The following is a 230,686-nucleotide window of genomic DNA, read 5'->3' as shown; positions in this document are numbered from 1 at the left end:
CCCGCGGCCACCACGATCTGGTCGTTGGCGCGGCGCAGTTCGCTGACGGACCTGTCTGGATCGCCCAAGGCGCCCCATCGGCTGCGCACTGGCTGGCCGAACGCCTCGACCTCGCCCCTGCCACAGTGCGTGAATGGATACGTATCGGCCGCACCCTGCGCGGCTTCGACGCGTCCGCCGGCGCGTTCAAGGCTGGCGACATCAGCTACGCCAAGGTCAGAGTCCTCACCCGATACCTCACCACCCACAACGAGAACGACCTTCTCGAACTGGCCAAAGCCGTTCCCGCCGACCGGTTCGCCGAGGCCGTCGCAGCCTGGACGATGGCCAACGAACCAGGCGAGGTCATCGATGCCCGACACCGCCGCGACAGATCGCTGAAGTTCCGCAATCACGCCGACGGCACCCGCACCATGTTCGTTCGCCTCGACCCGGTTTCGGGCGGTGCGCTTCAAGCAGCCATCGATTCCGAGTTCATGCGTCATCACACCCAACGCGAACCCGACGGCACCTTTCCGACGCTCGCCCAACAACGCGTCGACGCCCTATGCCGCATCATCGCCGGCACCAGCGCCAGCTCTGGCCGCGTCGACTACGAGATCGTGCTGCACGTCCGAGGCGACGGCTGCACCCTCGACGACGGAACACCCATCACCCAATCATCGGTTGCGCGGCTGCTCGACACATCGTTCATCAGGCTGCTCATCCACAACGCAGAACACAACCCAGTCAACGCATCCACCAGACGCCGACACCCCACAAAGCGACAAAAGCGGATCGTCAAAGAACGGGACCGTGCGTGCCTCGACTGCGGCCGCACCGAACTGCTCGAATACGACCACAACCCACCCTTCGAGGCAACCCACCAAACCCGCACCGATGAACTCGAACTCCGCTGTGCGCCCTGCCACACCACACGACACCTCAGTACCAGCTAGCGATGGCCTGAAGCGCACGGTTGCCCGGCCGACAGGCCGAACATGGTGGCTGACGGTGGCGTTGTGCCAGAGCTTGTCCCGGTCAGGATGCTCAACGAGTTCGTCTACTGCGAGCGGCTTTTCTTCATCGAGTGGGTTCAGGCACGGTGGGCGGGCAACGAAGACACAGCGGAGGGCGACTACGCCCATCGCTCGACCGACCGCCAAGTCGGTTCTGCGCCACCGCCCGACTCGATCGATGAGCTGCGGATTGCTCGGTCGGTGAAGCTCTCCAGCGAGCGGCTTGGTCTTGTCGGCGTAATCGACACACTCGAGGGCAACGACGGAGGTGTCGTACCAATCGACTACAAGAAGGGTGCTCCGCCAGACACGCCGGCCGGCGCCTGGGAGCCCGAGCGAGTGCAACTGTGTGCTCTCGGGCTGCTGCTACGAGATAACGGCTACGAGTGTTCACATGGCGAGATCTATTTCGCCCAGACCCGTCAACGAGTGCGGGTCGAGTTCGATGAAAGGCTCGTCGAGGTAACCCTCGACTTGCTAACGCAGCTGAGGGCGACTGCAGCCGCCGACAATGCGCCCGGCCCATTGGATGACAGTCCCAAGTGCCCCAGGTGTTCCCTCGTCGGAGTGTGTCTGCCCGACGAGACAAACAAGCTGAACCGGGCTCAGGTGCCGGCGCCCGTTCGCCTAATGGTGCGAAATGGCGACTCGAGACCGGTCTATGCAACAGAGCCAGGTTCAACTGTCGGTAAGTCGGGCGAGCGGCTGATCATCACAAATCGTGACCGCGATGGATCCCGCTCCCGGTCGGTTCGCCTGATCGACGTCTCGCAGCTCAACGTCTTTGGGAATGTGCAGGTCACGACGCAGGCAATCCGCGAGTTGATGCGGCGCGACATTCCGATCTGCTGGTTCTCTCATGGAGGTTGGTTCTCGGGCATCGCGGAGGGCCTGCCGTCGAAACACGTCGACCTGCGGGTTCGGCAGGCGTCGATTGCCGCCGATGGCAACCTCGATCTGGCTCGGGCAAGTGTCCTCGCCAAGATCAAGAACAGTCGTGCACTCCTCATGCGTAACGCTCGTCCTCGACCGCACGAGGCGATCGTTCGTCTGAAGAGCGCTGTGGCCGAGGCTCAGCACGCAACATCAGTTCCCTCGTTGCTCGGAGTGGAGGGTGCCGCGGCGCGAACCTACTGGAGCCACTTTGGGCGGATGCTCCGTCCCAACGATGACGAGATCGCCGACTTCGATATGAACGGACGAAATCGACGGCCTCCGCTCGATCGGGTGAACTGCCTGTTGTCGTATTGCTATTCGCTGCTAGTCAAGGACTGCACGGCGATGGCGTTCTCGGTCGGCCTGGACCCGTACATGGGCTACTACCACCGCCCGCGGTTTGGCCGGCCCGCACTTGCCCTCGATCTCTCGGAGGAGTTCAGGCCCCTGATAGCCGAGTCGACCGTCCTGACGCTCATCAACAACGGTGAGGTCGCGGCCAACGACTTCGTTGTTCGCGCTCAAGGCGTGGCGCTCACGCAGGACGGTCGCCGGGCGGTGCTCCGGGCATACGAGCGGCGTCTTGAAACTGAACTGACCCATCCGGTGTTCGGCTACCGAGTTTCCTACCGCCGGGCCATTGAGTTGCAGGCTCGCCTTGTTGCGGCGGTGATTCTTGGCGAAGTACCGGCCTACGAGGGGCTGACGATGAGATGAGTGGTCGACGGAGATACCTGGTGGGCTACGACATCTCGGCCGACTTCCGGCTCCGCCGGGTGCACAAGCTCGTCAGTGGATACGGCCACTCGCTCCAATACTCGCTGTTCATATGCGACCTGAACAAGAGAGAGAAGCTCGACCTGATGGCGAAGCTCGACGACGTCATCAACGTCAGGGCAGATCGTGTCTGTTTCGTTGACTTGGGTGAACCAGCGGGGCGAGGTGTGGAATGCTTTGAGTTCCTGGGTGTGCGCCCTGCTCTTCCAGTCTCGGGATCAGCGACGATCATCTGACCGTTGCGAGCGCTGAGGTTCCGGGCCTACCGCCTGGAACCGCTCGCAAAGCCCGCAGATGCTGGGTGCGACGCACCTTGAAAACCGACTAACGGAGTAGCATTCGATGTTCGTAGAGCTGCCGCTCGCAAACCGCCGCGAAACCCCTGGTCGGCAGGGGTAGAAATCGAGAGCGGTTCCCCGGTCCGAAAGGGCCGGGCCTCATTGCAGCTGCTCGACGCCAACGGTGCGCCTGACGCCTCATGCGGCGTTCCCCGGTCCGAAAGGGCCGGGCCTCATTGCAGCACCGACAGCAAAGGCGAAACGTTCTACGTGTGGTGGTGGTTCCCCGGTCCGAAAGGGCCGGGCCTCATTGCAGCGCCGAACACGACCGGCGCATACTCTGGCGGCCGTCGTTCCCCGGTCCGAAAGGGCCGGGCCTCATTGCAGCCGTCTGCGCCCAGACCGTGGTCTCGCCGAGATGCCACAGGTTCCCCGGTCCGAAAGGGCCGGGCCTCATTGCAGCGTACAGGCCGCGGCCGGGCACGTGTTCGCCCGCACACGTTCCCCGGTCCGAAAGGGCCGGGCCTCATTGCAGCAACGCGATCTTGCGGATCACCTGCCCGTCGAGCTGCACAGTTCCCCGGTCCGAAAGGGCCGGGCCTCATTGCAGCATGGTTGGTGCTCCTAGCTTGGTTGGTTGTTCAGATGGTTCCCCGGTCCGAAAGGGCCGGGCCTCATTGCAGCGTTGCGAGCGCACCGTCACCGTACCCGTACTGCTCCGCGGGTTCCCCGGTCCGAAAGGGCCGGGCCTCATTGCAGCTTGCCGGGCCGCTCGGAGAACTCGCCGGGCTGCCGCTGTTGTTCCCCGGTCCGAAAGGGCCGGGCCTCATTGCAGCCCACGGGTCGTCTCCTGGCCGGTACGTCAGCCGTGGCGTTCCCCGGTCCGAAAGGGCCGGGCCTCATTGCAGCACGTTGGACTCGCGAACCGATGATGATCAGTTGGTTCCGTTCCCCGGTCCGAAAGGGCCGGGCCTCATTGCAGCCGTTTGCTCACGGAGAAGTCGAACACGATGTATTCGAGTTCCCCGGTCCGAAAGGGCCGGGCCTCATTGCAGCGGCAGGGTCGACCACGGTGACGCCGACAACGGCGACACGGGTTCCCCGGTCCGAAAGGGCCGGGCCTCATTGCAGCCAGGTCTGCGAGTTGGTCCGAGTGAAGGGCAGGCAGGTTCCCCGGTCCGAAAGGGCCGGGCCTCATTGCAGCTGCGTCAAGATGGCTCGGGAACAATGATCCTCCAGGCGTTCCCCGGTCCGAAAGGGCCGGGCCTCATTGCAGCACCAGAGCGTCGACTTTCTCGCCCTCTGACCGGTACTCGTTCCCCGGTCCGAAAGGGCCGGGCCTCATTGCAGCACTACTTCGGTGTCGTCTTCCGGGTCAGCGGCGTACGTGTTCCCCGGTCCGAAAGGGCCGGGCCTCATTGCAGCGCTGATCCCGAGCCGCGAACGGTCGAGGCGGACTGTGGTTCCCCGGTCCGAAAGGGCCGGGCCTCATTGCAGCCGGATCGAACACATCGCCACGATCTCGACAAGGCGAAGCTGGTTCCCCGGTCCGAAAGGGCCGGGCCTCATTGCAGCAAGAGGATTTCCCAGGGTTCGACGGGTTTGACGCCTGTTCCCCGGTCCGAAAGGGCCGGGCCTCATTGCAGCGACGCCCAATCAGGCCACACCGTATGCCCGAACTCGTGTTCCCCGGTCCGAAAGGGCCGGGCCTCATTGCAGCGGCTGTGGGGGGAACGTCGTCTGGGCGGGTGTAGGACGAGTTCCCCGGTCCGAAAGGGCCGGGCCTCATTGCAGCAAGCGCTCGACGAGCAGATCGCAGCGATCGATGCCCGGTTCCCCGGTCCGAAAGGGCCGGGCCTCATTGCAGCGGTGTCGGGGCCGTTGCGGTGGGTGCGGTGTCGGGTGGTTCCCCGGTCCGAAAGGGCCGGGCCTCATTGCAGCGACTCGATGAGGTCCTGGGCGACAAGGTGTTCGTTGTTCCCCGGTCCGAAAGGGCCGGGCCTCATTGCAGCAACAGCACACCTCGCCCGGGGGCGGGCTGGATCGGGTCGTTCCCCGGTCCGAAAGGGCCGGGCCTCATTGCAGCGGCTTGTTGGGCTGCTAGGTGTCTGACGGTGCGGACGGGTTCCCCGGTCCGAAAGGGCCGGGCCTCATTGCAGCGACACTCCGAGCTTTCGGGCTGCTGCTTCGACCTCGTCGTTCCCCGGTCCGAAAGGGCCGGGCCTCATTGCAGCGCCACGGCGTTCAGCGGCACGTTGGGCTTGCCGTTCGGGTTCCCCGGTCCGAAAGGGCCGGGCCTCATTGCAGCGACGAAGGCACCGACCTTTGGCTCGTTGCCTGCATCGAGTTCCCCGGTCCGAAAGGGCCGGGCCTCATTGCAGCTGGCGCACCACGACCGGCCCGCACTGCGTGTTCCGCAGGTTCCCCGGTCCGAAAGGGCCGGGCCTCATTGCAGCGAGCTGGGCGGCTGTGAGTCCGGCTGCGAACTTGTCGGGTTCCCCGGTCCGAAAGGGCCGGGCCTCATTGCAGCGATTGCTTTCTCCATGAACTCGGCCACGTCGTTGGCGGTTCCCCGGTCCGAAAGGGCCGGGCCTCATTGCAGCCTCGAGCCGCTCGACCAGTTCTTTCTTGCGGCCTCGGGTTCCCCGGTCCGAAAGGGCCGGGCCTCATTGCAGCGTCAACCTCGTCAGGGATGTCCCACGACAGGGCGTACTCGTTCCCCGGTCCGAAAGGGCCGGCCTCATTGCAGCGTAATCACTGAGGATGTAGTCGAAGTCGATGTCTTCGGTTCCCCGGTCCGAAAGGGCCGGGCCTCATTGCAGCCCCTCTGCATCCGTCGCACTCACCCGCACCGGCATGGCGTTCCCCGGTCCGAAAGGGCCGGCCTCATTGCAGCGTTCAAATATCGGACATCGCAGAACACGACCCGAGGGGTTCCCCGGTCCGAAAGGGCCGGGCCTCATTGCAGCGCCTCACGCTGCGTTCCGAAGGTCCTCGACCGCTCACGACGTTCCCCGGTCCGAAAGGGCCGGGCCTCATTGCAGCGCTTCGGCCTCTTTCTTGTTGGTGCCGGTGGTCCACTCGTTCCCCGGTCCGAAAGGGCCGGGCCTCATTGCAGCAAGAAGCCTTGAATGAACCACTCACCTGACTTGTGTTCCCCGGTCCGAAAGGGCCGGGCCTCATTGCAGCGAGGGTTTCGAAGAACCGTTCGCGCCCGGCGATGATCGTTCCCCGGTCCGAAAGGGCCGGGCCTCATTGCAGCAACAACCAGACGAACCAGTCCCAGTCCGGCGGCACCTGGTTCCCCGGTCCGAAAGGGCCGGGCCTCATTGCAGCTTTGGGCCGACGACAACACCGTGACCGTGCCGGACAAGTTCCCCGGTCCGAAAGGGCCGGGCCTCATTGCAGCGTCGACCTCGTCAGGGATGTCCCACGACAGGGCGTACGTTCCCCGGTCCGAAAGGGCCGGGCCTCATTGCAGCGACATTGCGAGACCGTGCGTGGCGTTGTCCGCTGACGTTCCCCGGTCCGAAAGGGCCGGGATCCACGTTCAAGTGGATCCCGGCCCTGTCACAGTCGGTCACTCGAAACCTTGGCTGCCAGCCTGCGAGACTGGTCGTCCGAGCGTCGAGGAGATCCATTGATGACCTACGTCCAGCGCGCCTCACTGAGCGTCGACGAAGCACTAGTCGAATTTGCCGAGACCGAAGCCTTGGAGGGGACGGGCATCGATCCGGACGACTTCTGGACCGGTGTCGCTGCGATCGTGGACGAATTCGCCCCGCGCAATCGTGAGTTGCTCGAGGTCCGCAACCAGATGCAGTCGGCGATCGACGACTGGCATCGAGCCAACGGGTCGGGCCTCGACGACCCCGCTGCGTACCGAGACTTTCTGGAAGAGCTGGGCTACCTGCTGCCCGAGGGTCCCGAGTTCCAGGTCGCCACCGACAACGTCGACGCCGAGATCGCGTCGGTGGCTGGTCCGCAGCTGGTGGTTCCGGTTATGAACGCTCGCTACGCCATAAACGCGGCCAACGCCCGATGGGGTTCGTTGTACGACGCACTGTACGGAACAGATGCCATGGGCACGCCGCCCCCGCCCGGCCCCTACAGCGAGGCGAGGGGAGCCGAGGTCATCGCCTGGGCCAAGGCTCTGCTGGACGAGCTGGCGCCTCTGAACCAGATGTCTCACTCTGATGTAGAGGGTTATGCAATCGACGCAGACGGCTTGATTGCAAGCTCTGGTGGCGTCCAGAGTCGGCTGGTCGACCGGTCCCAGTTCGTCGGATACATCGGTGATCGGCACAAACCCTCGTCGGTTTTGCTGCGCAACAACGGGCTGCACATCGAGATCGTCGTCGACCCGGGCGACTCGGTTGGGTCCACCGACAGGGCCGGTGTCGCCGACGTCGTGATGGAGGCCGCGCTGACCACGATCATGGACTGCGAAGACTCGGTGGCCGCCGTCGATGCTGAGGACAAGGTGGTTACGTACCGCAACTGGATGGGCCTGGTCGATGGCTCCCTGGTCGCCGAGGTCGACAAAGCCGGCTCGAGCTTCACCCGCACGATGAACCCCGATCGGGTGTTCACCGCACCCGACGGAACAACGTTCACCCTGCCAGGGCGCTCGCTTCTGCTGGTACGCAACGTCGGCCATCTGATGACCTGCCCGGCGGTCGTCGACGCCGACGGGCACGAAGTGCCGGAAGGCATTCTCGATGCCGTGTTCACCGTTCTGGGGGCGGTGCGGGCCAGCCGAACTGATACGACCCTGCGCAACGGCGAAACCGGGTCGGTCTACATCGTGAAACCAAAGATGCACGGGCCCGCCGAAGTGTCGTTCACCAACGACCTCTTCGACCGAGTCGAGGATCTCTACGGCATCGACCGCAACACCATCAAGGTCGGGGTGATGGACGAGGAGCGCCGAACCACGGTGAACCTGGCCGAGTGCATTCGTGCCGTGAAAGACCGCATCGTGTTCATCAACACCGGGTTCCTGGACCGCACCGGAGACGAGATGCACACGTCGATGGAGGCCGGGCCGATGGTGCGCAAGGCCGACATGAAGGCCCAGCGTTGGATCCAGGCCTACGAAGAGTGGAACGTCGACGTCGGCCTCAGATGCGGGCTGGCCGGCCGGGCCCAGATCGGAAAGGGAATGTGGGCGGCGCCAGACCTGATGGCCGACATGCTCGAACAGAAGATCGGCCATCCGAGGGCCGGAGCGAACTGTGCGTGGGTTCCGTCACCGACGGCTGCGACGCTGCACGCGATCCACTATCACCGTGTCGACGTGGCCCATACCCAGGCCCAGCTCGCAGCGGCCGGGCCCCGAGCCACGCTGGATGAGATCCTGCAGATTCCGGTCGAGACCGATCCGAGGTGGAGCGACGACGAGATCCAGGCAGAGCTCGACAACAACGCCCAGGGCATCCTGGGGTATGTGGTGCGATGGGTGGATCAGGGGGTCGGCTGCTCGAAGGTGCCAGACATCCACGACGTGGGCCTGATGGAAGATCGGGCGACGTGCCGGATCTCGAGCCAGCACATGGCCAACTGGCTGCATCACGGCATCGTCGACGCTGATCGGGTCCGCCAGACCTTCGAGCGCATGGCAGTGGTGGTCGATCGCCAGAACGCTGATGACCCGGCATATGAGCCGATGGCGCCAAGCTACGACGGGCCCGCGTTTCGTGCCGCATGTGATCTGGTATTCAGCGGAACCGAACAACCATCGGGCTACACCGAGCCGATACTGCATGCCCGTCGAAGCGAACGAAAGCGACGTGGCTGAGGCCCGAAGCCAGTTCGTGGGCGCCGACTACCTAAGGTGTGGGCTATGACGCAGCTCTCGATCGAACACGCACGCACCATCATTAGCGCCGGGTTTGCCAAGGCGATGGCCGAGGGTTTCAAACCGCTGGCGATTCTGGTGCTGGACGCCGGAGGTCACCCGCTGGCCTTCGAACGTCAGGACGGGGCATCGTTCGGTCGTTTCGACGTGGCAAACGGCAAGGCCAGGGCTGCCATCGCCATGGGCGTCGGCTCGCGGACCCTCGACTCGATGGCTCGCGACAGACCACATTTCATGAGCGGCCTGGTCGGAGCCTTTGGTGGCACAGTGGTACCTGTACCCGGTGGGGTGTTGGTGACCGACCAGACGGGCGCGGTGATCGGCGCGGTGGGTGTCAGCGGCGACACCAGCGACAATGACGAGACCGCTGCTGTGGCCGGGATAGAAGGCGCCGGCCTGGTAGCCCTGGTGTGAGGTCGGCCGTCGGCTCAGGGTTGTAGACCATTCTGGTTCACCACCGTGAACGAGTCGACGACGTCGCCGTCGATGTCGACGAACTCGCCCGAGGCCAGCCTCGGGTCGCCGTCAACACCAAACTCGACGAACAGCGCCCCGAAGTTCGCGCCGTTCTTGGAAGAGGAGATCGACGCCCACTCTCCCGAGCAACCATACGGTGGCGTCTCGGGCAGGCACCGCGTTTGAGGGTTGTGGCGAGCGCCACCAAGGCCTGACACGATGACGGCGGTCGAGCCCGGAGCCAGACGGATCGACGAGGGGTCGGCCCACTCGGGGTCGACCAACTTGGCTCCGATGTTGTTGAGGGTCTTGGTGCGCGAGTAGTTGGCCGAGTTCGCGTTGACGACCAGAGCGCCTGCCTCGCGGCATGCCTCATAGGGTGCCCAACCGACCTCGCCGACCTTGCCTGCGACCTGCAGCGTGCGTTGGTTCTTGTTCCAGATGCAAAGGCGCCACATCGTCGGAGCCGCTTCGAGGGCCGAGGCTATGGCCTGGTCGTGACCGTCGCCCACGGTGCCAACGCCAGACATGACGAATCGAACGCCGCCGACGGTGCACACGCCGTCGATGCCGTAGTCGCCGGTACATACGGCGCGAGGCATGTCGGCCAGCCGCCCCTCGAAGAGCTGGCTGTAGTCGTCCCAACGAGCGGCGTCGGCGTCGCCCGGCACGGCCAAGACGGGAAAGCCCGCCCCGAGATGGGTGTCGAGCCAGGTGGTGAACAGTGTCGGGCTGCCCACGCCGTCGAACCCGCCGAGGTGAACCAGCAGGTCGGGCGAGCGGTCGGCGATGAGTGACATGACGTCGGCCGAGCCGGAACCGACTCCACTGTTGCCTACGAAAGCGACCGTGAACCCGGCGTCGGCGGGGGTCAGGTCGGCCTCGCAGGCCGTGCCGTCGCCATCGTCGTCGAGACCGGCCGGATCGCCATAGAACGGCCGATACTTGTCGAACCATCGCTGGGCAGCGGCGGTGGTCGCGAAGTCGGCGCAGTCGAAGAAATCGCCCGGATGGGGCGGCAGCGAAACGTCGATGGGGCCAAGTCCCCCTACGGTCGCCGAAGCGTCGCCGAACGCCCACGACCTGCCGTCGCCTTCGACCATCACATAACCAGAGCGGTCGTCGAGCACCGACACATTGACCACGTCTATCTGTGACTGCAGTTCTGGCTCGCTTCCCAGCAAGCCTGGTATCGAGCCGTGGAACTGGCTGGTGCCGAAACTGAAGATGCCACCGTCGCGAGCCACCATCAGGTATCCCTCGGCGTGGGGAACCAGTCCCACGATGGGCTGATCGAGCCCCGTGCCCGGGCCGAGCACGCCGGGAATGGACCCGTGAAACACAGCGTCACCGAACGCGAACATGCCACCATCGGCGGCGACCAGCCAGTACCCGCGGCCTGTGGCGGTGGGGCCGATGCCCACGATGGGTTCGGTAAGCCAGTCGGCGGCCGGGTTTCCGGGGCCGAGCAGATCGTTCACCACCGACTGGATCGAGCCATAGAACGCTGCGTCGCCGAAGGTGAAGATGCCGCCCTCTGACCCCAGCATGTAGTAGCCCTCGCCCGTAGCCGTCGTGCCGGCATCGACCACTGGCCCGGCGAGTTCGACCCCGCTCATGTCGCCCAGGTGGGCGGCTGTGCCGAACGTGACGACCCGGCCCTTCGAGGTGAAGACGCGGTACCCGTCGCCATCGGGTGTCGGCGAAAGCGACACCGCTGTCTCGTCTGGCGCCATCGGCGCCGACCCGCCAAGGTACGGGGCATCGCCAACGGGAAACACCCGACCAGCGCTGTCGAGCACCCAATATCCGTCGCCCGACGGAGTCAGCTCGACGTCGACCGCCAGCGGGACACCTGCTTGTGCCTCGGTCGTGGCCGAGGCCGATGTAGATGTGAAGATTGCCGCAACGCCGGCCAGAAGTGCTGCGACAAGGGTTGCGGCGAGCGTTCTGGTCGCCGAGCTGGGGGAGTGGTTCGCTGATCTGAAAGGGGGCATTCGTCCTGCGTTTCGGGCGCGGTCGCTGTTCGAGCGCGGCCGCCTGGGGCCAAAGTACCGAAGCGAAGGCCCGGCGCCGGGACGCCTCACTCTTACACTGGCCGGATGCCAACGGATCGAGTCCTCGACTGGACCAGCTACCGAGCCGTGCTGTTCGATCTCGACGGGGTGGTCACACCAACCGCCGAGATCCACGAACGCGCGTGGGCCGAGCTGTTCGCCGACTACGACTACAGCCAGGCCGACTACCTGGCCTACATCGACGGAAAGCCGCGCTACGACGGGGTTGCTGCCTTTCTCGATTCCAGGGGCCTGAGCCTGCCGTGGGGCGACCCATCGGACCCTCCCGGCGACAGCACCGTGTGCGCTCTGGGTAACAAGAAGAACGAGAAGTTCAACGAGATTCTCGAACGCGACCACATTGCGCCCTACCCGGGCACGATCGCTGTCGTCGAGTTGCTCGAGTCCAACGGGATAGCACAGGCGATCGTGTCGTCGTCGAAGAACGCCAGGGCGGTACTGGCCGCGGCGGGCCTCGAGGGGCGCTTCGGGGTCATCGTCGACGGTGTCACAGCAGTCGAAGAAAGCCTTGCGGGTAAGCCGGCGCCCGACATGTTCCAGCATGCGGCTCGACAGTTGGGTGTCGAGGCCGATGCCTGTGTGGTGGTCGAAGATGCCGTGGCCGGGGTCGGTGCGGGGGCCGCGGGTGGTTTCGGGTTCGTGCTAGGGGTCGACAGGGGAGGAAACGGTCAGGCCCTGGCAGACGCGGGCGCCTCGGCCGTGGTCGAGGACCTGGACGAAACCCTTCGAGCGGGAGAGTGAGATAGCGGCCGATGAGATACACCTCGCTGCCAGAGCCACTGCCCAAGCACAGGTTCCCGCCCGACCCGTGGAGGCTGGTCGAAACCGAGCCAGACGCCCACGACATCGGTGTCACCGAGACCCTGTTCGCCAACGCCAACGGCTATCTCGGAATGCGTGCAAATCCGAGCGAGGGTCGCGAGGCCCACTCGCACGGCACCTACCTGAACGGCTTCCACGAGACCTGGCCGATACAGCACGCCGAGATGGCGCATGCGTTCGCGACCACAGGCCAGACCATCGTCAACGTTCCCGACGCCAAGCTGCTGAAGCTCTACGTGGACGATGAGCCCCTGCTGCTGACCGACGCCGACCTCGACCACTACGAGCGCGCCATCGACTTTCGCTCGGGTTGGTCATATCGAGACCTCATATGGCGCACACCCGCCGGCAAGCGGATCAAGGTGCGCTCGACGCGCATGGTCAGTCTGGTGCACCGGCACATCGCCGTCTTGACCTTCGAGCTGGAAATGATCGACTCGAATGCGCCGGTTGTGGTGTCTTCGCAGCTACTCAACCGCCAGGACGGCGAGGACGAATACCACGTGCGCTCGGCTGCGCTCGGCGAAGGTGTCGACCCTCGCAAGGCGCGGCGATTCGAGCGCAGGGTCCTGGAACCGCGGCTGCGCTATGGCCGCGAGATGGGCGCGACACTGGGCTACCGGTGCGCCAACAGCGGTATGACGCTGACCTGTGCGTACGACCACGATGTCGAGACCGACTGCGAGTACACGGTCGAGACATCGGTGGACGCCGACCTGGCCAAGACCGTGTTCAGCTTCGATGCCGTCGCCGGAGCTCCGATACGCATCGTCAAGTACGTGTCGTATCACTCGTCGCGAGGTGTGCCCGTTCAAGAGCTGGCCGACCGCTGCGACCGAACGTTGGCGCGGGCTCAGCGGACCGGTCTCGAACAGTTGCGCACCGACCAACGGCAGTGGCTCGACGAGTTCTGGTCGAACGCCGACGTCGAGATTGACGGCGATACACAGATGCAGCAGGCGATCCGCTGGAACCTCTTCCAGCTGGCGCAGGCGTCGGCGTGCGCCAACGAGCACGGCATAGCGGCCAAGGCGGTGACCGCCGGCGGCTACGACGGCCACTACTTCTGGGACACCGAGGTGTACGTGGTGCCGTTCCTGGCATACACCAACCCCGAAGCCGCCCGGAAGCTGCTGAGGTTCAGATGGCGAATGCTGGACGCAGCCCGCAGGCGTGCAACCGAGCTGAGCCAGTTGGGCGCCCTGGTCCCGTGGCGAACCATCAACGGCGAGGAAGCCTCGGCGTATTACGCCGCTGGCACGGCTCAGTACCACATCAACGCGGCCGTGGTTCAAGCCCTCGAGCGCTACTTCATGGCCACCGGCGATGTCGATTTCCTGATCAACGAAGGCGCCGAGATACTGGTCGAGACGGCCAGGTTGTACGAGGATCTGGGCTTCTACGCCACCAACGGCAGGCCCCAGTTCAAGATCCATCGCGTCACCGGACCAGACGAGTACACGACGGTGGTGAACGACAACCTCTACACAAACGTGATGGCTCGCTTCAACATGCGCTTCGCCGCCAACACGGTGTCGATGATGAAGGCCGATCACCCCGAGGCGTACGAGGCGTTGTGCCGTCATACCGGCCTGGACGAGGAAGAGATCGTTCGCTGGCACATGGCTGCCGACGCCATGTACCTGCCCTACGACGAGGCGCTGGGCATCCACCCGCAAGACGACAACTTCCTGGACCTAGAGCCGTGGGACTTCGCCAACACCCCAGCTGACAAATACCCCCTGTTGCTGAACTTCCATCCACTGGTGATCTACCGCCACCAGGTGCTCAAGCAGGCCGACGTGGTGCTGGCGATGTATCTGCGCAGCGAGCATTTCAACGTCGACCAGAAGCGGCGCAACTTCGACTACTACGACCCCATCACCACCGGCGATTCGTCGCTGTCGGCGTGCATCCAGTCGGTGGTCGCAGCTCAGGTCGGCTACGAAGACCTGGCCTATGACTACTTCCAGCACGCACTGTTCCTGGACCTCGTCGACACCCAGGGCAACACGGCAGAAGGCGTGCACGTCGCCAACGCCGGCGGCGTGTGGATAGATCTGGTGCACGGATTCGCAGGTGTTGCCGACTCGGCCAAGGGGCTACGGATAGAGCCCCGCCTGCCCGCCGAGTGGCAGTCGATGAAGGTTCGGATGCAGCGGCACGGGTCGCACATCGAGGTCCACCTCACCCACAGAGGCGGCACCGTGCGAGTGCTCGACGGCGGGCCTTTGGCGCTTGACCTCGAGTCGGGACCGGCCACCGTCGGGCCCGGAGAGGAACTCGAGATCCCGGTCTGAGCGCCTCAGACGTACGACTCTGCCGTGGGGCAACCGGCCATGGCCACGATCTCGTCGGGAGGCACCGGGCGCGAGAACGCGAAGCCCTGCAACAGGGTGACCCCGGACTCGTACAGCGAATGGCGCTGAACGGCATCCTCGACACCTTCGGCTACCACCGGGGCCTGCAACGCGCTGGCGATCTGAACCACCGCTTCCATGATCGTGCAGGGTTGGGCCGGGTCACCGCCCATCTGAACCCGCATGCTGGTCAGCTGGTCGATCAGGAGGCGGTCGACCTTGATGATGTCCAGGGGCAGCCCGAGCATCTGGCCCAGGTTCGAGTACCCCGAACCGAAGTCGTCGATGGCAACTCGGCAGCCGGCTTCACGCAGTCGCCGGAGGTGGTCGAGCGGAGGACCCGACTGGCCGACCAAACCCGACTCGGTGACCTCGATGATCAGCGAACTCGGCTCGACACCCCATGCCGAGACCAGCTCGAGCACCCTGTCCGAGAAGTCGGGCTCTTCGAGCTGCACCGGCGACACGTTCACCGAAACCGTGAGGTCTGGATCCATACCGACGTCGCGCCACGACCTGACCTGGCGGCAGGCCTCTTCGATCACCCACCAGCCGATGGCCACGATGTCGCCGGTGGTTTCGGCCACGGGGATGAACCTGTCGGGCCCGACCTCGCCCAGGTCGGGGCTGTTCCACCGAAGCAAAGCCTCGTAGAACTCGACCTCGGTTGTGTCGGCCCTGACGACGGGCTGGTAGACGAGGCGGAACTCATTGGCGTGGTCGGCGTCGCGCAGTGCCCGCGACATGGCGGTGGTTTCCTCGGCTCGCCTGGCCATTGTGTCGTCGAACAATCGCCAGGTGCCACCGCCAGAGCGTTTCGCTTCGTAAAGAGCCAGGTCTGCTCGGCGCAGTAGTTCTTCGAGGGCGAGCAGCTCGGTGGAGGTGGCGAATCCGATGCTGGTACGAACGGTTTCGTGTCGGTGGGCGATGGCGATCGGCTCGGCTATTGCCGAAATCACCCGCTGCGCAAAGGCCTCCAGAGCGCCGATGTCGCAGACCTTGGGGACCACAACTGCGAACTCGTCACCGCCCAGGCGCAGTACAAACCCCGATTCACCGACAGCGGAGGCCAGGCGCCGAGCCGCGATCGTCAGGACCTTGTCACCCACCGAGTGGCCCAGTGTGTCGTTGATCTCCTTGAAGCCATCGAGGTCGATCATCGCCAGTGTGTGGGGGCATGCCTCGTGGCCTTCGGCGGCTGACTCGATCGCTACTCGCTGGGCTCGTGAGATGGCCGGCTCGAGCATCCGCCGGTTCGGCAGCCCTGTCAGGACGTCGACTCGAGCTTGGCGCCTGAGCTCGGACTTGTACCGCAGCTCCGATGTGACGTCGCGCAGGGTGACCACCCGCAGTGGCCGCGTAGGGTCTTCCAGCACCGACACCCTCAGCTGAAAGTCGGCGAGCGTGCCGTCGACCGCGTTGATAGAGAATGTCTGGTGTTGGCCGGGGTTGATGGCCTGATCGACGTGTCGCGCAAAGGCCTGGGCTTGGTCACCATCGACCAACGCGCGTACAGATCGGCGACCACGGCCTGTTCCCGGTCGCCGATGAGCTTCTTGGCTGCCGCCGACGAGTAGACGACGGATCCGTCTGCGGCAACGGCCAGGACTGCGTCGGGTGTGTTGTCCAAGAGGGCCAGTATCTGTCGCTGGTGGTCTTGTTGGGCTTCGACCATGCGGTCGCGGAACGTGGCATGCCTGCGCCCCGAAGCGAAGAGCCAGATGAGCGCCATGCAGCAGATCATCGCCGTGGCTCCGGCGACCCCGGCGATACTCATCGCGTGATCCGAGTGTTCCTGGGCCCGCCCGGATGCCGTCGCCAGCAGGTTCTGAAGCTGGCTGTGAGACTCGCTCCCCAGTTCGGTTTCGGGCAAAGCTCCAGCAACGACCTGGCGCGCGGTTGTCAGAAGCTCTTCGGCGTCGGCTCGCGCCAAGGCCTGTTCACGGCCGTCGAGCGAGTGCAGAGCGACGTCGAGTTTGGCGTCGACGGTGGCAATCTCGTTGCTCAGGTGGGCCAAGTCGTGAGGGTGGTCGTCGGCGATCGAGTCTGACGAGGTCAGATGGGTGGTCGCCAGCTGCACATCCAGCGCGGCTACCGCCACACGACGCTCCTCGGCCGACTCGCGTACCGCCAGCCACGCCGTCGTCGTCGCGGCCACGAGCGCGGCCGACAGCGCCAGGGCAGCCGGCTTTCTCGATCTCGTGCGCTCTCTCGACATCGTCGAGCGTCTCCCGATGCATCGTCCGATCACGGCGGTTGCTGTGATCGTGAGATCCAATCGGTCGATTGGTATGGGTTCTTGAAGGCAGCACCCAATTAGCTACGCGGGTTTGATGTCGGCCGTCAGCCGAAGGTCACGACGCTGGGCTCGTAGTCGTCGGGGGCCTCATAGCCCATCAGGTTCAAGACAGTCGCCGCTACGTTGGCCAGCCCGGCAGCGGGCGGTGGTGCCATGTGGTACTCGCCCTGGTATGCCCCGTCGTGGATGGCGAAGGGCACGGGGCTCAGCGTGTGGCTGGTCTTCGGAACGATCTCACCGTCGGAAGACTCGGTGTACATGATGTCGGCGTTGCCGTGGTCGGCGGTGAAAAATCATGATGCCACCGACCTCGTCGACGGCTTCGATCAACTTCTCGATGCAGTCGTCCAGCACCTGCATGGCGTCTATGGTCGCTTTGAGGTCGCCGGTGTGACCGACCATGTCGCCGTTGGGAAAGTTGATCCGCCCCATGCGGTAGCGGCCCGACCTGAGCAACTCGATGGTCGCCTCGGTGATCTCACGAGCCTTCATCGCCGGGGCCTGGTTGAACTCGATGTTGTCGGACGGGATCTCGACATAGGTCTCGAGTTGCTCGTCGAAATAGCCGCTGCGGTTGCCGTTCCAGAAGTAGGTGACGTGGCCGAACTTCTGCGTCTCGCTGACAGCGAAGCTGGCGATACCGCTGGCGCACAGGTATTCGCCGAGCGTTCGGTCGATCGACGGCGGCGCCACCAGATAGTTGGTGGGAACCAGCAGATCGCCGTCGTATTGCAGCATCCCGGCGAAGTACACGTCGGGATGATCGCCGCGATCGAAGTGTGCAAACCCCGGGTCTTCGTACGCCTGGCTGATCTCGATGGCCCGGTCGCCGCGGAAGTTGTACAAGATCACGACATCGCCGTCGTGCATGGTGCCCACCGGCTGACCCGACCCGTCGGCGATGACGAACGGGTTGAGGTATTGGTCGCCCGCGTCGGTCTCCGAGTACATGGTCTCGACTGCCTGGGAGGCGCTCTCGAACCTGCGGCCGACGCCGTGGGTGTGGCACATGTAGCCGCGTTCGACCATGCCCCAATCGGCGTTGTAGCGGTCCATGGTGATCTTCATTCGGCCGCCGCCCGACGCGATGGCCACATCGGCACCTTCGGAGGCGAGTTCGGCGATGACCTCTTCTGTCTGGGCGATGAACGGCAAGGCAGACCTTGGAGGCACGTCGCGGCCATCGAGCAGGATGTGAACCCTGATGCGGCCCACCCCCTCTGCCACCGCCCTGCGCATGAGCGCGTACAGGTGAGCATTGTTGCTGTGGACGTTGCCGTCGGAGTGAAGGCCCAGCAGGTGCAGGGTCGAACCCTTCGACCGCTCGATCGCCTGGTTCCAGACGTCGGATTCGAAGATGGCGCCCGAGCGAATCGCCTGGTTCACCAGCTTGGCGCCCTGGGCGAAGATTCGACCAGCGCCCAACGCATTGTGCCCGACCTCGCTGTTGCCCATGTCGTCGTCTGAGGGCAGACCAACCGCCGGGCCGTGCGCCAGCAAGGTGGTGTAAAGGCGGGAATCGACCATTGAGTCGATGGTGGGTGTGGCGGCCTCGGTCACAGCGTTCATCGGGCCAGGCGGGGCCATACCGACACCGTCTGCGATGACGACCAGCACCGGTCCGCTGCGGCCGGCAAAGGTGTCCAGTGGCTTCAGCTCGAGCGACGCGTCATTCGTCATGCCCTGGAGTGTACGGACGCCTCGGCGACCCGACGGCGTCAACCAACTGGGCGAACTCGCGCGACACCTCCGGGCCAACGCCCGATCTGATGTCGAAGTCTTCGGTGGCGATCGACGCTGCGCCCATGGTGTGGGCGGTCGACTCGACCGTGTCGATCAGCCCTTGCGGGCCGCAGACGGCGACGTGGGTACCTTCCAGCGACCCACCGACCATGCCGGCCAGGACCTCGGAGTCGAGCCTGCCGCGGTGGCTCGACACGAACAGCTCCAGTCGTATCAGCCCTTGGGCGGCGGCGTGCTCGAGCTGGTCGATGCCCACGGCGTCGTCGGGGTTGCGAACGCAATAGATCAGCAGGGGTCGAATGTCGCCGGGCTTCAGCGACGCGACGGCCGAAAGGAACGGCGTGATGCCGACGCCGCCGGCAACCCACACGATGCCGGCGCTGTCGTTGTCGGGCAGCGGCCTGAACCGACCGTATGGGCCCTCGACCCAAACCGTCTCGCCGACCACGTCGGTGTGCAGCAGCCGATCGCTCCAGTCGCCGAGCGCCCGGATGTGAAACACCAGCTGATCGTCGTCGGGCGACGACGCGATGCTGAACATGTGGGGCTCGGCCATGGTGCGCGCCGCGATCTTGACCGAGGCGAACTGGCCAGGCCGAAACTCGATCCGACGACCCTGGGGGGCCAACGTCAACTCGGTCGTAGAGCCGCTGACCTGCTGCGAGACGACGCGATACCGGCTGCCGCGTGCGATGCCGTCGCGCCCCACCACCCTCCAGATCCAAGCGAGGGCTCCTGCAATCATCACGACGGCGAAGTAGCGACCCCAACCAGAGCTGTTGGCATAGGGCTTCTGGGCCGTGAAGAAGTGGGCCGAGGCAAACAGGAACGGTATTCCCAACAGCTTGTGCGTTTGGCGCCACCAGCGGTACGGGATGACCCTCAGCAAGCTGATGCCGACCAGGGCGTAGAGCAGATATTGGGCCACGCTAGCCAGGTCCTCAGCCGAGTTCGCCAGAGCCTTCGATGCACCGCGAATTCCGCCTTCGATCTCGGCGTCGACCTGGGTGTGCAGGAACATCGCCACCACCGCAGCGGTACCGGCCCATCGGTGGGCCTTGTACATGCGATCGAGGCCGCCGAACAGGGGCTCCAGCAGGCGGATGCGTACCGCCAGCACGAAGCTCCAGGCCATCAACACGATCGAAACCGAACCGATGAACAACCCGAAGGCCACCGAGCTGCCGTGTTCGCCCTGCGCGCCTGAGAACGCGAACCATCCCACAAGCGTCGATGCCAGCATGGCCAACGGCCCGATCCACGACATCGAAGGTCGCAGCGATGTGAACTTCGGCAGGCGGGGCGTCCAGTCACCGACCGAACCGACCATCGCTCGGCCGAGCTTGGTCAACTGATCGCGCCAGGTCGTTGGCTTGGTTTGGGTGAGCATGATCGTCGAAGGTAGCGACCCCAACCTGAGAGGACCCTGAAGGCACACAGGCGGTGCCCAGCGCCGATGTCAGGCCTGCTGGGCGGCCGGTGTGATGCTGATCTCGACACCCTCGAACCCGGCCTTCCAGCTCAGTCGACATGTCAGGCGACCGAAGCTGTTGGCGGCTTCCAACGAGATGATCCGACCATCGATCGAAACCACGGCCGAACCGGCGATGATCGAACCACCGCCAGCCCCAACATCAGGGTGCGTACGCGGTCGCGTCTCACACCGCGGACCGTGTCAGCCCACCGGGGCCAGGGCGTTGCCCATCAGGTCGAGCATGTTCAGGCTGTAGAACTTCTCGCGGATCTCTTCCGAGCGATCGCCAAGACTCTTCTCAAACCTCTCGTAGGGACGCCGGCCGCCTTCGACGTGGGGATAGTCGGTGTTGAACATCAAGATGTCGGGGCCGATCTGATCGGTGACCCAGCCGACGTCCTCGGTGGGGTAGGGCGTCACCCGCACCTGGCGTTCCACGTACTCGGTGGGGCGAAGCGACAGCGCCTGCAGCCGATCCTCGTGGCGGTGGAAGGCCTCGAACGCCGACTCCATGTACTTGATCCACGACGGCACCCACGAGCAGCCCTGCTCTATGACGCCCCATTTGAGGTTCGGGAACCGCTCGAGCACGCCGTCGAAGATCAGGGTGGCCAGGGTGGTTTCGATCTGGTGGGGGATGGCCATGTAGTCGACCGAGCGGAAGTTCTCGTCGCCGCCGTGGAAATCGGGTGGGATGGGCAGGCCGTTGTTGAAGTAGTTGGCATCGAGCAGGTCGTCGGTGCCGCCGACGTGGAACACCACCGGTATGCCGGCTTCCTGGGCCTGCGCCCACACCCGGTCGAGTCCGCGGTGGCTGGGCGAGTGGCCTGCCGGGCAGCCGGACTGGATCAGCAGTGCGCCCGCGCCCATCTCTATGCACTCGCCCGCCATTTCTGCGGCGAGGTCGAAGTCGGCCAGAGGCACATACAACGTCGAGAGCAGGCGTCGGTCGACCCCACAGAACTCGGCCATGGCCCGGTTGTGCGCGCGGGCGCCCCCGTACGCGAGCTCGAGGTTTTCCGAGTGTTCCCAGTCTCGCAACGCCCGGTTGTGGAAGGTGTTGAACACCAGCTGCGAGCTGACACCGATCGCATCCAGCACAGCGGGCCGGTCTTCGGCGATGAAGGTGCCAGGCCCGGCGAAGTTCTTGAGGTGCATGACCTCTTCGTCGAACTTGGCTCGATACTCGTCTGACCGGTGCTTTTGAACGATCTTGTCGAACGCCGCCGCGATGTTGGCGAGCTGTTCGTCGTTGTCGCCGGTCTGGCGCAGCTCGTTGGTGTAGCCGGGCAGCTTGATGAGTTCACGGATCGACGGATCGGCGTGTTGGCGGACCCAGTCGGGGGTTTCCATGATGTGGGCGTCGGCGTCGTGAACTACGCGTCCTTCGATGTAGGCCATGGCGCCAATTGTGGCCCATGGCGCTGCCACTACACCCAATCGTCAGGTCGCCACGCCGCGGGTCCAGGCGGCGTGTAGGGCCGCATAGGCACCACCTTTGGACATGAGCTCCTGGTGCGAACCCACCTCCAGCAAGCGTCCATGATCAAGCAACACGACCAGATCTGCGCGTTCCGCGGTCGAGAGGCGGTGGGCAACCGTCACGGTGGTTCGGCCTCGCTGAATGTGTTCGAGGGCCCGGCTCATCGCCAGCTCTGTCGACGGGTCGAGCGATGAGGTGGCCTCGTCGAGGATCAACAGGCCCGGGTCGGCCAGAGCAGCGCGCACAATCGCCACCAGTTGACGCTCGCCCTCCGACAGGCCGTCACCGCCGGCGGCCACCTGGGTGTCGAGTCCTTGTGGCAGGCCGGCGATCCAGTCGCCCAACCCCAGCGTCTCGATCGCAGCTTCGGCGTCGGCTCGTGTGGCACCAGCCCGGCCTCGCAAGATGTTGTCCAGAACGGTTGTGGCGAACAAGAAGCCGTCTTGGGGAACCATTCGAACAGCCCGGCGGCGGTCTGGTCCAGACATGTTGCGCAGGTCTACGCCGCCCAGCCTGACGGCACCCTCGACGGGGTCGGCGAGGCGGCACAGCAGACGGGCCAGGGTGGTCTTTCCCGATCCGGTCGAACCGACCAGTGCTACGGCCGTTCCAGGGGCGATGGAGACAGACACTTCGGAGATGACGGTGTGTTCGTCGTAGGCGAAGGTGACTTGGTCGAGTTCGACCGAGAGGGGACCGTGAGGAACGGGCACCGGATCGGTCGGGTCGGGGAGAGCCTGGGGGCGCGAGGCCAGCTCGATTGCGCGGTTCCAGCCCGCCAAGGCCAGCGAAGTCTGGTCGATGACCTCGGTCAGTTCGGCGACCGGGGTCAAGATGATCTGGATCAAGAACAGCATGGCCACGACGGTTCCCAGCTCGGGAGCGTCGGCAACCCCGAGCCACACGACCACCAGCAGCACCGCCGACACCGCGAGTGTGCCGAACACATCGGAGATGGTGAACAGCAACGAGCTGGGCCGATTGACCCGAACCTGTGCTTCGTACGCGGCATCGATGTCGGTGTCGATACGGGCGATGGCGTCTTGTTGACGGCCAAAGGCGCGCACCACCTCGGCGCCGGAGATGACCTCGGTCGAGTCTCCGAGCAGGTCGCCGGTGCGGTCGCGGACCACCCCGTAGCCCACCTGCTGACGGCGCTGAATGGCCCTCAACAGCGGAATCATCGCAGCCATCGTGATCAGAGCCACTATCGCCAGCAGCCACGAGTAGACCAGCATCGCTATGGCAGCAGTGAGAGCGATGGTCGAAGCCACCAGCCAACTCCATGCGCCCCAGTCGAGGAACTTGGTGAGGGTCTCGAGGTCGCCCGTGGTGCGCGACACCAGGTCACCCTGGCGGGCCTGGCCGTGCTCGGCCAGCGACAGGTCCAGCGCCCGGCGCAGCACAACGGTGCGCAGGTTGGCCAGCGCACGTTCGGCGACGCGCACCATGACCAGTTCGGTGATCAGCGACATGGCCGACACCACCACCACAACGGCGGCGGTGATAGCCGCCAGGCGATACAGGGTCGAGCGATCGATCCCGTCTTCGGTCAGCAGACCCTGATCGATGATGCGCTGGAACAGGATCGGCACCGATATGCGGCCCAGGCCGAGCAGAACGCCCGCGCCGATCATCGCCCAGATGACGCGCCTGAACTCTGGTGTCATCGCCAGGCCCTGGCGAATGATGTCGAAGGCGCTGGGCCTGGTCTGTGAGGTCTCGTCGGTCATGAGATCTCCGCGGCTCGGTAGGCCTCGACCAGGCGCCGATAGGTTTCGTTGCCGAGCATTTCGGCGTGGGTGCCCGAGGCTTCGATCCTGCCGTCGACCATCAGGGCGACCCGGTCGGCGGCGGCCATCGCCGCCACACGGTGGGTGACCATGATCACCGTGGTGGGCTGCGCAGCCAACCTGGCGATGATCTGCTCTTCGAGGGCAGGGTCCACTGCCGATGTGGCATCGTCCAGCAACACCAGGCCGGGGTCGCCGGCCAAGGCCCTGGCCAGCGCCACCCGTTGGCGTTGACCGCCCGACAAGGTGACGCCCCTCTCGCCAACGACCGTGTCGTAGCCGTGCGGCAGATCGGTGGCCAGATCTTGGGCACCGGCCGCCTCGAGCGAGCGCTCGGTTTCGCTTCGGTCGCGGCCGCGCCCGAAGTCGGCGTTGTCGAGGATGGTGCCCGTCTGCAGCATCGCCTGCTGAGAAGCCAACGTCACCCTGGTGCGCAGGTCCTGGTCGTCGATCGAGTCGATGGGCACCCCACCTATCTCGACCGAGCCTGCGTGGATGTCGGTGAGTCGGGCAACGGCGGCCAGCACTGTCGACTTGCCGCCGGCGGTCGGGCCCACCAGGGCCAAGGTCTCGCCTGCGGCGACGGCCAGGTCGACGCCCCGCAGCCGCAGCCTGCCGGGTTCGCCGACCTGGACACCGCGAAACACCACCTCCAGAGGCCCTGCAGGCAGGTGCTCGTGAGCGGCAGCCGTCGACCTGACTCGCAGCGGGTCGTCGGGCTCTTCGAGTATCTGGTTGACGCGTCTGCGACCGACCACCGACACCGGAAGGTCGCTCAAGAAGAATCCGATTACTTGAAGCGGGAAGGCGAGCACGCCGAACAGAGCCACCGCCTGCACCAGCCCGCCGGCCTCTAGCTCTCCGCTGGTGACCCGCTGGCTGCCGACCAGCACGATCAACACCATCGCCATCTCGGGCACGAAGCTCAAGATGTTGGCGACGAAGGCGTGAAACGTGCGCACCTTCACCCGGGTCCTGCGGTGCTCGTCGACCAGGGCCGCGAAGCGGTCCATCTCTGCGTCTTCGCGGCCCAAGGTCTTTATCACCTGGCTGCCTGCGATTATCTCGGTGGCCGCCGCGGTCATGGCGGCGTTGGCCGCCCGTTCGGCGCCGGTGGGCTTCTCGAGAAGGGTGGCGCTTGCGATGCTGGTGCCCGCCACGATGGGCAACAGCCCGACCGTTGCAAGCAACAGGGGGAGATCCAGGAAGGCCAGGCTGACGGTGGCGAACAGCAACATGCTGACGACCCCGATGCTGAACGGCAGCGGATGAAGAACATCGGCTGCGGCATGGGCGTCGGCGTCCATCCGAGCCAAGAGGTCGCCGGGCGATTGGCTGCGAACCCGGTCCAGCGGCATCAGCACCAGCCGTCTTGCCACACCCTTCTGGAGGTCGGCGACTGAACGTGCCGCAGTCATTCCGGCGTAATAGCGCCTGACTATGACGCCGGCCGTGCGGCCGACCATAACCCCCAATATCAGGGCGATGGCGGCCCACATCTGGACCGTGCCCCCCTCGTAGAGCGGGATGAGGGCATGGTCCATGGCCCAGCCCAGAGCCGAGGCCGACAGCACCGAGCCGATGGCGTACACGACCGAGCCCACGATGGCGACGGTGAGGGGCCACGGGTGGGCGCGCGCATACCCGGCCACCAGCTTGAGACCGTTGCGTATCGGGGCGCCCTCTTCCACAGCGAAAGACGGTACGCCCTGGCGCGCCGGTGAGGCGCCGATTTAGAGAACGGTTACCCGGCGCCGGGTCAACTGCGCACGAGGCGACCGGGCAGTTCGCCGGTGAACTCGTCGTCGGCTCGGCTGACCACCCCCGAGACGATGGTTGCGGCGTATCCCGACGCGGGCTGAACCAGGCGCGACCCACCCGCAGGAAGGTCGTGCACCAGCTTGGGTTCGTGCAGCCGCAGTGCATCGAAGTCGATGACGTTCAGATCGGCTTTCATTCCAGGCGCCACGATGCCTCTGTCGTGGAAGTCGAACAGTCTGGCGGTGTCAGAGGTCATCTTCTTCACCGCGTAGGGCAGCTCGAGGCGCGGCCCTCGGGTTCGGTCGCGCGCCCAATGCGTCAGCATCCAGGTGGGTGTCGACGCATCACAGATGAAGTTCGAGTGGGCGCCACCGTCGGCCAGCCCCAGAACGGCAGCCGGGTGGTTGAGCATCTCGTACAGCGCGTCGCCGTTGCCATGGCTGTATCCCAGGAACGTCATCAGCATGAAGGCCGAGCCATCGCGATCGAGCAGGCGGTCGTAGTACTCGTCTACGGGGTCGACTCCCCGAGCCGCTGCCCGCGCTGCGATCGAGTCGGCCTGGGTCGGTTCGTAGTCGACGGGGTCGCCCAGCACGTACAGCCGGTCGAACGCCCGCAACATCAGCGCAGCCACCGGATTGTCGGCGATTGCAGCAGCTTCCATTCGTGCGGCTTCGGCGATGAGAGCGGCCCTCAACTCCCCAGAGCGCATCGCCGCTGCCTGGGCCCGATGGTCCAGAGCCAGCAGGGGAGCAAACGAGGGACAATCGCGGAACCGATGGCGACCTTGGAGGCCGAACAACACACCAACGGGCCGGCCGGCAACCTGGGGGATCACCAGGTGCCCTTCGCTTTGAGCCTGGGCCGACAGGCTCATGAACTGGCGCCAATCGTCGGGAGCGGCGAGGTTCTGGAGCATCAGCCATGTGATGGGCCGGCTGATCTGCTTGGACAGTCGCAGCATCCATTCCATCTCACGTTCGGGTGCAACGATGTCTTCGCCCGCGACCCCGGCAGGAGCCACCTCGACCAGGCCTTTGCCGGTCGAGTCGACGGCTCGCGCAAGGGCGAACAGTTCGTCCTCGGCAGCAAAGGTGCCGGGCACCGGTTCGCCGTCCATGGCCCGGTGGGCGATGGTGCGGCTGGTGGAAAACCCCTTGGCGCCGGCGCGCACGGCCTCGGCGACGATCTGGGCCATGCGGTCGATCTCGGCCGGGGTGGCCGGCTCGTTGCGAGCCCCCCGTTCGCCCATCACATAAGCACGAACGGGCCCGTGCGCGACCAAGGCGGAAACGTCCACGGCAAACCGGCGGCGATCGAGCGCGTCGAGGTACTCGGGGAAGCTCTCCCACTCCCACTGCATCCCCTCGGCCAGAGCCGCTCCGGGGATGTCCTCGACACCTTCCATCAACTCGATCAGCCATTGATGCCTGGCCGGGTCGGCCGGTGCGAATCCGACACCACAGTTGCCCATGACGACCGTGGTGACGCCATGAGGCGAAGAAGGCTCTAGCTGGGCGTCCCAGGTGGCCTGACCGTCGTAGTGGGTGTGAATGTCGACAAAGCCGGGCGTCACCAGGCGCCCGTCGGCGTCGATGTGGCGCCTCGCCGACCCGACGCTTCGGCCCGATTCGACAGCGACGATGCGATCGCCGTCGACGGCGATGTCGACTCCATCGACGGGTTCCGCGCCCGTCCCGTCGACCAGCAAGGCGTTGCGGATGACCAGGTCGTGCATCGGGAACTCCCGTGTGTTGTAGCCCCCGCCGGGGCTCGAATGTGCGAGGGTCAGGTCGGGTGCGCTACCAGGGCGGAAACCACCGTGCGTTCGCCCGTGCCGCCATCCAACACCGTCTGGGCGGCTCGAACCGGCCAAACGATGTTGCCGAGGGCCTCGAGCTGTGTGTGGGGGTGCAGTTCGAGCATGCCACCGGCGTCGACCGTGGTGACGTCGTGGAACCCCACCCAGGCCTTGGTGACCTGGAATTGTGCCTTGTAGAACGCCTCTTGGGCGCTGAACACCGACATCGTCGCCAGCATCGGATCGGCGCAGGCGCCCACCCACTCGGCCTCGGCATCGGTGAGGATTCGGCGCGATACATCGCGCTCTGTGCGCTCGACCCGTTCGGCATCGATTCCTACGACGAAGCCCCGTCGATGGGCCACAACCGCAGCGATGAACCCATCGGTGTGGGTTATCGAGCCGGTGATGCCCGCAGGCCACGCCGGCGAACGATCCAGCGAACGCGGCACGGGCGAATCGATGCCGGTCAGCTGTTGCAGGGCGGCTCGAGCACACGCACGGCCCGCCAGGAACCCCTCGCGCCGCTTGGGGGCAAAACTCTGGGCCTCGCGAATAGCCGCCGGATGACACAGCAGTTCGTCTGCGGCGCTGGGAACCTCGACAGTGCGCACCGCAAATCGAGCCGCGGGAATACCGAGGTTGGCGGCCGACCGGGCGAACATCGCCTCGATGTCGGGTCGTCGCACCGGGCCGGGTTCGCCGGTGGAAGCGGCGTCGAACATCGCCCTAAAACTAGCGGCTGGCGCGTCGCAAGTTCGGGACTGGTCTCGGCCCGAACCTCTGCGTCAGGGGAGTCGCCCCACAAACCCCAGAGCTCGTCGCACGATGCGATCCTGGCCGCCGGTCATCTCGGCCGACACCGCTATGCCGCCCGCTTCGGAGGTATCGACCCACGAGAACTCGAGGGCCGATTGCGATGGCTCGCAGTGTCCCTCTATCGGAACGATGTAGGCCAGCGACACAGCGTGTTGGCGCGGATCGTGGAAACCGGTCTGGGTGGGGTCTGGCATGTACTCGGCCACGGTGAAAGGTGTGGGCGAGGCCGGCAGTCGAGGGAACGCGGCTGGCCCCAGGTCTTTGTCGAGGTTGCGCATGAGCGCCTCGCGGATCGTCTCGCCCCACAACACCCGGCCAGACACGATCGCCAGCGAAATGGTGCCGTCGGGCATCGCGCGCCTCAGCAAGCCGATATGGGTCACCTGGCCAAGCTCGTCCAGACGAACCGGGACGGCCTCGACGTAGACGATGGGCACGCGACCACGAACGGTCTCCAGTTCGTCCTGGCTCAGCCACTGTGAGTGGATGTCGATGTCAATCTCGTTCAAGATCGGCCTCTTCGCCTACCGGAGTCGCGCTCCGCACTGTCCAAATCGTCCCTGCGAGTGTGACACGCCCGCCGCCGCCAGGCTGTTAACCACGGCGCCTGGGTCCGCCAGGCTGTTAACCACGGCGCCTGGGTCCGCCAGGCTTCTTGTTGCGCTGGGTGGCGCGTCCTTGCGGCGAACGTTCATACGGGCGAGTCGATCCTCCAGAGTGTTTTCCCTTCGGACGATCGAGAGCGAAGCTGAGCTGCTTGCCCCTTATGGTGGCACCGTTCATGGTGGTGACGACGCGGTCGGCATGCTCGGCCGGAACATCCACCAAAGAGAACTTGGGCATGATGGCGATGTTGCCGATGTCGGATCCGCTGAGCCCGGTCTCGCCGGCGATCGAGCCGACGAGATCCTTGGGTCGGATGCCAACGTGTTTGCCGCCGCCTACCTTCAGCGTCACCATCGGGCCTGTCGGCTTGGTGCGTGGTCCTCTGGGGCGGTCGCCGCGGTCTTTGCGGTCGGTGTCCTTGCGCCGGCGCGAGGTTGCGTCGGAGATGTCGAGCGAGTCGTCCTCGTTGTCTGCAAGCGACATGGCCAGCGCAGCCGCGGCTATCTCGATGGGGTCGTGGTCGGCGGCCATCGACCTGACCATGTCGGCCAACTCGGCCTGCAGCGGGTCGTCGAGACCCACCCTGCGGGTTACTTCGGCTCCCAGGCGCCTGACGCGCGCCCGGCGCAGATCGGCCGCCGTCGGAACGGGCTCGGGTTGCAGCTGGATGCCGGTCTCGTCGACGATGCGGTCGATCAGCCGGTTCTGGGCGGGGGTCGCCAGCGTGATGGCCGTACCCGTGCGCCCGGCCCGCCCCACCCGTCCGATGCGGTGGACGAAGGTCTCTGGCGACGTCGGGACGTCGAAGTTGACCACGTGGCTCAGGTGATCGATGTGTAGGCCACGGGCCGCCACATCGGTGGCCACCACGAGTTCGGCTGCCTCGCTGCGCAACCGGCCGAGCGCAATGGTTCGCTGCTCTTGGCTCATGCCGCCGTGCAACGCCTGTGCACGCAGCCCGCGCTGGCCGAGAACCTCGACCAGTTGGTCGACCTCGTCGCGGGTACGGCAAAACACCAGCGTGGCGGTGGGGCTCTCGACGGCCAAGACCCGTGACAGGGCTGCAGCCTTGTCGGTGCGGTGAACCATGTGCAGCCGATGCCTGATGAGGCTGGCGTCGGCCGATGTGTTGCGTTCGATGCTGACCGACACGGGATGGTCGAGATGGCGGTCGGCGATGTCGACCATCTTCGGTGGCATGGTTGCCGAGAACAAGACGGTCTGGCGTTCGGTTGGGGTTGCGTCGAGGATCGCATCGAGTTCCTCGGCGAACCCCAGGTCGAGCATCTCGTCGCCCTCGTCGAGCACGACGGTTCGCACCATCGACAGGTCGAGGTGGCCACGGTTCATCAGGTCGAGCACCCGGCCCGGTGTGCCAACTGCGATGTGGACACCACGTTCGAGCGACTTGATCTGTCCGCCGATGTGGGCGCCGCCCACCAGCTCGCCCACACGGACGCGCAGCTCGGCGCCATAGGTCTTGACCGCTTCGGCCACCTGGGTTGCCAGCTCGCGGGTGGGTGCCAGCACCAAGGCCAGCGGCCGCTTGGGCTCGGAGGGACCCTCGAGATTCTGCAGAATCGGCAGTGCGAAGGCGGCCGTCTTGCCGGTGCCGGTTGCGGCCTGCCCGATCAGGTCGTTGCCTTCGAGGATCAGTGGGATGGCCTGGGCCTGGATGGCCGACGGCGCCGAATAGCCCGATTCGGCTATCGCCGACAGCAGCTCGGGGCGTAGGCCGAGCTCGTCGAACGAGGCCGGATCAGAGTTTTGCATTGCGTCATTCTGCCTGCTCGGTCTCCAAGAGACTCGCGGCCACCCTACGAAGCTTCACTTTCTGGATCTTGGTGCCGTTTGCGCTGGGTGTGGTGGGGAACTCCTCGATGGCCACGACCCGCACAGGCACCTTGTATCGCGCCAGCCGCGAGTTGCAGTGGTCGATGGCCTTGCGCTCGAGTTGGGCGGTGTCTGCACCCTGTCTGGCGATGACGAAAGCAACCGGTCTGGCTCCGCTGGGCCGGTCGACAGCGACCACCTGGCTGGCTTCGATGTCGTCGAGTTCGTTCAAGGCCGCCTCGATCTCGGCCGGGGCCACCAGGAAACCGCCCAGGCGCAACGAGTCGCCCATGCGCGCCTGATAGTGGAACGAGTCTGCAGCCTCCATCTCGGCCAGGTCCCCGGTGCAGAACCAACCACGGTCGAACGAAGCCTCGGTCAACGCGATGTCGATCTTCGCGCCACCCTCGGCCAGGTATCCGGTGAACAGCCTGGGTGCGTGAAGCTGAAGCTCGCCGTCGATCACACGGCAATCGGCCGAGCGCGACACGAGCCGCCCGCCCGCCCTCGCCCGCGCCTCGGCAGCGTCGTCGGGGTTGCGTGCGGCAAACAGCGCCTGGACCTCGCTCATGCCATACAAGCCCACCAGCCGGGCCCCACGTTCTTCGGCTCGTTGCACGATGTCGTCGAGGCTGCTGTTGAAGGCGGCGTAGCCACCGAGGCGAATGCCCGTCAGGTCGGCGTCGGCTTCGATCAGGCGATGGAACATGTCGTCGCTGCCGAAGGTGACGGTGACGTGGTGGTCGGCGATGAGCCGCGCGAAACCGTCCACGTCGAACCGTCGCGGCACCACGATGTCGCATCCGGCCGCCAGAGCGCAGGTCAGCGTCGTTAGGCCGAACGTGCCACAAAGCGGCATGGCCAGCAACACCGTGTCGTTTCGGCGTAGGCCCATACTGCCGGCCACGTCGTACGCGTGGGCCGAGATCGAGCGCTGTTGGTGCAGCACCATCTTCGGCTTGCTCGTTGTGCCGCTGGTGGTGAACACGACGAACGGGGCAACCGGCGAGGCATCCGATCGGCCCACCGGGGCCGCCTGGGGCAGCGCCAGGTTGGCGTCGACCGTGGCGGCCAAACCGAGAGACTGGGTGTCGAGGTCGTCCAGACGATCGCTTATCAGGGCGCGGCAACCACTTCGCCGCATCAGGTCGGCAACCTCTGCTGGGCCATAGCGGGTGTTCACATTGACCAGAGTCAGCCCCGCATCGGCACAACCGGCCAGGGCTTCGAGGTAGGCGCGGCCGTTGTCGGACCACACCGCGACCCGATCGCCTCGCCCCACGCCGTTCTGGCGTAGCCACCACCCAAACGCAGAGCCCGAAGCCGCCAACTCCTTGCCGGTCAGCTCGACTGGACCATCGTTGTCGACGAGGTGAAGCGTGCTGGCGGACGTTGCGAAAAGGTCGACAACCGTCTCTTCCATGATCTTCGGTTTATCGTGCTCGGGTGGCGTTGTCACGACCGACCAACAGTTCTGGCCCACCGCCCCCGCAAAGCGGGGGCCGGCGGTTCGGCGAGCGCCTCGGTTATGCCCTGCTGGTGGTGGGGCTGATGCTGGCGGCGATGTGGGTCGTCGAGGTGCTCGACACCTTTGCGCTGGACGAGCGCCTCGAGCGAGAGGGCATCCATCCGCGGCGCATCGACGGACTCGACGGCGTTCTGTGGGCTCCGTTCCTGCACGGCGGCTGGGCTCACCTGATCGGCAACTCGATGCCCTTGGCTGTGTTGGGGGTGCTGACGTTCGTCCACGGCCGACGCCGCGGCTGGATGGTGGTGGCCGCGGTGATCTCGGCGGGCGGCCTGCTGACATGGGTGCTGGCCCGCTCTGGCAATCACATCGGAGCCTCGGGCCTGGTGTTTGGGCTGCTTGGTTATCTGCTGGCTGCGGCCTTGTTCGCCAGACGCCTGCGCGAGGTGGCCACAGCGATACTCGCCGGGTTGCTTTACGGGGGACTGGTGTGGGGATTCTTGCCCAGCCCTGGCGTGTCGTGGGAGAGCCACGTGTTCGGGTTCGCGGCCGGGGTGGGCTCGGCCTATGCCCTGGGCCGAGACAAATGATCCTGCGGATCCTGAAGCCGTCTTCAGGAATGCTCAGGGTTCTTTAAGGAGCCGATCGTCATCGTTGTGAGCGTCCGGTCAACGAGACCGGGGACACACGAGGAGACAGATCGATGGATGCACGAACCGCAGCGGCGATCGCCGCATTTGGACTGGCCTCGGCCGTGGGGGTCGGAGCGGTCACGATGACCGCGGTCTCTGGCAACAACAGCCCGAGCGACTCTGTTCCGGCGGCCAGCCAGGTGGCGCCCGAGATCGTCTACCTCGACGCTCCGGCCACCACCTCGACGGTGCCCGCCGATGGGCCGGTCGTCATCGAATACGTCGATGTGGCTGCGCCGGCGCCCACGACGGCACCGGCACAGCGCTACGACGACGATCACGACGACGACCACGAAGAGCACGAACATGGCGAATACGAGGAACACGATGACTGAGCGCATTCCGCAGGCGGCTTGCAAGCGGCGCAAACCCGCCGCCGCATCCAAGTGGTTCGTGGCCGCTCTCAGCGTAGGAGCGGGCCTGGGCATGGTGGCCGGTCTGGCCGCTGCCAACCCGGCCCAGACCGGTCCTGCCGATCAGCCCGCCACCGCAGCCCCGATCCAGCCCCAGCAGATAGTGGTGGTGCGGGTTCCGGCGGCAACAGGCCAGAACGGTCAGACGTCGGCGGTCAGCAGCGAGCCCACCGTCATCCGGGTTCCCAGAGCGGTGCCCGCCCAACCCGCCCAGCAGCAGACGACGGTGGCAACGAACAGCGGCGGCAGCTGAGATGGCGCCGCGAACTGTGAGGCCATTCGGCGAGGCCCGTTTCAGGGCCATGGGCACCGACGCACATGTTGTGGTCGTTGCCCCCAACCAAACCGAGGCACAGCGGTTGGTCGTGCACGCGATCGACCGGATCGATCACCTCGAACGGCTGTGGAGCCGCTTCGATGCTTCCAGCGAGGTATCCGAGCTCAACCGCAACGCCGGCGAGTGGGTTGGCGTGAGCCCCGAGACCATGAGGCTGGTGGGCACCGCCGACGTCGCCACGCTCGCCACCCAAGGGGTATTCGACGCCCTGGTGGGGCGCGCGGTGCTGAACCTGGGTTATGACCGGTCGTTCGACCTCATCGCCGGGGCCGCCCCCATCGAAGACCCGTCCGAGTCCGGCGCGCACACATATCTGCACCCGACAACACGGGCTCGCACCGACGCTGCACGGCTCAGCGTGTGTATACCGGCCGGCACATCGTTCGATCCGGGTGGCATCGGAAAGGGCCTCGCGGCCGATCTGATCGTGGCGGAGCTGGTCGAGTCTGGTGCCGACGGCGCGATGGTGAACCTCGGCGGTGACCTGGTCGTTGCCGGCGCACCTCCCGACGGCGAGGTCTGGACGATAACCATCACCGAGCCGGCCGCCGGTTTGCACCGGCCCACGACGGTTGGGCTGGTCCAGGGGGCGGTGGCCACGTCGACATCGCGCAAGCGGCGGTGGACGCAGGGCGCGGCCGAGGTGCACCACATCGTCGACCCGGCGACCGGACAGAACCCAACTGGCGAGGTCGTGTTGGCGACCGTCATCACCGGAGCCGGATGGTGGGCCGAAGCCGTCGCCACTTCGCTGGTGGGACGCGACCTGTTGATCGACCCACCAGACGGGGTCGCAGCATTGCTGGCAAATATGGCCGGCACGATCAGGACCTATGGCGACTTCGCCGAGTACGAGATCGAAGGCCCCTCGGCCCATGCGGGCCCCTCGGCCCGGCAAGGAGTGCTGCGATGATGTCTGCACTCACACGAGTTCCGATGGTCGCAGAGATAACCGTCCACGAGCAGCTGTGGTGGTTCGTCGCCCGCTCTGGTGGCATCGTCGCACTTGCCCTGGCGGCAGCGTCGGTGATCTGGGGCCTGTTGCTCACCACGCGCGCTGCCGGCGACAAGCCCCGCCCGGCGTGGCTATTGGATCTTCACAAGTTCTTGGGGGCGCTGTCAGTGGTATTCACCGCTGTTCACGTGATCGCCCTGATGCTCGACAACTACGTTTCGTTCGGGCTCACCGACATCTTCGTGCCCATGGCCAGCTCGTGGCAGCCCGGCCCTGTGGCATGGGGAATCGTTGCGATGTACCTGCTGGTGGCGGTGCAGGCGTCTTCGATGATGATGCGAAAACTGCCCCGTAAGTTGTGGCGCGCCATCCACATGCTGAGCTTCGGCGTATTCGGAGCCGGAGTGGTGCACGGGTTCACGGCCGGCACCGATGCATCGAACCCCGTGTACGTGGGCGTCTCCGTAGCTGCCATCATCGTTACCGTGTTCTTGACCACCTATCGAGTGCTGGCCCCGGGGCGAGGCCGATGAGGGTTCTCGTTGTCGAGGACGAGCTGGCCATGGCCGACTCGATCCGCAAGGGCCTCGAAGCCGAGGCCATGGCCGTAGATGTCGCGACCGACGGCGAATCGGGGCTGTGGATGGCTCGCGAGAACACCTACGACGCGATCATCCTCGACATCATGTTGCCGAAGATGAACGGCTATGTGGTGTGCCGAACCCTTCGAGACGAGGGCGACTGGACGCCGGTGATGATGCTGACCGCCAAACAAGGCGAGTTCGACGAAGCCGAGGGGCTCGACACGGGCGCCGACGACTATGTCACCAAGCCGTTCAGCTTCGTCGTGTTGCTGGCTCGCCTGCGGGCGCTGGTCAGGCGCAAGATGTCGGAGCGGCCGACGGTGTTGACCGTGGGCGACCTCGAACTCGATCCGGCCGCCCACACCGTTACCAGAAACTCGAGACCCGTCGAGCTGACAGCCCGCGAGTTCGCGATCCTCGAGCACCTGATGCGGCGGCCGGGCGAGGTGATCTCCAAGACCGAGATACTCGACGCGGTGTGGGACCTCAACTTCGAGGGCGACACCAACATCGTCGAGGTGTACGTCAGCTCGCTGCGCAAGAAGATCGATGCACCGTTCGACCGCAAGAGCCTGCAGACCGTTCGCGGCGCCGGCTATCGCCTGGTCGCAGGCGGTGGGTCTTGAAGCTGCCCAGGCCTCGCCGATCGCTTCGCTTCGAGATAACCCTCGGCTCGACGGTGGTGGTGGCTGCAGCGCTGATCGTCGGTTCGTTCTATCTGGTCGGGTCGCTCCGAAGCGAGCTTGTGTCGCAGCTCGACGCGTCGCTGGCCGGGCAGGTCTCCGACAGGCTCTCGCTGATCGACTCGGGCAGCGACCCTTCAACCCTTCTGAACGCTGGGCTTCACGACACGATCGGGTGGATCGGCAGGCCCGATGGTTCGACATTGTCGTCTTCGGGTCACCGCCTCGCCGAGATACCAGACCTGGCGCCCGGACAAGTCGAAACGGTCGAGGTGGCGCTGCTGGAAGACGGTGGCCGCGACGAGCACGAGATCGAGAATGAGACCGTGCGCATGGCCTCGGGTGCATCGCTAGACGGCTCGATCCTGGTGTTCGTGGGCCAGGAGCTGTCGCATGTCGAGTCGACCGTCTCCACGGCCGAGACGGCGCTGGTCATCGGTGTTCCGATCTTGACCCTGCTGGTTGCTGTTGCGGTATGGGCTGCGGTGGGTCGGGCGCTGCGCCCTGTCGAGCGGATCAGGCTGCAGGCCCAGGCGGTTTCGGGCCGCGAACTCGACATCAGGGTTCCGACAAGCGGCTCTGGCGACGAGATAGATCGCCTTGCGCACACCATGAACGACATGCTCGATCGACTGTCCGAACACGATCTCGCCCAGCGTCGCTTCGCGTCCGATGCCAGTCACGAGCTGAAGAGCCCCACCGCAAACATCCGGGTGCTGGCCGAGACCGCCTCCGCAACCGATTGGGACGTCACCAGGGCGCGCATCGCCGCCGAAGCCGACAGGCTCGGCAGCCTGGTCGACGACCTGCTGTTCCTCAACATCTCGGGCGAGCGCACGTCCGCGGTCGACCAGGTCGACCTCGACGACATCTTGTTCGACGAGGCCCAGACGCTCGCGGCCCATTCGTCCGTCGATGTGAGCATTGGTGCCGTCACGCCACAGCGGGTCGCTGGGGTCGCGGGCGAGCTGAGGCGCGCGGTGCGCAATCTGGCCGACAACGCCGCGCGACATGCCGAGTCGGCGGTCGTGTTCGACCTCGCCGAGAGGGGCGACCGCGTTGTTCTGGCCGTCACCGACGACGGATCCGGAGTACCGCTCGAAGACCGTGAACGCATCTTCGAACGCTTCACCAGGCTCGACGAGTCGCGCCAGCGCCAAAGCGGGGGCACCGGCCTGGGGCTGGCCATCGTGGCCGACATCGCTTCGCGCCACGGTGGTTCGATCCGCGTCGTAGACCCGGGAAACCGGTTCGAGTTGACCCTGCCCAAGGCCGCCGGCGGGTCCGGCGCCCAATCTCGACCTGGTACCTAGTTGGTGATGCTCGATTTCCGGCCCGACCTCAGCTCACGCGATGTCACCTGGGAGCGGATGGAGGCGGTTGCGTTCACCCCCATGGACGCCCGCGCCAGGAACCAGCTGATAACCGTTGCCTACGGCGACATCGCCGATGCCATGGCCACCGTGCTCGGCTGCGAAGATGCGTCGTTTTGTGCCATCGGCCAATGGGCCTCTGCCGCCATCGCCGGATATCTCTCGGTGCCGGTTCCGTTCATTCGCCGGATGGTTTCGCGCCCGTTCGCCTTCGGCAATCGCCACATCTTCAGTGAGGTCGCTAGGGCCCAGGTGGCCTTCCTCGACACGGTCGGAGCCGCTCATCAGGACGGGGCCGACCCGACCGAAATGGAGCTTGCGTGGGGCCGCTGCGAAGACTTGCTGCGCCGCGTTGCACCCTGGCCTCCTGGCACACCGGCCACGGCTCGCGACGCGCAGAACCCGTCCGAGGTGGCGGCGATGGTGATCGATCCGACCCGCCGCACCGACAACGACTTCATGGTCGAGGGGTTGCGCAGCTATTTCCAGGCCATCGGGTGCACCGATCGCGACCAGAAGTCGCGCCTGATACTGCGCGGAAACGTGCTGATCGCCGCCCACGAACAACGCCAACTCGACAGCTCGATCAGCCTGGGTTTTCGCACGTGGGTGCGCCAGATCACCACCGCCTGGCGGCTGCTGGAGACCAAGTACGAATGGCACAATCACCGGCCCGGCGCCCGGCGGCTTGCGCTGGAGGGCCGCTGGATCGCGTTTGCCACCCAGAGGTTGGTGACCTTCGAGGTGCCGTGGGGAAGCGTGCGGGTCGGACAGAGGGTCAGCCGCGACGCCCACAGCATCGACCTACCCTCGGATCTGGCCGACGTACTGGGGCTGCGCACTGCGCTGGATGGCCAGGGGTGCCGCTGCTGGGCCGACTGGGATCAACGCATGGCGTGGATCATCCCGATGATGGCGGCCGTGCAGCGCAACCCCGCGTGGTTCGACGGTGATGGCAGGGTGGCCAGACCGCAGCTGTCCGGCGATATCGACCGGTACTTGGAGGCTCGTGACCGACGGGTCGACGCGCTGCCAGACCCGCCGCCGGCTCCGGACTCGAGCCCGATCGACAGTGAGACACTGGAACTGCTTCGGTCGCGTCCGACCAACCAGGCCCAGCCGCTGTTCGCCGACTTCCCGTTGAGTGCGGTGTGGAAGGTGGGCCGGGGGCTCGCGGCCGATGATGTGACCGCGTCGTTCTTCGCCTTGATGGGTGACGTGATCGAACGCCGAGACGCCATCACACAACCCGGCGGTCTGCTCGACGCCGACACCGTCGCCACGGCCCGCCAAGTGTTCTGCGACAACGACACGTCGATGTTCATGGGTCTGCTGTTCGGGTCGCTACCCGATGCCTACTCGGCAGCCCGGGGTGTGAGGGTGCTGGGGTCGGTGAGCGATTTCGCTGTCGATCCGTTCAGACGTGCCGGCGAGACGGCCCGGTTCCTGCTGGACGTCTTGACGCCACCCCAAGGCGCCGCCCCCGGATCGTTCGAGGTCGGGGGAGTGGCCCTCGACTCGACCATCGGTGTCCGCGGAATGCACGCCGTGGTCACCGAACAGCTCATCGCCGGTGGGTGGGACACCAGCACGATGGGCGTTCCCGTGAACCAGGAAGACCTGCTGGGCACGATGCTGACGTTCGTTGTCGGTCCGTTCTCTATGTTCGAACGACTGGGGGTGTCGTTCACCGACGGCCAGCGCGACGCCTATACCCGTTTCTGGTGCGGCATCGCCCACCTGCTCGGGCTGCCCTACGAGGTCGTCACCGTCGAACTAGACGGTCGTCGTCGCGCCTACACCTACGCTGAGGCGTGTGCCCTGATGGCGATGATCCGGCACCGCAACCATGCCGTGTCGCTGGACGGCGTGCGTCTGACCGAGGCCCTGCTGGATGGCATCGGGGAGGGATTCCCTCGCTGGATGGACTGGCTGCCGCTGGGAATGGTGGAGGCTGTCGGGGCCCCCGAGGTCAACCGCTACCTCCTCTTGGGCGAGGGTCGAGGCCGCCGTCGTGCCGCTGCCATGACCTGGGCGATGCGAAGTGGGTTCGCGTCTCGATTGCTGCAGCCGGCGATGCGCAGGGCCCTGGAAGCCGCCGGCGACTACTGGCTGAAGCCGTTCTTCGCCATCGGCGCCGGGCTGCCCTTTCGCCGCACGGTCGAACAGGGCGGGCGGCCCGTAATCGAGCGCCAGGTAGGCGTCGGGGTCGTCAACACCGACCTGTGGCCTACCGGCTGCTGAGCGCTTCGACGGTCTCGTCGAGCAAGCGTCGGTCCAGCGAGACGCCGACGGGCAGGTCGCCCAAGGCCTCGCGGCACTGGTCCATGGCCATGGCGTCAGCCGGCGACAGCGGGTGGGTGCTGCGAGCGGAGGTGACCGCCCCGAGAGCTCGCCGAGCTGCGTCGCGCCGTCCGGTTTCCAGCAAAACCAGGGTTGCCTGCAACATCGCGTGGCGAAGGTTCGATGCGAACCTGGTTCGGTACCAGTGTTCCAACACCTCGATGGTGGTGACGGCTGCCTCGTCGAGACGACCCAACCTCCGCAGGCTGCTGATCGAAGACGACATGGCCATCCCCTGCGACCATCGGTTGTCGACGGTCAGCGACAGTCGCACGCTCTCGGCGAACGAGCGTGCCGCCTCGGCCGGGTCGTCGGCCGACTGGGCCTCGCCCAGCGTGTAATGGGCCCACGCCAGCAACGACGCGTTGCCGCTGGACGCGGCCAGAGGCTGGCATTCGAGAGCGGCCCTCAGCGCGTCCGATGTCATGCCCGCATGCACGAATCCGAGGGCGAGGTTGCCCAGCGTCAGGACCCCCTCGTGGGGTACGGACCTGAACCGTGGACGCCCCATCAGGGTTGCCTGGAGCTGGCCCGCCTCGGCGAAGCGACCCTGCTGCGATGCCAGGTTGAATTGGGCGCTCAGCGCCCTGAACCGCGGCTGCGATCCCCGGTGTTTGGAGGTCTGCAGCGACGCTGCCGCCAGCCGTTCGCCATCGGTGAAACGCTGACCGGCCCAGGCACCCAGGGCCGCGCACGCTTGGAGTTCTTCCAGTTGGTCGAGTTCGTCGGCGCCGGCCATGCCCAGAACCCGTTCGGCCCATGAGAAGTTGTCCCACACCAGCCGCAGAATCGACCAGTCGTGTATGCCTATGGCCATGTCGGCGGCCGCGGAGGTATTGCCCCGCGACACGTGGTGCTCGAACGCCGCTCGGGTGTGGTCTGCGGCTTCGTTCAGCCGCTGCACTGCCAGCTCCTCGCCGGCGCCGCGAAGGTCGGGTTCGAGTTCGGACACCAGCGCGGCGAACGCTGTGGCGTGCCCGTCGCGTGCATTGTCGAGTTCGCCACGATGGTCGAGGCGCTCACGGGCACGGGTTCGAACCGTCGACAGCAGCCGAAATGCAGGGAGGCGGCCGACCTCGCGCTCGACCAGCGAGCTGTCTACCAACACCTGCAGCTGGGATGCCACAGACATTCGGTCTGCGGTTGGGCCTGCACCCGTGGCCGCGTCGGCCAGGGTGAAGCGACCGTTCAGCACGGCCAGTTGTTCCAGCAGCGATGTGGTGTCGGCATCGAGATTCGCCAGCGAGCCATCGATGGTGTCGGCGAGCCGCCGATGCCGTACGTCGGTTCGGTTGGGCGCTTCCAGGGTGTCCAGCGAGGTTTGCACCAAAGCCGCCAGCTCGTCGACCGGAAGCACACGTAGCTGGGCCGCGACCAGCTCGAGCGCCAACGGCAGGCCGTCGAGCGAGTCGATCAGCCGGGGCAGGTCGGCCGTGTCTACCTGTGGCGCCGGTCTCGAGCCGAACGCCCGATCGACCAACAGTCGGCGAGCCGACTCGTCGTCGAGGCCGGCCAGCTCGAGCCTGGCTTCGCTCTCGCTGGCCAAACCGACGCGGCTGGTGGCCACAACCCGCAGCCCAGGGGTTTGACGCAGCAGAGCTTCGCCCAGCGCGGCCACCTGGGCGACATCGTCCTCGCAGTTGTCGATGACGAGCAACGTGGGTCGCTGGGACAGTTCGTCGACCAACGACGACAACAGCTCTGTCGCATCACCGACGGGGCGAACTCCGATCTGCTCGGCGAGGCACTGGGCGACCGTCCGGCATATGCGGGGCTCGACCAGGTCGACCCACACCAGGTCCAGGTCGCCGACCGAGTTTGCGAAGCGAGCCACGAGGCGGGTCTTGCCGGCACCGCCAGGACCCACCACGGTGACGAGGCCGTTCGCAGCCACCAGATCTGCCAGCTCGGCGAGGTCGTCTTCTCGCCCGAAGAACCTCGACGACGGCGAAGGCGCCTTGTCGCGCCGGCGCACCAGCGAAGCGGGCTGCGGCGGCGACGAATCGGTCGACGAGTTGCCGTCCGCAACGGCGGGGGAGTGCGACCTGGGGTTGGACAACAGGCTCTCGTCGTGGGCCAGAATCCTGGCTTCCAGGTCGACCAACCTCGGGCTCAGCTCCAAACCGAGCTCCTCGCCGAACAAGCGGCGGGCGCGCTGTACAGCCCGCAGCGCTTCGGCATGGCGCCCCGAGGCGTACAGCGACAGCAACAGCAACTCCCAGCGTCGCTCCCTGAACGGCTCGTCGGTGACGGCGCTACTGGCCAGAGCGGCCGCCTTGTCGTGTTCGCCTGCCGCGGCCAGGGTCTCGATCAGTTGCTCTTGTGCGTCCAGGCGCTGCTGCTCCAGCACTGCGACGGGGCTGGCGAGCCAAGCGTTGTTTTCGCACTGCTGGAAGGCTCGCCCTCGCCACAGGTCGAGGGCCTGGCCCAGCAAGGCGGCTGCCTCGGTGTGGTCGGCGGCCTGCGCTCTGGCCTGAGCCTGGTCGAGCAGGTCGGCGAACTGTGCGGTGTCGAGGCTGTGTGTCGGGGCCTGCAGCCTGTACCCATCGCCGTCGTGTACGACTTCGATGTCGGGGTCGTCGAAGCGGTCGCGAAGGCGGGCCACAACCACCCTCAGACCTGTCGAAGCCGACGCCGGAGCTTCGTCTCCCCAGAGCGCTTCGGCGAGCAGATCGGCCCTGACCGCTTGAGGGTGGTGGGCCATCAGCAGTGCCAGGACCTCGGCTTGTTGACCGCGCAGCGACGTGACCTTGCCGTTTGCGTCCACAGTCGAGACGGGTCCGAGGGCACGCAGCTGCACGGCGACATTGTATGGGCGCGGCCCAAACCCATCCGATTCGTCGCGGACGTTCAGTCCAGGAGGGTGTTGTGCCGATAGGTGAAGATGCCCCGCCAGCGAAGCGAACCCGAGATGCAGGTGGCCGAGCTGTTGCGCACGGCGAAGTCGTCTCTGGGGCTCAGCCTGACCTTCTTCAGCCGCCTCGACGGCCAGACACAACATCTGGAGGTCGTCGAGTCGTCTTTCCCGATGTTCAAGGACGGCCAGACGATGCCTCAGGCAACCTCGTTCTGTCAGGCCATCCTCGATGGCAAGCTGCCCCACGTCATACCCAACGTCGCGAAGCTGCCCGAGGCCAAGCGCCTACCCGCTGCCCGGTTTCCGCGTATTCGCAGCTTCGTATCGGTTCCGGTCACCTTGAGCGACGGAACGGTCTATGGAACGTTCTGCGCCGCGGGGTTCACCTCCGACAAGGGTCTGTCGAAGCGCGACGAGTCGTTGATGCGGGTCCTGGCGAGCGCTACGGCGACCATCATCGAGCCCGAGGTCAACGAGCGTCGTCGAGACGACGAGATTCGCAGCCGGATCGAGCCGATCATCGCTGGTGGGGGTCCCAGGGTGGTGCTGCAGCCCATCGTGAGGCTGGCCGACGGCACCAGGGTCGGCTCGGAGGCCCTGAGTAGGTTCCCCGAGGAGTGGGGGAGGCCACCAGATCAGGTCTTCGGCGAGTCGAGGTTCATTCAGCGAGGCATAGAGTTGGAGCTTCTGGCGTTGAGGCGCGCCGCCGACCACCTTCGAACCGCAAAGGGTTACGTGGCGATGAACGTTTCGCCCGACACCGCGCTGGACCCACTGTGTAGGCAGTTGTTCGAGGAGTTGCCGGCAGAACGCGTGGTCATCGAGCTGAGCGAGCACGATCCCGTCGATGACTACGAGGCCCTGGCCGCCGCTTTGGCCCCGCTGCGGTCGGCCGGGATGAAGCTGGCCATCGACGACGTGGGTGCGGGCTTCTCGTCGTTGCGCCACATCGTGGTGACGTCGCCAGACATCATCAAGCTCGATCGCAGCATCGTGGCCGGAGCCGCTACCGATCCGGTCCTGGCGACCTTGACGAAGTCTTTGGTCGACTTCGCCAGGGGCCTGGGTGCAGGTGTGGTGGCCGAGGGCATCGAGACCCTCGAAGACGCCATTGCCCTCAGAGATGCCGGGGTCGATTTCGGCCAGGGTTGGTACTTCGGGCGTCCCGGGCCGGTTGAAGACCTCCGAGCGCACTATCCGTTCCCGGGGGTCACCGACGCCGCTGGTGGGGTCGAGCTGCAATCGAGTGTCACACTCTAGATCTCCAGCATAGGGTTAGACCCGACCAAAGGGTTGGACACGCCGAGAACACCCGTTGTTCCGAGCGACTCGGGGCGCATGGCGATAGATTCACCGGCCGTGACCAGTCGCAGCGCCAGGGCCCTCGTCTTCGTGACCTCGGCCGCCGTGCTGGTGGTCGAGATCCTCGCCGGACGCCTGCTGGCGCCATACATCGGGGTGTCGCTCGAGACCTTCACGGGCATCATCGGAACGATCCTGGCCGGCATAGCCCTGGGCAACAGCGTGGGGGGCCGTCTTGCCGACACCCGTGCACCCGAGAAGCTGATCGGCACCGCCATCGCCCTGGGCGGCATTCTGGTCTGGGTGTCGTTGCCCGTCGTCTCGGCGATCGGGCGGTCGTTCGGCACCGGCCCGGTTGCCATCGTCGCATTTTCAGCGCTGGCCTTCTTTGCTCCGGCGGCCGTGCTGAGCGCAGTTTCTCCCATGGTCGCGAAGTTGCGTTTGACCGACCTCGGCCACACCGGCGAGGTGGTCGGCGGGCTATCTGCGGCCGGCACGGTCGGCGCGCTGTTCGGATCGTTCTTCACAGGTTTCGTGCTGGTCTCGGCTGCTCCGACGCGGCCGGTCATCGTCGGGCTGGGCGCATTCCTGGTGGTTTTGGGTCTGGTCGTCGGGGCGCGGCTCGGCGGGCGAAGCCGACCCGATGCCACCATGGCCGCCGTGGGGCTGGTGACGTTGGCAGCGGCGTCGCTGGCGCCTTCTCCTTGCCAGTTCGAGTCGGCCTATTTTTGTGGCGCCGTGGTCGAAGACGTCGATCGTCCCTCGTTGCGATTTCTGGTCCTCGACGATCTGCGGCACGCCGCCGTCGACTTGAGCGACCCGACCTGGCTCGAGTTTCGCTACACCAACCTGTTGGCCGATGTTGTTGCGACGGCTCCGCCCGGTCCGGTGAGGGCGTTGCACATCGGCGGTGGCGGATTCACCATGCCGCGCTACATCGAGGCGGTCAGGCCTGGCTCGCACAGCCTGGTTCTCGAGATCGACCCCTACCTGGTCGACGTCGCCCGCGACGAACTGGGCTTGGTCACGTCTGATTCGCTCGAGGTGCGTGTCGGCGACGCCAGGCTGGCAGCCGACGAGCTCGAGACCGCGGCCTACGACGTCGTAATAGGTGATGCCTTCGCCAGCGTGTCGGTGCCGTGGCACCTGACAACCCGGGAATTCGTCTCCGACATCGCCAGGGCCCTCGACACCGATGGCATTTACGCGATGAACGTCATCGACGGCGGTTCCAGCGACTTCGCACGAGCCGAGCTGGCCACCCTGGCCGACGTGTTCGAACACGTTGCGATAATCGTGCCGGCCGACGGTGTTCCCGACTGGCCCGTCAACCAGATACTGGTCGCGTCTCACGCCCCCATAGGCGAGATCGTCATCGATCCGCAGCACGGCCGCCTGCTCGGCGACGTCGAGTCCTACATCGGCGACGCCGACGTGCTGACCGACGACTTCGCTCCGGTCGATTGGCTCACACGAAATCGCTGAAAATCCGAACCGCAGGGAACTGCGCTGTCGACCCGCTTCGTCACACCTCACATGAACAACAATCGACTCGCCGCAGCCGCCATCGGAGCAGCGCTGGTTTTCAGCGGACTCACAGCTTGCTCGGACAGCCCCGACGAGGTCGTCACTGGTGATGGTGGAGCCACGTCGACCACAGAGGTGACGACCACCCAGGGCGGCGGCGACACCGGCACACCCGACGGTCCAGAGGCATCGGCGCTGGACCAGGCCCGACAGCGGTGGGCTCAGGCGGGCATCGCCGACTATGACTACGAGTTCACGACCAGCTGTGAGTGCGGCCCCGAGGTGTCGGATGCCAACACGGTGCGGGTGCGAAACGGTCGCGTGGTCGGTGTCGAGTATCAGGGCATGAAGGTCGACCGCGACGTCAGAACCGTCGAGCAGTACTTCGACTCGATTCAGGCCGCCATCGACAGCGGCGTGGCCATAGATGTCACCTATGAGGAACAGACCGGGCGACCCATCAGGGTCTTCCTCGACACCGAAGCGATGGCAGCCGACGGAGGCGACGGCACCGAACTGGTTGCGTTCGACTCGCTGGGCGAGTTCCGTGAGCGGCTGGACGCAGCTCGCGCCGCGTGGAGCGAGTCGGGCCTGGTCGACTATTCCATCGATCACTCGCCGGTGTGTTTCTGCCCGATCGACGAGCTGGTGACCAAGGTGGTCGGCGGCGAGGCAACCTCGACGGTGGTGTCGGGCACCAACAACCCTCCGGGTTTTGATGGCTGGTCGATGAGCATCGACGACATGTTCGAAGAGATCGAGTCGGCGTTCGACTCGGGAGCCGCTCGGGTCACCGCCACATTCGACGACCGAATGGGCTATCCGACCGAGTACTACGTCGACGTCGAGCTGATGATGGCCGACGAGGAGTACGGAATGGTCGTGCGCTCGGTCAGCCCGTCGGGCGACTAGCCGGCAGCCAGTTCAGCTCGTGTAGTCGGTCAGATCGTGTAGAGGGCCTCGATTCGGCCGCCGAGAGCGATGACGATCGCGAAGATCGCCGCCGCAATCCCGGCCAGCAAGAGGGCGTACTCGGCCGATACGCTTCCGAGTTCGTCTGGCCATGCCCGCCTGACTTGCCTTATCCGATTCCCCATGGGAATTGGTCTCGGCAAAACGGCCGGTCGACTTGAGCGACGATCCCGTGTCGATTACTTCAAGGTCACCTTCACCGGCAGATGCTTGATGCCGTTGATGAAGTTCGACCGCAGCCTGGCCTCGGGGCCGGTCTGTTCGATCGACTTCAAGCGGGGCACGATCTCCTCGAGTGCGATTCGGGTTTCGAGACGGCCGAGCCATGCGCCGAGGCAGAAGTGTGGACCGCCGCCGCCGAACGTGCAGTGATAGTTGGGCTCGCGGGAGATGTCGAGGGTGTAGGGGTTCTCGAACTGGCGGTCGTCGAAGTTGGCCGACATGTACCACATCAAGACCTTGTCGCCCGCCGCGATCTTGGTTCCGTTCAGCTCGGTGTCCTTGGTGGCCGTACGCCGGAAGTGCATGGTGGTGGTGCTCCACCGCAGCATCTCTTCGGTGGCCGTGTCGAACGATTCGGGTTCGGCCTGCAGCTTGGCCAGCACCTCGGGATGGTCGATCAGCGCCTTGATCGAGTGGGCGATCGAGTAGCGGGTCGTGTCGTTGCCGGCCGCGACCATCAGGGCGAAGAAGTTCTTGAACTCGGCGTCTGGCAGCGGATTGCCTGCCTTTGTGGGGGCCAGCATCTTGGTGACCAGATCGGTGCCATCTCCGCCGCGCCTCTCGGCGATGAGCCCGTCGGCATAGTCGAACAGTTCGATCGCTGCAGGGCTTCGGAACGGCAGCAGGCGGTACTTCTCGGTGTCGACCTGGTCGACGACGTGCTCGGTGAACTCGGGATCGGAGTTGGCGATCATCTGGTCGCCCTTGGTGACCAACCAGTCGCCGTCGGCATCGGGCAAGCCCATCAGTCGGCCCAGCATGCGCATCGGCAGCTCGCGTGCCACGTCGGTCACGAAGTCGAACTCGCCCTTCTCGAAGGCGCTGTCGACGATGCTGCGGGCGATGTCACGGATGGTGTCTTCGTACAGCAGCACCCCTCGACGGGTGAACAGCTTGTTCACAAGCAGTCGCAGAGCCGTGTGCTCTGGCGGGTCCATCTCCATGAGGGTGCGGCGAGACTGGGTCTCTTCCTCGTCCATGTCCTCGATGCGGATGCCCTTGGTGGACGTGAAGGTGTCGTAGTCGTGCGAGACGGTCCAGACGTCGTCGAACCGGGTCACCGCCCAGAAGCCGGCGCCGTCGTCTTCGTCCCACCAAGACACCGGATCGTTGTCGCGCAGGTGCTTGAACGTCTCGTGCGGCACCCCCTCGACGAAGGTGTCGTGCTTGGTGATGTCGGCCAGATCTGGTGCAGCCATCTGAGAACCCCCTGAGATCGTTAGGAGCCTAACGATCGCGGATCGCGCGGCGCAAGGAACCTCGGCGAACCCCGGTCAAGCCGCAGTGGTGTGCGAAGTGTCGGCGCCGACGACGTCGTCTGCGACCAGTTGGCGCAACCAGGCCGGATAGCCGCAAGCTGCCTGGGCCGGTATACCCGCCTCGATGGGCAGCGGCCCCGCCGCGTTGACGAGGGCCTGCCAAGCCGTTGTCAAGTTGTGGGTGCGGTTCTGCCAGGCGCCGAATGAAGAAAGCGCCAGCGACCAGGCGTGGACACCCTCCACATCAAGGGCTGTCACCTCGATGTCGCAGCCCCCACCTTCGGGCAATGAAGGCACCACGGGCAGCTCGACACCATCGGGCGAGAACCTGCGTTTGATGATCGCCTTGTACACACGAATCCAGGCCTCGTCTTCGTGGCGTGCGACCATGCCAAATGCTGGGCTCCAACGCCGCCAGTGCTCGACCGGACCACACAGGTTTGGTTGCAACGCCAGTGCACCATCCACAGAGCATCGCTGCTTCAGCTCGAGCGTCTTCTCGAAACGCTGCTTGACGCCGACGTCGTCGCGGCGGTCGAGGCGATACAGGTCGCTTCGCTCTTGCAGCCGTCCGGCAGCGCCGCCGGTCGTGAACCACTGCGCCACGCGCTGGGGCAACTGTCCGTGAACGAACCAACGCAGTTCGGCCGTGTCGAGGATCGAGGTCGGCTCGCAGGTCACCACTCCCGAGTTTCGCTTAGCTCGCCAGAGGGCGCAACAGGTCTTTGGGCCCATCGGGTGCCGACCGCTGCGCCGCATTAGGGTCTCGCAAATGGCGTTGGAAGTGATACCCAGCGGCCAGGCGTGCGGCGCCACGGTGCGCGGCCTCGACCTGACCGAGCAGCTCGACGAGGCGACCGTGGCCGAAATCCGTTCGGCCTGGCTGCAGCACAAGGTGTTGGCGTTTCCCGGACAACCGATCAGTGACGACGACCTCGAACGGTTCACCCTGTATTTCGGGCCGTTCGGCCAGGAACCCTTCTTCGAGCCCATCGACGGGCGTCAACACATAGCGGCGATACACCGCCGAGCCGACGAGACCTCACCACTGTTCGCCGAGAACTGGCACTCCGACTGGAGCTTCTTGGCGTCGCCGCCCGATGGCACCTGCCTGCTGGCGCGGATCATTCCGCCACATGGCGGCGACACGCTCTATACCAACCAGGTGGCTGCGCTGGCGGCGATGCCGGCCGAACTGAGAGCCCGCATCGACGGCAAGATCGGCATCCATTCAGCCAGGGGCGGCTATGCGCCGGATGGCACCTACGGCGAAAACGATGCCGACGACCGCGCCATGCGCATCGTCTACAACGACAGTGCGTACGCAACCCAAACCCACCCCCTGATCAGGGTTCATCCAGAGACAGGCGACGAGACACTGTTCTCGGCCCTCGGCTACATCATCGGCATCGAGGGAATGGACGACACCGAGGCCCGGTCGCTGCTGGCCGAGGTGTACGCCTGGGAAACCCAGGAGCGCTTCCACTATCGGCATAGGTGGCAGCCCGACATGTTGGTGATGTGGGACAACCGATGCCTGCTGCACCGCGCCACCGGCGGTTACGACGGTTACGAGAGGCTCCTGCATCGCACCACCATCGGAGCCAATCGATGACCCAACTGTGGCAGCTGAGCGCCACCCAAGCCGCGGCGATGATCCGTGCCAAATCGGTGAAGCCATCCGAGGTGGTCGCCGCTGCAATCGGCAGGGCCCAGGCGACCAACCCCGCACTCAACGCCATCACCATCGAGCTCTACGAGGAGGCGATGGAGGCGGCCGCCGCTGCCGACGAGACCGTGGCATCCGGCGATGCTGTGGGCCCGCTGCACGGGGTGCCTGTGACCATCAAGGAGAACGTCGACGTCGCAGGCCAGCCGACCACCAACGGCGTCAGCGCGCTGGCAGGCGTCATCGCCACCGAGGATTCGCCGGTGGTGGCCAGCCTGAAACGGGCCGGCGCCATCATCATCGGACGCACCAACACGCCCGAGTTCTCCATGCGCGCCACCACCGACAACCCGCTGCGTGGTCCAACCCACAACCCATGGGATCGTGATGCGTCGCCCGGCGGGTCCTCAGGAGGAGCCGGCTCGGCGTGTGCGGCCGGCATGGGACCGTTGCATCACGGCAACGACATCGCCGGCTCGCTTCGCATCCCGTCGTTTGCCAACGGGGTGGCCACCATCAAACCGACGTCGACGCGCGTGCCCCGATACAACGCCACCGCTGTGGCCGAGGGTGGTGCGCTCGCTCAGGCCATGTCGGTGCAGGGCATCATCACCCGACACGTCAGCGACATCGAACTTGCCACCAGGGTGCTGATCGAACCCGACCCGCGCGATCCGCTCCACGTAGCGTTGCCATGGGACGGGCCCGACCTGGGAGCCAAGCCGACCGTTGCCTTCACCACCGAGTCCGCCGGCTATCCCATACACCCCGGCATTGTCGAGCTGGTCGAGCGCACGGTGGCGATGCTTGCCGATGCCGGCTACGAGGTGGTGCACGCCGACCCGCCGCCGGTCATCGACGCGGCACGGGGATGGTTCTCGGTGGCCAGCACCGAGATGAAGACCACCCTCGACCCGGTGCTGCGCCAGGTGGGCTCGCAAGACATCATCGACATCTTCGACAACTACTTCGCGTTGTCCGAGTTGCTCGACCTCGATGCCTATGTGAAAGGGCTGGGCGACCGCACCCGCATCTTGCGCCAATGGAACCTGTTCCTCGACCGCTACCCGCTGCTGATCACCCCGTTCCTGATGCGACCCCTGTACGACCTCGACTACGACACTCGCGGCCTCGACGCCGTCGAGGATCTGTTGGGCGCGGCCATCTACAGCGCGGGCATCAACTTCCTGGGCCTTCCCGCCGGTGTGATGGGGCTCGACCTGGTCGAGGGTCGGCCGGCCGCCGTGCAGATCGTCGGGCGCCGTTTCCGCGAGGACCTCATCTGCCAAGCGATGCAGGCGGTAGAGGACCGCAACGGCATTCTGTGCCATCGTCTCTGGGAACGCGAATCACAATCCTTGGGGAGTTAGATGAGCACCTTTGGTCGAGACGCAGTGATCTGCGAGCCGCTCCGCACGCCGGTGGGCCGCTTCGGCGGCATGTTCCGTGATGTGCCCGCTGCGAAGCTGGCGTCGACGGTTATCGAGGCTCTGGTGGCCCGCACGGGCATAGACCCGGCCGGGGTCGACGATGTCATCTTCGCCCAGTGTTATCCCACGGGCGAGGCTCCGGCCATCGGGCGCGTTGCCGCACTCGACGCCGGGTTCCCGGTCGAGGTCCCCGGAATCCAAATCGATCGACGCTGCGGGTCTGGGCTGCAGGCCATCGTCTATGCGGCGATGATGGTCCAGACCGGGGCCGCCGAGATGTGCATCGCAGGTGGCGCCGAGTCCATGAGCGGCGCAGAGTTCTACGCCCTCGACATGCGCTGGGGCGCGGGCAACCAGGGTGTGCACCTGCACGACAGACTCACCCGGGGTCGCGTCACCGCTGGTGGCCAGTTCCACCCGGTTCCCGGCGGCATGATCGAGACCGCCGAGAACCTGCGCAAGGACTATTCGATTCCGCGCCAAGAGCAGGACGAACTGGCGGTGCGCAGCCACTTGCGGGCCGTGGCCGCCCAGACAGAGGGTCGTTTCGCCGACGAGATCGTGCCCGTCGAGGTGGGCGATGGTGTCATCGACGCCGACGAGCACCCCAGGGCCGACAGCTCGGTCGAAAAGCTGGCCAAGCTGAGGCCCATCATGGGGCGCCAGGACCCCGACGCCACCGTCACCGCAGGTAACGCCTCGGGTCAAAACGACGGCGCCTCGGCCTGCATCGTCACCACCATGGACGAGGCCGAGAGGTTGGGTCTCAAGCCCTTTGCCCGCATCGTGTCGTGGGGCCTCGCCGGCGTCGACCCGGCTCGCATGGGCATAGGCCCGGTGCCGGCCACCACAAAGGCGCTCAACCTGGCCGGCCTGTCCATGGCAGACATGGACCTGATCGAGCTGAACGAGGCATTCGCGGCCCAGGTGCTGGCATGCACACGCGCCTTCCAGTTCGGCTCTGCCGATTTCGACCGCTTGAACGTGAACGGTTCTGGCATCTCGCTGGGCCACCCGGTGGGCGCCACCGGAGGGCGCATAGCCGCGACCCTGCTGCGCGAGATGGACCGCCGCCAGGTTCGCTACGGCCTCGAGACCATGTGCATCGGCGGTGGCCAGGGCATTGCGGCCGTCTTCGAGCGCACCACCTGACGGGCACCACATAGCTGTCGGCGCGCATCGGCCTGGGCGTCAGATGCGGTAGCGCTCGAGGGCTTCGGGGTTCAGCTCGATGCCTATGCCCGGTCGGTCGGTCAACAGGAGGTCGCCGGCTTCCCACTCGAAGGGTTCGACGACGATCTGGTCGAAGAATCCTCTCGACTTGTAGATGCTCTCCTGGATCAAGAAGTTGGGTATGGCCGCGTCCAGTTGCATGGCCGCTGCTGTAATAACAGGGCCGCCCCAAACGTGGGGCGCCAGCAGCACATAGTGCGGCTCGGCCAGTGTCGCGATCTGTTTGCCTGCGGTCAGGCCCCCGCAGCTGCCCATGTCAGGTTGGGCGAACGCGCACGCCCCAGCTGCGAACAAGCGCTGGAAGTCGTGTACGTGAGACAGCCGCTCGCCGGTTGCGACCGGAATCGATGTCGAGGCAGCGATCCGCGCCATCTCGTCCATGTTCTCGGGCGGGCACGGCTCTTCGAGCCACAGCGGATCGTATTTCTCGAGCCGGGCCGCCAGGCGGCGAGACACCGACGGGGTGATCTGGCCGTGGGTGCCTATCAGGATGTCTGCGCGGTTGCCGACCGCCTCGCGGATGGCGGCGATCACCGCCTCCGAGCGGTCGTATACCTCGGGGGTCAACTCGGTGGGTTCGATCGGCAGCCCGCCCGGCAGCTTGAACGGCACAGGGTCGAGCTTCACGGCGGTGAAACCCTCGTCGATTATTCGCGCTGCCACCTCGCCCACCTTTGACGGTTCGCGCGACCAGTTGCGGGTCGAGGCCGACAGATCGCCCTCGGCGTCGAGGTCGTACAGATATGTGTAGGTGCGGATGCGTTCGCGGAATCGTCCGCCCATCAGATCGGCCACGGGCGCGCCGAAGTGTTTGCCGCATATGTCCCACATGGCGACATCGAAGGCGCTGATGATGCCGGCGAGGAAATAGTCGGAATGCTGCGACGACAGGCCGTTGTACATGCGCTTGTTGAGGACTTCGCGGTTCAGCGGATCCTCGCCTTCGAGGTAGCGAGCGAACACCTCGGCGACGAGGGCCTCGTAGCTGCGGGGCATCTTGTAGAGCGAGAACAACACGGCCGTTTCGCCCCAGCCGACGATGCCGTCGTCGGTTTCGAGCCTGACGAAGAACCAGAAGTAGCCGCCGAAGTTTGGTGGTGGGGTACGAATGGCAAATGCTGTGGCCGACTTCAGCTTCATGGGTGTGCCTCCTGGGGTGCATCTAGTCTTGCCGACGTGTCGGCTGAGCTCGAATTCGTCACCGGACCCATCGAAATCGTCGGATGTCATGCCGAAGGCGAGGTCGGCGACGTCATAGTCGGGGGCGTTGAGCCCCCGCCAGGGGAAACCATCTGGGAGCAATCGCGCTGGGTGGCCAATGACGGCCGCTTGCGGAGCCTGGTTCTGAACGAGCCCAGGGGCGGTGTGTTTCGGCATTTCAACCTGCTGGTACCGCCCGTTTCGCCCGAGGCCGACGTTGCCTTCATCATCATGGAGCCCGAGGACACGCCGCCGATGTCGGGATCGAACTCGATGTGTGTGGCCACTGTGGTGCTCGAAACCGGAATCGTGGCGATGACCGAGCCGGTGACGAACCTGACGATGGAAGCCCCCGGTGGGCTTGTTCGGGTAGTGGCCCAATGCTCGAAGGGCAAGGTCACGTCGGTGCAGATCCGCAATGTGGCCTCGTTCTGCGCCGGAGTGGACCGGTCGCTGCATGTCGAGGGGCTAGCGACGTTGAGGGTCGATGTGGCGTTCGGCGGCGACAGCTTCGTGATGGTCGACGCTGCCGATCTCGACATCGACATCGTGCCCGACAACGGCAGGCGGTTGGCCGAGTTGGGCACCCGCATAACGGCCGCCGCCAACGAACAGCTCGGCTTCGGTCATCCCACGACCGACTGGTCTCACATTTCGTTCTGCCAGATCGCAGGACCCCTCCAACAGCAGGGCAAGGGCCGCTTTGCCATGACCAGCACGTCAGTCATCGAGCCGGGCAAGCTCGACCGCTCGCCGACGGGCACCGGCGTGTCGGCGCGCATGGCGTTGCTGCGCCACAAGGGTGTCATGCAGGTCGGCGATCAGCTGACCATGAGTTCGGTTATCGGCTCACAGTTCGTCGGACGGATCGAAGCCGACACAACGTTGGGAGGGCTGCCGGCCATCGTTCCCTCGGTCGAGGGACGGGCATGGCGCACCGGCACCTATTGCCACCAGGTCGACCCGTCCGACCCGTGGCCTTTGGGCTATCGGGTCTCCGACACCTGGCCCAACCGTGCCAGCACCTCGGCCACCGGCGCCGGCCTGCCGAACAGATAGCCCTGGCCATACCTGACGCCGAACTGGTACAGCAGCCTCGCCTGGCTTGTGGTCTCGATTCCCTCGACCACGATCTGCTGACCAAGCCGACGGCTCAGGTCGATCATGGTCTGGATGATGGCGGCCGTTCCGGCGTCGGTCTCCATCTCTGCTGTATACGAGCGGTCGATCTTGACGACCTGGATGGGCAGAAGCCTCAGATGATTCAGCGACGAGTAGCCGGTGCCGAAGTCGTCGATCGCCAGATGGATTCCCGAGGCCACCAACGAGTTCAGCGACATCAGCAGCTGTTCGTTGGCCTCGACGAACACCGTCTCGGTGACCTCGAGCACCAGATCGCTCGGCTCGATCGAGTGTCGGGCGACCGCCTGGTGCACCACCTCGGTGAAGGTGCTCGTTGCCAGCTGCACCGGCGAGACGTTGACCGATACCCGGCTCGGATGACCACATCGCGCCAACTTCGCGGACAGTCGGCAGGCCTCGTCGACGATCCAGATTCCCAGCGCGTGGATGAGTCCGCTGTTCTCTGCGATTCCGATGAACTCGGCCGGCGCCAGCACGCCCAGCTCGGGATGGTTCCATCTCACCAGCGATTCGAAGCCGATGGTCGCACCGGTTTCCAGCTCCACGACGGGTTGCAGGTACAGCTCGAAGCGGCCCTCGTTCAGCGACGTTCTGATCTCGGCTTCGTGGCGAAGCCGCCTGAGCACCCCGACCCGTTGCTCGGGGTCGAAGAACGCGTACCGGTTGCCGCCGGAGTGTTTGGCCTCGTACATGGCGAGATCTGCGTTGCTCACCAACTCGTGCGGGGGTGTTCGGCCCACCATCCCAATTGCTATTCCGATGCTGCAACCCAGCGATACCGGGCGCTGGTCGACAATGACGGGCCGGTGCAGCGACCTGAGAATCCGCGCCGCGATCTCGGCGGCCTGGGATCGGTCTTCGATTCCAACCGAGCCCACCACGAACTCATCGCCGCCCAACCTCGCGACGAAGTCGTTGGGGCGCACGTATTGCCTGATGAGCTCGGCCACCGCGGCCAGCAGTTCGTCGCCGAAGTCGTGGCCCATCCCGTCGTTGACGATCTTGAACTGGTCGAGATCGATGAAGAACAGGGCGACGCTGGTGCCGCCCTCTTGCGCGATGAGCCACTCGTGCAACGCCCGACGGTTAGGGAGTTCGGTCAGGGGATCGGTGAGGGCCTGCACCTTCAGCTGTTGCTGCAGAGCCAGGCTGTCGGTGATGTCCTCGACCGAGGCGATAACGCCCAGACGCTTCGACATGGTCGACACCGACCGTATGCGGAATCGACAGACCCGGGCCTCGCCGTGGGCATCGGTGACCTCGACCTCGATTTCGCTGTCTTCGCCCGAGCCGAGTGCCGCCTGGACCTCTGTCGCAAACCGGACGCGGCTCTCGAGCGGCATCCACTCGAGCTGTCTGATGGTGCTGTCATCGCAGCCGGTCAGTTCGTGCATCCACTCGTTGGCGAAGGCGACGTCGCCCTTCGAGTTCAGCTGCAGCACACCAACGGGTAGCGACGACGTCAGAGTCGAGAACTGAAGCTCTGTATCGCGCACCTTCGCAAGCGCCGTCATCTCGGCATCGATGTCGATCAGCTCGGACTCGACATAGGCCAGCGCTGGGTCGGCTAGGTGGCTGGTGTTGTGAACCTCGAACCAGCGGTAGGCACCCGAAACATCACGGTACCGAAGCCTCGTCGGTTCGCTGTCGGCGCCTCCCAGCATCGACAGCCAACCTTCGACGGCGCGGTCGAGATCGTCGGGGTGGATGAGCTTGGTCGCCGGTGTGCCGAGCAGGTCGTCGTTGGTCCAGCCCAGCAGAGTTGTGGTGTTGTCATCGACCCACACAAAGACAGCGCTCGCATCCCTTCGCATCAAGAGGCGCCGGGGCCTGGGGCGAGCCCCGGTCTGGAATCGGTGCGGGTATTGGCAGACTCGCCGCCGCGAACGAAGATCATCACGCCCCACTCGACGGTCATGTCGACCACGTGGAGCGGCATCGAACGTTCCACATCGACGAAGAAGAACTCGCCTGTGGCGTATCCGGTTCGGCGGGCCGCGCCGATCAAGGCGAAGACCCTCGCGTGCTGATCGCCCGACACCCGGTCTATTGGCCTGTGGTCGCTGGACTGGCTTGGCTTTATGGGCGTGAGACCCATCGCTGTGGCGTCGGTGGGAAGGTCGACGCGCTGGAACGAGGGGTCGAGGCCTTCCGCGTCGAGGTGCGAGGCAGCCAGCTCTTCGAGGACAGACCGGCGCTGCGCCGCGTCCCACCTTGTTGTTCCCACCGCCGCGGGTGCACGTTCGTTCATCGGACCGACCTGGGGAGTACTGGTCGACTCCTATCGGCAGTCTGCGTCCGCTTTCGACCCAAAGCGACCGCAACCCGGAACAGGCCGTCAGGAGCTGAGCCTGGTGTGTACCTCGGCCGCTGCTGCGGTCGGGTTGGCAGACTTTCGGCGCACGACGCTGAGGGTGCGCTGTGTCAGGGGTTCTGCCACCAGGCGTTGGAGGGGGCGTGGAGCCGTCTCTGCCTGCACCGCGGGCAGCACGACCATTCCCAGGCCTAGCGCGGCCATCTCCTTCAACACGTCTGGCTGATTCGATTCGGCGACGACGTCGTAGGCGGCGCCCAGTGTGCGCAGTGCAGCCGCGATCACCTGGCGCGTATGCGACGCAGCCGGAAAGCCAACCCAAGGCCCCCAGGTGCTTGCGTCGGCGGGGTCGACCGGTCGCCCCGTCGGCGCAACCGTCGCCCCGGCGTAGACGTGCAGGGGTTCGACGATGATGTCCGCGGCCTCGAGTTCACTACCGAACGATCGGGGTTTCACCGCCACAGCGATGTCGAGCGTTCCGGCTTCCAGTTGGGTCAACAGTTGGCTGCTGGGTGCGACGGTCAGGTGCAGTTCGACGTCGGGCGAATCGCGCCGGATTGCGTGCAGCGTGGGTGCCAAGTGGTGCACCGCGGCGACGTCGATCATGCCTACTCTGACGCGCCCCGTTCGGCCCTGGCCCGCTGCGTTGGTGTACGCGGCCAGGGCCGTCGTCTGGGCGACCACCAGGCGGGCGTGGGCCAGCACGGGTTCTGCCTCGTCGCGCAGCGTCACGGCCCGCCCCACGCGCTCGAACAGTTCCATACCCAGCTTGCGACCCAGTTCGGCCAGCCCCTGGCTGAGCGCCGAGGGCGACACGCCAAGTGATGCGGCCGCCTCCGCGTGGGTTCCGCTGTCGGCCGCTGCAACCAGGTACTCGAGCTGCTGAACGGTGATGTTCGGCAACAGGGGAGTGGAGCGGCCTTCGTTCACCATTGCGACACTATCGTGAAGTCATTGTGAACATAACGGCTTGACGATATTGAATCGCTTAGCTTTCGCCCCATGACAGAACGCACCGCACGCGAAATCGCTCCCGCCACCGGCAAGCTCGGCGTCCTCACCCCGGGCATGGGTGCCGTCGCTTCGACCTTCATCGCAGGCGTGATCGCCGCCCGTCAGGGCCTCAAGCCGCCTATCGGTTCGGTCAGCCAGATGGCCCACATCCGGTTGGGCCAAAAAGAAGACAGCCGCAACCCGCTGATTCGTGAGTTCGTGCCGCTGGCCGAGCTCGACGACCTCGTGTTCGGCGGCTGGGACCCGCTGTCGTCAAACGCCCTCGAGGCCGCGCGTACTTGTGGCGTGCTCGAAGAGCGAGACCTGGCACCTCTGGCAGCCGAGCTCGAGGGCATCGTGGCCATGGACGCGGTGTTCTCTCGCGAATGGGTCAGCCGTCTCGATGGGGTCAGGGTGAAGCCCCAGACCAACAAGTGGGACCAGGCCATGGCACTGATGGCCGACATCGAGGCGTTCCGCACCGAGAACGGCTGTGACCGGCTGGTGATGGTGTGGTGCGGGTCGACCGAGGCCTACTCCGAACCTGCCCCATGCCACGCCACCATCGAATCATTCGAACAGGGCCTGAAAGACGACGACCCCGCCATCGCCCCCAGCCAGATCTACGCGTATGCAGCGCTGCAGAGCGACGTGCCGTTCGCCAACGGTGCACCCAACCTGTCGGTCGATCTGCCCTGCATGATCCAGCTGGCCGAGCAGAGGGGAGTGCCCGTCGCGGGCAAAGACTTCAAGACCGGGCAAACCCTGATGAAGACGCTGCTGGCCCCGGGCCTGAAGGCTCGCATGCTGGGCATGCGCGGCTGGTACTCGACCAACATCTTGGGCAACCGAGATGGCGAGGTGCTCGATGCCCCCGAGAACTTCAAGAGCAAGGAAGTGTCCAAGCTGGGCGTCCTCGACACCATCCTTCAGCCGACGGTGTACCCCGACCTGTACGGGAACATCGACCACGTGGTTCGCATCAACTACTACCCGCCCCGCGGCGACAACAAGGAGGGCTGGGACAACATCGACATCTTCGGTTGGCTCGGCTACCCAATGCAGATCAAGGTCGATTTCTTGTGCCGCGACTCGATCTTGGCCGCGCCGATCGTGCTCGACCTGGCACTGTTCATGGACCTGGCGGCTCGCGCCGGCGAAAGCGGCGTGCAAGAGTGGCTCAGCTTCTATCTGAAGGCTCCTCAGCAGAGGGGCGAGGCCGACATCGAGCACGATCTGTTCATCCAGCAGACCAAGCTCAAGAACACGCTGCGCGAGTGGATGGGCGAAGAACCGGTCACGCACAGCGAAGCCGGCTGAGAAATTTCGCGTCCAGGTGCATCCAAGGAGAGTGGTCGCTGCGAAGTGAGGGGAAACAGGGTCGTGAACAGATCGGCCCGCTACCCGAAGGAACCCGCACATGCGACTCTTCAGGACCCTTTCGATGCTGCTGGTCGGCGCCTTGGTTGCCGCCCTCGTGTCGGCTACATCCGCCGGCGCCCAGGAATCACCACGGATCCATCTCCTGCACGGGATCCCCGACACCGACGTCGACGTGTACGTCGGCGGCTCGCCGGTGTTCGAGGGATTCGCGTTCGGCGACGCCCAGGACCTGTCGGCCTTTGCCGGCACCACGTTGACCGACATCGAGGTTCGCCTGGCGGGCACCGACACGGTCGCCATCAGTGTCCCGTCGCTGGCGCTGCCGTCGTCGGGTAACTACACGGCCATCGCCCACCTCGATGCCGAAGGCACACCGACCATCTCTGTGTTCGAGAACGACACCAGCACCATCGCTGCCGGCGAGGGTCGCCTGGTCGTGCGCCACACCGCTGCCGCACCCGAGGTAGACATCCGCGCCGGCGGCGCGGTGGCGTTCGCCGCGGTGCCCAACGGCGCCGAGGGTGCTGTCGATCTCGCCGCAGGTACCGTCACCGCCGACGTTGTCCCGGCCGGAGCCGACGAGCCCGTTGTGATCGGTCCCGCCGATCTGCCAATCGCCGAGGGTTCGTCGCTGATCGTCTACGCGGTCGGCTCGCTCGAGGCCGAGACGCTGACGGTTCTGACCGAGTCCATCGATGGTCTCGGCTCGGCGCCAGCTGCCGTCAACACCGGTAACAGCCCAGTATCCGACAGTGGTTCTGGCCTGGTCTACGCCGTAGCTGCTGCACTGATTGCGGCCACCGCAGCCTTCGGTGTGTTCCGCTTCCGTCGCGACACCATCTGATCGACGGATAACCCCGTCAAGACCCCACGACTCCTGCGATGAGACCCCGCATCTGGTTTCCGATCAAGACGGTCAGGTCTGCCCTGGCCCATGTATTGGCGATCGTCTTGGTGTTGGGAATCGCAGGGGTCGTGGTCAGGTCTCTCGTCGACCCCGCAGCGACGAGTGAGCGGTCAGCGGCAGGCTCTACGTCTCGTGGCATTGGCGAGAGCCTCCCGACGGTCCCGGCCGAGGTGCCCCGGCCGGGACCCCTGACCAACTCCGACAGTTCCGGAGACGCCAACGCCGATGACGAGTCGTCTCAGGCCGATTCGCAGGCTCTGCTGCTGGCAAACGCTGCGGTTCCGCTGCCCTCGAGGCTTGGTGTGCCCGAGGTCGACGAAGGCCCCGTGCCGGTGCGGATGGAGTTCGAAGATGTCGATGCCAGCGCAGACATAATTGCAGCTGGCGTGGACGATGCAGGCGAGTTCGATGTGCCGCCGGCATCGCAGATCGGTTGGTATCGGTTCGGACCGGCTCCAGGCCAGGACGGTTCGGCCGTTCTGGCTGCCCACATCGCCTTCAACGGCCGCGACGGTGTGTTCAGATACCTCGACGAGGCCGAGGTCGGCGACCGCTTCACAATCGAGTTCTCCGACGGGTCTGCCAGCGAGTTCGAGGTCACCGAAACGGCCCAGTACGCCAAAGACGATCTCCCCTCCGAACGTGTCTTCGCACGCAGTGGCTCACCATCGGTGGCGCTGATCACCTGTGGAGGCGCGTTCGATTCGGCCGAGTCGAGCTACGAGGACAACGTGGTCGTCTACGCGGAGCCGGTCCGATGATCGGGGGCGGTGTGGCGCTGGCCATCGCTCCGGACTTTGCACCACCGACCCTCGGCGCTGGGTATCGTTCTGGTGTGACCGACGCCGATCTCGACGAACTGGTCAGACGATTCGTCGCCGGAGATGCACAGGCCCTCGAGCAGGTCATCTCGGTGCACGGTGCCTCGATCCAGCGCTTCTGTAGCCGCTCGGTCGGACCAGACCACGCGGCCGACGTCGCCCAGGAGACATTTGTGGCGGCATGGCGGTCGCACCACAGGTTCGAACCGTCGCGAGGCGGGCTCGGCGGGTGGCTCACCGGTATCGCCCGCAACAAGATCAAGGACCACCTCCGCCGGCGAACGGTGGCCCTGGTGTCAGATCCGATGGTTCTGGAACCGTCGACGAACACTCACGCAGTGCCCGCCGACGACATCGACCGGCTGGCCGAGAAGATGGTGGTGGCCAGCGCCATCGAACAGCTGCCAGACCGGATGCGCAAGCATGTCGAGCTAGCGTTCTTCGGCGAACAAACCCACGATCAGATCTCCGAACTGACGGGTACTCCGTTGGGTACGGTCAAGAGCGACATCAGGCGCGGTCTGCAAAGGCTGCGAGCCGAGCTGGAGGGTCTCGATGCAACACTTTGACGACGACCGCCTGCTCGGCGCCCTGCGCGGCGGGCTCGACGAGCCTGCAGGTGATGAAGACCTCGAGTTTGCCGACCGGGTCGGCAGGCTTGCCCGTGACGCTCGGTCCGAAGGGTTGTTCGACCCCGCGCCCGCTATCGATGCCCGAGCGATGGCGGCCGCAGTTCATTCGGCAGTAGCGGCCGATGCCACCGCTCCCATGACCGAGGGGGCCGAGATCCTCGCCATGCGTTCGCGCCGGGGGATGGGATGGCTGAAGAGGCCAGGGCTGATCGGTGCGGCCGCGGCCGCGTTGGTGGTTGCCGCCGGCCTTGCAGCCATCGTGTTCAATGGCCAGGACGACTCGCGGCTGCTGGCCAGCGCCGACCTCGACCTGCTGGGCGACAGCGGAGGCGCCATGGCCGAGTTGATCGAAGTCGACGATCACCTCGAGATCCGGCTCGACACGGCTGGTCTCAGCGACCCGGCCGTCGCATCGGGCGATGGTTACCTCGAGGTATGGATGCTGGCTCCTGACGTGTCGGGCCTCATCTCTCTGGGGCCGGTCCGGGAGGATGGCCTGTATCGGCTGCCCGACGGGTTCAACCCCGCAACCATGCCGGTGGTCGACGTGTCGCTCGAGCATTTCGACGGTGATCCCACCCACTCGGGCAACAGCTTGGTGAGGGGCCAACTCGATCTGTGAGGGTCGTGACCTGGAACGTCAACTCGATCCGCAGCCGCACCAGGCGGCTGGTCGGGTGGGTCGAACGCAACTCGCCAGACGTTCTGTTGCTGCAGGAGACCAAGACCGCCGACGACAGCCTGGTGATAGGGCCTCTGGCCGATCTCGGTTTCGAGGTAGCCCATCACGGTGTCAATCATTGGAATGGTGTTGCCATCGCCAGCCGTGTGGGTCTCGCGGACGTGCAGCGTGGTTTCCCAGGACTCAACAGGCCGCCTTTCGACGAGGCCAGGGTGATCTCGGCGACCTGTGCCGGGATCAGGTTCCATTCGGTCTATGCCCCTAACGGCCGTACGCTCGACGACCCGCACTACCTGTTCAAGCTGGTGTGGCTCGAGCGTCTGCGTTCGGTGGTAAACCCCGGCGTCGCGACGTTTCTCGCCGGCGACCTGAACGTGGCGCCGTCCGACGCCGACATCTACGACCCCAAGCGCTGGCGCAACAAGACCCATGCTTCGCCACCAGAGAGGCAGGCGATCGGCGCGCTGGTCGACATGGGGCTGCGAGACGTCACCATCGAGTGGCTGGGAAACGACGGTGTCTTCACCTGGTGGAGCTACCGTCCCGGTCAGTTCGAGCAGAACCGCGGGCTGCGCATAGACCTGGCCCTGCTCGACCGGTCGCTGGCCGAACGGGTGCAACGGGTCGAAGTCGACACCCACGAACGGGGCACTCTGGAACTGTTCGGCGAGAAGCCCTCAGACCACTCTCCGTTGATAGTCGACCTGTTCTGATCGGCTCTTTGACGCTCTGCGCGCGCCGCAGCGGCGTGCCGCTCGATGGGTGGCGCGAGGTCCTCGCCGGTCTGCTTGAATGACCTCACGGGCCGCGAAAACGGCACCGACGCCCGAGGGCGCTGAGTCGCAAACGGGCGGCACACGAGACGACTCGAGGAGGAATCATGTCTCGATCCCGATCCGTTCGATGGAGGGTGTTGGTGGCAGCCCTTGCCGCTTCACTGCTCTCGGTACTGGTGGTTCCTGTAACCACTGCCGAGGGGGCTCCGCAGGCCTTGGGGGCACAGGCGGGCAGCGCAGCGCGCGGCTACGTAGCCGTCGACGCCGGCGGTGACGTGGCCACGTTCGGCTTGGTGTCCGACATGGGCGACCTCAGCGGTTTGGCTCTGAATCAGCCCATCGTCGGTGTCGAGGCGACTCCGACCGGTCGCGGCTATCTGATGGTGGCATCGGACGGTGGCGTGTTCACCTTCGGCGATGCCGAGTTCCAAGGATCGACCGGTGCAATGGTTCTCGACCAGCCGGTGGTCGGCATCGCATCGACCGCTTCGGGTGAGGGCTACTGGCTGGTTGCCGCCGACGGCGGAATCTTCGCCTTCGGCGACGCGGAGTTCTTCGGCTCGACAGGCGGAATGACCCTCAACGAGCCGGTGGTGGCGATGGCTCCTACCGCGTCCGGAATGGGCTATTGGCTGGTGGCCGCCGATGGTGGAGTGTTCACCTTTGGCGACGCCCAGTTCCATGGCTCGGCCGCCGGCACCGCCGGTGGTGAAGTAGTCGGAATCGCCGCCACCGCATCTGGTGATGGCTACTGGATCGCCGACGAAGACGGCAGGGTCTACGCGTTCGGCGACGCAGCCGATCCGCACGATCCGGCCGAGCAGGGCATCGCCAACCTGAACATCGTCGCCATCGATTCGACCGACGACGGCTCGGCTTGGCTGTTCGCCGACACCGGAGCCACCTATGGCCTCGGCGCAGCGTTCGGGCGTGGAGTAACCGCCGGAACCACAACCGGCGGGTTTGTCGGCGCGGCCCTTGTTCCCGATGGCGAGTTCACCCTCACCGTGCTGCACAACAACGACGGCGAGTCGGCCCTGAGCCCCGACGACGGCATCGGTGGCATTTCCCACTTCGCCGCCACGGTGGCCGCCGAGCGTGCCTCGGTCAGCGGGATGGACGGCACCGGTTCGATCCTGGTGTCGTCGGGTGACAACTTCCTTGCGAGCGCAGCGCTTTCGGCGAGCTTCGACAAGGGTGTGCCGTGGTACGACTCGATCGGCCTGAACCACATCGGCTACGACGCCTATGCATTGGGCAACCACGAGTTCGACTTCGGTCCCGATCGCACGGCCGAGTTCCTCAGTGGCTTCGACAGCGACCGCATGTTCTTGTCGGCGAATCTCGGTTTCGAGAACGAACCGGCCATGCAGGCGTTCGTCGAGTCTGGCCAGCTGGCACCCTCGACGGTGGTCAACGCAGGCGGTCGCAGCGTCGGCATCATCGGCATCACCACGCCGACGCTGCCGACGATCTCGAGCCCGCGCAACGTCACCATCAACGACGACGTTCCAGCCGTCATCCAGGCCCAAGCCAATGCTCTGCACGCTGCTGGCGTCGACATCATCGTCGTCATCAGCCATCTGCAGGACATCGACGCCGAGGTTTCGATGATCTCGGGGCTGCGCCACGTCGACGTTGTCGTGGCCGGCGGTGGTGACGAACTGCTGGCCAACGACGACGATGTGCTGGCCCCGGGTGACACGCCCGAGCGCGAGTACCCCATCGTCGCAACCGACGCCGATGGCAACACCGTGCCGGTGGTCACCACATCGGGCAACTACCGGTATCTGGGTCGCCTGGTCGTCAACTTCGACGGCATGGGCCACGTGACCTCGATCGAGGATGTGTCTGGCCCCGTTCTCGTCACCTCCGACGCCGGAACCGACGAGTTCATCCAGACCAACGTCGTCGATCCTGTGTCGGAGTACGAGGACGGTTTGGCGGCCAACGTGTTGGCGACCTCCGAGGTAGAGCTCGAGTCGGGCCGCGGCTCGACGTTCGGTGACACCGCTGGCAAGCGGGTCCAGGAGACCAACCTCGGCAACCTGTTCGCCGATGCTTTGTTGTGGCAGGGCCAGCAGCTCGCCGCCGATTACGGCGCCGACGTGCCCCAGGTCGCCATCCAGAATGGTGGCGGCATCCGCAACGACTCGTTCAGCGACGGGGTGACGCCGCCCTACGACATCACCCAGCTCGACACGTTCGACCTTGCGCCGTTCGCGAACTTCGTCACGGTCATCGAGGACCTCACACCCGGCCAGCTCGAGGACATCCTCGAACACGCTTGGGGTGAGCTGCCCGGTTCCAACGGCTCGTTCGCCCAGATCGCAGGCATGACCGTCGAGGTCGAGTTCGACCCGGCGACGGCACCTGTCGACGGTGGCGCCAACCCGTCGGTGGATGTCACAGACATCACCCTCGACGGTGGCACCCCGGTGCTGGTCAACAACGTTGCCCAGGCGGTCACGGTCGACCTGGTCACCATCGACTTCCTGGCCAATGGTGGCGACGGCTACCCGATTCCCGACGGGGCTTCGGTGGTGAAGCTGCCGGCCAGCTACCAGCAGGCTCTCGAGAACTTCATCTCGGGTGATTCTGGTGACGGTGCCCTCGGTGGCGCCGTGACTGCAGCCGATTATCCGGCGGTTGCCGTGGGCGGCGGTAGCCGCATCCTGGTGACCGTCCTGTAGGACCAAACCGATCCACAAGTCGAACCGGTGCCTGGTATCAACCTCGGTTGGTGCCAGGCACCGGCGCGCGTACCATCGACTTCTCGATGACCGAACTCGAGACGATCGAACACCCGGCAAGCGACGCAATAACCATCGTCGCCGACCTGAGGGGCCCCTCCGACGGACGGCCCATCCTGTTCCTGCACGGAGGCGGCCAGACCAGGCACTCTTGGGCCGCAGGAGCCGACAAGCTGGCCCAGGCCGGGTTTCGAACGGTTTGCATGGACTTCCGCGGGCACGGCGACTCGAGTTGGCACCCCGACGGACGCTACGAGCTGACCGATCACGCCGCCGACGTTCTGTCGCTGATCGACACCATGAACGAGCGGCCGGTGCTGGTCGGTGCTTCGCTCGGCGGAATCGTCGGCACCGTGCTGGAGGGCGCTGTGCGCCCGGGCTCGATTCGTGGCCTGGCGTTGGTCGACATCGTGCCGCGAATGAACGTCGCCGGAGCCGACCGCATCCTGGCGTTCATGTTCGAAAGGGCCGAAGAAGGTTTCGGTTCGCTCGAGGAGGTCGCGGATGCCGTGGCCGCCTACAACCCGCACCGCCCGCGCCCATCCAATCTCGAGGGGTTGAAGAAGAACGTGCGGTTGCGCAACGGGCGTTGGTACTGGCACTGGGACCCGAGGGCGTTCTCACACGCCGTGGGCGACGTCCGGACCATCGACAGACCAACCGTTCGCAGCGCCGATCGCCTGGCCGAGGCTCTTGCCGGCGTGTCGGTACCCGTCGTGTTGATTCGCGGCCGCCAAAGCGACATCGTCACCGACGCCGAGGTTGCCGACTTCCGGTCGGAGTTTCCCGACGCCGGCTACGTCGACATCTCGGGAGCCGGCCACATGGTGGCAGGAGATCAGAACGATCCGTTCACCAGGGCGGTGTACGACTTCGTGGTGTCGCTGGCGCCCTGACCTGCGCCCGACTGTGGCTTACAGGCCGATGTGGTCCAAGCTGCGGGTCTGGGTGGTCTTCCTCGCCTGATCCAGGGGTTGGCCGCAGGTCGGAACCGGCAGAACCGGGCCCGGGGCGACTGTGGCCGTCACCGTACGAGCACCTTCGAACACGACTGTGTCGCCGGTTCGAGTCCAGCTGCGTTCTGAATCGAGCCAGTCCCAGCCCAGGCGAGCGGCCGCAGCCACGTCGGCGAACTGGGCCGCAGGATCGTCTATCGCAACGCTGCCCCTCAGGTGGGCGACGGCGGTTTCTATCGCAAGCGATCGCGACAGCGCACCGAACACGAACTCGAGGTCGATGGCCCCCCAACACAGGCCATCTGGGAAGGTGATTGCGGTTGGCGCGAAACGATGGCCGCCCAGGTGGCTGGCGCGCCAGAATCGGGTGTTGTCGTCGGCGATGGCCTGCAACTGGGTGTACAGCAGGGTGCCGAACTTGCCGCAACAGCGATCGTGCGAGCCTTGCGTGCATACCAAGACGTCGTTGACCCCGGCGTCTATGGGGTCCATCTCGAGTTCGGCGCGGGCTGCGGCCACGACCGCGTGGGCCACCTCGGCAGCGTCTACCTGTGTCTGCCAGCCACGCATGGGTCCGGCGGTTCCCGATGCCGCCGCTTCGGGGTCGGCGACGCTGCTGGGGCCTCGTTCGTACACGATCACGCGGCGCGAAGCACCTTCCTGGCTGGACGAGTCGGCGATGGCCAAAAAGCGTGAGCTGTGCCGATCGAGTACCTCGAAGTCGATCTGTGCCGTTTCGGGGTGCGACCGGATGGGCTTGGGCCATGGCAGGTTGACCTCGGCCAGGATCCAGCGTTGGGCGCCGTTGGCGGTCCCGGCCATGGGCTCGCCTAGGGCTGCCGTCTGGGCGCTGCACATCAAGTCTGTCAAGGTCGGATCCTGGGGTTCAGGAGCGTTGAAGAGCGGCGAGGTCGGCCACTAGCGGTGAGTGGGCGATGTGCCCTTCTAGCTCGAGGCGTTGGCGGTTGGTCTCGATGCTGTCTGGGTCGTACAGGTAGTTCACCAGCATGCCCGCCGACTGGGCGATTCCGCGCTCGGAAGTGTCGCCGGCCCAGTTGATCCGCTCGACCCGGGCGCCGTTGCGCAGATGGAAGCGGGCGACCGGATCGACTGGCATGCCGTCGGGCCTGGCGGCCAGCAGGCACCGCGCACAAGCACGTTCGAGCACGGGCCTCACGCGGCGTACGTGCCGTGCGTCGCCGAGCCATCCAGGCTCGTCCAGGTGGGCCAGCTTGGCGCGATCAGCAGTGGACAGGCCTGCGTCACGAGAGCTTCGGCGGTCGTCGAGCCAACGGCGGAACCCGGGTATGGGTGACAGGGTCGAGAACGTTGTCAGTTCGGGGACCTCGCCCGCCAGCACCGAGGTGACCTGCTTGATGAGGGCATTGCCGAAGGTGACGCCGCGCAAACCGCTTTGGCAGTTGGTTATGGAATAGAAGATGGCGGTGTCGAACCGATCGCTCTCGGGTTGGCCCTGGCGCGGCGCCAGCAGCTGCTGAATAGAGCTGGCCAGACCTCGAGTCAGTGCGACTTCGACAAAGATCACCGGGTCGTCGGGCAGCGCCGGATGGAAGTAGGCGAATATGCGCCGGTCTGTGGCATCGAGCCGCCGCCGCAGGTCGTCCCAGCCGGTGATCTCGTGAACCGCCTCGTACTCGATCAGCTTCTCGAGGGTCCGCGCCGGGGTGCTCCAGTCGAGCGACCTCAACTCCAGAAACCCCCGGTTGAACCACAGCTGAAACAACCGCAACAGGTCGGCGTCTACGGGTTCCAGATCGGGCGCGTCGCGAGCAGCGTTGGCCAGGTCGGCGCGCATCTGCAACAGGGCGCTCAGCCCTGCTGTGGCGTTGTTCAGGGTGTCGAACAACGACATGCGAGGGGTCATGGTGGCGTTGCGCAGCCTCACCACACCCGAGTCGTTCGGGTCTGCGAGATAGCTGTCGATGGCACTGCGCACCGCCCGATGGTCTGGGCCCAGTTCGGACGCACAGAACGAGAAGAACCGGGCCCGGCCCTTCGGCGTCAGGTCGTGATAGCGGCGGATGACTACGTCGGCCACAGCATCGGATCCCGGGTCGCCGTGAAGCGCCACCAGGGCACGACAAGAAGCCACGAGGGTCTCGAGGATCTGCTCGTCGTGTTGGCCCGCCATCGGTGTCCTCCCGGAGCGGAAGCTATCGGGTGAAGAACAGCTGCATCTCGATGATGCCGAAGTCGTCGAGGGCTGCCACGATCGGCGCTGTGGGTGTCTCGACGCCGAAATCGGCGAAGGTCACCGTGGTGCTTCCCGTCACGACGACCACATTGTTGACCAGCTGGGCGGTGAGCGAGAAGGTCGCCGGCTGGGTGACGCCGTTGATGGTCAGGTCGCCTGTCGCCTCGGCCTCTATGGCGTCACCGCTGGCCGCGCCCGGGCCCAGCTCGATCGGGCTGGTCAAAGAGAAGGTGGCGTCTGGGAACTCGCCGGTGTTCATGGCACGCCTGGCGGCACGATCGCGTCGGCTGTCGTTGGTGGTGAGGTCGTCCAGCGTGGCCGTCAGCTCGGTGGCGGTCACGGTGTCGCCCTCGATGGTGAGTGTGCCGCTGATGGTGGGTGTGCGTCCGACCGCCACGGTGTCGACCCCTCCGACGAACTCTTCGTCGATGCGGAACCCCACGAACGAGCTGGTCGCGTCCTCGAAGTTGAACTCTCCGATCGAGGTGTCGACCGTCCAGGTGCCGGCGATGCCTTCGGAGCTGCCCGAGTCGCCCGATGCCGTCGAGCCGTCGGAGGCTGTGGTGTCGGAGCCACCGCTGACTACCGCAACGGCTGCGTCCTGGTTGACCTCGTCTGGTGTGTCGCGGTTGATGATGCGGTACACGGCGAAGCCTGCGCCGACCACCAGCAACACAAGGATGACCAGCAAAATCTGTACCGGTCGCTTCTTCAGAATCGGTTGATCGTTCGCCACGTGTTCCCCTCGGGTTTGGAGCGATACGGTACCCGCCATGTGTGGTCGTTTCGTGTCGGCGTCGCCCCCAGATGAAATCGCCAGGTACTTCGGGGCCGAACCTCCGGCGCAGGCGCAGGAACTCGGCGCCAACTACAACGTCGCTCCCACCAACGATGTCTACGCGGTACGCGAGACGGCCGACCATCATCGCCACCTCGATCCGTTCCATTGGGGCCTGGTGCCGATGTGGGCCAAGGACACCAAGATCGGCAGCCGGATGATCAATGCCCGCAGCGAGACGGCCGACCAGAAGAACGCTTTCAAGCGACCGCTTGCGAATCGTCGGTGCCTGGTGCCGGCCGACGGGTTCTACGAGTGGAAGGTCGTGGGCACCGACGAAAAGGGCAAGCCTCGAAAGCAGCCGTTCTACATCTATCGCGCCGATGGCGAACCCTTGGCCATGGCGGGCCTCTGGGAGCGGTGGCGCGGCCCCGACAAGGACTGGGATCAGGCGCTGCACTCGGTGACGGTTCTGACGACGTCGGCCAACCGGTTCATGTCCGACATCCACGACCGCATGCCGGTGTTCTTGGCTCCGGATGCTTGGGAACGATGGCTCGATCCCGACTTCCACGATCTGCACGAACTGAAGGCGCTGTTGGTTCCGGCCCCCGAGTCGCTTCTGACGGCACACGCGGTCGACCCCAAGGTGGGCCGGGTATCGAACAAGGGCGCCGACAACATCGCCGTGTACGACCCGCCCACCTGAGCCACCCGGCGCCGGCTGCCGGACGCCGGGAGGCGTGCGCCGGTCAGCGACCGGTCAGGGTCTCGAGGGTGACCGAGTGCAGGTCGAGACTGTTGCCGATCAGCTCGGCGGGCACATAGCCGCGACCCATCGGCGTCTCGACTTCTACGTGGCGCACCTTGCCGATGGTGCAGCGCTTGCCTGTCACCCAGATCAGGTCCGACTCGGAGGTCAGGGCGTAGCCGATGCGGCTGCCGCGGCGGCTGACGACATCGACGACCTGACCCCTGGCTATGCCCTCGACCACACCGGCTGTGGGCATGCGCCTCCAGCGGCTCATGACGAACATCACCAGCGCTGTCCAGGCGGTGGCGCTCAGCAGCAGGCGCAGCGGCAGGCGGAAGTCACCGGTGAGCTCGAGCAAGCCCAGGAAGACCGACAACACACCCACCGAGGGTGGCTTCTCGGCGATGATGGTGGCTTCGGGTCGGCTGACCTCGGCCAGGGTCTGGGCTTCGTACGACAACTGCGGCGGCACCACCTGGATGGTCACCGTGGCCTGGCTCGTGTTGCCCACCTCGTCGACGACGAAGTAGGTCAAGGTGATGGTTCCGGTGAAGCCGTCATCGGGGCGGAAGGTGATGGTGCCGTCGGGGTTCAGGGTGTACGAGCCGTTCGAGACGCCCGATATCTCTATCGAGGTCGGGTCCAGTGCGGCCTCGATCAGGTCGTTGTCGAGGATCCGAATGGTGATGGCGTTGTCGCGTTCGGTTGTGACGATGTCGTCTCGGGCCGCAAGAGTCGGCGGTCGTGGGACGCGTGTGGTGGTCGTGACGTCGTCTCGGGGAAGCCCGTCGGGCGACGTGGTCGATGTTGTCGACGTGGTGGTCGTCGAGGTGGTCGTGGTCACCGCTGGCGTGGTCGTGGTGGGGGTGCTGATCGTTGTCGTCGTCGTGGTGGTCGAAGTCGTCGGCGACACCCGGTCGTCGAACAGATCGAGATAGTCGGGGATGCCGTCGCCGTCGAGGTCGCGTGCGTCGGACGGGTCGCCATCGCCGTTCGTGTCGGGTAGTTCGTCTGCGGTGGCGATGCCGTCGCCGTCGTCGTCTGTATCGAGATAGTTGGGTATGCCGTCGCCATCGGTGTCGAGGTTCGAGCCCGGACCCTCGTAGATGGTGTCCACACCGTCGCCGTCGTCGTCGGCGTCTTGCCAGTTGTCTGTGCCGTCGCCATCGCTGTCGCCGACGACCTCGTTTCCGTTCTGCACGCCGTCACCGTCGGCGTCGGCCAACGGACCATCGTCCGGGTTGGCATCTCGGTAGTCGGGAAGTCCGTCGCCATCGAGGTCCCAGGCGTCAACCGGATTCAGGTCGCCGTTCGAATCGGGGTTCTCGTCTGCGGTGTCGATGCCGTCGCCATCGTCGTCGGTGTCGAGATAGTCGGGCGTGCCGTCTCCGTCGAGGTCGCCCGAGGTCGGGTTCTCGTATCGGGTGCCGACGCCGTCGCCGTCGTCGTCGTTGTCGAGGTAGTCCGGTATGCCGTCGCCGTCGGAGTCGTCGTTGGTGTAGTTGAAGTCGCCGTTGCGGTCCTCGATCGAGTCGGGGACAGTGTCGCCGTCGCTGTCGCCGGCCGGCGCCTGGGCGAGGGTGATCACCCATGCGGCGCCTCGATCGGTTCCGCCACGGTCGACACCCCATGTGCCGACGACCAGGTCGACCACGCCGTTGTTGTCGAGGTCGCCGAGATTCGCCACCGAGCGACCGAACTGTTCGTCGTTCTGGAAGCTCGAGTCGAATCCGGCCGAGCCCTGATCCACCGTGATCGTGTCGATCACGGCGCCGGCGGTCGTCAGTCGGACTATACGAATACGGCCCTGGTCGGCGCCCGAGGCGTCGTAGGTCGACATGCCAACCGCGATGTCTTCGATCGAGTCGTTGTTGGTGTCGCCCACGCCGGCCACGCTGCTGCCGAAGCCCTCGTTGGCGAAGGCCAGGCCGTTGCCCATGCCGCTGATGGTGGCAGTCGCCTTGACGGTGCCTGTCGAGTTGAGGCGCACGATGTGAACGGCGCCGCTGCCGCTGCCGCCTATGGGCGAGTTGGGGCTGCCGATGGCCATGTCGGGTGTGCCGTCGTTGTCTATGTCGCCCAGGCCGGTTATGGCCGAGCCCCAACCGTCGCCCGCCGACATCGACGGTGTGAACCCGCTCGATCCGCTGACGATCTTGCGGGCCGATTTGACGTTGGCGCTCGAGTTCAACAGCAGCACCCATACTGCACCCGCGTCGGTGCCTGAGGTGTCGTCGCCGATGGCGCCGACGGCGATGTCGTCTATTCCATCGCCGTCGACGTCTCCGATGTTGGCGATGTCCCTGCCGAAACCGTCGCCGGCGGCGAGGGGGCCCGCGAACCCGCTGAGCCCTTGGGTGATCATCTTCTCGCCCTTGACGCTGCCGTCAGAGTTCAGGTTCAGCACGTAGACGGCGCCGGCGTTCGTCGCCGCGGTGTCGTCTTGGAACGCTCCAACGGCGATGTCGGGGATTCCGTCGCCGTTTACGTCGCCCAACGGGGCGACGGCCGACCCGAAGTAGTCCACGTTGTCGAGGCGCGTCCGCAGGCCACCTTCGGTTTCACTTATCAGGGTCGAGTCGAGGACGGTTCCGTTGCGGCGCATCAGCAGAACCCACACGCCGCCCCGGTCGATGCCGACATCTTCGTGGAAGCGGGCGCCGACAGCGATGTCGGTGACACCGTCGCCGTTGACGTCTCCGATGGCGGCGACCTCTTCGCCGAATCGGTCGCCGTTGGCGAGGCCTACGACCTCGCCGGTGGTCGAGTCGATCGACCGGTTGACGAGTACCTCGCCCGATGGAGCAAACGGGGTCAGGGCCGGGTCGACGAAGTCCATCTGGGCTCCGAATCGACCTGGCCCAGGGCGTCCGACGATGTAGCCCAGCGCCTGCGCGGCGTCGCCCAACGCTACGACCAACGCCGTCAGCAACAGCAACGACAGCGCGGCGCGCTTGAGAAGGGCTCGGATCATCACCACAGTGCCACCTCGATGAGAGGAAGCGCGGTGACGGCCGCAGGAGGTGCACCCAGCGATGGATTGCCCTGGCTCGACCACCACCGCAGGTTCGTCCAGGCCGACAGCGTTGCCGGTACCGACCCGCTGAGAGCGTTGTTGTGAACCGCGAACAGCTCGATCTGGGTAAGGGCCGACAGGCCACTGGCGATGCTGCCGGGCAGGGCATTGTCGTAGAGCCGTACGGTGCGCAGCGATGTAAGCGTGGCGAACGACGCCGGGATTGTGCCGGCCAGCTGATTCGACGCCAGATTCAGGTGCTGCAGGTTCACCAGGGTTCCGATGCCTGCGGGAATGCCGCCGACCAGCTCATTCCCCTGAAGGTCGAGGGTCACCAGCGAGCTCATCGATCCGATGCCCGCCGGTATCGACCCACCTAGGTCGTTGTGGCTGAGGTCGAGATAATCGATCGATGCGCTCGCCACGAGGGTGGTCGGGATACCACCGGTGAGCCAGTTGGTGTCCAGGTCGACCACGCGCAGCGCCGAGAGGGTGTCGAGTCCGGTTGGGATCGTGCCCGAGAGCGAGTTGTCGTTGAGCCTGACGATCTCGAGTGCCGCGTTGCCTGTGAGGTTCGGGATCGTGCCGTTGAGGGCGTTGCGTCCCAGATCCAGGTGGGTCAACCCCGCCAGGTCGGCGATGTTGGCAGGAATGTTGCCGTCCAGATTGTTGGCGTCGAGGGTCAGCTCGGTTACGAAACCACCGCTGCAGGCGACGCCGTACCAATTGCATGGCGAGTTGTGTCGCAGCCAACCGGCGTTGTTGTTCCAGCCTGCGACAGATGTCGCCGCGGCAAGGCTTACCAGGTAGTCGCACTCGGCCTGTGAGATTCCGTTGGCGAGCGAGCAGTCGACACCACCGTCGGGGTCGAGGTAGTCGGGAACGGTGTCGCTGTCGGTATCCAGCGCGTCGGCAGGGTCGCCATCGACGTTGGGGTCGGCATTCTCTTCGGCGGTCGGCGCACCGTCGCCGTCGTCGTCGGCATCGAGATAGTCGGGCGTGCCGTCGCCGTCGGTGTCGGGGCCAGGATTGGTGACCGGGTTACCGTCTAGGTCGACGTTGGCGTCCTCGTGTATGTCGAACAGGCCGTCTGCGTCGCTGTCGGCGAACGAGCTGATGGCCAGCGACAGCTCCGAAGTCTGTACGAGGTTGACGCACAGTGCGTCCGAGCAACTGGTCGCAGTGGCAGCGACGGGGGTGTTGGCATTGCCTGGGTAGCTGTGCTGGAGGCTGATCGAGCCGCCACCGGGGTGGTTGACCACGGTGTAGGCGATCGGGACCTCTGCTTCGCCATAGCCGCTGGGGTCGGCGCCCGACGGGTTCTCGTAGAAGTCGATTCGATAGTCGCCGGCTGGCACGTCAAGGCTGTAGTCGATGGTGACGGTGCCTGCGATGGCTACAGCGCCAACCAGGCTCGGATGGTTGAGGCGGCCGTTGGGTCCGGTGTCGACGTCCAGAGCATCGTTGACCAGCGGGCCGATGGCGCCGAGGTCGATGGCCAGCCCGGTGTTGGAGTGGATGCGGTTTCCGACTATGTACACCGCGGCGCCCGCGATGGCGTGAACACCGATGCCGTTGTTGACGATGAGGTTGGCGTCTGCAGGGTTGACGCCACCGATGCGTGAGTTGGCGGCCGACGCTGTGATGCCTGTGCCGTTCGGAGCAACGAGTGCCTGGGTCGGGTCTGTCCCCAAGTAGTTGCCGCCGATTCTTCCGGCGCCGGGGCCAAACGAGTCGATGGCACTCTGGGCAAAGCCGCCGATGGCCAAGCCGGTGACGGTGCTGTCACCGACGGTCAGGGTCAGGCCGGTGGCACCAGGGCCGGCCGACGAGCCGTCGAGGTAGATCTTGATGACGGCGTTGAACGGGTCGGGCGTGGTCGCAGTGTTCTGGGACGCTCCGGGCTGGGTGTAGCCGTCGATGACCAGCGGGGCGGTGATGTCGGCGTACTTGCTGGTCGGAGAGAACAGCCAGTAGTCGCCTGCGACCTGGTAGCCGGCGTCGGACGTTGGCAGGTCGAAGTCGACTAGGTCGACGATCGCAGTTGCGTTCGATTCCTCGATGGCCGCGCGCAGGCCACAGGCGTTGCGGCCGTCCGCAGCCAGCGCGCCTGTAAAGCAGATACCGTCGCCGGGGTCCGAGTCTGGGGCGTCGGTGGTCGAGTTCACGACCACCCGCACCGAGGTCAGGAAGTCCAGCAGGATCGCAGAGCCGGCGCCCGCAGCACCGTCGTCGTCGCCTGGGAGACCGACAACGATTCCGATCGGGCCGTCCAGATCGAAGTCGCCCACACCGGCCACCGACGTGCCGAACGCGTCGCCTGCTGCCAGCTGCGGGGTGAGGAATGGCGTTGCCGCCGAGAGTGTCCAGTCGGACTTGACCGTGCGGTTGCGATCGAGCCTGAGCATGTGGACACGCCCGGTGTCGGCGCCACCCGTGTCGTTGCCGGGAGCACCCACGACCAGGTCGGGCACTCCGTCGACGTTGACATCGCCCAGCGGTCCAACGGCCGTGCCGAAGGCATCACCGTCTGCGGGAGGTGTCGCCAGTCCGCCGGCCGTTGCCGAGATCTCCTGCTCGGCGAGGACGAGACCGCTCGACGACAACGAGATGATGTAGACGGCGCCTCGATCGGTGCCTCCGGCGTCGGCTCCGGGTGCGCCGACGGCCAGGTCATAGGTGCCGTCGGCGTCGACGTCGCCAAGGCCTGCAACGCCTCGACCGAAGGCGTCGCCACCCGCCAGGGCAGCGGCCAGGCCACCGCTGGTGGCCGAGATCTTCTGCTGGCCGGCGACGCTTCCGGTCTGGTCGAGGAACAGTACGTAGACGGCGCCGGTGTCGGCGGCCCCGTCGTCGTCGCCGATTGCTCCCACGGCGATGTCCTTGACGCCGTCGCCGTCGACGTCGCCGAGGTTCGCAACCGATGTGCCGAACCCGTCGGCATCGTCGAGAACCGCAGCGAGGCCGCCGGTCGTGTCGGAGATCTTCTGCTCGCCGATCACGTTGCCCAGTGCGTCGAGCATCAGCAGGTGGACAGCGCCGCGGTCGGTGCCGCCGTCGTCGTCGCCAGGGGCAGCCACGACCAGGTCGGCAGATCCGTTGTTGTCGATGTCGCCGATGCCGGCAACGGCATACCCGAAGGCATCTCCGTCGTCGAGCGTCGCGGCTAGGCCCGCCGTCCCCGATGCGATCTTGACTTCCGAAGCCACTGTGCCGTCGGAGTTCATCAACAGCACGTAGACCGCGCCGCGCGCCGTACCGCCGGTGTCGTCGCCGGGTGCGCCGACGGCCAGGTCTACGACACCATCGCTGTTTACGTCGCCGATGGGCACTGCTGCCGATCCGAACCCATCACCCGCGAGCAGCGGGCCGGTCAGCGACCCAGAAAGGTTCGACAGTTTTCGCTCGGTCTGCAGACCGGTGCCCGCTCCGCCGGTCGGCACGTCGAGGTAGTTGGGCTGCCCGTCGCGGTCAGCGTCGTAGGCGTCGCGCGGGTGGCCATCGCCGTTGGTGTCGGTCAGCTCTAGCGACGTCGCTATGCCGTCGTTGTCGTCGTCGTTGTCGAGGTAGTTGGGTGTGAGGTCGGTGTCGGTGTCGGTTGCGTCGGCGGGGTTGCCGTCGGTGTTGGGGTCGGCGTTTTCGTGGATGGTGAGGATGCCGTCGCCGTCGTCGTCTGCGTCGAGGATGTCGTTGATGGTGTCGCCGTCGGTGTCGCCTGGTTGTTCGTGTTGGTTGTGGACGCCGTCGCCGTCGAGGTCGCCTGTGGGTCCGTCGTTGTCGTCTGCGTCGAGGTAGTCGGGTGTGAGGTCGGTGTCGGTGTCTTGGGCGTCGGCGGGATCGCCGTCGGTGTTGGGGTCGGCGTTTTCGGATGCGGTTGGGGTGCCGTCGTTGTCGTCGTCGTTGTCGAGGTAGTTGGGTGTGAGGTCGCCGTCTGTGTCGGTTGCGTCGGCGGGATCACCGTCGGTGTTGGGGTCGGCACCCTCGTGGATGGTGAGTAGGCCGTCGCCGTCGTCGTCGTTGTCGAGGTAGTCGGGAGTCAGGTCCCCGTCAGTGTCGGGACCAGGGTTGGTGCTCGGATCACCGTCGAGGTCGACGTTCGTGTCTTCGAATATGTCGAACACACCGTCGCCGTCAGAGTCGGAGGCAAGCGCTCGCGACATCTCAGATGTCGATCCGTACGACGACGGAGCGATCTCCTCGGTGATGCTCACCGACAATCGCGTCGAGTGGGTGCCAGGTACCGACGTCGTGTAGCTCGCCGACCCGCCGGGATGGGCGGCGATGAAGTAGGTAGCCAGCAACGTGTCGGCTTCGCCGTAACCGGTCGGGTCCGCCGCCGGTGTGCCGAAGATCTGCACGTGGTAGGCGCCTGCGGCCGCATCGACGGTGAAGTCGATCGTCACCGAGCCACCGGACGCGACAACCGCATCGATCGTCGGGTGGTTGACGGCCTCGTCGATGTCCGGCGCGTCATTGACTGTCGGACCGTCGACGTCGGCATCGATTGCCAGCCCGGCGCTGTCGTAGATCTCGTTCGAGAGAATCACGTTTATGGCAGCCTTCGGTGCCAGCACGCGCACGCCGTCGGCGTTGGGGTCGCTCTGACCGCTGCCCGCGATCGTGTTGCCCTGACCGGCGCCAAGACCACCGACTTGCGTGTTGGTTGCCGTCGCTCCGACCAGCACACCGTTGGCGCCCGAGCCTGGCGAAACGATCAGTCCCGAATCGGTACCGATGAAGTTGCCCTGCACGCTTGTGCTGTCGGAAGCCCCGGTGATGGAGATTCCGTCCTGGCCCGACGCAACGATGACATTGTCGATCAGCGACGACGAATCGGCATCGTTGTCGACCCCGACGCCACTGGCCGCATTGCCCATGGCGGTCAGCCCGTCGAGCCACAGGCCGATCCAGTTGCCTTCAACGACCACGTCGTCGGTTGTTTCACCGTCGATGACCACGCCGGCTTCTCCGCTGGAGACGATGACGTTTCGGTGGGCCGCGCTAGGACCACCGACGACGGTGCGGGCGGCACCGGCCTCGACAGCAACGCCGTGTATGACGGTTCCCAGGCCCGGAGCGCCGGTAGGACCGGTGCCCACCACATTCGCCACGACCTGGTTGTCGACCGCTGCGGCTCCGGCCACAACGATGCCCCGCATCGATGCGCCGACGTGGTTGCCGCCGCCGATGTCGCCAATCTGGGTTTCGGCCGCGGCGACGCGAATGCCCATACCCGACAAGGCATTGGCGGTGGTGCCCGCAGCGTCGAGACCGATGTGGTTGTCGACGATGCGGCTGCGGTCGGCGCCGGCCTCTAGTTCGATGCCGTCACCGGTGAATCCGCCGATGGCGAGGGCGCGCACCGTCGAGCCCCCAGCGGTTCCGGTGAGGTGCAGGCCGTCGCCGACCAGACCAACCAGCTCGACGACGGGTGTCGTTGCGTAGCCCGACTGAGTGGACGCATCGATGGTGATGCCCTCGACGATGTCTGGCAGGGGAGTGACTCCGACATCGATCGTCCATATGCCGCCTGCGTTCCCGGGATCGCTGCCGGGCACCGAGAAGGTGATGGTGTCGTGGCCGACCGATGCGTTGGCCTCGTCGATGGCGGCGCGCAGGGTGCACTCGGGGTCACCCTCGCTGTTGAGGCCGCCCGTGTCGCACAGGCCGTCGCCGGGCACCGCGTCGCCGGTGTTCGCGGTTGAGTTGACCGCCAGCAGTTCACCAGCCTGGATGGTCGTCGAGAACTCCGACGTGGAGCCCAGCTGGCCCGCACCCAGGTCTTCCAGGACGGTCAGGCTCAGCACATCACCCGAGGCTCCTGGCACCACGATGGTGAAGTACTCGGGCCCCGTTCCGGCTGAGGTGATCGAACCCGAACCGACGTATGTCTGACCTTCGCCGAAGCCTGTGGGGTCGGCGCCGCCGGGGTTCGCGAACGCCTGTATCGAGTAGTCGCCAGCGGGCAGGTCGGCGACCAGCACCACCTCGACGTTGCCTGCGCCGGCGTCGTGGGCAGCCTGAACGAACGGCCGGTTGACCACGTTGTCGGTGTCGGGCCAATCGTTGAGGGTGATGCCATCGCCGTTCCAGTCGATGCCCAGACCACCGTTGGTGTGAATCGAGTTGGCCGTGATGGTGATCGACCGGGGTGTGGTGGCGCTCGGCTCGATACCCGCTCCGGTATTGCCTGCGACGACGTTCGAGTCGATGGTGGCGTTGGGGGCTCCGTCAACATGGACGCCGACACCGTTGGCGATTACGGGTGTGCCGCCGGCGTCGGTGCCGATGAGGTTGCCTTCGATCGTGGCGTTGGCAGCGGTGGAGGTCACGGCGACGCCTGCGACGGTGTTTCCGCCGATCAGGTTGCGGTCGGCAGCAGCGTCGCCGCCTACCACTGCGCCGGGGCCGGCCAACTCGACGCCGCTATTGCCATTCGGCACCGCTGCAACACCGGCCTGCGAAGTGCCGATGTAAGTGCCGGCGATGGTCACGCGATCCGCTGTCGCTGTCGTGACCACGCCAGACTCGCCGAACCCGTTGATAACGAGGCCGCGAACGACCACGTCGTCGGCATCGACAATGATGCCGTCCGCGCCAGCCCCGGCCGACGAGCCGTCGATTTCGATCATCTGAGTGCCGTTCAGCGCGGCGGGGCCGGCGTTGGTGTTGGCGACGAACCCTGGCTGGGTGGCGCCGTCGACCAGCAGCCGGTCGGTGATGGCGGGCAGGGCAGAGGTGGGCGAGATCGACCAGTAGACGCCTGTGAATCCCGGGTCGGTTGCGGGAATGGCGAAGGTGATGGTCCCTACGCCGGTGACCGCGTTGGCCTCCTGGATGGCGGCGCGCAAGGTGCACGCGGGGTCGCCCTCGCTGTTCAACCCACCGGTGTCGCACAGGCCGTCGCCGGGCAGCGCGTCCGCAGCATCGCCGGTCGAGTTGACGACGTTGGTGTTGGCGGCGGCCAGTTCCAGCACGAACACTGCACCGGTGTCGGCGGCGCCGTCGTCGTCCCTGAACTGGCCGACGACTATGTCGGTCAAACCGCTACCCGACAGGTCGCCCAGCACGCCGATCGAGCCACCGAACCAGTCGCCCGCATCGACACCGCCGACCGGTCCGCCCTCGGTGGCAGAGATCGTCTGATAGCCCTTGACGGTGAAGTCGCTGTTCATGAACAGCACGTGCACGGCCTCGGGCGCCGAGGCGCCACCGGGCATGCCTACGATCAGGTCTGCGACGGTGTCATCGTCGACGTCTGCGGCCGCCACGGCGTAACCGAACAGGTCGCCGGCCAACAGCGGCAGGGCCAGCGAAGCGGTGTTGTCGTCGATGATGTTGTCGGCGAACACTGTGCCGTCGCCGTTCAGCGACAGGATCCACACACCGCCCTGGTTGCTGGCGGTGGCGAAGTGGTTGGGTGCACCGACCGCGATCTCGAGCCGGCCGTCACCGTCGAGGTCTCCGATGGGCGCAATCGACTCGCCGAAGTGTTCGGTGTCTGCCAGCGCCGGAACGAAGCCACCCTCGGTGTCGGAGATCTTCTGGTCGAAGCGAACGGTGCCGTCGGCGTTCAGCGACACGATGTACACGGCGCCCCTGTCGGTGCCTGCATCGTCGTCGTTGCGGGCACCGATGGCGACGTCGGGCATACCGTCGCCGTCGAGGTCGCCCAGCGGGGCCACGGCGGAGCCGAAGTTGTCGGCAACGTCGAGCACACCGCCGAAGCCGCCCTCGTTGCCAGAGATCGTCTGCTCGGCCTTGACCGTGCCGTCGCTGTTCAGGAACAGCACGTGGGCCGTGCCGGTTGCGGCGCCCAGGACGTTGTTGGCCGGCGCGCCGACGATGATGTCGACCAGGCCGTCGCCGTCGAGGTCTCCGATCGGTGCGACGCTACGGCCGAAGAAGGCTCCGTCGCTGAGGGTTGCCGCCAGCCCGCCCTGTGTGTCCGAGATCTTCTGTTCGGCCTTGACGGTGCCGTCTGTGTTCATGAACAGGATCCACACTGCACCGCGGAGGGTGCCACCGTCGCTGTCCTGGTCGGCGCCGACCGCCATGTCGACCACGCCGTCTCCGTCGAGGTCACCGATGGCCTTGGTCGCACGACCGAAGTGGTCAACGGTTGTGATGGGTCCGGTCAGGCCGCCGCTGGTGGCCGAGATCTTCGTTTCGGCGAACACCACGCCCGAGCTGGCGCCGGCCGCGGCTGCGAGATAGTCGGCGGTGCCGTTCCAGTCCGAGTCGACGGCGTCGCGCGGGTCGCCGTCGCCGTTGGGGTCGGCGTCCTCTGCACCCGTGAGAATGGTGTCGTTGTCGTCGTCGTCGTCGAGATAGTTGGGCGTGAGGTCGCCGTCGGTGTCGACTGCGTCGGCGGGGTCGCCGTCGCCGTTGGGGTCCGAGCGCTCCCAGGTGGTCAGCAGGCCGTCGCCGTCGTCGTCGGCGTCGAGGTAGTCGGGGGTGAGGTCGCCGTCGGTGTCGGGCCCGGGGTTGGTGGCCGGGTCGTCGTCGAGGTCGCCGTTGGCGTCTTCGTAGATGTCGCACAGACCGTCGCCGTCGCTGTCCTGACAGGTGGCCGTGGTGACCGGTCCGAACTCTGACGTCGCTCCATAGGTGGGTCCTGCGAATTGCTGGGTGGCGGTCAGCGAGACCTGGTCGCCGACCGAGCCGCTGAAGGTCAGCTGGAACGCCTCGACACCCGATCCGGCGTGGGCGATGACAGCGCCGGTTCGGAAGTTCTCGCCCTCGCCGTAGCCCGATGGATCGCCACCCGACGGGTTGGTGAACGCTTCGATGCGGTAGTCGCCTGCGGGAACGTCGAGTTCGAAGTCGACGGTGACGGTGCCACCCATCTCGCTGATGCCGGTGATGACCGGGTGGTCGAGCACGGTGTCGACGTTGCTGTTGGGGGTGACACCGTTGCTCAGGATGTCTATGCCGAGCCCGCCGTTGTTCCAGATCAGGTTGCGCAGGATCGTCGTGTCGGTCAGAGCTGTGTCGATGCCCACTCCGCCGTTGTTCGCGATCAGGTTGCGTTCGGCCAGTGTCGTGCCGCCGATGACAGCGCCGGTGGCCCCCGGATTGAGGTCGATACCCGGTCCGCTGAAGCCGATGTCGAACGATCCGGTCTGGTCGGTGCCGATGGAGTTTCCTGTGATGACCGGGTTCGCATCGTTTGTGCCGATTCCGGTAGTGCCGTTGCCGATGACATTGCCCACGATCACCGTTCCGCTGGTGCTGATGATCGCGAAGCCGTCGAGCAGGTCGGAGCCGAATGTGGGATCGGTGCCTATGTAGTTGCTGTCGATGAGGTTGTTCGCGTCTCCGGCTGCCTCTATCGCCCAGGGCCGTCCGCCGATGACGTTGGGAGCCAAAGACGAGCCGATGCGGTTGTCCGAGCCGTCCCAGAGGTTCATCCCCTCCCCGAAGGGATCGACCACAAAGGACTGCGTGGCGTCGGCGCCGATGATGTTGCCCAGAACCAGGCTCCTATCGCCGGGCGTGTCGATGACCACGTTTGCGTTGTCGGCGCCGGACAAGAGGTTGCGGTCGGTCGCGGTGAGGCCGCCGATCATTGCGTCGTTGGCGTTGATGTACACGCCGTAGGCGTTCGATGCTTCGGTTGCTCCGTCGTTCAGGACGCCGATATAGGCGGCCACCACCGTTGCGAAATCGGCGTCGACCTGGATCCCGAAGCCACCGGCTGTGTCGAAGTTGACGATCGTCAGGCCGCGCACGGTCGTGTCTGCGGATTGCAGCCAGAGGCCGTCACCTCCGAGGCCGACAGCAGCACCGTCGATGACGACGACCTGGGTTCCGTTGATGGGCAGCGGGGCGGCGTTGGTGTTGGCGACGAAGCCCGGCTGTGTCGAACCGTCGATCGTCGCGGTCTGGGTCAGTGCGGGGTAGGCGGTTGCGGGGGACAGGGTCCACACACCGGCGGAGTGGCCCGCCTCGGTTGCCGGCATGTTGAAGGTGATCCGGTCGCGGTCGGAGGCGAAGTTGGCCTCCTCGATCGCCGCCCGCAGGGTGCATTCTGGGTCGCCGGCCGAGTTGAGCGCGCCGGTGTCGCAGGTGCCATCGCCGACGACAGAGTCGCCCGCGTCGCCTGTCGAGTTGACGACCAGCTCCCAGCCCGAGGTGATCGCGGCCGAGAACTCTGAGGTGGGGCCGTAGTTGCCTCCGCCGAGGTCCTCGGTCGCCGTAGCCGTAAGAACGGTTCCGGCAGTGGTCGAGATCGTGGCGCTGTGGTTCTGGCGACCGCCGCCCAGGCTGGTCACGGTGGTCGAGCCGACCAAGGTTTCGCCCTCGCCGAAACCGCTGCCGTCTGCGGCACCGTTGGCGAAGAACTCCACTCTGTAGTCGCCGGCGGGCACGTCGAGATCGAAGTGGACCGTGGTGTTACCGCCACCGTCGTCTCCAGCCGCGCGGATCACCGGGAAGTTCAGCAGCCCGTTGACGCCGGTATCGGCGTCGCCGACATCGTTCGCCGTGGCGCCGTCCTCGTAGAAATCGATGCCGAGCCCTGTGTTGTCGTGAATCGAGTTGCCGATGATCGTCAGGCTGTTGGTGGTGTCGAACACGGCGACACCGGCACCGGCGTTGTTGGCGATCTCGTTGTCGTCGCCGACGCCGGTTCCGCCGATTGTGACCGGGACGTTGGAGACCACGGAAACACCCGAGTCGCCGTTGCCCGCAGCGCCGCCGACTGCGTCGACACCGATGGAGTTGCCCGTGACGTCGACCATGCTGTTGGTGATGAACAACCCCAAGCCGGTGTTGGCGGCGATGACGTTGCCATCGACGAGGTTGTTGGTCGAGTCACCGATGTCGAGACCTCGGCCGTTGGCGACTGCCGTGGTTCCGTCCGAGCCAACGCCGATGTAGTTGTCGATGATTCGGGTTCCGTCGACGCCGAACACATTGATGCCTGCGAGCACTGCGCCACCGTTGGCCGCCACGACGTTGTCTTGAACCAGGGTCGTGTCGGCGCCCCAGATGCGCATGCCCTGCTGGCTGTTGCCGCGGGCGACCAGGCCGGTTGCGTCGGTGCCGATCAGGTTGCCCCGCACGACGTTGGTGGCGCCGGTCGACTCGAGCCGCACACCACGGAGGTTGTCGGACAGGACGTTGCGGTCGGCCGGGTCGGTGCCGCCGAGCGTCACACCGGACACAGTCCCGAACTGGAACCCGCCGTCTCCGTTGCCGGCCGCTGTCGTGCCGTCGGCAGCGAGGCCCAGGTAGTTGCCTGCGATGACCGAACCGTCGGCTCCGGTGTCAGCGAAGATGCCGTCGCCTCCGAAGTTGCCGATCGACAGGCCCCGAACGGTGGTCGTTGCCTGGAGAGTGAGACCGTTGACGCCGGCGCCTGCCGACGTGCCGTCGATCGCGATTGCGATGGTGCCGTTCAGACCGGCCGGTGCTGCCGCGGTGTTGACCGAGGCTCCGGCCTGCGAGTAGCCGTCGATCGTCGCAGCCGAGGTAATCGCCGGCAGAGCCGAGGCGGGGGAGATGGTCCAGACACCAGCGGCGTGGCCTGGGTCGCTGGCTGGGATGTCGAACCAGACCGTGTCGAAGCTGGCCGAGGCGTCGACCTCTTGCATGGCGGCGCGCAGGGTGCACTCGGGGTCGCCCTCGCTGTTCAACGCACCCGTGTCGCACAGACCGTCGCCAGGCGTCGAGTCGGTGGCGTCGCCGGTCGAGTTGACGGTCAGCTTCGTCGACGTTGCGAGGTTGACGATGTAGAGCGCGCCACGGGCATTGCCCCCGTCGTCGTCGCCCCACGCGCCGATGGCCAGGTTGGTGGTGCCGTTGCCGTCGAGGTCGCCGAGGGGCGCCAGTGCGCTGCCAGAGCCGTCGTTGGCTTCGAGCGGACCGGTGAGGCCACCGCTGGTGGCACTGATCGTCTCGACCGCTTTGACCGTGCCGTCGCTGTTCAGGTGGATGATGTGGGTGGCACCCGCGTTGACGAAGCCGTCGTCGTCGCTCATCGAGCCCACGGCGATGTCTGGTATGCCGTCGCCGCCAAGATCGCCGACGCCGGCGACCGACCAACCGAACCAATCGCCGTCTTCCAGCGCAACGGTCAGTCCGCCAGTCGTCGAGCTGATCTTCTGCTCGGCTTTGACGGTGCCGTCGGTGTTCATGAACAGGATCCATACGGCGCCGCGGGTCGGGCCACCGTCGTCGTCGCCGTAGTTGCCGACCACCAGGTCGACCACGCCGTCGCCGTCGATGTCGCCGGCGGGTGCCACTGCAGAGCCGAACCAGTTGAGGTTGCCCAATGGTCCGGTCAGTCCTCCGACCGTCGAGCTGATCTTCTGCTGGGCCTTGACGGTGCCGTCGGCGTTCAGGAACAACACGTACAGGGCCCCTCGACCCGAGCCTCCGTCGTCGTCACCTTCGGCTCCGACCACGAGGTCAGGAATGCCGTCGCCGTTCAGGTCGCCGACACGGGCAATGCCGCCACCCCAGAAGTCGCTGGCGTCGAGCGTTGCGCCGAGGCCACCCGCCGTTGCGCTGATCTTCTGTTCCGATCGGACCGTACCGTCGGGGTTGAGGAACAGGACATAGACCGCGCCTGCGTCGACGTTGCCGTCGTCGTCGTTCAACACGCCGACCACGAGCTCGGCCAGGCCATCGCCGTCGAGGTCGCCGACCGTGTCGACCGAGTAGCCGAACTCGTCATCGTCGTCGATCGGCCCGGTCAGCCCACCCGTGGTCGAACTGATCTTCTGCTCGTCCTTGACAGTGCCGTCAGGGTTGAGGAACAGGATGTAGACGGCGCCCCGCTGCGAGCCTCCGTCGTCGTCGAACGCGGCACCCACCGCCACATCGACCACGCCGTCGCCATCGAGATCACCGATGGGCGAGATGGCGTTGGCGAAGAAGTCGGCGTCGTCCAGGGTTGCGACCAGCCCGCCCGCCAGGTCGCTGATCTTCTGTTCTCCGGCTACCTGACCGCCCGCACCAGGAAGGGGGCCGTCCAGATAGTCGGGCTGGCCGTCCCAATCGAGGTCGAGGGCGTCGCGTGGGTCGCCGTCGGTGTTGGGGTCTGCGTTTTCGGCGCTGGTTGGCACCCCGTCGCCGTCGTCGTCTGCGTCGAGGTAGTTGGGGGTGGTGTCGCCGTCGGTGTCTGGGCCGGGGTTGGTTGCCGGATCGTTGTCGAGGTCGGCGTTGGCGTCTTCGAATACGTCGTACAGACCGTCGCCGTCGGAGTCGGTCGATTTGACGAGGTCGAGGATGTAGACGGCACCGCGTTTGCTGCCGACTCCCTCGGCACCGAATGCGCCGATGGCAACGCCGAGGGCGCCGTCTTCGTCCAGATCGCCGATCGCGGTTACCGATGACCCGAACTGGGACTCGTCGCCCAGAGGGCTGGTGAAGCCGCCCGCGAGGTTGCTGATCTCGGCGGTCGACTGAACCATGCCGGCGTTGTCGAGAGCCAACAGGTACACCGCACCGCGAAGTATCCCGCCGCCAGCCGACCAAGGCGCACCGACGGCGACGGTCATTGAACCGTCGGCGTAGACGTCACCGAGAGCCGCTACCGAAGCACCGAAGTTGTCCCCGTCGGACAGGACGGGGTCGAGGCCACCCGAGAGTGAAGAGATCTTCTGTTCGGACTTGACGGTGCCGTCGGTGTTGAGGAAAAGGATATGGACCGCGCCGCGGTCGGTGCCTCCGTCGTCGTCGTTGAGCGCGCCGACAACGATGTCGGCCGCTCCGTCTCCATCGAGGTCGCCAAGGCTGCTGACGTCGGTGCCGAAGAAGGTGCCTGTCACGGTGGCGACAAGGCCACCTGTGCCCGTCGCGATCTTCTGTTCGGACTTGACGGTGCCGTCGGCTTTGAGCAAAAGCACGTACACACTGTCAGATCCGTTGGCACCGACCACCAGGTCGGGTATCCCGTCACCGTCGAGGTCGCCGATCTCAGCGGAACGGTTGCCGAACATGTCGGACGCACCGAGGGTGGCAGCGAGCCCGCCGGCGATGGACGAGATCTTCTGTTCTGTCTTGACGGTGCCGTCTGCGTTAAGGAACAAGATGTAGACCGCGCCGCTGTCGGATGCGCCGTCGTCGTCATCTCGAGCACCCACCGCAAGCTCGGTCACGCCATCGCCGTCCAGGTCGCCCAGAGCGGCAACCGACGACCCGAAGCTGTCGCCGTCGTCGAGCGAGGTTGCGAGCCCTCCGGAAGTGTCGCTGATCTTCTGTTCGGCCTTGACGGTGCCGTCCGCGTTCAGGAACAAGACGTAGACGGCGCCGCGGTCTGTTCCGCCGTCGTCGTCCCACAGAGCCCCGACTGCGATATCGACGACACCGTCGCCGTCGAGGTCTCCGAGCGCAGTGGTGTCGTAGGCAAAGGCGTCGTCGATGTCGAGCGTGGAAACCAACCCGCCGCTGGCATTGCCGATCTTCAACTCGGCGAAGACCCGTGGTGCCGCGCTGGTCGTCGGAAGGTCCAAGAAGTCGGGTTGGCCGTCGAAGTCGCTGTCGAGTGCGTCGCGTGGGTGGCCGTCTGCGTTGGGGTCTGCGTTCTCTGCGCTGGTTGGCACGCCGTCGCCGTCGTCGTCGGGGTCGAGGTAGTTGGGTGTGGCGTCGCCGTCGGTGTCTGGGCCGGGGTTGGTTGCCGGGTCGTTGTCGAGGTCGGTGTTTGCGTCCTCTGCCGAGTCGCACAGGCCGTCGCTGTCAGAGTCGTTGCACGCGGTCGCGGTGAGGTCGAGGATGTAGACCGCGCCCCGGTCCATGCCGCCGTCGTCGTCATTGTTGGTGCCGATGACGATGTTCAAGGCGCCGTCGCCGTCTAGATCGCCCAGCGAGGCAACCGACGATCCGAACTCGTCGCCGTTGTCGAGTGGTCCAGTGAGGCCGCCGCCGGTGGAGGAGATCTTCCACTCGTCCTTGATGGTGCCGTCGGTGTCGAGGGCGACGAGGTAGACGGCACCGCGGCCGGTTCCACCGTCGCCGTCGAGCTTCGCTCCGATAGCCAAGTCGTTGATTCCGTCGTCGTTTAGGTCGCCGAGCGTTGCGACGGACCAGCCAAGGCTGTCCGAGTCGTCGAGCGTCGCGCTCAGACCTCCGGCGGTATCGGAGATCTTCTGTTCTCCCTTGACCGTGCCGTTGCTGTTGAGGAACAGGATCGCCACGGATCCCCGGTTGGGTCCGCCATCGTCGTCGGAGGGAATGCCGACAGCGATGTCCTCGACACCGTCGCCGTCGACGTCTCCGATGCCGCTGACTGAACGCCCAAAGAACTCGAAGTCGCCGAGCGGCATCGCTAGTCCGCCGATCGTCTCCGAGATCTTCTGTTCGGCTTTAACGGTGCCGTCTGGGTTGAGGAACAAGACGTAGACCGCGCCGCGATCGGTTCCTCCGTCGTCGTCGGAATCTGCGCCGACCACCAGGTCGTTGACACCGTCGCCGTCGAGGTCGCCCAAACCGGCGACCGACCGTCCGAACACGTCGGAGTCGTCAAGCGAAGCGGAGAAACCGCCTGTGGTGTCGGAGATCTTCTGTTCGGCTCTTACCGTGCCGTCGGTGTTGAGGAACAGGATGAAGACAGCGCCTCGGTCGGTTCCTCCGTCGTCGTCGTCCGGAGCGCCGACCGCCACATCGCCGATGCCGTCGCCGTCGATGTCGCCGAGCGCTGCCACCGAATAACCGAATTGATCCGAGTTGGCCAGTGCTCCGCTGAGGCCACCCTGCGTGTCGCTGATCTTCTGCTCGGAGGCGACCGTTCCATCGGCGTTGAGGAACAGGACGTAGACGGCGCCTCGGTCGGTTCCTCCGTCGTCGTCCAGCGGAGCGGCGACGGCGATGTCAACGACCCCGTTACCGTCGAGATCGCCGAGGCTGGCGACGTTCTCGCCCATCGAGTCGTTGTCGTCGATTGGACCGACGAGTCCGCCGGTGGCGGATGAGATCTTCTGTTCGGCTGTGATTGGTGTGACAGACGGGCCTGCTTCGGTGTCGAGGTAGTCGGGCTGTCCGTCGTGGTCGGTGTCGAGTGCGTCGCGTGGGTCGCCGTCGGTGTTGGGGTCGGCGTTCTCTGCGCTGGTTGGTGTGCCGTCGCCGTCGTCGTCGGCGTCGAGGTAGTTGGGGGTGGTGTCGCCGTCGGTGTCTGGCGCTGGGTTGGTGGAGGGGTCGTTGTCGAGGTCGGTGTTGGCATCTTCTTCGTGGTCCCACAGTCCGTCGCCATCGGAATCGACTGCTGCTGCGGTGACGGTGGCTACCGCCGAGAACTCTGACGTGGAGTCATAGCTGGGCCCGGCGAGCTCTTCGGTCGCAGCGAGCGAGACGATGTCTCCCGCGGATCCGGTGTAGATGATCTGGAAGCTCTCGGCTCCCGAGCCGGTATGGACGATGGATGTCCCGGATTCGAAGACCTCGCCTTCGCCGTACGTGCTGGGGTCTGCGCCCGACGGGTTCGTGAAGGCCTCGACGCGATACGTCCCCGCGGGGACGTCCAGGTCGAAATCGACCGTCACGGTTCCGCCGGACTCGGTCGCAGAGGTGATCTCGGGATGGTTCAGTTGCTCGTTCGGACCAGCGTCGAGGTCGTCGGCGTCGTTCGGCGTGTGGCCGTCGCCGTTGAGGTCCCAACCCAGTGCGGTATTGGAGTGGATCGAGTTGCCGAGCGACGTGATGTTGTTGGAGTTTCCGTGGATCGACACACCCTCGTCGCCATTGTGGGCGATGGTGTTGCCCTCGCCAGGGCCGGTGCCGCCGAACACCACCTGGAGACTGTCGCCGAAGTTCAGAGTCACGCCATCGCCGGTATTGCCCAGTGCCGTGGTGCCGTCGGAACCGACGCCGATGAGGTTTGCGAGGAACGTCGCGCCTGGCGAAGTCAGGACCTGAACACCCTCGCCATCGTTGCCCGAGATCACGTTGTCGGTGACAATCGCATTGAAGGCACCGTTCAGGTCGAGGCCTTCGTCGGCGTTGCCCCTGTCGAGCAGGCCGGTGACATCGGTGCCCAGGTAGTTGTTCTCGATGGTGTTGCCGGCGCTCAGCACCAAGAGGCCCTCTTGGCCGTTGGCCGAGATGACGTTGCGATCGGCTGGGTTGGGCCCGCCGATGGTGTTTGCGGTGGCCGCAGCGTCGACCTCGATGCCGTCCTGACCGTTACCCGCAGCGGTGGAACCGTCGGGGAGCAGGCCGATGTAGTTGCCGGCGATCGTGCTGCCCGAGCCCGACTGTACAAACATGCCGTCTTCGTCGAAGTTGGTGATCGAGAACCCGCGCACCTCGACAGACGAGGCCGCAATGACCAGACCGATGCCGCCAAGACCGGCCGAGGTGCCGTCGACCCGGACGATGGGCGTGCTGGCGAAGCCGGGCTGCGTGCTCGCATCGATCGAGGCAGTCGCGGTGACCGAGGGCAGGTCCGACCCCGGAGAGATCGTCCACACACCACCCGAGTGACCGGACTCGGTGGCCGGCATGTCGAAGGTGATCGCGTCGATGGTTGCAGAGGCGTTGGCCTCCTGGATTGCGGCGCGAAGCGTGCATTCAGGGTCGCCCTGCGAGTTGAGGCCCCCGGTGTCGCACGATCCGTTACCCGGAACCACGTCGCCGAAGTCGTTGGTCGAGTTGACGATGGCGACGGGGGAGGGGGACAGGTCGAGGATGTAGACAGCGCCAGCCGACGACCCACCGTGTCATCGAAGGGAGCGGCGGCAGCCAGGTTCAGCGAACCATCGCCGTCGAGATCTCCCAAGCTGGACAATCCGACGCCGAACCAATCACTGAGGTCGAGCGTCGAGGCAAAACCGCCTGTGGTCGATGAGATCTTCGTCTGTCCGACGACCAGGCCCGCAGAATCGAGCTGCAGCACGTAGATCGCACCAGCGTCGGTGGTGCCATCGTCGTCGCGGGGCGCGGCGACGGCAATGTCGCCCACACCGTTGCCGTCGATGTCGCCGATGCCCGCGACCTCGTGGCCGAAGAACTCGTCGGTGGAGAACGTCGCCGACAACCCGCCGGTGGTCTGGCTGATCTTCTGGCTGGCCTTGACCGTGCCGTTCGAGTTCAACCGCAGCACCCATGCCGCACCGAAGTTGGCGCCGTCATCGTCGTCGCCGAAGGCGCCCACAGCGAGGTCCACAACTCCATCACCGTCGATGTCGCCGATGGCCGCCACCGAAGCTCCGAACAGGTCGCTGTCGTCGAGAGCGGGGCCGCCTCCGGCAAGTTCGGAGATCTTCTGCTCGGCCTTCACCGTGCCATCGACGTTGAGGAACAGGATGTGCACCGCGCCGCGGTCGGTGCCAGCATCGTCGTCCCAGTAGGCGCCGACGGCGATGTCGCCGACTCCGTCGCCGTCTAGGTCGCCCAAGCGTGCGATCGCCTCGCCGAACCCATCCGTGTCATCGAGGGTTGCTGCCAGCCCGCCGCTGGTGTCGCTGATCTTCTGCTCGGCTTTGACGGTGCCGTAGGCGTTGAGGAACAGGATGTGCACCGCGCCGCGGTCGGTGCCGCCGTCGTCGTCATAGACGGCGCCAACCGCCAGGTCGGTGATGCCGTCACCGTCGATGTCGCCGATCGCTTCGACGGCTTCGCCGAAGTTGTCGCCGTCGTCGAGGCTGGCCAGGAGCCCGCCGCTGGTGTCGCTGATCTTCTGCTCGGCTTTGACGGTGCCGTCGGCGTTGAGGAACAGCACGTACACCGCACCGCGCCCGGAACCGCCGTCGTCGTCGCCGGGTGCACCCACCGCAAGGTCGGCTACGCCGTCGCCATCGAGGTCGCCGGGTGAGGCGGTCGAAGAGCCGAACCAGTCGTCGGCGGCCAGTGGGCCAGTGAGGCCGCCCGCAGTGGCCGAGATCTTCTGCTCGGCGGACACGGGAGTTGTCGAGCTCGCCGCCTCGACGTCGAGGTAATCGGGTTGGCCATCCCAGTCGCTGTCGAGCGCATCACGAGGGTCGTTGTCGCCGTTGGGATCGGCGTTCTCGGCAGCGGTCAGGATGCCGTCGTCGTCATCGTCGTCGTCTAGGTAGTTGGCCAACAGGTCGGCGTCGGTGTCGGGGCTCGGGGTCGTCGTCGGGTCGTTGTCGGCGTCGAGGTTGGCGTCTTCGTAGCTGTCACAGATGCCGTCGGTGTCGCTGTCGAAGCAGGCTGCTGCCGAGATCTCAGAGGTCACGCCGTACGATCCGGCCCCGAGGTCTTCGGTTGCGGTGAGCGTGACGATGTCGCCGACCGAGCCGCCCGTGTACTGGATCGAGAACGACTGCGGTCCTGACCCGCTGTGAGCGATGACAGCCGAGTTCTCGAACACCTCGGCCTCGCCGGCGCCTGTGATGTCTTTGCCTGAGGGGTTGGTGAACACCTCGACGCGGTAGTTGCCGGCGGGCACGTCGAGGTCGTAGTCGACGGTGACAGTTCCCCCTACCGACTCGCCGATCGAGGTGATGACCGGGAAGTTCAGAAGGTCGTTGGCGCCGGTGTCGATGTCGTTGGCGTCGTTCGGGGTGATGATCCAATCGTTCCCGAGCTGGATACCCAGCGATATGTTGCTGTGAATCGAGTTACCGATGATCGCGATGGTGTCGTTGGTTGCGTCCAAGACGAGTACGCCATACCCGTTGCGGCTGTGGGCAATGACGTTGCCTTCGCCGGCACCGTCGCCTCCGACCTCGATCAGGCTCGTGGTCTGGCTGATTTCCAGGCCTTGAAGGCCATTTCCGAGAGGCGTGGTGCCGTCCTGACCAACACCGATGTTGTTGCCCTGGATCGTGACCGTATCGACGTTCTCCCAGAGGTGGATTCCCGACAGGGTGTTGGCGCTGATGACGTTGCCCTGACCGCTGCCACCAATGGTGTGGCCGGTCGAGTTCTGGACCTGCAAGCCCTCTTCACCGTTGCCGAGCGGGGCGTTTCCGGTCGAGTCGACGCCGATGAGGTTGGCGGTGATGGTGGCGTTGTCCGCACCGTCGAACACCAGCACGCCGTCGAGGGTGTTGCCGCTGATCACGTTGAGGTCCAGCGTCACACCGGTCGAGTTGACGAGCACACCGCCTGCACCATTGGGTTGGGCGATGAGGCCTTCGACATCGGTTCCGATGTAGCTGTCGGTGATGCTCGAGTTGTCGGCACCCGGATTGGCCATGACGCCGTAGCCCGACCAGTTGCCGATGGCAAGTCCTGCCATCGTCAGCTGTGCCGTGGCGTGAATGCCGTCGCCGGTTGTGGACGACCCGTCGAGGAACACGACCGGGCGTCCCTCGGTTCCGTATTCGCTCTGTGAGGTGCCGACGATGCTCAGCTGTCCGGTGATGACCGGCAGGGCCGATGCCGGGGTGATCGTGTACGACGCTGGTGATGCCGAATAGCCGGGCTCGGTGTTGGGCATCGAGAAGAAGATCAGGTCGCTGCCGCCGAGGGCATTGGCTTCCTGAATGGCGGCTCTCAGCGTGCACTCGGCGCTGCCCTGCGAGTTGATGCCACCCGTGTCGCAAACACCGTTGCCCGCGCTCGCGTCAGCGGCGTCGCCGGTCGAGTTCACCACGAAGGCCGCCTGAGCGCTGATGTCGCCTCCATCGTCGGCTGTCTGAGCGGCGACGGGCACGGGCGCGAGCAAGCCCACCAGCATCAGCATCGATGCAAGCGCGGAAGACAGGCGTCGGCGCCAAGAGCGGTGCCGGATGCCATTCGAGAAGCCAAGAGAACGCGGCGAGGTCATCGAACCGACATCACCACCGGGTCGCTTGCATGAGAACGCACAAAGGCGCTCGTGACAGTCACGATCAGTTCAGTCGGCCGCGCTGACGGTCGGTTCAGTACTGCCCGTCGTGCCGCGCGTGTGCAGTCACCGGCGCGGCAAGCCCACAGAGGGTGAAATTGGTTACATCCAGATCGACGCTCCGTAGCGAAAGGGTGAGCAAACAACAGCACGGATTGTCGGCAATGGCGTGGTGCACACCATCGATCGGGTTCTGTTGCCGGTAGACCTGGACAACCGCAAGCAGACCCGATGGGAGAACCCCTGACGTTCGCCGAATCTGGAGGTGGGTTCACCCCGAAAACCGGGGCGAACTCGCCCCCATATTCCCTTCGGGACAACCCGGTACCGGGCGTCTGCCGCGCCCGAGTCCTATCGGGCGAAGACGAGGAGCCCGGGCAGATCGACGACGGCGCCGGGCACCGAGCCCAAGCCGGCGTTGCCCTGCAGGGTCAGCGACGCGAGCGAGGCCAGGTTCGACAGCTGCACGGGCACGGCACCGCTCAGCAGGTTGCCGTGAAGGCTCAGCCCTTGCAGGGTCGTGGCGTCGCCCAACTCGACCGGAATCGAACCAGACAGGCCGTTGTCGTGCAGCATCATCCACTCGACCGAGGCCATGTCGCCCAGCTCTACCGGAATGGCGCCCGTGAGGACGTTGTTCTGCAGGCGCAGGTCGGTCACCGAATCCAAGGCACCGAACGTCGTCGGTATCGAACCGCTGAAGGCGTTGTTCTGGAGATCGAGCACCACCAGCGACGTCAGCGAACCCAGGCCCGCAGGGATGCTTCCCGACAGAGCGTTGTGGCCCACGTTGAGGTGGGTCAGAGCAGATGCTCCGCCTAGGTCGGCGGGCAGCGAGCCGCCGAGCCGGTTGGTCTCGACATCCAGGACGGTCAGCGAGGCGATCGAGCCGAATCCCAGCGGCAGCGAACCGGTCAGCTCGTTGTCGTTGAGGCGAAGCTCGACCAGCATCGGGATGGCCGCCAGATCGGCCGGGAAGGCACCACTCAGCCGGTTGACAGACAGATCGATCGTCTGCAGCGCAGCGAGGTCGTCGATGCCTGCGGGTATCGAACCGACGAGCCCACTGTTCGAGAGGTCGAGGCCAGTGACGTTGGTGGCGTCGCAGGTGACCCCTGGCCACAGGCAGGGGAGGCTGTGTGCCAACCACCCCGAGTTGGCGGTCCAGCCCGGCGAGTTGGTCGCCGACGCAAGCGCCACCAGGTAGTTGCACTCGATCGTGGGCACCTGGGTCTGGGCGGTGCAGTCGGCGCCACCCATTGCGTCGAGATAGTCGGGCGTCAGGTCGGCATCGGTGTCGAGTGCGTCGGCGGGGTCGCCGTCGGCGTTGGGGTCGGCCGACTCGTCGGCGGTGGGGGCGCCGTCGCCATCGTCGTCGGTGTCGAGATAGTCGGGGGTGAAATCACCATCGGTGTCGGGACCGGGGTTTGTCGACGGATCACCGTCGAGATCCAGGTTGGCGTCTTCGAAGATGTCGCACACGGTGTCGCCGTCGGTGTCGGTGCACGCCACAGATGCCGCGGCCGAGAACTCCGACGTGGACCCATAGACAGGCCCCGCCGACTCTTCGGTGGCGGTCAGGGTGATCGTGTCGCCATAGCCGCCGCCGTAGATGATCTGGAACGACTCGGTACCCGAGCCGGTGTGCACGATGGTGCTTGCGACCTGCAGGCCCTGACCCTCGCCGTAGCCACTTGGATCGGCGCCCGCCGGGTTGGTGAACAACTCGATTCGATACGACCCGGCGGGGACGTCCAGATCGAAGTCGACCGTTACGGTGCCGAGCGCGTCGATCGCAGACGTGACGACCGGGTAGTTGAGCAGGTCGTTCGAGCCGGTGTCGACATCGAGCGCGTCGTTGGTGTCGACACCGGTGGTTCCGAGGTCTATGCCGAGCCCGACGTTGCCCACGATCTGGTTGGAGATGAACGTGTTGCCCGCGCCGGCGCCACCCTTGCCAATGCCGGCTGCTCCGTTCGGCACCACCGCAACGCCGCTCGAGTCGAGCCCGATCCGGTTGCCGCGAACCATGTTGTTGTCGGCCCCGTTGGCGATACTGACGCCGGCACCCGTATTGCCAGAGATCGTGTTTGCATCGCCTGGAGTCGCCCCGCCGATTGTGTTGCCGTCGGCGAAGGTCCAGATGGCGACGCCGGCACCACCATTGGGGCGCGGCAGGCTTCCCGTGGGGTCTAGGCCGACGATGTTGCCTGCGACGACGTTGCCGGTGGCGCCGGTTCCGTCGAGCATCACACCGTTCGACGCATTGCCCGAGATCACGTTGCCCTCGCCGGCTCCGCTGCCACCGATCTGGTGACCATCGGTCGCTGCCACGTAGATGCCCTGGCTTGCGTTGCCGAGGACGTTGCCTGCGGTGTCGAGGCCGATCACGTTGCCTTGAACCACGGCGTTGTCGGTGCCACTGCCGGAGATGTGGACGCCGTGTCCGGTGTTGCCCGAGATCAGGTTGCCCGCGCCAGCCGCAGCGCCCCCGATCACGACATTGTCGGCGCCTCCGTCGACCTGTATGCCCGCCCCGCCGTTGGCGACGGCCGAGAGCCCGTCGGCACTGGTGCCGATGCGGTTGCCCTCGATGGTCGTTCCCGACGCAAACGACCCGACAACCGTGATGGCGTTGCCCGCGTTACCCGAAATGATGTTGCGGTTGGCCGGAAGTGGCCCGCCGACGGTGGCCGGTCCCTGCAGGTAGACGCCAACCGAGTTGGGTATCGGCGCGTCACCGGCAGCGTTCATTCCGATCGTGTTGCCAGTGATCGTCGTGTTGGTTACCGAGTTGTTCGTGAACAGGCCCTGGTCGGTGTTGCCCGAGATCAGGTTGTTCGACACGAGGGTTCCGTCGGCGGCGCCGAGCAGCCAGACACCCTTGGCGCCATTGGCCACGGCCGCGGTGCCGGTCCGGTTGGTGCCGATCTTGTTGCCGATGATGACCATGCCGGTCGAGCCATTGGCGAAGATGCCGTCCCAGTAGCCCGAGATCACGTTGCTGTCGATCGTCGTATCGGTGTCGAGGTTGGCGTAGATGCCAGACCCGACGGCCCCGATGGCGAGCGTGCCGGTCATGTCCAGGCCGATGATGTTGTTCTGGATCAGCGTTCTGAGCGCGCCGGTCTCGACGACGACACCGTCCGAACCAGCCGACAAGACGTTGCGGTCGGCCACGGCGGGCCCGCCGATGATGCTGTCGGTGCCGGTCACATAGACAGCTGCCGCTTCGGCGCTGGTGCTGGTCGCCCCGTCGGCCTGAACGCCAAGGAAGTTGCACCGGACCGTGTTCGAGTTGCCATCCAGCTGGACCTGGTTGTCGCCGAAAGCCTCGATGGCCAGGCCCTGGATGGTGCTGCCACCAGCCGTCAGAACCAGACCGTCCGACGATGCGGCCAGGCCGGTTCCGTCGAGCAGCACGGCGATGGTGTGTTCGCCGTCGACCGGGTCGCACGCAGCACCCGCCTGGGTGGTGCCGTCGATGGTGACCGAAGCGGTTATCGCGGGCAACACACTTGCCGGGTTGATCGTCCACACACCGGCAGCGTGGCCGACGTCGGAGATCGGTATATCGAACTCGATCGTGCCGATCGAGGCCGAAGCGTTTGCCTCGTCGATGGCGGCGCGCAACGTGCACTCTGGATTGCCCTCGGCATTGGTGCCCCCGGTGTCGCAGAGGTTGTCTCCAGGCGAGAGGTCGGCGCCGTCACCCGACGAGTTGACAGCCACCGTCGTCGGCGGCGACAGGTCGAGAATCCAGACTGCGCCTGCATTGGCCGCCCCGTCGTCGTCGCCGAAGGCGCCGACCGCCAGGTTCAGGCTGCCGTCGTCATCGAGATCGCCCAGGCTCACCACCGAAACCCCGAAGAAGTCGCTCGCCGCGAGCGGACCGGTGAAGCCGCCCGACAGCGCGCTGACCTTCTCCTCGCCGATCACGGCACCGGTCGCATCGAGGGAAAGGATGTAGATGGCCCCGCGGCCGGTGCCGCCGTCGGCATCGTTGTAGGCGCCGACCGCCAGGTCGCCGATTCCGTTGCCGTCGGTGTCGCCGAGCCCGGCGACGGACGCACCGAAGTAGTCGCCGTCGTCCAGGGTCGCGGTGAGCCCGCCTGCCGTGTCGCTGATCTTCTGTTCGGCCTTGACCGTGCCGTCACTATTCAGACGCAGGACGTATGTCGTTCCGCGGTCGGTGCCGCCGTCGTCATCGAAACGCGCTCCGACCGCGATATCGGAGACGCCGTCGCCGTCTATGTCGCCCAGCGAAGCTATGGACCAGCCGAAGAAGTCGGTGTCGTCCAACTCTGCTGACAGTCCGCCTGCCGTGTCGCTGATCTTCTGTTCGGCTTTGACGGTGCCGTCGCTGTTGAGGAACAGCACGTACACCGCACCCCGGCCGTTGCCTCCGTCATCATCGGAGTACGAACCAACGGCCAGGTCGTTGACGCCGTCACCGTCGATATCGCCCAGACCCTCCACAGCGCTGCCGAAGTTGTCACCTGCGTCGATGGTGGCGACCAGTCCGCCGTCGGCGGAGCTGATCTTTTGTTCGGCCTTGACGGTGCCGTCGCTGTTGAGGAACAGCACGAAGACCGCACCCTCGGTGGTGCCGCCCCCGTCGTCGGTTCTGGCTCCGACGGCGATGTCTGTAATGCCGTCACCGTCCAGATCGCCCAGCCCGGCAACCGACCACCCGAAATACCCGACGTCTTTCAAGGGCGCCATGAGACCGCCTACCAGGTCGCTGATCTTCTGTTCGGACTTGACGGTGCCGTCGGCGTTGAGGAACAAGACATATACCGCCCCGCGGTCGTTGCCTCCGTCGTCGTCGCGCGCCTTGCCGACCACCAGGTCGCCCACACCATCGCCGTCGATGTCGCCCACCGATGCGAGCGAGCGGCCGAAGTTGTCGTCGACGGCCAACGCGGCGCCCAGACCGCCGGCCAGATCGCTGATCTTCTGCTCGGCGCCCAGGGGTGTTGTGGAAGGGCCGGCTTCGACATCGAGCCAGTCGGGTTGGCCGTCGAAGTCGCTGTCCAGCGCGTCGCGAGGGTCGCCGTCGCCGTTGGGGTCTGCGTTCTCTGTGCTGGTGGGCGAGCCGTCGTTGTCGTCGTCGGGGTCGAGGTAGTTGGGGATGGTGTCGCCGTCTGTGTCGGGCCCAGGGTTGGTGGCCGGGTCGTTGTCGGCGTCGGCGTTGGCATCTTCGTTGTCGTCGCAGAGCCCGTCGGAATCGGCGTCTGCGCACACCGCGGCGGCCACATCGGAGAACTCCGAGGTCGAACCGAACACCGGGCCCGGCATTTGCTCTGTGGCGGTGAGGCTGATGATGTCGCCGGGCGCTCCGCTGATGGTGACCTGGAACGACTCGGTGCCCGAACCGGTGTGAGACACCACCGTTGCGCCCACGAACTGCTCGCCCTCGCCATTGCCAGTCGGATCGGCGCCCGAGGGGTTGACGAACGCCTCGACTCGGTAGTCGCCAGCCGGCACGTCGAGATCGAAGTCGATCTGGGTCGAGCCGTAGCTCGAGACAGCGCTGGTCATCTCGGGGAAGTTGAGCAAGCCGTTGGGCCCCGTATCGACGTCGTTGGGATCGTTCTCGGTTACGCCGCCTCCGCCGAGGTCGATACCGAGGCCGCCGTTGCCCCAGAACCTGTTGCCCAACACCGACACGTCATCGGCTGCACCGGCGATGCTTATTCCCGCACCGACCAACCCCGAGAAGAGGTTGGCCTCGAGGCTGTCGGATGTGCCATCCCAGTTCGAGCCCACCCTTGTGCCCGACCCGCCGATGCCGAGGCCGACGGCGCCAAGCGCGGTGGCGCCATCTGAACCCACGCCGAAGTGATTGCCAGCGATCACCGACGCCGAACCGGTCAGCGAGCTGCCGTTTGAGCCGGCGATCACGATGTTCGCCTCGCCCGCATCGTCGAAACCGTCGCCGTCGACGCCCAGCGTCAGAGATCCGGCTCCGTTGTCGGTCATGACACCCCAGTTGGACGCGGCCAGGATGGACATGCCGGTCACGTCGGTGCCCAGCAGGTTGCCTTGCACTATCCCGCCCTGGGCGCCCACACCCGAGAATCGAACGGGTAGATCGGAGTTGCCGGAGATCAGGTTTCGATCGGCCGCCACGCCCGAGCCCACACGCAGGCCGGCGCCGTTGGTGAACACGCCGATGGTGTTCGAGTTGGCGGCCGTGCCGTCGATGTTGGTGCCGATGAAGTTGCCGCTGATTTCGACGTTCGTCACTCCCGGCGCCATGGAGATACCTCGGCTCGCGAAGTTGGCGATGTTCAGACCTCGTACGACGGAGCCATCGGCCCCCGGGTTGAAACCGATGCCCTGGACAGCGCTCGTGCCATCGAGGCGAACCTTCAGCACGGTGTCGAGCCCACCGGGCGCGGCGACGGTGTTGGCCGAAGAGCCCGCCTGGGTGTAACCGTCGATAGTCACGATGTCGGTGATCGCTGGAAGGTTCGACGCTGGCGCGATGACCCAATAGCTGGGTGGTCCTGCGACATACCCGGGGTCGCTCAGGGGGAGGGCGAAGTCGATGATGTCGATCGAGGCCGTGGCGTTGGTCTCCTCGATAGCGGCGCGCAGCGTGCACTCGTCTGCGCCTTCGCTGTTGGTGGCGCCGGTGTCGCAGATTCCGTCACCCGGCACGAGGTCGGCCAGGTCTGCGGTGGAGTTGACGCTCACCGCCGCTGGTTCGGACAGTCCGATCACGTACGCGGCTCCGTGGTCGGAGCCGCCGTCGTCGTCGAATGGCGCGCCGACGACCAGGTCTGGCAGATCGTCACCGTCGAGGTCGCCCAGAGACGACACCCAGGTGCCGAAGTAGTCTCCGTTGTCGAGGCCTGCTCCCAGGCCCCCGGAGGTATTCGAGATCTTCAGCTGGCTCTCGACGGTGCCGCTTGTGCTGAGCGACAGCAGATAGATGGCGCCTCGGTCTGTGCCGCCGTCGTCGTCCCTTGCGGCTCCGACGAGTAGGTCGGGTGTGCCGTCGCCATCGAAGTCTCCTACGCCCGCCGTGCTGACTCCGAAGTAGTCGGTGTTGTCGAGTGGTCCGAGGAGGCCGCCGGCGGTGGAGCTGATCTTTTGTTCTGCTTTGACGGTGCCGTCGGTGTTGAGGAACAGGATGTATACGGCGCCGCGGTCGGTGCCGCCGTCGTCGTCGAAGTAGGACCCCACCGCCAGGTCGGTTACACCGTCGCCATCCACGTCGCCCAGGGCGCTCGCTGCCGAGCCCAAGCTGTCGGTGTTGTCGAGTGGTCCGGTGAGCCCGCCGGCGGTGGAGCTGATCTTTTGTTCGGCTTTGACGGTGCCGTCGGTGTTGAGGAACAGGATGTATACGGCGCCGCGGTCGGTGCCGCCGTCGTCGTCGAAGTAGGCGCTGACGGCGATGTCACGTACGCCGTCGCCGTCGAGGTCGCCGAGTCCGGTAACGGCTCGTCCGAACCGGTCGGTGTTGTCGAGTGGTCCGGTGAGCCCGCCGGCGGTGGAGCTGATCTCTTGTTCGGCTTTGACGGTGCCGTCGGTGTTGAGGAACAGGATGTATACGGCGCCGCGGTCTGTACCGCCGTCGTCGGCGTAGTACGCGCCTACCGCCAGGTCGTTAACCCCGTCGCCGTCGAGGTCGCCGATCGAAGCGATCGCCTTTCCGAACAGGTCGGTGTTCTGCAGTGGTGACGAGAACCCGCCGGCGGTGTCGCTGATCTTTTGTTCGGCTTTGACGGTGCCGTCTGGGTTGAGGAACAGGATGTAGATGGCGCCGCGGTCTGTGCCGCCATCGTCGTCGTTGATGGCGCCCACGGCGATGTCGGTGACGCCGTCGCCATCGATGTCACCGATGGCTGTAGCCGACATACCGAACTGGTCGTCGAAGCCGAGTGTTCCGGCGAAACCGCCTGCGGTGTCGCTGATCTTCTGGAGCCACGTCACCTGCCCGCCCGCCGGAAGGGTGGGCGCCGACAGATAATCGGCCACGCCATCGTGGTTCGAATCGACCGCATCGCGCGGGTCGCCGTCTGCGTTGGGGTCGGCGTTTTCAGATGCCGTGGGCATCGCGTCGCCGTCGTCGTCGGGATCGAGATAGTTGGGGATGAGGTCGCCGTCCGTGTCAGGGCCCGGATTGGTCGAAGGATCACCGTCGAGGTCAGCGTTGGCGTCTTCTTCGGTGTCGCAGATACCGTCACCATCCGCATCAAACCCACATGAGAGGGCAACTACGAGATCGGTCTGATCGGCGGTTTGGCGCGCCAAAGCCTGCTCGGGAACCATCACGATCCCGGGCAGGAGAATCATCACCGTCGCAAGCGCCCACCTGAACTGCACGGCGTTCCATTTGTTGTTCGACAGCAGTCTGCGTCTGGTCATCTGGAACTGGTCATCTCGGAGTGGGCGGTCACCTCGTGGCTACGGCCCCCTGGCGCTGTTTCGTTGATTCGGTGGCAACGCGGGGCACCACAACGGCATAGGAAACGCTGGGGTTCTTGCTGACAGCGCGCAGGTCCGCGCCTATCGCTCTCAGAAGGGTTCGCGCAACCCACAGGTCGGCGCTGCGTTTGCTGCGCACTATGTCGAGCAGGTTCGAGCTGTCGGGCTCGAGGGCCAAGGCGGCCTCGGTGCTGGTGCGCCGCACCCCGTCGTGACCCAACCGCAGCTCGACAGCCGAAGCCAGGTCGATGATCTCGCAGAACACCAACGATGCGCCCGAACCCGCGAGATCGCGAATCAACAGCCGCACGGCATCGAAGAAGACCCCGCCGTCGGTCATGGTGACGATTCCGGTGGGTCCGCTGACCTCGACCTCGACGCCGGTGACACGACCGGCACGCCACAACATCGAGCTGAGCTCGCCAGACTCGAGCGTCTGAAGATCGGGAGCTCTGGCTCCGTCGACAACCTCGGTGGCGGCCACGAACCGCTCTATGGGGGCCGTCAGATGCGACTCTGGGCGCATCCGTGCTCTCTCGACGAACCGGTCGACCAGCTTTCGCCGCACGAGGGTCTGGGCGTGGCCCTTGGCCAGGGCGGCCTCCAACTCGAGGACCTCGCGTTGAGGTCGCGTCAGCTCGCGATAGATCATCACCGCGACGGTGGGAATCAGGAAGGCGATGATCGCACCGACCAGCGTGCCCAGATCGGTCAGCTCGGCGTCGGCGGCGTCGAGCAGGTCCAGTGCGTCGTCGCGGTCGCGCGCCACCACGTCTGCCAACTCGTCGTATGCCTGCTCCATGGCGTCGAGTGAGATGCCGTCCTCGCCGTTGGACAGTGCGAGGCTGACCTCCCTGACCCGCTCGCGGAATCGCCCCACCGAGTCTTCCGTGGTGGGCAACAGGCCAACCCCGTCGCGCCTGGCCTCCTCGACGATCACGGCCATGTTCGTCATCGACCCTGACACGTTGCCGAGGTTCGATTCGATCGGTCTCGCCACGTCGATCTCGGCCGTCTGTCCGAGCTCGTAAACGAGGGACGTGAAACTCAGCTGGGCCCTCGCGACCGTTGCCGACATCAACAGCTCGTCGTATGAGTGTGCCGAGCTGGCGCGCTCGGTCACCCGCCGCGAGGCCTGTCCGACCGAGAAGACGCCCAGAGCCAGGACGAACAGTGCTATGCCCGCGAAGGTCCCCAGAACGGCGGCGCGACGCCGCTTGATCTTCTCGTTTCGTCTGGTCTCGGACACGGGTGTGGAAGCCACGGTGCGCTCAGTCGGCCGAGGCCACAGCGAGTTCAGCCTTATCCGTTGACGCAACGGCCGGGGAGTGAAGCCGCAGGATCACCTTGGCTCCGCCAGACACCTCCTCACGAAGGGTCAATGAGCCACCAGATGCCTCGATCAGGTCGTTTACCACCGCGATGGCGGTGCCCGAAGAACCAGCGGCCACCGTGGCCCGCTCTGCAACCGTCGCGCGTTCGACCGAGCGCTGCATCTCGCTGGCCGGCCGAGGAACGCCGTCGTGGGAGAAGGCGAGCTCGATCCAGTTATCGAGCTCGTTTATGTGGCAGGCGATGTTGGTGGCGCCGCGCTCGACGGAGTCGATGGTGAACAGGTCGAGAGCGACCCCCGCACTCGGCCTGTCGATGTTGACCTTGCGAGTCGTCTCGCCGGTCAGCATCAGCAGGCCGACACCCGAGGTTTGCTCGTCGATGATCGCCGAGACCCGCGCCACCAGCTCATCGACAGTCGTCAGCTCGAAGTTCAGAACGTACTGGTCGTGGAGAACGTCGAGCGTCGCCGCCAGCCCTGCGATGTCGCGCCTGAGCTGGGCGTCGGATTCGGTTTCGGCCCGCTCGGCGCTGACCAGTGTCATGAGGTCGTCGCTGAGCGCCTTGGCAACGATGTTTCGGCCCCGGCTCTGAACAGCCGCAGACTCCAGCTGTTGCAGCTCGCGACGTGGTCTCGTGATCTCCCGGTAGAGGAACAGCCCCACGGTGGGAATGACGAAGGCCACCACGAAGCTCAGCAGCGAACCCAGCCGGCCAAGGGTGGCGTCGGCACTCTTGACCCGCTCGATCGCGGCGGATCGATCTCTTGCCAGCGAAGACCGCAGGCCGGTGTGTGCGTCGTTGAACGCATCGACCGTCGAGGTGCTGGACCTACCGTTCAGGAATTCGCTCTCCAGGGCGGCCGTGGCCTCGCGGAAGCTGGTTATGGCCGCAGCGGTGTCGGGCTCGAGCCCGCCCAGATCGGCATCGAACTGGGCGACCGTGTCACCCAGGCGCCTCAGTGCCGTGTCGACGTCTTGCTTGTTGGCCGCCAGGGCATTGGTGACGTCCACTTGTGCCTCGTCAGCCAACTCGGCGAGCACGACCGAAAAGCCGAGCTGGGCCCTGGTGATGGTGACGCTCTGCAGGAGCTCGTCGTATGCGTGAACCACGCCGGCGCGTTCGGTGATGCGCTGCGACGCCTCGGCGATGGAGAACACGCCGACCGTGATCAAGGCGATCACCGCGAACGCGACCCAGCCGATCGTGCGCGTTCGACGACGGCGAAACTGGTCACGCTCTATCTGCGAGTCGCGAAAGCGCTGAGCATCCATGTGCAGTGCTGTCGACCGCCAGACCATCGAATTCATCGATGACGGATCGCTCAGGTAGCGGCCGGTACGGTCGACGGACGATGCGATGACCACTCATGTCGAGCCGACCACAGCGGTCGTTCGAGCCGAACAGGACTCGACGAGGACCGACGCCCTCGTCGACGCGCTGCGCGCGTTGCGCATATTGCTCAGCGTCGCCGCCGCTGTGCTCGTAGTCCTGCAGCCCGACAGCTCGGCCGGACACCGCCTGGACGCAACGTTCATCGTGGTGGCGATGGTGCTGGCGGTTGCGAATCTCCTGGCCAACCTGTCGGCGCGCTCAGCCCTCGACGGCAAGAACGGTGTCCAGGTCGTGCTGGACGCAATGCTGGCTCTGACCGTGATGTTGTCTGTCGACGTCGGCGCAACCCCCCTGGTGTGGATTGCCCTGGTCATTCCGGTTCTGGACGCCGCTAGCGCGTGGGGTTCGGCCGGAGCCATGACAGCGTGGCTGGCCGTCAGCGTCGCTCACATCGCTGTCCAGCTTCAGACCGCTGCGCCCGACGACTCTTCGGCCAGCCTATTTCGCATCGCGGCCCAGCAGCTGGCAGCCGTAGGCGCCATCGTCATCCCCGCTTCGATCATCGCTAGCCGCCTTCGCGACGACTTGGAGAAGACCAGCGACGCCAGAAACATCGCCGACGAGAGGTCCAGGCAGCTCAGGTCGCTGTCGGCGGCGGCCGAGCGTATGGCCGGCGCCGAGTCGCCCGGAGCCGTTGTCTCGGTGGCCTTGGAAGCCCTGGTCGAGGTCGGCTTCGACAGGGTCGACTCGTGCGAGATGAGTGTCGCCCACCGCAGTTGGATGGCGTCCGCGTCGCGCGGCAAGAGCGAGACGATCGATCCGGCCGAGGACGTGCTGCTGGATTCTCTGGAACGCGGCCGCATCATCACCGAGGGCATCGGCGACACCGATGCCAACGTCATGTACCGCCTGACATCGTTGGGCTATCGCAGCCGGATCGCCGCTGGATTCTCCACCGACGACGGCCGCCAGATCGCCATTCGTGCATGGTCGACCGAGGCGCTAGAGCTGGACTCGTCGCTGGTCGAGTCGGTGGGTGTCCTGGCCAAACAGGTGCAGGCTGCTTGGCACGCAGCCAACACCTACGAGGCACTGGCCCGATGGTCGCAACAGCTGGCGCACGACGCCCGCCACGACGTACTGACCGGCCTGCCAAACCGTGCCCAGCTGTTCGTGTTGCTGGGCGAACTGGACATGGCCGAGACCGCAATGTTGTTCCTGGACCTCGACGGCTTCAAAGCCGTCAACGACTCGATCGGCCACGATGCGGGCGACATGGTTCTGATCGAGGTCGCCAGGCGGCTGAACGATGCGCTGGGCGAAGGCGACACGGCGGTGCGTCTGGGCGGCGACGAGTTCGTGGTGGTCGCACAGCCTTCGAACATGGCCAGGGTGAGAATCCTGGCTCTCGACATCATCGCCTCGATCGTCGAACCCATCGATGTGGGCCCGACCATGGCCACTGTGGGTACCAGTATCGGCATCGCCGTGGGAGTGGCGGGCGAGACCCCAGACAGCTTGTTGCGGCGCGCTGACGAAGCCATGTACGTGGCCAAGCAGTCGGGAGGTTCGGCTCACCACGTGTCGACATCGGAGCCCGAGATCGGCCCGCCAGAGCGGCGGGGGCGCAACGGCCGCCGGGGCCGCTAGCTGCCTACAGCGCGGCCTTGATGCGCTGGGCTGCGTCTTCCAACACCGCGCGGTCTACCGAGGCGGCGGCGTTTGCGAAATCGAGGTCGCGGATGCCGAACATGGGCACCACGTGCACGTGGGTGTGAGGCACCTCGAAGCCGGCGATCATGAGCCCCACCCGAGGCGGCTCGAAGGCCTTTTGAACCGCCTTGCCGATCTGCCCTGCGACGCCGAACACGTGGGCAGCAACCTGATCGTCGAGGTCAACCCAATGGTCTACCTCCGCCCGTGGCACCACCAGCACGTGGCCGGTCTGCAGCGGATTGATCGACATGAAGGCCACGCAGGTCGGATCCTGCCAGACGAATGTCCCGGGGATCTCGCCGTCGATGATTCTGGTGAAGATCGTTGCCACACCTCCAAGCTAGTGCGCGCCGATCGCTACAGTCGGCGCTGATGGCGAATCACCCGGACGGCCGAGCCGCAGATGAACCAGACGGCGCCGGGCACGCCCTGGTGCGAGACAGCAAGATCTTGACCGTGCCCAACCTGATAACGGTGGTGCGGCTTTGTTGCCTGCCCCTGTTCTTGTGGCTGCTGTTCGGGCGCGACGACCGGCACGCTGCGGCATGGCTGTTGGGTGCGCTGGGGGCCACCGACTGGGTCGACGGCTGGATCGCCAGGCGCTTCGATCAGGTCTCGGAGTTGGGCAAGCTGCTCGATCCGGTGGCCGACCGACTGCTGTTCCTGGTGGGTGTCACCGCGATTTGGGTCGACGAGTCGGTGCCGGCTTGGGTGGCGGTGCTGACGCTGGTCCGCGAGGGGCTGGTCAGCGTCGTGGCCCTGGTGCTGGGCGCACTGGGCGCCAGACGAATAGATGTCACCTGGTGGGGCAAGACGGGCACATTCCTGTTGATGTTCGCCTTCCCGCTGTTCTTGGTGGGCAACAGCGACGCGGGCTGGGCCGACATCGGGCGTGCCCTCGCGTGGGTGTGTGTGATTCCGGGATTGGCAATTCACTTCTATTCGGCGGCCGGCTACGTGCCCATCGCGAGGGCGGCGCTGGCGCAGGGCCGGGCCGACCGCTGAACAGGCGCCTTTCGAGCGCCAGAGCGCGGTAACGTTTCAAAATATGAATACGCCCGACGACGTCCGCTATTCGAGAGACCACGAGTGGATCCGTTTCGACGAAGACGGAGCGCACGCTCGCATCGGCATCACCGACTACGCACAAGACGCCCTCGGCGACGTCGTGTTCGTGGACCTTCCCGAGACCGGCCGTGCCGTGGCGGCCAACGAGTCGTTTGCCGAAGTCGAGTCGACCAAGTCGGTGTCCGACATCTACTCACCGGTTGCCGGGGTCATCACCGAGGTGAACGCCAAGCTCGAAGAGGCGCCCGAGACGTTGAACGAAGACCCCTACGGTGAGGGATGGATCTGTGTCATCGAGGTGGCCGCCGACGCCGACACCAGCGACCTGATGTCGGCTGCCGAGTACGCCGAGTTCACCGAGGGCTGATGCTTCGATGAGCGATCCGTTCTGCACGTCTTGTGGGCACCAGAACCCTGTCGGATCGCGCTTTTGTGGCAGCTGCGGTTCGCAGCTGAGGGCCGACGCCGACCTGCGCACGCAGGGGATGGACCCGCTCGAGTCGATGCCCACCGAGCCGGCACCTACCAGCCATGAGCCCGCCGAGGTCGACGCCTGGCTGGTCGTGTCAGACGGTCACCGCCGCGGAACCCGTTTCCCGTTGGCAGGCGAACTGGTCACCGCTGGTCGGCACCCAGACAGCGACATCTTCCTCGACGACATCACGGTTTCCAGACGCCACGTAGAGATCAAGCGCGTGGGCACGGTGCGCAATGTGCGCGACGTCGGCTCGTTGAACGGCACCTACCTGAACGGCGAACGCATCGAAGAAGCAGTACTGAACGACGGCGACGAAGTACAGATAGGCAAGTTCAAACTCGTCTATCTGGCGGAGAGCACCTGAGGATGTCGAGATCGCATCTATCCATCGGCGAGGTTCTGTCTCAGCTGCAAGACGAGTTTCCCGATGTGACGATCTCGAAGATCCGCTTCCTCGAGACCCAGGGACTGATCGACCCCGAGCGCACTCCCTCGGGCTACCGCAAGTTCTACGACGAAGACGTCGATCTGCTGCGTTGGGTACTGGTCAAGCAGCGCGACAGCTTCCTGCCCCTGAGGGTCATCCGCGACAAGATAGAGGCCGGCGAACACCTCGAACCCGAGCCCGAACCCGAGGTGATCGAGGCACCCGAGCCCGACCCCGACGCCGACTCGGCGATCTTGTCGGGCGGAGAGCTCGATGAAACCGCCTCGGCCCTCGACACCGGCCCGAGCACGCTGGCGCTGACCATCGACGAGCTGGCGGCCGCGTCGGACATGACCGTGGATCAGGTGGCCCAACTGGAGACCTACGGGCTGATCCACAGCCGTCCGCTGGGGCCGTCGCGCTACTACGACGCCGAGTCGTTGGCCGTCAGCCGCCTTGCCGCCGCCTTCATGGAGTTCGGGGTCGAGCCCCGCCACCTGCGCATGTACAAGACCGCAGCCGAGCGCGAAGCGGCCGTGTTCGAGCAGGTCGTGATGCCACTGCTTCGCCAGCGCAGCCCGGCTGCACGCAAGCAGACGCTCGAGCAACTAGAGAAGCTGGCGATACTCGGCGCACGGATGCGTGCGGCGATGATGCGCAGCGCCTTGCTGGAGCACGGCTCGGGCTCCTGAATCGGTGCCGGCCTTGATCGGACCGTAGCCAAACCTGCGGTAGGGTCGCTCTCATGATCGAGATGGAGCTGATCGGAGTAGAGGTCGAGCTTCCGTTCAACACGCCCGTCGTATTGCTGCGTGAGGCCGAGGGTGGCCGGGTGCTGCCCATCGTCATCGATGTGCCCGAGGCCCAAGCCATTCACCGAGCACTCGACGGCATACGGATGGCGCGGCCGATGACCCACGATCTGATGGCCCAGATGCTGACCGATCTCGAGGCCGAACTGGTGTCGGTGACCATCACCGAGCTGCGCGACCGCACGTTCTTTGCCGAGCTGGTCATCGAGCTATCGGGCAGGCGCATCACCATGTCGGCACGACCAAGCGATTCGGTTGCCCTGGCGGTGCGCACAGGAACCCCCATATTCGCCAGTGAGGCCGTGCTGGCCGCGGCCGGAACCCAGCTGGAAGATCCGGCCGCCGACGACCTCGTCGACTCTGCCGACGCGCCGCCGTCGGATCTGCAAGACACAGATCCCGCCGAGCTGCTGGACGAGTTCAAACAATTCCTCGACGACCTCAACCCGGAGGACTTCGAAGGTTGAGAAGGTTCGAGCCGGCGAGATGATCCGCATGAGGCGAGACCGAGATGGGCGTCTGTGGAGCCGACCCTCGCCACTGAGGCCGTTTCGCGACATCGGCAGGGTCAGACGAGCGGTGGCCCTTCTGGGTCTGGTCGTCGCAGCATCGACAGTCGCATACCTGATGCTGGGGCTGGGCCTCGAGGATGCGCTGTACCAGACGCTGATCACGATCACCACGGTCGGGTACGAAGAGGTCGGCAACGACACCGGGTCGGCGACCTACCGCGCTGTTACGGCGGTGGTCATCATCCTGGGCGTCGGCTCGACGTTCTACACCCTGGGTGTTCTTGTCGAGAGCCTGGTCGAAGGTCGCCTCGAACTGGTTTATGGACGTCGTCGTATGACGAAGGGGATTGCAAAGATGAACGGGCACATCGTCGTGTGCGGGGCCGGGCGTGTCGGTCGCGAGATCATCTCGGAGATCGCCGAGGCCGGCAAGCAGTTCGTGTTGGTGGACGCAGTGGCTTCACAGCTCAACTATCCCAACGACTATGCGGTCATCGAAGGTGATGCCACCGACGACGACATATTGAGATCGGTCGGGGTCGAGAGGGCCAGTGTGTTGGTGTCGGCGCTGTCGAACGACGCCGACAACGTGTACGTGACCCTGTCGGCGCGGGCTATGAACCCCAACTTGTTCATCGTGGCGCGTGCCCACGCATCGGCCGCCGAGGAGAAGTTGTTGCGCGCCGGAGCCGACCGTGTGGTGAACCCGCAGTTCATCGGCGGTCGACGCATGGCCACCTACACCCTTCAGCCAAACGTGGCCGAGTTCCTCGACGTCAGCGTGCACGGCCAACAGGTCGAGTGGCGTCTCGAGGAGGTGACCGTATCGCCCGACAGCCCCTGGGCCGGAAAGACGGTCGGCGACGTGAGGGTGCGGCCCAATACCGGCTGCCTGTTGCTGGCGGTGCGAACGCGCGGTGGCCACTTCGTCACCAATCCGCCGGACGACCAGGTGTTGGAGGCCAATTCGGTGATCATCGCCATGGGCCGTCCAGACGAGCTGGAACACCTGCACGAGTTGGCCGATTGACCCGACTCTGAGGCGCGCGAGCACACGCCCGATCGCGCGGAGCGCGCGAGCCCCAAGACACAAGGTAGGGCAATTCGCGCGAGCCGCGCGATATTTCGCGCTGAAGGTGATTGACAGACCTCGGAGCGCGCGCGTACCTTGAGTCCTCGGCAGGCATCACATGGACGTAGTTCCGATCATGTGATGCACTGGTCGGGCGAACGGAGATTTGACGGGTGTCGAACGCACAGCACACAGAGGCCGGGTTCTCGGGCAAGAAGACTGCCGAGATCGTCGGTATCAGCTACAGGCAGCTCGACTATTGGGCGCGCACCGACCTCATCCGCCCGTCGCTGGCCGACGCCGCAGGCAGCGGCAGCCGCCGCTCGTACAGCTATCAAGACCTCCTCGAGCTCAAGGTCATCAAGACCCTGCTCGACGCCGGTATCCGCCTCGAGACGGTGCGTGACATCTTCAGCTACCTGCGAACCGAGCTGGGCGAAGACGTCGCATCGGCCAACCTGGTGATCAGCGGCACCACCCCTGTGCTGGTGCGCAGCGGTGAAGAGATCATCGACCTGATCAAGGCCGGTCAGGGCGTGCTGAACGTATTGCCTCTGGCCGGTGTCAAGGAAGGCCTCGACGCCAAGATCGTCGAGCTGTTTCCAGCCAGCTTCTCGTCGGACGCAGCCGTCGGCGGCTGATAGTCCCTTCGGTTCACACCCCCACCACACCCTCCACCAGCCAACGGGGTCGAAGGTCTCGATCTGCGATCTCGGGAGGGAGTGGGGTGCGAATCAGGCCCTTTCGAGGCGACAGTTGCGACCCTTCTCGTAGGCCTCCCGCACTGCGCGGGGCACCTTCAGCTGCGCCAGCTGTGGTGATGTCGAGTACGGCGAATCTGCCCCCGTCAGGTTGGCCACCTCGACCGCTATCGCAGCCAGGGCTCGATCGCTGAGCGATTCGAACTCGACCCTGACCGTGTCGTGCGGCCCGGTGCCCAGGACGCGGCCGATGACGTTGACGAGGTGGTCGGCCACGTCGATGCTTGCCACCAGCCGCGAGCCCGCCGGTACCTGTTCACCACAGTGGATGAGCATTCCGGTCGCCGAGATGTTGGTGACCTGGGTCTCCATGAGCTTGCCCGGATGCATCTGGGCGTCGAGTACTGATGCTGTGGCCGCGCGCTCGATGCGTGCCCGGGCGGCTCGACGTTGATCCGACATCCGGCGGCGACCCCGCTCGGGCGGCAACAACAACGACACGAACACGCCCTCGCCACTGACCTCGACACCCGACACCAGGCTCTTGAACCGGCCGGGCGCCAGCGGGTCGCCCGGAGTGGCCACGCTGCCGTCGGCAGGAATCTCGATGTCGACCGTTTCGCCTGGGGTTACGCGCCCACCGAAGGCTTCCATCGGCACGCGCAGTTCGCCGTCGTGGATCTGGTCCACAACGAGCCTGATGGGCCGCGCGTCGTCGCTCTTTCGCCAGATGCGAACTACGCGGGGGCTTATGTCGCGCCGGGTCTCCACGCAACACAAATCGGCAGGTTCGACACCTCGACTTGAGGCCTGGGAGCCGATGCTCAGGCGGCTGCAACCGCCGGTGCTGTGCGCTCGACGTGTCGCCTGACCAGCAGGTAGGCGAGAGCGGCCGCGGGAATCGGCAGCCAGTAGTGACTGAGCCGGTAGGCGGCCACCCCGATCACCGCGTTGGGGTCTGGAACGCCGATGCCGGCGAGGGCCGCCGTCATGGTCAGGTCGACGACGCCGAGGCCCCCGGGCGTGAACGGCAACAGTGCCGCGACATTGGCCAGGCCGAACACCAGGAACGCGGCCTGAGGAGTGACCTTTGCGCCGGCCATCGTCAGGAACACCCACAACGACGCAGCATCGAGAATCCAGTTGGCCAGACCCCACACCAGGGCCGAGCGCAGATCTTCTCGTCGCTTGCGAATCTGCCTTGCCTGCTCGTAGGTCGAGTCGATCACCTCGACCAGGCGGTCTGGGTTGAGGCCGGGCCGAATGCGACCCAGCGGCGATCCTGCGACGCGGGCCAACCGGCGTGGCCAGGAACGGGTGTTGGAGAAGGCGTCACCCAGCAGCAGCACCAAACCCACCAGCGCCGCGCCCGCTATCGCCACCGTGACGTAGCCTGCCCGAAATCCATACACAGGCAGCGCAGCCAACATGGCGAACCCCACCAACAACACCAGCAGCAAATTGCTGCCCAGACCCTGTGCTGCCATCACAAAACCCGTCTGGCGCTTCGCAATTCCGGCTCGGCCGAACAACTTGAACGTGACGACCGTGCCGGCGGCTGCGCCGGCGGGCAGCAGTCGGTTGACCCCCAGGGCCGACGTGACAATGCCCAGGGTCAACCAGATTCCGGGTCGTTCCGAACGGTCGAACAAGACCCTGGTGACCTGTGCATAGGCGACAACCGCCGCGACCGCCAGCAAACCACCGAAGATGGGCAGTGCCAGGCCGCGGTCGTCGAGGTATCCGATGGCCCGATAGGCCCGTCCGAGCTGTGGCAGCGCAAGCCAATATGTCGCTGCCACCATCACGGTGACCTTCAGCGTCCGGACCAGCCAGCGCCGTCGAAACAAGGTAACCCCTTCGCCCGACCGGGGAGGTCAGTACGGCATCCGAGATTAGCGCCAGCGCAAGCCCATGTGGTGGCGCCGGCGCCGCCGGCCCCGGCTACTGGGCGTCTTCGGCGGGCTCGAGCCTGAGGCTGGCGCTGTTCATGCAATAGCGCTGGCCGGTGGGCGCAGGGCCGTCTGGAAACACATGGCCCAGATGTGATCCACATCTTGCACACCGAGCCTCGGTGCGGATCATCCCATAGCTGGTGTCGGTGTGGGTTTCGACCGAACCCGAATCGATGGCGTCGTAGAAGCTGGGCCAGCCCGAGCCCGAGTCGTACTTGGTGTCAGAGCTGAACAACTCGGTGTCGCACACTATGCAGTGGTACGTGCCCGGGGTCTTGGTGTCCCAGTAGCAGCCGGTGAACGCACGTTCGGTTCCGGCTTCCTGGGTGACGTGGAACTGCTCGGGCGTGAGGCGACCGCGCAGCTCGGATTCGGTTGGTGTTGCGGCGGAATCGTTGTGCATGAACACACGCTATCCACCGCGCGCCTCACAGGAATGTCACAGGGTTCAGGTACTCGTTACCCACAGGGCCGATCCCGTACGGTCGATCCATGGAAGGAACACCGATGTATCGCGACACACAAGATCTGTTCCCGTCCGACAGCGGGGGTTTCGAGGTCACCCTCGTAGACCGCACCGTCGAGGTGGTGCAGGGCGCCGACGCCTATGCCCAGGAAGGTCCGCTGACGACCTTCTTCGACACGGGCGGCCGAGACGTCATCGATTCGTGGGCCGTTCGCCTGCTGAGCATCCGCACCACCGACATAGCAGTGGTGCGCCGGTTCGGCCCCAGGCGCGCATCACCCAACATGCCTGCGGTCGTCACGGGTGCCCACCTGTCGGTGGCCTACGACAACTCGACCGACAGCGCCCTGGCCAGCTGACCGGCGTCGGCGACGATGGGCGATGCGCCGGCCGCCTCCAGCTCGCCCGGCAGCGCAAAACCCCAGGTGACACCGATGCACGCACCCACGCCGGCCATGCGGGCTCCTTCCACGTCGTGGCTGCGATCGCCCACCATCACCGCATCGTCGGGGTCGACGCCCAGCACTTCCAGGGTGTGGGCCACCACTTCGTGTTTGTGGTCTCTCCTACCGTCCAGCGTCGCGGCGCCGATGTATTGGAAGTTCTCTGCCAACCCGAAGTGTTCGAGGATGCGCCGGGCCGAAACGTCGGGCTTGGATGTGGCTGTGGCCACGGTGCGCCCCGAGGCCACCAGCGCCCGCAGCACTGCGGCCACACCGTCGTACAGCACGTTCTCGGCCCAGCCGATGTGGTCGTAGTACTGGCGATACACAGACACTGCGTCTTCCACCCGGGCCGGATCGACCCCCAGCTGAGGGAAGACCACACGAAGCGGTGGCCCTATGTACCGGCCGGCCTCGGCTGGGTCGATAGTTATTCCGAAGTGGGCGAGAGCCCTGACAATGCCATTGGTGATGCCCACCGAGTTGTCGCTGATGGTTCCGTCCAGATCGAACAGCACCACCGGGTGCTGCAGCGTCATCGTCCGGCAGCGGTCAGCGACTGCTGCCACCGCTCGTCGCGTTGCCCCGGCTGGCGGCCCAGGCATTCGACCCGGCCCTGCTCTGCCAACCGCTCGAGGGTCGACGCCACCTCGTCGACGTCGGCGAAGGCGTGCATACGCTCTGTGCGATCGCGCAGCTCTCGTGCGGTTTGGGGCCCGCGCAGCAACAACACGCCGATAAGGGCCAGCTGCGCCCGGTCGAGGCCGAGGTGTTCGTCGAGCACCTGCTTGTACTTGGTGACCCCATGGCCGCTGGTCGGGTGAACAAAGCGCGCCAGCTTGCGCTCTTTGCATTGGGTGAGCGTTGACATGACGGCCCGCTCGTCGTAATCGGTGATGGGTTCGCGGCTCGACTTCTGGTTGCAGGCGGCCACCAGCGAGTTCAGCGAGAGGGGATAGTTCTGGGGGGTCGCCAGAGCCTTCTCGATCAGCGACCCCAAGACCCTGGCCTCGATGTCGCTGAGAAAGCCGGCCGGCGGGGCGGTTTCGGGCGGCTCACCTGTGGTGTGTTGCACCCACGAGCCCGAATCGATCGGTTCGAGTCGATCCAGCCCGGTGCCGTATTGATAGGACCAAGCGGTCTCGCCGCTGCCGGTGACGACGACCACTCGATGGAACAGGCCCACTTCGGCAGCCTCGACCTCGTCGAGCAACTCCATACACTCGTCGGCTATGTCGGCATCGATGGTCACGGTGACTCCGTGGATGGTCGCGCCGATGGTGTTGGTGCAGTCGAATCGAGCGGCCGGGTAGCCGAAGTCGGTTTGGTACAGCAAGCCCCGTGCGGTGTCGGGCAGGGAGTCGACCACATAGGGCTCGAGGTGGGCCCATCGCTCTTCGCCCGGGATGAGGGTTCCGTAGAGGAATATCTTGTCGAGACTCACGTTGTCGAGCCTAGATGCCGTCGGGTCAGCGAGAGCGCAGCGACAGCAGTCCCGCTCCGGCGACTATCCACGACACGGCGATGGTGGCCATCGTCGATGCCTCGTCGAGTGGCCATGTGGCCACCACGGCGCCCAGGATCTGCACCCCGATGCCGGCCACCAGAGCGACAGAGTCGGCTACGCCGGTCTGCGGCCGTCGAGGCTGCATCCCGTCCGAGCGCAGGGCGGCCTCGATGGGTCCGGGTAGGTCTCCCGTCAGCTTCAGGGTTGCCACGGATGTCAAACCCAAACCCACCGTTGCAAGGATCATCCCGGTGATCATGAGACCCATGAGTGGTCAGTCGACCCACATGGTCGAGCCGATAGGTTTTGTGCGGCGAAACTGAACCCGCTTTCAATTGTGGTGGCTCAGCGGCCCAGATGCAGTGTCGAGCCGACAGGTTCTACCCGTGCCACGGCTGTGCGCTGCACCACGTGCGGCCGGCCCCCGAGAGCTTCGATCGAGGTGTTGGTGTTGGTGCAACCGCCGTCTTCGTAGCTCTGATAGTTGAGCTCGAAGTCGGCAACATCGAATCTGGTGCCGCCTCGTTCGACCGCTGCCGAAGACCACGCAACGGCCGTCGACGGGCCTTCGCAGGGGGCGAACACCTCCGACCACATCACGAACGAACCCAGCCGATCGCCGCCGGGCAGCAACTCGCGAATCACAGTGGTGTCGCCGGTGGATGTGTCGATGATGCTGCCGCGCCAGCCTGCCATTCCGCGGTCGATGCGCAGCCGGTAGGCCCTGCCGGGGTGCCACACGAAGTCGCGCGTGTGTGGGTTGTTCAGCGCGCTGGGCAGATCGGACCGGGTGCCGTCAAGGATCGAGCCGCCGGCCCCGTAGCCACCCCAGTTCGCAGCCGTGTTGCCCGGGTGGCCGGCGATCCATTGCAGACCCAGGTGGGCCCCGCCCAGCCGCCGGCGACCGCTGTAGAACGATGCCTGCAGAGCCCAGAAATGAAGGTGCCGACCCGCCGGGGGATCGACGATGGTCAGTTCGACCTCTGCCGCCTCGGCCCCGTCGAGCGGGCCGAGCCAGCGGGCGTGCATTGAAGATGCGCCATTGGACGAACGAGGCGGGCCGCTCTCCCTGGTCTGGGTGGGCGGCCTCATGGCCGAGAGGAAGCGGTCGAGCAGGCCCATGGGGGCAACTGTATGGCTCGCGGTTCAGGGCAGTGAGGTGAACACACTTGACCGTGTCGCACACAATGCCGATGGTGACGTAGGGTCTGTTTCGGGGGACCGGTTCGTTTCGGCGGGTCGGTGAACTTGGCGAGGACCCTGACGGGCGAAAGGAACGCCGGTGTCGAATCTGTTGGGCCGAGGGGGTGGTCGAAAGATCGGGCCAGGACGTCTCGTCGCGCTCGCCGAGGTGATGGCACCCTTCGAGTACGCAACCGCCTTCGCCGCCAGGCGCCTGTTCCCCGACATGCCCACGGGCAACCGCTCGGTTCTGCTGCTGCCCGGTTTCCTGGCCACCGACACCAACATGATCAGCCTCAAGCGGCAACTGCGCAAGCTGGGGCACCACACCAAGGGTTGGGGCGAGGGCCTCAATGTGGGGCCATCGCAGCGAGTGGTCGACGCGATGCTGGGCCGCCTCGACGACATGGCCGACGATCGCGGCACCAAGATCGATCTGATCGGCTGGAGCTTGGGTGGCGTCTACGCCCGCTATCTCGCCTTCAACCGGCCTGACCTGGTTTCGTCGGTGATCACCATGGGCAGCCCCATCCGTGGCGTGGGCAAGCGTCGCGGAACCGTCTCGAAGGTGTTCGACGCAATCGCGTCAACCGATGCCGACCTGGGCGACTTCGACCCCACACAGCGGTTGAAGGTGCCCGTGACCTCGATCTGGACCCGCACCGACGGGGTGGTCGATTGGCGCGCCGCCGCTACGCGCCCGGGCCCGCGCACCGAGAACATCGAGGTGCCAGGCACCCATATCGGCCTGCCCGTCAACCCGTTCGTTCTGCACGTGGTGTCGGATCGACTGGCCCAACCGGTGGGAGAGTGGGCGCCATACCGCCGTCAGCCCAACCTGGCGCTGCCGATCATGAGAATGTTCGCCGACGCGGACAAGGCCGCGGCCAGTGTCTGGGACGATCTCGAGGAAGCCGACGAAGCGGTGCTCGGTGACTATGTGTCACCCTTGATAGAGCTTCCTGGCGCCGCCGCCGGAACCGGCTGAAACCGGCTGTTCGCCGGATCACGAAGGAGACAATCACTTGAGGTCTGTCGATCACCTCGTCGCGGGCGAACTCTGGACCGGTGAATCCCAGAGGTTCTCCGACGTCATGAACCCTGCGTTGGGTGAGGCCGTTGCCCGTGTACGGCTTGCCACCGCCGCGGACGTCGACCACGTGGTGAGCGTGGCCGCAGCCGCCCAGCACGAGTGGGGCTCGACCCCGCCTGCCAAGCGGGCCCAGGTGATGTTCAAGTTCCGCGAGCTGATCCTGGCCAACCAGGACGAGCTGGCGACGCTGCTGTCGACCGAACACGGCAAGACGCTGGAAGACGCCCGCGGCGAACTGGCTCGCGGTGTCGAGGTGGTCGAGTTCGCGTGCGGCATACCTCATCTGCTGAAGGGCGAGTATTCCGAGGCCGTGGCCAGCGGCGTCGACAGCTTCGCCATACGTCAGCCCCTGGGGGTGGTGGCCGGAATCACGCCGTTCAACTTCCCCGCCATGGTTCCACTGTGGATGTACCCGGTGTCGCTGGCCTGCGGCAACGCGTTCGTGCTGAAGCCCAGCGAACGAGACCCCTCCGTGGCGGTGCGCCTGGGCCAGCTGTTGCACCAGGCGGGCCTGCCGGCGGGTGTCTTCTCGGTCGTCAACGGCGACAAGCAGGCCGTCGACGCACTGCTCGACCATCCACAGGTCGAGGCCATCAGCTTCGTGGGTTCGACGGCCATCGGCCAGTACATCTACGCCCGCGGCACATCCAACGGCAAGCGGGTGCAGGCGTTGTGCGGGGCCAAGAACCACCTGGTCGTGATGCCCGACGCCGATATGGAGCAGGTGGCGAACGCCCTGATCGGCTCGGCCTATGGCTCGGCCGGCGAGCGGTGCATGGCAGTGTCGGTCGCCGTGCCAGTGGGCGACGAAACGGCCGACCGCCTGGTCGAGACCCTGAAACCCATGGTCGAGGCGTTGAAGGTCGCTCCGTTCACCGACCCCGAGTCCGACATGGGGCCCATCGTTTCGCGCGACAGCCTCGACAGAATCCACGGCTATATCGAGGCCGGCGTCGAGCGTGGCGCAGAGCTGGTCGTCGACGGCCGCGGCGTTTCGGTGCCCGGTCACGAGAACGGGTACTTCATCGGCGGCTGCCTGTTCGACCGCGCAACCCCCGACATGTCGATCTACCGCGAAGAGATCTTCGGCCCCGTGCTGTCGGTGGTACGTGCCGGCGACTACGAAGAGGCGATCGGGCTGGTGAACGACCACGAATACGGCAATGGCGTGGCGATCTTCACCCAGGATGGCGATGCGGCCAGGGACTTCGCTCTGAGGGTGCGAATCGGCATGACCGGCGTGAACGTTCCCATTCCGGTTCCGGTGGCCTATCACTCGTTCGGCGGGTGGAAGCGTTCGTTGTTCGGCGATCACCACATCCACGGCATGGAAGGCGTCCGCTTCAACACGCGGCTGAAGACCATCACTGCCAGATGGCCCAGCGGCATCAAGGAATCACCGGTGTTCAACTTTCATGCCGGTCACGACGCCTGACGAACCGGATTGGGTCCGCGGATCTGGCAGTCTCATGAGATGAATCCGCTTCTGCGCGCCGATGCGGGCGCCTTTGTCGAAGGTCCTGGTCCGATTGCACATGGCGCCGGCGACGGGCCGCTGAAGGGCATGACCTTCACCGCCAAGGAACTGTTCGACGTGCAGGGTCTGCCCACGGGCTGTGGCAACCCGACCCTTCGTTCGAACGCCGAACCCGCCCAGTCGAACGCCGCCGCGGTGCAGCGCCTGCTCGACGCGGGCGCAGACTTGATCGGCACCACCATCACGGTCGAGTTCGCCTGGTCGCTCAGCGGGGTCAACCCTCACGACGGGACACCCGACAACCCCGCCGACCCGTACGGGCTTCCTGGCGGGTCTTCGGCCGGGGCCGCAGCCGCCACGGCTGCCGGGATCTGCGACATAGCGCTGGGAACCGACACCGCAGGTTCTGTGCGAGTTCCGGCCACCTATTGCGGGTTGTTCGGAATCAGGCCCACTCACGGGCGCGTCGACGACACCGGCTGCGCTCCGCTGTCGCCGTCGTTCGACACGGTGGGCTGGTTCGCCCGTGATCCTTCGGTGTTCGAGAGCGTCGGGCGGGTGATGTTCGACGACTGGTCAGAACCTCCGGCACCAGGAGGTCTGACGATCCTGACCGACGCCTTCGAAGTCGCTCACCCCGAGGTCAGGGCCGGCCTCGAGCCGCTGGTCGCTGCGGCAGTCGACAGGGTCGGGGGTGCGGTGATCGAAGCCCAGGCCGGCCCGGCGGGCACCTTGGGGCGTTGGGGTGCAGCCTTCAGCGCCCGCGGGCTCTGGGAGGGGTGGAGGTCGAACCGGTCGTACTACGAGCGTTTCGGTTCCGAAGGCGTGGGCGAGGAGATTCGCCCCAGGTTCGACATCGCCCAGACCATCACCGACCAGCAGGTCGAACAGGCTGATCAGGTCATCTCTCAGGCCCGCGAACGACTCGACGAGCTGACCGAGGGCGGCAGTGCCATCGTGTTGTTGCCAGCGGCTCCGGCCCGAGCTCCTCGTCGCTACGACGCCCTGAGCCAAGCCGCCTCTCAACGTGTCGGGTTGCTGGAGTTGACCGCGCTGGCGACCCTGACGGGCGCCCCGTCGGTGACGGTTCCGCTGCGGACTCGCGCCGGAACCCAGGTTGGCCTCTCACTCGTCGGAGCCCATGGCAGCGACGAGATGTTGATCGACTTCGCCGGACGCCTGATAGAGCTGCTCAGCCTCTAGCGTGAGCTGTTCGTGGATCACAACGACCCCACCTACAGCACGCCAGAAGAACGTGCGGCCGGCCTGGGCCACACCCGGTCGGGCATCCGCAGGCGCGCCCGGTGGGGTCCCCTGGTGCTATTGCTGGCGCTGGCAGCCGTCGTAGCAGGGCTGATGGCTCTGCGCGCGACCGATCGACTCGATTCGCAGGTTCGAGCCTTCGAGTTCGACGGCTCGATTGCATCGATGGAGGTGTCTGTCACCAACACCGGTGACGGCACGGCTCGCGTGCTGGGCCCCGGAGTCAATGCGGGCGACTCGGCCGTGGGCGCCGTGTGGATCGTGGGCCCAGACACCATCGAGGCCGGCCAGACCGTGGTTTTCGGGTTGCAGGCGACCATCTTGTGCGAACCGGGCCAGACCTTCTCGGTCGAGCCGGTGATACGCATCGAAGACCGTCAAAAGGGCCGGTGGATCGTGTTCACCGAGCCCGACGGATGGCTGTCCGAGCCCGTCGTTTGCGGCACGCCTGGATAGGCGTTCGCCAGGACCAGCTCAGTGCACACCTGTCCGCGCCGAGGCCGGCAGCACCAGCCGGGCTTTGAACACGCCCTCGACGCTGTATAGCTCGAGCAGCCCGCCGTGGGCGCGTGCAATGGCGTCGGCGATGGTCAGCCCCAGCCCGTGCCCACCGACTCCGATGCGCCCGGCGCCACGCTGGTAGGGCTCGAGCAGGCGCCCGACATCATCGACAGCGGGCCCGTTGTTGGTTACCTCGATTCGAAAGTCCTGGTCGGTCCGAACCAACTCGACCGTTGCCGTCGAACCCTCGTCGGCGTGTGCCGCCACGTTCATCAGCAGGTTCTCGATGGCCGAGGCGATCAGGCCGTCGTCGCCGGTGACGACGGTGTCGACGCCGGGCTGGGGCAACCTGAGATCCAGGTAGATACGGCGGGCATCCAGGGCGGGCGCAGCGCTGAGCGAGACGTCGCCCACGGTCGACGCCAGATCGACCGGGCCGGGCTCCAGAGCGTGACCCTCGGCCTGGGCCAAGGTCAACAAGCCTCCGACTACCGAGTCACTGCGCAACGTCGCACGCTCGATCCGCTCCAGCATCTCGAGCGTGGTCTCACCCACTTCGGGCTCGAGTCGGGCCGCGTCGATCTCGGCCCTGATCACCGCTAGGGGAGTCTTCATCTGGTGCGCCGCGTTCGAGCTGAATCGGCGCTGGGCGGCGAAGGCTCGTTCGAGTCGGTCGAGCATCTCGTCGAAGGTTGCGGCCAGCTGGCCCAGCTCGTCATCGGGTCCGGTGTAGCCGACCCGTTGATCCAGCGCCTCGGCAGAAGCCAGGCGGGCGGCCGAGGTCACGTCGCGGACCGGCCGCAGGAGCCGTCCTGTCAGCCACCATGCAAGCGCCAACGCTGCCACTGTGCTGGCACCCAGGACACCGAGCGAGATCGTCAGATACGACGACAGGGCCTCGGAGTTGGCCTTGGCTTGGGCCGCGATCGTTGCGTCCACGACCAGTTGACCAACATCGCTGCTGCCTCCATCGACGGCTGGGAAGATCGAACCGATGTCGGTACACGACCCGAAGAACAACTCGCATAGCTCGCCGTCGAACTGAACGCCGCCGGGATACAGAAGCGTGCCGTCGCGCTTGCGAAGTGTCTCGAGAAACTGCCTGAACGGCTCCAGCAGCGCCGGACTCTCGTCGAACAACGGCTCCAGGAGCATCTGGTCGAAGTCTTCGCCAGAACGGATCTTCTCGGGGTCTAGTTCGAAGTCGGCGTCGGCGATCTCGAGGTCGGTGTTGGCCTCGATCCAGATGGCGATCTCGTCGCCGGCGAAGTTGCCGTTGTCGAGCACCACGGGCGGGGCAATTCGCGACAACGCTCCCGACTGCATGAGCCGCAGGCCCAGTTGCATGGTGGGCGAGTCGATGTCGAGCAGCCACAAGTTGATGCCCGAGTCGAGCACCGAGCCGTCGATCGTCGTGGTGCCCGGCTGGGTCGCCGCCTCTTCAGCCTGAAGCTCCTCGGAGGTCGTGCCGCCCTGCATCGACCTCTCGAGCAAGACATAGCCGCGCCGATGGCCGCAATACCCAGCACCAAGAACACGAGCCCGAAGCCCACGGTGGCGCGAGCGCGAAGACCGAGCTTCACGTGTCCAGCAGCCTGTACCCGACCGACTTGATCGTCTCTATCGGCGGGGGCGTTCCCAGTTTGCGGCGCAGGGTCACCATGACCACCCTGACCACGTTCGAGAACGGATCTGCGTTCTCGTCCCAGACCCGCTCGAGCAGTTGCTCGGCGCTGACCGGCGACGGGTGGCTGGACATCAACTCCTGCAGTACTGCGAACTCCTTGGGGGTCAAATCGATCTCGTTGCCCGCCCTGGTGACACGGTGCACGTGGGGCTCCAGAGAGATGTCGCCCACCGTCAGCGTGGGACCCACTGCCGACTCGGAACGCCTGCCCAACGCCCTCAACCTGGCCACCAGCTCGCTGAGAGCGAACGGCTTGGGCAGGTAGTCGTCTGCTCCGAGGTTGAGCCCGTCGACACGGTCTTCGACCTTGCCGAGAGCGGTCAACATCAGGATGCGCGTACGCCCACCGGCGAGCCTGCGACAAACCTCATCACCGTGCACGAGCGGGAGGTCACGATCCAGAACAACGACCTCGTATTCGGTCACCGCAGTCTTGTCCAGGGCCGCCTGGCCGTCGAAGGCCAGATCGACGGCGAAGTTGTGACTCCGCAGACCCCGTGAGGTCGCATCGGCGAGCTGCCGATCGTCCTCCACCAGCAGGACCCTCATCTCAGTGGCTGAGCCTTCGGATCAGCGAGCTCGTATCCCACCTGGCGCCGCCCATCTGCTGAATCTCGGCGTAGAAGCCGTCGACCAGGGTGGTTACCTCGAGGTCCAGACCCAGGCGCTTGCCTTCTTCGATGCAATAGCCGAGATCTTTGCGCATCCAGTCGACAGCAAACCCGTGGTCGAAGTGGTCGTCGGCCATCGTCTGGTGCCGATTCTCCATCTGCCAAGACCCCGCGGCGCCCGCCGAGATCGTGTCGAACACCTTGGCGGTGTCGAGGCCGGCCCTCTTGGCGAATTCGACGCCTTCTGCCAGGGCCTGCACCAGCCCGGCGATGCAGATCTGGTTGACCATCTTCGTCAGCTGACCCGAACCGGTGGGGCCGATCAGATTGCACCGCCTCGAGTAGGCATCGATGACCGGCGCAGCGGTGTCGAAGTCGGCTTGGTCGCCGCCGCACATCACCGTCAGCACACCGTTCTCGGCTCCGGCCTGTCCTCCGCTGATCGGCGCATCGACAAATCCGACGCCAACCTCGGCGCACGCATCCGCCAGCTCTCTGGCCAGCTCGGCAGAGGTGGTGGTGTGATCGACCAGCAGCGAGCCAGAAGCCATTCCGGCGAGCACACCGTCGTCGCCGTAGACGACCTAACGCACGTCGTCGTCGTTGCCGACGCACAGGAACACGATGTCGGCGCCAGACGCCGCCTCGCGCGTGCCGTGTCGGCGGCCGCGCCCTCGGGGTGTTGTTCGACCCAAGAGCGAGCCTTGGACCCCGTGCGGTTCCACACCACCGTGTCGTGCCCCGCCGCCAACAGGTGGCCCGCCATCGGGTAACCCATGACGCCCAGTCCGACGAATGCACAGCGCGCCATCAGAACTCGAGCCCCAACTCGGCGATGCGGGCCAGCACGGTCTCGCGCTCGGCCCCGATGGTGGTGCTGTCGCCATGTCCGGTGTGCACCACCGTATCGTCGGCCAGTACCAGCAGCTTGTCGTAGATCGACCGAAGAATGGTCGGCTCGTCGCTGTAGCTGCGGCCGGTGGCGCCTGGGCCACCACAAAACAGGGTGTCGCCGCTGAACACCACGCCCGCGACCGTGTCGTGGAAACAACAACAACCGGGGGAGTGGCCTGGGGTGTGCACCACGCCCACATCGTGCCCGCCCGCCGTCAGTACCGAGCCCGGTTCGATACCGCCGTCGGTCGACTCGTCGGGATACACCGCCTGCCAAAGCATCGTGTCGGCCTCGTTCAGCAGGATTGGCGCGTCCACAGCGTCGCGCAGGGCCACCGCCGCGTTGATGTGGTCGTTGTGGCCGTGCGTCAACACGATCGCCTTGACCCTGCGGCCGTTCACCGCAGCGACGATGGGCTTGTGGTCGTGGGCGGCATCGAACACCAGCACCTCGCGGTCGTCGCCGACCAGCCAGATGTTGTTGGTGACCTCCCACTCGCCCCCGTCCAGAGCGAATATTCCGTCGGTGGTGACGAGCTCGATCACAGGATGACGACCGAACGAAGCACTTCGCCGCGCTCCATCTTGTGGAACGCCTCTTCCACATCGCCCAGACCGATTCGCTCGCTGACGAACGCGTCGAGGTCGAGGCGGCCCTGCTTGTACAGATCGATCAGCATCGGAAAGTCGCGAGACGGCAGGCAATCGCCATACCAGCTCGACTTGAGAGCCCCACCCCGGCCGAACACCTCGATGAAGGGCAACTCCAGGGTCATCGTCGGGTTGGGCACACCCACCAGCACCACCGTTCCGGCAAGGTCTCTGGCCTCGAACGCCTGCTTGTAGACGTGCGGCAAGCCGATGGCCTCGATGGCCACGTCCACGCCGTTGCCGTCGGTCAGCTCGCGGATGGCATCGACGGCATCGACCTTGGTGGAGTTGACGGTGTGGGTGGCGCCGAAGCCCTTGGCCCACTCGAGCTTGGTGTCGTCGATGTCGACAGCGATGATCTTGCTGGCCCCGGCAAGGTGTGCTCCGGCGATGGCGGCATCGCCCACTCCGCCGCAGCCGAACACGGCGACACTGTCGCCCCGCGACACATTGCCGGTGTTCATGGCGGCACCGATGCCGGCCATGACCCCACAACCCAGCAGGCCGGCGGCGGCCGGATCGGCCGACGAATCGACCTTGGTGCATTGCCCCGAGTGCACCAGCGTCTTTTCGGCGAACGCGCCAATACCCAGCGCCGGCGACAGTTCGGTGCCGTCGGTGAGGGTCATCTTCTGACTGGCGTTGTAGGTGCTGAAGCACAGGTGGGGCTTGCCCTTCAGGCAAGAGCGGCAGCTGCCACACACGGCCCGCCAGTTGAGGATGACGAAGTCGCCCACCGCCACATCGGTGACACCCTCACCAACCGACTCGACGATGCCAGCGGCCTCATGACCCAAAAGGAACGGGAACTCGTCGTTGATGCCGCCCTCGCGATAGTGCAGGTCTGTGTGGCACACACCGCACGCCTGGATCGCCACGACAGCCTCGCCCGGGCCGGGGTCTGGGACGACGATGTCGGTCAGCTCGACCGGGGCTCCGACTGAGCGGGCGATCACGCCCTTTACGGTCTGTGGCATCTGGACTACCCCCTGGGTTGTGCGATTCGACGACTCACTGTAGGGGACCTGCCAATCGATCGGGTCAGAACCCCGGGAAGGGCGATGCTCCCGGCACCCCCTTGGTGGCGATCTGCCACGGTGCGTCAGAACTCGAGAACGGGACCAGTCCGAACCGCCAGCGGGTGTCGTATGCGTCGACCTGGTATTGGCTCAGCACACCGGGGCCGCACGAACCGTTGCCAAGGCCGCTGTGCAACCCGTCTATGTGCACCTCGACCTCGTCCATCGGGATCAGATCGGTCATGTGCCGGGCCGCTTCGATGTCGGCGACCCCATAACGGCTGGCGTTCAGGCCGAACACCGGATCGCCCACGACCATGATCGCGTTGTCGAGCTTGTCGTCGCCCAGGACCGCCCAACGCACATCTGTGTGATGTCCCGACTCTTGGGGGATCGAATAGGGGTAGAAGTCCTGGTCGATGCCGATGTTGTGCCGGGCCACACGAGAACCGATGACTCGATCCGGGTAGGTCTCGTGAGGCCCTGGGCCGAAGAAGTCGAGATGGGTGACGTGGCCGCGCAACCTTCCGACCATGCCCAACCGGGCGAGTGACGGAAGACCCGGGCGGTTGGCGGTGAAAGTGGTGTCGACCGCCAGCATGGCGTTCGGATGCAGCCGATAGGTGGTGACGAACCGCAGGTCGACATCGGTCTCGGCACACACCATGTGGGTTTCGATGGTCACCGAATCGGCGCCCGAGTGGGTCTTGTTGGCCGTCACCTCCAGGCGGTCGTAACCGGCGCGGGCCCGGGCCGTGCCGATCTGCTCGGGGCCGAATATGGCTCGATCGTTGTCGGTTTGGGCACGCGTGATGGTCGGCCGCCAGGGCGCCGCTATCAGCTCGGCGCCGCCGACGCTGAGCGAGCCGAGGCCGCAATCGTTGTCGATCCGCACTTCGACGTCGCCGCACACCAGCAGCGTCGAGTCGGCAGATTCGACCAGGCGCACCGCAGATCCGACAGGCTCGGGCGCGGGTCGGCGCCGGTTGGGGCTGCGGATCTGGAACTGATCGAAGGCCACTTCGTGACCCGCCGGAGCCCAGCGCGTGCGGTTGCGCCTTATGGCCCTAACGGTCAGCTGATGCTCGTTGGCCGAGTTCAGCGTGTTGGTGGCATAACCCAGCACGACCTCGGCGGCTTGCCCGGCGCGCACGAGATCGACCTCGATGGTTCCACTCTGCACCCTGCGCCCAGCCGACTCGACATACCACTCGAAGTCGTAGACCTGAAGATCCAGCCACTGCTGGCGGTTGACGATTCGAAGCCGACCGGTGACGGGGTCTAGCAGTTCGAACCCGATCGGCTGATGGGCGTGCTTGACCGCAACCATCGCCGGATGCGGCTCGCGGTCAGGAGACACCAAGCCGTTCATGCAGAAGTTGCCGTCGTTGGGCACATCGCCGAAGTCGCCGCCGTAGGCGTGAAAGCGTTGTCCGTCTGCGGTGTGGTGCACCAGCCCCTGGTCTGCCCAATCCCAGATGAAACCGCCCGCCAGCCTGGGCCGCGACCGGATCAGTTCCCAGTACTCGTGCAGGTTGCCGGTGCTGTTGCCCATCGAATGGGCGTACTCGCACATTACGACCGGACGGTCGTCGCGCGGATCGTCGGCCAACGAAGCCAGCTCGGCCAACGACGGGTACATCGGAGCAGTGATGTCGACCGACGGCCGGCGCCCAGCCGGGTGATAGTGGATCGGGCGGCTGGGGTCGCGGTCGCGTAACCACGACGCAGCCACGTCGTGGTTGACGCCATAGCCGCTCTCGTTTCCCAACGACCAGGCGATGACACAGGCCCGGTTCTTGTCGCGTTCCACCATGCGCTGCACACGGTGTACGAACTGGTTCTCCCAGGTCGGGTCCTTGGCCAAACGGTCCCACACACCGTGGCTCTCGATGTTGGCCTCGCCGAAGACGTACAAACCGTAGATGTCGCACAGCTCGAGGAAGCGATGATCGTTCGGGTAGTGAGCTGTGCGAACCGCGTTGAAGTTGTGCTGTTTCAGCAATTCGATGTCGCGGATCATCGATTGTTCCGAAACGACCTTGCCCGTGTCTGGGTCGTGATCGTGGCGGTTGACGCCGCGTATCTCGACCGGTCGGCCGTTCACCAGCAGCTGACCGGACGCGACCTTGACCGAACGCACCCCGAAGCTCTCGACATGCGTGTGAGTCGGGTTACCTTCGGGGTCGATCAACTGCACATCGAGGGTGTGAAGGTAGGGATCCTCGGCGAACCACAGCCTGATCCACCCGAAGGTGTGGCGCATCACCACGGTTCCGTCGGTACCGGGTGCGCCCTCGGCCACCGCCAGCTCGGCGTCGTGCGAGTCGAGAACCCTTATCCGCACCAGATACCCGTCTGGGATGGGCGCCGCCTGCGACCGGACCGCAGTCGGCTGGCCTGCGCCCAGAGCCACCTGAACCACCATGTCGCAGGTCGTTTCGTCAGCGCGAAGGTCGGTGCGGATCGACACGTCCCGGATGTGTACCTCGGGAACCGACCACAGGTGAACCGAGCGATGGATACCGCTCAGCCACCACATGTCTTGGCCCTCGAGGTACGAGTTGGCCGACCAGCGGTAGACCGTCAGCGCCAGCTCGTTGCTGCCCTCGACGACGTGGTCGGTGATGTCGAACGTCGAAGGCAGACGGCTGTCTGACATGTAGCCGACGGTGACGCCGTTGACGTGGACGTGGGCACACGAGTCGACTCCGTCGAAGGTGACGCGCAACCGGCCGACGTTCCAGTCTGAGGGCACCGTGAATGTCCGCCGGTAGTGCCCTGTGGGGTTCGCAGCAGGAACGTTGGGCGGGTCGGCAGGCCACGGGTACTGAACGTTGGTGTAGATGGGTATGTCGGCACGGCCGGCATCGGTCAACTGCCAGTTGGACGGCACGGCGATTGGCCGCCACTGCTCGTCTGACGGTGACGATTCGGGGTCAGGGCACAGGACGAATTCCCACTCGCCGTCGAGGCTGAGGTGGTCTCCCGACCGCTCGAGGGGGATCGAAGCCGGCAGGCGTCCCCAGCCGGTGACGGTGTGGTCGAGGTGGTCTGGCAATCCTGGCGAGGTCACCGCGTCAGGCTACCGGTTCGGCTCGACCCGAATCTGGGGCCCCACCACCGATCTGGGGTCGGATTCGGACCGGATATGACCCATATCCGACCCCAGATTTTCAGTGGCGTGGCGCGGCGTCGGGTGTGAGGCGCGGGGGGGGACGGGTGTCAGGGCTTGAGGTCTTCGAAGCGGTCGATCTCGCGCAGGCCCTTGAAAGCGAACCACCACACGACGACCACGGCGATGGTGAGGGCGCCGCCCAAAACGATGGCTCCGACCAAACCGAACCACTCGGCGGTGACGCCGCTCTCGAAGGCGCCCAGTTCGTTGGACGCCCCGATGAACACCGCCTCGACGGCCATGACCCTGCCTCGCATGCGATCGGGCGTCACCAGCGGAACGATGGTCAGCCGGATGTACACCGAGATCATGTCGACGGCCGCGATGAAGGCCAGCAGTCCCAAAGCCACCCAGAAGCTGCGGGTGAGGCCCAGGCCCACGGTGCCCAGGCCGAACGCTCCGACGGCTATCAGCAGGGTCTTGCCGACGCGTCGGTTGAACGGATGGGCGGCCAGGTACAGGGCGGTCAGCCCCGCGCCGATTCCGCCGGCGGCACGAAGCCAACCGAGCCCCACCGCGCCCACGCCCAGGCGTTCTTCGGCCAGGGCAGGAGCCAAAGCGACCGCACCGCCGAACAACACGGCGAACAGGTCGAGGCCGATCGCCGCCAGCAGGATCGGTTCGGATTTGACGAAGCGCAGCCCCTCCATCGCCGAGCGCAACGACGGCCGCTCGTCGCTCGAGTCTTGTTCGATCTTGTATCGCACGAAATGGATCATCGACGCCGAGGCGGCCAACAGGCAGGCGATGGCCACGAACGGCAAGACCGGATCGACGGCGTACAGGAAGCCGGCCAACACCGGTCCGAGGACGGCGGCGAGCTGCCAGGTCGCGGCCAGCGTCGACATCAGGCGGGGAAAGTCCTGGGGCTCTACCACCAAGGGCGGAATGGCCCTCGACGCCGGGTTGGCGAATCCGCGGGCGGTGCCGAACAGCAGCACCAGAGCGAACAAGACCCCCGGCGAGGTCGGATCGGTCGACGCGTACCAGGCTGTGGCCGCGGCTACTGCGGCTTCGAAGGCCAAAGCGATGGAGGCCATGCGCCGCCGATCGAACCGGTCTGCCATGGCTCCTGCGATCAGGACCAGCATCGCAGTGGGTAAGAACTCGGCGAGCCCGATGAAACCCAGGTCGAGTTCGCGTTCGGTCATGTCGAACACGAACTTGCCGGCGGCTAGGGCCAAGGCCGCGGCAGCAGCTGCGTTGCAGAACCGGCTGGCCATCACCAGGCGAACGTCGCGGTCGGCAAACAGCGAACGCAGGGTCGTCTGGTCTGTGACCGGGCTGTCGCCAGGGTTGGCACTCATGGCCGCGCACGATATCTCGCCCCCGGTCCGCGAGCGGTAGCTTTCGGTGCGAGCCAATCCACAGGGGGATCAAATGAGTCTCGAGGTCGAAACGCGTCCCGAGGGCATGGGAATGTCTTCGGCCCAGCTGGAGCACCTTTCGCGGCACCTCGACGCGTACGTCGACGACGGACGGCTGCCCGGCGTCTATTGCCTGGTGGCGCGCCAGAACAAGGTCGTGTATCTGCACCACTACGGTCGGCGCGACATCGAGAACGATCGTCCGGTCGAACTCGACACCATCTATCGCTTCTTCTCGATGAGCAAGCCGATCACCTCGGTTGCGACCATGCAGCTGTACGAGCAGGGTCGCATCAAGTTGACCGACGCGGTCGAGACCTACATCCCCAGCTTCGCCGACATGCAGGTGTGGGACGGCGGCAGCGCCGAGAAGCCCCGCCTTCGCCCGGCCAGCACCAAGATGACGATCCACCACCTGCTGACCCACATGTCGGGCCTGACGTATGGCTTCATGCACGCACATCCGGTCGACACGATCTATCGCAAGAGCGGGTTCGACTTCGGCATTCGTCACGAGGGCCTGGCGGCCACCTGCGACGCCCTGGCCGAACTGCCCTTGATGTGCGACCCCGGTGCCGCATGGAACTATTCCCACTCGACCGACGTCCTCGGGCGAATCGTAGAAGTGGTCAGCGGCAAGAGCTTCGGCCAGTACCTGCAAGACCACATCCTGGGTCCCCTCGGCATGGTCGACACCGGGTTCAGGGTGCGCGACGGCCAGGCACACCGGTTGGCGTCGAACTACTTCCCCCACCCTCAAACAGGCATGGCGGCGTTGCTCGACGCCGCCGACACGAGCCCGTTCCAGAACGATCCGACGTGGGAGGGTGGCGGGGGAGGCCTGGTGTCGACAATGTCGGACTATCACCGCTTCTGCCAGATGCTGATGAACGGCGGCACGCTCGACGGGCAGCGCATCATCGGGCGCAAGACGCTGCAGTTCATGACCATGAACCATCTGCCAGGCGGCAAGGATCTGCAGTCTTCGGGCACTCCGCTGTGGTCTGAGACGCCATACATCGGCGTGGGATTCGGGTTGGGTTTCTCGGTGCAGATCGACCCTGCCCAAACCCAGGTAATCTCCAGCCCGGGCGAATTCGCGTGGGGTGGTGCCGCCTCTACAGCGTTCTGGTGCGACCCCGCCGAGGACCTGCACGTGATCTTCCTGACCCAGCTGGTGCCATCGAGCCATCACCCGATACGGCCCGAACTCAAGCAGCTGGTGTACGGGGCGCTGTCATGACACTGGACGCTGTGGCCCAGGCCGAGCTGGTTGCGACCGGCCAGGCGACACCCGCCGAGCTCGCCACCGCGGCGGTAGAGCGCATCAACGCCGTCAATCCCCAGCTGAACGCGGTGATCCTCGAGTGGTTCGACCAGGCGATCGCCACGGCCGACGACGCACCCGAGGGCCCCTGCGGGGCGTGCCGTTCCTGCTGAAGGACATCGGCACCACACAAGAGGGCACCCCCACCTATTTGGGCAACCGCGCCATGAAGGCCGCCGACCACAGGGCGTCGGCCGACACGGTGCTGGGCGCCCGGTTCCGCGCTGCGGGGCTGGTGACGCTGGGCAAGACCAACCTGCCCGAGCTGGGCACGGTGCCGGTGACCCAGCCCGCGCGTTCGGGCCCACCAACAACCCTTGGGACGTCACGCGTTCGCCCTCGGGTTCCAGTGGCGGCGCAGGCGCCGCGGTGGCATCGGGGATGGTGCCCATCGCCCACGCCAACGACGGCGGAGGCTCGACCCGGCTACCGGCTTCCTGGAACGGTCTGGTCGGGTTGAAGACCACCCGAGGACGTCAACCCAACCCCGAGAGCGTCAGCCGGTTGATTTCGGAGCTGGTGGTCAGCCGCACGGTCCGCGACACCGCCGCGGTGTTGGACGCCACCCAAGGCCACACCAGCGCCGACCTGTTCCATCTGCCCCCGCCCGAACGGCCATTCTCAGACGAACTCGGCCGCGACATCGAGCCGATGCGCGTCGCCCTGTTGACCGACGCGGGCGACGGGTTCACCACCGATCCCGAGTGTGTCGAGGCAGCCAAGGTGGCTGCGCAGGCCCTGCAGGCCTGGGGCTGCGAGGTCGTCGAGGTAGGCCCCGAGGTGCTGCTGGGCGAGGCCAGTCGGGTCAACGGCCAGACCTGGATGGCTGCGATCACCAGGCGCGTCGACGCTCTGGGCGCAATCCTGGGGCGACCGCTGACCGAAGACGAGGTCGATCCCTACAACTGGGTTGCCGCCCAGCGGGGCCGTTCCATCACCGCGGCCGAGGCGGCGGCCGCAGCCGAAGGCCAACAGGCATGGGTGCGTGATGTGTTCGCGTGGATGCAGCCCTTCGACCTGTTGGTGACCCCCACGTCGGGGTGCCCGCCCCTGACCACCGCTCAGGCCCAACCCGACCCCGACAAGCCGTGGCGAATCGGGCGCACCTATGGCCTGGTGGGCCGCTTCACGCTGCCGTTCAACGTAACCGGCCACCCGGCGATCTCGCTGCCGTTGCACCGCACCACCGAGGGACTGCCCGTCGGCAGCCAACTGGTGGGTCGCATGGGCGCAGAAGGCACACTGTTGCGCCTGGCCGCCCGGTTCGAGGCCGAAATGCCGTGGGCTCACCTGAAGCCGGCGGTGTGGGCGGGCGACTGAACACCCACCGAACCGCGCCCTACCGGGGTTGGAGCTGAACCTTGAACCACTACGACATGATCATCATCGGCACCGGGTCTGGGAACTCGATTCCGGGTCCAGAGTTCGACGACTGGCGTATAGCCATAGTCGAAAAGGGTGTGTTCGGGGGCACCTGCCTGAACGTGGGTTGTATCCCGACCAAGATGTTCATCTACGCGGCAGATGTGGCCCACACCATCCGCCACTCGGAGATGTATGGCGTCGACTCGACCCTCGACGGCATCAGGTGGGCCGACGTTCGCGACCGCGTGTTCAACCGCATCGACCCCATCGCCCATGGCGGCGAGCAGTATCGGGTGGGCGACGAGTGCCCCAACATCACGGTGTACCGCGGTGTCGGACGATTCACGTCCGATCGGGTCGAGGGCGACCAACGGGTGGTCGAGGTCAACGGCCAGCACTTGACGGCGCCGGTGATCGTGCTGGGCGCGGGCGCCAGGCCCCACGTTCCCGCTATTCCGGGTATCGATCCTGCACTGGATCTGCCGGTGGTGCCGTACGAGACCTCCGACACCGTCATGCGCCTCGACCAGTTGCCGCAGTCGATGCTGATCCTGGGCGGCGGCTATGTGGCCACAGAACTGGGACACGTGTTCTCGTCGTTTGGTGTCGACGTGACCATCGTCAACAGGGGACCGGTGCTGCTGAGCCACGAAGACCCCGACGTGTCGCGGCGATTCACAGACGTCTACTCACAGCAGGTCGAAGTGCGCGCCGGCACCTACGATCACCGGGTCGAGCGCCATGGCGACAGGGTCAAGATGACCTACTGCCTCAGCTCGGACGGCACCCAGCAGGTGGTCGAGGCCGACCTGTTGATGGTGGCCACCGGGCGCATCCCCAACGGCGACACCCTCGACCTCGACGCCGCCGGTATCGAGCACCTGGGCTGGCGGGTGATCGCCGACGACGCGGGGCGCACCAATGTGCCGGGGATCTGGGCGTTCGGCGATCTGTCGAACACCTTCCAGCTCAAGCACCTGGCCAATCTCGAGATGCGCAACGTGCGCCACAACATCCTCAACCCCGACGACCTGCGCTTCACCGACTATTCCCTTACACCACACGCCGTGTTCAGCCATCCGCAGGTGGCTTCGGTGGGCATGACCGAACCACAGGCCCGTGCGGCGGGCCTCGACGTGATGGTGGCCACCAAGGATTACGGAGCGACAGCGGCCGGGTGGGCCATGGAGGACACAACCAGCTTTGCGAAGCTGATAGCCGATCGCTCGACCCGCAAGCTGGTCGGTGCTCACATAATGGGGCCGCATGCCGCGAGCCTCATTCAGCAACTGATACAGGGCATGGCCTTCGGGCAGACCGTAGACGAGATGGCTTCGGGGATGATGTACATCCACCCTGCCCTTTCAGAAGTGGTCGAGAACGCGCTGCTGGAGTTCTGACACCCCCGCTGCGGGTGCTAGAGCCCGAAGGGTGCCGGGATATCGCCAATGGCCATCCGCGCGACCCAAACCGCTAGGGCCAGCACCCCCATTGCCGATGCGAAGCGGCCCAGGCGCTGATTCATCCATCGAAGCGACCGCTCGGGGCGCCAAAGGATGAAACCCGCTGCCACGAGAGCCTGGATCATCAGCAGAGCGACGATCGGGTGTTGAGCGAACGACCCGGCGATGTCGCCCGATACAAACCTGGCTGCGGCCCTGGTTCCTCCACAGGCGGGGCAGTAGCCGCCTGTGCACAGCCGAAACGGGCACAGAACCGGCCCGTCGTCGATCACCAAATCGACACTGGCCGCCAGCCCGAGGCCCCCGGAAGCAACCAGCCCCACCGCGACGCGAGGTGACAGGCCCAGCAGCAACGGCTGCGCGGGCGAACGGGTCGTGGTCACGGGTCTAGGAACCTGCGACCGCAACACCGATGAAGAAGAACATGATCAGCAGCCCGATGATGACCGTGCCGATGAGCCCGATGATGAAGGCTGCTGTGGCCATGCCACGGTCGGCGGGGTTGCCCATGCCGGCGTCGATCTGGTTGCGGGCCTTGATGCCCATGATCATCCCGACTGGGCTGAGCAGGCCGCCACAGACCAACAGCCCCACTATGGAAAGGCCTAGGGCTAGACCGGCGCTGGTGCCGCTGGGCTTCACATAGACGGGTGCGGGCCCGGGTGCCTGACCGGACCATCCGGGGTAGGGGCCTTGAGGCTGTCCGGGAGGCGGTGGTGGCGGCGGTGTTCCCTGGCTGATGTAGTCGGGCGGAGGCGCCGGGAATGCCTGGCCGCTCGACGGCTCAGGGGCGTCGTCGGACGGTCCGTCGTTTGGCTTCCCGGAGAAGGGGTCAAACGAGCTGGTCACCGCTGCTCGAGGCTGTCGAGGAAGGCTCCCAGGGCCGGGTTGACGATCTGGGGATGGGTCATGTTGGGGGCGTGTGCCGCACCTGGCACCTTGACCAGGCCCCGGGCGTGGCTGACCGCGGCCTGAAGCGCTTCGGCGCGATCCATGGTTATGGCCATGTCTTGCTCGCCATGTATCGAAAGAACCGGGCAGGCGATCTCAGCAAGGCGGTCGGTGATGTCGTCGCGGTCCAGCAGGGCTCCGGCCGGGTACTCGATGCCGTCGCGGTCGCGCGATTCCCAGATCTGGATCCATTTCTGCATCAGGTTGGGCTCGCCCAAGATCAGGCCGGCGACCATCTGGCCCACCTCTCCCAGAGGCTGGCCGCTCTTCCAGTGAGCGATCATGCCGCGATAGCCCTCGAGGGTTTCGGCATCGTCGACGCCGGCCTGCGAGTCGATCAGCACCAGAGCCCTCACACGTTCGGGCTCCAGCAGAGCCGCTCGCAGCGACAGGAAGCCACCTTGGCTCATCCCGACGAACACCGCCGAGTCGATACCCAGGTGGTCGAGCAGAGCGAGGGCATCTCGCGCCGAGTCCCAGTAGGTGAATGGTCCGGTGGCCGGTGTCTCGCCAAAGCCGCGTTCGTCCCAGGTGATGCATCGATACGAGTCGCGCAGGCTCTCGACCTGATCCGCGAACATGGTGCGATCCATCAAGAAGCCGTGGCTGAAGATGATGGGCGGGCCATCACCGCCCGAGTCGTCGAACCTGATCGACTGGCCGTTGACGTTGGCGGTGGGCATCGGGCCTCCTGGGTGCAGAACCTGCGACCGAAAATAGCAGCCAACCCGGCCGGCGACCTGGTGTGGCCGTGTCAGCCCATGAGGCCGATCTGCCAGATGACCTCGTCGAGCAGATCGCCGGCGGAGATGTCCGCGTACCTGAGGGGACGTTCGGGCGACACGGTCGGTTGTGCGGGCGACAGGATCGTCCACGGCGTCGGGTGACAGAACTGCACAACCGAGATTCGCCCGCCCTGTTGTTCGGGGTCGGCGACAACCCGATGCCAACCGACGGGAATCAAGCCGTTGGTGAGACGTTCGAGCATGATGCCCGTGTTGATGATGACGTGGTCGTCGGGTGGTTCGGCGTCGACCCACCTGCCTTCGACCTTGACCTGCAGGCCTCTGGCCGTGGCACGGGGAAGCGCCGTGATCAGGTTGATGTCACCATGGGCTTCGGCCCAAACATGCTGGGTGCCGGGTGCGCCTTCCATCGGGGGATAGTTGATGGCCCTGGTGAGGTGGGCTCCGTGGGTGACCATGGTGTCGAAATACGACTCGTGGGCGCCGATACCCACCGCGATGATGCGCAGGAAGCGCTGCTGCAGGGCGGCGACCTTGTGGTGAAACTCGAGCAGCAGCTCTGTGCACCCGGGTAGGTCTTGTTCGGGCAGCAGAGGATGGTGATAGCGGTGTCCGTATCTGCGGTTGAGCGGATGTCCTTCGGGCGCCGGCACGCCGAAGTTCAGCATTTCCTTCCAGTCGGGAACGTCGCTGATGGCTGCGGTCTCGACTAGCAGCGGGGTGTAACCGCTCTGACCGCCTGTCTCGCGGGCGTCGTATTTGTCCTTCACAGCGCGAGGTAACGAGAAGAACCTGCCGAGCACGTCGTATGCGTCGTCGAGCATCGTCGATGACAGGTCGTGTTTGGTGTAGACGAAGCCGGTAGCAAGGCTGCGCATGACTCCGTCGATCACCGCCTTGCGCTGGGCGGTGGTTCCCTGCTCGAAGGCCAGCAGGTCGACGTCGAGAATCTCGTCCATGTGCGACAGATTAGATAACCGCGCCTGGTGGTGCGGCCGCTGTCTAGTGTTGAGCCCGTGCCGTCATCCGCAATCAGACCGGTTCCGACCCCAGACTCGCCCATCGACGCGTTGGACTCGCCGACACTTCCGGAAATTCTCGACATCGAGCAGGTCGAACACGACATCTTCCGCGGGAAGAGCCCGGCCAAGAAGCGCACCAGAGTCTTCGGGGGTCAGGTCGCAGCCCAGGCTTTGACGGCAGCTCAGCGTACCCTCGACCCCGATCAGCAGCTGTTGACACACAGCCTTCACGTACTTCCTGCGCGGCGATTGGCGTCACCCGATCATGTATCGCGTCGACCGGATCCGCGACGGGCGCAGCTTCGCCACCCGTCGAGTGGTTGCCATCCAATACGGCGAGGCGATCTTCAACATGGAGGCTTCGTTCCAGGTCCTCGAGAACGGATACGACCATCAGACACCGGTGTTCGATGTCATCGAGGCCACCGGTGTGCATCCCGACGAACTCGAGCCCGACGGTTTTGCCGATGTGGTCGACAGCCGCTCGGTGCCCATCGATCAGATCCCCCATGATCAGCGGCCGGCTCGGTGGATCTGGTTCAGGGTTCCAGATCTGGCCGGCGCCGACGAGCCGGCGACTTCGGCGGGCATCGCCTATTCGTCCGATCACGGGCCGGTGGGGGCTGCTCGTCGACCGCACGAGAACAACCCCGGCTTCGAACGCTCGATGTCGGCCAGCCTGGACCACTTGGTGTGGATCCATCGGCCAACCGACCTGGCCCAATGGCATTTCTACGACCTGCGACCGTCGGCATCTGCCGCATCGTGGCCTGGTGCACGGCACCATCCACCGCATCGACGGCACGATGGTGGCCTCGACAGCGCAAGAAGCGCTAATCCGTCCCTGGCGCGATTGACCCAGGGCGGCCGCTAGCCGGCTCGCGCGGTTTGGTTTGGTGGTTTGCCGGCCGGTGTCTGTTGTCGTGGTGGTGGTTTGGTCCATTCGCTGATGACGGTGCCGTGGCTGTCCTCGAGTCGCCACTGGTCCGGTGTGTCTCCCATGACCAGTCGGTTGCCGTTTTGGTGGAGCCGGTCGTGATGATGCGGGCACAACAGCGCCAGGTTGTCGAGGTCGGTCGATCCTCCGTGCTCGCGATGGTGTAGGTGGTGGGCTTCGCAGCGTTGGGCTTCGGTGTTGCAGTGCCGCCATCTGCATGTGCCATCGCGTATGGCCAGGGCGAGTCGTTGTGTTGGTGTGGCGTATTCGACGTCATAGGCCAGATCCAACAGGCGCCTGTCTGCTTGTTGGTACCAGGCGTTGATCTGGGCCCTGCACAGCATGGATCGTGCGATCGATGCCGGTATCTGGGCGCCGTCGATCGTGTAGGCCAGCCCGTCGGGCCTTGCGAGTTGGTCGATGTCGACGATCAGGTTCACACAACCAGCGGCCTTCTCCTTGGCACCCGCGGTGGGGGTCGGCTTGGTCGGCTGCGGGTAGGAGGCCGTCTGTGAGCATGCTTGCGATGACGTCAGCACCCCGCTGCTGGTGGCTGCGACGCTTACTGGGGTCTGTGATGGTTCGCATGTCGTGGTGGAACGCGGCGCGTTCGCGTCGGTCGTATTCGGTTTTCAACGCCGCACCGGTGACTGGGTCGAGGGTGGCGTTGAACCAGATCATGTCTTCATCGTCGATCCCACACGAACCCCGCCTGCGTCGCCGCTGACGGGCCAGCCGCTCTTCAGGGTCCTCGCGGGTTTGTTCGCGTTCGGCCTCACGAACCGCCGCCCTCGTCTCATCCGCAGACTGGCCCATCGCTTCTGCCAACAAGCCGGCTTTGATGTCGTCGGGCAGATCGGTGTTGGTCAGGTAGTCGGCCTGCTCGGAATTGATGTCTCCAGCCTCCAACGCCTCCGCAACATCGGGATTCGTCGCTAGACGCTGTGACCTGGCCTCGGCCTCGCGCTGGGCCTTACGCGACGGAGCAGGAGGCCCAGGATCGGGTGTACCCTGCGATTCGGCTTCCGGGCCAGGCTGCTTGCCTTTGCGGTTCGCGGCCCTCTGGCGGGCCTTGGCCAGAGCGCTCAACAAACGGGCCTCGTGGCCATCCAAACGAGCCCGCACACGACGAACACCACCAAGCTCAGCCTCCAGCTCGGCGACATCCATCACCTCTAGTTGCTCGGCGCCGCTCAGCACCACCCGCACCTCTGTCACGCCACAAACCCTAAACAAGGGGTGGGACATCGAAGGGTCCACCGGGGTCGTTCACTGGTTCGGGAGGATGTGTTTGGTGTTCGAGTGGGTCGGTCTGACTCTGGGTGTGACTGGCCTTGTGTCTTTTGACTGATCGGTCGGCTGATCCGCTCGGGCATCGAACGCGCACCAGCCGGTCGGACGAACGTGACCTCATTAGGAGCTTGGCTGTTCCCCGTCGATGTCTTGTCCGTCGTCCCGGCCGGTGGTGCCAACCCATCCGAGCGTCGAATAGGAAGACCGTGACCAGCATGCACCAACTCAGCAAGGAAGTGACAGGAGGGGTCGACACTCACGGCGAGGTTCATGTCGCTGCTGTTGTCGATGTCATCGGGCGGATCGTCGCGACTGAGTCGTTTCGCGCCGATGGGGCGGGCTATCGACGATTGTTGCGATGGATGCAATGCCACGGAGATGTCGTCAGAGTCGGTGTGGAAGGCACCGGTAGTTACGGTGCTGGTCTCGCCCGCTATCTCAAAGATGAAGGTGTCGAGGTTGTCGAGGTCAATCGACCCGATCGGCAGCGGCGTCGACGCCGAGGCAAATCCGACACCGTGGACGCCGAGGCTGCTGCCCGGTCCGCTCTCAACGGTGATGCAACAGCGGTCCCCAAGAGCGGCTTCGGGCCGGTGGAGAGCGTCCGGGTCCTGCGCCTGGCTCGACGATCCGCGATCAAGGCCCGAACCCAGGCAGCGAACCAGATCCGGGACCTGATCGTGACCGGACCCGACCAGCTTCGGGCGCGCCTGAGAGACCTCAACACTGCTCAGCGCGTCACCGTGTGCGCGCGGTTACGAACTGTTGACGTGACTGATCCCAGCGACGCGACCAAGGCGGCACTGCGCACACTGGCCCGTCGCCACCTCGACCTCAGCGCCGAGATCGAAACCCTCGATACTCAGATCGCTCAACTGTGCGCAGCGATCAACCCGGCCCTGCTCGCAGCCCGCGGTGTCGGCCCCGAAGTCGCCGCCACACTGCTGGTCACCGCTGGCGACAACCCACACCGCATGCGCTCCGAAGCCGCCTTCGCGGCGCTATGCGGCGCGAGCCCGGTCGAGGCATCATCAGGCAAGATCACCCGTCACCGACTTAACCGAGGCGGTGACCGACACGCCAACAACGCGCTCTGGCGCATCGTGCTCGTGCGCATGTCCTGCGACCAGCGCACCATGGCCTACGTCGCGAAACGCACCAACGAAGGCAAGTCAAAGAAAGAGATAATCCGCTGCCTAAAACGCCACGTGGCCCGCGAGATCTTCAGACTCCTCACCAACCCATCCACCATCCCCGCCGGAAAAGACCTACGCACGCAACGCACCAACGCCGGCCTCACACTCACAGACGTCGCCCAAGCCCTCGGCACCTGGCCCATCCGCATCTCAAAACTCGAACGAAACCTAACCCACGACGCCGACCTCGCCCACCGCTACCAACTCCTCCTCCACCCCAACCAACAAGCCGCTTGACACATACACCCCATAGGAGCATCAGTTTCGGTCTCTAGCTGTTGGTGGGGTCGCCGTCTCCGGTCGACGGGCTAAACGACGAGCGCAGGGGGTTCGTTTCTTGAGTGAGCTGGCACAGCTTGAACACGGCCAGTGTGCCCAGGTCGTGTTGAACCAGTTCTCCGACGGCCAGCCGGGTACGGCCGTCGGGCAGCTGAACCAGGTCGACTATGTCGTGGGAGCCCTCGGCCCACGACTCTGGCACCCATGTCCAGCTCGTCGCCGATTGTTCGAATCCGAAGCGACGCATGGCACCTGGCGAGACAGGGTCGAGCTTGCCGTCGCGGCCGAAGGACAACAGATGCCAGTTGGTCGACTGGGTCGCCGACGCCAACGCAACAGCGAACTCGTCGAGGTCACCCGACTGGAGTGGCGGAACCAACGGCTGGTCCAACGCAGGCAGAGCGGCCTCGAGTTCGCCCAACCATGCAACCGAGATCTGGCCGCACCGCCTGACCAGGATGGGTGTAGCGCTGCCGGGGAGTTCGACGACGCCACGCTCGAGGTCGAGGACCTCATCCGGAATCCACGAGTAGTCGTCGGGTCCGACGATCAGCCGGCGCTGAAGGGCTGTCGACTGGTAGATCGGCTTCGAGTCTCGAACAACGACGTAGATCCAGCGCCTGTCCATCGACCGCAACACCGAGTCGAGGCACCCGGCCATGCGGATGCGTGCGGTTGCATCGACGCCGCGCGATCGCCAGTCGACGGCGTCGGTTCGAGCCAGGTCTGGGTTGAGGTTGAGGCGGGGCCTTCTCGGTGCGGTCATCGATGGTCCTCGGCGAGATATGCCTCGTAGCGGTCTGGGTCGGTCCAAGCACCTGTGCGGTCGGCGAAGCGCCGGGCCACCTCGTGCATCCACGAGGTGTTGCCGTTGCGTGCCCCGGTGGACGACACGTCGCCCAGGTGTTTGGCGACATCGAGTTCGAGTTCGGGTGGGGTATGTGCAGGCGGTCGGGGTGCTACAGCCACTTCTGGCAGCCTGCCCAGCGCAGCGTCTCGTCGGGCGGCATCGTCGGCGTAGAACGACAGCTCGTGGATCTGGTGCCACTTGTCTGCGCCCATCACCAGCAGGTCGTAACCCTCGGCGATGTCGGCCAGCAACCGGTCGCTGGTGATGATGAGATCGAGCCAGTCGTATTGTGCGACGACTTCGGCAAGCACCTGAACCCGGTGCTCGAAGGTAGGGCGCTCGACCGTGTCTTTACCCAGCGGGGTCCGCGAAATCGCCAGGTGCAGCCGATCGAGGTTGCGATCTTCTCTGGCGGCCTCGGCGATAGCCAGGTGAGCCACTGTGAACGGGTTGAACGAGCCTGGGTAGACGCCGACGCGCATGGTGGTGCTCGTCATCTCAGTAGCCCGCCTCGACATCGACCAGGCCCAGCAGGTGTCGCAGGTCTGCGGGGGCGGCATCGGCGCAGAACAGTGCGACGTTGCGCCTGACCCGATCGGCCAGCAGCGGCAGACCCATCTCGGGTGTGTTGCCCACGTGGGGTGTGATGAGGCAGCGGGGCTCGGTCCACAGAGGATGTCCCTCGGGCAGCGGCTCTGGGTCGGTGACGTCGATCGCTGCGCCACCGATAGAGCCGTTGGCCAGTGCTTCGACCATATCGTCGGTAACCACATGAGCGCCACGCCCGACGTTGACCAGCCACGCGTGCGACGGCAGTGCGTTGAACACGTGGCGATCGATGAGGCCGCGGGTCTCGTCGGTGAGGGCCCAGGCCACGACCAAAAGGTCGGTTTCGGGCAGTACGCCTGCGAGGTCCGCGGTGGCGATGGTGCGGTCGGCCGACGGGTGGCGTTCGGCGCTGCGGCGCACGACCGTGGTTTGGCAGTCGAAGGGTGCCAACAGGTCGAGGAGTTCATCTGTGATGCCACCTGCGCCGAGGATGGTGACCCTGGCGCCCAGCAGGTTGGTGCCAATGGGTCTGGACCAAGAGCTGGCCCTGGCGTATTGGTGCAGGTTTCGAAAGCCTGCCAGCGCGCAGGCCAACACGTGCTCGGCGACTGGCCTCGCGTAGACGCCCTTGCCGCAAGTCCACACCAAGCGTGGATCGAGATGTTGGACGAACGTCTCGATGCCGGCATAGGGCAACTGGACCCAGCGAACGTTGTGTGCCTGTTGGATTATCGACGGGAAGGTGTCGGCCGCAGCGGGGTCGGCGAATATGAGCGCCTCGGCCTCGGCCAGGTCGCTGACCCGAGCCCCGGCGCGCTCGACCGCCTCGGCCAGTGCCTGGTGCATGGCGGGGCGAGTGTTCGGTGCGACTGCGATGGGTCTTTGTGGCATTTGGTATCTGCCGGCTTGCTTGCTGGCGCCCAGGTCTGCTTGCCGGCTCCGTCTAGTGTGCCCAGAATCGAGAATGATCGCCCAGGCACGTTGGTTTTGGAAGTGTGTCAGAACACAGTTAAGCCCCCCGTAAGACGCACAACCCACATCGCTGTGGCGCTGGCGCTGTGGGTGATCGCATCGTGCTCGGGGGCATCGACTCCGACTTCGGACGGTGATGAAACGACGTCGACCACCGACGATCCCGCCCAGGTGGCAGAGCTGGTCGACGCGATGGCCACGGTGTTCGAGACCGACGGCGTTCTGCCCATAGACGCTGCCGTGGCCCGCTGCATCGCGGCGGGCACGGTCGATGTAGTGGGCGTGGGCCCTCTGGCCGAAGCCGGGGTGACCGCCGCGGACCCTGACGGCCCCGACAACGACCCCTATGCCCGGCTGTCGCGAGAACAGATCGACTGGGTGGTGGCGGTTTGGTCCGGCTGCACAGATGTAGCCGAACTGGTTCAGCGAGCCTTGCTGGCCGGAGGCCCCGCCGACATCGACCCCGCCATAACAGACTGCCTCGGCTTCGGGCTATCGGGCGGGTTGGCCGAGGCGTTCCTGGCTGACGCCCTGGCCAACGAAACCGCCCCCGGCGGTGCCATGTCAGACGTTCTGCGCCTGGTCGACGGATGCAGCATCGGTGCGGCTCGGGCCGAGCTAGAGGGTGTTCAACCCGGCCTGTGGCCGTGGCTCACGGTGTCGCTGCCCGGCTACGAGTCGACCCTGCTGACCGATGAAGCCACCGCTGGGCTGGGGGTAGAGGGGGCGCTGGCCGGGGGTCCGGGCGTGTACCTGGAAGCTCTCGAGGTGTCAGACGCCGACGGTCAGTTCGCTGCGGTGTTGGTGGTTGCGGGAATCGACGAGGCTCTGTCGGGTGGCATCGACACCGACATCTACGCGGCCAACATCATCGGTTCTGCGGGCGACTCTGAGGTGTTCCCGATAGAGCTGCCGGGCGGAGCCAACGTGGTGGGCTGGGAAGACATCGACAACGAGGTCGTCTATCTGGTGTGGACCGGCAGGCGAGTGGTGGTGTTTGCCACAGGACCCATCGCCACCGCCGACGTGCTGTCGTTGTACGCGGAACTGGTGCCGGCGCCGTGACCGGACGGATCAGAGGTCGCGCAGTCGCCGGGTGAGATGGGGGTTGGCACCCAGCGCGGTGGTGACCTCGTGACTCAGCCCGTGGGCGAGGTTGTCCCAGGTGCGGTCGATCAACTCGGCAAGCACCTGGTGGCCGGTGCTGACACCGATCAGTCTGGCGTCGGCGTAGGTGCGCTCGGCCAGGCGGGTGAGGCCGACCAGAGCCGACGCGAGGCCCAGATCCAGCGGGGCGGCACCCGCAGCACGTGCAGCCTTGACCCGGTCGGCGGTGTCGTTGATGTTGTACGCGACGAGCGTGTCGATGCGGGCGTCGTAAACGGCCCTGGGGTGTCCGCCACGCTTGATCGACAGGGCCAGTGCAGCCGATCTGGCCGCCTCGCGGGTCAGGCGCACGATCTGCACACGGATTCCCGCGAACCAAGCGTCTCTGCGGGTTTGGAACTCGGGCGGGGTTGGTGGGACGTGGCTGTTGTCGATGGTGAGCCGGCTCTCGACTGTTAGATCGATGAGGGTGCGATCGTACGCTGCGCGCCTGGACGGGTCGGAAAGCACCTTCCATGCCTCGTTGACCCCTGCCATGACACCGGGATCGATGTTCGAGTTGGCGTCGGGGTGATAGCGCTTGGCCAGCTCGCGATAGGCGCTGCGAAGGGTGCTGGCGTCGGCGTCGGGCGTGCACCCGAGGCGGTCGTAGAGGGTGGAGACGCCGGACACGCAGGCCAGCGTAGCGACGCGCGGCCCTCGATGAAGAACACATGAAGCCCGACCTCACGATCACATCATCGTGAGCCGTCAAAGTCGCTGACATGAGCGAAGTCGAGGCCACACCACGCAACGTCGCCCACCTGTTCAGGCGGGCGGCCTGGGGAGCGACACCCGAACAGATCTCGGCGTGGGCCGACGGAGGCGACATCGAGAAGCTGGTGCGCGCCCTGCTGGACTGGAACGCGGCACCGCCCGCGGGCTCGCCCCATCGACGTACCCAGGGCGACTCGGTAATCCTCGATCACGAGTTCCATCTGTGGTGGTGGCACCTGGCCGTCACCTCGCCGACACCGGCCATAGAGAGGCTGGCGTGGTTCTGGCACGGCCATTTCGCCACCTCGCTGCGCAAGGTCGAATGGGCCGACCTGATGCACCAGCACATGGTGATGCTGCGCCGTCACAGCCTGGGCGGCATCGACGAGATCCTGAGCGCCGTCACCCACGACCCAGCGATGAACATCTGGCTCGACCTGCACCTGAGCGAGGTCGGGGCACCCAACGAGAACTATGCCAGGGAGCTTCTGGAGCTGTTCTCGATGGGAGCAGGCAACGGCTATGGCCAGCTCGATGTAGCCCAAGCGGCAAGGGCCCTGACCGGCTATGCGCTGCGATACGAAGAGCAGTGGCGGCCGATGGGCACCCAGCTGTTGCCCGAGCTGCACGACTTCGGACGAAAGACCTTCCTGGGTGTGACCGGCGATCTGTCGGCCGACGACCTCATCGCGACGATAACGGCCAGGCCCGAGTGCCCCGAGTTCATCGCGACCCGGCTGTGGACGCGATATGCGGGGACGCAGCCCACCCCCCAGACCCTGGCGCCGATCGCCTCGGCGCTTGCAGGCCCCGACGGATCGATTCACGACGGGTTGGTGACGCTGTTGACCAGCCCCGAGTTCTATTCGAACGAAGTGATGACCGGTCTGGTGACCCAGCCGGTCGAGATACTGGTGCGAACCGCGCGCAACTTCGAGATCGACATGCTCGACCCCAACGGCAGGGCATTCGACTACGGCGACGACGGCGATCTCGAGAACCCCGAGGTCTGGGATTCGCTGGCCATCAGCTGGTGGGCCGAGCGGATGGGCCAGGAGCCCGCCTACCCGCCCAACGTCGGCGGCTGGGCCCACAACGAACCGTGGCTCGACGCCAACAGGTCGGCAGCCAGGTTGGTGGTGGGGCGCGAAATCGGCTGGCACATCGTCGAATCGGAAAGCCGTATAGCCCAACGGCTGGCCGCTCATACGTCGCCAAAGAGGCTGGCCGAGGCGGTGCTGCGTCAGTTCGGCCTGGTCGAGTGGTCCGAAGACACCGTAGATGCCGTGGCCACAGCCGCCGCCGCCGACGGCTGGATCGCCGTCGAACACGCAATAGCCGCAGCTTTCGTCAGCCCGGAGGTAGTACTGGCATGAACCGATTCGATACCAACCAAAGACACCAACAGAGCCAACTGAGCCAACAAAGCCAACTGAGCAGGCGGCGATTCCTCGCCATGGGCGCGGGCGCCGCCGCCGTGGGGTCGGTGGGTCTGGGCGTTCGCTCGCTGCTGCCGACCGGGGCCGCGTCCGCCCCAGGCCGTCAGGGGGTCGACCTGTCCGGAGCCATACCCGCAGCCGCTCAGTCATCGGGCGAGCCGATTCTGGTGATGATCCAGATGGAGGGAGGCAACGACTTCCTCAACAACGTCGTGCCCTTGGGTTCGGGCCGATACCGCGACCTCAGGGGCGATGGTGCGGTCGACGAGGCCAACACCGATCCGCTGGACGAGTCGTTCGGGCTGTACGCGATGCCGTTTCTGGCCGGCCGGTGGGGACAGGGCAATCTGGCCGTGGTGCACGGGGTCGGGCGTGCCGATGCCACGCTGAGCCACTTCGACGAGACCGACGCGTGGGAGAAGGGTTCGATCGACCTGAGCTCTCGCACCGGCTGGATGTGGCGTGCACTCGACTCGATTGGGGGAGGCGCCCACGATCCGTTGATTGGGATGAGCGTCGAGACCGCATCGGCCGCCCTGATGGGGCCGACTTGGTCGGCGGCCACCGTGCCGGTCGACGGCAACCTGCCGTGGGTGCAGGTCGAGCCGTGGGAACGGTCGCTGTACGACGGGGTTAGATCGCTGAGCCAAGATCGCCGTGGCGATCCGTCGCTGGTGGCGCAGGTTCGCAGAGGCCAGTCGATGGTGTTCGACATCGCCCAACAGGTCGGTGACCTGTCGTCTGGCTACGAGGACACGCCGCCCGCCGTCATCAGCGATGGCGCCCCGCGCTATTTCGACGGCGAGAACGACGTGTGGTCCGGTGGCCTCGGCCGGCAGCTCCGCCTGGTGGCTTCGATGATCAACTCGGGGGTCGGAACGCGCATGTTCCACGCATGGCAGGGCGGTTACGACACCCACGGCGAGCAGTGGTACCAGCACCCCAGACTGTTGCTCGAACTCGACCACGCGATCAGGGAGTTCTTCGAGGTGCTGGCCCCCGGCGGACCCCCCGTGGTGGTGGCCACCTGGTCAGAGTTCGGGCGTCGACCTGAGTGGAACGGCAGCGGCACCGATCATGGCACTGCCGGCACCCACTTCGTGGTGGGGTCGAGCGTGATCGGCGGCCACCACGGAAGCCCGGTAGACCTCGACCGGCTCGACTCCGACGACAACTTCGTGCCCACCACCGACTTCCGGTCGTACCTGGCCGGGCTGGTGGCAGGGGTGCTCGACATAGACCCGGCGTCGGTCGTCGACACACCGACCAGACCACTGGAGCTGACCAGATGAACGAAACAGAACCCACCGACAACCGGCACGGCACAGCTCGGGCCACGCTGCGAGGTGCGGCGATGGGCGCCGTGGGGGTGCTGGCCGCAATCGGCGCCTGGAGCCTGGTGGCCGGCGACGGCTCGGGCCAGGCCACAGCGGCTTTGGCCGCATCGGCGCCGGTCCCCATGGCCGACTCGGACACCTCGCCCACTGGGATGTCAGATGAGATGTCGAATGAGATTTCTCCGATGGAGATGTCGGGCGGCATGTCACAGCCACCGATGGGCTCGGAAATGGGGGCGGTCATGGGTGGCGCGCCGATGGGTGCTCCTATGGCCGACGAGATGGGCTCGGCCTCGGCCGACGACGCCGCGGACGTGCCGGCCGCGGGCGAACTCGACTGTGAGGCATATGAGGCCGAGCAGTACCTGCGCGAGGAGCAGGGCCTGATCGACTGGGAAGCCTTGTACCCCGAGTACGACGACGACGAGTACGACCGGCTGCCGATCTATCTGGACGAGTTCTCCTACGACGTGGTCGGGCCCGACGAGGACATCGTCTTCGGTGACTTCACCGGACCCGTCTCGCCCCAGGACCTGCCGACCGAACGTCTGGTCGAGGTGGTGGGCCGGTGCTGGGAGCGCGGCCTGCTGGACTAGCGCCGGCCGGCCGAGCGGGCGCGCATGGCCTTGACGAAGTGGCCGTAGCTGCGCTCGAACCGGTTGTTGCCCGCCGCCGAGTTGTGGGGGCTTACCCACACCTTGGGGTGGTCCCACATCCAGTGATCCGAGGGCAGGGGCTCGGTGCGCATGACGTCCAGAATCGCTCCCTCGAGCTGCTCTGCATCGAGCGCTTGACGCAGCGCGTCCTCGTCTATCAGCGAGCCGCGGCCGACGTTCACCAGCACGGCGTCGGGTTTGAAGCGGGCCAGCAGGTCGGCGTCGACCAGGTCGTCCGTGTCCGGCGAAGACGGCAGGGTGAACACCACAACGTCGGCCTTGCCCACGTGATCGGGCAGGTCGTCTGGGCCGATCATCGCGTCGACCGGCTCGTCGCCTGCCGGGCTGCGCCTGACGCCCGTGACGCTGGCACCAAACGCTCGGGCCCTGACCGCCACCTCGGTGCCGATGGCTCCCATTCCCACGACCAGCCAGTTGGTGCCGAATACCTCCCGATACTCGTATCGATGCCACTGATGGGCTGCCTGGCTGTGATGGCGAACCGGGCCCCTCTGAAACCAGTCGAGCACCCTGTGCATGATGAACTCTGCGATCGGCACCCCGGACAGGTGGGCGGACGTGACCTCGATGCCACGGTCGGCCAGCCGCTGCCAGTACTCACCGTCGAGACCGGCGTATGAGGCGTGAACGAGCTCGACGGTCGGCGCGGTTTCGGCCATCTTGAAGTGGCGGCGCATCACCGGCGACCCGAAGACCTCGAAGCACATCCACGCGACCGTCGGCTGCGCCTGCTGAGGCTCGATCTCGGCTTGTGTACCCGCGGCGGTGTGGAGCATCACCGAGTCGGTGTCGACGACTATCCATTCGAAGTCGGGGAATTCGGCCACCAGGCGGGGGCCGAACCGTTGCCAGCTCGGCGCAGCGATCTGAACTACGTCGGCGGTCACTGGAACCTCCTGACAGCTGCGACGAACACGTCTATGCCCTCGTCGCGATCGATCGTGCGCAGCACCTCGACGTTGGGCGGGGCTCCGCCCCAGCCGCGCTCGTCGACCACGGTCATGCCCTCGGTGATGCCTTCGGTAGAGACGTCGACGTGGTTGTGGGTGGACGTGAACAACTCGGGGTGGGTCAGGGCCAACACCGCGCACGGATCGTGCAGGTTCGCCTCTGCAACACCCCTGATGCGCTGGCCCGCGTCGACGTAGGCCTCGATGACCTGCGAGGCGAACGTAGATGTCTCGGTGCCCTGCGATGCGAGGTCTCGCACCGTGCCGCGGTCGACGGTGTATTGGGACGTCAGGTTCAGCCCCGCCATCTTCACCACCGCAATGCCCGCCGACAGCACTACCCGAGCCGCGTGGGGGTCGGCCCAGATGTTGAACTCGGCCGTGGCGGTGACGTTGCCGGGGCCTGCAGACCCGCCCATCAGCGAGATTCCGGCGATGCGCTGGGCGATGTCGGGGGCCTCGCGCAGGGCCAGGGCGATGTTGGTCAGCGGCCCGATGGGCACCAGCCACACATCGTCGGTCGACCTGACCGTGTCGATGATGAACCGAACGGCGTCGGTGCTGTGGACCTGGCGGTTGAGGCCGGGCAGGTCGGGGCCGTCGAGGCCGGTGGCACCGTGTACCTGCCGGGCATGTCTGGCCTCGATGACCAGTGGGCGGGCGGCTCCGGCGTGCACGGGCACGTCGAGCCCCGCGATCTGGCACACCAGCAGGGCGTTGCGGGTAGTCATGTCCAGCGGGGCGTTACCCGACACGGTGGTGATACCGATCAGGTCGCCGTATGTGGCCGCGACCAGTATCGCCATTGCGTCGTCGTGGCCTGGGTCGCAGTCCAGGATGATCTTTGGTGTGCTGGTCAAATGGGCCTCCCTGCTCGCTCGCCGACGCTAGCGTCGTGCTGGTGCGGCGGGTTGCATTCGTTGGTTGCAGTGGAGCGGGCAAGACCACTCTGGCCCGCGAGGTGGCCAGGCGGTTGGGCGTCGAACACATAGAGCTAGATGCCATCTTCCACCAGCCGGGCTGGACCGAACTGCCCCAGGGCGAGTTCGCCAGGCGCGTGGCTCAGCGGCTGGCCGATGCTCCGAACGGGTGGACCAGCGACGGCAACTACAACTCACACGGCGGCCGTCAGGTTCGAGAGGCCGCCGACACGATCGTGTGGGTAGACACCTCCAAGCCGCGCGTGATGGCACGCGTCGTCAGGCGAACCCTGCGCCGGGTGATCACCAGAGAAGAGTTGTGGAACGGCAACCGCGAGCCTTGGACCAACCTCTATTCGCTCGACCCCCAGCGCAACATCATCGTCTGGAGCTGGACCCGTTTCGACGAGTACCGCAGCCAATACCAGCAGATGCTCGACGAGGGCCAGTGGGCACACGCCCAGGTGGTGCGGCTGCGCACCCCGGCGCAGGCCAGGCGGTGGTTGAGCGATGTCGGCTGACCGGCGCGCCTAGCGGCCCTTCCACTCGGGCGATCGCTTCTGGGCGAAGGCGCGGGGCCCCTCGATGAAGTCCTCTGACTCGCGCAGGGCCTTAACGGCCGGGTAGCTGCGTTCGTGGGCTGCCTGCACGCCGGGCTCGTTCAGGCCCAGCATCGCCGCCTGCTTGGTGGCACGAATCGACATCGGTGAGCATGCCAGGATCATCGACGCCCACTCGCGTGCCCGCTCGATGAGGCGATCTTGGGTGGTCACCTCGTTGACGAAGCCGAGCTCGAGGCCTTCGGCCGCCGAAACATGCCTGGCGGTCAGCATCATGCCCATGGCCCGCTTGAGGCCGATCTGGCGGGGGAGACGGTGCACACCGCCGGCCAGCGCTGCCAGCCCGACCTTGGGTTCTGGCAGGGCGAACCGGGCGTTGTCGGACGCGATGATGAGGTCGCACGCCAGCGCCAGCTCGAAGCCGCCGCCCATGGCCACGCCGTTCACGGCGGCTATCACCGGCTTGTCGAGGTCCCAGCGCGAGGTGATGCCGCCAAAACCGGTGGCCGGCATGGCCGACCGGTCGCCGCCGCCGGCCTGGTACTTGAGGTCGTTGCCTGCCGAGAACGCCCGGTCGCCGGCGCCGGTGATGATGGCCACCCACAGGTCGGGGTCGTTCTGGAACTCGTCGAACAGGCCTGCCAGCTCGGCGTTGGCCGGCGGGTGCAGCGCATTCATCACATCGGGTCGGTTGATGGTGATGATGAAGAGGTTGCCGTCGCGTTCGGAGGTGGAGTAGTCGCCCATGGCCGGAGGCTAGTGGAGGCGGACTCTGCGCCAACTATTGAAGTGTCAGCATCAGCGGCCGTTAGGTATCCTTAGGTTGATAAAGATACTTAACGAGACTCTCTGGGAACCCATGAGCACCGCTTGGCCCGCACTCTCATACGAAAAGCGCGAGTGGACGCCATCTTCGGCCTCGATGATGTCGCGCACCCAACAGCGGCGCCACCGAGGACCATACCTGGCGGCCGTGGTGCCCGAGATAGCCGGCGTCGATTCGCTGGATCTCGACACCGAGACCCTGGCCCGCGCCGACGACGCCTCGGCGGCCATCGCCCGCTTCGACGAATCTTTCGGTTCGGACCTGACCCCCTTTGCGGCGATCCTGCTGCGGACCGAGTCGGTGGCATCGAGCCAGATCGAGAACCTGACCTCGTCGGCCAGAGCCATAGCCCTGGCCGAACTCGACGGCGGCAGGGCCAATGCGGCGGTGATCGTCTCGAACACCCGCGCCATGCAGGCCGCCATCAGGCTGGCAGACGAGCTGGATGCGCAGGCGATTATCGAAACCCAGCGGGTTCTGCTGGAGGCCAGCGCACCCACCCACGTCGGGGGCTGGCGCGACCAACAGGTTTGGATAGGCGGACGTCCGTTCGGTCCTCACCAGGCCGACTTCGTGCCTCCGCATCACGATCGCGTTCCCGATGCGATGGACGACCTGGTCGCGTTCTTGGACCGAGACGATCTGCCCGTTTTGGCCCAGGCCGCGATCGGCCACGCCCAGTTCGAGACGATTCACCCGTTCCCCGACGGCAACGGGCGCACGGGCCGCGCGATTCTGCACGCCCTGTTGCGGTCGAAGGGACTGACCCGGTCGGTGAACGTGCCGATATCGGCGGGCCTGCTGACCGATGTCGGTGCCTATTTCGGGGCCCTGGGCAGCTACCGCGCCGGCGATCCCAACCCAATCGTGGCCTTGGTGGCCGACGCCGCGTTTCTGGCCATCCAGAACGGAACCACCCTGGTCAGCAACCTGAGGGCCCTGCGCGCCGGATGGCACCAACGCGTCAACGCCCGTGCCGATTCGGCGGTGTGGACCGTGGCAGATCTGGTGCTGCGTCAGCCGGTCATCGATAGCAATGTGGTGCGGGCCGAAGCCGGTGTTGCCCCGGTGAATGCCCGCCGCGCCATAGAGCGACTGGCCCAGGCCGGCGTGTTGTCGGAGATCACCGGCAACCGCCGCGACCGCAAATGGGCCGCGCCCGAGGTTCTCGACGAACTGGACGCCTTCGCCGCCCGGGCCGGACGCAGAGGTGGCGCCTGATCGCCGCGCCTAGGGCGTGATCACGCTGAACGACCCCGAAGCCGTGGCCACCAGCCGTTCGGCCGCGTCGAACACCTCGCCACCCAGGTGGACGATGGTGCGGCCCGGCTTGGTAACGGTGACCTTTGCTACGCATGGTCCCGGCATCAGTGGACGCAGGAATCGGGTCTGGATCTCGATGGTCGCGCAGAAGCAGCCATCGGGAATCACCTCCATGGTCGCCTTGCCCATGGCCGTGTCGAGCATCGTGAAGATGACGCCCCCATGAGCCACCCCGTTGGGGTTCAGGTGTTTGGGCCCGATGTCGATCTCGGCGACCACACCGTCTGAGACCGTCTCGAGGCTCATCCCCAGGAACTCACCAAGCGGGAAGTAGCCGTATTGGGGTTCTTCGCTCACAGGTCGGCTTCCTCGAAGGCCCTCGGGTCGGGGCACGAGCACACCAGGTGGCGGTCGCCGTAGGCCTCGTCGATACGGCTGACAGGCACCCAGTACTTGTCGCTGCGAAGCCCCTCGACCGGATACGCGGCCTCTTCTCGCGAATAGGCATGCGACCACTCGCCGCCCAGCAGGTCGAGCGCCGGGTGTGGGGCGTTGACAAGCGGGTTGTCGTCGGCCGGCCATTGGCCCGAGCGGATCTTGTCGATCTCGCCGCGGATAGAGATCATGGCATCGCAGAAGCGGTCGATCTCGGTGAGGCTCTCGCTCTCGGTCGGCTCGATCATCAAGGTGCCGGGCACCGGGAACGACATGGTGGGGGCGTGGAAGCCATAGTCGATCAGACGCTTGGCGACGTCGGCGTTCGACACCTCGTGCAGCGGCCTGATGTCGATGATGCACTCGTGGGCCACGAGGTTGTTGGGGCCCGTGTACAGAACCGGGTACGAGTCGGCCAGCCGTTTGGCTATGTAGTTGGCGTTGAGGATGGCCACCTGGGTGGCGCGAACCAAGCCCTCGGCACCCATCAGGGTGATGTACATCCACGAGATCGGCAGCACGCCGGCCGAACCCCACGGGGCGGCCGAGATTGCACCGGGCCCGGTGGCTGGCCCGGCCTCGGCGACGACCGGATGGTTGGGCAGGAACGGGGCCAGGTGGGCCTTGCACGCCACCGGGCCCACACCCGGGCCGCCACCGCCGTGGGGGATGGCGAAGGTCTTGTGCAGGTTCAGGTGGCTCACATCGCCGCCCCACTCGCCGGGAGGCGCCACGCCCACCAGGGCGTTCATGTTGGCGCCGTCGACATATACCTGGCCGCCCGCTGCGTGCACCAGAGAACACACCTCGCGCACCGACTCCTCGAACACGCCGTGGGTCGAGGGGTAGGTGATCATCAGGGCGCCGACGGCATCGCCGTGCTGGTGAATCTTGGCCTTCAGGTCGTCTATGTCGATGTTGCCGAAGTCGTCGCAACCCACCACGACCACCCGCATGCCAGCCATCACGGCGGACGCGGCATTGGTTCCGTGCGCCGACTCGGGGATCAGGCACACGTTTCGCTCGTGATCGCCGTTGGCCTTGTGATACTCACGAATGGCCAGCAGCCCGGCGAACTCGCCCTGCGAGCCGGCGTTTGGTTGCAGGCTGATCGCGTCGTAGCCGGTGATCTCGATCAGCAGGGTCTCGAGCTCGCGGATCATCTGCATGTAGCCGGCCGCCTGGTCGAGCGGAGCGAAGGGGTGCATCCGCCCGAACTCGGGCCATGTGATGGGCTCCATCTCGGTGGTGGCGTTCAGCTTCATGGTGCAGCTGCCCAGCGGGATCATCGCCCGGTCGAGAGCGACGTCCTTGTCCGACAGGCGGCGCATGTAGCGCAACATGTCTGTTTCAGAGCGATAGCTGTGGAACACCTCGTGGGTGAGGAACGGCGATGTGCGAGCTGAGCCCTCGGGCAGCCCGTCGGGGGCCGACGATTCGATCTCGATCACGGCCCGGTCGACCCCGAAGGCCCTCCACACGCCGCGGACGATGGCTGAGTCGGTGGTCTCATCGAGGCTGATGCCGATGAGGTCGTCTCCGGTTCGGCGAAGGTTGATGCCCTGGTCGCGTGCGGCCCACTCGATGGCCTGAGCCCGGTCGGGGACCCTGACGGTGATGGTGTCGAACCAGTGGTCGTTCACTATCTCGTAGCCGGCGTCGGCCAGGCCCTTGGCCAACACCGAGGCGAGCCGGTGCACCCGCGTCGCGATGCGGGTGAGCCCGTCCGGGCCGTGATAGACGGCGTACATCGAGGCGATGACGGCCAGCAGCACCTGGGCCGTGCAGATGTTGGACGTGGCCTTCTCGCGGCGTATGTGCTGCTCTCGGGTCTGCAACGAAAGGCGCATTGCCGGGCGGCCCGCCGAATCGACAGACACACCGACCAGACGGCCCGGCATCGAGCGACGGTAGGCGTCGCGAACGGCCATGAAGCCCGCATGTGGCCCGCCGAATCCCAACGGCACGCCAAACCTCTGCGACGAGCCGACGACGATGTCTGCGCCCCACTCGCCAGGAGGGGTCAGCAACGTCAACGCCAGCAGGTCTGCGGCCACCGCGACCAGGCCTCCCGCATGATGCACACGCTCGACCAGATCTGCCAGTTCGCCCACGGGGGTGACCTGGCCCGACGAGCCAGGGAACTGCAACAACACGCCATAGACCGACGCGGCATCCAGGTCGGTAAGCGGGTTGCCGACCACCACATCGATGCCCAGTGGCTCGGCCCGGGTCTTGACCACGTCGATGGTCTGGGGATGACAATCGGAGTCGACGAAGAATGCGTTCGACGTCGACTTGGTCGACCGTCTGGCCAAGGTCATTGCCTCGGCTGCGGCGGTGCCCTCGTCGAGCAGCGAAGCGTTTGCCATGTCGAGCCCCGCCAGGTCAGACACCATCGTCTGGAAGTTCAGCAGTGCCTCCAGACGACCCTGGCTGATCTCGGGCTGATATGGCGTGTACGCGGTGTACCAGGCCGGCGACTCGAGCAGGCGCCTGACTATGACGCTGGGGGTGAAGGTGTCGTGGTAGCCCATGCCGATGAGCGAGGTGTTGACCACGTTGCGGTCGGCCTTGGCGCGCAGCCTGGCCAGGGCCTCGAGTTCGCTGGTGGGCGCGGGGACGTTCAGCACCGAGTTGGTGCGTATGCCCCCGGGCACAGCGGCGTCGATGAGTGCTTCGAGCGAGTCGTATCCCAGGTACGACAGCATCTGGGCGATGTCGTCGTCGGAGGGCCCGATGTGTCGGCCGATGAAGGCGGCCTCGTCGGAGAGCTGGCTGATGAGTGGAATCTGGTTCACGGTGGGTCCTGGTCTGTCAGGGTGTCAGCGGGCGGTGGGGATCAGCGGGCATAACGCTGGGGGACAAAGGGCAAGGCGCAAACGGTGACCTCTTCGGCCTTTCCGCGAACATCGGCGCTCAGCACGGTTCCTTCAGTGGCAAGGTCGGATCTCACCATGCCCATGGCCACGGGCGCTCCGACGGTTGGTCCGAAGCCGCCCGAGGTGACCAGCCCCGCGCTTTCACCCTCGCTGTCCACCAAGGGCGACCCGTCGCGCACCGGACGTCTGCCGTTGGGTCTGAGGCCGACGCGGGTGCGGCCAACACCTTCATTCAGCTGGCGCAGCACCGTTTCGGCGCCGATGAAACCGCCCTGTTCACGGCGGCGCTTCTGGATCGCCCAGACCAGATCGGCCTCGACCGGGGTGACCTCCTCGGTCAGTTCGTGGCCGTACAGGCACAGGCCCGCCTCCAGGCGGAGCGTGTCGCGGGCGCCCAAGCCGGCTGGCGCAACCTCGGGCTGGGCCAGCAGCAGCCTGGCCAGGCCTTCGGCCTGGGTTGCGGGAACCGTGATCTCGAATCCGTCCTCGCCCGTGTACCCAGAACGCGAGGTGGGGCAGTCGATACCACCGAGTTGCAGCATCGCTGCGTCCATGAACTTCATTGCGACCGCCGATGGGTCGAGCCTGCTCAAGGCGTCGACGGCCAACGGGCCCTGCAACGCCAGCAAAGCCAGGTCGTCGCGGTAGACGATGTCGACGCCTTCGGTGTTGGCCTGCAGGTGGGCGATGTCGTCGTGTTTGCGCGAGGCGTTCAGCACGGCCACAAATGGCGGGCCGTCGTCGCCCATGGTTCTGGTGACCATCAGATCGTCGATGATTCCGCCCCGTTGGTTGGTCAGGAACGAATAGCGCTGACGACCGGGCTGCAGTGTGGTGATGGCCGATGGCAGCACCCACTCGAGCTGTGAGCCGACGTGGTCGGGGTCGCCGTGTAGTTCGACGATGCCCATGTGCGACACGTCGAACAGGCCGGCCTTGGTGCGTGTGTGGTTGTGCTCGGCGACGACACCTTCGTATTGCACGGGCATGTCGTAGCCGGCGAATGGCACCATGCGCCCGCCCAACTCGAGGTGCAGCGAATGCAACGGGGTGGTCAGGAATGGCGTGTCCGGAGTGTCGGGGTTCATCTGCGTTCCAGCGTTGGGTATGCGTCTGTCGTGTCGACGCCCCCCGCTGTCACTGCACCTGAGAGATTGAGCCGAGAGCTTCGGCCTGCCCCTTCGGTGGGTACTGCGTTCGTGTCGCTTGCGGCGATACGAGCCGTACCTCTCTCCAGCGTCGCCCCTGTGGTGTGGTCCTGTTTGCCTGAGCGATTCCGGGGGCGGTTGCGCCTTCGGCGGACGAACCGGGCGCTGGCGCGTCCGGTTCGACTCTCTCCCACACCACAGCGGTGGCTTCCCAAAGGGTAGCAACCCCACCGCCGTCGGGGGCAGTTGTGGATTTGGACTCAAGTTGCCCGGTGCTTCGTGTCGAACGAGTTGACGTTCCAGATCTATAGGGAGTACCAAGTGCCACAGCCCCGACCTGCAAGTCTTGCTCGACGAACCCTGTCCGCCGGTGCAGCTCTGATGTTGGCTGCCGGTCGCTGTGCGGGTCCTGCCGGGGCGGTCGACAGTGAAGAACCTGCTGGCGACATCGCAGCGGTGCTCGAGGCCGGCGGTCTCGACCCGTCGTCGATTCCGCCAGAGCTTCTGGAGCGGGTCAACGAGCGTCTCGACAAGGCGATCGAGAGCGGCAACCTGACCGAAGAAGAGATCGCCGCAATCGAGGACCTTCGCCAGTCGGGCCAGCTCGAGGAGGCCATCGCGCAGCGCATCGAAACCAAGCGCGAAGAACGCAGCGCAAAGCGTCAGGCCATCGTCGAACGGCTTGCACAGGCCGGAATCGTCGTCGAGGACGGCCAATCGATACGCGAGGCGTTGGATCAGGCCGGCTTCGAACGTGACGAGATACGCGACCTGATGAAGTCGATCCGTCCCGATCACGACGATGACGGAGAAGCCGACGAGACCGACGACGACCGCACGGCAGTCGAGCGCATCATCGACTCCGCGCTGGACCGGCGAAGCGACAGGGCCAAGGAACGCCAGGAAGAGCGCGAAGAACGTCAGGAAGAGCGCGAAGAACGTCAGGAAGAGCGCGAAGAAAGTCGCGACGAGCGTAAGGATGATCGCGACGAGCGCAAGGAAGAACGCAAGGAAGAGCGCGAAGAGCGCAAGGAAGAGCGTCAACAGCGCGGTGACGACGCCGACCACGACGACGACTCCGACGGGCCGACCGATGATTCCGACGAGTCGACCGATGACTCCTCCGACGAGTCGGCTGATGATTCCGACGTATCGACCGATGACTCCGACGAGTCGCCAGACTCCACTGACGATTCGGCCGGTGAGTCGCCCGAAGGTGAGACACCATCGACGGTCCCCGGCGAGCTGTGAGCCCGACGGTCTAACGAATCGAGCCGGTTCTGCCGATTGAACCGATAGGCGACTTGGGAGAAGTGTGGTGTCGAAATTCGCGGGCAAGTTCGCAGCGCTGCTGCTGGGATCGGGTGTGGTGCTATCGGCATGCTCGGGCGGTGCCGCCGAGCCGGCGGCATCGCAGCCGTCCGAGTCGGCGCCAGAGCTCGAAGGCACGATCTCCACGACCGGAGCCGTCGACGAGGTTGATAATTTCGCCGGCGCCACCGAGGGCGAAGGCCTGGATATTCCGGTGGCGTTGCCCCGCGAAGACGACAGCCCGGCAAGCGAGCCCGCAGATTCGGAAACACCCGAAGCTGCAGAGCCCGCCGACTCGTTGACCGACGAGGGCGTTTTGGCTGCGGCGGTCATCATCTTGTCCGACGGCGACCTCGAGGGTGCCATCGCCGACGGTGTCGTCTCCGAGGCCGAGGCTGAGGCTGCATTGGCAGCCATCGAGCAGGGGACCCTCGATCAGTACGCGGGCTGAAGCCGACGGGGGCACAACCCAGGGCGGGCGCAGAACTGACATGGTCGCAAGCGCTGGGTCTAGCCTCGGGTCATGGCCCATCACCCTGTCCGACTCCGCCAAGTGGCCCTGGTGGCCGCCGATCTCGACGCCTCTGTCGACGCACTTTGTGCGGCAATGGAAGTCGAGAGGTGCTTCAAAGACCCCGGGGTGGGCGAGTTCGGTCTCGACAACTTCTTGATGCCAATCGGCGACACGTTCCTAGAGGTCGTGTCGCCGATGCGCGAGGGCACCACGGCGGGTCGCTACATCGAGCGGCGAGGCGGTGACGGCGGCTACATGGCCATCTTCCAGCTGGACGATCTGGAGGCGGCCAGACGCAGGGTCGCCGACGCCGGAATCCGTGTCGTTTGGCAACACGACAGCCCGGCCATGTCTGGCACGCACCTGCACCCCGCCGACGTCGCCGGTGCCATCGTGTCGCTAGACCATGCCCAACCGGTCGATGACTGGAAATGGGCGGGCCCCCAGTGGCGCCAGCACGTCCGAACCGACAAGGTTCTCGAGATCTGCGGCCTCGAGATCCAAACCGAGCGGCCCGGCGAACTGGCCGAGACCTGGGCCCGTGTTCTGGGCGTGGCCTGCGAAGCGCACACGGTGGTGGTCAACCCCGATCAGACAATCCGCTTCGTCGCGCCAGACGACGGGCGTCCCGAGGGCATCAGGGGCTTCGACGTCAAGGCCAGCAAGCCAGAATTTGTGGGCACCGAGATCGAGGTGGTGGGGTCAGGATTCGGTTCTGCTAGGTCTGTGAGCCATCACCACGAAGCGGCCGTGTAGCCGTCGCCCGCCAGCAGCGTCAGCTCGTTTCCGTCGAACGCCAAGGCTCGGCCCAAGCCGTCGACTATCAACAGCCAGCGACCGGTCGAGTCGAGGTCGATGTCGACGATGCCTCCGCTGATCTCGAGCTCGATGGTGCTCAGCGTCGTGCCCGTGATCGGATCGATCAGGGCCAGCGCGCTCTTTTGTGCATCGGAAGCGTTGGCCACGATCGTTCCACCGGCCGCAATCTGGGGCATGGTCCACGCTCCGGCTGGTGGCCGCAGAACCTCCCTCGCGGACAGGTTGGCGGCGTCGACAGTGACGATGGCAGTTCCGCTCGCGTCGCCGGCGCCGACTACCAGCAACGACGAGTCTGTCGACCAAGAGACCGAGTGAGGCATCAGGCCTGGAGCAAGCGATGCTTCGGCCGATTCATCGGTCTGGACCTGTCGCACCGCTACTCGGCCCTGCGGATCGATCAGGGCGACGCGATCGCCAGAGCCCGAGAGCGCCGGGCCAGACCCTGCCAGCTTCGTGCTCGTGGCCGTAGCGTCGCCGATGTCGATGGGCGTGATCAAGGCGGTGGGGTCGGCACAGCACGTCTCGACATAGACCACACCGTGACCGGACACGTCGACCGAGACCGGCGAGTTGGGGCCGACCCGGTCTTCGGGGTCTACCGCAAGAGACGTCTGGAAGATGACTGCCGCCCGGCCGGACGTGGTCTCGACCAGCACCACCGATTCACCGCCTCTGACCGCCACCATCGACGCGGGCATGGGGGCGTCTTGCCCAGGCGACGGCCAACCCGGCTGTAGCGCCGGGACCGCGCCATCATCGTCGGGAGCCTGGTTTGCGGCGCCGCCATCTGTCGTTACGGTCTCTGCTTCCTCGGCAACCGGTGCTGGGTCGGCGGCCGGGCGGTCCGATGTGGTGCCGGGCAGCGGAATCGAGGCCACGTCGGCTTCGGACAACACCGGCGGCGCAACCGCCGTGCGGCCGTTGGCGATGGGGATGGCGATGACGACTTGTTCACCGCCAGTGTCGGTGGTCGGCGCGGTTTGGGCTGTCGCAGCGTCTGGTGCGGTCTCGTTCGCCGCGTCTTGCTGGCCTGTCGAGCCGGTCAGCGAGCATCCCGAGAGCATCACCGACGCCGCCATGGCGACAACTGCCAGGGGCTTCGACCCACGGCTGTGTTTGGGTCGACTAGGGGTGCATGTCGAACTCACCCGGTTCCATCGGCCGTTGCGGAGCTGTAAGTGAGATCACCAACGCAACGCGGCCGGTGCATCGACCGGTACCACCGGGCGCAGTGGCCGCACCGGATCGACCCGTTCGTAACGGGCGCCTGGGGCCGGGCGAGGGTCGGTCTGGCCCTTGTTAGGCCAAAACGACATCGCTCGTTCGGCCTGGGCGGTGATGGTGAGGCTGGGGTTGACGCCCAGGTTCGCCGATACGGCGGCGCCGTCGACGACGTGCAGCCCTGGCGAGCCGAACACGCGGTGATATGGGTCGATCACGCCCGTCTCGGGGCTGTCGGAGATGGCGCAACCACCGATCAGGTGCGCCGTCACCGGAACATCCAGCAGAGCCTCGTTCCAGGCGCCCGCTGGTTGGCCACCGATGTGGTGCGCCACCCGCCTGGCAGCCTCGTTGGCCGCAGGAATCCAGGTGGGGTTTGGTTCGCCGTGGCCCTGGGCTGTCACCAGCCGTTGCCGGCGCAAGATCTTCGATGGCGCCAACCTGGTGCGCAGCGAGTTGTCGCGCGACTGCATCACGAGCACGATCACGCTTCGTTCGCTCCACCGCCTGACCGACAGGCTGCGAAGGAACCTGATGGGATGGCGCCCGACCTCGAGCCCGAATCTCAAGGGCCGCGGCAGCCGGCCGCCGCCGTCGACCAACAAGGTCGCCAGCAGCCCCATCGAGTTTGATCCCTTGCCGTAGCGCACCGGCTCGATGTGGGTCTGAGGGTCGGGGTGGAACGAGCTGGTGATCGCCACGCCGCGGGTGAAGTCGTGCCCTGCGTCGGCGGGCGCGGTGGCGCCGACTATGGCCTCGCTGTTGGTACGCGTCAGCTCGCCCAGTCGCGGCGACACCTCGATGCGCCCTCGGTGGGCCAACTCGTGCAACAGCCGTTGTGTGCCCAACGCCCCTGCAGCGAAGACAACCTGGCTGGCCGTCACCGACGGGGTCGACACTCGGCGAGGGCCGGGCTCGACGACGTCGATGAGCCACTGGTCGTGGCGACTCACGATGTCGACCACCTGCGAGTTGGGCCTGATCTCGGCCCCAGCGAGTTCGGCGAGGTGCAGGTAGTTGAGGTCGAGCGTGTTCTTGGCACCGTGGCGGCAGCCGGTCATACAGGCACCACACTCGAGGCACCCGGTTCGATCGGGGCCGACGCCCCCGAAGAACGGGTCGGCCGATCGCTCACCCGGGGCTTTGCCGAAGTGCACAGCCACAGGTGTTCGGTGGTAGGTGTCGGCAACGCCCATGTCGGCGGCCACCCGTTGCATCACCTCGTCAGCGGGCGTGTCGTGGGGGTTCTCGACCGCACCCAACATCCGCTTGGCGGTGTCGTAATGGGGCGCCAGCTCCAAGCGCCAATCGGTGATGTGGCTCCACTGGGGATCGTCGTAGAACTGGGGGAGTGGTTCGTAGAGGGTGTTGGCGTAAACCAGACTGCCCCCGCCGACTCCGGCACCCGACAGCACCAACACGTCCTTCAGCAGGTTGATGCGCTGGATGCCGCGGCAGCCGAGATCGGGTGCCCACAGAAACCGGCGCAGATCCCAGGAAGTCTTCGGAAAGTCTTGGGCTTCGAAGCGTTTGCCGGCCTCGAGAACCACCACCGACCAGCCCTTCTCGGCCAGGCGAAGGGCTGCGACCGAACCCCCGAATCCGCTACCGATGATGGCGACGTCAAAAGTGTTGCGGGGCAGACCGGTGCCGTTGTTCACGCCACACAGTCTGCCCCGCAATCGAGGTGGTTCGGGCTCAGCCGAACGGCGTGATTGACACCGATCCGAAGGTCACGTCGGCTTCGTGGGCGAACAGTGCGATCGATCCGTTGTGTGGAGCGGGCTCGCCGCCGGTGGTGGTGAACTCCTGCCAACCGCTCGGTTCTGGGGTGTCGACCCGCCAGACACGCCACCGGTAGGTGGTGACCTGACCGCCGATTACCTGCATGCGGATCAGATGAGTCTCACCGGTGGCGATCTGATAGCGGCTCGACTGCTGAACGTCGATGCGATGATCGATCATCTCGGCGGAGGTACCTGCCGTTCGCCACCTGACCCACGCCAGGGCGCCCAGTGGCACGAACCCGTCGGCGTCTGGCAAGAATCCGACCAGAGGGTTGTTTCCGTCAGGGTTGGACGAGTGGCCGGTCCAGTGGGCAGCGATGCCCACCCCGGCGCCGTTCGACGGCTGATCCAGATGATCCGGCGTGATTCCGTGAACGGTGAACGACGTAAGAACCTCGTAGCTCTCCCAGGTGATGTGACCGACGCTGACAATTCGGTCGTAACCAGGCTCGGCGGTGCGGATGCCGTCGTTGGTGATGCGCCATTTGCCGTCGACCACATGCGCCGCCTCATCGATCGAGCCCAGTTGGGTCCAATCGACGACCATGTTGGGCCTGACCGAGACCGGGTCGTAGTCGATGGACACCACCCTGGTGGTGGTGAGGCCGCTGTTGTCGGTGGCCACGAGGGTCACCCGGTTGATACCCGGATGCAGCTCGACGATCGGAATGTCGACGTTGAAATCGCCATCTTGGACCAGGCGGCGCTCTGCGGGTCCGATCCGCATCGAACGGGCCACACCACCCTCGAGTTGGGCCGTGAGGTTCACTACCGTCCCTTCGTCTGAGACGTTGCCCAAGATGTTCACGAAGCGCTGAGACACACCACGGCTTCCGACCGAGATCGAATCGCCACCCCAAACATCGATGACGGGGGCCGAAGGCGCAGGATTGGGCGGGGCAGTTGTCGTGGTGGTGGGTGCCGCGGTCGTTGTTGTGGTGGGTGCCGCGGTCGTTGTTGTGGTGGGTGCTGCGGTCGTCGTGGTGGTGGGTGCCGCGGTCGTCGTGGTTGTGCCGGTATCACCGACGGCGACGATCGTCACCGAAACGACTTTGGTCTTGGTCCCGCCGTCGAAGGTCAGGTCGAGCGATCCGTCTGCGACGGTGACGCGATGGGTCGCCGAAGCCGTGGGGCTGGCTTGTGTGGTCAAGACCCGGTCGTGGAACGAGACCCCCTCGACCTGAGCCGAGTGGGCGATGCTCGAGTACTGATATCGGCTTTCGCCGACGGTCACGGTCACGTCGTACTGCCCGTTGGCAACCAGAGCCTTCCAGGCCGCCGGCGAGTCGACCGACACCCAGCGCCCGCCCTGATTCAGGTACCGCGTCGTTGCGTGGCAGAAGGTGTCGATTCGCTGGTCGGCAACCGCGTTGCGGTCACCGCATTGACGGCGCGAACCGTCTGGGAGCACCCACCCGAAACCGGTCTCAGCGCTGAAGGCGGCGCCCGAGTCGGCCACGAAACCGGGCGGCACCGCAGCACCGCTGGGCTGGAAGTTGACCGAAAGTGACATGGCCCGTTTCGGCTGGGTTGTGGTCGGGGCCTGGGTGGTGGTCGGGGCCTGGGTTGTGGTCGGCGCCTGGGTGGTGGTGGTCGTCGCACCCACGCGCTGGGCCGTGATCGACACGATCTTGGTCAGATCACCTCCGGCGAAAGACACGTCCAGCGAGGAATCCTCGACCGTGACGCGCTTGGTGATTCGCGCCCAGGTCATCGAGTCAGATGTTGGCTCGCGGTCGAAGAATGTGACGCCCTCGACCTGGACCGAGTGGGCAATGCCGGGCGTGCGCTTCATGGGGTCACCAACGACGACCGTCACGTCGTAGGTGCCGGGCTGAAGGTCGGCGCGCCACGTCGCCGGCGAGTCGTGCGGGGTCCAGAAACCGTCGACGTCCCAGTAGTAGGAAGTCGCGTGGCAATAGGTGTCGAGTTCCTGGTTGGCGGCGAAGTGGCGGTCGACGCACTGGCGGTCGTTGCCGTCGGTGAGAATCCAGCCATAACCCCGCTGGGCTGCATAGGGCTGACCGGCGTCGGGCTGGAATCCCGTCGGCACTTCCTTGTTGGCGGGCTGGAAGTTGATGGCAAGCGAGTCGGGCAGGCCGCCCTGGTCGGTGGTCCGGGCGGGCGCGGCCACAAAAACCGAGGTCAGCATCACCAAGGCAGCCAAGACGGACCCGATCGTCCGCCTGGATCGGCCTGGAGCGCCAACCGTGAGCGCTTGAAGTGACGTTCCGTGGTACATGCCACTCTCCCTGAATGCGTAGAGTGAGCAAGATAGATCAACTCGGCAAGAATGTCACGAAAAGTGGTTAAGAAACCCTCCAGGGTGACCGATGGCCGGAGATCTCGCGGCGCCAGCTTTCGGCGGCTTCTAGTCGCTGGCGAAGCTGTGTACGCCCCGCCTCGGCCACCGACCGCACCCCGGAACGCCGATTCAGCTCGGCGTTAACCTGGCCGTGGTTCTTGCCGGTCAGGGCCACCAGCTCTGCGACGACATCGGCGTTCTTGTCGCGAAGTGCTTCGCGTTCCTTGCGGGGCGTCGAGCCGGCGGTCTGAGGGCGCATCGAGCGCCCGGGCAGGGGCGTCAGCTCGAGCAGCAGATCGTGCTCGGCGATATCGAAGGCCGGCGACGTCGGCGCGGGGGGAACGTCTTCGAATGCGGCGTCGAACACGGTCATCTCGGGTGGACCAGACGACAGGGTCACGGCGCTGAGAACATCGAACAGTGAGAGCTGTTCGGAATCGTCGGCCGGGTCGGGTACCTCGTCGACCTCGGCGTGCACGATCACATCGTCGTCTTCGTCGCCGGCCCTGCGTTTGAGGCTGTGGCGACGCTGCTGGGCGATCTGCTCGGCCCATGATCGCAGACGCGAGTCGTCGGGGATGAACATGAACGCCCGCTGGCTTCCGCCATCAGGGGTCAGGCGAACCAGGCGCCCAACGGCCTGCCGGAAGAACAACTCGGTGGTGGTCGTGGTCGCGAAGACACCTATGCGTAGCCGCGGGATGTCGACCCCCTCGCTGACCATTCGCACCGCCACGATCCAGGGCGAGTCGCCGGCCGCGAACTCGGCTATGCGATCGGATGCGTTCGGGTCGTCGCTGAGCGCCACAGTGGCCCTCACCCCGTGCCGGGCACGCAACAGTTCGGCAATGGCCCTCGCATGTTCCAGATCGATGGCGATCGCCAACGCCCCGGCGCGAGGTTGTTCGTCGCGTCGGATGCGCATGAGCTGCTCGTGGGCCTGGCCTATGACCGTGGGCAGCCAGTCACCCCGAGGCGACAGAGCAGCCCGCAACCGCTGGTTGGCGCGCTGTCGATCGAGCGGGTCGTCAAAGGTGGCGCTGATGACCATGCCGTCGGGGGCCGACCACTCCATATAGCCGTCGAATCGCGGGAAATACACCGGCCTGACGACGCCCCCGTCGACCAGTGCAGGTCCGTATCCGTAGTCGAAGTCGGCTACGGCCTCGTCGCCGCCGCTGTAGTGCACAAAGGGAATCGGTGAGCTGTCGGACCGAAACGGTGTGCCGGAAAGCGCCAGCCGGCGGCCGGCGCGCTCGAATGCGGTGGTCACCGCGTCACCCCAGGCCTTGTCTTCGCCGGCGTGGTGAACTTCGTCGAACACCACGAAGGCGTCGACGCACAGCTTGCGCAGGGCAGCCGCCGACGTCGCCACCTGCTGGTACGTGGTGACGATGCCGTCGACCTCGTCTGGCAGCCCACCATCAGATGATGACCAGTTGGGCTCGAGGTCGATGCCGAAGCGGGCCGCCGAGTCGGCCCACTGGTATTTGAGGTGTGACGTCGGCGCCACAACCACCAGCCGCGTCTGGGGGTCTTGGGCCAGCATCGTGCGCGCCGCGGTCAGCGCAAACGTGGTCTTGCCAGCGCCCGGGGTGGCCACGGCCAGGAAGTCGGGACGCGGAGAGGCGAGGAACTGGTCGAGGGCTGCTCGCTGCCAGGCCCTGAGGCGAAGAACTGTGGGCGCGCCGGGGGCGCGCGAGGTTGCCTGGGTCATGTTGAACTGTTGGGCCCGAGGCCGTCTGAGCGGCTCAGGCGTCGAGGAAGTCGCCGACGCGATCCTTGGGGCGACCGATGATGGCGCGGCCCTCGCTGACAAGCAGCGGCCGCTGAAGCAACGCCTTCTCGTCGACCAGCAGGTCGACGACTGCCTGCGGGTTCGAGACGTAGTCCTGTTCGTCGAGCTCGAGCTTCTTGAATCTGGAATCCTTGCGAACCAGGTCCTCGACGGGGTCCTCCAGAACCTCGACTATGTGCTCGAGGGCCTCGCGATCTGGTGGTGTCTTCATGTACAGGACGACTTCGTAGTCTTCGCCCTCGGTCAAACCCTTCGCCTCGGCGACCGCCAAGGCATTCTTCGAAGAGCCTCAATTGGGGTTGTGATAGATGGTTACACGCGCCATCCGCAGAACATCTCCGTGGTTAGTGGGCTCGGACCCGGATATCCGGGATGAAGATCGTAGCCTCTGAGCAAAGGAGAGAGTCGTTTTGTATCAGCCCTGTTGCGCGGTCGAGGCGGTGGGTTCTGGCGGTCGGAACAATCGCGCCCCGGCGGGCTCGATGCGGGCGCGACTGATGGTTCGCGCGGCTGTACTGGCGTTGGCAGTCGTGGCCGGTGCCTGCGGGCCCGACGACGTAGACCCGGTCAGCTCAGAGGCGAGGCGACAGGCGGCGATCGACCAAGGGGCCGACCCTGGCGGCGTCACCGCGTACCGATTCTTGTTGCCCGAGGAACGGTCGTGCTTCGACTCGATCATCGAGGATTCGACCAGAGAGGCCGCCCTCAGCGAGATCGGCCCGGATGGCGACGAGGCCCGGGTGGCGGTGTTCGAGGCGACCCGCAACTGTGTTCCCTCGCTGGTCGATCAGCAATGGTTCCAAGACGAGGTGGCGGCTCAGCTGTCGGCGGTGATGGGCTTCGAGGTCGACCGGCCGGGTGCTCGATGTGTGGCCTCCTACGTCTTTGTCAATGCGGCGGACCCGGCACGGGTGTTGGCAGTGGGCCGATCCGACGAGGCCGACCAGGTGATGGGTGAAGCGATCGGGAACTGCCTCGCCGATGATCTCGACGTCGCGTTCGACGGGTTTGCGGCCCAGATCGGCGACGATGCCTCGCTGGACGCTCTGGCGAGCGACTGCCGAAAAGGTCGCATGTTCGGCTGTGACCTGCTGTGGTTCAGGGCCTTCCGACCTGGCGAGTACCGACAGATCGCGGTCGCATGTGGCGCCGATGGCCAGGCACGCTCGCCAGAGCGCTTGTGCTCGGAGGGGCTCGAGTTGGGGCCAGATGGCCTCATCTTGGCATCGTCGGAGGGCCTCGGCAGGGTGTCCGACGAATGCAGCGAGGGCGACATGGTCGCTTGCGACCTGCTGATCGCCGCGGCGCCGAACACTTCTGACGCCAGCCTCGTGGGGGCGTCGTGTGGCGGGCGGATTGCGGTGGCTCCGGTACCCGATTGCAGGAGCAGGTTCGGGGACTGAGCCGACGGGCCCCTCGATCAACCCTTCGAAACCGGCCCCGAGTCTTCCGGAGGATTGATGATGGGGTTGTACGGCGGCGTTGGGTCGGGCGGTCGCGGAGCCGGCGGCGGAGCGAACGGGTCGAACGACGACGACTTGGGTGGAGGTCCCTGGGGTTCGGGCTCGGGTTCGGGTTGTGGGGCGGGCGCTGGCTGCTGAGCGCCTTGCGGAGTTGGAGCCTGGGATGGCGCGGGCCAAGCCGGCGGAGGCGGCGGTGGCTGCCACCCGTCTTGTGCGGCCGGGGGCGGAGCTTGCCATCCGCCGGGGGCGGGCGGTTGCCCCCACGAGGCCATAGGAGGCTCGAGTCTGCGCTTGGCGCGCCTACGCCTGACGAGGGTGACTATCAGCACCACCAGGCCCGCGGCCGCCGCCAGGCCGGCGCCCCCGAACCAGGCGCCGATCCGCACGAAGAAGGGTTCGAACTCGGGCACCAGGGCGAACTCGGCGCCGACGGGTGTTGCGCTCATTTCGAAGGTTCCGGCGTCGGGGAACCTGACCTCGGCAACCCGGTACCAGGGCACGCCGTTGACCTCGAACTCGAAGTCGCTGCCCGCGGAGAACACCCTCGGTTGGGTAGATCCACCGTCGAGACGCACGATCGTGATGTCGACGTTGGCCGATCGGGTGTCGGTGAACACCGTGCGCGTGACCGGCCGGTCGGTGGTGACGGTCAACACCTGGGGGCTGGTGAAGCGCTCGATGTTGGAGAAGAGGCCGACGATGTTGGCCACACCCAGGGCGCCGAAAACCAGCGCGGCCAGCCCCAGCGCTCCGGCAATCCAGTACCAGAACTTGCCGGGCTTGACGTCTGGACTGGGCGCAGGATTGGGGGCTGCGTAGGCCTGTGCTTCCACCGACCCGAGACTACCCACTGGCGCGGCACTGTGGGGTTGTGAACTCGAGCCTTGTCGTGTTCGCGAACCGATCTGCGGTGGTTGCTTCGACCTGATAGCCATAGGTGGTCCCGCAGGCCAGGTTCTCCAGCTCGATGCTGTGCACCAGCGCTGGCTGGGTCGGCCCGATGGCGTTGGTGAGGCTCGACCCCTCACCCCATCTGACCCGCACCGCCGCCTCGACAGAGGTAGTGACCAGCACCACGGCCCGGTCGGCGTCGGTGGCGGCGTTGACGCCCACGAACCTCAGGGTGTCGTCCGGGCATGGTTGTGTGCCGAAGCTGACGTCGTTCGAGGCAGCTGCGCTGCCATCGCTGGCGCGAGCGAACACGCGCAGGTGGTACGTCGTCGAGCAGCTCAGGCCACCGATGGTCACCAGGTGACGCATGGCCTGGTCGGTCGAGTCGACGCGGCTGCCGTAGGCGGTGCTGAGGCCGTATTCGGCTGCGCCGATCGATGGCTTGTCGGTGATCCACGAAACCGTGGCCGTCACCAAGCCCGCCGTGACCTCGACGTCGGTCAACGCCAGCGGCGTCGCCGGGCCCGGGTCTGTGGGGTCGGGTCCGGGATCGGTGGGGTCCGGCCCTGGGTCGGTTCCGGGGTCGGTGGGGTCCGGCCCTGGGTCTGCGGGGTCGGGTCCCGGGTCTGTGGGGCCTGGCCCTGGGTCGGTGGGGTCTATGGGGCCGGGCCCCGGATCGGTGGGATCGGACCGGCAGGGCTGGGTAGTCGTAGACATGTCGGCGCTGTATGTCGCCGCACCAGAGCCGGTATTGGACATGACCCTCAGGTGGTAGGTCGTGTCGCAGCGCAGACCGTTGAGAACCATCTGGTGGTCGGTCGTCCGGGCCGGCGAGTACACCGCTGCGCCGTAGGTTCGGTCGACGCCGAAGATCACCAACGAGTCGGCTCGCACGTCGGTTTTCCAGGCCACGACCACGGCAGTGTCACTTGGCCGCACGTCGATGTCGATCAGGTCGGCGCCTTCGCAGTTGTTGGTGCGGAACTCGCCCGGCTGTGCATCGGTTGTCACGCCCGCGGCGGAGATGGCCGAGATCGAATAGAGATAGCTGGTTCCGCACTGGAGATCGTTCAGCACGAGCCGCTGGCTGACGCCAGGCACCGAGCTGGACACCTGTCGGTCGAGGCCATCGTTGGCGGCCTCGACACTGTCGAAGCGGACAACTCCGGTTCCCGGAAGGTCGGTCACCCAAACCAGCGTCGCGGAAGTCTTCGATACGTCGGCGACCTTCTCGTGGATGACTCGCAGCGGGGGAGTTGCGGGTTCTTCAGGGTCGGTGGTGGTCGGGGGATCGATCTCGATACCCGAGCCGCATGCAAGCGTGGATGCCTCCAGCGGCTGCTCGACCCTGGCCCCCGTCGCCGAGATCACCTCGATGCGCAGCGAGTAGTCGGTGCCACATTCCAGTTCGTAGATGTCGACGCGGTGGGCGACACCCGCGTCAGGGGTCGCCAACACCGTCCAGGCGGGTTCGACGCCGGCCGGGTCGCGGATCAGCGCCCACGCCACCTGGCCGCCGGTGACGACGTCTGTGGTCCACGAGACGGCCAGGCTCGTCTCTCCCAGCTCTACCACTGGATCGGCAATGGCCGGTGTCGGATTGTTGGGTGTCGCGTCCTGGCCGGGCAGGCCGGGGATGGGGTCGGTCTGATCGCACGCGGGCGTCGAGAACTCGCCCGATACCGAGAACTCGGCACCGAGCGGGTCTGTTGCCCCGAGGACGTATGGATAATCGGTGGCGCAAGAAAGGTCTGTGAGATCGACCCGATGTGTGGTGCCCGCAACCGTATCGAAGGTGCCCACCGCCTCGACGTCGACCCACGAGTCGGCGAACGCTGCGGTCGTCCACGACAACGTCGCCGTGGTGGATCCGACGTCGACCCCCACGTCGGAGATGAACGTCTGGCATGCCGTGGTGGTCAGCACGTTGTCGTCGGAGGATTCGAACAGGCCATCGACCGTTCGGGTAATGGCTGCGAAGTGATACGAGGTCGAGCACTGAAGCCCCTCGAGCTTCACCTGGTGTACATCGACCGCCAACTCACCTGGCTCGGTCACGACCGAGCCGTAGGGCAGTTCGCGGCCGTACACGATCGACCCGAACCCGGGGGCTGCCGACCGCCAAGTGACGATCGCTGTGTCGCGTCCCACTTCGACCTCGGGCACACCCATGTCTGGCGCCGGGTCGCCTGGGGGTTCACATTCGGGTGTGACGTGGGTGTGGCCGGCGCTATTGGCGACGACCGCGTCTGGGCCCACCATCACCACCTCAAAGTGGTAGGTAGTGCCACATTCGGCGTCGATTATTTCGACCCGGTGGGTAGTGGCCGGGGTGGCCTTCACCGCAGCCCGTCCGTAGGTCGTGTCGGTACCCCACAACAGGGTCGATCGAGCAGCGTCGTCGATAGTCCACTCGACCACCAGCACCCCCGGGGTCGTGTCGTCGAACCTCAGGTCTACGAGCTGGGCTGCAGATGCCGGTGCAGGGACCGCTGCGATCGATACCGCTGCTATGAGCGCGACGACAAGTGTCGCCCGAAGGGCAGAAAAGAGGTCGCGGGCCGATGCCATGCTCTCCGATCGGAGGCAAGTGGTGCCGGCTCAAGGCAACGGCGTCGACAACCCGTCAGAAAAACTGAGCCCCGGGGGGCGCTTTCAGATGGCGATCGCCAGGGCCACGAGGCTGGAAATGACCACGGCGACCACGATCGCCACGGTGCCGGCGAACAGCAGAATGAAGTCGTCGTCTTCGGCCATCGGTGGTGATCCTCGGGTGGTCGGCTCAGCGGACTCGTGAATCCTAGTTGAACCCTCGGCACGTTGCCAGCAACCCTTCGAACGGGTTGATTTCGAGCCCGATAGTGCCGATGGGTGGCCGTTACGAGTGTTCGTCGAACGGAACCGAACCCATGACTCAGCGGCAGACATTGCGAGAACGCGGAATCCGGTTGGCCCTGCTGGGGTCGCTCGGTGCCATCGTCGTTTCGATGCAGGCTAACCCAGCCGCGGCCGCCGACCTGTCGGCCCAGAGCACGGGCGTGCTGGGGGACAGGGTCTGGCTCGACGCAGACTTCGACGGAGTGTTCGACATCGGTGAGGTCGGCTTGGCTGGTGTCACCGTAGATCTGGCCTGGAACGATGGCTCGCCTCAAACGGCGTCGACAACCACAGACGCCGACGGCTTGTGGTCGGTGGGTTCGCTGGCGTTCGACGTTCCGATCACGGTCACCGTCGACGCTTTGACCCTGCCTGGCAACGTCACACCCACCCACGACTTCGACGACTCGGTGCTGTCGGGCCCCATCGGCACTCCACACAGCGCCGAGGTGACGCTGACAGCCGGGTCACCGACCAACCTAGCCCTCGACTTTGGCTACCTGGGCCAGGGCGAGGTCGGCGACACGCTGTGGTTCGACATCGACGGCGACGGAGCGGCGGCCCCGGCCGTCGAAGACATCTTGCTGGAAGGCGTCGACGTCACCGTGACCTGGCCCGGTGCAAACGGGGGCACCGACTATGTGGTCACTACGACCACCGACGAGAACGGATTCTGGGTGGTCCAGGGCCTTCCCGAAGGCAACGTGACCGTCGACATCGACAGCCTCACATTGCCCACGGGTCTGGTAGGCACCCTCGACCCCGACGGGGGCTTCGACAACACGGCCACGGTGGCCTTGATCGACGACGGGGGAACGCTGGCCGACGAGACGATCAACTACGCGGTCGATTTTGCCTGGACCGGTGGCGCGAGCATCGCCGACCTGGTCTGGTACGACCTCGATGGTGATGGGGTGAAAGACCCCAGCGAGAGCGGCATCGCATCGATGACCGTCGAGGTTGTCTGGTATGACCTGCAGGCCAATCCGCACACGTGGAGCGCTGTCACCAACGGATCGGGCATTTATTCGATCGACGGGCTCCCGGCCGGATTCCTTTCGGTGTCGGTGCCCACGGCAAGCGGCAACGGCCTGGTGCCTACCTACGACGTCGACGAGGCACACGACGGCACTGCGAACATCTCGCTGACGGCGGGTCAGGATCGCACCGATGTCGACTTCGGGTTCCGCGATTCGGCAGACGTGCGCGTTGCCGTTTCGAGCGCCGAAGACTTCCGGTTGGGTGAGACCAACAAGTGGACTATCGATGTCGACAACCTGGGTCCGGGCAACGCAAACGCACCGTTGACGGTGTCGGTACAGCTTCCCGACGGTGCCTCATATTCGGGAGTCTCCGGAACTGGCTCGGCTTCGTGGAGCTGCACCCCACAAGCCGCCCCAAACGACCACCTGGTCGATTGTGACTATCTAGACGGTGCCATGGCCGACTCGACGAGCACCTCGTTCGATCTCGAGGTCGGTATCGCCGCCAACGCGGTACCGACGGCGAACGTTCAGGTTTCGGTGCAGGCCAGCTCGTCCGACGCAGTCCCTACCAACAACACCGATACCGACAACGCGCCGGTACCGTTCGCCGAGCTGGATGTGACCATGACCAGGCTCGACGACCTGGTCGCCGGCTCGCTGGTGACCTATCGCATGGGCGTCACCAACGTCGGACCCTCGCCTACATCGGGTGGTGTCACACTGGTCGACGATCTGCCGGTGGGTCTGGCCTATGACTCGTTCAGCGGAGATGGCTGGTCGTGCGGCCCGTCCAACGGCGATGTTGTGTGTATCCATCTGGGCCTGATTCCGGTGGGGTTGACGGCCAACGTCGATCTCGAGTTGTTGGTGGTGGGGTCGGCCGGAGAGTCGGTCTCGAACACGGTTACCGTCACCGGTGGCAACGAGGTCAATGGCAGTCCACTCGATGCGGGTGCTGTTCAGGCGGTGGTCGGCATCGTCGACGACACCCTGAACGAGACGATCCAGACCGGTGGAGGCGCCACCACCACTACAACGACGAGCACGACGACCACCACCACACCCGGTGGCTCGACCACGACGACTTCGCCCGGTGGCTCGACCACGACGACTTCGCCCGGTGGGTCGACCACGACGACAGAAGGTGGCGTCGGCGCTGGAGCGGGCGACCTCGACGGAACACCCAGCGAGCTGGCCCGAACCGGTATGGACATCGGCATGCTGCTGATGCTCTACACGGTGGTGGCTATCAGCATGGGTTCGATTCTGGTGTTTGCCACACGGCCGATCAGGCGACCTAAGGGGTCGAACCCCATCGCTTGATCGCCTCGTCCAGCCGGTTGGCGGCGGTGGCCAGCTCTTCTGGTGACGCCGTTGCGAAGCTCAGCCGCAGGTGAAGGGGCCTGGGCTCGTCCACGGCGAACGCCGAACCGGGCACGAACGCAACCCCGGTCTCGAGCGCGATGGGCAGTAGATCGGTGGTGTCGCGGCCGGGGTGTTCGGCCTCGTCGAGCCTGGCCCACAAGAACATGCCCCCATGGGGTTCGGCGAAGCGCATGCGCGAACCAAACACGTCGCGAAGAGCCGCGGACAGGGCGTCCCGACGGTCTCGGTACCAGGGCACAAGGCTCTTCTCGTGGCGGTCGTACCATGCCGAGTCGCTGAGAAGCTCGAGTGCGACATGCTGGGTCAGTGTCGATGTGTGCAGGTCGACGGCCTGTTTGGCGATGACGATGGCCTCGATGAGCTTTGGGGGGCCGATCAGCCAGGCAACCCGCAGCCCGGGGGCGAGGGTCTTCGACACCGTCCTGACCCTGATGACGCGATCTGAGATCGACGCCATGCTGGGCAGGGGATCACCCTCGAACCGCAATGCACCGTACGGGTCGTCCTCGACGATGAGGAACCCATACTGATCTGCCAGTTGGGCCAGGTGTCTGCGCCTGTCGGCCGAAAGGGTTGCCCCGGTGGGGTTTTGGAAGTTCGGGTTGGTGTAGACGAACACCGGCGAGAGGCCCTGGTCGAGCATTGCGGCCAGGTGTTCGGTCTTCATGCCGTCGGCATCGACCCCGACACCCACGATGCGTGGCCCATAGGCCCTCACGGCCTGAAGTGCGCCCAGATACGCCGGGTCGTCGGCCACGACCACGTCGCCAGGGTCCAAGAGCACCCGTCCGATGAGGTCAAGAGCCTGCTGGCTGCCCGTGGTGACGACCAGTTGAGCAGGGTCAGCAGGAGCGTCGACCGATTCGCGGGCGGCCAGCAGCTCGCGCAAGTCGGTGACTCCTTCGGTGAGGCCGTATTGCGCAGCGGTGGCGCCGTAGCGGGTCAGCGACCGCTCGGCCGCCCCGGCGATCTTCTCCAGCGGGAACAGGGCGGGCGCCGGGATTCCGCCGGCCAGCGAGATCACGTCTTCGCGGTCGGCGTGGCGAAGCAGGTCGCGGATCACAGACGATGTGGCCGACTTGGCTCGGGCGGAGAGCAGGTCGGCGACTAGCTGGTCGGTCTGGTCGTTCATCGGCAGATTCTGCGCAAAGCGCGGAGGTCCGGTGTGGCCACGAGTGGCCCAGTCGTCGAGCTCGGCCAACAGATCATTGCCATGCAATCGTGATCGAACCGGTCAGCGACTCGCCGGGTTGGAGGATGTGCGGGTCGATGTTGGGTTCGTTCGGTGGGCCGCTTTGCGGCTCCACACAAAAGGCGTTCTGGGGCTCGGTGTACACCACCCAGTGGTCGAACGAAGACGAGATGGTCACTGTCAGCGCATTCGGCCAGTCGATTACCGGGTCGAGTAGCAGGTCGACCAGGCACGTGTCCCATGGCTGGGCCGGTACCGGGCCGAGCGCTCCTGTGGGAAGGAGGGTCTCGTCGGTGAGGTACGACGATTCGGCCAGTATCGACAGGGCTGCCTTCTTTCCCCTCGCTAGCTGGCGTCGGAACCACGGATGCCATCCCAGCATTGCCGGCATCGGTACATCACCTGCGGTTACCTCGCCGTGAACGGTCAGGTACTGGGGCGTCAACTCCAGACGTTGGGTTACCCGACCTCCGAAGGGCCACGGTTTGGGCAGTTCGACCGTCATTGTGGTGTCGTCGACCACGGTCCAGTCGATGTCGTGCACCAGGCCGTGAATTGCGTGAGGGGGATGGGTCAGGGGGAAACGGTGGATCTTGTCGGTCCAGGTGAGGCGACCTCTACCCAGGCGACCACACCACGGAGCCATCGGGAACAACCCCCACCGGGTGATGCCCGCTGGTTCGGCCTCGTGCTGGGCCAGGATCAGTTCCATACCGTCGACGCGCAGCGACGTTATCCGGCCTCCGAAAGTGTCCATCTCGACGCTGGCCGAGTGCTTGTTGCCTTCGCATTCGAGCTTCATTGTGCGAAGTCTGTCACCTGGAGGTCGCCGGACCCGACCGCCAGTCGGCTCGTGTGGTTTGGTTTGGTGGTTTGCCGGCGCGTTTTCGTTGCCGTGGTGGTGGTTTGGTCCATTCGCTGATGACGGTGCCGTGGGCGTCGTGGAGTCGCCACTGGTCCGGTGTGTCTCCCATGACCAGCCGTGCGTTCTTGGCGTGCAAGCGGTCGTGGTGGTGTGGGCATAGCAGCGCGAGGTTGTCGAGGTTGGTGGTTCCGCCGTGTTCGCGGTGGTGTAGGTGGTGGGCTTCGCAGCGTGTGGCTTCGGTGTTGCAGTGCTTCCAGCGACATGTGCTGTCGCGTGTGGCTAGGGCGAGTCTTTGTGTTGGTGTGGCGTAGTCGACGTCGTATGCCAGGTCCAGCAGCCGACGGTCCGCCTGCTGAAACCAAGCATTGATCTGGGCCCGGCACAAAATCCCCCGAGCGATCGATGCCGGCACCTGGGCGCCGTCGACGGTGTAGACCAGCCCGTCCGACCTTGCGAGTTGGTCGATGTCGACGATCAGGTTCACAGAACCAGCAGCCTTCTGCCTGACGCCCTCGGTCGGGTCGGCTTGGTCGGCTGCCGGGAGGAGGCCGCCTGTGAGCATGCTGGCGATCACGTCAGCACCACGCTGCTGGTGGCTGCGACGCTTTCGCGGGTCTGTGATTGTTCGCATGTCGTGGTGGAACGCGGCGCGTTCGCGGCGGTCGTATTCGGTTTTCAACGCAGCACCGGTGACTGGGTCGAGGGTGGCGGTGAACCAGATCATGTCTTCACCGTCGATGCCACACGACCCACGCCTGCGCCTGCGTTGACGCGCCAGCCGCTCTTCGGGATCCTCGCGGGTCTGCTCGCGTTCGGCCTCACGAACTGCCGCCCTGGTCTCGTCCGCCGACTGGGTCATCGCGTCGGCCAACAGGCGGGCTTTGATGTCGTCGGGCAGATCGGTGTTGGTCAGGTAGTCGGCTTGTTCGGAGTTGATCTCCCCGGCTTCCAACGTCTCCGCGACATCGGGATTTGCTGTCAGACGCCGTGACCTGGCTTCGGCCTCGCGTTGGGCCTTACGTGACGGTGCAGGCGGCCCAGGATCTGGCTTGGTTCCACCCTCCGACTGCTTGCCCTTGCGGTTGGCAGCACGTTGACGGGCCTTGGTCAGGGCGTTCAGCAAACGAGCCTCGTGGCCATCTAGGCGGGCGCGCACACGACGAACACCACCAAGCTCGGCCTCGAGCCCGGCCACATCCATCACCTCTAGTTCGTCGGCGCCGCTCAGCACCACCCGCACCTCTGTCACGCCACAAACCCTAAACAGGGGGTGGGACACCCAACCCAAGTCCACTGAGCGGCGTCAACCGAAACCCCAGTTGTCGCTAAGAGCCGGACGCGAAGACACCCTCGGCACGGTGCGACGAGTTGCGCCCGAACGCGGGTACCGTCTGGACCACGACGGAAGGGGGTGAATGACATGGGAGATGAGAACGCAGCGCGCCTCACGCAATACAGCCACGGCGCTGGTTGAGGCTGCAAACTCGCTCCAGGCGAGTTGGCGCAGGTCGTGCGCCATCTGAACGAACTGGTTCCTGACGAACTCCTCGTCGGAACCGCAACCGGTGACGACGCCGCCGTGTGGCGCCTAGACGCCGATCGAGCCCTTGTCGCCACCGCCGACTTCATCACACCGGTGGTCGACGATCCGCGCATCTGGGGCCGCGTGGCCGCCGCCAACGCGGTGTCCGATGTGTACGCAATGGGCGGACGCCCCCTGTTTGCCCTGAATCTGGTGGGGTGGACCACTGCCCTGCCCATCGAGATGTTGGCCGAGGTGCTGGCCGGGGGCCTCGATATCGCCCAACAGGCAGGTTTCGTGATCGCCGGCGGCCACACCATCGACGACCCCGAACCCAAGTACGGCATGTCGGTGACGGGCGAGGTGCACCCAGACCGAATCCTCACCAACGCAGGACTGCGAGCCGGACAGGTTCTGGTTCTCACCAAGCCGTTGGGCGTGGGTGTGATCACCACTGCCATCAAGGCCGACAAGGCAACCGCCGAGGTGGCAGATGCGGCAGTGCAGTCGATGACCCGCTTGAACGACGTTGCGTCGCGAGTGGCCATCTCTGCGGGTGCCACGGGATGTACCGACGTGACCGGTTTCGGTTTGCTTGGCCACCTGGGCCGTATGGCTGTCGAGTCTGGTGTCCGGGCCGTGGTCGATTTCGCCTCGCTGCCGATGCTGCCAGGGGCGGTCGAACTCGCCGAGGCCGGCATGGTTCCGGGAGGCAGTAGGCGCAACCTGCTTCACGGCGCGGCACTGCTGGATGCCGGCGAAGCAACCGAACTGCAGAAACTCCTGGTCGCCGACGCCCAAACCTCGGGCGGCTTGGTCTTTGGCGTAGATGCCGACCAGGCCCAAAGTGTGGTCGACGAGCTGGTCTCGACGGGACACGGCGCTGCAGTCATTGGCGAGGTCGAGGCCGGTGACCCCGCGTTCGTGTTGCGCTGGTGAGGTGAGCCTGCGGGCCGCCGGTTAACGTTCGCCGGATGGATCTCGAGCAAGCCATACGAACGCGCCACTCCGTCCGGGCTTACCTAGACAGCGAGGTACCCGAAGACGAGATCGCCGACATCGTCAGGGTCGCCGCCCTGGCACCTTCCAGCAGCAACGTGCAGCCATGGCATGTGGCCGTCGTGTCGGGCGCGGCGCGGCGCAAGCTGGAAGACGAGCTGGTGGCCGAGGTCACCTCGGGCACAAAGCCATACCCCCACTTTCGCCCCGGTGCCGTGGGTGTCGAGGGTGCATACATGGAGCGCAAACGCGAGTGCGGCTTCCTCTACTACGACGCGCTGGGTATCGAGCGAGGCGACCGCCCCGAGCGCGAGCGGGTTGCCCTGCTGAACTGGCGTTTCTTCGGAGCGCCCCACGCGATGTTCGTCTCGATGCCAGCAGCGATGGGTGAGGTGAGCGGCCTGGATGTAGGCCTGTTCCTGCAGACCCTGATGCTGACCATCCACGCGCGGGGCCTTGGCTGCATTCCACAAGGTGCGTTGGCCCAATACCCGGGACCCGTCAAGAGGCTCGCCGACATACCCGAGGGCAACGAGATCCTCTGTGGCCTGTCGTTCGGTTACCCAGACCCGTCCGCACCCATCAACGACCTGCGCATGCCGCGCAAGCCGATGGGCGAGACGTTGTCTTTCACCCGCTGAATCAGTCGGCCCTGAACTCGTAGTTGCGGCTCACCTGGGCCACCCTGGTCGAGTACGAGCTATAGAACCGCTGGGCGCCCGCCAGCTGGGCCTCGAGGTGCTCTGCGACCCCCTTCCAGGCGACGATGTCGTCCTCGGAGCGCCAGTACGAAACGGTTATCCCCTTGCCGTCGGGTCCGCGAACCGAGTCGATGCCCAAGAAGCCGGGCTGCCGGGATGCCAGCTCGACCATGTCACCGGCCATCTGCTCGTAGCCCTCAGCGTCGTCGTTGAGCTGGTTGGTGAAGATCACCGCCCAATAGGAGGCGGGCAGGTCGGGTGTTCGCACCTTCAGGTCCTTTCGTGGCCGGGCCTGCGCCACGGGCTCTTGGGCGGGCTGACCAGGCGGTTGTTCTTGTCGGTCGCGTCGATGAGGGCCACGTCTTCGGCGTCGAGGCGCACTTGGCCAGCGGCCAGGTTCTCGACCAACCGGTGGGGTTTCGACGTCTGGGGTATCGCCGAGACGCCAGGGTGCGAGATGACCCACGCCAGAGCGACCTGTGCGGCCGTTACGCCGTGGCGTCGCGCCACCTGGGCGCAGGCCGCGTCGTCGGCCACCAGACCTCTGGCGATCGGGCAGTAGGCCGTGATGTGGATACCCAGCTGCTTGGCCTGTTGAAGCAGAGCGGTTTGGTCCAACAGGGGATGGAACTCGATCTGGTTGACCTCTATCGGCGCGTGATCGACAGCGAATGCGATCTGGTCGACCTCGAAATTGCTGACGCCCACATGGGTCGCACGACCATCGGCACGAAATTCGGCCAGGACCTCGAGGGTGGCAGCCATGGTGTCCCACTCGACGGGCCAGTGGATCAAGAGCAGGTCGACGCGATCCACTCGCAGCTTCGCCAGGCTCGCTTCGAACGACCGGCGCATATCGTCTGGCCGATGGTTGGGATCGTCGATCTTGGTCGTCAGCCAGATGTCGTCGCGCGGCACCGTGGTCTCGGCCAGAGCTCTTCCCACCGCATCTTCGTTGCCGTACATCTGGGCGGTGTCGATGTGTCGGTATCCGAGTTCGAGCGCTTCTAGCACGACCTGGGTTCCGGAAGACCCCGACAGTCTCCAGGTGCCCAGCCCCAGCAGCGGAATGTCGATCGTCGGGTCGTTCACCCTCTCGACGCTAGCGTTCGTGACCGCCGCTGTGAGTACGATCGGCAGCCATGATCGGTCGCCCACGTGCAGAGGTCTCGGCGGTTGCGGGCTATGTGCCCGGCAAATCGAAGGAGGCCGTAGAGCAGGAAACCGGAATCACCGACGTGGTGAAGCTGGCGTCGAACGAACGCACCGCACCACCTGCGTCGGCGGTTTCGGAGGCTATGGCGGCAGCGGCCGGCCAAACCAACCGCTATCCAGACAACCGTGCTGTCGAGCTGCGCAGCTTGCTCGCCGCTCGCCTGGGCGTCGATATCGACTCGATCGCTGTCAGCTCGGGCTCGGTGGGTTTGCTACATCAGATCACCGCCGCGTACGCCGGTCCGGGGCGCGAGGTCGCTTATCCGTGGCGCAGTTTCGAGCTGTATCCCATCTTCACCAAGCTCAGCGGGGCCCGAGAGATAGCCACACCGCTCGACGGCGGATGGGCCTTCGATGTGCAGGCGTTGGTCGACGCGGTGACCCCCGACACCACCCTGATCAACCTGGCCACCCCCAACAACCCCACCGGCACCGCACTGACGCCTGCCCAGCTGCAATACGTGATCGACTCTGTTCCCGACGACGTCATCATCGTGGTCGACGAGGCCTATCGCGAGTATGTGGTGGCCGACCTCTGGGACCCTGTCGCCCTGGTGGCCGCCCACCCCAACGTGATCCACCTGAGGACATTCTCCAAGGCGTATGCCCTGGCCGCAGCCAGGGTCGGCTGGTGCCACGCCCACCCCGAGGTCATCTCGTGCATCCACGCCACGCAGCCGCCGTTCCCGGTGACAAACATGGGTCTGGCGGGTGCAGCCGCTGCGCTGGCTGACGCCGAGGCCCTCGAATCCCACGTGGAAGAGGTCATCTCCGAGAGGGCCCGGGTCATCGAGGTGTTGACCGGCCGAGGCTGGCAGATCCCCGGCTCGCAGGAGGGCAACTTCGTGTGGCTGCCCACCGCCGACGCGCTGGATCTGACCGCCGAGCTGGAACGAAAGGGTGTGATCGTGCGCCCATTCGCCGGCGAGGGGATCAGGGTCACCATCGGCCAGCCGCACGAGAACGACCGATTCCTGGACGCCTGTCCCTAGCAGCTGCCCCCTGGGCTTATGGATCGCACGAGTCGAAGCCTTCGGTGAACCCGGTGCGCAGGGCGGCCACGGCCTCGAACAAGAACCCGTCACCCAGCCGATCCTGGTTGGTCTCGACGATGCGGATCATGGTCAAGACCGCTTCGTCCATATCGCCGGGCGACAGGCTCAGGTTGTCGGGCGAGATCCGCTCGTCGAAGAACACCAGAGGGGCGAACGCGGCTCCGGTCAGGCAAGCCTGCTGCAGCAGAGCGCCCTCGCCCTCGGAGGGCAGGTTGTTGAGGACCTGATGTCGCTTTGCGAACATCAAGCCCATAGCGGTGCCGGTCGCGTTGTCACCGATACTGCGGTGGGCGTTGCGCCAGCCGTCGAGGTCGCCGGCCGACAGCTCCATCGCCTGCCAGTCGTCGTTCAGATCGGCGTAGACCGAGTTGAGATAGGGGCTCACCAGCGAGATCAGGTCGTTGAACGGAAGGTTGCCGCCGCTCTGCGCTTCCTCGAACGTCGAGAACGGGAACTCGGTTATGGGCAGGCTCAGCTCGGGATATTGGGCGCAGTAGCCGACCCCACGGTCGAAGCCGTCCTGAAAGGCCCTGACCCGGTCGAACCCCGAGCCGTGGGCCTGGGAATCTGCAGCCGACGAACCCGGGTGGTCGCGAAAGCTGACGGTGGCGCCCACCGCAGCGTCGAGACCAGCCGCGGTGTCGAACGGGGCGATCGAGCGCTCGGCCGCCCAGGCAGCGTACGCACCGGCGACACAGTCGGCCTGCTGCTCGAGAATCAGGGTCGGGTTGTTGATGAAGCCGGCCTGAAACTGTGCTGCGTGGCCCATCTCGTGGGCCAACACGACCGTAGGCCCCGTGACGCCGTACTGGTCGAACAACTCGGCGAAAAGGTCGTCGTCGTCCCACACCACCAACTGTCCTTCGGGGCACACGGCGGCAAAGGCGTTGTCTTCCACGTCGCGAGCCGAGATGTTTGCGAGATCGCACGCCGGAAGGTCGCGGGTCTGGTCGGAAACGGCGACGATTCGGTCGCGGTCGAGTGGTTCGAAGCTGCCGGAACCGGCGAACTGGGTGAAGTTCTCGTCCCAGAACGACTCGATGAGGACCACCACCTCACCCCACGCGCCCGCAGAGGGTGGGGGAGTGGTGACAGGCTCGGGAACGTCCGCGGGCGGCGCCTGGTCGGTCGATTCGGTGGTGGTCGTGCGGTCCTGGGTGGTGAGTGGGATGTCGAGGTCGTCGGAACTGGTCGGTGTAGCGCCGTCGCGACCGGCGCCCGGCGAAGTCTCGGTGGTTTGGGGAGCGGTGGTCGTGGGCAGCCCGGCGCGTGCGTCGACGACCCCGTCGCCACCTGTCACCGCCGAACACGAGGCGGCCAAGGCTGCCACTATCGCCAGCGCTCCGACGAGCGGGTTCGGCGACCCGCGACGTTTGGCTCGGATGCGGCTAATCATGCCCAGTCAACTCCTCCACACGTTCGATCGGTTCCCCGTGCTGGCATCATGGCTCATGTGAGCGGCGAGGTCAGGGTCGATGTGTGGCTGTACTCGATTCGTGCCTATCGGACCCGCACGGCGGCCACTGAAGCCTGCCGCTCTGGCAAGGTGAAGGTGAACGGCGATCCTGCCAAGGCCGCTCAGCGGGTGGGGCCCGGCGCAGTTGTCGAGTTCAAGCGCTCGGGCGATTTGCGCGTCTTCGAGGTCGTAGAGACGATCTCGAAGCGTGTCGGAGCCGACCGCGCCTCGCAGTGCCTGATAGATCGCACCCCCGTGAGCGATACCTCCGATGTCGACCCGGTGGTGCCCGCCGCCGAACGCCAGCGAGGAGCGGGGCGCCCAACCAAACGGGACAGGCGTCGAATCGAGTCGTTCACCAAACGCTCCGATCGAAGCTGAACTGGTCAAGTGTGGGCCCCTGACGTGCCGATCAGGACGCCATGGATGCGGCAGTTTCCCCGCGCTCGCCGGCCGGGCGCCGACGAAGCGACCAGACCCACGAGTTTCACGGTCGTGCTGTGGTGGTCGACGCCAGCGGCAGAAGGCTGGCGCTGGGCGGGCTGACCCGCGAGCTGAAGTGGTGGCGGGGCCGCCGGTCGATTCTTCCCGCATACCTGGACCTGGTGATGTCGGCCAGGGGCATGGGCCCCAGCAGCCAGCTGCCGTTGCGGTCGGCCGACCTGGCCAGTCTGGGAGCCGTTCTGGCCGTGCCGTCAGGCACGGTTCAGGTTCAGCTGCGCTCGACCCTGCGCCGAACCGTCGCCGGGACGCGCCAGAACGTGCTGACCCGCACCGTTTTGCCGGCCGCAGGTGCGGCCACAGCAGCGGGTGCCGGCTCAGCCCTGTACCTGTCGATGCGCTCTGAGGTTCCAGCCGACGCACCACAGAGCAGCCTTGCGGTGCTAGAGGTTGTGGGCCAGGCCGCTCCGGCTACAACGGCGCCGGCGCCTACCCTTGCCGTGCCCGGAACCCCAGTGACAGAGCCCGGGCCCGAACCGACCGACACCGCGCCGCCAGACACCTCGGCGCCTGTAGACAACTCGGCTGCGCAGCCCGATGCGGTCCCCTCGGGTGCAGCAGCGGTGGAGCAGCTGGGTACGGCCCGGTACGAACAGGTCGGCCAATCTGCGCTTCAGCTCTTGACCTACGACTGGCAGGCCGAACTACCGGGTTGGACCATCGAGTTCTTGCCGGGCCGCGAAGGATTGCTCGGCTACGCGTTCTTCGACGAGCGTCGCATCGAGGTCTATGTGCGCGACACCCACACGCCCGAGAACGTCGCGGCCACCGTTGCCCACGAGATTGGACACGCGGTCGACGTCACCCATCTGACTACCGAAGAACGTGAACTCTGGCTGGACACACGGGGGATTGACGTCCCATGGTGGCCGACCGAAACGACCTCGGACTATGCGTCGGGTGCCGGAGACTGGGCCGAGGCGTTCTCGGTTTGGCAGGTGGGCGAGATCTCGAGGTCGCGGGTCGCCGAGCAACCAACAGCCGAAGAGATACGGCTGCTGATCCGACTCAGCGAAGACTGACAGCACCCTCGGCGCTGTCGGCAGACTGTGCATTCGCCCCAACATCGGCCTCCGCGGCCTCGCCGTCGGCGATCGACGCGTCGTCTGTGCCCACCTCTGGTGTGCTCTGAGTGTGCATGTCGGCGGCGCTGTCGGCGGCCTGAGAGGGCTTCTCGGGGTGGGTGCGGCTGCTGACGGCCTTGACCACGCGTGCCAGGATCGACTCGACGGTCTGCAGGATGATGATCAGGTCGAAGGTGACAGACCAGTTCTCGACATAGTGCAGGTCGAGGCGCTTGTAGGCCGAGAAGTCGGGGTTGTCTCGGGCCTCGACCTGCCACAGGCCGGTGATGCCAGGACGCACCAGGTTGCGGGCATGCAGTTCGGCATCGAACATCGCCGCTTCTTTCGGCAGCGCCGGGCGGGGGCCCACCAGGCTCATGTCGCCGCGCAGGACGTTCCACAGCTGCGGAAGCTCGTTCACCGACGTGACGTCCATGAACCGCCCCACCGGCGTGAAGCGGGGGTCCTTCTCCATTTTGAACAGGGGACCGCTTCGCTCGTTGCCCTGCTTCTTCTTCAACTCTTCGAGCTTGGCCTCGGCGTCCACGCACATGGTGCGGATCTTGATCATGTTGAAGTGTTCGCCGCTGCGGCCGATGCGCTCCTGCTTGAAGAAGGCGGGGCCTCGGTCGGTGAGCTTCACCACCACAGCGAAGAACAAGATCACCGGCCCAGCGAACAACAAACCGAACAGCGACAACATGATGTCGATCGCCCTCTTGATGGCCAGCTGCCACCAGGCCAGGGTGAGCTGCTCGAGGTAGATCATCGGCTCGTGGGCCAGCGGTTGGGCGCGGAGTCGGCGGGTGGCTATGCCCCGCAAACCCGACGTGATCTGAACGTGCACGCCCAACGACAGCAGCTCGCGGACCAGGCGGTTCAGGACCGGGCTGGGCAAGGCGGTGGACGCCACCAGAACACCCGAAATGGGGCGGGTGCCCACGATGTCGACACACTGATCTGCGGGCCCTGCGTACAGATGGTCGAGCCCGTTCTTGGCGGCCAGATTGGCGTCGCCGTACACGGCAGCGACCTCGAGGCCGATCTCGGTGTGGGTGTTGAGCAGGTCGTATAGACCTCTCGCCTCGTCGTTGGTGCCGACGATGATGACGTCGCGCCTGTATTCGCCGGCCGCGCGACGCGCCGTCAACCAGGCCCTATAGGCCGAGCGCCCGATGATGAGAAATACCAGCATCAGCAGGGCGCCCAGAGCGGCTTCTTTGGCCGCGACCTGGCCATCGAGAATCTCGGCACCCAGGCCAGCCGCCAGACCGGTCAGCACCGACACGCGGAAGATACGTGTGAGCTCGACCGCGCGAATGCTGGAGACCCTTGCGAGGTACAGCTCCTGGCTGGCCATCAGCAGCAGGGCCGCGCCGGTCAGAGCGACGGTGACCACCACGCCCGTGGTGCTGGACCGACCCGACACCGGCACCCGCTGGAAGAAGACGAGGGCAACCGCCCAGGCCAGGAAGATGGCTTCGGTGTCGATGAAAACCAGCACCCACCGCAGCCACAACGAGCCGGCCGGACGCTTGGTGCTCGAGAGTGCACCTGGGCGGAAAGGGGTCATCGGTTGCACGTTAGTTCGTCGATTCTCGCCGTGGACCGCATCGCAAACCCATCGGCACGGGTGCTGTTGGTTGTAAGGACCAAGCCATCACTTCGCCCCACGGCGCGTTACCTTCTCTACGGTGCGCTTGTTAGTAGTCACCCACACAGACGGGGCCTGGGGCGCCGAGCAGCGTTTGGCCGAGTACCTGCCTCACCTCATCGACTCGGGCATCTCGCCCACCTTGTTGGCCCCGGCCGAGGGTGATTTCACCAGCAGGTTCCGTGCCGCAGGCGGAGACGTCGAGCTGATGGACCTGGGGTCGCGCGTCGGACTTCGATCTGCCGACGGAGGCAGGCCCGGCCCCATGGCCCTGGCCGGTGAGCTGAAGCATGTCGCCGGGGCGGCCAGGCGCCTGGCTCGCGTGGCCAAACGATTCGACGTCGTCCAGTCGCACAGCAGAACAGCTCACGTCGAGGTCGCCATGGCCGGCAGGTTCGCCCGCAAGCCGACCGTTCTCGACCACCACGATGTCATCGCCGAGGGCATCGGCCGACGGGCCATGCAACTGGCGGCCAACCTCGCATCGACGACAGTGGTCAACAGCTCTTCTACACGCGAGTCGGTGCCCGGCGTGGCCGACAGCAAGCTGGTCGTGATCAACCCGGCTGTCGATCTCGACCGCTACACGGGCAGGGTCGAGCGCTCTGTCCAGTTGCGCAGCGAACTGGCCGGTGGCGACTGCGACGATTCGACCATCTTGGTCGGGATCCTCGGCCGAATCGATGTCGAGAAGCGCATCGAAGTGTTGCTGCGAGCGGCCGAACAACTGGACATGCCGCAGCTTCGCATCGTCGTCGTTGGGGCCGCGCTGGCCGGAGACGACTATTTGGACCGACTCGAGACCGGCGACCTGAGTTCGAAGGTCGGCCGGGTCGAGTTCGTCGGTGCACGTTCGGACATCCCGGAGGTGATGGCGTGCCTCGATGTGGTCGTCTCTACATGTCCAGTCGAGGCGTTCGGCCGAACCCTCTTGGAGGCCCAGGCCAGCAGGGTTCCCGTGATCGGGCCTGACCTGTCGGGTGTCAGGGACATCGTGCGCACCGCAGAGACCGGCTGGTTGTTCAGGCCAGACGACGTGTCCGACCTGGCCAGCGTTCTCGGTGACCTGGCCCTTCGGCTAGACGCAGCCGAGACCAAAATGGTGGTCGAGCGAGCCCGCTCCCAGGCCGAAGGATTGGGAGTGGCCCAGCAAGCCATGGCTTTCGCCCGTGTATATCAAGACCTGGTCGTTTGACCGGGAGAGACGACCGTCGACGTCTACTATTGACCAAACCGCTGGTGGGCTTCGGTTGAAACTCGGGCCGAACTGACGACTTGGAGTGACATGGATCTTCGCGACCTGAGACTTGCCCTGCGCCGCAACTGGGTCGCAGCCATCATCGCATTCGACATCTGCATCATCTTGGGCGTGATAGCGGCGTTTCTTCCCGCTTCGACCTATCGGGCCACCGCGACGTTGTCTGTGCAACCCCGCGTGATCGAGGGCAACAGCTCCGACCCGGCCAGGCTCACCAGCTTTGTTGTTCCCATCGTGGTCGAGACCGCCGAGTCTCGGGTGCTGCGAGCCGAACTCCGCCAGAGGCTGCCCGTCGATGTCGCGGCGCTGGGCGTCGACGTCGAGGTGCAGGTGCTGTCGTCGATTCTCTACGTGCAGACCTCGACCAGTTCAGCGGTTGGGTCGCAGGTCTGGGCCAACGCTGTAGCCGATGCCATCATCACGAACAACGAGGTCAGCAATCTCGTCGACATCAAGATGATCGATCCCGCCGCCGTTCCCAGCAGTGCGGCTGCACCCAAACCGGTGCCGATCATGCTGGCCGCCACGGCGCTGGGCCTGATCGCCGCGCTGCTCGTGGGCGTGCTCGTCGGACGAATCCGCGAAGCATTCGACAATGCCGAGGCGATCAGACAGCGGCTCGGCACCAGCGTCATCGGCGAACTTCCCCGCCTGCGCCAACTGAGACGCAACGACAGGGCGTTGCTGGAGATTCTGGAGGAGGGCTCGACCAGCCTGGGCGAAGCCTTCAAGAGTCTGCGAGGCAACCTCGAGTTCCGAATCGCCACAGAACAACCCAAGGCCATCGCCGTCAGCTCGTACCAGATGGGTGAGGGCAAGAGTTCGGTGGCTGCAGGCGTCTCGTGGGCGCTGGCCTCGGTCGGTCATTCGGTCATTGCGATCGACGCCGACCTGCGCCGGCCGGCGTTGCATCATCGCCTCGCCACCGCCATGGGCCGAGGCCTGGCCGACATGGGATCCAAGGACATCAGCGAGCTGCTGCGCCCCACCAGCGCACGCGGACTCAGACTGCTGCCCGCCGGTCTTCCCGACCGCTCTCCCGCCGACGTTGTGGCCGTCAACCTGCCCAAGGCCATAGCCGCGGCACGCCAGAATGCAGACGTTGTCGTGGTCGATGCGCCACCGCTCGAGATGGTGGCCGAAACCCGCCAGGTCATCGCTCATGCCGGTCACGTGATCCTGGTCGTCGACGCGGCCTCGGTGAACCTCCCCGAGTTGGCGGCAGCGGTTGCCGAGCTGCGCGAGCACGGCGCCATCTTGCTCGGCGTGGTGATCAACCGGGTTCGCAGGCGCTGGTGGGCCCGCTCGCACGGCTACTACAACTTCAACCAGAGCGGCGCGGGCCTGACCACCGGTGCCTGAGAGTCTTACCCCTCTGGTTTTGGCCGCTGCGCTAATCGGCCTCGGCGTCAGCCTGGCGCTTTTTCTGAAGCTCGAGCGCAGCGGCAAACCCGAGACAGCGGTTCGTCTGCTTGCGATCATTCTCATCTTCGAACTGCTGGCGGCGCCCAACGAGGCAGGCCAGCCGGTCGGCTTGTTCCGGGTGCCCGTCGGTGTAGATCTGCGACCAGGCGACTTCATCATCCCGGTCGCAGTGCTGGCGCGCATCCTGGCTAGACCCCTTCCGCACTGGATAGGCGTCCCGGCGATGCTGTGGGCGTCGTTCTACGCCTGGTACTCGGTTGCGGTCGTCACCGGCATCGCCTGGGGCAATCCGATGTCTGATGTGATCTTCCAGTCGCGATCGATCGTGTCGCTGGCGGGCGCCATGTTCGTCGCCGCGGGCGTGGATGCCTCGAAGATCTTTGCACCCGAGTCGATCGCCCGGTTCGGACGGTTCTTCGGTTGGATCGCCGTCGTCATCGCAGTGGCCCACCTGACGCTCACGCCGTTGTCTCTGAATGTGCCCGTGTTCGCGGTGAAACAGCTCGGGATATTGGGCGGTGACGCTCGCACCGTCCTGCCCGTGTTGGGCATGTTCACTTTGGCAGCAGAGGTTCTGAACCAGCGGCGGCGCCCGTCGGTCCTCATCCCTGGGGCTGCGGTGTTCATGACTCCCTTTGTTGCGGTTCAGGCCGGTCCGTACCTTGCTGCACTGACCTTGGTGCTGCTGGTGGTGGGTTTCTCGCTGACCTCGACCTGGAGGCGCCGGGTGGGTCTGAAGGCGCTCGACATAGCCATTGTGGGCTCGGCCTTGGTCACACTGGGCGCGGCCTCGATCTTCTTGTCGGGCGGGCAGAGCCCCGCAGTGGTTGCCCAGTTCGAGGACGCCGTGCTGTCCGACTCGCAGCAGACCACCACGAACGAGCGCTACCAGCTGTGGGACGAAGCGGTCGAGAAGTTCTACGAATCGCCTGTGTGGGGCTATGGCGTCGGGGTCAAGGGCACCATCGAGCGGTCTTGGCCCCAGCCTTCGGGCAAGGCGACGTTTCACAACATCATCTTCGACATCTCGATGCGGTCGGGAGGTGCAGGTGTCTTGTTGTTCCTCGGGTCCCTGGTGGCGACGGTTGTAGCCGCGCTGTTGGTGTGGTTCAGGTGCCGCAACGACACGGTCGCCGTCATGTCGCTGGCTTGCATGTTGGGCATGACCGCAATACTCAGCCGTGGCGGCGTCAGCTCGATGCTGGAAGCCAGCCGCATGAGCCTCGCCGTTGGCCTGTTGAGCGGGCTCATACTGTCGGGCTGGCGCTACATGAAGGTGGACGAGGCCCGTCAAGAACGCCTCGAAGGGTCGCAGTCGGGGTTGCGGCTACCCGAAGAGGGTCCGTTCGAGTACGCCAACTCGTGATCTGACGGCGGCGCCGGTTCAGGAACCGTGGTGGGTTCGATACTCGTCGACCCGCGCGCCGAACAGCCCGGCCAGCATGCCCACCCCATACATGAATCTCATTCGACCCTTGAGCCGACCGACCTCGTCGCGGCCGACCCATCCCCGGGCGGTCTGCACCAGACCGGCCAGCATCTCGTAGCAGCCGGCTACGATGCGCTTGGCGTACCTCGATGGCCCACCGCCGGTGAGGCGCAGCGTGGTGCTGCGGTTGGTTCCGCGGCGGCGCTGGCGCTTTAGCAGCCACTCCTTGGTGACCCTCGACTGCGGGTAGAGCTCGTAGGTCGTGGCGGCCGTGGTGCAGCGGATCTGGTGGCCCTCGTTGTGCAGCTCTGCGAACAGTTGCAGGTCGCTGCCACCCGAATACCTGAGCCTCGTGTCGAACGGCCCCGGCCGGCCCGCCAGCAGCTCGGCATCGACCATCGAGTTGGCGGTTGTGGCGAAGTCGATGCTGGCACCGTCTTCGCGGATTCGCCTCTGGAACGCTCCACTGTCGATGGCCCACCGAGGTGGATCTTCCTCGAATTCAGAGATGATCGTGCCGGCGATTATCGGTGCATCCAGGCGAGCGCGCGCCGAGGCGATCCCGACCAGCCACTGTTCGTCGACCCTCTCGTCGTCGTCGACGAACAGGATGTGGGTCGCTCCCAGGTCGAGGGCGGCACGGACGCCTCGATTTCGCACGAACGGAATGCCGCGCTCTGGTTCGATCTCATAGTGGGTTTCGAGCAGCGAGGCATATTGATCGACGATGTCGCGAGACGAACCCTCGGGGTCGTTGTCGACCACCACCACCAACAGCTCGGCGCCCTTTGGTACTTCGGCCTCCGCGATGCTCGACAACAAACGGTCGAGGCCCTTGGGTCGGCGGTAGGTCGCAACCGTGACTCCGAGCTTCATGGTCAGGCGATTTCCTTGGATTTGAGAGCGGCTCTGGCCATCGACTCCAGCAGGCTGTTGGCGCCGGCCAGCGGCGGGTTGATACGAGAAATGGTGAGGGTCGACCGTTGCTCCGGAGTCGTTGCCGACGATGGTTGGTTGGCCTCGTCTCCCACCAACACGATGTGTCTGGAGCCCGCAGCCGAGCCGAACCACTCGACCGCGCCTGGCGCACGCCGCCCAGACCGATCGAAGGGAGCCACCCAAACGGTTGTTTCGGCGCCGAGCTTCTCGCGCAGGCGCACCTCGGCCCGTTCGAACTGTTCGGCCGTCTGATCCAGGCCTGAGGCCTCCAGCAGGGGATAGTGATCCGAGCTGTGGTTGGCGATCTCCCAGCCCTCGCGTTGCAGTTCGACGATTTCGTCCCAGCTCATGTACAGACGGTTGTGGTTCACCACGGGGTGACCGTCGCTGAGCCTTCGGTACATCTCATCGATCCGGGCGACCGATTTGAGATCGAACCGGTCCATCGTCTGGTCTCGCACGCGGTCGGGGCTGACGCCCAGCTCGGCGGCGACGAGTTCGACATGACCGTTGGAGGCAAGCCAGCACAGCTGCGACCGCCAAAAGGTCGTCTCACCGTCGGTGAACGGCGGGTTGATTGCCGCCAGGCCGGTCGTACCTGCCTCGCTCAGGATCGGTGCGGCATACCTGCCGACGCCTTGATATCCGTCATCGAAGCTGAACGTCACGACGGGCCCGAGAGACGTCCCGCCTGGAACGCATCGAGTGCCTCTCGCCATCCGAGCAGCTCTGCCTGGTCGGCCACAGCAGCGACATGCGAACCGAAGACGTCGGTTGGGTGTGTCAGCCCCAGGCCGCGAAGCATCGGGTGTTCCGACCATCCGACATCGTGGTAGCACAGGACATACCAGGCGTTGGGCAGCACTTCAGAACCTCGTCGACTCTCTGACCAGGTCGCTCCAACGGCGACCGGTGTGTACCTGCCTTGGCACCAGGCGGAGGCGGGCGACGGCACGTTGGTGTGCTTGGCGATCAGCATCTGCGGGTCGGCCGAGGCGCAGCCGGCAACCAGTTCTGCACCGGCCTCGGCCAAGCGGTCGTGTACGGCAGCGGGCGAATCGTCCGACACCAGCGGGGGTTGGTCTTCAGGGTGGTGAAGCCCTCGGGTGTCGACAGAGAAACGACAACTGCGACCCTCGAGAGATCGCGGTGGTACAGCGCGGCGGGTATCGGCGATCTGATCGAGGTGGCCGACGCGTAGCCGACACGCATGGTGTGTTGCGATAGCGGAGCCGCATCGACTCCGACGAGCACAGTCCAGCCCTCGGTCGCCGGTGGCATCCCAATCCGTTGGATCGATTGGATTCGTTGCCTCGAGTCGGCGCTCACCACCCGCTGTGGTCGACGGATGCGTGCATACACGCCAGCCCGCCGCCCCCACACCGTGTTGAGCGCCCGCGCGATTCCGGACGGCCCTTTGGACACATGGTGGCGGACCCAGTTCTTTGCGCCACCGGTCGCAGATCCCCGCTGCTCGGGGCTTTGGCGGGTCGCAACGGCGATGGGCCAAGAGGTCCTCGCCGATATCCGCTCGGCGAGCAGCAGCGCCAGCGGTGCGTCGGCGCAGACGATGGTGCCTTCGGGCCGGGTTGGTGTCATCTGCTCGCAGTCGGGTGATGGTTGCATTGGGAGCGTCCGCGGCCTGCGTCGGTCGCGCAGGGGTTTACCGTACAGTCGTTACCTCGCGCTATCGGCGATTGACGGCGGCATTTGAGCGTGCCGACGCAGCCCCGTCCGGAGGCCCAGTGGACGATCTTGTAGTCATCGGAGCAATGAAGTCGGCCACGACGACCGTGTACTCGTGGTTGGCGCCGCATCCCCAGATCAGGCAGTCGGCCGGCAAGGAAGTCAACTTCTACAACGACGATCGTCTTTGGGCCAAAGGGTTCGACTGGTACGAACAGCAGTTCGAACCCGCCGGCACCGTGCGTTTCGACTGCTCACCCAACTACTCGAAGCGCCACCTGTGGCCCGATGTGGCGAACCGTATGTTCGCCGACAACCGCTCGGCTTCGATCGTGTACGTGGTGCGCGAGCCCTACGACCGCGTTGTCAGTCACTACATCCATTCCGTTGCGGCCGGGCGCGAGGCCCGCGGTTTCGACCAGGTGCTCGACGACGCCGACAACGAGTACATCGCGGCCACGCGCTATATGTGGCAACTCGAGCCGTTCCTCGAGCGGGCCGGCTTCGTGTCGGTTCTGAGGTTCGACGACGTGGTCCGCGATCCGGCTGGTGTCCTGGGGGCCTTGCTGCAGTCGCTCGGGCTCGACCCAACTCTCGGCGAGCCGGTCACGAGCGGCCGCAACGAGTCGTCTTCGAAGACCCGACCTTCGGCACTCGCTCGTCGGATTCCGCGTTCGCGTTCGTTGCTGCGCCGGATCAACACCTCGCTGGCCGAGCGCCCGATAGTCAAGCCCGACAAGACCCCCGATCGGGTCGGTCGTGTTCGTGAGCTTCTTCGCGATGACTTGGCGCGTCTGAACGAGTCGGGTCTCGTCGATATCACCGACTGGCTCGCCTGAAACCGGTCCGTTATCGCCAGCCCAGCCGAGCGTTCCTGATAGCGAGAACTCGGCGAAGTCCTCCACAAAGGCATTGCTGCGCCGATATGAACTTGCGTAGAGTGGGCAAATGGCCACGCACAGTGGTTAGAGGATGGGTTAGAAGATGAAGAAGCTCTCTGGTAAGCGATCACTTGCCATTTTGCTCGCACTTGCCGTCGTGGTGACTCAGCTGGGGCGAGACGAACCACCTGCAGACGCCGGCGTGTTCGAGCAGGCCACGCCGGGCTCGTATGCCGAGATCTGGGCGCCGCACAGCGAATACACGGGCGGTATTGCCGACGAGACGACATGCACCAACACGGCTGCCAACAACTCGTGGTATCTCGAGCCGGTCAAGGGCTGCCCGAAGACCCTGACGGTGACCCTTCCGGCCGATGTCGGCACCGCGACCAAGGCCGAACTGTTCTTGGACGTATGGGTGGGCCGCGTCGACCACATCGTTCGCTACAGCATCAATGGCGGCCCGACCCGAACGGTAAACGCCGGCTATGACAACAGCCGCACGCCGGTGGTGCTCGACGTTCCCGTCACCGAACTCCAGGCGGGCGCCAACACCGTCACTTTCAGCGTCAACAATTCGAAATACCACATCCACGACATGGCATTTCGTCTGTACGGCGTGGGTGGCACCTTCCCATCGGGCGGGAGCCTCAACTCGGTGGGCGGTGTGTCCGCGGCCGCCGGCGGTGTTCTCGACGTCACCGGAACCGAGCAGGTCACCATCACCGCTACTGTGCCCGGCGCCGACCGTGTCGAGTTCATCGCCTACTACGACGGCTACGACGAAGACAACGACGGTCAGACCACCGACTGGCACGCCTTCACCCGCATGAACTTCAATCCGGGAGGCAAGCCGTCTACCGGCTACACCATTCCGCCCGAGGGCGGAACGATCGGCCACATCGGCACAGACCTCAACGACGGCGACGACAACTATTCGGTCACCTGGGACACCAGCCTCATCGCGTCCCAGAGCGGAGTGAAGATCAAGGCTCGCGCAGTGAAGGCCCGCAGCGGTGGGCGCCTCGACATAACCGACGCCATCGGCGGCGTGTCCGGCAGCTTCGAGATTTCTCGCTCCAGCTATCTGGTCGAGTACTTCCGCGACCCCGACTTCACCGACTTCGCGCTTCACCTCGACGGAACCAGGCCCGACTCGGGCACCCGGTCGATGGACCTGCCTTCGGACTTGTCAGACTGGCAGAGCGTCCAGATGATGGGTCTGTACTGGGGCAGCCCCTCGATCAGCTGGAATGGCGGAACACCCACCTCGGCGTTCAACTTCATCAACAACGGCAACCCGGCCAACGACGACGTCTGGGACCTGTCGGTGATCGATGTGGACCTGGGCGATCTGGCCGCTGGGACAAACGAGATCACCTACGGGTATCAAACCGAGCCCTACGACTATGGCCAGCACATAGAAGAGCCCGGGCCCATGCTGATCGTCAAGCGTGCCGGCGAGCTGCGGATCTACCAGCAGCCGCAGTCTCAGACCGCACTCGACGGCCAACAGGTGACCCTTTCGGTCGACACGTCGTCGCTGGCTGCGGTCTCGTACCAGTGGACACTCGACGGGGTCGACATCGCAGGTGCCGATCAGCCCACCTATACCTTCGTCGCCGACTTCGGCGCCGGTGCGTCGCAGGACTATCGGGTGCGCGTCACCGACGGCGCCGACACGTTGACCAGCCAGGTGGCAACGCTGACCGTGGTCGAGGATGCGTTCCAGGGCGATGACTTCAGCGATCCGGTGGCCTCGGGTGCGCTGTGGGACCAGGTCGACTCGATCGGCGACTCGAGGTTCGTGTACACGGGCGAGCAGGCGATCCTGTCGGTGCCCGAATCGGCCGTGAGCCACGAGCCGTGGACTGCCGGAAACCGGGCTCCGACGCTTCGTCAGGCCCTCAGCAACACCGATTTCGACATCCATGCCGCCTTCGAATCGACACCTTCTGCGGCCTATCAGATGCAGGGCGTGGTAGTGGCGGGGCCAGGAGCCTTCCTTCGCTTCAACGTTCACCACAACGGAACGAACCTGGTGGCCTTCGCCGGACGAGTCGCTGGTGGCAGCGGTTCGACCAAGCTCAGCAAGTCGGTGTCGCCAGACCAGGCCGGCCACATAAGGGTTCAGCGGGTCGGCAATACCTACACGATGTACACCTCTGCCGACGGTTCGTCGTGGAACAGCGTCGGGTCGTTCACCGATTCACTGGCGGTCACCGAGTTCGGCCCCTTCGGCGGCAACGCTGTCTCGGGTGCAAGCGCCCCGGCCTATCACGCCGTAGTCGACTTCGTTCAGCCGGTTCCGGCGCCTGCCGAGACCGAGTCGGACACCACCCCGGCCGTCATCTCCAACGCCGAGGTCATCGCCGGGTCGACGTCTGTCACCGTCAGGTGGGCAACGAACGAACCCTCGACCGGTGTTGTCGGCTACACGATCGGAGCCGTCGCCGAGACGCGTACCTCCGACGTGTTGGCCTACGAGCACGAGGTGCTGGTGTCGGGATTGTCGCCGGAGACCACCTACTCGTTCGCCATCGAGGCTGAAGACTTCAATGGCAACACATCACAGTCGTCGGTGCAGGGAACCACCCTTGCCCCAGGAGAAGGCGGAACCGTCTTCGACGTGTGGTTCGGCGACGAACAGGACTTCGGCCAGCTTGGCTTGGCGCAGCGTTGGGTGAACGTCCTGGGCCGCGTCAGCGACCCCCAGGGTGTCAGCACATTGTCGTACCGGCTGAACGGTGGCGCCCCGGTTGCAATGCAACTCGGCGCAGATGGCCGTCGACTGCACGGCGCCGGCGACTTCAACGCCGACCTGTTGGTTGCCGACCTGGTGCCAGGCGAGAACACCGTCGAGTTCACCGCAGTGGACGCCACAGGCGACAGCACGTCCCATGTAGTCATCGTCAATTGGACACCCGGGGTCGAGTGGGCTCTGCCGTGGGTTGTCGACTGGTCTGAGGTCGCCAGCGTCACAGACGCCGTGCAGCCTGTTGACGGATATTGGGCCAAGGCCAGCGGAGGCTTGGCCATAACCAACGTCGACGACGGCTACGACCGCATCGTGGCCGTGGGCGATGTCACCTGGGAGCAGTACGAGGTGACGGTCCCGTTCATGGTCAACTCGATCGCTCCGGGCGCCGACGACTCACCGTCGAACGGGCCTGGCGTCGGCATCATCATGCGCTGGAACGGCCACAACGACAGCGTCGATCCAGGGTCGCAGCCCTTGGTCGGGTTCAAGGCCGACGGCGCCAGCCCCACTCCGTTCGGTGCCTTCGCACTGTGGCGCGACCCGGCGGGGGCCCAGGACGATCAGATCCAACTGCTCGACGAGGACGCGTCGCTGGTGCGCACCGATCTCGATGCTCCGCTGTCGCTGGGCGTCGAGTACACGATGCGAGCCCGGGTAGACGGCACCACACCGGCGACCTACCGCTTCAAGATGTGGCGCTCGGATCAGCCCGAGCCCGCCGGCTGGGACGTCTCGTGGACGGCGGCGGGTGACGCCCAGGACCCGACGGGCGGTTCGCTGGCCTTGGTCGCCCACGAGGTCGATGCCGTGTTCGGCGACGTCGTCGTGACCCCGGCCGGTCCGGTCGATGCTGCCGCGCCGACGATTTCGCCTGCCGAGTCTGTCATTCACTTCGGTGACACCATCTCGCTGACGTCGGCCGAAGCCGGTGCCACGATGTTCTACACGACCGATGGCACCACACCGACGGCGACCAGCAACAGGTACACCGGTCCGTTCAGCATCTCTGGCACCCAGGTCGTGGTGAATGCGATCGCGATGCGAGACGGAGCCGATCCCAGCCCCGTTGCAACGAGAACCTACGACATCAACCTTGCCCCGGTCGTCGACGCCGGAGCGGGGTCGACCATCACGATGGGCTCGGCGGCATCGCTTTCGGGCACGGTGACCGACGATGCGCTGACGCCGGGTGTCACCATCACCTGGAGCCGTCAGTCGGGTCCCGGCACCGTCAGTTTCGCCAATCCGTCGGCGGCCATCACAACAGCAACCTTCAGTGCGCCGGGCACCTATGTGCTCGAACTCACAGCAGACGATGGCCTCGGAACCGCATCCGACACCGTTTCGGTGGTGGTCGAGGGAGCTCGGGTCGGCTACTGGATGCTCGATGCCCAGGGCCGTGTCTATGCATTCGGCGACGGCGAGCTGATCGTACCCACGGGTTCGAAGGCGCCGGTCACCGGACCGGCGGTGAAGATCCTCGAGAACCCCTCGGGTGCGGGCCTGTGGATCCTCGAGGAGAACGGAACCGTTCACGCCCTCGGCGGTGCGCCCCACCACGGAAACGTCGACACCAGCGGGTTCATCCCGGGGGAGAAGCCGGCCACGATGGCTCCGATGCCGGGCGGCAACGGCTACTTCGTATTCACCACGGTCGGACGCGTCATCGCCTTTGGTACCGCAAAGCACCACGGCGACCTCGTCGAGATGGGCCTGGCCGAGGTGCTGGTCGGACCCATCGTCGACAGCTCGGCTCTTCCGGATGGCTCTGGCTACTACATGGTCGGAAGCGACGGCGGCATCTTCGCCTTCGGAAACGCCGAGTTCGCCGGGTCGGTGCCCCAGGTCGTCAGCGGGCCGCTCGATTCGCCCGTCAACGGGCTGGTCGCGGATCCTGACGGCAGGGGCTACTGGCTGGTAGCAGGCGATGGTGGCGTATTTGCTTTCGACGCCGCCTTCGTGGGCTCGCTGCCAGGCGTTCTGCCACCGGGCACCCAGCTGGTTTCGCCCGTAAACGGGCTGGTTCCTTATGGCGACGGCTATTTGATGGTCGCCGGCGATGGAGGCATCTTCAACTTCAGCTCGCTCGAGTTCCTCGGATCTCTCGGAGGGGTGAACATCCCCGCTCCGATAGTGGGGGTGGCTCCGGTGGCCTGACGCTTCGGGCGGTACAGCTTCAGCGGTGGTCGTGGGGCAGTGAGCCCCGCGCCGCCCTGATGTACGCGTAGGGCGTTTCGTAGCCGAAGTTCGAGACCCGCGACGTGTACACGTCTGCGTAGCGCTCGACCTGGCGGGCGAAGAGGCTCTTGTCTATGCCGCTTCGCATCAACGGTCCCCAGGCGGGGTTGCCCAACTCGGCCGCGGCCTGGGCCAGGGGCCCGATCCGGGCGTCGAGTGTTGCTGCGGCCTCGACCAGATCGTCGATCTCGCTTTGGATCTCGGCGGCTCGGGCCCTATCCGAGCGCGCCTTGCGACGCTGCAGCCGCATTCGTGCGATGCGGCGCTCGAGCTCGGTCTTTTCGTCCATCAGCATCGCCAGCTCTGCTTCGTCGGGGGCGAACGCGTTGGCCGCCTCTACCTCGCCCTCGATCTCGCGGGCGATCAGCGCCGTCCGCCACCTGAGGATGTCCTTGGTGACGTGCACATCACCGAACAGATGGTCTCCGACATACAGCATCTGGGCGGCGGCGTGACCGAGGCTCTGCTCGACCAGCCTGGCGTTGCCACCGAAGTACACGTGGCCGGGCTCGAGCGGACCGAAGTGTGGACGCAGCAGTGACTCGGCCTCGTCGACCACCCGATAGATGGGTGGGGTGCCTTCGAAGAACGACGGCTTGTTGGCCGACACGATGACGATGTCGAACAGGTCGCGCCACGAGCCCTCGTCGACGAATGGGTCGACGGCGTAGGCCATCATCTGGCGGGTGTATTCCCAGTCGGAGTTGGTTATCAGCAGCAGCTGCTTGCCCGCCTCACGCATGTCGCGCAAGGTCTCGACGAGCTCGGGGTCGGGCACCACGAACCGGTCGGGTTCGTTGACGATCTCGGCCTTGAGGCGGCCGCCCTGGTGTGCCGACGACAGGGCCCGATCTATCTGGCGCCACAGGTCGGCGTAGCTGACCACACCCGGAAGCCGCCCGGCGTCGTGAACATCGATCAGCTGACACCACAGAGCGGCGCGCGACAGCTCGAACAGCGTGTTCATGAACTCGAAGCGTTCTTCGGCCAGGTCGATGACAGTTTCGGCATAGGCCGTGCGCTGCTCGTCGAAACCCAGGGCCCGCGTGCCGTGTTGGGCCTTCACGACGTGGCCGAACCTGGTGGCCTTGACCAGGTTGCCCAGGTCGAGGTCGAACGTCAGCCCCAGCGTGTAGGCGTCGGGGTCGAACTGCAGATCGTCTACGGGCCAACCCTGCCCGGCGAGCCACTCGAGTGCGTGCGTGAAGGCCGCCCGCTCCCACTCGTCGACCCGATAGTGGATCAGCGTGTAGTCCATATCGAAGCCCACTGCGCGCAGCGAGCGGACGTTCAGTGTGCGGTTGGCATAGATACCCCGCCCTGGCGGGGTGAACGGTGGCTCGTCGACCGGGCTCGATGTCATATGGCGATTATCTGTGGGTAGATCGGCTCCCACCAGTATGACTCGATGCGGTTGTCTATCTCGGTGGCGTCGAACGCCGGAGCCACGCCTTCCGCGACGGCCTGGCGGGCGACGGCTGCCGCTATCGAGCGGCTGACGTTGGGTACCTGTTGGATATCGGGCAGCACGGGTGCCCCAGCAACCTCGGGCGAGGGTGCTGCGGCGGCTACAGCGTCGGCCGCGGCGATGAGCATGCCGTCGGTGATCGCCTTGGCGCCGATCGACACCGCACCCAGGCCCACACCAGGGAAGACATAGACGTTGTTGGCCTGGGCGATGTGATGGGTGACGCCGCCGTGCACCACAGGATCGAACGGCGACCCGGTGGCGACCAGGGCCCGTCCGTCGGTCCATTCGACGAGGTCTGCGGGCTTGGCCTCTGACTTGCTGGTGGGATTCGACAACGGAAGGATGATGGGCCGGTCGGTCCACGTGGCCATGGCCCTGATCATCTCCTCGGTGAACATGTCCGGCTGGCCGCTGACACCCACCAGCACGGTGGGTTGAACCTCGGCGAACACCTTCTCCAGCGGGATGCGGCCATCGTCGTCGGCCCAGTCGGCCACCTCGTCATAGGGGTGGGCGAACGGCACCTGGTGAGGTGCCAGTGGGTCGCTCTTGTCGTGCACCAGCCCCTTGCTGTTGGTCAAGAAGATCTGAGCGGTCGGGTTGTCTATGCCGTCGCGGCGCATGGCATCGGACAACATCGCAGCGATGCCCGTACCGGCCGATCCGGCTCCGACGATCAGGTAGCGCTGGTCGCAGACCTCGACCCCCGCAGCGCGGGTGGCCCCCTTGATGGCAGCGTAGGCCACCGCTGCTGTGCCCTGGATGTCGTCGTTGAAGGTCAGCAGCTTGTCGCGGTACTTCTCGAGTATCGGGCTGGCGTTGTGCTGAGCGAAGTCTTCCCACTGCAACAAGGCGTTGGGGAAGCGGCGCTTGACGGCCTCGACGAAGGTCTCGATGTAGCTCTCGTAGTCGTCGCCGGTGACGCGCCGCTCTCGCCATCCGAGATACAGGGGGTCGTCGAGCAGTTCCTGGTTGTTGGTGCCCACGTCGAGCAGAACCGAGAGTGTCCGCTCGGGCGGGATGCCGCCCACACCGGTGTACAGGGCGAGCTTGCCGATGGGTATACCCATGCCGCCGACGCCCTGGTCGCCCAGCCCGAGGATGCGCTCGCCGTCGGTCACCACGATGACGTCGATGTCGCGCTCGATCGACGCCAGCTGCTCGTGCATCCGGTTGCGATCGCGGTAGCACAGGTACATGCCCCTGGGTACTCGGTAGAGGCGCGAGAACTGCTGGCATGCCGCCCCCACCGTGGGCGTATAAACGATTGGCATCAGTTCCTTCAGGCGGCTCTGCAGGAAGGCGTAGAACAGGATCTCATTACGGTCCTGGAGGGCCCGCAGGTACACGTGTCGGGCCAGGTCGTCGCCCTCGATGTGGTCGTACTCGTAGTCGATTCGCCGGATGTGATCGTCGAGCGTTTCGTAGGTGGCTGGTACGTGGCCCTGTACCAGCAGCGCTTCGCGCTCTTCGGGGGTGAATGCGGTGCCCTTTGCGAGCAGTGGCTCTTTGATGAGACGTCTGCCGCGGAGCTTCGTGGTTACGACGCGTGGTTGGCTCATGGTTGCGACACGCTAGCGTCGTTCGGCGTGACCGATGCCGCTTACCACGAAGCCGCCCGCGACTTTGCGACGCTCATGGATCTGGAACCGCACGGTCCCGACGTGTTCGTCGGTATCAGCCCCGTATATCCGTGGGGTCGGTTGTATGGCGGCCAGGTGGTGGCCCAGGCGCTGCGGGCGGCCATGTACACCGTCGAGCCCAGGTACGCGCCGCATTCGTTGCACGCCTATTTCATCAGGGGTGGCACGTCGGACGAGCCGGTGCGATTCGAGGTCGACCGAATACGCAACGGCAGGTCGTTCGTGACCCGCAGGGTGGTGGCACGTCAAAGCGGCGGTGCGATTTTGAACATCTCGTGCTCGTTTCAGGTCGCCGAGCAGCAGGCCGACAGCCAGACCCGATCCATGCCAGACCTGGAGGGCCCCGAGGGCCTGGGCGACGACGAGGGCTGGGGGTTCATGCTCGAGAGGCGCTATCACCAGTATCCCCATGGCGCCGGCCGGTCGTCTGGCTGGATCCGCATAACCACGCCGATGGGCGACGATCCGGGGCTTCATACCTGTGGCCTGGCATTCACGTCCGACACGGTGCAGTTCGGGTCGATCAACTCGTCTCACCCGGTCGAACGCGACCGTTCGAAGAGGCACGACGAGCGCTTCATAGGCGCCAGCCTCGATCATGCGATGTGGTTTCATCGGCCGGCGCGTGCCGACGAGTTCCACTTGTATGAATTCGAGTCGCACGGCTTGGTCGGTGGTCGGGGGCTCGCCATCGGCAACCTGTTCTCGTCCGATGGCACCCATGTGGCGACCATCGCTCAAGAAGTGCTCATGCGCTATGTCGGCGATTAGGCCGGCACGTCGGGACAAGTCGGCGATTAGGCCGGCACGTCGGGACAAGTCGGCGATTAGGCCGACACGTCGGGACAAGTCGGCGATTAGGCCGACGGGTCAGCACACGTCGGTCGACGTGTTTGCGGGCGGCAACAAACCCCGGTTGCGGGGGGTGTTCCACAAATGGTCGTTCTTCGTTTCGATCGCGGCGGGCGCGTTGCTGGTGGTGGGGCCCGCTTCCAATAGTTGGCCGTCTGCGGTGGTCTATGCGGCTTGTGTGGCCGCGATGTTTGGTGCCAGCGCCTTGTACCACCGCATCAACTGGTCACCTCGGATGGCGCCCAAGATGATGCAGGTCGACAAGACCGCGATCTATCTGATGATTGCGGGCACGTTCACCCCGATTGCCGTGGTGGGCTTGGACGGACCCTGGGCCACGTGGCTTCTGGTCGTGGTGTGGGCCCTGGCTCTGGTGCTGATAGCAGGGCTGTGGATCCCGTGGGAGCCGCCCTATGGGACGATCACCACCACCTACATCGTCTTGGGGTGTGTGGCGGCTTTGTCGATGCCGGCGATCTGGCGCGAGATCTCGCCGACGTTCACGGTCCTGTTGCTGGCGGGCGGGGCCTTGTTCACCGTCGGGGCGATTCTGTTGGCGGTGCGACGCCCCGATCCGTGGCCGAGGGTATTCGGCTATCACGAGGTGTGGCACGTGATCGTGATGGTGGCCGCCTCGATGCACTACGCGGGCATCGCCCTCTACGTCTACTGACCCCAGGCGATCGGCAGTCGGGAAGGTCCCCAGATAGCCGTGGTGGGCGGCTTCCACTCGACAGGGCCGTCGAGGCGCAGGTTGGGTAGGCGCCTGGCCAGGATGGGCAGAGCCTCCTGAAGCTCGGCGCGGGCCAGCGATGCCCCCAGGCAGTGGTGTATGCCGCTTCCGAAGGTCATTTGAGGCCCGGCCAGGGGGCGTGTGGTGTCGAAGGCGTACGGGTCTTCGAATACGGCCGGGTCGGTGTTGGCCGCGACGAAGCTGGGGAACAGGATGGTCCCCTGCGGGAAGGCCACATCTTCCAGTTCGATGTCTTCGGACGCGTACCTGCCGGTTCCGCGAACCGCCCCGAGGTCGCGCATGACCTCCTCTACGGCGTTGGGAACCAGGTCGGGGTTGTCGGCCAGGGCCTTCCACTGATCGGGATACTCGGCGAAGCGGGCCAGAGCACATGCCAGCTGGTTGCGGGTGGTGTCGACACCGGCCACCAGCACGGCCTCGACCATGGTGATCAGTTCGGTCTCGCTGAGGCGGTCACCGTCTTCCTCGGCTGCAATCAGATCGGTCAGCAGGTCGTCGCGCTGGTCGCCTCGCCGCTTGGCGATCAGGTCGATGACGTAGGCGTCGAGCGCGTCGCGGGCGGCGACGATGCGGTCGGCCTTGTCGTTCGCGTCGGTGTCGAAGATCGACAACACATCGGTGGCCCAGATGGAGAAATCACGCCAGTCTTCGCGAGGAGCGCCCAGGAGGGCGCAGATGATGGGTATGGGATAGGGCTCGCAGATGTCGGCCACGGCCTCGCAGCGGCCCTGGTCGACCACTGCGTCGATCAGTTCTTCGATGGTCTGGGCCATGAACGGCCGGAACCGTTCGGCGGCTTTGGGGGTGAACGCCGGGCTCACCAGTCGCCTCAGGCGCTGGTGTTCGTCGCCTTCTGCCGACAGGATCGACGTGCGTTCGTTGCGGATCAGCTTCGGGTCGAGGCCCCTGATCTCGGCCAGCAGCCTCGACAGTTGGTGGAACCGACGCTCGCGCAGAACCTTGGTGACGTACTCGTGCTGCACCACCATGTATCCCATCGGAACCTTGGCGAGCCAGTGCTTGGACCGCGCTGCCTCTACCTCGGCACGCAGTTCGTCGCGGTCGCCGGGCGACTCGAGATCGATGAACGCCAGGTCCAGTTCGTGGACGGGGGTTGCCATGTTGACTCTGATCGTCTCGAACGAGACTGGTGACTCTGATCGTCTCGAACGAGACTACCGACCGGCCGACGTCGGGCGGTTCTTCAGCCGTCGCCGAAGCAAGCGAACATTTCGGCGATTGCCTTCATCTGCCCTCCGCCGGTGCTGGACGGCACCAGGATCGGGGTCGAGCACCCTGCATCGAACCACGCTTCGACGCCATCGCGGACCTGTTGAGCAGATCCGTAGAGCGTGGCGCTCGAAAGCCAGGCATCGGACATGGCTGCGGTTACGGCCTCGTCGTCGCGGGCGGCCAGCGCCGTCTCTATGGCGTCCATCTCGTCGCCGTATCCGGCCTCGCGCCAGTAGTTGCGATAGTTCGGGAGGCGCACATAACCCTGCAGCGTTGCCCGGTTGCGTGCCGCCCCAGCCTCGCGGTCGGGGTCTATGACGGTGGGAATCATGTTCGCGACGAAGAAGCCGTCGGCCAGGCGGTCTTCGCCGATGCGTTCGACCGAGGTGGGGAAGTGGTTGAGGCTGGCGTTGGCCCAGACTGCGCCGTCGCCGATCTCGACTGCGAGGTCGAGCATCTTGTTGCGAAGGGTTGCCAGCACGATTGGCGGCAGGTCGCCGTAGGCGGTGGTCTTTCGCATGGCGGCGACGTAGTCGCGGGTGTCCGACAGTGGCTTGCCCGGTGTGACGCCCAGGCGGTCGTGTACCGGGCCGTGGGTAACGCCGATGCCGAGCTTGAAGCGGCCCTCGCCGATCTCGTGGATGAAGGCGGCGGTCGAAGCCAGGTCGGAGGGGTGACGCAGATAGATCGGGTGAATGGTGGTGCCGAAGGAGATTTCGTTTGTGGCCATGGCGATCGCCTGGCACAGCGCGACGCAGTCGCCCATCGACGGCCCATAGATGCCGCTGAAGCCCAAGCGCTCGGCTTCGGCCGCCGCTTCGATGGTGGCCGCACGCCGCCCTGCTACTGCGGCCAGCGAGATTGCGGGCATTCGGTTGGTCATCGAGATCTCCTACCTGGTGACTAGCTCAGGAGGAAGATGCCTCGTTTCGGAGAGCCTCACCAAACTGAAGGCGTAGTCGTCGCCCATGTCTATGGCCGTCGCGGTCGATATCGAGGCATGCCAGGTAACGAAGCGTTCCCACTCCCATGGCACCGCGGCTACGCCCAGCAGGGCCGACAACACCATCGAGTTCGTGCCGGCATGGGCAAAGACCACGATGCGTTTGCCCGGCTCCTCGACCTGCCAGGTCGGCAGCGGATCGGGCGTGGGTGCGACGCCCATGGCGGCCAGCGTGTGGGTCAGGCCGGTGTGGACGCGGTCACGGAAGTCTGAAACCGCCTCTCCACCGTCGAGACCTTCCCACTGGTCCTCTGGGTGGCGCCGTCGGTGGGCGGCGAAGATCTCGAGGGCGTCGTGATCGGTGCCCTCCCAATCTGGGTTGCGGATCTCGAGCAAGAAGTCGTGCACCGCCGCCTGCATGCCGGTGAGCTCCAGAAACGGTGCCGCGGTCTCTCGGGCTCGTCTGGCGGGCGACACCCATACCTCGTCGAACGTCTCTCCTGCCAGTGAGGCTGCGGTCAGCAGCGCCTGACGTCGCCCTAGATCGGTGAGCCTGGGGTCGTCGCGGTTGATGCCGCCATCGACCCAAGCGGGCTGGGCGTGTCTGACCAGAACGAACTGCACGCCGACAAACGCTAGCCTCGTGTTCCATGTCCGCAGCTGCCAATACTCAGATCAAGCGGGGAACCCGCGTCATCGTCACCACCGACCTGCCCGGCGCGCCCGAGGGCACTCCTGGTACTGCCGGTCGAACGGTGGGTCTCACGTGGCCCCGCACCCGCGTCGTGTTCGACAACGGCACCGAGCTGGGAGCCGTTGGCATCGCAGATCTGGTTCGCGAGCCAGATTGGCCTCAGTTCCAGGTCGACCGCGAAAAGCGCCGGGCCGAGGAGGCCGAGGCGGCGGCGAAGAAGGCTGCGGCCCCGGCGGCCAAAGCGGCTGGCGGCGACGATGCCGCTGGTGGCAACGACCGCCTGGCGGCCCTCATGGCGCGTTCGAAGAAGGCCAGGGCCGGCAAGGACGGCGGCGACGCTGCACCGGCAGCTGCCGAGGAGCCTGCCGCCGAAGCGGCCGGTGGCAACGATCGTTTGGCGGCACTGATGGCCCGGTCCAAAGCAGCGCGCGAATCCAAGAGCTAGCTTGCTGGCGATTGGTTCGTGGGCTGTAAGGCTTGGTAGCGGTTGGCGTTGACCCGGGTATGACCGCCGATTACAGCCGTGATCTCAGCCGGGCCCAGTTGAGCCTGGGCGATCGTTTCGATGCCTCTGGCGATGGTCAGGTCGCGATCTTTGATGTCGATCGCACGTTGTTGTGCGGTTCGAGTGCCGCTGCACTTGCCCGAGTGATGGTGAGAGCCAAGATTCTGAAGCCGTCGGCTTTGGTCGGCGCCGCGGCCCGAGAGCTGTTTTTCAGGCGGTTCGGCAGTAACGACCAGATGGTCGAGCGGGTTCGCCGCAGGGCTCTCAGCACCGTTGCAGGGCTCGAAACGCGCGACCTGAGGCGTCTGGCAGAGGAGGTCGCCGCCGACCTCGAGGCTCGGACCAGGCCTTCGGTGCGCGCGATGCTGGACAAACACCTCGACCGAGGCGACTTTGTGGTTCTGTTGTCGGCTGCCCCGCAGGAGCTCGTAGAGGCTCTGGCCCGTGAGGTCGGTGCTCATCGCGCGGTCGGCACCCAGGCCCAGGTTGTCGACGGGCGGTACACCGGCGAACTCGATGGCGCGTTCTGCTATGGGCCGGGCAAGTTGATACGCCTGGCGGAGGCCGTGGGCGATATCGACCTGCGCTCGGGCACGGCGTACGCCGATTCGTCGTCCGACCTGGCGCTGCTGTTGGCCGTGGGGTCGGCGGTGGCGGTGTGCCCGGACTCGGGTCTGGAACGCGCAGCCAGAGCCTACGGATGGCCCGTGATTCTGCAGTAGTGGCGGTGGCGTGGCTCCATCGCCGCCACCGGCCAAGCGCAGTTCAGGGGTAGGCCTGCGAGCGGCTGTCCGCGAGGCTTTCGAGGTCGAGCGGAACAGCGGTTGCAGCCTCGACCCAGTAGCGGTTGGCCTTGTCGGTGAACTCGAGTGCTCGCAGCAGCGACGAAAGCCCGACGCGGGTTTCGGTTTCGAGGTCGTTGGTGCGTTCGCGGTCGAACAACATTCGCACCACGGCCACTATCAGGCGGGCTGTGTATTCGGGGTTGAGCTCGGCGTCTGGTGCCATCGAGTCGGCGTCGGGCAGTTGACTCAGCGCGTGGTGCACCTCGTCGACCATTGCGGGCATGGGCCAGCGCTTGATCAGGGTCGCCTGCTCGGCCAGATCGGCCCAAAGAGGGTCTAGCTGGCAGCGTTGGGCCGTGGATACGTATCGCGACACGATTGTGGCTTCGGGACCGGGCTCGAAGCGACGGGTGATGCTGGCGTGGAATCGCTCTTGTGACAGCGAAAGGTCGGCCAGGACGGCTTCGATGATGTGTTCGCGATTGTCGAAGTGGTTGTAGAACGACCCGAGGGCGACATCGGCCATGTCGGTGATGTGTGCGATGGTGACGTTCACGAAGCCGCGCTCGGCGAACAGTGTCTGGGCGGCACGCAGCATCGAGTTGCGGGTGCGAATAGCCCGCTTCTGAGCACGCGTCAGCCTGTCGAACGTCATCGATTCCCCCGGTCCGGGACTTGGGATCGCAGTGTTCCCAAGTGCGATGATGGCATGTACGGCCGCCCAGGGGGAACACCGGCCGCCAAAATCCGGCCTTGACGCGGTGTCGTCAGCGCCTGGAAGGGACAGAAGGGATACCCATGCCAGCAGAACGCTTTCCGGTCGAGGAAAGCCACGTGATGATGTTCGCCAGATCGATCGGCGACCCCAACCCCGTGTATCAAAACCCTGAGGCCGCGGCCTCTACGGACCTCGGCCACATGATCGCTCCGCCCACGTTTGCCCAGGCGAGCGCACAATTCGACCCCGATTATCCGCTTCGTCCAAAGGTCGGCGAGGTGTGGTTCGGCAGCGGATCGACTCCGTCCGGGCGCACCAAGGAGCAAGACGGCGGTGGCGGTGGCGGCGGCGGCAATGGCGGCGGGCTGCACGCCGAACAGCACTTCACGTACCACCGCCACATCGAGCCGGGCGATGTTTTGTCTGCCACCACGTTTCCGGGTGAGTCCTGGGAGAAGGAGTCGAAGCGGGCGGGCAAGCTGAAGTTCTCCGAGACCATCACCGAATACCGAGACCAGAACGGTGAGCTCGTCATAACCGCCAGGGGAGTCGGTGTGCGCACCGAGAAAGTGATCGACAGCTGATGGCACTGGACGCAAACGAACTAGAGGTCGGGCAGACCTTCAGCATGGTCATCGTCGATGACCTCACCCGCACCCGGCTGGTGCAATACGCCGGTGCCTCCGGCGACTACAACCCGCTTCACACCGACGATCTGTTCACCAAGGAGGTGGCGGGTTATCCGGGTGTGTTCGCCCACGGGATGCTCACGATGGGCATGACCGGCAGGTTGCTGACCGACACCGTTGGCGATGCGATGTTGACCTATTACGGGGTGCGCTTCGTCAACCAGGTGTGGCCTGGCGACACCCTGACGGCCACCATGACGGTCACCGCAGTGCGCAACGAAGATGGTCAGAACCTGGCCGACTTCGATGTTGCCACGGTCAACCAGAACGGGGTCACGGTGTTGACCGGCAGCGCCACGGCCAAGGTCGACTAGGTGCGACGGTCGGGGACGTTGTCGCCCGTCGCCGCATCGCGGGCGGCAACGTTCCTGGGCATCACCGCCGGGTAGCTGGTCAGCCCTTGGGCCCTTCGGAGTTGGCGGGCCTGGGGTGGGCTGCCAGCCAGGTGGCTTCGTGCTCGCCGATGGGCGTCGATGGTTCGGCGTCGGTCCAGACCCACAGCTCCTCAGATATCTGACGCCAGTTGGCGGTTGCGTTCAGCTTCGCCAGGATCGAAAACAGCCCCAGGTTGATGCGCTGGATCAGCGCAAACGTCGGCGGCACGTTGGTGTGCTTCAAGATGGCGTTGGCCTTGGCGTCGAACGTCTTGCGCAGAAGCTGACCCGAATATTCGGGTGTGATGGTCAGCTCGCGGTCTTCGAGGATCAGTTCGTAGTAGCTGCTGAACCACTCGAAAACGTCGTCGTCGGAGAACGGCGCCCCGGGCCGCAGCACCTGGACGCGCTCGGCCTCTTGGCGGAAACGATGATGGTCGCCGTAGATCATCGCCTGAATCAAGGCGGTGAACTGGTCGACCTCGGCGGGGTCGAAATACTTGACCAGCCCGAAGTCCAGGAACGCCAGCCGTCCGTCGTCGGCCAGCAGGTAGTTGCCCGGGTGGGGGTCGCCGTTGAAGGCCAGTTGGCGGTTGAGGCTGCGAAAGACGAAGCGATACAAGATCTCCGCATAGCGGTCGCGGTCTTGTTGGCTCATCTCGAAGGCTTCGTCGAAGGTCTTGCCGTTGACGAACTCGGTGGTAAGCACGTTGTGGGTCGACAGTTCGTCGATGACATCTGGCACCCAGATGTAGGGGTGACCCCGGTAGTAGTCGGCGAAGGCCCTTTGGTTGCGCGCCTCCTGCTCGTAGTCGAGCTCCTCGAGGATGCGGGCTCTCAACTCCTCGACCAGGCTGGTGGGGTCGAGGCCGGGAAAGATGAATCCCAGCATGTTCGCCAGGGTCTCGGTGTTGTCGAGGTCGGCGGCGATTGCGTCGGCGATGCCGGGGTACTGGACCTTCACCGCAACCTCGCGACCGTCGCGGGTGATGGCCTTGTGTACCTGGCCTATCGATGCAGCTGCCAGCGGTTGGGGGTCGACGTGCTCGAAAAGGCTCAGCAGGGGCTGGCCCAGCGAAGTCTCGATCTCGGTCAGTGCCAGGTCGCCCGACATCGGGGGAGCGTCGCTGCGCAGTTCGGCCAGAGCCAGGCGCATGGGCTCGGGCAGCCCTTCGTCGAGATAGCTCGCCATTTGGCCCAGCTTCATGAGGGCGCCCTTCATACGCCCCAGCGAATCGACGACGTCGCGGGCCTCTCGCAGCTCGAGCTCTGCGACCAGGCGGCGCCGGCGTTCGTCTGATCCGAATTGTGCCCGCGCCGAGGTGATGGTTCGGTCGGTGCCTCGTCGGGCGCCCAGCTTGGCCATCTCGACGGTGCGGCGAGCCCGTGTCGAGTGGGCGATGGGATGAATGTCGTGGTCTTCGGCGACCCGGCGCAGCCGGTTGACCAGCCAAATCGCCGCAGCGGCGGCCAACATTGCTCGAATCACCCGATGAAGGGTACGGGCAGGCCGGGTGGCTACCGTTGCGACATGACGCGTGTCACTGTCTGGTCCGACTATCTGTGCCCGTGGTGTTATCTCAACCAGTCGCGGGTGGAGAGGTTGCAGAACCACCATGGCATCGAGGTCAGGTGGATGCCGTTCGAGCTGCATCCGGGTATCGGGCCCGAGGGCCGGCCGATCTCGGCGAAACGGTTCGCGAAGTTCGTCGAGCTGGCCGACATCGAGGGCGTCGATTTTGCTCTTCCCGACCGGATCATGCCCACCCGTCGGGCCCACCTGTTGGCCTGTTTCGTCCAGGCAACCGCCGCGGAGTCGTTCGGCGATGTTCACCGGCAGTTGTTCAGGGCTGTCTGGGTCGAGGGCCGCGACGTGTCGGACCTGGAGGTGCTGCGAACGATTGCCCAAGGTTGCGGCGTCGACGGCGACGAAGCGGTCCGCTCTGTCGTCGACGAGACACATGTCGATCTGCTCGTCGCGGCCCGCGACGAGGGCCTCGAAAACAGTGTGGTTGCCGTTCCAGCGACCCTGTTCCCCAACGGTTTTCTGCTGCCAGGATTCCAAGACGTGGCGGTGATCGATCGCATCGCCGAACGAATGGTCGAACGCGGTTTGTGAACCGAGCCGTCGGCGGGTCTACCTTTGGCGCTATGCAGCCGACCTATACCGAAGACACCGAGGAATATCGCGCCAAGATCGTCGCGTTCCTCGACGAGAATCTGCCTGCGGACTGGAAGGGCATCGGCGCCCTGACCGACGCCGAGAAGCTCGAGTTCACCCGTAGCTGGCGCCAGGTGCTGGCCGACAACAAGCTGCTGGCGCCCAGCTGGCCCACCGAATACGGGGGTCCGGGGCTTACCGCCCTCGAGAACATCATCATCAACGAGGAGTTCTACAAGCGCGGCGTGCCCACGGCGGGCAGCAACGATGGTTTCAGCATCACGATGGTGGGCAACACGATCATCCATCGCGGAACCGAGGAACAAAAGAGGCACTATCTGCCCCGCATCCTCGACGGCACCGATCTGTGGTGCCAGGGGTACTCCGAGCCCAACGCTGGCTCCGACCTGGCGAACCTGGGCTGTAGGGCCGTGCTCGATGGCGACGAGTGGGTCATCAACGGTCAGAAGATCTGGACCTCCAGTGGTCATCTGGCGAACATGATCTTCGTGCTCGCTCGCACCGATCCGGATGCTCCGAAGCACCAGGGCATCTCGTTCTTGTTGGTGCCGATGGATCAGCCCGGCGTCGAGGTTCGGCCCATTGTCAACATGGCCGGCCACAGCCACTTCAATGAGGTGTTCTTCTCCGACGCCAGGTGCCCGAAGGAAAACGTCATCGGCGAGGTGAACGGCGGCTGGTCGGTGGCCAACACCTTGCTGGGGTTCGAGCGCGGGGCGCGGGTGACGGTGTTGTCGCTGGGGTTCCGCGACGAGCTCGACCGCTTGGTCGAGCTGGCGCGAGAGCGTGGCGCCACCGAAGATCCCATCATTCGTCAGCGGCTGGCCAAGTGTCACACGAAGGTCGAGATCATGCGCTATCTGGGCATGCAGGGCCTGAGTTCGTTCCTGGCGGGTGAGGCGCCTGGGCCTGGCAGCTCAATCGGCAAGCTGCTGTGGAGCGAGTATCACAAGGACGTCACCGAGCTGGCGCTCGACATCTTGGGCGCAGATGCAATGGTTCATGACGCCGACCCGCATGAGGGCAGCGGCTTGGGCGCTTCGTCGCCTGGCACCCCCAACACGGCGACGTCGTGGATCAACACGGCGTATATGGCCCGGTCCGGCACGATCTATGCCGGTTCCAGCCAGGTCCAGCGCAACATCGTGGGCGAGCGCATCCTGGGCCTGCCCAAGGAACCCCGCGCCGACGCCGGGCCCTGGAAGGACACGCCCAAATAGGCGTGTCCTGACCCAAAGACACAGAAGGACACGCCCAAATAGGCGTCTCCTGACCCAAAGACAGTCTCGAACACCGGTGTTCGGGCGGCGTCTGGCGCCGCTCAGACACCGGTGTTTGCGTTTGGGGCGGGCGAGGGTGGCCGCACTATCTGGCCCGGTGCCGCCAGACTGATCCCATGCTCGATATCCAGGGTCTGTCGAAACGTTATGGCGACATCGTCGCGGTTGATGACGTCGCACTAGCGGTCGAGAGGGGGCGCATCGTGGGGTTCGTCGGCCCGAATGGTGCCGGCAAGTCGACCACCATGCGTTCGATCTTCGGGCTGGTCGAGCCCGACAGCGGATCGATCAGCTGGGACGGTGCGCCGGTGGACAGGCGGGCTTTGGCCCGCTTTGGCTACATGCCCGAGCAAAGGGGCCTGTACCCGAAGATGAAGGTGGCCGAGCAGATTGCCTTCTTTGCCGAACTGAAGGGGGTCGATCGTTCGACGGCCGGCCAGAGGGCCACTGCGATCCTCGACACCCTAGGGCTGGCGGATCGTCGTGACGATGCGGTGGAGAAGTTGAGTCACGGCAACCAGCAGCGGGTTCAGCTGGCCGTTTCGCTGGTGACCGAGCCCGAGCTGTTGGTGTTGGACGAACCGTTCAACGGTCTGGACCCGGTTGCGGTGGAGACGTTGCAGCAGGTGTTGCGTGCGCGTGTGTCGCAGGGGGTTGGGGTGTTGTTCAGCTCGCATCAGCTCGACCTGGTAGAGCGCATCTGTGACGAGATCGTGGTGATCGTGGCCGGACGGGTACGCGCCTCGGGAACGGTTGCGGCGGTCAGAGGTGCCAGCGGGGCCCGGGTTTGCACCATCGAGGTCGATCGGCCCACGGCGTCTTTGACGGAGGTGGTCGATGCGCCTGTGCTGAGGTCGACGGCCACGTCGGTCGTGGTCGAGGTGGGGTCGGACGGCGACTTGGACGATCTGTTGGCGCGGGCCCGTCGGGCAGGGCCGATAGTGCGTTTCGACTATGACCTGCCGAGCCTGCAGGATGCCTTTACCCGCCTTGCCGAGGGGATCGAGCTGTGAACGAGAACGACCAGAGGGTGGCCACCCTGCGTGCTCTGCGCTTGATCAGCCGGCGCGAGGTGACGTCGCGCATCACGTCCAAGGCGTTCATCGGCGGCATCTTGACGACGGTGTTCCTGATTTTTGCCGTGTTTGGCTTGGGGGCGTTGCTGGGTGGCGACGATCCGGTGCGGATAGGTGTTAGCGGCCCCCAGCCCACGGGTGTGCTCGAGGTTCTCGAACGGACAGCGCAGCTGAACGGCACCCAACTGGAGCTGACCGAATACGTCGATCGCGATGTGGCGGCCGCGGCGCTGGAGGCGGACGAGGTCGACGGGGTGGTGGTGGACGGCGAACAGCTGTTGATGACCACGACCCAAAGCGACGTCGTCGCCTTGGTCACGCCTGCCTGGCAGCAGGCGGCACTGATCGACGGTCTGTCGGAGGCGGGCCTGGACGAACAGGCGGTGGCGGCCACGTTGCAGGGTGCTGCACCGATCGAGGTGGTCGAGCTCGACCCCGATCCTGGGTCTGATGGCCGCGAAGGTCTGGCCTTCGTGACCGTCATCATGTTGTTCATCTCGATACAGGTGGCGGGCGCCTACATCTTGATGGGGGTGTTCGAGGAGAAGTCGACCAAGGTGGTCGAGCTGGTGTTGTCGTCGGTTCGGGCCAGGCATTTGTTGCTGGGCAAGATCATCGGCGTCGGCGTGCTGGGTTTGGTGCAGGTCGTAGCCCTGGCCGGGTCCGCGCTTGTTGCGGCGGCGCTGTTCAGCTCGGCCGATCTGCCTGCGCTGTCGCTGGGTCTCGTGCTGTCTGGCCTGGCCTGGTTCGTCCTGGGCTACCTGTTGTACGGGTCGGTGTTCGCAGCGGGGGCCTCGCTGGCTCCGCGCCAGGAAGACGCCCAGTCGACGTTGGCTCCGGTGACCGTCCTACTGATGCTGAGCTATTTCGGAGCCCTGTTCTCGGCCTCGGACCCCAGTTCGATGCTGGCGCGGGTGGTCAGCTGGGTGCCGGTTACGGCGCCGTTTGCCATGCCAGGTCGAATAGCGTCTGGCGATGCCGTGTGGTGGGAGGTCGCAGGAGCGATGCTGTTGACCGCCGCAGCTTCAGGGCTGGTGCTGATGCTGGCAGAGCGCATCTATGTTCGCTCGATCATCCACACCGATCGCAAACTCGGCTGGCGAGAAGCCTGGTCGCTGCAGAGCTGATCGGGTTAGGATGACCTCCCGTGGATGTCGTTGTAATCGGGGTATGCGGGGGCTCGGGTTCGGGCAAGTCTTCTCTGGCGGTGGCGCTGGCCGAACACCTCGGCGACGATGCCGTGGCCGTGTTGCCCTATGACGCGTACTACCACGATCTGGCGCATCTGGAGTTCGACGAGCGGGTTGCCGTCAACTTCGACCATCCCGATTCGCTCGACGCCCAGCTGTACACCGCTCATCTCGAGGCGCTGCGCTTGGGCCAGGCGGTCGGGGTGCCTCACTACGACTTCAGCAGGCACATCCGCTCGGGCGATCACACCGTCGTCGAGCCCAGACCGGTGGTCGTAGCCGAGGGGATCTTGTTGCCGAGCGATGACCTGATCGCCTCCAGCCTCGACCTGAGCGTGTTCCTCGACGTACCCGAGTCTGTTCGGTACAAGCGCAGGCTGGCGCGTGACATTGTCGAGCGCGGCCGTGACGAGGCCGATGTGGCCCGCCAGTTCGAAGAGTCGGTGGCTCCGATGCACGACTTGTTCGTGCAGCCGAGCTCTCTGCGGGCCGACTTGGTTTGGAACCATCCTTGGGATCTCGCCGCAGCCGCTGCCGAGCTGCCGGCCGCCATCGACACCATCGTGGCTGTCTGAGCCGATCTCGGCCCCTCGGGGTGCCCCAGCGCTGCGCTGCTTGAGTGAGCATGTTCATCGGCCGACAGAAAGGCTGTGATCACACGCGACCGCCCACGGCGGTTCAAATCTCCGTGGACCGACTGCAACAGATCGCGCGCCGATGATGGCCTGTCGCTGATCGAGACCATCATCGCGATTTCGCTGCTGGCGGTTGCTCTGATGATCACGATTGGCCCCACCGTTTCGAGCTTCACGACGCTGCGAAATGCCAAGGTCATCGACCTGGGCGAGAGTCTGGGTCAGGGTCGCCTGGAAGAGATCAGGCAGCTTCCGTTCGACGAAATCGGCGTTTCTGGTGGGTCTCCCGATGGTGCTCTGACAGGTGTGGAGACCCGAACCGTTCAGGGTGTCGAGTTCGAGATGACCACCGAGATCGACTGGGTCGGTTCGGGCGGAACAGACTCTGGGTTCGACATCGGCGGAACGGGTGCCGACGGCATTGCCAGCCAGCCCGACTTCGGCCGCAACTACAAGTGGGTTCGGGTAACGATCGAGCCCGCAGACGGCAGCATCGACCCGATCGTGTTCTCTACGGCGATCACTCCCGACTACATCGCATCGGGCAGCGACGGCCTGGGTACGGTGATCGTCGAGCTGATCAAGCACGAACCGGTCGGTTCTGCCACCTCCGACACCGACTGGCCCCTGGTCAGCCTGGTTTCGGCAGCAGGCCCGGCGTTCACCCCGGTGCCCAACATCGCAACCGGCGAGCAGACCTTCCCCAACCTCACGCCCAATCTCGGCGGCGGTCCGTACCGGATCAGGCTGGGACCCACCCTGGCCGATGTCGAGGGCGGCGGTTGGCGCATTCACCCGTCTGACCTGTTGAGCTTCACCGATCAGGTCGAAGCTACGGCCGGGCGCACCATCCGCGTGTCGTTGACCATCTACAAGGACGTCTCGTTGAGGGTCGAGCTGACCGGACCTCCAGACATCGGCGAACCTGCGGCCCCCATCGAGCGAGCGTCGCTGATCCTCGGCTACGAGGGCCGCTATGCGGTTCTGGACGACAACGACCAGGTGGCGCCCGGCATCTGGGACATCGACGAGTTCGACGGCAACCCCCTGTTGCCTGGCGAGTACAGCGTGCAGATCGATTCGCCCGGCTACGTGCCGTATGGCACGGAGACGATAATTGTCACCGACAGTTACCCGACCGTGACCCAACTGGTGCACCCGGTCGAACTCGAGGTCGCGTCGAACAACACGGCCGAGATGACCTTCATGGTCTCGGGGCCCGACGGGCAGGCCATCAGGGGTGCCCTGGTGACGGTCCAGTCGGACACCTATGGGCCCCTGGTGCAAACAACCGATGCGTCGGGCCGGGTCATCTTCAACCTGCCCGTGGGGTCGAAGTCGTCGCCGGTGGTCAACATCCAGAGCCCCTACGGCCACGAGGAGCTCAACGATGCGCTGGGGCCTATCGTCGTGTGGGGCACTCAGACCTATCAGCTGAATCTGCCCGCCAACAACGGCTTGCTGGTGTTGGTGAACGGCAACGACGGGTATTTCCAGTTCTTGCCGTTCGGCTCGGGCGCCAACTGGAGCGCTCCGGTGTTGCCCAACGTCAACGGCACCGCTTCGGTCGCCCTGCCCTCTACCGGGTTGGGTAACGACTGGCTGGTGCGCAAGGTCTGCTGGAGCGACAACCAGGTTGTCGCCGAACAGGCGGTGAACGTTCCGCCGAACGGAACTACCACCACCTGGGGAGCGGGGGTGATGCCGTGCACTCCGTGATCTCGAAGACGTTCGGTATCTATTCGGTCAGCCACCGTCTGGCCGAGCGGCGTCGTCGCAATGCGAATGGCGAGAGCCTCGGGTTCTCGACGATTGAGTTGTCGATGACGATCGCCATCATGTCGATGGTGTTGGCGGCGTTCTACGGCGCCTACAACGGGTTCTTGCGCGATGTTGCGTTTGCCGAGCAATTGGCCGAGGTCGAGCGGCGCAGCCGCCCGGCGATCAACGAGCTGCTGATCGAGCTGCGGCAGGCGACCCCGCCCAACGGTGCGGCGAACGGGCAGCCCATCGAGGTCTTGACCGAGGATCGCATCACGTTCTATTCGGATCGCGCCAGCTCTCCAGGGCCCGAACGCATCACCTACGAGAAGACCAACTGTGCCGATGGGCTGTGTGAGCTGACCAAGTCGATCATCTTCGCCGACAGCGGCACGAGCTACCCCAACTGGACACACGACATCGCCGGGGGACCGGACGTGACCCAGATGGTGCTGCCGCGGATTCCCGAGGATCTGGTGCTGTTCGTCGGTCGCAGGATCGATGGCAACACCACAACCGACGTTGCGGTGTGCGACCGGTTCGACGAGTTGGGTGGCGGGGTAATCAGCTGTCGGCTCGACAACGTCGTCGTGGAGATCGAGGTGGTGCCCAGGGCGGCAGACACCTCGGTGGTGCCCCGTAACTACGAGGTGGTTGAGGAGGTGCAGCTCCGCAATGCGAACTTCTAGCAGAGATCAACAGGCGCGAAGTCGAGGCGATGAACGGTCTGCGCATGAGCGCTGCGGAGCGGCGCGAACTCGCAGCAATGAACAAGGCATCGCGTTGATAACGGTGTTGCTGGGGATCATGGTGATCTTCGCAGCGGTGCTGGTGCTGGCACGCGAGGCGACGGCGCAGTACCGCGATGCGCGCTACAACGAACGAGACGACGTGCTGCTGAGCCACATGGAGGCCGTCGTCGACCGGTATGTCTCGAAGCTGTCGGTGGATCCGTCGTATCACCTGCGTTGGGTGGACGAGTTCGAGCGCACGCGTACATGCACCGATCCGTTGTCGCCCGATCTGAACGACAAGAAGAACGCGGGCGAGGCGTGGTTCAACGGCTGCGGCGCGTGGGCCTACCTCGACGATCCAGCACCTGCCGAGTGGCAGCGTCATCCTTTGACCGTCGACGCCGACGATGGCGAGGTACTGCTGGAGGTTCGTCCTCGCGGCGACAGGGGCGCGGTCGAACTGATCGTCGCCGGCCAGATTCGCCAGCGCGAGCAGTACCGCACCATCAGCGTGGACATCAGCCCACCAGCGGTGTCGGCGTTTCAGTGGCTGTCGGAGGTCGACCTGCGCTTCACGCCTGGTGCCGAGGTGGAGGGACCGGTGTATTCGGGCAACAACGTCGTGTTCAACGGGACACCTGTTGGCGAGACCCGCGGCGATGTGTATGCCGACAATCAGATCCTGAGCCCTCCCGACTTCCTGGAGGGTTCGATCGGCTACGACTCGACTGGCGCGCATGGGGGAGTGGTCACCGACGTGTTCCCTGAGCCGTTGGTGTTCGACGAGTTGTGGGACGACATCGACCTGCTGCACGAGACGGCTTGTCTCAGAGGCGGCATCTGCTTGGACGAACCGGGAGCCACGGCCTACTTGGTGCAGCCCTACACGCTTGGTGCAACCGCTCAGGTGGCGGTTTGGTATTCGACCGAGCGGGTTTCCCGGGGTTGTCTCGACCCCGACGAGTGGTGGTGGATCAACGCCGAGGAAGACGACGACGGCGACACCAATCCCAACACCAACAACTGGCAGGTGCTGGGCAGCTTCGACATCCCGCAGAACGGCGTGCTTTGGGCCAACGCAACGGTGGTGCTGGGAAATCGTTCGGTAGGGACTCCTACAGGCCCGGTCGAGATCGGCGCCCCGTTGACCATTGCGGCCGGCAGTGCCAGCGACGAGGCCGACGTCGTCATCAACGCCGACATCGAGTATCGCGATCCTTCCATCGGTGACGTGTTGGGCCTGGTCTCTTCTGGCGACATCGTCATCAATCCCCATGCCGTGGGGCATGTGACGCCCGGTGAGATGAACCTGTTGGGCGCCTATTTGGCCCAGAAGGGTCAGATTCGTATTGCACGCACCTGTGGTCAGTGGGGCTCGGTGCCGCCGACGGTGATTCCGCCGCATCTGAACTTCCATGGCTCGATCGCCACACGAGACTCGGGCGACTTCGTGTTGTATTTCCCTAGCCAGACGTTCGAGTGGGATGCCCGCTTCAGAGACCTGGCACCGCCGCTGTATCCGCAGATCTCGGCCGCGTATGCCTTCGTCGACTGGCGTGAGACCCCAGTGCCGGCGTGGGCGCGTTTGTGATGCGCCGCCTGACCACGAAACTGGCTCTCGTGGTGGTGGCCGGGGCCGTGCTGGCATCGACGGTGTTGGTCAGCGCGCCGCCTGCTGGGGCGGTTGTGGCCGGCTCGGTAGCCATCTCGGGACCAGCGTCGGCGAACGTTGGCACCAACGTGCAGTTCACTGTTTCGTATTCGTGCTCGGGCGACGAGGATTGCCTGAACGTCAGCATCGACGTCACATATGTGGGTATGGACCCGGTTGGCGCGCAGTCGTTCTCGGTGGGACCCATCAGCTCGGGCACCGTCGGCCAGGTGTTTGTCAGCGGCCGCTTCCCGAACACGACAGCCAATGGATCGACCGGCATCGCCACGGCCCAGATGTCGATGTCGAACGCGAGCGGAACCAGCGACAGCGCAAGCGTCACCGCCGTGAACGTGACGCCCACATCGTTGGGGGTGAACGTTTCGGGTCCTGCGAACGCAGACATCGGCACCAACTTCGACATCACGGTCGACTACTGGTGCTCGGGTACCGACGACTGCCAGGACGTGGTCATCGATGTCAGCCCGGCGGTGATGAACGCCGTGAGTTCGACGAGCTTCAGTATCGGAACCGTCGCGACCGGCACGTCCGGGACTTTGACGGTCACCATGGTGTTCCCACCTGGAACATCGCACGGCTCGGTCGGCACCGCCACCGCGTCGGGCACTACCTCCAGTGGTTCTGACGGCAGCGATTCGCACTGGGTCTCGGCCGTCGACAGCACCACGCCCCGCGCCGGCGTCGACGTCGGCGGGCCCGACCACGAGGTCAGCGGAGTCGACATACCGTTTCAGATCGTCTACTCGTGTGGCAGCCAGGGAAGCTGCCTGGACATGGTGGTGACGGTCTCGTTCACCACTCTGGTGGGCACCGGCACCACCAGCTGGAACATCGGAACGGTGCGAGCGGGCGGCTCTGGCCTGCTCAACACCACGGGCCGCTTCCCGCCGGGCACTCCCTATGGGACCTACGGCTATGTCACGGCCACCGTCGACATCTCGAACGGCTTCGATGCCTCCGACACATGGGCGATCTGGTGCAGCGACACCACGGGCAACACGACCACTACCACCACGACGACGACCATTCCGCCCATGGCGGGCTTCAACGGCTACAAGAGCCGCTCGGCGGCCGTGGTGCCCATCGGCGACAGCGTCGACTGGAGATTCGACACCAATTCGATCGGCTCGCTCGAAGCCGATGGCCTGATGTGGACCGACGAATTCGAACCCGAGCTGGCCCCGGCCCAGATATATACCGGTATGTGGTCGCCCTCGACGGTTCAGGCGCACTTCGAGATGAAGCGCAGCGGCGGGTGGCAAAACATCGGCACTTTCGATGGCAACTCGGCTGCTTGGTACGTGCTGCCCGCCGGGGTCCGGGCCATACGGGTCAGCTACAGCGACCTCAGCGCTTCTACCGTTCCGCTGTCGTTCAACGTGACCGATCCGCACAGGGTGACCACGCAGGCGATAAGGCCAGACCGCGACGGCAACTGGTACACGGCGCCGAAATCGGTTGGCAACTGCGGTGATTGGACCTCTGTCAACGCTGGTTCGGCCACCTACCGCAGCTCGGTGTCTGTCATCACACCTGCGGCTCGCCCCGACCCGCGGGTGTGGTCGGAGAGTTCGAATCTGCGGCCAACCGACGACATCTCGTTCCTGGTTCGTATGGCCAATCACTCGAGCGCCCAGCTGCCGCTGGTGAACCCGTTCATCTCGGTGCTGTTGCCGACCGAGGTCGAGTTCGTCACAACCGAGACCCTGAGCGCGGGTGTTTCGCCGACGGTGACGGTGACAAACGACTACGCGGGAACCGGGCGAACCCTGGTGCGCTTCGAGGTGATCGGCTCGCGGTTCCCCGGAGAGTGGTCCGACTTCAGGATTCGGGCCAAGGTGTCGATGGGCGTGCCGCCCGGATGGCACCCGGTACAGGTGCTGTCGGGAACCAACAGCACCACCCACGATGTCGAGTGTTATTCGTCGAAGGCAACCGACAACTACGACCAGGACCAGGACGGCGACACCGCCGAACAGCTCTGCGCTGGAAATGCCAGCTTCGACGTGGTCGAGGCCGCTCTGACCACGGCCACAATGTGGGTACAGGGAGATCCGACGTTGCCCCATCTCGACTGGGCGACGCTGGCAGCTCCGACCGTCGCGTGCCCCGACAGTGGTGGATACACCAACTATCCCTGTGTGGCCCAGACCAAGTCGCTGGGGTCGGCCGACTTCCGCCTCGAGATCTACAACGCGGGCAACGTCGACCTCGAGGAGCTGGCGTTCTACAACACGCTTCCCTTCGTGGGCGACACCGGTGTGACCGAGGTTCTGTCGGGCACCCTACGCCGCAGCGAGTGGCGTCCGGCGCTGCAGTCGCCGCTCATCATCACCCAGGCACCGCCGGGTGCCGAGGTGGTGATCGAATACAGCGTCGAGCCCAACTCGTGCCGTCCGGAGCTGTCCAGCGGTGGGGCGTTTCCGGCCGGCTGTATCGACGACTGGGGACCTCCACCCACCGATCTGAGGCAGGTGCAGGCTGTACGTGTGCGTGCCTTTGGGGGAGCGGCGAGGTGGCGTGGTGGTGAGGCGATCGTCATCGAGTACGACATGGACGCTTCACACGGTTCGCCCTTCGGCGGCGAGATCGGGTGGACGTCGCTGGGGTACACGTCAGTGCGCAGCGACAACGGTCTGGCGCTGCCCCCTTCGGAACCCCGCAAGACCGGCATCATGATCAAGCGGCCCAACAACGGCATCGGCTCGTTCGTGTGGCTCGACGCCAACCGCAGCGGTACCCAGGACCCGGGCGAGCCTGGAATCAACGATGTTCGGGTCGAGCTGTATCGGTCGGACGGCTCGTTGGCACGCACCACGTTCACGGCCGACCTGCAGGGCGACCCGACCAAGCCCGGCTATTACTTCTTTGGCGATGTGCCCGCAGGCGACTACTACGTTCGATTCGGGCCTCCCAAGCCTGGCTGGAACGCGATGTTGCCCAATCAGGGCGGCGACGACTCGATCGACTCCGACGGTGCGATCGCAACCCTGGAGACACCGGTTTTGAACCTAGGTCCCGACGAGTTCGAGCTGGACTGGGACATGGCCTACTTCGTGCCGTCGGGCCCGGTCGATTGCCCAGATGACGCCGAGGTCTACGACCCGACGGCCAATCCCTCCGACCGCCGCGAAGTGAACGACAGGTTGCCATGTCCGTCATGACCATCACGAGAGCCGCTGTCGTGTGTTTGGCGATTGTGGCCGCGGCCGGTTGCACGTCGTCGTCTGGCGCCGATGATGCGGCCACGCAAGGTCCGGGAACGACTGCGGCCACAGAGGCAGCGGGCGATCGAGCCGATGGCGCGGCGGGCCCGGTTGCCGGCATTGCCGCGGCCAGCGAGGTTCCGGCCCACGGTGAGCTGCCGGCGTCGGCGCCGAGCCGGCTGATCGTTGCGGGCCCCGGGGTGGCCGGTGTGCTCGAACTGGACACTCAGACCTTCGACGTCTTGGCGACGACCACACCCTCTGGACATCGGCTCTGACCCTGCGCTGGCAGAGCGCTTCGTTTCTGCTGATCTGACCGACGGCGGCTCGGCGATCGTCGTGGTCGCCGCAGCCGATGGCACCTTGTCGGCGCGTCAGATAAGCCCGTCGGGCGAAGCCGGCGCCGAGCTTTCGGCCCGGGCGGTCGCATCCCAGTCCCAGACAGGCCGAGTGGCCCTGGGCGACGGCTCGCAGGTGGTCGTCGCAGACCTGGCCGGTCGTGTTTCGGGTGCCGAGGCGTCGGTTCCAGGCCGGGTCGACACCCTTTCTTGGTCGCCGGACGGCACTTCGCTTGCGATCGGCTGGACTTCGGCCGACGGACTTGGTGTTTCGTTGGCGTCGATGAACGGCCTCGAGATCGTCGACGTGGCTTTGTATCCGACTCCGCGTTCTGGTGTCTGGCACCATCCGACGTGGTTGGATGACGGGGTGTTGGCTGTGATCGAACAAGATCTCGTACCGACCGCCAACACGTTCTCGGGTGTCGCGTCCAGTTCGGCCCCTCGGCTGATCGTGACCGATGTCGAGGCCAACCGAAGGCTCAGCTCGACGCTGCTGCCCGAAGCGGTGGCGTCCCTCGATGCCGCGCCCGACCGTCGAACGCTGGTGATGGTTACCGGGTCCGGCGCACTGGCGTGGTGGTCGGCAGGGATGTATGGGCATCTGGACGACGGACCCTGGGTGTCTGCCCGCTGGTGACCGATGGGTCGGCGGTGAGCCGGTGATCGTAGGATCGTCGCATGGCATCACCACACAAGCGCAACATCGCAATCCTTCATCCTGGGGCGATGGGCTCATCGGTTGCGGCTGCGGCGACCTCGGCGGGCCACACGGTTCGGTGGTGCAGCGCCGGGCGCAGTGAAGCCAGTTCGAAACGGGCTCAGCAGGCGGGTCTTGTAGCCGTCACGTCGTTGCCCGACCTGTTGGCGGCCAGCGACATGGTCATCTCGGTGTGCCCGCCAGCCAGCGCGGTCGACGTCGCCGCCGAGGTCGCGGCTGCCGCCGCCCAGTGCGGGTTCAGTGGTCTGTATCTGGACGCCAACGCAATATCCGAGGCCACGGCGCTAGCGGTGGCTCAGGCCTTCGAAACCGCCGAACTGGAAGGCGGCGTCGAGGTGGTCGACGGTGGAATCGTGGGCCCGCCGGCGTGGACCCAGGGCTCGACGCGCTTGTTCGTGTCGGGTCGCCGGTCGGGCGAGGTCGCCTCGCTGTTCGACGGGACACTGCTGGAAACCGTCGACCTGGGCGATCGGTACGGTGCGGCGTCGGCTCTGAAGATGGCCTACGCGGCATGGACCAAGGGTTCGTCAGCGCTGCTGGCTGCCGTTGGCGCATACGCGGCCGCCGCCGGCGTCGACCAGGCTCTCGAGGCAGAGTGGGCCAGGTCTCAACCCGGGCTGGGTGATCGGCTCGCCTCGACGCTGCACTCGGTTGGGCCCAAGGCGTGGAGGTTCGTCGGAGAGATGCACGAGATCGCAGATTCGTTCGCATCGGTTGGTCAACCCTCTGGCTATCACCGGGCTGCCGCCGAGACCTACGCCGCCATGGCAGCAGAGCGGGCCCGCTCGGGCCCGGGTGGCGAGATGTCACATGGCTGATCTGCAGAGCGCGTCACGGAAGCAGAAGCCGGGCCGCGGTGTGCTGGCCCGCGTCAGGGTCGGCGCCGGTCAGCTCCTGTCTGTGCCCGTGTATTTCGGATACGAGGTGGCGGTCAGGGCGATGAACATCGACCGCTTGCTGGCCAGTCGCAAGGGTCTCAGCTCCGCTCTGACCGAGCGGGTCGAGTGCGCTTGCGGCGACCTCGACCCTGCCTCGATTCGCCTGGTCGAGGATGCCCGCGTACCGACGCGCCATGTGGGTGTGACCTTCGGCAGCACGGTGTTCGTCGCGCGGCGCCTGGACGCCGCCGATCGACGTGACGCACGCCTGCTGGTGCACGAGCTGACACACGTCAGGCAGGCGCGGCGCTACGGTCGCGTGGGAATGGCCAGGCGCTATGGGGTCGAGTGGTGCCGCTGCCTCAGCTACCACCATCATCCCTTCGAGCTAGAGGCCAGGCGCGCGGAGGCGCTAGCGTGACCAGCCATGTCAGACAGCCTCCTGATCAGCCGCCACGATCATGTCGGGCTGGTGGTGATGAACCGCCCTCCCCACAACTTCTTGAACTACCAGCAGATCGCAGACATTGCCGATGCATGCGAGCAGTTCGACCGCTCGGGCGACGTGCGCGCCATAGTGCTGGCCGCCGAGGGCCGATCATTCTGCGCAGGAGCCGACTTCGCTGGCGGGGGAGTAGCTCCCGACAGTCCTGAGGGCGAGCGCGAGCACATCGGCGGCTCGGCGACATTGCGCCTGTATCAGGAGGGCGTACGCATCTTTCGGGTCGGCATTCCCATCGTGGCCGCGGTACACGGGCCGGCCATCGGCGGGGGCCTCGGCCTGGCCGTCGCGGCGGACTTCCGCATCACGTGCCCCGAGGCCCGGTTCTGTGCCAATTTCGCTGCGCTGGGCATTCACCAGGGCTTTGGCCTCAGTGTGACGCTGCCCGAGTTGCTCGGACATCGCATGGCGTCGAAGGTGTTGCTAACCGCCAAGCGTTACAAGGGTGACGAGGCCGTCGACATGGGCCTGGCCGACGAGCTCGTCGATCAGGCCGCTGTGCGTGATCGGGCACTCGAGTTCGCCTCGGAAATCGCCGTGAACGCACCGCTGGCCATTCGCTCGATAAGGGCCACCCTGCGGGGCGATCTGGCCGACCGGGTGGCTGCCATCACCCAGCACGAGGCCGCCGAACAGGCCCGCCTGTCGGCAACCGAAGACGCTGCCGAGGGCGCTTCGTCGGTCGCCGAGCGTAGATTGGGTAATTTCTCGGGCCGTTAGCCGATAGTCATCTGAAGGCCCGGCCGTCGGGCTCACGAGCACGGCCCCAAATATCACTAGCGGTGGTGAAATCGGCCAACCCGGCCGAGCGTTCTTCACGCGGAGCGTAACGATGACAGACCCACTCACCACACACCTCGACCGGCGGACGGCCGTCGAGCGGCGCCACATGACCGTGGTCGCCGTGGTGCTCATTGCGTTGACCCTCGGTGCCGTGTTGATAGTGCCGGCCCAGGCCGCAGACCCATGGCACGACCCTGACCGCCCATTTCGCTTCGACGTCACCGTAGACCCCGACGGTGTGGCCCGATCGGACCACGAGGTCGTATTCGACGTCGATTTCACCTCAGCGTTGTCGGCCGCCGGGTCGCCAGGAACCACCTTCGACAGCGACTCGATTCGCGTGTACGAGGTCGATGGCGCCGGTGCGGTAGTCGCGGGAGGCTCGAATGTGGCCTTTCAGTTCGATCGCGGCGACGGCTACAACGCCACCAACAATGCGTCTGGCCAGATGGTTCTGCTGCTGACCAGCACCACCAGCACCCAACGGCACTATCAGGTCTATTTCCGCACCACAGCGTCGTCTGGCTCGTACACGCCTGTCGATCACAGCGGGCTGGGCCGGGTGTCGATGGTGACGAACACCACAGACCAGGGACGAGCCGCGTACCGCATCACCAACTCGACGGCCCAGTGGTGGTACGACACCGCCGGCGGTGGCTTCTCGTCGATCGTGGCCGGCGGAGACGATTGGATCAACTGGTCGACGGCGACGGGCTCGGCCGGAATGTTCCGCGGCCTGCCCAACCTCGAGTATCCCGACACACAGTTCCATCCGGGTCACGACGTAGCCGTCACCAGCGTCCAATCCCAGGGCCCCCTGCGTGCCGTGTTCACTTCTACGAGCCTCGACGGCAAGTGGAAGGTTCGCTGGAGCATCTTCAAGCGCCACGCAACCATGGAGTTGCTGAAGACACCGGCGGGGGCCGACTACTGGTTCTTGTACGAGGGCACTCCGGGCGGCACCCTCGAAGCCTCCGACACGGTCATTCGCAGCAACGGAGCCACCAACGGTGCACTCGCCACCTTCACCGGTGACGTAGCTGCTCCCGAGTGGGTTGCGGTGGCCGACAGTGCCGATGGTCGGGCCATCTGGATTGCCAACCTCGACGACGACTCGGCGGCAGATTCGTACCGTGACCACGAGGACGCCATGACCGTGCTGGGCTTGGGGCGAAATGGCCTGACCCAGACCATGACCGGCTTGCGGACGTTTGCCGTGGGAATGGTCGACCAAGCCGCCTATGCGGGCATTTCACCGCTGGTCGAAGCAGCAACCAGTCCGATATCGGTCAGTTTGGGTGGTGGCGTGCCGCTGCCGACCACCACAACCACGACCACCAGCACCACAACCACGACGACCAGCACCACAACCACCACCACGACGAGTACCACCACTACGACGGTTGCGCCGTCGCTGGAGGGGTATGCCGTGGTGACCTCGACCGGGGTGGTGTATCCGTTTGGCGAGATCCAGAACCTGGGCAACGCCAACACCACCAGCGCCCTTGCCCTGGCGTTGCATCCGTCTGGAAACGGTTACTGGATCCTCGATCAGCAGGGCCGGGTGTTCGCATTCGGGGCCGCCTCCGACCTCGGCGATCTAGAGGGCGCGCTGGGCGCAGGCGAGCGCGCAACCACCATTGCGGTGTCGCCGAACGGCTCGGGGTACTGGATCGTCACCAGCCTGGGACGCGTTGTCGGATTCGGCACGGCGGGCTATCACGGCGACGCCACCGGCTTGAATCTGGCCGGCGACATCATCGATGCCGCGGCAACCCCGACCGGGCTCGGCTACTACCTGGTCGGCTCCGACGGTGGCATCTTCGCATTCGGCGACGCCAAGTTCGCCGGCTCGGTTCCGCAGGTGTTGCCGGGGGTCACACTCGACGGTCCAGTTGTGGGCATAACGCCAGACCCCGACGGAACGGGCTATTGGCTGGTGGCAAGCGACGGTGGTGTGTTCGCCTTCGGCGCCGGTTTCCGGGGATCGATACCTCAGGTGCTTCCCGCCGGGGGCAGCCTCGACCAGCCGATCAACGGCATGGTGCCCTACGGCACCGGCTATCTGCTGGTCGCCTCCGATGGTGGTGTGTTCAACTTCTCGGACCGCCAGTTCCAGGGCTCGATCGCAGACCTCAACCTGGCCGATCCGATCACCGCCATCGATGCGACGTGATCCGACCATGAAATAGACGGCGCTCGGTCGGTGTTGGACCGGACTGTGAAGGTCGTAATCACTGGAATCACCGGACTCATCGGCTCTGCCGTCAAGGACTTGCTGGAGGCCGAAGGCCACGAGGTTCTCGGCGTATCGCGGCGCTCCGGTGAGGGCCTGGTTCAGTGGGATCTGGACGCACGCCAGATCGACGCAGCGGCCCTCGAGGGCGCAGACGCCGTCGTGCACCTGGCCGGCGAGACCATCGCCGGCCGTTGGACAGACTCGAAGAAGCGTCGTATTCGCGAGAGCCGAACCGTGTCGACCGACCTGCTGGCCACCACTATCGCCGGTCTCGACAGCCCCCCAAAGGTGTTCGTGAGCGGCTCCGCAGTGGGTTTCTATGGCGATTGTGGCGACCGCGTGGTCGACGAGTCTGCACCGGTGGGCGACGGGTTCTTGGCCCAGCTGTGTGTCGACTGGGAAGCTGCCGCCGACCCAGCACGCGCCGCCGGCATCAGGGTTGTGCACCCCCGCACCGGAATCGTGCTCGATCCCGGTGGCGGGGCCATGAAGCCCCTGATCCTGGCCACCAAGTTGTTCGTCGGCGGAAAGCTGGGATCTGGTCGCCAGATGTGGAGCTGGATCAGCCTTCGCGACGAGGCTCGGGCCATCGTTCACCTGATCCATTCCGAGCTCGAGGGTCCTGTGAACC

Annotated in this window: 179 protein-coding genes, 2 pseudogenes, 1 CRISPR repeat array and 1 riboswitch (2 of these 183 only partly in view); of the genes and pseudogenes, 95 read left to right on the top strand and 86 right to left on the bottom strand. The window is 65.6% G+C overall.

Annotated elements, in window-relative coordinates:
* The 5 genes from R2770_07120 to R2770_07100 all read left to right on the top strand — a co-directional run.
* Window positions 1-938, top strand: partial view of a DUF222 domain-containing protein gene (locus tag R2770_07120; GenBank protein ID MEZ5280227.1) — the 3' portion only. Its footprint begins 61 nt before the window's first position; 938 of the gene's 999 nt are visible here — the last part of the coding sequence; its start codon lies off the left edge, out of view; the stop codon is at window positions 936-938.
* Between the two features lie 63 nt (window positions 939-1,001).
* Window positions 1,002-2,651 (top strand): CRISPR-associated endonuclease Cas1, encoded by a 1,650-nt coding sequence (gene cas1, locus R2770_07115; protein ID MEZ5280226.1) that lies wholly within the window; start codon window positions 1,002-1,004, stop codon window positions 2,649-2,651.
* Window positions 2,648-2,947 carry a CRISPR-associated endonuclease Cas2 gene (cas2, locus tag R2770_07110; protein MEZ5280225.1) on the top strand — a complete coding sequence of 100 codons (300 nt, stop codon included), beginning with the start codon at window positions 2,648-2,650 and terminating at the stop codon, window positions 2,945-2,947. The genes cas1 and cas2 overlap by 4 nt, the downstream gene beginning before the upstream one ends.
* A gap of 175 nt (window positions 2,948-3,122) precedes the next feature.
* Window positions 3,123-6,542: a CRISPR direct-repeat array (repeat unit 36 nt; unit sequence GTTCCCCGGTCCGAAAGGGCCGGGCCTCATTGCAGC).
* Window positions 6,543-6,632: 90 nt separating this feature from the next.
* Window positions 6,633-8,789 carry a malate synthase G gene (locus R2770_07105; GenBank protein ID MEZ5280224.1) on the top strand — a complete coding sequence of 719 codons (2,157 nt, stop codon included), beginning with the start codon at window positions 6,633-6,635 and terminating at the stop codon, window positions 8,787-8,789.
* Between the two features lie 45 nt (window positions 8,790-8,834).
* Complete coding sequence (locus R2770_07100) at window positions 8,835-9,263, top strand: heme-binding protein (protein ID MEZ5280223.1); 429 nt, start codon at window positions 8,835-8,837, stop codon at window positions 9,261-9,263.
* Between the two features lie 14 nt (window positions 9,264-9,277).
* Here R2770_07100 and R2770_07095 read toward each other — a convergent pair whose 3' ends face one another.
* Complete coding sequence (locus tag R2770_07095) at window positions 9,278-11,302, bottom strand: hypothetical protein (protein MEZ5280222.1); 2,025 nt, start codon at window positions 11,300-11,302, stop codon at window positions 9,278-9,280.
* A gap of 105 nt (window positions 11,303-11,407) precedes the next feature.
* Here R2770_07095 and R2770_07090 point away from each other — a divergent pair, with 105 nt between their 5' ends.
* A complete protein-coding gene (locus R2770_07090; GenBank protein MEZ5280221.1) occupies window positions 11,408-12,124 on the top strand; it encodes a beta-phosphoglucomutase family hydrolase in 717 nt (238 codons plus the stop codon).
* Window positions 12,125-12,135: 11 nt separating this feature from the next.
* A complete protein-coding gene (locus R2770_07085) occupies window positions 12,136-14,505 on the top strand; it encodes a glycosyl hydrolase family 65 protein (protein ID MEZ5280220.1) in 2,370 nt (789 codons plus the stop codon).
* Between the two features lie 5 nt (window positions 14,506-14,510).
* Here the strand turns inward: R2770_07085 and R2770_07080 are convergent, their stop codons facing one another.
* The 14 genes from R2770_07080 to R2770_07015 all read right to left on the bottom strand — a co-directional run bounded on the left by R2770_07080 (window position 14,511) and on the right by R2770_07015 (window position 31,600).
* Complete coding sequence (locus R2770_07080) at window positions 14,511-15,911, bottom strand: bifunctional diguanylate cyclase/phosphodiesterase (protein ID MEZ5280219.1); 1,401 nt, start codon at window positions 15,909-15,911, stop codon at window positions 14,511-14,513.
* 38 nt (window positions 15,912-15,949) lie between these two features.
* Window positions 15,950-16,783 (bottom strand): hypothetical protein, encoded by an 834-nt coding sequence (locus R2770_07075; protein ID MEZ5280218.1) that lies wholly within the window; start codon window positions 16,781-16,783, stop codon window positions 15,950-15,952.
* A 125-nt stretch (window positions 16,784-16,908) separates the two neighbouring features.
* Window positions 16,909-17,124, bottom strand: a complete 216-nt coding sequence (locus R2770_07070; GenBank protein ID MEZ5280217.1) for a hypothetical protein — start codon at window positions 17,122-17,124, stop codon at window positions 16,909-16,911.
* Window positions 17,099-18,544 carry a 2,3-bisphosphoglycerate-independent phosphoglycerate mutase gene (gene gpmI / locus R2770_07065; protein MEZ5280216.1) on the bottom strand — a complete coding sequence of 482 codons (1,446 nt, stop codon included), beginning with the start codon at window positions 18,542-18,544 and terminating at the stop codon, window positions 17,099-17,101. Before gpmI ends, R2770_07070 begins: the two co-directional genes overlap by 26 nt.
* Window positions 18,534-19,997 carry a ferredoxin reductase family protein gene (locus R2770_07060; protein ID MEZ5280215.1) on the bottom strand — a complete coding sequence of 488 codons (1,464 nt, stop codon included), beginning with the start codon at window positions 19,995-19,997 and terminating at the stop codon, window positions 18,534-18,536. Before R2770_07060 ends, gpmI begins: the two co-directional genes overlap by 11 nt.
* A gap of 69 nt (window positions 19,998-20,066) precedes the next feature.
* Window positions 20,067-20,201, bottom strand: coding sequence for a hypothetical protein (locus tag R2770_07055; protein ID MEZ5280214.1), 135 nt, complete (start codon window positions 20,199-20,201; stop codon window positions 20,067-20,069).
* A gap of 81 nt (window positions 20,202-20,282) precedes the next feature.
* Window positions 20,283-21,482: an amidohydrolase family protein gene (locus R2770_07050; GenBank protein ID MEZ5280213.1), complete on the bottom strand. Its 1,200-nt coding sequence runs from the start codon at window positions 21,480-21,482 to the stop codon at window positions 20,283-20,285.
* A gap of 42 nt (window positions 21,483-21,524) precedes the next feature.
* On the bottom strand, window positions 21,525-23,297 hold the full coding sequence (locus tag R2770_07045; protein MEZ5280212.1) for an ABC transporter ATP-binding protein: 1,773 nt from the start codon (window positions 23,295-23,297) through the stop codon (window positions 21,525-21,527).
* Complete coding sequence (locus tag R2770_07040; GenBank protein ID MEZ5280211.1) at window positions 23,294-25,048, bottom strand: ABC transporter ATP-binding protein; 1,755 nt, start codon at window positions 25,046-25,048, stop codon at window positions 23,294-23,296. The genes R2770_07045 and R2770_07040 overlap by 4 nt, the downstream gene beginning before the upstream one ends.
* Window positions 25,049-25,116: 68 nt before the next feature.
* A complete protein-coding gene (locus tag R2770_07035; protein MEZ5280210.1) occupies window positions 25,117-26,856 on the bottom strand; it encodes an amidohydrolase family protein in 1,740 nt (579 codons plus the stop codon).
* Window positions 26,857-26,906: 50 nt separating this feature from the next.
* Window positions 26,907-27,644: a 4'-phosphopantetheinyl transferase superfamily protein gene (locus tag R2770_07030; protein ID MEZ5280209.1), complete on the bottom strand. Its 738-nt coding sequence runs from the start codon at window positions 27,642-27,644 to the stop codon at window positions 26,907-26,909.
* A 63-nt stretch (window positions 27,645-27,707) separates the two neighbouring features.
* Entirely contained in the window at window positions 27,708-28,247 is a 540-nt protein-coding gene (locus R2770_07025) for a DUF4916 domain-containing protein (GenBank protein ID MEZ5280208.1), read from the bottom strand.
* Between the two features lie 115 nt (window positions 28,248-28,362).
* Complete coding sequence (locus R2770_07020) at window positions 28,363-30,117, bottom strand: DEAD/DEAH box helicase (protein MEZ5280207.1); 1,755 nt, start codon at window positions 30,115-30,117, stop codon at window positions 28,363-28,365.
* A gap of 4 nt (window positions 30,118-30,121) precedes the next feature.
* On the bottom strand, window positions 30,122-31,600 hold the full coding sequence (locus R2770_07015) for an AMP-binding protein (GenBank protein MEZ5280206.1): 1,479 nt from the start codon (window positions 31,598-31,600) through the stop codon (window positions 30,122-30,124).
* Between the two features lie 23 nt (window positions 31,601-31,623).
* Here R2770_07015 and R2770_07010 point away from each other — a divergent pair, with 23 nt between their 5' ends.
* From R2770_07010 to R2770_06975, 8 genes are all read left to right on the top strand, one after another.
* Window positions 31,624-32,235: a rhomboid family intramembrane serine protease gene (locus tag R2770_07010; GenBank protein ID MEZ5280205.1), complete on the top strand. Its 612-nt coding sequence runs from the start codon at window positions 31,624-31,626 to the stop codon at window positions 32,233-32,235.
* Window positions 32,236-32,348: 113 nt separating this feature from the next.
* Window positions 32,349-32,672 (top strand): hypothetical protein, encoded by a 324-nt coding sequence (locus tag R2770_07005; protein ID MEZ5280204.1) that lies wholly within the window; start codon window positions 32,349-32,351, stop codon window positions 32,670-32,672.
* Window positions 32,665-33,003, top strand: coding sequence for a hypothetical protein (locus tag R2770_07000; GenBank protein ID MEZ5280203.1), 339 nt, complete (start codon window positions 32,665-32,667; stop codon window positions 33,001-33,003). The genes R2770_07005 and R2770_07000 overlap by 8 nt, the downstream gene beginning before the upstream one ends.
* 1 nt (window position 33,004) lies before the next feature.
* A complete protein-coding gene (locus R2770_06995) occupies window positions 33,005-34,000 on the top strand; it encodes an FAD:protein FMN transferase (GenBank protein ID MEZ5280202.1) in 996 nt (331 codons plus the stop codon).
* Window positions 33,997-34,575 (top strand): ferric reductase-like transmembrane domain-containing protein, encoded by a 579-nt coding sequence (locus tag R2770_06990; protein ID MEZ5280201.1) that lies wholly within the window; start codon window positions 33,997-33,999, stop codon window positions 34,573-34,575. The genes R2770_06995 and R2770_06990 overlap by 4 nt, the downstream gene beginning before the upstream one ends.
* Entirely contained in the window at window positions 34,572-35,252 is a 681-nt protein-coding gene (locus tag R2770_06985; GenBank protein MEZ5280200.1) for a response regulator transcription factor, read from the top strand. The genes R2770_06990 and R2770_06985 overlap by 4 nt, the downstream gene beginning before the upstream one ends.
* A complete protein-coding gene (locus tag R2770_06980; GenBank protein ID MEZ5280199.1) occupies window positions 35,249-36,622 on the top strand; it encodes an ATP-binding protein in 1,374 nt (457 codons plus the stop codon). Before R2770_06985 ends, R2770_06980 begins: the two co-directional genes overlap by 4 nt.
* 6 nt (window positions 36,623-36,628) lie before the next feature.
* Window positions 36,629-38,926, top strand: coding sequence for an oxygenase MpaB family protein (locus R2770_06975; protein MEZ5280198.1), 2,298 nt, complete (start codon window positions 36,629-36,631; stop codon window positions 38,924-38,926).
* Here R2770_06975 and R2770_06970 read toward each other — a convergent pair.
* Window positions 38,913-41,825, bottom strand: a complete 2,913-nt coding sequence (locus tag R2770_06970; protein MEZ5280197.1) for a BTAD domain-containing putative transcriptional regulator — start codon at window positions 41,823-41,825, stop codon at window positions 38,913-38,915. The two genes, R2770_06975 and R2770_06970, sit on opposite strands and share 14 nt — an antisense overlap.
* An 84-nt stretch (window positions 41,826-41,909) precedes the next feature.
* On the opposite strand from R2770_06970, the gene R2770_06965 reads away from it, so the two are divergent.
* The 3 genes from R2770_06965 (at window position 41,910) to R2770_06955 (ending at window position 45,623) form a co-directional block, all read left to right on the top strand.
* Entirely contained in the window at window positions 41,910-43,142 is a 1,233-nt protein-coding gene (locus tag R2770_06965; GenBank protein ID MEZ5280196.1) for an EAL domain-containing protein, read from the top strand.
* 99 nt (window positions 43,143-43,241) lie between these two features.
* Window positions 43,242-44,669 (top strand): fused MFS/spermidine synthase, encoded by a 1,428-nt coding sequence (locus tag R2770_06960; GenBank protein ID MEZ5280195.1) that lies wholly within the window; start codon window positions 43,242-43,244, stop codon window positions 44,667-44,669.
* A gap of 51 nt (window positions 44,670-44,720) precedes the next feature.
* The gene (locus tag R2770_06955) at window positions 44,721-45,623 is read left to right on the top strand and encodes a DUF6174 domain-containing protein (protein MEZ5280194.1); all 903 of its coding nucleotides are present in this window, start codon (window positions 44,721-44,723) and stop codon (window positions 45,621-45,623) included.
* Window positions 45,624-45,652: 29 nt separating this feature from the next.
* Here R2770_06955 and R2770_06950 read toward each other — a convergent pair whose 3' ends face one another.
* The 3 genes from R2770_06950 to R2770_06940 all read right to left on the bottom strand — a co-directional run bounded on the left by R2770_06950 (window position 45,653) and on the right by R2770_06940 (window position 47,845).
* Window positions 45,653-45,808 carry a hypothetical protein gene (locus tag R2770_06950; GenBank protein MEZ5280193.1) on the bottom strand — a complete coding sequence of 52 codons (156 nt, stop codon included), beginning with the start codon at window positions 45,806-45,808 and terminating at the stop codon, window positions 45,653-45,655.
* Window positions 45,809-45,862: 54 nt separating this feature from the next.
* A complete protein-coding gene (locus R2770_06945) occupies window positions 45,863-47,104 on the bottom strand; it encodes a cytochrome P450 (GenBank protein MEZ5280192.1) in 1,242 nt (413 codons plus the stop codon).
* Between the two features lie 75 nt (window positions 47,105-47,179).
* Window positions 47,180-47,845, bottom strand: a complete 666-nt coding sequence (locus R2770_06940) for a hypothetical protein (GenBank protein MEZ5280191.1) — start codon at window positions 47,843-47,845, stop codon at window positions 47,180-47,182.
* Window positions 47,846-47,936: 91 nt separating this feature from the next.
* On the opposite strand from R2770_06940, the gene R2770_06935 reads away from it, so the two are divergent.
* From R2770_06935 to R2770_06925, 3 genes are read left to right on the top strand one after another with little or no spacing between them, the layout of a single operon-like run.
* A complete protein-coding gene (locus R2770_06935; protein MEZ5280190.1) occupies window positions 47,937-48,779 on the top strand; it encodes a TauD/TfdA family dioxygenase in 843 nt (280 codons plus the stop codon).
* Window positions 48,776-50,203, top strand: a complete 1,428-nt coding sequence (locus R2770_06930) for an amidase (protein ID MEZ5280189.1) — start codon at window positions 48,776-48,778, stop codon at window positions 50,201-50,203. Before R2770_06935 ends, R2770_06930 begins: the two co-directional genes overlap by 4 nt.
* The gene (locus R2770_06925) at window positions 50,204-51,415 is read left to right on the top strand and encodes an acetyl-CoA C-acetyltransferase (GenBank protein ID MEZ5280188.1); all 1,212 of its coding nucleotides are present in this window, start codon (window positions 50,204-50,206) and stop codon (window positions 51,413-51,415) included.
* A gap of 39 nt (window positions 51,416-51,454) precedes the next feature.
* Here R2770_06925 and R2770_06920 read toward each other — a convergent pair whose 3' ends face one another.
* Complete coding sequence (locus R2770_06920; GenBank protein MEZ5280187.1) at window positions 51,455-52,636, bottom strand: mandelate racemase/muconate lactonizing enzyme family protein; 1,182 nt, start codon at window positions 52,634-52,636, stop codon at window positions 51,455-51,457.
* A 36-nt stretch (window positions 52,637-52,672) separates the two neighbouring features.
* On the opposite strand from R2770_06920, the gene R2770_06915 reads away from it, so the two are divergent.
* A complete protein-coding gene (locus R2770_06915; GenBank protein ID MEZ5280186.1) occupies window positions 52,673-53,755 on the top strand; it encodes a proline racemase family protein in 1,083 nt (360 codons plus the stop codon).
* Here the strand turns inward: R2770_06915 and R2770_06910 are convergent.
* From R2770_06910 to R2770_06900, 3 genes are all read right to left on the bottom strand, one after another.
* A complete protein-coding gene (locus R2770_06910) occupies window positions 53,683-55,653 on the bottom strand; it encodes an EAL domain-containing protein (GenBank protein MEZ5280185.1) in 1,971 nt (656 codons plus the stop codon). The genes R2770_06915 and R2770_06910 overlap by 73 nt on opposite strands.
* Entirely contained in the window at window positions 55,653-56,090 is a 438-nt protein-coding gene (locus tag R2770_06905) for a hypothetical protein (protein ID MEZ5280184.1), read from the bottom strand. The genes R2770_06910 and R2770_06905 overlap by 1 nt, the downstream gene beginning before the upstream one ends.
* Before the next feature lie 87 nt (window positions 56,091-56,177).
* Window positions 56,178-57,086, bottom strand: coding sequence for a LysR family transcriptional regulator (locus R2770_06900; protein ID MEZ5280183.1), 909 nt, complete (start codon window positions 57,084-57,086; stop codon window positions 56,178-56,180).
* Between the two features lie 69 nt (window positions 57,087-57,155).
* On the opposite strand from R2770_06900, the gene R2770_06895 reads away from it, so the two are divergent.
* The 8 genes from R2770_06895 to R2770_06860 all read left to right on the top strand — a co-directional run bounded on the left by R2770_06895 (window position 57,156) and on the right by R2770_06860 (window position 65,996).
* Window positions 57,156-58,466 carry an inositol-3-phosphate synthase gene (locus R2770_06895; GenBank protein MEZ5280182.1) on the top strand — a complete coding sequence of 437 codons (1,311 nt, stop codon included), beginning with the start codon at window positions 57,156-57,158 and terminating at the stop codon, window positions 58,464-58,466.
* Window positions 58,467-58,566: 100 nt separating this feature from the next.
* Window positions 58,567-59,373, top strand: coding sequence for a DUF4397 domain-containing protein (locus tag R2770_06890; protein ID MEZ5280181.1), 807 nt, complete (start codon window positions 58,567-58,569; stop codon window positions 59,371-59,373).
* Window positions 59,374-59,411: 38 nt separating this feature from the next.
* Window positions 59,412-60,197 carry a class F sortase gene (locus R2770_06885; protein MEZ5280180.1) on the top strand — a complete coding sequence of 262 codons (786 nt, stop codon included), beginning with the start codon at window positions 59,412-59,414 and terminating at the stop codon, window positions 60,195-60,197.
* 74 nt (window positions 60,198-60,271) lie between these two features.
* Window positions 60,272-60,826, top strand: a complete 555-nt coding sequence (locus R2770_06880; GenBank protein ID MEZ5280179.1) for a sigma-70 family RNA polymerase sigma factor — start codon at window positions 60,272-60,274, stop codon at window positions 60,824-60,826.
* Window positions 60,813-61,511 (top strand): anti-sigma factor, encoded by a 699-nt coding sequence (locus R2770_06875; protein MEZ5280178.1) that lies wholly within the window; start codon window positions 60,813-60,815, stop codon window positions 61,509-61,511. Before R2770_06880 ends, R2770_06875 begins: the two co-directional genes overlap by 14 nt.
* The gene (locus tag R2770_06870; GenBank protein ID MEZ5280177.1) at window positions 61,508-62,284 is read left to right on the top strand and encodes an exodeoxyribonuclease III; all 777 of its coding nucleotides are present in this window, start codon (window positions 61,508-61,510) and stop codon (window positions 62,282-62,284) included. The genes R2770_06875 and R2770_06870 overlap by 4 nt, the downstream gene beginning before the upstream one ends.
* 167 nt (window positions 62,285-62,451) lie before the next feature.
* Complete coding sequence (locus R2770_06865; protein ID MEZ5280176.1) at window positions 62,452-65,040, top strand: 5'-nucleotidase C-terminal domain-containing protein; 2,589 nt, start codon at window positions 62,452-62,454, stop codon at window positions 65,038-65,040.
* An 86-nt stretch (window positions 65,041-65,126) separates the two neighbouring features.
* A complete protein-coding gene (locus R2770_06860) occupies window positions 65,127-65,996 on the top strand; it encodes an alpha/beta hydrolase (GenBank protein ID MEZ5280175.1) in 870 nt (289 codons plus the stop codon).
* Between the two features lie 18 nt (window positions 65,997-66,014).
* On the opposite strand, the gene R2770_06855 is transcribed toward R2770_06860, so the two are convergent.
* The 3 genes from R2770_06855 to R2770_06845 are packed head-to-tail and all read right to left on the bottom strand — an operon-like array spanning window position 66,015 to window position 69,007.
* The gene (locus R2770_06855) at window positions 66,015-66,926 is read right to left on the bottom strand and encodes a sucrase ferredoxin (protein MEZ5280174.1); all 912 of its coding nucleotides are present in this window, start codon (window positions 66,924-66,926) and stop codon (window positions 66,015-66,017) included.
* A 16-nt stretch (window positions 66,927-66,942) separates the two neighbouring features.
* Window positions 66,943-68,208 (bottom strand): malonyl-CoA decarboxylase family protein, encoded by a 1,266-nt coding sequence (locus tag R2770_06850; protein MEZ5280173.1) that lies wholly within the window; start codon window positions 68,206-68,208, stop codon window positions 66,943-66,945.
* A 22-nt stretch (window positions 68,209-68,230) separates the two neighbouring features.
* Window positions 68,231-69,007: a YceI family protein gene (locus R2770_06845; protein ID MEZ5280172.1), complete on the bottom strand. Its 777-nt coding sequence runs from the start codon at window positions 69,005-69,007 to the stop codon at window positions 68,231-68,233.
* Window positions 69,008-69,044: 37 nt separating this feature from the next.
* On the opposite strand from R2770_06845, the gene R2770_06840 reads away from it, so the two are divergent.
* The gene (locus tag R2770_06840; GenBank protein MEZ5280171.1) at window positions 69,045-69,758 is read left to right on the top strand and encodes an SOS response-associated peptidase; all 714 of its coding nucleotides are present in this window, start codon (window positions 69,045-69,047) and stop codon (window positions 69,756-69,758) included.
* A 43-nt stretch (window positions 69,759-69,801) separates the two neighbouring features.
* On the opposite strand, the gene R2770_06835 is transcribed toward R2770_06840, so the two are convergent.
* From R2770_06835 to R2770_06810, 6 genes are all read right to left on the bottom strand, one after another.
* Window positions 69,802-72,777 (bottom strand): FG-GAP-like repeat-containing protein, encoded by a 2,976-nt coding sequence (locus R2770_06835; GenBank protein ID MEZ5280170.1) that lies wholly within the window; start codon window positions 72,775-72,777, stop codon window positions 69,802-69,804.
* Window positions 72,777-89,837 carry a right-handed parallel beta-helix repeat-containing protein gene (locus R2770_06830; GenBank protein MEZ5280169.1) on the bottom strand — a complete coding sequence of 5,687 codons (17,061 nt, stop codon included), beginning with the start codon at window positions 89,835-89,837 and terminating at the stop codon, window positions 72,777-72,779. The genes R2770_06835 and R2770_06830 overlap by 1 nt, the downstream gene beginning before the upstream one ends.
* The gene (locus R2770_06825) at window positions 89,831-93,499 is read right to left on the bottom strand and encodes a CSLREA domain-containing protein (GenBank protein ID MEZ5280168.1); all 3,669 of its coding nucleotides are present in this window, start codon (window positions 93,497-93,499) and stop codon (window positions 89,831-89,833) included. Before R2770_06825 ends, R2770_06830 begins: the two co-directional genes overlap by 7 nt.
* Before the next feature lie 411 nt (window positions 93,500-93,910).
* A complete protein-coding gene (locus R2770_06820) occupies window positions 93,911-101,941 on the bottom strand; it encodes a right-handed parallel beta-helix repeat-containing protein (protein MEZ5280167.1) in 8,031 nt (2,676 codons plus the stop codon).
* A gap of 28 nt (window positions 101,942-101,969) precedes the next feature.
* On the bottom strand, window positions 101,970-103,265 hold the full coding sequence (locus tag R2770_06815; GenBank protein ID MEZ5280166.1) for a hypothetical protein: 1,296 nt from the start codon (window positions 103,263-103,265) through the stop codon (window positions 101,970-101,972).
* 7 nt (window positions 103,266-103,272) lie between these two features.
* Window positions 103,273-104,643: an ATP-binding protein gene (locus R2770_06810; protein ID MEZ5280165.1), complete on the bottom strand. Its 1,371-nt coding sequence runs from the start codon at window positions 104,641-104,643 to the stop codon at window positions 103,273-103,275.
* A gap of 49 nt (window positions 104,644-104,692) precedes the next feature.
* Here R2770_06810 and R2770_06805 point away from each other — a divergent pair, with 49 nt between their 5' ends.
* Window positions 104,693-106,318, top strand: a complete 1,626-nt coding sequence (locus R2770_06805; GenBank protein MEZ5280164.1) for a GGDEF domain-containing protein — start codon at window positions 104,693-104,695, stop codon at window positions 106,316-106,318.
* Between the two features lie 4 nt (window positions 106,319-106,322).
* On the opposite strand, the gene R2770_06800 is transcribed toward R2770_06805, so the two are convergent.
* Entirely contained in the window at window positions 106,323-106,715 is a 393-nt protein-coding gene (locus tag R2770_06800; GenBank protein ID MEZ5280163.1) for an HIT family protein, read from the bottom strand.
* A gap of 41 nt (window positions 106,716-106,756) precedes the next feature.
* On the opposite strand from R2770_06800, the gene R2770_06795 reads away from it, so the two are divergent.
* From R2770_06795 to R2770_06765, 7 genes are all read left to right on the top strand, one after another.
* Window positions 106,757-107,389 (top strand): CDP-alcohol phosphatidyltransferase family protein, encoded by a 633-nt coding sequence (locus tag R2770_06795; GenBank protein ID MEZ5280162.1) that lies wholly within the window; start codon window positions 106,757-106,759, stop codon window positions 107,387-107,389.
* Window positions 107,390-107,432: 43 nt separating this feature from the next.
* Window positions 107,433-107,819, top strand: coding sequence for a glycine cleavage system protein GcvH (gene gcvH / locus R2770_06790; GenBank protein MEZ5280161.1), 387 nt, complete (start codon window positions 107,433-107,435; stop codon window positions 107,817-107,819).
* Between the two features lie 7 nt (window positions 107,820-107,826).
* On the top strand, window positions 107,827-108,294 hold the full coding sequence (locus R2770_06785; GenBank protein ID MEZ5280160.1) for an FHA domain-containing protein: 468 nt from the start codon (window positions 107,827-107,829) through the stop codon (window positions 108,292-108,294).
* A gap of 2 nt (window positions 108,295-108,296) precedes the next feature.
* Window positions 108,297-109,049 (top strand): MerR family DNA-binding transcriptional regulator, encoded by a 753-nt coding sequence (locus R2770_06780; protein ID MEZ5280159.1) that lies wholly within the window; start codon window positions 108,297-108,299, stop codon window positions 109,047-109,049.
* Window positions 109,050-109,102: 53 nt separating this feature from the next.
* Window positions 109,103-109,636 carry a bifunctional nuclease family protein gene (locus R2770_06775; GenBank protein ID MEZ5280158.1) on the top strand — a complete coding sequence of 178 codons (534 nt, stop codon included), beginning with the start codon at window positions 109,103-109,105 and terminating at the stop codon, window positions 109,634-109,636.
* A gap of 28 nt (window positions 109,637-109,664) precedes the next feature.
* On the top strand, window positions 109,665-110,711 hold the full coding sequence (locus tag R2770_06770; GenBank protein MEZ5280157.1) for a potassium channel protein: 1,047 nt from the start codon (window positions 109,665-109,667) through the stop codon (window positions 110,709-110,711).
* Window positions 110,712-110,926: 215 nt separating this feature from the next.
* Window positions 110,927-111,394 carry a MerR family transcriptional regulator gene (locus R2770_06765; GenBank protein ID MEZ5280156.1) on the top strand — a complete coding sequence of 156 codons (468 nt, stop codon included), beginning with the start codon at window positions 110,927-110,929 and terminating at the stop codon, window positions 111,392-111,394.
* A gap of 93 nt (window positions 111,395-111,487) precedes the next feature.
* On the opposite strand, the gene R2770_06760 is transcribed toward R2770_06765, so the two are convergent.
* The 3 genes from R2770_06760 to msrB form a co-directional block, all read right to left on the bottom strand.
* A complete protein-coding gene (locus R2770_06760) occupies window positions 111,488-112,144 on the bottom strand; it encodes a PilZ domain-containing protein (GenBank protein ID MEZ5280155.1) in 657 nt (218 codons plus the stop codon).
* 134 nt (window positions 112,145-112,278) lie between these two features.
* Window positions 112,279-113,304 (bottom strand): YbhN family protein, encoded by a 1,026-nt coding sequence (locus R2770_06755; protein ID MEZ5280154.1) that lies wholly within the window; start codon window positions 113,302-113,304, stop codon window positions 112,279-112,281.
* A gap of 94 nt (window positions 113,305-113,398) precedes the next feature.
* Window positions 113,399-113,812, bottom strand: a complete 414-nt coding sequence (gene msrB, locus R2770_06750) for a peptide-methionine (R)-S-oxide reductase MsrB (protein ID MEZ5280153.1) — start codon at window positions 113,810-113,812, stop codon at window positions 113,399-113,401.
* A gap of 89 nt (window positions 113,813-113,901) precedes the next feature.
* On the opposite strand from msrB, the gene R2770_06745 reads away from it, so the two are divergent.
* Window positions 113,902-114,234: a hypothetical protein gene (locus R2770_06745; protein MEZ5280152.1), complete on the top strand. Its 333-nt coding sequence runs from the start codon at window positions 113,902-113,904 to the stop codon at window positions 114,232-114,234.
* On the opposite strand, the gene R2770_06740 is transcribed toward R2770_06745, so the two are convergent.
* The 4 genes from R2770_06740 to R2770_06725 all read right to left on the bottom strand — a co-directional run bounded on the left by R2770_06740 (window position 114,198) and on the right by R2770_06725 (window position 116,947).
* Window positions 114,198-114,857: an HAD hydrolase-like protein gene (locus R2770_06740; protein MEZ5280151.1), complete on the bottom strand. Its 660-nt coding sequence runs from the start codon at window positions 114,855-114,857 to the stop codon at window positions 114,198-114,200. The two genes, R2770_06745 and R2770_06740, sit on opposite strands and share 37 nt — an antisense overlap.
* Window positions 114,854-115,762 (bottom strand): DUF480 domain-containing protein, encoded by a 909-nt coding sequence (locus R2770_06735; protein ID MEZ5280150.1) that lies wholly within the window; start codon window positions 115,760-115,762, stop codon window positions 114,854-114,856. Before R2770_06735 ends, R2770_06740 begins: the two co-directional genes overlap by 4 nt.
* A gap of 25 nt (window positions 115,763-115,787) precedes the next feature.
* Window positions 115,788-116,093 (bottom strand): hypothetical protein, encoded by a 306-nt coding sequence (locus R2770_06730; GenBank protein ID MEZ5280149.1) that lies wholly within the window; start codon window positions 116,091-116,093, stop codon window positions 115,788-115,790.
* Between the two features lie 77 nt (window positions 116,094-116,170).
* Complete coding sequence (locus R2770_06725) at window positions 116,171-116,947, bottom strand: hypothetical protein (protein MEZ5280148.1); 777 nt, start codon at window positions 116,945-116,947, stop codon at window positions 116,171-116,173.
* A 160-nt stretch (window positions 116,948-117,107) separates the two neighbouring features.
* Here R2770_06725 and R2770_06720 point away from each other — a divergent pair, with 160 nt between their 5' ends.
* The 4 genes from R2770_06720 to R2770_06705 are packed head-to-tail and all read left to right on the top strand — an operon-like array spanning window position 117,108 to window position 121,296.
* The gene (locus R2770_06720; protein MEZ5280147.1) at window positions 117,108-117,995 is read left to right on the top strand and encodes a hypothetical protein; all 888 of its coding nucleotides are present in this window, start codon (window positions 117,108-117,110) and stop codon (window positions 117,993-117,995) included.
* A 37-nt stretch (window positions 117,996-118,032) separates the two neighbouring features.
* A complete protein-coding gene (locus tag R2770_06715) occupies window positions 118,033-119,535 on the top strand; it encodes a CoA-acylating methylmalonate-semialdehyde dehydrogenase (GenBank protein MEZ5280146.1) in 1,503 nt (500 codons plus the stop codon).
* Window positions 119,536-119,574: 39 nt separating this feature from the next.
* Window positions 119,575-120,780 (top strand): amidase family protein, encoded by a 1,206-nt coding sequence (locus R2770_06710; protein MEZ5280145.1) that lies wholly within the window; start codon window positions 119,575-119,577, stop codon window positions 120,778-120,780.
* A 12-nt stretch (window positions 120,781-120,792) separates the two neighbouring features.
* Entirely contained in the window at window positions 120,793-121,296 is a 504-nt protein-coding gene (locus R2770_06705) for a hypothetical protein (GenBank protein MEZ5280144.1), read from the top strand.
* A gap of 18 nt (window positions 121,297-121,314) precedes the next feature.
* Here the strand turns inward: R2770_06705 and R2770_06700 are convergent, their stop codons facing one another.
* The 7 genes from R2770_06700 to R2770_06670 all read right to left on the bottom strand — a co-directional run bounded on the left by R2770_06700 (window position 121,315) and on the right by R2770_06670 (window position 130,688).
* Window positions 121,315-122,835 carry a HAMP domain-containing protein gene (locus R2770_06700; GenBank protein MEZ5280143.1) on the bottom strand — a complete coding sequence of 507 codons (1,521 nt, stop codon included), beginning with the start codon at window positions 122,833-122,835 and terminating at the stop codon, window positions 121,315-121,317.
* 85 nt (window positions 122,836-122,920) lie between these two features.
* Entirely contained in the window at window positions 122,921-123,577 is a 657-nt protein-coding gene (locus tag R2770_06695; protein MEZ5280142.1) for a response regulator transcription factor, read from the bottom strand.
* A gap of 1 nt (window position 123,578) precedes the next feature.
* Entirely contained in the window at window positions 123,579-124,190 is a 612-nt protein-coding gene (locus R2770_06690) for an NAD(P)-dependent oxidoreductase (protein MEZ5280141.1), read from the bottom strand.
* Window positions 124,191-124,449: 259 nt separating this feature from the next.
* Window positions 124,450-125,079: an MBL fold metallo-hydrolase gene (locus R2770_06685; protein ID MEZ5280140.1), complete on the bottom strand. Its 630-nt coding sequence runs from the start codon at window positions 125,077-125,079 to the stop codon at window positions 124,450-124,452.
* The gene (locus R2770_06680) at window positions 125,076-126,140 is read right to left on the bottom strand and encodes an S-(hydroxymethyl)mycothiol dehydrogenase (GenBank protein MEZ5280139.1); all 1,065 of its coding nucleotides are present in this window, start codon (window positions 126,138-126,140) and stop codon (window positions 125,076-125,078) included. Before R2770_06680 ends, R2770_06685 begins: the two co-directional genes overlap by 4 nt.
* An 85-nt stretch (window positions 126,141-126,225) precedes the next feature.
* Window positions 126,226-129,279: a glycoside hydrolase family 2 TIM barrel-domain containing protein gene (locus tag R2770_06675; GenBank protein ID MEZ5280138.1), complete on the bottom strand. Its 3,054-nt coding sequence runs from the start codon at window positions 129,277-129,279 to the stop codon at window positions 126,226-126,228.
* A gap of 149 nt (window positions 129,280-129,428) precedes the next feature.
* Window positions 129,429-130,688 carry an MFS transporter gene (locus R2770_06670; protein ID MEZ5280137.1) on the bottom strand — a complete coding sequence of 420 codons (1,260 nt, stop codon included), beginning with the start codon at window positions 130,686-130,688 and terminating at the stop codon, window positions 129,429-129,431.
* 73 nt (window positions 130,689-130,761) lie between these two features.
* Here R2770_06670 and R2770_06665 point away from each other — a divergent pair, with 73 nt between their 5' ends.
* The 5 genes and pseudogenes from R2770_06665 (at window position 130,762) to R2770_06645 (ending at window position 134,840) form a co-directional block, all read left to right on the top strand.
* The gene (locus tag R2770_06665) at window positions 130,762-131,991 is read left to right on the top strand and encodes a serine hydrolase domain-containing protein (protein MEZ5280136.1); all 1,230 of its coding nucleotides are present in this window, start codon (window positions 130,762-130,764) and stop codon (window positions 131,989-131,991) included.
* Entirely contained in the window at window positions 131,988-132,188 is a 201-nt protein-coding gene (locus tag R2770_06660; protein MEZ5280135.1) for a hypothetical protein, read from the top strand. Before R2770_06665 ends, R2770_06660 begins: the two co-directional genes overlap by 4 nt.
* Window positions 132,116-132,535: an amidase family protein gene (locus R2770_06655; GenBank protein ID MEZ5280134.1), complete on the top strand. Its 420-nt coding sequence runs from the start codon at window positions 132,116-132,118 to the stop codon at window positions 132,533-132,535. Before R2770_06660 ends, R2770_06655 begins: the two co-directional genes overlap by 73 nt.
* Window positions 132,424-133,395, top strand: a pseudogene (locus R2770_06650) (amidase). The gene R2770_06655 and the pseudogene R2770_06650 overlap by 112 nt, the downstream one beginning before the upstream one ends.
* Window positions 133,396-133,436: 41 nt before the next feature.
* Window positions 133,437-134,840, top strand: coding sequence for a mycothione reductase (locus R2770_06645; GenBank protein ID MEZ5280133.1), 1,404 nt, complete (start codon window positions 133,437-133,439; stop codon window positions 134,838-134,840).
* Window positions 134,841-134,857: 17 nt separating this feature from the next.
* On the opposite strand, the gene R2770_06640 is transcribed toward R2770_06645, so the two are convergent.
* From R2770_06640 to R2770_06625, 4 genes are all read right to left on the bottom strand, one after another.
* Window positions 134,858-135,286 carry a DUF2752 domain-containing protein gene (locus R2770_06640; protein MEZ5280132.1) on the bottom strand — a complete coding sequence of 143 codons (429 nt, stop codon included), beginning with the start codon at window positions 135,284-135,286 and terminating at the stop codon, window positions 134,858-134,860.
* Window positions 135,287-135,290: 4 nt separating this feature from the next.
* Window positions 135,291-135,752: a DUF4190 domain-containing protein gene (locus R2770_06635; protein ID MEZ5280131.1), complete on the bottom strand. Its 462-nt coding sequence runs from the start codon at window positions 135,750-135,752 to the stop codon at window positions 135,291-135,293.
* Window positions 135,749-136,537, bottom strand: coding sequence for an alpha/beta hydrolase (locus R2770_06630; GenBank protein ID MEZ5280130.1), 789 nt, complete (start codon window positions 136,535-136,537; stop codon window positions 135,749-135,751). The genes R2770_06635 and R2770_06630 overlap by 4 nt, the downstream gene beginning before the upstream one ends.
* Before the next feature lie 71 nt (window positions 136,538-136,608).
* Window positions 136,609-137,559, bottom strand: coding sequence for a 2-oxoglutarate and iron-dependent oxygenase domain-containing protein (locus tag R2770_06625; protein ID MEZ5280129.1), 951 nt, complete (start codon window positions 137,557-137,559; stop codon window positions 136,609-136,611).
* A gap of 301 nt (window positions 137,560-137,860) precedes the next feature.
* Between R2770_06625 and R2770_06620 the strand changes: the two genes are divergently transcribed.
* A complete protein-coding gene (locus R2770_06620; GenBank protein ID MEZ5280128.1) occupies window positions 137,861-138,496 on the top strand; it encodes a thioesterase family protein in 636 nt (211 codons plus the stop codon).
* Here the strand turns inward: R2770_06620 and R2770_06615 are convergent.
* Entirely contained in the window at window positions 138,493-138,999 is a 507-nt protein-coding gene (locus tag R2770_06615; protein ID MEZ5280127.1) for an HNH endonuclease signature motif containing protein, read from the bottom strand. The two genes, R2770_06620 and R2770_06615, sit on opposite strands and share 4 nt — an antisense overlap.
* A gap of 154 nt (window positions 139,000-139,153) precedes the next feature.
* On the opposite strand from R2770_06615, the gene R2770_06610 reads away from it, so the two are divergent.
* Together R2770_06610 and R2770_06605 are read left to right on the top strand one after the other, a co-directional pair.
* Window positions 139,154-139,498, top strand: coding sequence for a hypothetical protein (locus R2770_06610; protein ID MEZ5280126.1), 345 nt, complete (start codon window positions 139,154-139,156; stop codon window positions 139,496-139,498).
* A 569-nt stretch (window positions 139,499-140,067) separates the two neighbouring features.
* A pseudogene (locus tag R2770_06605) lies at window positions 140,068-141,090 on the top strand (IS110 family transposase).
* 229 nt (window positions 141,091-141,319) lie between these two features.
* Here R2770_06605 and R2770_06600 read toward each other — a convergent pair.
* Genes R2770_06600 through R2770_06590 form a run of 3 tightly spaced genes read right to left on the bottom strand, consistent with a single transcriptional unit; the run spans window position 141,320 to window position 143,572 of the window.
* On the bottom strand, window positions 141,320-142,093 hold the full coding sequence (locus tag R2770_06600) for a hypothetical protein (protein MEZ5280125.1): 774 nt from the start codon (window positions 142,091-142,093) through the stop codon (window positions 141,320-141,322).
* Window positions 142,090-142,674, bottom strand: a complete 585-nt coding sequence (locus R2770_06595) for a hypothetical protein (protein MEZ5280124.1) — start codon at window positions 142,672-142,674, stop codon at window positions 142,090-142,092. Before R2770_06595 ends, R2770_06600 begins: the two co-directional genes overlap by 4 nt.
* Before the next feature lies 1 nt (window position 142,675).
* Window positions 142,676-143,572 (bottom strand): D-isomer specific 2-hydroxyacid dehydrogenase family protein, encoded by an 897-nt coding sequence (locus R2770_06590; protein ID MEZ5280123.1) that lies wholly within the window; start codon window positions 143,570-143,572, stop codon window positions 142,676-142,678.
* 216 nt (window positions 143,573-143,788) lie between these two features.
* On the opposite strand from R2770_06590, the gene R2770_06585 reads away from it, so the two are divergent.
* Window positions 143,789-144,763: a hypothetical protein gene (locus tag R2770_06585; protein MEZ5280122.1), complete on the top strand. Its 975-nt coding sequence runs from the start codon at window positions 143,789-143,791 to the stop codon at window positions 144,761-144,763.
* A gap of 9 nt (window positions 144,764-144,772) precedes the next feature.
* On the opposite strand, the gene R2770_06580 is transcribed toward R2770_06585, so the two are convergent.
* Window positions 144,773-145,477 (bottom strand): J domain-containing protein, encoded by a 705-nt coding sequence (locus R2770_06580; protein ID MEZ5280121.1) that lies wholly within the window; start codon window positions 145,475-145,477, stop codon window positions 144,773-144,775.
* Between the two features lie 92 nt (window positions 145,478-145,569).
* Here R2770_06580 and R2770_06575 point away from each other — a divergent pair, with 92 nt between their 5' ends.
* The 3 genes from R2770_06575 to R2770_06565 are packed head-to-tail and all read left to right on the top strand — an operon-like array spanning window position 145,570 to window position 148,933.
* Window positions 145,570-146,937: a DUF1800 family protein gene (locus R2770_06575; GenBank protein ID MEZ5280120.1), complete on the top strand. Its 1,368-nt coding sequence runs from the start codon at window positions 145,570-145,572 to the stop codon at window positions 146,935-146,937.
* Entirely contained in the window at window positions 146,934-148,292 is a 1,359-nt protein-coding gene (locus R2770_06570; protein MEZ5280119.1) for a DUF1501 domain-containing protein, read from the top strand. Before R2770_06575 ends, R2770_06570 begins: the two co-directional genes overlap by 4 nt.
* Window positions 148,289-148,933, top strand: coding sequence for a hypothetical protein (locus tag R2770_06565; GenBank protein MEZ5280118.1), 645 nt, complete (start codon window positions 148,289-148,291; stop codon window positions 148,931-148,933). The genes R2770_06570 and R2770_06565 overlap by 4 nt, the downstream gene beginning before the upstream one ends.
* Here R2770_06565 and R2770_06560 read toward each other — a convergent pair.
* Both R2770_06560 and R2770_06555 read right to left on the bottom strand, forming a co-directional pair.
* Window positions 148,930-149,901, bottom strand: coding sequence for an NAD(P)-dependent oxidoreductase (locus R2770_06560; GenBank protein ID MEZ5280117.1), 972 nt, complete (start codon window positions 149,899-149,901; stop codon window positions 148,930-148,932). The genes R2770_06565 and R2770_06560 overlap by 4 nt on opposite strands.
* Entirely contained in the window at window positions 149,898-150,824 is a 927-nt protein-coding gene (locus R2770_06555; GenBank protein MEZ5280116.1) for a nucleoside hydrolase, read from the bottom strand. The genes R2770_06560 and R2770_06555 overlap by 4 nt, the downstream gene beginning before the upstream one ends.
* Window positions 150,825-150,865: 41 nt before the next feature.
* On the opposite strand from R2770_06555, the gene R2770_06550 reads away from it, so the two are divergent.
* Window positions 150,866-151,405 (top strand): AAA family ATPase, encoded by a 540-nt coding sequence (locus R2770_06550; GenBank protein MEZ5280115.1) that lies wholly within the window; start codon window positions 150,866-150,868, stop codon window positions 151,403-151,405.
* Between the two features lie 9 nt (window positions 151,406-151,414).
* Here the strand turns inward: R2770_06550 and R2770_06545 are convergent, their stop codons facing one another.
* The gene (locus R2770_06545; GenBank protein ID MEZ5280114.1) at window positions 151,415-152,191 is read right to left on the bottom strand and encodes an enoyl-CoA hydratase-related protein; all 777 of its coding nucleotides are present in this window, start codon (window positions 152,189-152,191) and stop codon (window positions 151,415-151,417) included.
* A 112-nt stretch (window positions 152,192-152,303) separates the two neighbouring features.
* Between R2770_06545 and R2770_06540 the strand changes: the two genes are divergently transcribed.
* A complete protein-coding gene (locus tag R2770_06540) occupies window positions 152,304-153,491 on the top strand; it encodes a Fic family protein (GenBank protein MEZ5280113.1) in 1,188 nt (395 codons plus the stop codon).
* Between the two features lie 9 nt (window positions 153,492-153,500).
* Here R2770_06540 and R2770_06535 read toward each other — a convergent pair whose 3' ends face one another.
* The 3 genes from R2770_06535 to gcvT are packed head-to-tail and all read right to left on the bottom strand — an operon-like array spanning window position 153,501 to window position 157,938.
* Complete coding sequence (locus tag R2770_06535; protein MEZ5280112.1) at window positions 153,501-153,890, bottom strand: PaaI family thioesterase; 390 nt, start codon at window positions 153,888-153,890, stop codon at window positions 153,501-153,503.
* A complete protein-coding gene (gcvP, locus tag R2770_06530) occupies window positions 153,887-156,769 on the bottom strand; it encodes an aminomethyl-transferring glycine dehydrogenase (GenBank protein MEZ5280111.1) in 2,883 nt (960 codons plus the stop codon). The genes R2770_06535 and gcvP overlap by 4 nt, the downstream gene beginning before the upstream one ends.
* A 41-nt stretch (window positions 156,770-156,810) precedes the next feature.
* A complete protein-coding gene (gene gcvT / locus R2770_06525; protein MEZ5280110.1) occupies window positions 156,811-157,938 on the bottom strand; it encodes a glycine cleavage system aminomethyltransferase GcvT in 1,128 nt (375 codons plus the stop codon).
* A gap of 155 nt (window positions 157,939-158,093) precedes the next feature.
* Window positions 158,094-158,201: riboswitch (glycine riboswitch) on the bottom strand.
* A 178-nt stretch (window positions 158,202-158,379) separates the two neighbouring features.
* Between gcvT and R2770_06520 the strand changes: the two genes are divergently transcribed.
* The 3 genes from R2770_06520 (at window position 158,380) to R2770_06510 (ending at window position 160,579) form a co-directional block, all read left to right on the top strand.
* Window positions 158,380-159,249: a hypothetical protein gene (locus R2770_06520; GenBank protein MEZ5280109.1), complete on the top strand. Its 870-nt coding sequence runs from the start codon at window positions 158,380-158,382 to the stop codon at window positions 159,247-159,249.
* Between the two features lie 67 nt (window positions 159,250-159,316).
* Window positions 159,317-159,760: a hypothetical protein gene (locus R2770_06515; GenBank protein MEZ5280108.1), complete on the top strand. Its 444-nt coding sequence runs from the start codon at window positions 159,317-159,319 to the stop codon at window positions 159,758-159,760.
* 72 nt (window positions 159,761-159,832) lie between these two features.
* Complete coding sequence (locus R2770_06510) at window positions 159,833-160,579, top strand: VOC family protein (GenBank protein ID MEZ5280107.1); 747 nt, start codon at window positions 159,833-159,835, stop codon at window positions 160,577-160,579.
* Here R2770_06510 and R2770_06505 read toward each other — a convergent pair.
* The 5 genes from R2770_06505 to R2770_06485 form a co-directional block, all read right to left on the bottom strand.
* Complete coding sequence (locus tag R2770_06505; protein MEZ5280106.1) at window positions 160,558-161,709, bottom strand: hypothetical protein; 1,152 nt, start codon at window positions 161,707-161,709, stop codon at window positions 160,558-160,560. The genes R2770_06510 and R2770_06505 overlap by 22 nt on opposite strands.
* A gap of 117 nt (window positions 161,710-161,826) precedes the next feature.
* Window positions 161,827-163,524, bottom strand: a complete 1,698-nt coding sequence (locus R2770_06500) for a GMC family oxidoreductase (GenBank protein ID MEZ5280105.1) — start codon at window positions 163,522-163,524, stop codon at window positions 161,827-161,829.
* A gap of 37 nt (window positions 163,525-163,561) precedes the next feature.
* Window positions 163,562-165,892, bottom strand: a complete 2,331-nt coding sequence (locus R2770_06495; GenBank protein MEZ5280104.1) for a hypothetical protein — start codon at window positions 165,890-165,892, stop codon at window positions 163,562-163,564.
* 67 nt (window positions 165,893-165,959) lie between these two features.
* A complete protein-coding gene (locus R2770_06490) occupies window positions 165,960-167,672 on the bottom strand; it encodes a DEAD/DEAH box helicase (protein MEZ5280103.1) in 1,713 nt (570 codons plus the stop codon).
* Window positions 167,673-167,706: 34 nt separating this feature from the next.
* Window positions 167,707-168,000: an ArsC/Spx/MgsR family protein gene (locus R2770_06485; protein MEZ5280102.1), complete on the bottom strand. Its 294-nt coding sequence runs from the start codon at window positions 167,998-168,000 to the stop codon at window positions 167,707-167,709.
* 235 nt (window positions 168,001-168,235) lie between these two features.
* Here R2770_06485 and R2770_06480 point away from each other — a divergent pair, with 235 nt between their 5' ends.
* A complete protein-coding gene (locus tag R2770_06480; GenBank protein MEZ5280101.1) occupies window positions 168,236-169,156 on the top strand; it encodes a hypothetical protein in 921 nt (306 codons plus the stop codon).
* A 17-nt stretch (window positions 169,157-169,173) separates the two neighbouring features.
* On the opposite strand, the gene R2770_06475 is transcribed toward R2770_06480, so the two are convergent.
* The gene (locus tag R2770_06475; protein ID MEZ5280100.1) at window positions 169,174-170,049 is read right to left on the bottom strand and encodes a hypothetical protein; all 876 of its coding nucleotides are present in this window, start codon (window positions 170,047-170,049) and stop codon (window positions 169,174-169,176) included.
* Between the two features lie 10 nt (window positions 170,050-170,059).
* Window positions 170,060-172,678, bottom strand: coding sequence for a hypothetical protein (locus R2770_06470; protein ID MEZ5280099.1), 2,619 nt, complete (start codon window positions 172,676-172,678; stop codon window positions 170,060-170,062).
* Between the two features lie 416 nt (window positions 172,679-173,094).
* On the opposite strand from R2770_06470, the gene R2770_06465 reads away from it, so the two are divergent.
* Window positions 173,095-175,293, top strand: coding sequence for an SdrD B-like domain-containing protein (locus R2770_06465; protein MEZ5280098.1), 2,199 nt, complete (start codon window positions 173,095-173,097; stop codon window positions 175,291-175,293).
* Here R2770_06465 and R2770_06460 read toward each other — a convergent pair.
* The 3 genes from R2770_06460 to R2770_06450 form a co-directional block, all read right to left on the bottom strand.
* Window positions 175,268-176,488, bottom strand: coding sequence for a PLP-dependent aminotransferase family protein (locus R2770_06460; protein ID MEZ5280097.1), 1,221 nt, complete (start codon window positions 176,486-176,488; stop codon window positions 175,268-175,270). The genes R2770_06465 and R2770_06460 overlap by 26 nt on opposite strands.
* Window positions 176,489-176,561: 73 nt before the next feature.
* Window positions 176,562-177,350, bottom strand: a complete 789-nt coding sequence (locus tag R2770_06455; protein ID MEZ5280096.1) for a hypothetical protein — start codon at window positions 177,348-177,350, stop codon at window positions 176,562-176,564.
* 13 nt (window positions 177,351-177,363) lie between these two features.
* Window positions 177,364-178,662, bottom strand: coding sequence for a hypothetical protein (locus R2770_06450; GenBank protein ID MEZ5280095.1), 1,299 nt, complete (start codon window positions 178,660-178,662; stop codon window positions 177,364-177,366).
* A gap of 171 nt (window positions 178,663-178,833) precedes the next feature.
* On the opposite strand from R2770_06450, the gene selD reads away from it, so the two are divergent.
* Entirely contained in the window at window positions 178,834-179,874 is a 1,041-nt protein-coding gene (gene selD / locus R2770_06445) for a selenide, water dikinase SelD (GenBank protein MEZ5280094.1), read from the top strand.
* A gap of 35 nt (window positions 179,875-179,909) precedes the next feature.
* Window positions 179,910-180,575: a nitroreductase gene (locus R2770_06440; GenBank protein MEZ5280093.1), complete on the top strand. Its 666-nt coding sequence runs from the start codon at window positions 179,910-179,912 to the stop codon at window positions 180,573-180,575.
* 1 nt (window position 180,576) lies between these two features.
* Here the strand turns inward: R2770_06440 and R2770_06435 are convergent, their stop codons facing one another.
* Together R2770_06435 and R2770_06430 are read right to left on the bottom strand one after the other, a co-directional pair.
* Entirely contained in the window at window positions 180,577-180,903 is a 327-nt protein-coding gene (locus R2770_06435) for an antibiotic biosynthesis monooxygenase (protein ID MEZ5280092.1), read from the bottom strand.
* A 2-nt stretch (window positions 180,904-180,905) separates the two neighbouring features.
* Window positions 180,906-181,727, bottom strand: a complete 822-nt coding sequence (locus R2770_06430; GenBank protein ID MEZ5280091.1) for an aldo/keto reductase — start codon at window positions 181,725-181,727, stop codon at window positions 180,906-180,908.
* Window positions 181,728-181,777: 50 nt separating this feature from the next.
* On the opposite strand from R2770_06430, the gene R2770_06425 reads away from it, so the two are divergent.
* Window positions 181,778-182,842 carry a histidinol-phosphate transaminase gene (locus tag R2770_06425; protein MEZ5280090.1) on the top strand — a complete coding sequence of 355 codons (1,065 nt, stop codon included), beginning with the start codon at window positions 181,778-181,780 and terminating at the stop codon, window positions 182,840-182,842.
* 16 nt (window positions 182,843-182,858) lie between these two features.
* On the opposite strand, the gene R2770_06420 is transcribed toward R2770_06425, so the two are convergent.
* Window positions 182,859-184,301: a hypothetical protein gene (locus R2770_06420; protein MEZ5280089.1), complete on the bottom strand. Its 1,443-nt coding sequence runs from the start codon at window positions 184,299-184,301 to the stop codon at window positions 182,859-182,861.
* Between the two features lie 57 nt (window positions 184,302-184,358).
* Here R2770_06420 and R2770_06415 point away from each other — a divergent pair, with 57 nt between their 5' ends.
* Both R2770_06415 and R2770_06410 read left to right on the top strand, forming a co-directional pair.
* A complete protein-coding gene (locus R2770_06415; GenBank protein ID MEZ5280088.1) occupies window positions 184,359-184,742 on the top strand; it encodes a S4 domain-containing protein in 384 nt (127 codons plus the stop codon).
* Between the two features lie 41 nt (window positions 184,743-184,783).
* Window positions 184,784-185,884: a hypothetical protein gene (locus tag R2770_06410; protein ID MEZ5280087.1), complete on the top strand. Its 1,101-nt coding sequence runs from the start codon at window positions 184,784-184,786 to the stop codon at window positions 185,882-185,884.
* Here R2770_06410 and R2770_06405 read toward each other — a convergent pair.
* Window positions 185,871-187,499, bottom strand: a complete 1,629-nt coding sequence (locus tag R2770_06405; GenBank protein MEZ5280086.1) for a sugar transferase — start codon at window positions 187,497-187,499, stop codon at window positions 185,871-185,873. The genes R2770_06410 and R2770_06405 overlap by 14 nt on opposite strands.
* Window positions 187,500-187,620: 121 nt before the next feature.
* On the opposite strand from R2770_06405, the gene R2770_06400 reads away from it, so the two are divergent.
* The 3 genes from R2770_06400 to R2770_06390 all read left to right on the top strand — a co-directional run bounded on the left by R2770_06400 (window position 187,621) and on the right by R2770_06390 (window position 191,629).
* Window positions 187,621-188,775, top strand: a complete 1,155-nt coding sequence (locus R2770_06400) for a glycosyltransferase family 4 protein (protein MEZ5280085.1) — start codon at window positions 187,621-187,623, stop codon at window positions 188,773-188,775.
* A 90-nt stretch (window positions 188,776-188,865) separates the two neighbouring features.
* On the top strand, window positions 188,866-190,200 hold the full coding sequence (locus tag R2770_06395) for a CpsD/CapB family tyrosine-protein kinase (GenBank protein ID MEZ5280084.1): 1,335 nt from the start codon (window positions 188,866-188,868) through the stop codon (window positions 190,198-190,200).
* Window positions 190,201-190,219: 19 nt separating this feature from the next.
* A complete protein-coding gene (locus R2770_06390) occupies window positions 190,220-191,629 on the top strand; it encodes an O-antigen ligase family protein (GenBank protein ID MEZ5280083.1) in 1,410 nt (469 codons plus the stop codon).
* Between the two features lie 18 nt (window positions 191,630-191,647).
* Here R2770_06390 and R2770_06385 read toward each other — a convergent pair whose 3' ends face one another.
* Genes R2770_06385 through R2770_06375 form a run of 3 tightly spaced genes read right to left on the bottom strand, consistent with a single transcriptional unit; the run spans window position 191,648 to window position 193,700 of the window.
* Window positions 191,648-192,568, bottom strand: a complete 921-nt coding sequence (locus R2770_06385; protein ID MEZ5280082.1) for a glycosyltransferase — start codon at window positions 192,566-192,568, stop codon at window positions 191,648-191,650.
* 2 nt (window positions 192,569-192,570) lie between these two features.
* The gene (locus R2770_06380) at window positions 192,571-193,299 is read right to left on the bottom strand and encodes a polysaccharide deacetylase family protein (protein ID MEZ5280081.1); all 729 of its coding nucleotides are present in this window, start codon (window positions 193,297-193,299) and stop codon (window positions 192,571-192,573) included.
* The gene (locus tag R2770_06375; protein ID MEZ5280080.1) at window positions 193,296-193,700 is read right to left on the bottom strand and encodes a hypothetical protein; all 405 of its coding nucleotides are present in this window, start codon (window positions 193,698-193,700) and stop codon (window positions 193,296-193,298) included. The genes R2770_06380 and R2770_06375 overlap by 4 nt, the downstream gene beginning before the upstream one ends.
* Window positions 193,701-194,376: 676 nt before the next feature.
* On the opposite strand from R2770_06375, the gene R2770_06370 reads away from it, so the two are divergent.
* On the top strand, window positions 194,377-195,156 hold the full coding sequence (locus R2770_06370) for a sulfotransferase (protein MEZ5280079.1): 780 nt from the start codon (window positions 194,377-194,379) through the stop codon (window positions 195,154-195,156).
* A gap of 145 nt (window positions 195,157-195,301) precedes the next feature.
* Complete coding sequence (locus R2770_06365; protein MEZ5280078.1) at window positions 195,302-200,116, top strand: FN3 associated domain-containing protein; 4,815 nt, start codon at window positions 195,302-195,304, stop codon at window positions 200,114-200,116.
* Window positions 200,117-200,135: 19 nt separating this feature from the next.
* On the opposite strand, the gene R2770_06360 is transcribed toward R2770_06365, so the two are convergent.
* Both R2770_06360 and R2770_06355 read right to left on the bottom strand, forming a co-directional pair.
* Window positions 200,136-201,560: an HAD-IG family 5'-nucleotidase gene (locus R2770_06360; protein MEZ5280077.1), complete on the bottom strand. Its 1,425-nt coding sequence runs from the start codon at window positions 201,558-201,560 to the stop codon at window positions 200,136-200,138.
* Window positions 201,557-203,230 carry an NAD-dependent malic enzyme gene (locus R2770_06355; protein MEZ5280076.1) on the bottom strand — a complete coding sequence of 558 codons (1,674 nt, stop codon included), beginning with the start codon at window positions 203,228-203,230 and terminating at the stop codon, window positions 201,557-201,559. Before R2770_06355 ends, R2770_06360 begins: the two co-directional genes overlap by 4 nt.
* A 27-nt stretch (window positions 203,231-203,257) precedes the next feature.
* On the opposite strand from R2770_06355, the gene R2770_06350 reads away from it, so the two are divergent.
* Together R2770_06350 and R2770_06345 are read left to right on the top strand one after the other, a co-directional pair.
* Entirely contained in the window at window positions 203,258-204,082 is an 825-nt protein-coding gene (locus tag R2770_06350; protein ID MEZ5280075.1) for a thioesterase family protein, read from the top strand.
* On the top strand, window positions 204,024-204,836 hold the full coding sequence (locus tag R2770_06345) for a hemolysin III family protein (protein MEZ5280074.1): 813 nt from the start codon (window positions 204,024-204,026) through the stop codon (window positions 204,834-204,836). The genes R2770_06350 and R2770_06345 overlap by 59 nt, the downstream gene beginning before the upstream one ends.
* On the opposite strand, the gene R2770_06340 is transcribed toward R2770_06345, so the two are convergent.
* The 3 genes from R2770_06340 to R2770_06330 form a co-directional block, all read right to left on the bottom strand.
* Window positions 204,830-206,038, bottom strand: a complete 1,209-nt coding sequence (locus R2770_06340; protein ID MEZ5280073.1) for a cytochrome P450 — start codon at window positions 206,036-206,038, stop codon at window positions 204,830-204,832. The two genes, R2770_06345 and R2770_06340, sit on opposite strands and share 7 nt — an antisense overlap.
* Before the next feature lie 83 nt (window positions 206,039-206,121).
* Window positions 206,122-207,033, bottom strand: a complete 912-nt coding sequence (locus R2770_06335; protein MEZ5280072.1) for an LLM class flavin-dependent oxidoreductase — start codon at window positions 207,031-207,033, stop codon at window positions 206,122-206,124.
* A gap of 9 nt (window positions 207,034-207,042) precedes the next feature.
* Window positions 207,043-207,717, bottom strand: a complete 675-nt coding sequence (locus R2770_06330) for a histidine phosphatase family protein (protein ID MEZ5280071.1) — start codon at window positions 207,715-207,717, stop codon at window positions 207,043-207,045.
* Between the two features lie 26 nt (window positions 207,718-207,743).
* Between R2770_06330 and R2770_06325 the strand changes: the two genes are divergently transcribed.
* On the top strand, window positions 207,744-208,232 hold the full coding sequence (locus tag R2770_06325; protein MEZ5280070.1) for a hypothetical protein: 489 nt from the start codon (window positions 207,744-207,746) through the stop codon (window positions 208,230-208,232).
* Between the two features lie 59 nt (window positions 208,233-208,291).
* Complete coding sequence (locus tag R2770_06320) at window positions 208,292-209,014, top strand: HAD-IB family hydrolase (GenBank protein ID MEZ5280069.1); 723 nt, start codon at window positions 208,292-208,294, stop codon at window positions 209,012-209,014.
* A 43-nt stretch (window positions 209,015-209,057) separates the two neighbouring features.
* On the opposite strand, the gene R2770_06315 is transcribed toward R2770_06320, so the two are convergent.
* Complete coding sequence (locus tag R2770_06315; GenBank protein MEZ5280068.1) at window positions 209,058-209,732, bottom strand: TetR/AcrR family transcriptional regulator; 675 nt, start codon at window positions 209,730-209,732, stop codon at window positions 209,058-209,060.
* Window positions 209,733-209,875: 143 nt separating this feature from the next.
* On the opposite strand from R2770_06315, the gene R2770_06310 reads away from it, so the two are divergent.
* A complete protein-coding gene (locus tag R2770_06310; GenBank protein ID MEZ5280067.1) occupies window positions 209,876-210,379 on the top strand; it encodes a MaoC family dehydratase N-terminal domain-containing protein in 504 nt (167 codons plus the stop codon).
* Window positions 210,379-210,798 carry a MaoC/PaaZ C-terminal domain-containing protein gene (locus R2770_06305; protein ID MEZ5280066.1) on the top strand — a complete coding sequence of 140 codons (420 nt, stop codon included), beginning with the start codon at window positions 210,379-210,381 and terminating at the stop codon, window positions 210,796-210,798. The genes R2770_06310 and R2770_06305 overlap by 1 nt, the downstream gene beginning before the upstream one ends.
* Before the next feature lie 79 nt (window positions 210,799-210,877).
* On the opposite strand, the gene R2770_06300 is transcribed toward R2770_06305, so the two are convergent.
* On the bottom strand, window positions 210,878-212,347 hold the full coding sequence (locus R2770_06300; protein MEZ5280065.1) for an AarF/ABC1/UbiB kinase family protein: 1,470 nt from the start codon (window positions 212,345-212,347) through the stop codon (window positions 210,878-210,880).
* 42 nt (window positions 212,348-212,389) lie between these two features.
* Between R2770_06300 and R2770_06295 the strand changes: the two genes are divergently transcribed.
* The 16 genes from R2770_06295 to R2770_06220 form a co-directional block, all read left to right on the top strand.
* On the top strand, window positions 212,390-212,977 hold the full coding sequence (locus R2770_06295; GenBank protein MEZ5280064.1) for a DsbA family protein: 588 nt from the start codon (window positions 212,390-212,392) through the stop codon (window positions 212,975-212,977).
* Window positions 212,978-213,009: 32 nt separating this feature from the next.
* A complete protein-coding gene (locus R2770_06290) occupies window positions 213,010-214,260 on the top strand; it encodes an acyl-CoA dehydrogenase family protein (protein MEZ5280063.1) in 1,251 nt (416 codons plus the stop codon).
* Window positions 214,261-214,436: 176 nt separating this feature from the next.
* Complete coding sequence (locus tag R2770_06285) at window positions 214,437-215,333, top strand: ATP-binding cassette domain-containing protein (protein ID MEZ5280062.1); 897 nt, start codon at window positions 214,437-214,439, stop codon at window positions 215,331-215,333.
* Window positions 215,330-216,523 carry an ABC transporter permease gene (locus R2770_06280; GenBank protein ID MEZ5280061.1) on the top strand — a complete coding sequence of 398 codons (1,194 nt, stop codon included), beginning with the start codon at window positions 215,330-215,332 and terminating at the stop codon, window positions 216,521-216,523. The genes R2770_06285 and R2770_06280 overlap by 4 nt, the downstream gene beginning before the upstream one ends.
* 20 nt (window positions 216,524-216,543) lie before the next feature.
* The gene (gene udk / locus R2770_06275; GenBank protein ID MEZ5280060.1) at window positions 216,544-217,161 is read left to right on the top strand and encodes a uridine kinase; all 618 of its coding nucleotides are present in this window, start codon (window positions 216,544-216,546) and stop codon (window positions 217,159-217,161) included.
* Between the two features lie 75 nt (window positions 217,162-217,236).
* Window positions 217,237-218,940, top strand: a complete 1,704-nt coding sequence (locus R2770_06270; GenBank protein ID MEZ5280059.1) for a hypothetical protein — start codon at window positions 217,237-217,239, stop codon at window positions 218,938-218,940.
* Entirely contained in the window at window positions 218,937-219,671 is a 735-nt protein-coding gene (locus R2770_06265; GenBank protein MEZ5280058.1) for a hypothetical protein, read from the top strand. The genes R2770_06270 and R2770_06265 overlap by 4 nt, the downstream gene beginning before the upstream one ends.
* 103 nt (window positions 219,672-219,774) lie before the next feature.
* Complete coding sequence (locus R2770_06260) at window positions 219,775-221,307, top strand: hypothetical protein (protein MEZ5280057.1); 1,533 nt, start codon at window positions 219,775-219,777, stop codon at window positions 221,305-221,307.
* Window positions 221,292-224,552, top strand: coding sequence for an SdrD B-like domain-containing protein (locus R2770_06255; GenBank protein ID MEZ5280056.1), 3,261 nt, complete (start codon window positions 221,292-221,294; stop codon window positions 224,550-224,552). The genes R2770_06260 and R2770_06255 overlap by 16 nt, the downstream gene beginning before the upstream one ends.
* Window positions 224,549-224,872 carry a hypothetical protein gene (locus R2770_06250; GenBank protein MEZ5280055.1) on the top strand — a complete coding sequence of 108 codons (324 nt, stop codon included), beginning with the start codon at window positions 224,549-224,551 and terminating at the stop codon, window positions 224,870-224,872. Before R2770_06255 ends, R2770_06250 begins: the two co-directional genes overlap by 4 nt.
* 61 nt (window positions 224,873-224,933) lie before the next feature.
* Window positions 224,934-225,572 carry a hypothetical protein gene (locus R2770_06245; protein MEZ5280054.1) on the top strand — a complete coding sequence of 213 codons (639 nt, stop codon included), beginning with the start codon at window positions 224,934-224,936 and terminating at the stop codon, window positions 225,570-225,572.
* Between the two features lie 41 nt (window positions 225,573-225,613).
* Window positions 225,614-226,471, top strand: coding sequence for a DUF1932 domain-containing protein (locus R2770_06240; protein MEZ5280053.1), 858 nt, complete (start codon window positions 225,614-225,616; stop codon window positions 226,469-226,471).
* On the top strand, window positions 226,464-226,952 hold the full coding sequence (locus R2770_06235) for a DUF4157 domain-containing protein (GenBank protein ID MEZ5280052.1): 489 nt from the start codon (window positions 226,464-226,466) through the stop codon (window positions 226,950-226,952). Before R2770_06240 ends, R2770_06235 begins: the two co-directional genes overlap by 8 nt.
* A 6-nt stretch (window positions 226,953-226,958) precedes the next feature.
* Window positions 226,959-227,753 (top strand): enoyl-CoA hydratase/isomerase family protein, encoded by a 795-nt coding sequence (locus R2770_06230; GenBank protein ID MEZ5280051.1) that lies wholly within the window; start codon window positions 226,959-226,961, stop codon window positions 227,751-227,753.
* 112 nt (window positions 227,754-227,865) lie between these two features.
* Window positions 227,866-229,992 carry a hypothetical protein gene (locus R2770_06225; GenBank protein MEZ5280050.1) on the top strand — a complete coding sequence of 709 codons (2,127 nt, stop codon included), beginning with the start codon at window positions 227,866-227,868 and terminating at the stop codon, window positions 229,990-229,992.
* Window positions 229,993-230,037: 45 nt separating this feature from the next.
* Window positions 230,038-230,686, top strand: partial view of a TIGR01777 family oxidoreductase gene (locus R2770_06220; GenBank protein ID MEZ5280049.1) — the 5' portion only. 233 nt of this gene lie beyond the right edge of the window; the window shows 649 of its 882 coding nt (coding positions 1-649); it begins with the start codon at window positions 230,038-230,040; its stop codon lies off the right edge, out of view.

This window comes from Acidimicrobiales bacterium, assembly GCA_041394185.1.
GTDB lineage: Bacteria > Actinomycetota > Acidimicrobiia > Acidimicrobiales > Poriferisodalaceae > JAAETH01.
The sequence above is the reverse complement of the archived record's forward strand: the minus strand, read 5'-3'. Positions and strand labels throughout refer to the sequence as shown.

Bases quoted from the DNA above. Each gene is read 5' to 3' on its own strand.
- cas2 (MEZ5280225.1), top strand. From the start codon at position 2,648: ATGAGTGGTCGACGGAGATACCTGGTGGGCTACGACATCTCGGCCGAC.
- R2770_07105 (MEZ5280224.1), top strand. From the start codon at position 6,633: ATGACCTACGTCCAGCGCGCCTCACTGAGCGTCGACGAAGCACTAGTC.
- R2770_07100 (MEZ5280223.1), top strand. From the start codon at position 8,835: ATGACGCAGCTCTCGATCGAACACGCACGCACCATCATTAGCGCCGGG.
- R2770_07095 (MEZ5280222.1), bottom strand. From the start codon at position 11,302: ATGCCCCCTTTCAGATCAGCGAACCACTCCCCCAGCTCGGCGACCAGA.
- R2770_07090 (MEZ5280221.1), top strand. From the start codon at position 11,408: ATGCCAACGGATCGAGTCCTCGACTGGACCAGCTACCGAGCCGTGCTG.
- R2770_07085 (MEZ5280220.1), top strand. From the start codon at position 12,136: ATGAGATACACCTCGCTGCCAGAGCCACTGCCCAAGCACAGGTTCCCG.
- R2770_07075 (MEZ5280218.1), bottom strand. From the start codon at position 16,783: ATGTCGAGAGAGCGCACGAGATCGAGAAAGCCGGCTGCCCTGGCGCTG.
- R2770_07070 (MEZ5280217.1), bottom strand. From the start codon at position 17,124: ATGTACACCGAGTCTTCCGACGGTGAGATCGTTCCGAAGACCAGCCAC.
- gpmI (MEZ5280216.1), bottom strand. From the start codon at position 18,544: ATGACGAATGACGCGTCGCTCGAGCTGAAGCCACTGGACACCTTTGCC.
- R2770_07060 (MEZ5280215.1), bottom strand. From the start codon at position 19,997: ATGCTCACCCAAACCAAGCCAACGACCTGGCGCGATCAGTTGACCAAG.
- R2770_07050 (MEZ5280213.1), bottom strand. From the start codon at position 21,482: ATGGCCTACATCGAAGGACGCGTAGTTCACGACGCCGACGCCCACATC.
- R2770_07045 (MEZ5280212.1), bottom strand. From the start codon at position 23,297: ATGACCGACGAGACCTCACAGACCAGGCCCAGCGCCTTCGACATCATT.
- R2770_07035 (MEZ5280210.1), bottom strand. From the start codon at position 26,856: ATGCACGACCTGGTCATCCGCAACGCCTTGCTGGTCGACGGGACGGGC.
- R2770_07030 (MEZ5280209.1), bottom strand. From the start codon at position 27,644: ATGTTCGACGCCGCTTCCACCGGCGAACCCGGCCCGGTGCGACGACCC.
- R2770_07020 (MEZ5280207.1), bottom strand. From the start codon at position 30,117: ATGCAAAACTCTGATCCGGCCTCGTTCGACGAGCTCGGCCTACGCCCC.
- R2770_07015 (MEZ5280206.1), bottom strand. From the start codon at position 31,600: ATGGAAGAGACGGTTGTCGACCTTTTCGCAACGTCCGCCAGCACGCTT.
- R2770_07005 (MEZ5280204.1), top strand. From the start codon at position 32,349: ATGGATGCACGAACCGCAGCGGCGATCGCCGCATTTGGACTGGCCTCG.
- R2770_07000 (MEZ5280203.1), top strand. From the start codon at position 32,665: ATGACTGAGCGCATTCCGCAGGCGGCTTGCAAGCGGCGCAAACCCGCC.
- R2770_06995 (MEZ5280202.1), top strand. From the start codon at position 33,005: ATGGCGCCGCGAACTGTGAGGCCATTCGGCGAGGCCCGTTTCAGGGCC.
- R2770_06990 (MEZ5280201.1), top strand. From the start codon at position 33,997: ATGATGTCTGCACTCACACGAGTTCCGATGGTCGCAGAGATAACCGTC.
- R2770_06985 (MEZ5280200.1), top strand. From the start codon at position 34,572: ATGAGGGTTCTCGTTGTCGAGGACGAGCTGGCCATGGCCGACTCGATC.
- R2770_06975 (MEZ5280198.1), top strand. From the start codon at position 36,629: ATGCTCGATTTCCGGCCCGACCTCAGCTCACGCGATGTCACCTGGGAG.
- R2770_06965 (MEZ5280196.1), top strand. From the start codon at position 41,910: ATGCCCCGCCAGCGAAGCGAACCCGAGATGCAGGTGGCCGAGCTGTTG.
- R2770_06955 (MEZ5280194.1), top strand. From the start codon at position 44,721: ATGAACAACAATCGACTCGCCGCAGCCGCCATCGGAGCAGCGCTGGTT.
- R2770_06950 (MEZ5280193.1), bottom strand. From the start codon at position 45,808: ATGGGGAATCGGATAAGGCAAGTCAGGCGGGCATGGCCAGACGAACTC.
- R2770_06945 (MEZ5280192.1), bottom strand. From the start codon at position 47,104: ATGGCTGCACCAGATCTGGCCGACATCACCAAGCACGACACCTTCGTC.
- R2770_06935 (MEZ5280190.1), top strand. From the start codon at position 47,937: ATGGCGTTGGAAGTGATACCCAGCGGCCAGGCGTGCGGCGCCACGGTG.
- R2770_06930 (MEZ5280189.1), top strand. From the start codon at position 48,776: ATGACCCAACTGTGGCAGCTGAGCGCCACCCAAGCCGCGGCGATGATC.
- R2770_06925 (MEZ5280188.1), top strand. From the start codon at position 50,204: ATGAGCACCTTTGGTCGAGACGCAGTGATCTGCGAGCCGCTCCGCACG.
- R2770_06920 (MEZ5280187.1), bottom strand. From the start codon at position 52,636: ATGAAGCTGAAGTCGGCCACAGCATTTGCCATTCGTACCCCACCACCA.
- R2770_06910 (MEZ5280185.1), bottom strand. From the start codon at position 55,653: ATGCGAAGGGATGCGAGCGCTGTCTTTGTGTGGGTCGATGACAACACC.
- R2770_06905 (MEZ5280184.1), bottom strand. From the start codon at position 56,090: ATGAACGAACGTGCACCCGCGGCGGTGGGAACAACAAGGTGGGACGCG.
- R2770_06900 (MEZ5280183.1), bottom strand. From the start codon at position 57,086: ATGGTGAACGAAGGCCGCTCCACTCCCCTGTTGCCGAACATCACCGTT.
- R2770_06895 (MEZ5280182.1), top strand. From the start codon at position 57,156: ATGACAGAACGCACCGCACGCGAAATCGCTCCCGCCACCGGCAAGCTC.
- R2770_06890 (MEZ5280181.1), top strand. From the start codon at position 58,567: ATGCGACTCTTCAGGACCCTTTCGATGCTGCTGGTCGGCGCCTTGGTT.
- R2770_06885 (MEZ5280180.1), top strand. From the start codon at position 59,412: ATGAGACCCCGCATCTGGTTTCCGATCAAGACGGTCAGGTCTGCCCTG.
- R2770_06875 (MEZ5280178.1), top strand. From the start codon at position 60,813: ATGCAACACTTTGACGACGACCGCCTGCTCGGCGCCCTGCGCGGCGGG.
- R2770_06865 (MEZ5280176.1), top strand. From the start codon at position 62,452: ATGTCTCGATCCCGATCCGTTCGATGGAGGGTGTTGGTGGCAGCCCTT.
- R2770_06860 (MEZ5280175.1), top strand. From the start codon at position 65,127: ATGACCGAACTCGAGACGATCGAACACCCGGCAAGCGACGCAATAACC.
- R2770_06850 (MEZ5280173.1), bottom strand. From the start codon at position 68,208: ATGGCGGGCCAACACGACGAGCAGATCCTCGAGACCCTCGTGGCTTCT.
- R2770_06840 (MEZ5280171.1), top strand. From the start codon at position 69,045: ATGTGTGGTCGTTTCGTGTCGGCGTCGCCCCCAGATGAAATCGCCAGG.
- R2770_06835 (MEZ5280170.1), bottom strand. From the start codon at position 72,777: ATGATCCGAGCCCTTCTCAAGCGCGCCGCGCTGTCGTTGCTGTTGCTG.
- R2770_06825 (MEZ5280168.1), bottom strand. From the start codon at position 93,499: ATGACCTCGCCGCGTTCTCTTGGCTTCTCGAATGGCATCCGGCACCGC.
- R2770_06820 (MEZ5280167.1), bottom strand. From the start codon at position 101,941: ATGACCAGACGCAGACTGCTGTCGAACAACAAATGGAACGCCGTGCAG.
- R2770_06810 (MEZ5280165.1), bottom strand. From the start codon at position 104,643: ATGAATTCGATGGTCTGGCGGTCGACAGCACTGCACATGGATGCTCAG.
- R2770_06805 (MEZ5280164.1), top strand. From the start codon at position 104,693: ATGACCACTCATGTCGAGCCGACCACAGCGGTCGTTCGAGCCGAACAG.
- R2770_06795 (MEZ5280162.1), top strand. From the start codon at position 106,757: ATGGCGAATCACCCGGACGGCCGAGCCGCAGATGAACCAGACGGCGCC.
- gcvH (MEZ5280161.1), top strand. From the start codon at position 107,433: ATGAATACGCCCGACGACGTCCGCTATTCGAGAGACCACGAGTGGATC.
- R2770_06785 (MEZ5280160.1), top strand. From the start codon at position 107,827: ATGAGCGATCCGTTCTGCACGTCTTGTGGGCACCAGAACCCTGTCGGA.
- R2770_06780 (MEZ5280159.1), top strand. From the start codon at position 108,297: ATGTCGAGATCGCATCTATCCATCGGCGAGGTTCTGTCTCAGCTGCAA.
- R2770_06775 (MEZ5280158.1), top strand. From the start codon at position 109,103: ATGATCGAGATGGAGCTGATCGGAGTAGAGGTCGAGCTTCCGTTCAAC.
- R2770_06770 (MEZ5280157.1), top strand. From the start codon at position 109,665: ATGAGGCGAGACCGAGATGGGCGTCTGTGGAGCCGACCCTCGCCACTG.
- msrB (MEZ5280153.1), bottom strand. From the start codon at position 113,812: ATGCACAACGATTCCGCCGCAACACCAACCGAATCCGAGCTGCGCGGT.
- R2770_06745 (MEZ5280152.1), top strand. From the start codon at position 113,902: ATGGAAGGAACACCGATGTATCGCGACACACAAGATCTGTTCCCGTCC.
- R2770_06740 (MEZ5280151.1), bottom strand. From the start codon at position 114,857: ATGACGCTGCAGCACCCGGTGGTGCTGTTCGATCTGGACGGAACCATC.
- R2770_06730 (MEZ5280149.1), bottom strand. From the start codon at position 116,093: ATGGGTCTCATGATCACCGGGATGATCCTTGCAACGGTGGGTTTGGGT.
- R2770_06725 (MEZ5280148.1), bottom strand. From the start codon at position 116,947: ATGGGCCTGCTCGACCGCTTCCTCTCGGCCATGAGGCCGCCCACCCAG.
- R2770_06710 (MEZ5280145.1), top strand. From the start codon at position 119,575: ATGAATCCGCTTCTGCGCGCCGATGCGGGCGCCTTTGTCGAAGGTCCT.
- R2770_06695 (MEZ5280142.1), bottom strand. From the start codon at position 123,577: ATGAGGGTCCTGCTGGTGGAGGACGATCGGCAGCTCGCCGATGCGACC.
- R2770_06690 (MEZ5280141.1), bottom strand. From the start codon at position 124,190: ATGGCTTCTGGCTCGCTGCTGGTCGATCACACCACCACCTCTGCCGAG.
- R2770_06670 (MEZ5280137.1), bottom strand. From the start codon at position 130,688: ATGAGTGCCAACCCTGGCGACAGCCCGGTCACAGACCAGACGACCCTG.
- R2770_06665 (MEZ5280136.1), top strand. From the start codon at position 130,762: ATGAGTCTCGAGGTCGAAACGCGTCCCGAGGGCATGGGAATGTCTTCG.
- R2770_06660 (MEZ5280135.1), top strand. From the start codon at position 131,988: ATGACACTGGACGCTGTGGCCCAGGCCGAGCTGGTTGCGACCGGCCAG.
- R2770_06630 (MEZ5280130.1), bottom strand. From the start codon at position 136,537: ATGCCCACCGCCAACGTCAACGGCCAGTCGATCAGGTTCGACGACTCG.
- R2770_06625 (MEZ5280129.1), bottom strand. From the start codon at position 137,559: ATGGACGAGATTCTCGACGTCGACCTGCTGGCCTTCGAGCAGGGAACC.
- R2770_06600 (MEZ5280125.1), bottom strand. From the start codon at position 142,093: ATGACCGCACCGAGAAGGCCCCGCCTCAACCTCAACCCAGACCTGGCT.
- R2770_06595 (MEZ5280124.1), bottom strand. From the start codon at position 142,674: ATGACGAGCACCACCATGCGCGTCGGCGTCTACCCAGGCTCGTTCAAC.
- R2770_06590 (MEZ5280123.1), bottom strand. From the start codon at position 143,572: ATGCACCAGGCACTGGCCGAGGCGGTCGAGCGCGCCGGGGCTCGGGTC.
- R2770_06575 (MEZ5280120.1), top strand. From the start codon at position 145,570: ATGAGCGAAGTCGAGGCCACACCACGCAACGTCGCCCACCTGTTCAGG.
- R2770_06570 (MEZ5280119.1), top strand. From the start codon at position 146,934: ATGAACCGATTCGATACCAACCAAAGACACCAACAGAGCCAACTGAGC.
- R2770_06565 (MEZ5280118.1), top strand. From the start codon at position 148,289: ATGAACGAAACAGAACCCACCGACAACCGGCACGGCACAGCTCGGGCC.
- R2770_06545 (MEZ5280114.1), bottom strand. From the start codon at position 152,191: ATGGGCGACTACTCCACCTCCGAACGCGACGGCAACCTCTTCATCATC.
- R2770_06540 (MEZ5280113.1), top strand. From the start codon at position 152,304: ATGAGCACCGCTTGGCCCGCACTCTCATACGAAAAGCGCGAGTGGACG.
- gcvT (MEZ5280110.1), bottom strand. From the start codon at position 157,938: ATGAACCCCGACACTCCGGACACGCCATTCCTGACCACCCCGTTGCAT.
- R2770_06520 (MEZ5280109.1), top strand. From the start codon at position 158,380: ATGTTGGCTGCCGGTCGCTGTGCGGGTCCTGCCGGGGCGGTCGACAGT.
- R2770_06510 (MEZ5280107.1), top strand. From the start codon at position 159,833: ATGGCCCATCACCCTGTCCGACTCCGCCAAGTGGCCCTGGTGGCCGCC.
- R2770_06495 (MEZ5280104.1), bottom strand. From the start codon at position 165,892: ATGTACCACGGAACGTCACTTCAAGCGCTCACGGTTGGCGCTCCAGGC.
- R2770_06490 (MEZ5280103.1), bottom strand. From the start codon at position 167,672: ATGACCCAGGCAACCTCGCGCGCCCCCGGCGCGCCCACAGTTCTTCGC.
- R2770_06480 (MEZ5280101.1), top strand. From the start codon at position 168,236: ATGCGGGCGCGACTGATGGTTCGCGCGGCTGTACTGGCGTTGGCAGTC.
- R2770_06470 (MEZ5280099.1), bottom strand. From the start codon at position 172,678: ATGGCATCGGCCCGCGACCTCTTTTCTGCCCTTCGGGCGACACTTGTC.
- R2770_06465 (MEZ5280098.1), top strand. From the start codon at position 173,095: ATGCAGGCTAACCCAGCCGCGGCCGCCGACCTGTCGGCCCAGAGCACG.
- R2770_06460 (MEZ5280097.1), bottom strand. From the start codon at position 176,488: ATGAACGACCAGACCGACCAGCTAGTCGCCGACCTGCTCTCCGCCCGA.
- R2770_06455 (MEZ5280096.1), bottom strand. From the start codon at position 177,350: ATGAAGCTCGAATGCGAAGGCAACAAGCACTCGGCCAGCGTCGAGATG.
- R2770_06440 (MEZ5280093.1), top strand. From the start codon at position 179,910: ATGGATCTCGAGCAAGCCATACGAACGCGCCACTCCGTCCGGGCTTAC.
- R2770_06425 (MEZ5280090.1), top strand. From the start codon at position 181,778: ATGATCGGTCGCCCACGTGCAGAGGTCTCGGCGGTTGCGGGCTATGTG.
- R2770_06420 (MEZ5280089.1), bottom strand. From the start codon at position 184,301: ATGATTAGCCGCATCCGAGCCAAACGTCGCGGGTCGCCGAACCCGCTC.
- R2770_06410 (MEZ5280087.1), top strand. From the start codon at position 184,784: ATGGATGCGGCAGTTTCCCCGCGCTCGCCGGCCGGGCGCCGACGAAGC.
- R2770_06405 (MEZ5280086.1), bottom strand. From the start codon at position 187,499: ATGACCCCTTTCCGCCCAGGTGCACTCTCGAGCACCAAGCGTCCGGCC.
- R2770_06395 (MEZ5280084.1), top strand. From the start codon at position 188,866: ATGGATCTTCGCGACCTGAGACTTGCCCTGCGCCGCAACTGGGTCGCA.
- R2770_06385 (MEZ5280082.1), bottom strand. From the start codon at position 192,568: ATGAAGCTCGGAGTCACGGTTGCGACCTACCGCCGACCCAAGGGCCTC.
- R2770_06365 (MEZ5280078.1), top strand. From the start codon at position 195,302: ATGAAGAAGCTCTCTGGTAAGCGATCACTTGCCATTTTGCTCGCACTT.
- R2770_06360 (MEZ5280077.1), bottom strand. From the start codon at position 201,560: ATGACATCGAGCCCGGTCGACGAGCCACCGTTCACCCCGCCAGGGCGG.
- R2770_06355 (MEZ5280076.1), bottom strand. From the start codon at position 203,230: ATGAGCCAACCACGCGTCGTAACCACGAAGCTCCGCGGCAGACGTCTC.
- R2770_06345 (MEZ5280074.1), top strand. From the start codon at position 204,024: ATGGCACCCATGTGGCGACCATCGCTCAAGAAGTGCTCATGCGCTATG.
- R2770_06340 (MEZ5280073.1), bottom strand. From the start codon at position 206,038: ATGGCAACCCCCGTCCACGAACTGGACCTGGCGTTCATCGATCTCGAG.
- R2770_06335 (MEZ5280072.1), bottom strand. From the start codon at position 207,033: ATGACCAACCGAATGCCCGCAATCTCGCTGGCCGCAGTAGCAGGGCGG.
- R2770_06325 (MEZ5280070.1), top strand. From the start codon at position 207,744: ATGTCCGCAGCTGCCAATACTCAGATCAAGCGGGGAACCCGCGTCATC.
- R2770_06320 (MEZ5280069.1), top strand. From the start codon at position 208,292: ATGACCGCCGATTACAGCCGTGATCTCAGCCGGGCCCAGTTGAGCCTG.
- R2770_06315 (MEZ5280068.1), bottom strand. From the start codon at position 209,732: ATGACGTTCGACAGGCTGACGCGTGCTCAGAAGCGGGCTATTCGCACC.
- R2770_06310 (MEZ5280067.1), top strand. From the start codon at position 209,876: ATGCCAGCAGAACGCTTTCCGGTCGAGGAAAGCCACGTGATGATGTTC.
- R2770_06305 (MEZ5280066.1), top strand. From the start codon at position 210,379: ATGGCACTGGACGCAAACGAACTAGAGGTCGGGCAGACCTTCAGCATG.
- R2770_06295 (MEZ5280064.1), top strand. From the start codon at position 212,390: ATGACGCGTGTCACTGTCTGGTCCGACTATCTGTGCCCGTGGTGTTAT.
- R2770_06290 (MEZ5280063.1), top strand. From the start codon at position 213,010: ATGCAGCCGACCTATACCGAAGACACCGAGGAATATCGCGCCAAGATC.
- R2770_06285 (MEZ5280062.1), top strand. From the start codon at position 214,437: ATGCTCGATATCCAGGGTCTGTCGAAACGTTATGGCGACATCGTCGCG.
- R2770_06250 (MEZ5280055.1), top strand. From the start codon at position 224,549: ATGACCATCACGAGAGCCGCTGTCGTGTGTTTGGCGATTGTGGCCGCG.
- R2770_06240 (MEZ5280053.1), top strand. From the start codon at position 225,614: ATGGCATCACCACACAAGCGCAACATCGCAATCCTTCATCCTGGGGCG.
- R2770_06235 (MEZ5280052.1), top strand. From the start codon at position 226,464: ATGGCTGATCTGCAGAGCGCGTCACGGAAGCAGAAGCCGGGCCGCGGT.
- R2770_06230 (MEZ5280051.1), top strand. From the start codon at position 226,959: ATGTCAGACAGCCTCCTGATCAGCCGCCACGATCATGTCGGGCTGGTG.
- R2770_06225 (MEZ5280050.1), top strand. From the start codon at position 227,866: ATGACAGACCCACTCACCACACACCTCGACCGGCGGACGGCCGTCGAG.